Origin of the sequence: Naumannella cuiyingiana (genome assembly GCF_013408305.1) — a bacterium.
Taxonomy (GTDB): Bacteria; Actinomycetota; Actinomycetes; order Propionibacteriales; family Propionibacteriaceae; genus Naumannella; species Naumannella cuiyingiana.
This window is the reverse complement of sequence record NZ_JACBZS010000001.1, coordinates 2326721-2550901: the sequence shown is the minus strand read 5'-3', so window position 1 is coordinate 2550901 and position 224181 is coordinate 2326721. Positions and strand designations below refer to the sequence as shown.

At 70.6% G+C, this 224181-nt stretch carries 222 protein-coding genes, 4 tRNA genes and 1 riboswitch (2 of these 227 only partly in view); of the genes, 109 read left to right on the top strand and 117 right to left on the bottom strand.

Going from position 1 to position 224181, the window contains the following annotated elements:
• Positions 1–1881, bottom strand: partial view of a transcription-repair coupling factor gene (mfd, locus tag GGQ54_RS11890; protein WP_179445577.1) — the 5' portion only. It extends 1719 nt beyond the left edge of the window; only the first 1881 of its 3600 coding nucleotides appear in the window; its start codon is at positions 1879–1881; its stop codon lies off the left edge, out of view.
• A 63-nt stretch (positions 1882–1944) separates the two neighbouring features.
• On the opposite strand from mfd, the gene GGQ54_RS11885 reads away from it, so the two are divergent.
• On the top strand, positions 1945–3048 hold the full coding sequence (locus tag GGQ54_RS11885; protein WP_179445576.1) for a hypothetical protein: 1104 nt from the start codon (positions 1945–1947) through the stop codon (positions 3046–3048).
• 7 nt (positions 3049–3055) lie between these two features.
• Here GGQ54_RS11885 and GGQ54_RS11880 read toward each other — a convergent pair whose 3' ends face one another.
• From GGQ54_RS11880 to benA, 4 genes are read right to left on the bottom strand one after another with little or no spacing between them, the layout of a single operon-like run.
• A complete protein-coding gene (locus GGQ54_RS11880) occupies positions 3056–5764 on the bottom strand; it encodes a helix-turn-helix transcriptional regulator (RefSeq protein ID WP_179445575.1) in 2709 nt (902 codons plus the stop codon).
• A gap of 55 nt (positions 5765–5819) precedes the next feature.
• A complete protein-coding gene (gene benC, locus GGQ54_RS11875) occupies positions 5820–8024 on the bottom strand; it encodes a benzoate 1,2-dioxygenase electron transfer component BenC (RefSeq protein WP_179445574.1) in 2205 nt (734 codons plus the stop codon).
• A gap of 32 nt (positions 8025–8056) precedes the next feature.
• A complete protein-coding gene (gene benB, locus GGQ54_RS11870) occupies positions 8057–8611 on the bottom strand; it encodes a benzoate 1,2-dioxygenase small subunit (protein WP_179445573.1) in 555 nt (184 codons plus the stop codon).
• A gap of 2 nt (positions 8612–8613) precedes the next feature.
• Positions 8614–10032: a benzoate 1,2-dioxygenase large subunit gene (benA, locus tag GGQ54_RS11865; protein ID WP_179445572.1), complete on the bottom strand. Its 1419-nt coding sequence runs from the start codon at positions 10030–10032 to the stop codon at positions 8614–8616.
• 293 nt (positions 10033–10325) lie between these two features.
• On the opposite strand from benA, the gene GGQ54_RS11860 reads away from it, so the two are divergent.
• From GGQ54_RS11860 to GGQ54_RS11840, 5 genes are all read left to right on the top strand, one after another.
• Complete coding sequence (locus tag GGQ54_RS11860) at positions 10326–11285, top strand: LysR substrate-binding domain-containing protein (RefSeq protein WP_218843848.1); 960 nt, start codon at positions 10326–10328, stop codon at positions 11283–11285.
• Positions 11282–12397, top strand: a complete 1116-nt coding sequence (locus GGQ54_RS11855) for a mandelate racemase/muconate lactonizing enzyme family protein (RefSeq protein WP_343045947.1) — start codon at positions 11282–11284, stop codon at positions 12395–12397. Before GGQ54_RS11860 ends, GGQ54_RS11855 begins: the two co-directional genes overlap by 4 nt.
• Positions 12394–12705 (top strand): muconolactone Delta-isomerase, encoded by a 312-nt coding sequence (gene catC, locus GGQ54_RS11850; RefSeq protein WP_246292629.1) that lies wholly within the window; start codon positions 12394–12396, stop codon positions 12703–12705. The genes GGQ54_RS11855 and catC overlap by 4 nt, the downstream gene beginning before the upstream one ends.
• A gap of 37 nt (positions 12706–12742) precedes the next feature.
• Positions 12743–13612, top strand: a complete 870-nt coding sequence (catA, locus tag GGQ54_RS11845; RefSeq protein WP_179445571.1) for a catechol 1,2-dioxygenase — start codon at positions 12743–12745, stop codon at positions 13610–13612.
• 207 nt (positions 13613–13819) lie between these two features.
• Positions 13820–15193: an MFS transporter gene (locus GGQ54_RS11840; RefSeq protein ID WP_179445570.1), complete on the top strand. Its 1374-nt coding sequence runs from the start codon at positions 13820–13822 to the stop codon at positions 15191–15193.
• A gap of 229 nt (positions 15194–15422) precedes the next feature.
• Here the strand turns inward: GGQ54_RS11840 and fgd are convergent, their stop codons facing one another.
• The 5 genes from fgd to GGQ54_RS11815 form a co-directional block, all read right to left on the bottom strand.
• Positions 15423–16436 (bottom strand): glucose-6-phosphate dehydrogenase (coenzyme-F420), encoded by a 1014-nt coding sequence (fgd, locus tag GGQ54_RS11835; protein WP_179445569.1) that lies wholly within the window; start codon positions 16434–16436, stop codon positions 15423–15425.
• Between the two features lie 4 nt (positions 16437–16440).
• The gene (locus GGQ54_RS11830; protein WP_179445568.1) at positions 16441–18246 is read right to left on the bottom strand and encodes a lactate permease LctP family transporter; all 1806 of its coding nucleotides are present in this window, start codon (positions 18244–18246) and stop codon (positions 16441–16443) included.
• Between the two features lie 69 nt (positions 18247–18315).
• Positions 18316–18969: a thiaminase II/PqqC family protein gene (locus GGQ54_RS11825; RefSeq protein ID WP_179445567.1), complete on the bottom strand. Its 654-nt coding sequence runs from the start codon at positions 18967–18969 to the stop codon at positions 18316–18318.
• 47 nt (positions 18970–19016) lie between these two features.
• Positions 19017–20582 carry a right-handed parallel beta-helix repeat-containing protein gene (locus GGQ54_RS11820; RefSeq protein WP_179445566.1) on the bottom strand — a complete coding sequence of 522 codons (1566 nt, stop codon included), beginning with the start codon at positions 20580–20582 and terminating at the stop codon, positions 19017–19019.
• An 80-nt stretch (positions 20583–20662) separates the two neighbouring features.
• Entirely contained in the window at positions 20663–21229 is a 567-nt protein-coding gene (locus GGQ54_RS11815) for a PadR family transcriptional regulator (RefSeq protein WP_218843845.1), read from the bottom strand.
• A 117-nt stretch (positions 21230–21346) separates the two neighbouring features.
• On the opposite strand from GGQ54_RS11815, the gene GGQ54_RS11810 reads away from it, so the two are divergent.
• Both GGQ54_RS11810 and GGQ54_RS11805 read left to right on the top strand, forming a co-directional pair.
• On the top strand, positions 21347–22687 hold the full coding sequence (locus GGQ54_RS11810; RefSeq protein ID WP_179445565.1) for an MFS transporter: 1341 nt from the start codon (positions 21347–21349) through the stop codon (positions 22685–22687).
• Entirely contained in the window at positions 22684–23694 is a 1011-nt protein-coding gene (locus tag GGQ54_RS11805) for an amidohydrolase family protein (RefSeq protein ID WP_179445564.1), read from the top strand. The genes GGQ54_RS11810 and GGQ54_RS11805 overlap by 4 nt, the downstream gene beginning before the upstream one ends.
• Here the strand turns inward: GGQ54_RS11805 and GGQ54_RS11800 are convergent.
• Positions 23664–24083: a pilus assembly protein CpaE gene (locus GGQ54_RS11800; protein WP_343045946.1), complete on the bottom strand. Its 420-nt coding sequence runs from the start codon at positions 24081–24083 to the stop codon at positions 23664–23666. The two genes, GGQ54_RS11805 and GGQ54_RS11800, sit on opposite strands and share 31 nt — an antisense overlap.
• Positions 24052–24543, bottom strand: a complete 492-nt coding sequence (locus GGQ54_RS11795) for a SecDF P1 head subdomain-containing protein (RefSeq protein ID WP_179445563.1) — start codon at positions 24541–24543, stop codon at positions 24052–24054. The genes GGQ54_RS11800 and GGQ54_RS11795 overlap by 32 nt, the downstream gene beginning before the upstream one ends.
• 33 nt (positions 24544–24576) lie before the next feature.
• Here GGQ54_RS11795 and GGQ54_RS11790 point away from each other — a divergent pair, with 33 nt between their 5' ends.
• Complete coding sequence (locus GGQ54_RS11790; protein WP_179445562.1) at positions 24577–25365, top strand: DNA/RNA non-specific endonuclease; 789 nt, start codon at positions 24577–24579, stop codon at positions 25363–25365.
• On the opposite strand, the gene pth is transcribed toward GGQ54_RS11790, so the two are convergent.
• Positions 25366–25974 carry an aminoacyl-tRNA hydrolase gene (gene pth / locus GGQ54_RS11785; RefSeq protein WP_179445561.1) on the bottom strand — a complete coding sequence of 203 codons (609 nt, stop codon included), beginning with the start codon at positions 25972–25974 and terminating at the stop codon, positions 25366–25368. It abuts the gene before it with no gap.
• Positions 25971–26657: a 50S ribosomal protein L25/general stress protein Ctc gene (locus GGQ54_RS11780; protein WP_179445560.1), complete on the bottom strand. Its 687-nt coding sequence runs from the start codon at positions 26655–26657 to the stop codon at positions 25971–25973. The genes pth and GGQ54_RS11780 overlap by 4 nt, the downstream gene beginning before the upstream one ends.
• 281 nt (positions 26658–26938) lie before the next feature.
• Here GGQ54_RS11780 and GGQ54_RS11775 point away from each other — a divergent pair, with 281 nt between their 5' ends.
• The 10 genes from GGQ54_RS11775 to GGQ54_RS11730 all read left to right on the top strand — a co-directional run bounded on the left by GGQ54_RS11775 (position 26939) and on the right by GGQ54_RS11730 (position 36681).
• Positions 26939–27433 (top strand): hypothetical protein, encoded by a 495-nt coding sequence (locus GGQ54_RS11775; RefSeq protein ID WP_179445559.1) that lies wholly within the window; start codon positions 26939–26941, stop codon positions 27431–27433.
• 65 nt (positions 27434–27498) lie between these two features.
• Entirely contained in the window at positions 27499–28659 is a 1161-nt protein-coding gene (locus GGQ54_RS11770; RefSeq protein ID WP_179445558.1) for a histidine kinase, read from the top strand.
• The gene (locus tag GGQ54_RS11765; RefSeq protein WP_179445557.1) at positions 28659–29288 is read left to right on the top strand and encodes a response regulator transcription factor; all 630 of its coding nucleotides are present in this window, start codon (positions 28659–28661) and stop codon (positions 29286–29288) included. Before GGQ54_RS11770 ends, GGQ54_RS11765 begins: the two co-directional genes overlap by 1 nt.
• 84 nt (positions 29289–29372) lie before the next feature.
• Positions 29373–30548, top strand: coding sequence for a LacI family DNA-binding transcriptional regulator (locus GGQ54_RS11760; RefSeq protein ID WP_179445556.1), 1176 nt, complete (start codon positions 29373–29375; stop codon positions 30546–30548).
• A 90-nt stretch (positions 30549–30638) separates the two neighbouring features.
• Positions 30639–31898: an extracellular solute-binding protein gene (locus tag GGQ54_RS11755; RefSeq protein ID WP_179445555.1), complete on the top strand. Its 1260-nt coding sequence runs from the start codon at positions 30639–30641 to the stop codon at positions 31896–31898.
• Positions 31899–31903: 5 nt separating this feature from the next.
• Positions 31904–32881, top strand: coding sequence for a carbohydrate ABC transporter permease (locus GGQ54_RS11750; RefSeq protein WP_179445554.1), 978 nt, complete (start codon positions 31904–31906; stop codon positions 32879–32881).
• Entirely contained in the window at positions 32881–33756 is an 876-nt protein-coding gene (locus GGQ54_RS11745) for a carbohydrate ABC transporter permease (protein ID WP_179445553.1), read from the top strand. Before GGQ54_RS11750 ends, GGQ54_RS11745 begins: the two co-directional genes overlap by 1 nt.
• Before the next feature lie 32 nt (positions 33757–33788).
• Positions 33789–34949, top strand: coding sequence for a family 1 glycosylhydrolase (locus GGQ54_RS17650; RefSeq protein WP_179445552.1), 1161 nt, complete (start codon positions 33789–33791; stop codon positions 34947–34949).
• An 89-nt stretch (positions 34950–35038) separates the two neighbouring features.
• Positions 35039–35800, top strand: coding sequence for a 3-hydroxybutyrate dehydrogenase (locus tag GGQ54_RS11735; protein WP_179445551.1), 762 nt, complete (start codon positions 35039–35041; stop codon positions 35798–35800).
• Positions 35797–36681 (top strand): alpha/beta fold hydrolase, encoded by an 885-nt coding sequence (locus GGQ54_RS11730; RefSeq protein WP_179445550.1) that lies wholly within the window; start codon positions 35797–35799, stop codon positions 36679–36681. Before GGQ54_RS11735 ends, GGQ54_RS11730 begins: the two co-directional genes overlap by 4 nt.
• Before the next feature lie 21 nt (positions 36682–36702).
• Here the strand turns inward: GGQ54_RS11730 and GGQ54_RS11725 are convergent, their stop codons facing one another.
• From GGQ54_RS11725 to GGQ54_RS11715, 3 genes are all read right to left on the bottom strand, one after another.
• Positions 36703–37680 carry a ribose-phosphate diphosphokinase gene (locus tag GGQ54_RS11725; RefSeq protein ID WP_179445549.1) on the bottom strand — a complete coding sequence of 326 codons (978 nt, stop codon included), beginning with the start codon at positions 37678–37680 and terminating at the stop codon, positions 36703–36705.
• Positions 37681–37735: 55 nt separating this feature from the next.
• Positions 37736–39226, bottom strand: a complete 1491-nt coding sequence (gene glmU, locus GGQ54_RS11720) for a bifunctional UDP-N-acetylglucosamine diphosphorylase/glucosamine-1-phosphate N-acetyltransferase GlmU (RefSeq protein WP_179445548.1) — start codon at positions 39224–39226, stop codon at positions 37736–37738.
• A gap of 99 nt (positions 39227–39325) precedes the next feature.
• A tRNA-Gln gene (locus GGQ54_RS11715) sits at positions 39326–39404 on the bottom strand.
• 102 nt (positions 39405–39506) lie between these two features.
• On the opposite strand from GGQ54_RS11715, the gene GGQ54_RS11710 reads away from it, so the two are divergent.
• Both GGQ54_RS11710 and GGQ54_RS11705 read left to right on the top strand, forming a co-directional pair.
• Entirely contained in the window at positions 39507–40106 is a 600-nt protein-coding gene (locus GGQ54_RS11710) for a TetR/AcrR family transcriptional regulator (protein ID WP_179446578.1), read from the top strand.
• An 89-nt stretch (positions 40107–40195) separates the two neighbouring features.
• Positions 40196–41266, top strand: coding sequence for a glycerophosphodiester phosphodiesterase family protein (locus tag GGQ54_RS11705; protein WP_179445547.1), 1071 nt, complete (start codon positions 40196–40198; stop codon positions 41264–41266).
• A 23-nt stretch (positions 41267–41289) separates the two neighbouring features.
• Here GGQ54_RS11705 and GGQ54_RS11700 read toward each other — a convergent pair whose 3' ends face one another.
• The gene (locus tag GGQ54_RS11700) at positions 41290–41787 is read right to left on the bottom strand and encodes a MarR family winged helix-turn-helix transcriptional regulator (protein WP_179445546.1); all 498 of its coding nucleotides are present in this window, start codon (positions 41785–41787) and stop codon (positions 41290–41292) included.
• Between the two features lie 107 nt (positions 41788–41894).
• On the opposite strand from GGQ54_RS11700, the gene GGQ54_RS11695 reads away from it, so the two are divergent.
• Entirely contained in the window at positions 41895–42665 is a 771-nt protein-coding gene (locus GGQ54_RS11695) for a methyltransferase domain-containing protein (protein ID WP_179445545.1), read from the top strand.
• A gap of 37 nt (positions 42666–42702) precedes the next feature.
• On the opposite strand, the gene GGQ54_RS11690 is transcribed toward GGQ54_RS11695, so the two are convergent.
• The 6 genes from GGQ54_RS11690 to rsmI form a co-directional block, all read right to left on the bottom strand.
• Positions 42703–43641: a hypothetical protein gene (locus GGQ54_RS11690; protein ID WP_179445544.1), complete on the bottom strand. Its 939-nt coding sequence runs from the start codon at positions 43639–43641 to the stop codon at positions 42703–42705.
• A gap of 295 nt (positions 43642–43936) precedes the next feature.
• A complete protein-coding gene (locus tag GGQ54_RS11685; protein WP_343045944.1) occupies positions 43937–44857 on the bottom strand; it encodes a 4-(cytidine 5'-diphospho)-2-C-methyl-D-erythritol kinase in 921 nt (306 codons plus the stop codon).
• A gap of 4 nt (positions 44858–44861) precedes the next feature.
• Positions 44862–45707, bottom strand: coding sequence for a 16S rRNA (adenine(1518)-N(6)/adenine(1519)-N(6))-dimethyltransferase RsmA (gene rsmA, locus GGQ54_RS11680; RefSeq protein WP_179445543.1), 846 nt, complete (start codon positions 45705–45707; stop codon positions 44862–44864).
• Positions 45708–45721: 14 nt separating this feature from the next.
• Positions 45722–46303 carry a nitroreductase family protein gene (locus GGQ54_RS11675; protein WP_179446576.1) on the bottom strand — a complete coding sequence of 194 codons (582 nt, stop codon included), beginning with the start codon at positions 46301–46303 and terminating at the stop codon, positions 45722–45724.
• Positions 46304–46308: 5 nt separating this feature from the next.
• Positions 46309–47172 (bottom strand): TatD family hydrolase, encoded by an 864-nt coding sequence (locus tag GGQ54_RS11670; RefSeq protein WP_179445542.1) that lies wholly within the window; start codon positions 47170–47172, stop codon positions 46309–46311.
• Between the two features lie 56 nt (positions 47173–47228).
• Positions 47229–48083 (bottom strand): 16S rRNA (cytidine(1402)-2'-O)-methyltransferase, encoded by an 855-nt coding sequence (gene rsmI / locus GGQ54_RS11665; RefSeq protein ID WP_179445541.1) that lies wholly within the window; start codon positions 48081–48083, stop codon positions 47229–47231.
• Between the two features lie 114 nt (positions 48084–48197).
• Between rsmI and GGQ54_RS11660 the strand changes: the two genes are divergently transcribed.
• The gene (locus tag GGQ54_RS11660) at positions 48198–49739 is read left to right on the top strand and encodes a dolichyl-phosphate-mannose--protein mannosyltransferase (protein WP_179446575.1); all 1542 of its coding nucleotides are present in this window, start codon (positions 48198–48200) and stop codon (positions 49737–49739) included.
• A 16-nt stretch (positions 49740–49755) separates the two neighbouring features.
• Complete coding sequence (locus GGQ54_RS11655; protein WP_179445540.1) at positions 49756–51414, top strand: ABC transporter substrate-binding protein; 1659 nt, start codon at positions 49756–49758, stop codon at positions 51412–51414.
• Positions 51415–51511: 97 nt separating this feature from the next.
• Here the strand turns inward: GGQ54_RS11655 and GGQ54_RS11650 are convergent, their stop codons facing one another.
• The 4 genes from GGQ54_RS11650 to GGQ54_RS11635 all read right to left on the bottom strand — a co-directional run bounded on the left by GGQ54_RS11650 (position 51512) and on the right by GGQ54_RS11635 (position 55487).
• Entirely contained in the window at positions 51512–52111 is a 600-nt protein-coding gene (locus GGQ54_RS11650; RefSeq protein WP_179445539.1) for a hypothetical protein, read from the bottom strand.
• Positions 52112–52371: 260 nt separating this feature from the next.
• On the bottom strand, positions 52372–52938 hold the full coding sequence (locus tag GGQ54_RS11645) for a hypothetical protein (protein ID WP_179445538.1): 567 nt from the start codon (positions 52936–52938) through the stop codon (positions 52372–52374).
• Positions 52939–53043: 105 nt separating this feature from the next.
• On the bottom strand, positions 53044–54255 hold the full coding sequence (locus GGQ54_RS11640; protein ID WP_179445537.1) for an FAD-dependent oxidoreductase: 1212 nt from the start codon (positions 54253–54255) through the stop codon (positions 53044–53046).
• The gene (locus GGQ54_RS11635; protein WP_343045943.1) at positions 54252–55487 is read right to left on the bottom strand and encodes an APC family permease; all 1236 of its coding nucleotides are present in this window, start codon (positions 55485–55487) and stop codon (positions 54252–54254) included. Before GGQ54_RS11635 ends, GGQ54_RS11640 begins: the two co-directional genes overlap by 4 nt.
• A gap of 194 nt (positions 55488–55681) precedes the next feature.
• Here GGQ54_RS11635 and lat point away from each other — a divergent pair, with 194 nt between their 5' ends.
• Positions 55682–57007, top strand: coding sequence for an L-lysine 6-transaminase (lat, locus tag GGQ54_RS11630; RefSeq protein ID WP_179445536.1), 1326 nt, complete (start codon positions 55682–55684; stop codon positions 57005–57007).
• Between the two features lie 63 nt (positions 57008–57070).
• Here lat and GGQ54_RS11625 read toward each other — a convergent pair whose 3' ends face one another.
• Positions 57071–57523: a CAP domain-containing protein gene (locus tag GGQ54_RS11625; RefSeq protein ID WP_218843837.1), complete on the bottom strand. Its 453-nt coding sequence runs from the start codon at positions 57521–57523 to the stop codon at positions 57071–57073.
• 73 nt (positions 57524–57596) lie between these two features.
• Here GGQ54_RS11625 and GGQ54_RS11620 point away from each other — a divergent pair, with 73 nt between their 5' ends.
• The 3 genes from GGQ54_RS11620 (at position 57597) to GGQ54_RS11610 (ending at position 61189) form a co-directional block, all read left to right on the top strand.
• Complete coding sequence (locus tag GGQ54_RS11620) at positions 57597–58181, top strand: DNA-3-methyladenine glycosylase I (protein WP_179445534.1); 585 nt, start codon at positions 57597–57599, stop codon at positions 58179–58181.
• Positions 58182–58295: 114 nt separating this feature from the next.
• Positions 58296–59693: an HNH endonuclease signature motif containing protein gene (locus tag GGQ54_RS11615; RefSeq protein WP_179445533.1), complete on the top strand. Its 1398-nt coding sequence runs from the start codon at positions 58296–58298 to the stop codon at positions 59691–59693.
• A gap of 197 nt (positions 59694–59890) precedes the next feature.
• Positions 59891–61189 carry a citrate/2-methylcitrate synthase gene (locus tag GGQ54_RS11610; RefSeq protein WP_179445532.1) on the top strand — a complete coding sequence of 433 codons (1299 nt, stop codon included), beginning with the start codon at positions 59891–59893 and terminating at the stop codon, positions 61187–61189.
• Here the strand turns inward: GGQ54_RS11610 and GGQ54_RS11605 are convergent.
• The 3 genes from GGQ54_RS11605 to GGQ54_RS17645 all read right to left on the bottom strand — a co-directional run bounded on the left by GGQ54_RS11605 (position 61156) and on the right by GGQ54_RS17645 (position 64248).
• Positions 61156–62307, bottom strand: coding sequence for a citrate/2-methylcitrate synthase (locus GGQ54_RS11605; RefSeq protein ID WP_179445531.1), 1152 nt, complete (start codon positions 62305–62307; stop codon positions 61156–61158). The genes GGQ54_RS11610 and GGQ54_RS11605 overlap by 34 nt on opposite strands.
• An 86-nt stretch (positions 62308–62393) precedes the next feature.
• Positions 62394–62990, bottom strand: coding sequence for a cysteine hydrolase family protein (locus GGQ54_RS11600; RefSeq protein ID WP_179445530.1), 597 nt, complete (start codon positions 62988–62990; stop codon positions 62394–62396).
• Positions 62991–63075: 85 nt separating this feature from the next.
• Positions 63076–64248 carry a helix-turn-helix domain-containing protein gene (locus tag GGQ54_RS17645; protein ID WP_218843834.1) on the bottom strand — a complete coding sequence of 391 codons (1173 nt, stop codon included), beginning with the start codon at positions 64246–64248 and terminating at the stop codon, positions 63076–63078.
• 164 nt (positions 64249–64412) lie between these two features.
• Between GGQ54_RS17645 and GGQ54_RS11590 the strand changes: the two genes are divergently transcribed.
• Positions 64413–65621: an FAD-dependent monooxygenase gene (locus GGQ54_RS11590; RefSeq protein WP_179445529.1), complete on the top strand. Its 1209-nt coding sequence runs from the start codon at positions 64413–64415 to the stop codon at positions 65619–65621.
• Between the two features lie 3 nt (positions 65622–65624).
• Here GGQ54_RS11590 and GGQ54_RS11585 read toward each other — a convergent pair whose 3' ends face one another.
• Both GGQ54_RS11585 and GGQ54_RS11580 read right to left on the bottom strand, forming a co-directional pair.
• A complete protein-coding gene (locus GGQ54_RS11585; RefSeq protein ID WP_179445528.1) occupies positions 65625–66188 on the bottom strand; it encodes a cysteine hydrolase family protein in 564 nt (187 codons plus the stop codon).
• A gap of 21 nt (positions 66189–66209) precedes the next feature.
• The gene (locus GGQ54_RS11580) at positions 66210–67085 is read right to left on the bottom strand and encodes a helix-turn-helix domain-containing protein (RefSeq protein WP_218843833.1); all 876 of its coding nucleotides are present in this window, start codon (positions 67083–67085) and stop codon (positions 66210–66212) included.
• 27 nt (positions 67086–67112) lie between these two features.
• Between GGQ54_RS11580 and GGQ54_RS11575 the strand changes: the two genes are divergently transcribed.
• The 4 genes from GGQ54_RS11575 to GGQ54_RS11560 all read left to right on the top strand — a co-directional run bounded on the left by GGQ54_RS11575 (position 67113) and on the right by GGQ54_RS11560 (position 71307).
• Positions 67113–67505 (top strand): VOC family protein, encoded by a 393-nt coding sequence (locus GGQ54_RS11575; protein WP_179445527.1) that lies wholly within the window; start codon positions 67113–67115, stop codon positions 67503–67505.
• A 254-nt stretch (positions 67506–67759) separates the two neighbouring features.
• Positions 67760–69403 carry an alpha/beta fold hydrolase gene (locus GGQ54_RS11570; protein WP_179445526.1) on the top strand — a complete coding sequence of 548 codons (1644 nt, stop codon included), beginning with the start codon at positions 67760–67762 and terminating at the stop codon, positions 69401–69403.
• Positions 69404–69423: 20 nt separating this feature from the next.
• Positions 69424–70077 carry an MOSC domain-containing protein gene (locus GGQ54_RS11565; RefSeq protein WP_179445525.1) on the top strand — a complete coding sequence of 218 codons (654 nt, stop codon included), beginning with the start codon at positions 69424–69426 and terminating at the stop codon, positions 70075–70077.
• A gap of 18 nt (positions 70078–70095) precedes the next feature.
• On the top strand, positions 70096–71307 hold the full coding sequence (locus tag GGQ54_RS11560) for an FAD-dependent oxidoreductase (protein WP_179445524.1): 1212 nt from the start codon (positions 70096–70098) through the stop codon (positions 71305–71307).
• 16 nt (positions 71308–71323) lie between these two features.
• On the opposite strand, the gene GGQ54_RS11555 is transcribed toward GGQ54_RS11560, so the two are convergent.
• Positions 71324–71908, bottom strand: coding sequence for a CE1759 family FMN reductase (locus GGQ54_RS11555; RefSeq protein ID WP_179445523.1), 585 nt, complete (start codon positions 71906–71908; stop codon positions 71324–71326).
• Between the two features lie 2 nt (positions 71909–71910).
• Positions 71911–73071 carry an LLM class flavin-dependent oxidoreductase gene (locus GGQ54_RS11550; protein WP_179445522.1) on the bottom strand — a complete coding sequence of 387 codons (1161 nt, stop codon included), beginning with the start codon at positions 73069–73071 and terminating at the stop codon, positions 71911–71913.
• Positions 73072–73201: 130 nt separating this feature from the next.
• Here GGQ54_RS11550 and GGQ54_RS11545 point away from each other — a divergent pair, with 130 nt between their 5' ends.
• A complete protein-coding gene (locus GGQ54_RS11545) occupies positions 73202–73612 on the top strand; it encodes a VOC family protein (RefSeq protein WP_179445521.1) in 411 nt (136 codons plus the stop codon).
• Between the two features lie 24 nt (positions 73613–73636).
• Here the strand turns inward: GGQ54_RS11545 and GGQ54_RS11540 are convergent, their stop codons facing one another.
• From GGQ54_RS11540 to GGQ54_RS11530, 3 genes are read right to left on the bottom strand one after another with little or no spacing between them, the layout of a single operon-like run.
• Entirely contained in the window at positions 73637–74263 is a 627-nt protein-coding gene (locus GGQ54_RS11540; protein WP_179445520.1) for a diacylglycerol/polyprenol kinase family protein, read from the bottom strand.
• Positions 74264–74279: 16 nt separating this feature from the next.
• Positions 74280–74618 carry a DMT family transporter gene (locus GGQ54_RS11535; RefSeq protein ID WP_179445519.1) on the bottom strand — a complete coding sequence of 113 codons (339 nt, stop codon included), beginning with the start codon at positions 74616–74618 and terminating at the stop codon, positions 74280–74282.
• Between the two features lies 1 nt (position 74619).
• On the bottom strand, positions 74620–74967 hold the full coding sequence (locus GGQ54_RS11530; protein ID WP_246292627.1) for a DMT family transporter: 348 nt from the start codon (positions 74965–74967) through the stop codon (positions 74620–74622).
• Positions 74968–74978: 11 nt separating this feature from the next.
• Positions 74979–75040, bottom strand: a riboswitch (guanidine-III (ykkC-III) riboswitch).
• 270 nt (positions 75041–75310) lie between these two features.
• Here GGQ54_RS11530 and GGQ54_RS11525 point away from each other — a divergent pair.
• The 5 genes from GGQ54_RS11525 to GGQ54_RS11505 are packed head-to-tail and all read left to right on the top strand — an operon-like array spanning position 75311 to position 78708.
• The gene (locus GGQ54_RS11525; RefSeq protein ID WP_179445518.1) at positions 75311–75838 is read left to right on the top strand and encodes an alternate-type signal peptide domain-containing protein; all 528 of its coding nucleotides are present in this window, start codon (positions 75311–75313) and stop codon (positions 75836–75838) included.
• Positions 75835–76407, top strand: coding sequence for a signal peptidase I (locus GGQ54_RS11520; RefSeq protein ID WP_179445517.1), 573 nt, complete (start codon positions 75835–75837; stop codon positions 76405–76407). The genes GGQ54_RS11525 and GGQ54_RS11520 overlap by 4 nt, the downstream gene beginning before the upstream one ends.
• Complete coding sequence (locus GGQ54_RS11515) at positions 76404–77039, top strand: COG1361 family protein (protein ID WP_179445516.1); 636 nt, start codon at positions 76404–76406, stop codon at positions 77037–77039. Before GGQ54_RS11520 ends, GGQ54_RS11515 begins: the two co-directional genes overlap by 4 nt.
• Positions 77036–77668 (top strand): SipW-dependent-type signal peptide-containing protein, encoded by a 633-nt coding sequence (locus GGQ54_RS11510; protein ID WP_179445515.1) that lies wholly within the window; start codon positions 77036–77038, stop codon positions 77666–77668. The genes GGQ54_RS11515 and GGQ54_RS11510 overlap by 4 nt, the downstream gene beginning before the upstream one ends.
• Entirely contained in the window at positions 77668–78708 is a 1041-nt protein-coding gene (locus GGQ54_RS11505; RefSeq protein ID WP_179445514.1) for a signal peptidase I, read from the top strand. The genes GGQ54_RS11510 and GGQ54_RS11505 overlap by 1 nt, the downstream gene beginning before the upstream one ends.
• A gap of 28 nt (positions 78709–78736) precedes the next feature.
• On the opposite strand, the gene GGQ54_RS11500 is transcribed toward GGQ54_RS11505, so the two are convergent.
• A complete protein-coding gene (locus GGQ54_RS11500; protein WP_179445513.1) occupies positions 78737–79423 on the bottom strand; it encodes a TetR/AcrR family transcriptional regulator in 687 nt (228 codons plus the stop codon).
• Between the two features lie 93 nt (positions 79424–79516).
• On the opposite strand from GGQ54_RS11500, the gene GGQ54_RS11495 reads away from it, so the two are divergent.
• The 5 genes from GGQ54_RS11495 to GGQ54_RS11475 all read left to right on the top strand — a co-directional run bounded on the left by GGQ54_RS11495 (position 79517) and on the right by GGQ54_RS11475 (position 83498).
• A complete protein-coding gene (locus tag GGQ54_RS11495; RefSeq protein ID WP_179445512.1) occupies positions 79517–80272 on the top strand; it encodes an SDR family oxidoreductase in 756 nt (251 codons plus the stop codon).
• Between the two features lie 45 nt (positions 80273–80317).
• Positions 80318–80647, top strand: coding sequence for a nuclear transport factor 2 family protein (locus GGQ54_RS11490; RefSeq protein ID WP_179445511.1), 330 nt, complete (start codon positions 80318–80320; stop codon positions 80645–80647).
• Positions 80648–80880: 233 nt separating this feature from the next.
• Positions 80881–81783: a MetQ/NlpA family ABC transporter substrate-binding protein gene (locus tag GGQ54_RS11485; protein WP_179445510.1), complete on the top strand. Its 903-nt coding sequence runs from the start codon at positions 80881–80883 to the stop codon at positions 81781–81783.
• Complete coding sequence (locus GGQ54_RS11480; protein WP_179445509.1) at positions 81784–82830, top strand: methionine ABC transporter ATP-binding protein; 1047 nt, start codon at positions 81784–81786, stop codon at positions 82828–82830.
• Positions 82830–83498, top strand: coding sequence for a methionine ABC transporter permease (locus GGQ54_RS11475; RefSeq protein ID WP_179445508.1), 669 nt, complete (start codon positions 82830–82832; stop codon positions 83496–83498). The genes GGQ54_RS11480 and GGQ54_RS11475 overlap by 1 nt, the downstream gene beginning before the upstream one ends.
• Before the next feature lie 16 nt (positions 83499–83514).
• Here the strand turns inward: GGQ54_RS11475 and GGQ54_RS11470 are convergent, their stop codons facing one another.
• Complete coding sequence (locus GGQ54_RS11470; protein ID WP_179445507.1) at positions 83515–83877, bottom strand: winged helix-turn-helix transcriptional regulator; 363 nt, start codon at positions 83875–83877, stop codon at positions 83515–83517.
• A gap of 73 nt (positions 83878–83950) precedes the next feature.
• Here GGQ54_RS11470 and GGQ54_RS11465 point away from each other — a divergent pair, with 73 nt between their 5' ends.
• From GGQ54_RS11465 to GGQ54_RS11455, 3 genes are all read left to right on the top strand, one after another.
• The gene (locus tag GGQ54_RS11465; protein WP_179445506.1) at positions 83951–85318 is read left to right on the top strand and encodes an MFS transporter; all 1368 of its coding nucleotides are present in this window, start codon (positions 83951–83953) and stop codon (positions 85316–85318) included.
• A 99-nt stretch (positions 85319–85417) separates the two neighbouring features.
• Positions 85418–86284, top strand: coding sequence for an amidohydrolase family protein (locus GGQ54_RS11460; protein WP_179445505.1), 867 nt, complete (start codon positions 85418–85420; stop codon positions 86282–86284).
• A gap of 9 nt (positions 86285–86293) precedes the next feature.
• Positions 86294–87475, top strand: a complete 1182-nt coding sequence (locus GGQ54_RS11455; RefSeq protein ID WP_179445504.1) for an NADH:flavin oxidoreductase/NADH oxidase — start codon at positions 86294–86296, stop codon at positions 87473–87475.
• 37 nt (positions 87476–87512) lie between these two features.
• On the opposite strand, the gene GGQ54_RS11450 is transcribed toward GGQ54_RS11455, so the two are convergent.
• Together GGQ54_RS11450 and GGQ54_RS11445 are read right to left on the bottom strand one after the other, a co-directional pair.
• The gene (locus GGQ54_RS11450) at positions 87513–87854 is read right to left on the bottom strand and encodes a DMT family transporter (protein ID WP_179445503.1); all 342 of its coding nucleotides are present in this window, start codon (positions 87852–87854) and stop codon (positions 87513–87515) included.
• A gap of 10 nt (positions 87855–87864) precedes the next feature.
• The gene (locus GGQ54_RS11445; protein ID WP_179445502.1) at positions 87865–88491 is read right to left on the bottom strand and encodes an FMN-dependent NADH-azoreductase; all 627 of its coding nucleotides are present in this window, start codon (positions 88489–88491) and stop codon (positions 87865–87867) included.
• A 92-nt stretch (positions 88492–88583) separates the two neighbouring features.
• On the opposite strand from GGQ54_RS11445, the gene GGQ54_RS11440 reads away from it, so the two are divergent.
• On the top strand, positions 88584–89219 hold the full coding sequence (locus tag GGQ54_RS11440; protein WP_179445501.1) for a TetR/AcrR family transcriptional regulator: 636 nt from the start codon (positions 88584–88586) through the stop codon (positions 89217–89219).
• A gap of 80 nt (positions 89220–89299) precedes the next feature.
• On the opposite strand, the gene GGQ54_RS11435 is transcribed toward GGQ54_RS11440, so the two are convergent.
• The 3 genes from GGQ54_RS11435 to GGQ54_RS11425 all read right to left on the bottom strand — a co-directional run bounded on the left by GGQ54_RS11435 (position 89300) and on the right by GGQ54_RS11425 (position 92239).
• A complete protein-coding gene (locus GGQ54_RS11435) occupies positions 89300–90199 on the bottom strand; it encodes a GIY-YIG nuclease family protein (protein ID WP_179445500.1) in 900 nt (299 codons plus the stop codon).
• 253 nt (positions 90200–90452) lie between these two features.
• A complete protein-coding gene (locus GGQ54_RS11430; RefSeq protein WP_218843829.1) occupies positions 90453–90893 on the bottom strand; it encodes a VOC family protein in 441 nt (146 codons plus the stop codon).
• Positions 90890–92239 (bottom strand): FAD-binding protein, encoded by a 1350-nt coding sequence (locus GGQ54_RS11425; protein WP_179445499.1) that lies wholly within the window; start codon positions 92237–92239, stop codon positions 90890–90892. The genes GGQ54_RS11430 and GGQ54_RS11425 overlap by 4 nt, the downstream gene beginning before the upstream one ends.
• Positions 92240–92592: 353 nt before the next feature.
• Here GGQ54_RS11425 and GGQ54_RS11420 point away from each other — a divergent pair, with 353 nt between their 5' ends.
• Together GGQ54_RS11420 and GGQ54_RS17760 are read left to right on the top strand one after the other, a co-directional pair.
• Complete coding sequence (locus GGQ54_RS11420) at positions 92593–93123, top strand: helix-turn-helix domain-containing protein (RefSeq protein WP_179445498.1); 531 nt, start codon at positions 92593–92595, stop codon at positions 93121–93123.
• A gap of 25 nt (positions 93124–93148) precedes the next feature.
• A complete protein-coding gene (locus tag GGQ54_RS17760; protein WP_425487402.1) occupies positions 93149–93469 on the top strand; it encodes a helix-hairpin-helix domain-containing protein in 321 nt (106 codons plus the stop codon).
• 409 nt (positions 93470–93878) lie between these two features.
• On the opposite strand, the gene GGQ54_RS11410 is transcribed toward GGQ54_RS17760, so the two are convergent.
• The 3 genes from GGQ54_RS11410 to GGQ54_RS11400 form a co-directional block, all read right to left on the bottom strand.
• Entirely contained in the window at positions 93879–95864 is a 1986-nt protein-coding gene (locus tag GGQ54_RS11410; RefSeq protein ID WP_179445496.1) for a helicase HerA domain-containing protein, read from the bottom strand.
• Positions 95857–97191, bottom strand: coding sequence for a hypothetical protein (locus tag GGQ54_RS11405; protein WP_179445495.1), 1335 nt, complete (start codon positions 97189–97191; stop codon positions 95857–95859). The genes GGQ54_RS11410 and GGQ54_RS11405 overlap by 8 nt, the downstream gene beginning before the upstream one ends.
• A gap of 586 nt (positions 97192–97777) precedes the next feature.
• The gene (locus GGQ54_RS11400; protein ID WP_179445494.1) at positions 97778–98590 is read right to left on the bottom strand and encodes a hypothetical protein; all 813 of its coding nucleotides are present in this window, start codon (positions 98588–98590) and stop codon (positions 97778–97780) included.
• Between the two features lie 306 nt (positions 98591–98896).
• Here GGQ54_RS11400 and GGQ54_RS17755 point away from each other — a divergent pair, with 306 nt between their 5' ends.
• Together GGQ54_RS17755 and GGQ54_RS16700 are read left to right on the top strand one after the other, a co-directional pair.
• Positions 98897–99043 (top strand): DUF6112 family protein, encoded by a 147-nt coding sequence (locus tag GGQ54_RS17755; protein ID WP_425487401.1) that lies wholly within the window; start codon positions 98897–98899, stop codon positions 99041–99043.
• Positions 99044–99298: 255 nt separating this feature from the next.
• On the top strand, positions 99299–99781 hold the full coding sequence (locus tag GGQ54_RS16700) for a hypothetical protein (RefSeq protein WP_218843828.1): 483 nt from the start codon (positions 99299–99301) through the stop codon (positions 99779–99781).
• A 450-nt stretch (positions 99782–100231) separates the two neighbouring features.
• Here GGQ54_RS16700 and GGQ54_RS11385 read toward each other — a convergent pair whose 3' ends face one another.
• Both GGQ54_RS11385 and GGQ54_RS11380 read right to left on the bottom strand, forming a co-directional pair.
• Positions 100232–100642, bottom strand: a complete 411-nt coding sequence (locus tag GGQ54_RS11385) for a hypothetical protein (protein ID WP_246292624.1) — start codon at positions 100640–100642, stop codon at positions 100232–100234.
• A gap of 31 nt (positions 100643–100673) precedes the next feature.
• Positions 100674–100746: transfer RNA gene (locus GGQ54_RS11380), tRNA-Ala, on the bottom strand.
• Positions 100747–100886: 140 nt separating this feature from the next.
• Between GGQ54_RS11380 and GGQ54_RS11375 the strand changes: the two genes are divergently transcribed.
• From GGQ54_RS11375 to GGQ54_RS11365, 3 genes are all read left to right on the top strand, one after another.
• Positions 100887–103220 (top strand): glycoside hydrolase domain-containing protein, encoded by a 2334-nt coding sequence (locus GGQ54_RS11375; RefSeq protein WP_179445493.1) that lies wholly within the window; start codon positions 100887–100889, stop codon positions 103218–103220.
• Between the two features lie 383 nt (positions 103221–103603).
• The gene (locus GGQ54_RS11370) at positions 103604–104551 is read left to right on the top strand and encodes a glycosyltransferase (protein ID WP_425487419.1); all 948 of its coding nucleotides are present in this window, start codon (positions 103604–103606) and stop codon (positions 104549–104551) included.
• A 46-nt stretch (positions 104552–104597) separates the two neighbouring features.
• Positions 104598–105848, top strand: a complete 1251-nt coding sequence (locus GGQ54_RS11365; protein WP_179445491.1) for an NAD(P)/FAD-dependent oxidoreductase — start codon at positions 104598–104600, stop codon at positions 105846–105848.
• Between the two features lie 7 nt (positions 105849–105855).
• On the opposite strand, the gene GGQ54_RS11360 is transcribed toward GGQ54_RS11365, so the two are convergent.
• From GGQ54_RS11360 to glp, 5 genes are read right to left on the bottom strand one after another with little or no spacing between them, the layout of a single operon-like run.
• The gene (locus GGQ54_RS11360; protein WP_179445490.1) at positions 105856–106650 is read right to left on the bottom strand and encodes a hypothetical protein; all 795 of its coding nucleotides are present in this window, start codon (positions 106648–106650) and stop codon (positions 105856–105858) included.
• Positions 106651–106681: 31 nt separating this feature from the next.
• Positions 106682–107329 carry a GNAT family N-acetyltransferase gene (locus GGQ54_RS11355; RefSeq protein WP_179445489.1) on the bottom strand — a complete coding sequence of 216 codons (648 nt, stop codon included), beginning with the start codon at positions 107327–107329 and terminating at the stop codon, positions 106682–106684.
• Positions 107319–107813: a MogA/MoaB family molybdenum cofactor biosynthesis protein gene (locus GGQ54_RS11350; protein ID WP_179445488.1), complete on the bottom strand. Its 495-nt coding sequence runs from the start codon at positions 107811–107813 to the stop codon at positions 107319–107321. The genes GGQ54_RS11355 and GGQ54_RS11350 overlap by 11 nt, the downstream gene beginning before the upstream one ends.
• On the bottom strand, positions 107813–108316 hold the full coding sequence (gene moaC / locus GGQ54_RS11345; protein ID WP_179445487.1) for a cyclic pyranopterin monophosphate synthase MoaC: 504 nt from the start codon (positions 108314–108316) through the stop codon (positions 107813–107815). Before moaC ends, GGQ54_RS11350 begins: the two co-directional genes overlap by 1 nt.
• Positions 108309–109643 (bottom strand): molybdotransferase-like divisome protein Glp, encoded by a 1335-nt coding sequence (glp, locus tag GGQ54_RS11340; RefSeq protein WP_343045942.1) that lies wholly within the window; start codon positions 109641–109643, stop codon positions 108309–108311. Before glp ends, moaC begins: the two co-directional genes overlap by 8 nt.
• A gap of 18 nt (positions 109644–109661) precedes the next feature.
• Here glp and GGQ54_RS11335 point away from each other — a divergent pair, with 18 nt between their 5' ends.
• Complete coding sequence (locus tag GGQ54_RS11335) at positions 109662–110321, top strand: 5-formyltetrahydrofolate cyclo-ligase (RefSeq protein ID WP_179445486.1); 660 nt, start codon at positions 109662–109664, stop codon at positions 110319–110321.
• Positions 110322–110328: 7 nt separating this feature from the next.
• Here the strand turns inward: GGQ54_RS11335 and GGQ54_RS11330 are convergent, their stop codons facing one another.
• Positions 110329–112854: a penicillin acylase family protein gene (locus GGQ54_RS11330; RefSeq protein ID WP_179445485.1), complete on the bottom strand. Its 2526-nt coding sequence runs from the start codon at positions 112852–112854 to the stop codon at positions 110329–110331.
• A gap of 92 nt (positions 112855–112946) precedes the next feature.
• On the opposite strand from GGQ54_RS11330, the gene GGQ54_RS11325 reads away from it, so the two are divergent.
• From GGQ54_RS11325 to GGQ54_RS11315, 3 genes are all read left to right on the top strand, one after another.
• Positions 112947–113276: an FmdB family zinc ribbon protein gene (locus tag GGQ54_RS11325; protein WP_179445484.1), complete on the top strand. Its 330-nt coding sequence runs from the start codon at positions 112947–112949 to the stop codon at positions 113274–113276.
• 84 nt (positions 113277–113360) lie between these two features.
• Positions 113361–113984: an SAF domain-containing protein gene (locus GGQ54_RS11320; protein ID WP_179445483.1), complete on the top strand. Its 624-nt coding sequence runs from the start codon at positions 113361–113363 to the stop codon at positions 113982–113984.
• A gap of 134 nt (positions 113985–114118) precedes the next feature.
• A complete protein-coding gene (locus GGQ54_RS11315; protein ID WP_179445482.1) occupies positions 114119–114475 on the top strand; it encodes an MscL family protein in 357 nt (118 codons plus the stop codon).
• A 99-nt stretch (positions 114476–114574) separates the two neighbouring features.
• Here GGQ54_RS11315 and GGQ54_RS11310 read toward each other — a convergent pair whose 3' ends face one another.
• From GGQ54_RS11310 to GGQ54_RS11295, 4 genes are all read right to left on the bottom strand, one after another.
• On the bottom strand, positions 114575–114736 hold the full coding sequence (locus GGQ54_RS11310) for a hypothetical protein (protein WP_179445481.1): 162 nt from the start codon (positions 114734–114736) through the stop codon (positions 114575–114577).
• A gap of 125 nt (positions 114737–114861) precedes the next feature.
• Positions 114862–116256 carry a UTP--glucose-1-phosphate uridylyltransferase gene (locus tag GGQ54_RS11305; protein ID WP_179445480.1) on the bottom strand — a complete coding sequence of 465 codons (1395 nt, stop codon included), beginning with the start codon at positions 116254–116256 and terminating at the stop codon, positions 114862–114864.
• A 41-nt stretch (positions 116257–116297) separates the two neighbouring features.
• A tRNA-Arg gene (locus tag GGQ54_RS11300) sits at positions 116298–116370 on the bottom strand.
• 15 nt (positions 116371–116385) lie between these two features.
• Positions 116386–118026 (bottom strand): ABC transporter permease family protein, encoded by a 1641-nt coding sequence (locus tag GGQ54_RS11295; RefSeq protein ID WP_179445479.1) that lies wholly within the window; start codon positions 118024–118026, stop codon positions 116386–116388.
• A 757-nt stretch (positions 118027–118783) separates the two neighbouring features.
• Between GGQ54_RS11295 and GGQ54_RS11290 the strand changes: the two genes are divergently transcribed.
• Positions 118784–119308, top strand: coding sequence for a DinB family protein (locus GGQ54_RS11290; RefSeq protein WP_218843827.1), 525 nt, complete (start codon positions 118784–118786; stop codon positions 119306–119308).
• The gene (locus tag GGQ54_RS11285) at positions 119299–119679 is read left to right on the top strand and encodes a RidA family protein (protein WP_179445478.1); all 381 of its coding nucleotides are present in this window, start codon (positions 119299–119301) and stop codon (positions 119677–119679) included. Before GGQ54_RS11290 ends, GGQ54_RS11285 begins: the two co-directional genes overlap by 10 nt.
• Before the next feature lie 543 nt (positions 119680–120222).
• On the opposite strand, the gene GGQ54_RS11280 is transcribed toward GGQ54_RS11285, so the two are convergent.
• Entirely contained in the window at positions 120223–120450 is a 228-nt protein-coding gene (locus tag GGQ54_RS11280; RefSeq protein WP_179445477.1) for a hypothetical protein, read from the bottom strand.
• Positions 120451–120585: 135 nt separating this feature from the next.
• Between GGQ54_RS11280 and GGQ54_RS11275 the strand changes: the two genes are divergently transcribed.
• Positions 120586–120930, top strand: coding sequence for a cupin domain-containing protein (locus tag GGQ54_RS11275; protein WP_179445476.1), 345 nt, complete (start codon positions 120586–120588; stop codon positions 120928–120930).
• Between the two features lie 32 nt (positions 120931–120962).
• Here GGQ54_RS11275 and GGQ54_RS11270 read toward each other — a convergent pair whose 3' ends face one another.
• From GGQ54_RS11270 to pdxH, 7 genes are all read right to left on the bottom strand, one after another.
• Positions 120963–122087 (bottom strand): pyridoxal-phosphate dependent enzyme, encoded by a 1125-nt coding sequence (locus GGQ54_RS11270; RefSeq protein ID WP_218843826.1) that lies wholly within the window; start codon positions 122085–122087, stop codon positions 120963–120965.
• Positions 122084–122386 carry a YciI family protein gene (locus GGQ54_RS11265; protein WP_179445475.1) on the bottom strand — a complete coding sequence of 101 codons (303 nt, stop codon included), beginning with the start codon at positions 122384–122386 and terminating at the stop codon, positions 122084–122086. Before GGQ54_RS11265 ends, GGQ54_RS11270 begins: the two co-directional genes overlap by 4 nt.
• Before the next feature lie 72 nt (positions 122387–122458).
• The gene (gene trxA / locus GGQ54_RS11260) at positions 122459–122827 is read right to left on the bottom strand and encodes a thioredoxin (RefSeq protein WP_179445474.1); all 369 of its coding nucleotides are present in this window, start codon (positions 122825–122827) and stop codon (positions 122459–122461) included.
• A 143-nt stretch (positions 122828–122970) separates the two neighbouring features.
• Positions 122971–123663, bottom strand: coding sequence for an iron-dependent transcriptional repressor DtxR (locus GGQ54_RS11255; protein ID WP_179445473.1), 693 nt, complete (start codon positions 123661–123663; stop codon positions 122971–122973).
• A gap of 89 nt (positions 123664–123752) precedes the next feature.
• Positions 123753–124883, bottom strand: a complete 1131-nt coding sequence (locus tag GGQ54_RS11250) for an N-acetylglucosamine-6-phosphate deacetylase (protein WP_179445472.1) — start codon at positions 124881–124883, stop codon at positions 123753–123755.
• A 14-nt stretch (positions 124884–124897) separates the two neighbouring features.
• The gene (locus GGQ54_RS11245) at positions 124898–125815 is read right to left on the bottom strand and encodes an SIS domain-containing protein (protein WP_179445471.1); all 918 of its coding nucleotides are present in this window, start codon (positions 125813–125815) and stop codon (positions 124898–124900) included.
• A gap of 67 nt (positions 125816–125882) precedes the next feature.
• Positions 125883–126557: a pyridoxamine 5'-phosphate oxidase gene (pdxH, locus tag GGQ54_RS11240; protein WP_179445470.1), complete on the bottom strand. Its 675-nt coding sequence runs from the start codon at positions 126555–126557 to the stop codon at positions 125883–125885.
• A 38-nt stretch (positions 126558–126595) separates the two neighbouring features.
• On the opposite strand from pdxH, the gene serC reads away from it, so the two are divergent.
• Positions 126596–127732, top strand: a complete 1137-nt coding sequence (gene serC, locus GGQ54_RS11235) for a phosphoserine transaminase (RefSeq protein ID WP_179445469.1) — start codon at positions 126596–126598, stop codon at positions 127730–127732.
• Here serC and GGQ54_RS11230 read toward each other — a convergent pair.
• The 5 genes from GGQ54_RS11230 to GGQ54_RS11210 form a co-directional block, all read right to left on the bottom strand.
• A complete protein-coding gene (locus GGQ54_RS11230; RefSeq protein ID WP_179445468.1) occupies positions 127723–129138 on the bottom strand; it encodes a hypothetical protein in 1416 nt (471 codons plus the stop codon). The genes serC and GGQ54_RS11230 overlap by 10 nt on opposite strands.
• Before the next feature lie 230 nt (positions 129139–129368).
• Complete coding sequence (locus GGQ54_RS11225; RefSeq protein ID WP_179445467.1) at positions 129369–132794, bottom strand: pyruvate carboxylase; 3426 nt, start codon at positions 132792–132794, stop codon at positions 129369–129371.
• 126 nt (positions 132795–132920) lie between these two features.
• Positions 132921–134198: an MFS transporter gene (locus tag GGQ54_RS11220; protein WP_343045941.1), complete on the bottom strand. Its 1278-nt coding sequence runs from the start codon at positions 134196–134198 to the stop codon at positions 132921–132923.
• Between the two features lie 7 nt (positions 134199–134205).
• Positions 134206–134661, bottom strand: coding sequence for a MarR family winged helix-turn-helix transcriptional regulator (locus GGQ54_RS11215; protein WP_343045940.1), 456 nt, complete (start codon positions 134659–134661; stop codon positions 134206–134208).
• A gap of 39 nt (positions 134662–134700) precedes the next feature.
• Positions 134701–135174, bottom strand: coding sequence for a YqeB family protein (locus GGQ54_RS11210; protein WP_179445465.1), 474 nt, complete (start codon positions 135172–135174; stop codon positions 134701–134703).
• Here GGQ54_RS11210 and GGQ54_RS11205 point away from each other — a divergent pair.
• Complete coding sequence (locus tag GGQ54_RS11205) at positions 135139–135840, top strand: TetR/AcrR family transcriptional regulator (protein WP_179445464.1); 702 nt, start codon at positions 135139–135141, stop codon at positions 135838–135840. The genes GGQ54_RS11210 and GGQ54_RS11205 overlap by 36 nt on opposite strands.
• Here the strand turns inward: GGQ54_RS11205 and GGQ54_RS11200 are convergent.
• Positions 135801–137270, bottom strand: coding sequence for an NCS2 family permease (locus tag GGQ54_RS11200; RefSeq protein ID WP_179445463.1), 1470 nt, complete (start codon positions 137268–137270; stop codon positions 135801–135803). The genes GGQ54_RS11205 and GGQ54_RS11200 overlap by 40 nt on opposite strands.
• A gap of 98 nt (positions 137271–137368) precedes the next feature.
• Here GGQ54_RS11200 and GGQ54_RS11195 point away from each other — a divergent pair, with 98 nt between their 5' ends.
• Positions 137369–137590, top strand: a complete 222-nt coding sequence (locus tag GGQ54_RS11195) for a DUF2530 domain-containing protein (protein ID WP_179445462.1) — start codon at positions 137369–137371, stop codon at positions 137588–137590.
• A 6-nt stretch (positions 137591–137596) separates the two neighbouring features.
• Here the strand turns inward: GGQ54_RS11195 and GGQ54_RS11190 are convergent, their stop codons facing one another.
• The 3 genes from GGQ54_RS11190 to GGQ54_RS11180 all read right to left on the bottom strand — a co-directional run bounded on the left by GGQ54_RS11190 (position 137597) and on the right by GGQ54_RS11180 (position 139774).
• Positions 137597–138385, bottom strand: a complete 789-nt coding sequence (locus GGQ54_RS11190; RefSeq protein ID WP_179445461.1) for a DUF3027 domain-containing protein — start codon at positions 138383–138385, stop codon at positions 137597–137599.
• A complete protein-coding gene (locus GGQ54_RS11185; RefSeq protein ID WP_179445460.1) occupies positions 138382–138765 on the bottom strand; it encodes a cold shock domain-containing protein in 384 nt (127 codons plus the stop codon). The genes GGQ54_RS11190 and GGQ54_RS11185 overlap by 4 nt, the downstream gene beginning before the upstream one ends.
• 85 nt (positions 138766–138850) lie before the next feature.
• Complete coding sequence (locus GGQ54_RS11180; RefSeq protein ID WP_179445459.1) at positions 138851–139774, bottom strand: LysR family transcriptional regulator; 924 nt, start codon at positions 139772–139774, stop codon at positions 138851–138853.
• Between the two features lie 157 nt (positions 139775–139931).
• Between GGQ54_RS11180 and GGQ54_RS11175 the strand changes: the two genes are divergently transcribed.
• The gene (locus GGQ54_RS11175) at positions 139932–141263 is read left to right on the top strand and encodes an MFS transporter (protein WP_179445458.1); all 1332 of its coding nucleotides are present in this window, start codon (positions 139932–139934) and stop codon (positions 141261–141263) included.
• A gap of 6 nt (positions 141264–141269) precedes the next feature.
• Here the strand turns inward: GGQ54_RS11175 and GGQ54_RS11170 are convergent, their stop codons facing one another.
• Positions 141270–141923, bottom strand: coding sequence for a DUF1345 domain-containing protein (locus tag GGQ54_RS11170; RefSeq protein WP_179445457.1), 654 nt, complete (start codon positions 141921–141923; stop codon positions 141270–141272).
• 64 nt (positions 141924–141987) lie between these two features.
• Positions 141988–142782, bottom strand: coding sequence for a glucosamine-6-phosphate deaminase (gene nagB, locus GGQ54_RS11165; protein WP_179445456.1), 795 nt, complete (start codon positions 142780–142782; stop codon positions 141988–141990).
• 64 nt (positions 142783–142846) lie between these two features.
• Between nagB and GGQ54_RS11160 the strand changes: the two genes are divergently transcribed.
• Genes GGQ54_RS11160 through GGQ54_RS11145 form a run of 4 tightly spaced genes read left to right on the top strand, consistent with a single transcriptional unit; the run spans position 142847 to position 148128 of the window.
• A complete protein-coding gene (locus tag GGQ54_RS11160; protein WP_179445455.1) occupies positions 142847–143692 on the top strand; it encodes a YML083C domain-containing protein in 846 nt (281 codons plus the stop codon).
• Between the two features lie 21 nt (positions 143693–143713).
• Complete coding sequence (locus GGQ54_RS11155; RefSeq protein ID WP_179445454.1) at positions 143714–145903, top strand: helicase-associated domain-containing protein; 2190 nt, start codon at positions 143714–143716, stop codon at positions 145901–145903.
• Complete coding sequence (locus GGQ54_RS11150) at positions 145900–147537, top strand: DNA repair helicase XPB (protein ID WP_179445453.1); 1638 nt, start codon at positions 145900–145902, stop codon at positions 147535–147537. The genes GGQ54_RS11155 and GGQ54_RS11150 overlap by 4 nt, the downstream gene beginning before the upstream one ends.
• An 18-nt stretch (positions 147538–147555) precedes the next feature.
• Positions 147556–148128 carry a hypothetical protein gene (locus GGQ54_RS11145; protein WP_179445452.1) on the top strand — a complete coding sequence of 191 codons (573 nt, stop codon included), beginning with the start codon at positions 147556–147558 and terminating at the stop codon, positions 148126–148128.
• Here the strand turns inward: GGQ54_RS11145 and GGQ54_RS11140 are convergent, their stop codons facing one another.
• Positions 148129–148668, bottom strand: coding sequence for an NUDIX hydrolase (locus GGQ54_RS11140; protein WP_343045939.1), 540 nt, complete (start codon positions 148666–148668; stop codon positions 148129–148131).
• 97 nt (positions 148669–148765) lie between these two features.
• On the opposite strand from GGQ54_RS11140, the gene GGQ54_RS11135 reads away from it, so the two are divergent.
• Entirely contained in the window at positions 148766–150823 is a 2058-nt protein-coding gene (locus tag GGQ54_RS11135; RefSeq protein ID WP_179445451.1) for a HelD family protein, read from the top strand.
• A 157-nt stretch (positions 150824–150980) separates the two neighbouring features.
• Positions 150981–152015: a hypothetical protein gene (locus GGQ54_RS11130; protein WP_179445450.1), complete on the top strand. Its 1035-nt coding sequence runs from the start codon at positions 150981–150983 to the stop codon at positions 152013–152015.
• Between the two features lie 7 nt (positions 152016–152022).
• Here the strand turns inward: GGQ54_RS11130 and GGQ54_RS11125 are convergent, their stop codons facing one another.
• From GGQ54_RS11125 to groL, 3 genes are all read right to left on the bottom strand, one after another.
• Complete coding sequence (locus GGQ54_RS11125; protein WP_179445449.1) at positions 152023–152745, bottom strand: copper homeostasis protein CutC; 723 nt, start codon at positions 152743–152745, stop codon at positions 152023–152025.
• Positions 152746–152749: 4 nt separating this feature from the next.
• Positions 152750–153856: a dipeptidase gene (locus GGQ54_RS11120; RefSeq protein ID WP_343045938.1), complete on the bottom strand. Its 1107-nt coding sequence runs from the start codon at positions 153854–153856 to the stop codon at positions 152750–152752.
• 118 nt (positions 153857–153974) lie between these two features.
• Complete coding sequence (gene groL, locus GGQ54_RS11115) at positions 153975–155606, bottom strand: chaperonin GroEL (RefSeq protein ID WP_179445447.1); 1632 nt, start codon at positions 155604–155606, stop codon at positions 153975–153977.
• 447 nt (positions 155607–156053) lie between these two features.
• Between groL and GGQ54_RS11110 the strand changes: the two genes are divergently transcribed.
• The gene (locus GGQ54_RS11110) at positions 156054–156458 is read left to right on the top strand and encodes a hypothetical protein (protein ID WP_179445446.1); all 405 of its coding nucleotides are present in this window, start codon (positions 156054–156056) and stop codon (positions 156456–156458) included.
• Here GGQ54_RS11110 and GGQ54_RS11105 read toward each other — a convergent pair.
• Positions 156455–156754, bottom strand: a complete 300-nt coding sequence (locus GGQ54_RS11105; RefSeq protein ID WP_179445445.1) for a DUF3263 domain-containing protein — start codon at positions 156752–156754, stop codon at positions 156455–156457. The genes GGQ54_RS11110 and GGQ54_RS11105 overlap by 4 nt on opposite strands.
• Positions 156755–156824: 70 nt before the next feature.
• Between GGQ54_RS11105 and manA the strand changes: the two genes are divergently transcribed.
• On the top strand, positions 156825–157973 hold the full coding sequence (gene manA / locus GGQ54_RS11100; protein ID WP_179445444.1) for a mannose-6-phosphate isomerase, class I: 1149 nt from the start codon (positions 156825–156827) through the stop codon (positions 157971–157973).
• 72 nt (positions 157974–158045) lie between these two features.
• Positions 158046–158118, top strand: a tRNA-Thr gene (locus tag GGQ54_RS11095).
• A gap of 24 nt (positions 158119–158142) precedes the next feature.
• On the opposite strand, the gene GGQ54_RS11090 is transcribed toward GGQ54_RS11095, so the two are convergent.
• Positions 158143–159246, bottom strand: coding sequence for an oxidoreductase (locus GGQ54_RS11090; protein WP_179445443.1), 1104 nt, complete (start codon positions 159244–159246; stop codon positions 158143–158145).
• A 41-nt stretch (positions 159247–159287) separates the two neighbouring features.
• On the opposite strand from GGQ54_RS11090, the gene GGQ54_RS11085 reads away from it, so the two are divergent.
• Positions 159288–159659, top strand: a complete 372-nt coding sequence (locus tag GGQ54_RS11085) for a MerR family transcriptional regulator (RefSeq protein ID WP_246292620.1) — start codon at positions 159288–159290, stop codon at positions 159657–159659.
• Here GGQ54_RS11085 and GGQ54_RS11080 read toward each other — a convergent pair.
• The gene (locus GGQ54_RS11080) at positions 159656–160354 is read right to left on the bottom strand and encodes a DUF1345 domain-containing protein (RefSeq protein WP_179445442.1); all 699 of its coding nucleotides are present in this window, start codon (positions 160352–160354) and stop codon (positions 159656–159658) included. The two genes, GGQ54_RS11085 and GGQ54_RS11080, sit on opposite strands and share 4 nt — an antisense overlap.
• A 9-nt stretch (positions 160355–160363) precedes the next feature.
• Entirely contained in the window at positions 160364–160915 is a 552-nt protein-coding gene (locus tag GGQ54_RS11075) for a TetR family transcriptional regulator (protein WP_179445441.1), read from the bottom strand.
• A gap of 77 nt (positions 160916–160992) precedes the next feature.
• On the opposite strand from GGQ54_RS11075, the gene GGQ54_RS11070 reads away from it, so the two are divergent.
• Positions 160993–161448: a nuclear transport factor 2 family protein gene (locus tag GGQ54_RS11070; protein WP_179445440.1), complete on the top strand. Its 456-nt coding sequence runs from the start codon at positions 160993–160995 to the stop codon at positions 161446–161448.
• Here GGQ54_RS11070 and GGQ54_RS11065 read toward each other — a convergent pair whose 3' ends face one another.
• Entirely contained in the window at positions 161449–162273 is an 825-nt protein-coding gene (locus GGQ54_RS11065) for a DedA family protein (RefSeq protein ID WP_179445439.1), read from the bottom strand.
• Between the two features lie 48 nt (positions 162274–162321).
• On the opposite strand from GGQ54_RS11065, the gene GGQ54_RS11060 reads away from it, so the two are divergent.
• Together GGQ54_RS11060 and GGQ54_RS11055 are read left to right on the top strand one after the other, a co-directional pair.
• The gene (locus tag GGQ54_RS11060; protein ID WP_179445438.1) at positions 162322–162864 is read left to right on the top strand and encodes an O-acetyl-ADP-ribose deacetylase; all 543 of its coding nucleotides are present in this window, start codon (positions 162322–162324) and stop codon (positions 162862–162864) included.
• Positions 162861–164012: a pyridoxal phosphate-dependent aminotransferase gene (locus GGQ54_RS11055; protein WP_179445437.1), complete on the top strand. Its 1152-nt coding sequence runs from the start codon at positions 162861–162863 to the stop codon at positions 164010–164012. Before GGQ54_RS11060 ends, GGQ54_RS11055 begins: the two co-directional genes overlap by 4 nt.
• Before the next feature lie 3 nt (positions 164013–164015).
• On the opposite strand, the gene GGQ54_RS11050 is transcribed toward GGQ54_RS11055, so the two are convergent.
• On the bottom strand, positions 164016–165188 hold the full coding sequence (locus tag GGQ54_RS11050; protein ID WP_179445436.1) for a glycine C-acetyltransferase: 1173 nt from the start codon (positions 165186–165188) through the stop codon (positions 164016–164018).
• A gap of 92 nt (positions 165189–165280) precedes the next feature.
• Positions 165281–166177, bottom strand: coding sequence for an NmrA family NAD(P)-binding protein (locus GGQ54_RS11045; protein WP_179445435.1), 897 nt, complete (start codon positions 166175–166177; stop codon positions 165281–165283).
• A 78-nt stretch (positions 166178–166255) separates the two neighbouring features.
• On the opposite strand from GGQ54_RS11045, the gene GGQ54_RS11040 reads away from it, so the two are divergent.
• Positions 166256–167239: an AraC family transcriptional regulator gene (locus tag GGQ54_RS11040; RefSeq protein ID WP_343045937.1), complete on the top strand. Its 984-nt coding sequence runs from the start codon at positions 166256–166258 to the stop codon at positions 167237–167239.
• A 14-nt stretch (positions 167240–167253) separates the two neighbouring features.
• Here the strand turns inward: GGQ54_RS11040 and GGQ54_RS11035 are convergent, their stop codons facing one another.
• The 3 genes from GGQ54_RS11035 to GGQ54_RS11025 are packed head-to-tail and all read right to left on the bottom strand — an operon-like array spanning position 167254 to position 169538.
• Entirely contained in the window at positions 167254–167679 is a 426-nt protein-coding gene (locus tag GGQ54_RS11035) for an acyl-CoA thioesterase (protein WP_179445433.1), read from the bottom strand.
• A 9-nt stretch (positions 167680–167688) separates the two neighbouring features.
• Complete coding sequence (locus GGQ54_RS11030) at positions 167689–168081, bottom strand: YybH family protein (RefSeq protein WP_179445432.1); 393 nt, start codon at positions 168079–168081, stop codon at positions 167689–167691.
• A gap of 35 nt (positions 168082–168116) precedes the next feature.
• Complete coding sequence (locus tag GGQ54_RS11025) at positions 168117–169538, bottom strand: FAD-binding protein (protein WP_179445431.1); 1422 nt, start codon at positions 169536–169538, stop codon at positions 168117–168119.
• A gap of 178 nt (positions 169539–169716) precedes the next feature.
• On the opposite strand from GGQ54_RS11025, the gene GGQ54_RS11020 reads away from it, so the two are divergent.
• The 12 genes from GGQ54_RS11020 (at position 169717) to GGQ54_RS10965 (ending at position 179080) form a co-directional block, all read left to right on the top strand.
• Entirely contained in the window at positions 169717–171240 is a 1524-nt protein-coding gene (locus GGQ54_RS11020) for an AMP-binding protein (RefSeq protein WP_179445430.1), read from the top strand.
• Entirely contained in the window at positions 171237–171497 is a 261-nt protein-coding gene (locus tag GGQ54_RS11015; protein ID WP_218843825.1) for an acyl carrier protein, read from the top strand. Before GGQ54_RS11020 ends, GGQ54_RS11015 begins: the two co-directional genes overlap by 4 nt.
• A 3-nt stretch (positions 171498–171500) precedes the next feature.
• The gene (locus tag GGQ54_RS11010) at positions 171501–172583 is read left to right on the top strand and encodes a hypothetical protein (protein ID WP_218843824.1); all 1083 of its coding nucleotides are present in this window, start codon (positions 171501–171503) and stop codon (positions 172581–172583) included.
• Positions 172583–173470, top strand: a complete 888-nt coding sequence (trpA, locus tag GGQ54_RS11005) for a tryptophan synthase subunit alpha (RefSeq protein ID WP_179445429.1) — start codon at positions 172583–172585, stop codon at positions 173468–173470. Before GGQ54_RS11010 ends, trpA begins: the two co-directional genes overlap by 1 nt.
• Entirely contained in the window at positions 173467–173841 is a 375-nt protein-coding gene (locus GGQ54_RS11000) for an ectoine synthase (RefSeq protein ID WP_179445428.1), read from the top strand. The genes trpA and GGQ54_RS11000 overlap by 4 nt, the downstream gene beginning before the upstream one ends.
• Positions 173842–173844: 3 nt before the next feature.
• Positions 173845–174984, top strand: a complete 1140-nt coding sequence (locus tag GGQ54_RS10995) for an acyl-CoA dehydrogenase family protein (RefSeq protein ID WP_179445427.1) — start codon at positions 173845–173847, stop codon at positions 174982–174984.
• Positions 174985–174986: 2 nt separating this feature from the next.
• Positions 174987–175694: a phosphoribosylanthranilate isomerase gene (locus tag GGQ54_RS10990; protein WP_218843823.1), complete on the top strand. Its 708-nt coding sequence runs from the start codon at positions 174987–174989 to the stop codon at positions 175692–175694.
• A gap of 175 nt (positions 175695–175869) precedes the next feature.
• Entirely contained in the window at positions 175870–176136 is a 267-nt protein-coding gene (locus GGQ54_RS10985) for a hypothetical protein (protein WP_179445426.1), read from the top strand.
• Positions 176105–177148 carry a 3-oxoacyl-ACP synthase III family protein gene (locus tag GGQ54_RS10980; RefSeq protein ID WP_218843822.1) on the top strand — a complete coding sequence of 348 codons (1044 nt, stop codon included), beginning with the start codon at positions 176105–176107 and terminating at the stop codon, positions 177146–177148. The genes GGQ54_RS10985 and GGQ54_RS10980 overlap by 32 nt, the downstream gene beginning before the upstream one ends.
• Positions 177145–177915 carry an SDR family NAD(P)-dependent oxidoreductase gene (locus GGQ54_RS10975; protein ID WP_179445425.1) on the top strand — a complete coding sequence of 257 codons (771 nt, stop codon included), beginning with the start codon at positions 177145–177147 and terminating at the stop codon, positions 177913–177915. The genes GGQ54_RS10980 and GGQ54_RS10975 overlap by 4 nt, the downstream gene beginning before the upstream one ends.
• Positions 177916–177939: 24 nt before the next feature.
• On the top strand, positions 177940–178197 hold the full coding sequence (locus GGQ54_RS10970) for an acyl carrier protein (RefSeq protein ID WP_179445424.1): 258 nt from the start codon (positions 177940–177942) through the stop codon (positions 178195–178197).
• A gap of 172 nt (positions 178198–178369) precedes the next feature.
• Entirely contained in the window at positions 178370–179080 is a 711-nt protein-coding gene (locus tag GGQ54_RS10965) for a beta/alpha barrel domain-containing protein (protein ID WP_179445423.1), read from the top strand.
• Here GGQ54_RS10965 and GGQ54_RS17640 read toward each other — a convergent pair.
• From GGQ54_RS17640 to tdh, 5 genes are all read right to left on the bottom strand, one after another.
• Entirely contained in the window at positions 179000–182014 is a 3015-nt protein-coding gene (locus GGQ54_RS17640) for a BTAD domain-containing putative transcriptional regulator (RefSeq protein WP_179445422.1), read from the bottom strand. The genes GGQ54_RS10965 and GGQ54_RS17640 overlap by 81 nt on opposite strands.
• Positions 182015–182144: 130 nt before the next feature.
• A complete protein-coding gene (locus GGQ54_RS10955; protein WP_179445421.1) occupies positions 182145–183002 on the bottom strand; it encodes a 4'-phosphopantetheinyl transferase family protein in 858 nt (285 codons plus the stop codon).
• Entirely contained in the window at positions 182999–184174 is a 1176-nt protein-coding gene (locus GGQ54_RS10950; RefSeq protein ID WP_179445420.1) for an AfsR/SARP family transcriptional regulator, read from the bottom strand. The genes GGQ54_RS10955 and GGQ54_RS10950 overlap by 4 nt, the downstream gene beginning before the upstream one ends.
• A 534-nt stretch (positions 184175–184708) precedes the next feature.
• Positions 184709–187033, bottom strand: a complete 2325-nt coding sequence (locus GGQ54_RS10945; RefSeq protein WP_179445419.1) for a PhoX family protein — start codon at positions 187031–187033, stop codon at positions 184709–184711.
• 120 nt (positions 187034–187153) lie between these two features.
• Positions 187154–188179 carry an L-threonine 3-dehydrogenase gene (tdh, locus tag GGQ54_RS10940; protein WP_179445418.1) on the bottom strand — a complete coding sequence of 342 codons (1026 nt, stop codon included), beginning with the start codon at positions 188177–188179 and terminating at the stop codon, positions 187154–187156.
• A 159-nt stretch (positions 188180–188338) separates the two neighbouring features.
• On the opposite strand from tdh, the gene GGQ54_RS10935 reads away from it, so the two are divergent.
• Together GGQ54_RS10935 and GGQ54_RS10930 are read left to right on the top strand one after the other, a co-directional pair.
• Positions 188339–188920 (top strand): ArsR/SmtB family transcription factor, encoded by a 582-nt coding sequence (locus GGQ54_RS10935; RefSeq protein ID WP_179445417.1) that lies wholly within the window; start codon positions 188339–188341, stop codon positions 188918–188920.
• A complete protein-coding gene (locus tag GGQ54_RS10930; protein WP_179445416.1) occupies positions 188917–190191 on the top strand; it encodes an MFS transporter in 1275 nt (424 codons plus the stop codon). Before GGQ54_RS10935 ends, GGQ54_RS10930 begins: the two co-directional genes overlap by 4 nt.
• A gap of 44 nt (positions 190192–190235) precedes the next feature.
• Here the strand turns inward: GGQ54_RS10930 and GGQ54_RS10925 are convergent, their stop codons facing one another.
• On the bottom strand, positions 190236–190679 hold the full coding sequence (locus GGQ54_RS10925) for a MarR family winged helix-turn-helix transcriptional regulator (RefSeq protein ID WP_343045936.1): 444 nt from the start codon (positions 190677–190679) through the stop codon (positions 190236–190238).
• 116 nt (positions 190680–190795) lie between these two features.
• Here GGQ54_RS10925 and GGQ54_RS10920 point away from each other — a divergent pair, with 116 nt between their 5' ends.
• Positions 190796–192643 carry an ABC transporter ATP-binding protein gene (locus GGQ54_RS10920; protein WP_179445415.1) on the top strand — a complete coding sequence of 616 codons (1848 nt, stop codon included), beginning with the start codon at positions 190796–190798 and terminating at the stop codon, positions 192641–192643.
• Here GGQ54_RS10920 and GGQ54_RS10915 read toward each other — a convergent pair whose 3' ends face one another.
• Complete coding sequence (locus GGQ54_RS10915; RefSeq protein WP_179445414.1) at positions 192644–193000, bottom strand: nuclear transport factor 2 family protein; 357 nt, start codon at positions 192998–193000, stop codon at positions 192644–192646. It abuts the gene before it with no gap.
• Positions 193001–193031: 31 nt separating this feature from the next.
• Positions 193032–194036 (bottom strand): AraC family transcriptional regulator ligand-binding domain-containing protein, encoded by a 1005-nt coding sequence (locus GGQ54_RS10910; protein ID WP_179445413.1) that lies wholly within the window; start codon positions 194034–194036, stop codon positions 193032–193034.
• Between the two features lie 183 nt (positions 194037–194219).
• On the opposite strand from GGQ54_RS10910, the gene GGQ54_RS10905 reads away from it, so the two are divergent.
• The 3 genes from GGQ54_RS10905 to GGQ54_RS10895 all read left to right on the top strand — a co-directional run bounded on the left by GGQ54_RS10905 (position 194220) and on the right by GGQ54_RS10895 (position 199180).
• Complete coding sequence (locus GGQ54_RS10905) at positions 194220–196541, top strand: SDR family NAD(P)-dependent oxidoreductase (RefSeq protein ID WP_179445412.1); 2322 nt, start codon at positions 194220–194222, stop codon at positions 196539–196541.
• Positions 196538–197908 carry an L-serine ammonia-lyase gene (locus GGQ54_RS10900; RefSeq protein WP_179445411.1) on the top strand — a complete coding sequence of 457 codons (1371 nt, stop codon included), beginning with the start codon at positions 196538–196540 and terminating at the stop codon, positions 197906–197908. The genes GGQ54_RS10905 and GGQ54_RS10900 overlap by 4 nt, the downstream gene beginning before the upstream one ends.
• A 177-nt stretch (positions 197909–198085) precedes the next feature.
• Positions 198086–199180: an ABC transporter ATP-binding protein gene (locus GGQ54_RS10895; RefSeq protein ID WP_179445410.1), complete on the top strand. Its 1095-nt coding sequence runs from the start codon at positions 198086–198088 to the stop codon at positions 199178–199180.
• Between the two features lie 67 nt (positions 199181–199247).
• On the opposite strand, the gene GGQ54_RS10890 is transcribed toward GGQ54_RS10895, so the two are convergent.
• The 4 genes from GGQ54_RS10890 to GGQ54_RS10875 form a co-directional block, all read right to left on the bottom strand.
• Positions 199248–200015 (bottom strand): anti-sigma factor, encoded by a 768-nt coding sequence (locus GGQ54_RS10890; RefSeq protein ID WP_179445409.1) that lies wholly within the window; start codon positions 200013–200015, stop codon positions 199248–199250.
• Positions 200015–200638 carry an ECF RNA polymerase sigma factor SigK gene (gene sigK, locus GGQ54_RS10885; RefSeq protein WP_179445408.1) on the bottom strand — a complete coding sequence of 208 codons (624 nt, stop codon included), beginning with the start codon at positions 200636–200638 and terminating at the stop codon, positions 200015–200017. Before sigK ends, GGQ54_RS10890 begins: the two co-directional genes overlap by 1 nt.
• 24 nt (positions 200639–200662) lie before the next feature.
• A complete protein-coding gene (locus GGQ54_RS10880; RefSeq protein WP_179445407.1) occupies positions 200663–201328 on the bottom strand; it encodes a fasciclin domain-containing protein in 666 nt (221 codons plus the stop codon).
• An 89-nt stretch (positions 201329–201417) separates the two neighbouring features.
• Entirely contained in the window at positions 201418–202905 is a 1488-nt protein-coding gene (locus GGQ54_RS10875) for a molybdopterin-dependent oxidoreductase (RefSeq protein ID WP_343045935.1), read from the bottom strand.
• Between the two features lie 138 nt (positions 202906–203043).
• On the opposite strand from GGQ54_RS10875, the gene GGQ54_RS10870 reads away from it, so the two are divergent.
• Entirely contained in the window at positions 203044–204432 is a 1389-nt protein-coding gene (locus GGQ54_RS10870; protein ID WP_179445405.1) for a DUF4032 domain-containing protein, read from the top strand.
• A 9-nt stretch (positions 204433–204441) separates the two neighbouring features.
• Here GGQ54_RS10870 and GGQ54_RS10865 read toward each other — a convergent pair whose 3' ends face one another.
• The gene (locus GGQ54_RS10865) at positions 204442–205605 is read right to left on the bottom strand and encodes an acyl-CoA dehydrogenase family protein (protein WP_179445404.1); all 1164 of its coding nucleotides are present in this window, start codon (positions 205603–205605) and stop codon (positions 204442–204444) included.
• Between the two features lie 121 nt (positions 205606–205726).
• Between GGQ54_RS10865 and GGQ54_RS10860 the strand changes: the two genes are divergently transcribed.
• Complete coding sequence (locus GGQ54_RS10860; protein ID WP_179445403.1) at positions 205727–206317, top strand: TetR/AcrR family transcriptional regulator; 591 nt, start codon at positions 205727–205729, stop codon at positions 206315–206317.
• 55 nt (positions 206318–206372) lie between these two features.
• Positions 206373–207320, top strand: coding sequence for a beta-ketoacyl-ACP synthase III (locus GGQ54_RS10855; protein WP_179445402.1), 948 nt, complete (start codon positions 206373–206375; stop codon positions 207318–207320).
• Positions 207321–207348: 28 nt separating this feature from the next.
• On the opposite strand, the gene GGQ54_RS10850 is transcribed toward GGQ54_RS10855, so the two are convergent.
• From GGQ54_RS10850 to GGQ54_RS10840, 3 genes are read right to left on the bottom strand one after another with little or no spacing between them, the layout of a single operon-like run.
• A complete protein-coding gene (locus GGQ54_RS10850; protein WP_343045934.1) occupies positions 207349–207942 on the bottom strand; it encodes a vitamin K epoxide reductase family protein in 594 nt (197 codons plus the stop codon).
• Positions 207939–208673 (bottom strand): DsbA family protein, encoded by a 735-nt coding sequence (locus GGQ54_RS10845; protein ID WP_179445401.1) that lies wholly within the window; start codon positions 208671–208673, stop codon positions 207939–207941. Before GGQ54_RS10845 ends, GGQ54_RS10850 begins: the two co-directional genes overlap by 4 nt.
• Before the next feature lie 50 nt (positions 208674–208723).
• The gene (locus GGQ54_RS10840; protein ID WP_179445400.1) at positions 208724–209512 is read right to left on the bottom strand and encodes an MOSC domain-containing protein; all 789 of its coding nucleotides are present in this window, start codon (positions 209510–209512) and stop codon (positions 208724–208726) included.
• A 77-nt stretch (positions 209513–209589) separates the two neighbouring features.
• Between GGQ54_RS10840 and cysS the strand changes: the two genes are divergently transcribed.
• The 4 genes from cysS to GGQ54_RS10820 are packed head-to-tail and all read left to right on the top strand — an operon-like array spanning position 209590 to position 214895.
• Positions 209590–210999, top strand: coding sequence for a cysteine--tRNA ligase (cysS, locus tag GGQ54_RS10835; protein ID WP_179445399.1), 1410 nt, complete (start codon positions 209590–209592; stop codon positions 210997–210999).
• A gap of 2 nt (positions 211000–211001) precedes the next feature.
• Positions 211002–211940, top strand: coding sequence for a 23S rRNA (guanosine(2251)-2'-O)-methyltransferase RlmB (gene rlmB / locus GGQ54_RS10830; protein ID WP_179445398.1), 939 nt, complete (start codon positions 211002–211004; stop codon positions 211938–211940).
• A complete protein-coding gene (gene mptB / locus GGQ54_RS10825) occupies positions 211937–213400 on the top strand; it encodes a polyprenol phosphomannose-dependent alpha 1,6 mannosyltransferase MptB (protein ID WP_179445397.1) in 1464 nt (487 codons plus the stop codon). The genes rlmB and mptB overlap by 4 nt, the downstream gene beginning before the upstream one ends.
• A 52-nt stretch (positions 213401–213452) precedes the next feature.
• Positions 213453–214895 (top strand): glycine hydroxymethyltransferase, encoded by a 1443-nt coding sequence (locus GGQ54_RS10820; protein ID WP_281370114.1) that lies wholly within the window; start codon positions 213453–213455, stop codon positions 214893–214895.
• Positions 214896–214937: 42 nt separating this feature from the next.
• Here the strand turns inward: GGQ54_RS10820 and GGQ54_RS10815 are convergent, their stop codons facing one another.
• On the bottom strand, positions 214938–216632 hold the full coding sequence (locus tag GGQ54_RS10815; RefSeq protein WP_179445396.1) for a DUF2207 family protein: 1695 nt from the start codon (positions 216630–216632) through the stop codon (positions 214938–214940).
• Between the two features lie 232 nt (positions 216633–216864).
• On the opposite strand from GGQ54_RS10815, the gene GGQ54_RS17065 reads away from it, so the two are divergent.
• Positions 216865–217935, top strand: a complete 1071-nt coding sequence (locus GGQ54_RS17065) for a neutral zinc metallopeptidase (protein WP_179445395.1) — start codon at positions 216865–216867, stop codon at positions 217933–217935.
• Between the two features lie 12 nt (positions 217936–217947).
• Entirely contained in the window at positions 217948–218427 is a 480-nt protein-coding gene (ispF, locus tag GGQ54_RS10805) for a 2-C-methyl-D-erythritol 2,4-cyclodiphosphate synthase (RefSeq protein ID WP_179445394.1), read from the top strand.
• A 9-nt stretch (positions 218428–218436) separates the two neighbouring features.
• Here the strand turns inward: ispF and ispD are convergent, their stop codons facing one another.
• Complete coding sequence (gene ispD, locus GGQ54_RS10800) at positions 218437–219132, bottom strand: 2-C-methyl-D-erythritol 4-phosphate cytidylyltransferase (protein WP_179445393.1); 696 nt, start codon at positions 219130–219132, stop codon at positions 218437–218439.
• Between the two features lie 5 nt (positions 219133–219137).
• A complete protein-coding gene (locus GGQ54_RS10795) occupies positions 219138–219623 on the bottom strand; it encodes a CarD family transcriptional regulator (protein WP_179445392.1) in 486 nt (161 codons plus the stop codon).
• A 143-nt stretch (positions 219624–219766) separates the two neighbouring features.
• Between GGQ54_RS10795 and GGQ54_RS10790 the strand changes: the two genes are divergently transcribed.
• Positions 219767–220348, top strand: coding sequence for a hypothetical protein (locus tag GGQ54_RS10790; protein ID WP_179445391.1), 582 nt, complete (start codon positions 219767–219769; stop codon positions 220346–220348).
• 9 nt (positions 220349–220357) lie between these two features.
• Here GGQ54_RS10790 and GGQ54_RS10785 read toward each other — a convergent pair whose 3' ends face one another.
• The 3 genes from GGQ54_RS10785 to GGQ54_RS10775 are packed head-to-tail and all read right to left on the bottom strand — an operon-like array spanning position 220358 to position 223282.
• On the bottom strand, positions 220358–221317 hold the full coding sequence (locus GGQ54_RS10785; RefSeq protein WP_179445390.1) for a ribose-phosphate diphosphokinase: 960 nt from the start codon (positions 221315–221317) through the stop codon (positions 220358–220360).
• 10 nt (positions 221318–221327) lie between these two features.
• Positions 221328–222005 carry a response regulator transcription factor gene (locus tag GGQ54_RS10780; protein WP_179445389.1) on the bottom strand — a complete coding sequence of 226 codons (678 nt, stop codon included), beginning with the start codon at positions 222003–222005 and terminating at the stop codon, positions 221328–221330.
• Positions 222002–223282, bottom strand: coding sequence for a sensor histidine kinase (locus GGQ54_RS10775; RefSeq protein ID WP_218844132.1), 1281 nt, complete (start codon positions 223280–223282; stop codon positions 222002–222004). The genes GGQ54_RS10780 and GGQ54_RS10775 overlap by 4 nt, the downstream gene beginning before the upstream one ends.
• A gap of 189 nt (positions 223283–223471) precedes the next feature.
• Between GGQ54_RS10775 and phoU the strand changes: the two genes are divergently transcribed.
• The gene (gene phoU, locus GGQ54_RS10770; protein WP_179445387.1) at positions 223472–224131 is read left to right on the top strand and encodes a phosphate signaling complex protein PhoU; all 660 of its coding nucleotides are present in this window, start codon (positions 223472–223474) and stop codon (positions 224129–224131) included.
• A gap of 1 nt (position 224132) precedes the next feature.
• Here the strand turns inward: phoU and GGQ54_RS10765 are convergent, their stop codons facing one another.
• A protein-coding gene (locus GGQ54_RS10765; protein ID WP_179445386.1) for a phosphoglyceromutase crosses the window boundary here: on the bottom strand, positions 224133–224181 show its 3' portion. The gene runs 698 nt beyond the window's last position; only the last 49 of its 747 coding nucleotides appear in the window; its start codon lies off the right edge, out of view — the gene reads right to left on this strand; its stop codon occupies positions 224133–224135.

The window sequence follows — 224181 nt, the reverse complement described above, 5'->3', positions numbered from 1 at the left end:
CCCGCGGGTCGCCTGCCGGGCGGCGTAGAGCTTGATCAACTCCGCCGCGATCTGGCGTACCGCCTTGCGGGCGCGGCCCTTGCGCTTGGCCCAGTCCGCGCCGCCCATCCGGTCCAGGCTCGGGTTCTCCCCGCCGACGTAGCGGGTCACCTGGTCGAGGGAGTCCATCGGGACGAACAACCGGTCGCCCGGCTGGCCACGCTTGGACGGGGCGTATTCGATCACCAGGTACTCCCTGGTCGCGCCCTGCAGGCTGCGCTGCACCATCTCCACGTAACGGCCCACGCCGTGCTGTTCGTGCACGACCGCATCGCCCGGCGTGAGCTGCAGCGGGTCGATCTGGTTCTTGCGCCGGCTCGGCATCCGCCGCTGCGACTTGTCCGCATTGCGCTGCCCCGACAGGTCCGCCGCGGTGAAGACGGCCAGATTGGCCGCCTCGGCGACGAAGCCCGCGCGCAGGTCCGCGATGATCACGTTGACCACGTCGCCGGCCAGCTCGCCGGCTTCCGGGCCCTCGGCCGGCGCAAGCCGGGCCGCGATGTCGTGCTCGCCCAGCAGCTCGACCATCCGCTTCGCCAGCCCGGCCCCCTCGGCGGCCAGGGCCACCCGCCAGCCCGCCGCGAGCGCGTTGCGGATGTCGGCAACCGCGGCGTCCACGTCGCCGCGCCACGGCTCGACCGCGCGCGCCCCGACCGATCTGCTCCGCACGCCGCCGATCTCGCCGACACCGGACAGATCGACGACCTCGCCGTCCTCGGTACGGACCGGCTCGTCGTCGGCCTCCCCCGGACCGGCGGCGAACGGGCTCAGCGTCCACCACGCCAGCCCCCGATCCAACGCCTCGCGACGGACGTCGCCGAGGTCGCGGTACGCCGAGGCGGCCAGGTCGATGGGCGCTCGCCCGCCGGCCGCGGCCGCCTGCCAGGAGGTCGCCAGGAACTCCTCGCTCATCGTCACCAGGTCGGCCGCCCGGCCGCGGATCAGCTCCGGGTCGGCGACCAGCACCAGCGTGTCGTCGGGCATCGCGTCGATCATCAGCTCCATGCCGTCGACCAGCGCCGGCGCCAGCGACTCCATCCCCTCGACGGCATGCCCCTGGGCGATCCGTTCCAGCATCTCCGCCAGCTCGGGATGATCATCGATCAGCGCGGCGGCGCGAGAGCGTACCTGCTCGGTGATCAACATCTCCCGGCACGGGGAGGCGATCAGCTCGGCGACCGGCTCGCCCGAGCTGCGCTGGTCGGCGACGGTGAAGGTCCGGATCTCCTCCACGGTGTCGCCGAAGAAGTCGATCCGCAGGGGGTGTTCCTCGGTCGGCGGGAACACGTCGACGATCCCACCGCGGATCGCGAACTCGCCGCGTCGCTCGACCAGGTCCACCCGGGTGTAGGCGGCCGCGACCAGATCGCGGGCAAGATCATCGGGATCGTACTCGGCCCCGCTGATCACCCGCACCGGGCGCATCTGGGCCAGCCCCCTCACCTGCGGCTGCAGCAACGAGCGGACCGGTGCGACGACCACCCGCGGTGCGGGGAGTTGATCATTGCCGGCCAGCCGGCGGAGCACCGACAGACGACGGCCTACGGTGTCGGAGCGCGGGCTGAGTCGCTCGTGCGGCAGGGTCTCCCAGGCCGGGTAGTAGGCGACCTCGTCGGCCCCGAGCATGCTGGCCAGCGTCGCCGCCTGCTCCTCGGCCTCCCGATAGGTGGAGGTGACCAGCAACACGGGCCGGGTGGTCGCCAGCGCGGCCGCCAGGAACGGGCGCAGCGCGGCCGGACCGGTCAGGTCGAGCGCATCGACGGTACGCGAACGGGCGCCCTCGACCGCGCTGGAGATGGCGGGATCGGACGCGACGGCGGACACGAGAGCGGACAGGCTCACCGAGTCAGCCTAGCGCGGGCCACCGACCCGCGCGGACGCTAGCCTCGGGCGCCGGAGGTGCCCGTGACGACATTCGACACCCGACCGCTGACGGATCCGGTCGACCCCGCGGAGGTGGCGCGGTTCCGGACCGAGATGACCCGTTCCGGCGACCCGCGCTGGCGCCCGCCCAACCCGTTCCGGTCGGTCATCATGATCGCGGTGATCGTGGTCTTCGGGTCCCAGGTGATGTTCACCTGGAGCACGATGGCGATGGGCCGGATGGGTCCGGTCGGTTGGCTGCCGGTCCTCGCCGTCCTCGGCGTGATCGCGGCCGTCGGATTCCGGGCCCTGCGCGGCCGGGGCGGCCGCACCTGGCCCACCCACCTGCGGCTGTCCCGCTTCGCCCGGGCGAACGGCATGCAGTACTCGCCGCGCTCGAATCCCGCGGGCTTCCCGGGACTGATCTTCGGCCTCGGGCACGACCAGCGGGCCGAGCAGCACGTTTACGCGATGGCCGGACCCGTCGCCGACTGCGGCACCCACTTCTACGTCACCGGCTCGGGCAAGAACCGGCGCGAGCATCGCTGGCAGTACGCCGCGATCAGGCTCGAGTCCGCCCTGCCGCACATGCTGTTGGACGCGAAGGCGAACAACGGCTTCGGCAGCAACCTGCCGGTCAGCTTCACCGGCGACCAGCGGCTCTCCCTCGGCGGTGAGTTCGACCGGCACTTCGACCTGTACTGCCCCGCCGAGTACGGCTTCGACGCCTACTACGTGTTCACCCCGGACCTGATGGCGCACCTGATCGACCGCACGCATGCCTTCGACGTCGAGGTGGTCGACAACTGGATGTTCCTCTACACCCGCTTCGAACTGCCGGTCACCGATCCGGCGACCTGGCAGCGACTCGCCGCGATCCGCGACACGGTCGCCCGGCAGTTGCGGGACCGGTCGCGGACCTACCGCGACCGCCGCCTCGCGGCCGGTCCGCGCGCTGCCGCGCCCCCCGTCGCCAGGCCGCCCGCCGCGTTGGCCGGGACGCCCGCCGTCGCGGCGCCCCCGACCATCGCGCCGCAGGGCCGGCGGCTGCGCCGACGCTTCCGCTGGAGCTTCGTGGTGGTGGCCGTAATCCTCTTCGCGGTCTGGCTGTTCGGCGTCGTGGGCATGGAGGCGATCGTCCCGTGAGCCGCGCTCACCCGTCCGCCTCGGAATAGTGGGCGGCGAGCTCGGCCCGGCCGCGCAGGCCGAGCTTGGTGTAGATCCGGGTCAGGTGATACTCGACGGTCTTGACCGAGACGAACAACTCCTCGCTCGCCTCCCGGTTGGTCGCGCCGCTCGCGACCAGTCCCGCAACGGTCCGCTCCTGCGGGGTCAGCGCGGCCAGCACCAGCGGCCGGCGGGTGCCGAGCCCGGCCGCGCGGAGCTCGCGGTCGGTACGCAGCAGCATCGGCTGCGCGGCCAGGCCGGCGTACAGCTCGCGGGCCTCCCCGAGCGCACCGACGGCCTCCTTGCGCTTGCCCGCCCGACGCAGCATCTGGCCGAGCGAGAGGCTGATCGACGCGCGCAGGACCGGTCGCGTGAGCTGGTCCAACTGCCCCAGCGCGGCCGCGTGCGCGGCCCGCGCCTCGTCGAGCCGACCCCGCGCCGCCAGCCAACGGCCGCGGACCTCCCCCAGCCGGCCCAGCGACGTCCGGTGGCCGCGGGCCGCCGCGCGCTCCTCGTGCGGGCGCAGGAACACATCGGCACGCTCCAGCTCGCCGGTCGCGACGAGCGCGGAGGCCCAGGCGTGTTGCCACGGCCAGCAACCGGGCTCGTCGATGTCGCGGCGCCCGGCGAGTTCGGCGACCGGTTCCAGGGCACGCAGCACTCCCGGATGATCACCGCGTACCTCGGCGACCTGCGCGCGGGCCAGCGCCGCCGGGATCAGCGCGCAGGCGTACTCCCGCGGCACCGACCCGGCCGCGCGCAGGTGGCGTTCCGCGCGCTCGGTCGCGCCGCGCAGCGCATGCACCCGGGCCGCGCTCCAGTGCAACAGCGGGGCCTGCAGGTCGAGGCCCGAGCGTTGCAGCAGCGGCACCCGGCGCTCGACCGTTTCCAGGGCGGCGTCCCATTCGCCGAGCTCGTACAGGACCCGGGCCAGCCAGCCATGGGCCCACAGCGAGATGCGCGCGGAGCCGCCCCAGGTGCGAATGGCCAACGCCCGCTCCAGGTCCTGGCGGGCCTCCTCGTGGGCGTCCTGCGTCATTCGCAACCAGCCCCGGCCCATCCGGGCGCGCTGGGCCTGGGCCCCGTCGGGGATCTCGGCCATCACCTGGGCATAGGCCTCCTCGGCCTCGGCGAGCCGGCCGGCGCCCAGATGGCCGAGGCCGTAGAGCACCTTCGTCTCGATCACCGCCGAGGCGGTCGCGCCACCGAACTCGAGTGCCCGCTCCGACCAGGCGACCAGCTCCTCCGGCCGCCAGTCGCACAGCGCGTGCAGCGCTCGACGCTGGCTGATCAGCGCGGCCGTCGCCGCGTCCGCCCCGACGGTGCCGGCGGAGCCGGACCAGGCACGCTCATAGAGCAGCTCGGCCTCGCGCGCCCGCCCCTGCAGCGCGGTGAGATAGCCGATCACCGCATCCCGGCGGGCGACCGGGGTGAACCCCTCGATCTCCGGCGACAGCGCCGCAGCGGCGGGCAGATCCCCGGCCGAGACCAGCGCATCGACCGCGCGCAGCAGACACTCGGCCGGATCTCCGGCGATCCGGCTGACCATGATCAACATCTCGGCAGCGTCGGACCAGGCGCCGGCCAGCGCGAGCTGCTCCGCGCGCCGGATCACCGATGCGGCGAGCTCGTCGTCGCGCCCGACGGTCGCCAGGACGCGGTGCAACAGGCCGCGGTCGGCACCGAGCACCCCACCCGCCTGCCGGTGCCACCGCACGCGCCGGGTCAGCGGTACGCGGTCGCGGACGGCGGCAAGCCCGAGCGGGCTGGCGAACTCGATCCGTCCGTCGACGTGGGGACACAGGATCCCCGCGCCCACCGCCCGGTCGATCGTCGGCAACAGCGCGGCCGCGGCGCCGGACCCGGCCGCCGCGAGCAGCATGGCCAGCTCGTCGCCCGATGTGCTCCGCCCGACCGCGCACAGCGTCGCGGCCGCCTCGGCCAGTTCGGTCACCTCCGGGGGCTCGCCGGCCAGCGCTCGGCGGAACGCTGCGACGACGGAACGCGGCGCCGGTAGTGGCACCCGGGGGTCGTCCCACAGCGAGTGCCGCGAGTCCAGCAACTCGATGATCGGCCCGGGACAGCCGGCCGTGTGCCGGGCCAGCCGACCCGCGCCGTACCCGCCGATGGCCCGCCCGCGCGAGGCGGCCAGGGATGCCACATCGGCCGGGCCCAGCCCGGCCACGGCGATCGCCGTGTCGGCATGCGCGGCGCGCACCTCGGCGAGGCCGACCGGCCAACGTTCGGGGTCACCCGAGGCGACCAGGACGACCAGCACGGGCGCCGCGAGCCGGCGTACCGCACTGGACAGCGCCCGCAGCGAGGCGGTGTCGGCGTGCTGCGCGTCCTCGACGACGTGAGCGACCGGCCCGTCCGCGGCCGGCTCGGCGCAGCGCGCGGCGAGCCAGGCGGCCGCGGCATCGGGATCGGTCGCGGGATCCGGATGAGGCGCCCCGGCGGCGATCCCCGCGAGCAGGCTCGACTCCCAATGCACGGCGGCACGGCGGATCACCCGGGGTGCGGGCTCCTCGGCCAGCGCCGCGTCGACGAGCGCGCTGGTGCCGACGCCGGCGGGGCCGTGCACCACGACCAACGCGGGCTCGCCGCCGCCGACCCGGGCCAGGACGGCTCGCAGCGCGGCCAGCTCGGCTCCCCGGCCGATCAGTCCGGCGGCGTCACCGGGCTGTGCTGACATGTCGGCACTGTAGTTGTCCCCACGCGGCGACGGGGCAGCTCCACGCACCGGCGCCTCAGCCGAGATCGCCACCGGCGACCGGTAGCACCGAGCCGGTGATGTAGGAGGCCTCGTCCGAGGCCAGGAAACAGATCGCGGCGGCCTGTTCGTCGAGCGTGCCATAGCGATGCAGCAGCGAACTCGCGGTGGTCTGCTCGACGATCGCGGCGTACCAGTCCCGCTCGGTCTCGGTCGCCGGCGCCGGGCCCCGCGGGATCCGCCGCGGCGGCGCCTGGGTGCCGCCCGGGGCGGTCGCACTGACCCGAATCCCGTGCGGTGCGAGCTCCATCGCCAGCGACGCGGTGATCGCGTTCACCCCGCCCTTGGCCGCCGCATAGGGCACCCGGTGCACCCCGCGGGTGGCGACGGAGGAGACGTTGACGATGACCCCGCCACCGGCGTCGATCATGGCCGGCGCGACAGCGCGACAACCCCACAGGGTCGGCATCAGCGAACGGTTCAGCTCCGCGACGATCTCGGCCGGCGTGTAGTGCTGGTACGGCTTGGCCCAGATCGTGCCGCCGACCGTGTGGATCGCGACATCGATGCGCCCGTGCCGGGCCAGGGCGGCATCGACGGCGGCGGTGGCGCCCTGCCAGGTCTCCAGGTCGGCGAGCACCGGATCGGCCGCCGCCTGGGCCCCCGCGAGCTCGTCGACCAGCTCGTGCAGCACCTCGGAGCGGTCGGCCAGCACGAGGTCGGCACCCTCGGCCGCGAGCCGGCGGGCGACCGCCGCGCCGATGCCCTGGGCGGCGCCGGTCAGCAGCACGACCCGGTCGGCGAAGCGACCCGGGTGCGGGGTCACCGGTTTGGGGGTACGCCGTCGCCGCGGCGCGACCAGCGGCGCCCGGTCGGCGGCGGCGAAGACGGCCTGACCGGCGATCGCCCGCGCGGCGACGGCCTCGGCGCGTCGGTCGAGCGGGCGCGCTGCACCGGGCGCCGGCCCGAGGTCGCGGGCGGCGAACCGGAAACGATGCAGCTCACGCGCCTCGGCGCACCCCGCGGCCATCCCGCCGCCGGTCGGCGCGCCGGACCAGATGGGCCTCCGGTCGTCCGGCGCCAGCATCCGCTGCCCGGCGAGCCGGTGCGCCTGATCGGGATCGGGAACGGTGGCGATGCGGGCGGCCACGCGCGGGCGGGCCGCGGGCGCGTGCGGGGCCGGCTCCGCCGCGGGCGGATCTGCCGGAGTCGGCTCGGCCGGAGCCGCGCCGTGGGCCCGTCCGACGGTGAACTTCTCGAAATGGAAGCTGGCGGGGGCGATGCCCTGCTCGTCCAGCCAGCCGCGGACGGCCTCGACCATCGGCGGCGGGCCGCACAGATAGACATCGACATCGCCACCGGCCAGGTGCTCGGCGTCGATCAGGCTCATCACGTAGCCCTGGTTGGGGGCGGTGGTCCGCTCGTCGGCGACGCACCAGTCGAAGGTCAGGTTCTCGATCCGCTCGGCGAAGTCGGCAAGATCGGCCAGGTGGACGACATCGTCGTCGGTGGTGGCGCCGTAGACCAGGTGCACGGGGTGTTCGGGCGGCTTGGCCGCCAGCGTGTGCAACATGGCCAGGATCGGCGCCAGACCGGTGCCGCCGGCAAGCAGCAGGGCACGCCGCTTGACGGGCCGCAGGTAGAAGGAGCCGAGGGGCCCGCTGAACTCCAACCGGTCGCCCGGCCGCGCGCGCTCGCTGACCCAGGTCGACATCGCCCCGCCCGGGGTGATCTTGATCAGAAAGGACAGCTCGGCGGAGTCGGCGGCATTGCTGAACGAATAGGAGCGCACCTGGTCGGTGCCGGGCACGGTGATGTTGACGTACTGCCCGGGCTGGAAGGTCAGCCGCTCCCGGTCGGCCATGGTGATCTTCAGCCCAACCGTGGTCGGCGAGTGGCGGATCACCTCGGCCACCTCGCCGCGCCAGCTCTGCGTACCCGTCTTCGCCAGCTCCGAGGTCGAGGAGATCTGCAGGACCAGATCGGACAGCGGTTTCATCTGGCACGGCAGGCAGAACCCGGCCGCGGCCTCGTCGCGGCTCAGCGCGTCGTCGATGAAGAATCCCGGGTCGAACTCGCCCGCATCGCATTTGGCCTTGCAGGTCCCGCAGGCGCCGTCGCGGCAGTCGAACGGGATGTTGATCCGGGCCCGGTACGCCGCATCGGCGATGGTCATGTCGGGATCGCAGTCGATGGCGCGACTGACCCCGTCCTCGAAGTTGAGCACCACCTGATGGCTCATGATCACTCCTCCCGGTCGTCGATCGCTGCCGATCAGATGTGGTAGACGTCCACCACGTGGTGGATGTAGTCGTTCTTCAGCACCACGGTCTTCCGTCGGATCAGCGGCGCATCGCCGGAGAAGTCGATCGTGTAGAAAGACGTGCCGTAGTAGGGATCGACGGTGTGGTAGCGGAAGTACATGGTGTGCCAGTTGAACCGCACATCCACGAGCGGGCCACGCTGCTCGATGATCTCCACATTGGTGATGTTGTGGCTGGTCCGCGGCTCCGGCAGGCTGGTCGCGCTGGAGCGCTCGGTGCGGATCCGGAAGACGCGATCCTCCAGGCCCGCCCGGTTGGCGTAGTAGATCAGCGACAGCTCGTTCGCCGGATCGGTGGTGAGCTCGTCGTCGTCGGCCCAGGCCGGCATCCAGAACTCCGCATCCTCGGCGTAGCACTCCACCCACTGTTCGAAGAGCCGATCGTCGAGATAGCGCGCCTCCCGATAGAGGAACTGCTCCACCTCGCGCGGGTCGATCACCCGCGTCGGCACCGTGCGCTCCGGCGCGGCATCCGTTTCCTCGGGCGCCGTCAGCGTGCTGGTCATGATCACACCCTCCGTCCGTTGCTGATCAGCTCGACCGGCCCGCGATCGGGTGCGGGCCGGGTGGCGGCGCGCTCGCGCTCGGCGGCGGCGCCGCGGCGTACCTGTTCCAGCCAGTAGGTGTGCTGGATCGGGAACAGGCCCTCGTCCTCGTTGCGGACACCGCAGGACAAGACGTCGTGCATGCCGAGACTGGTGGCCAGCTCGTCGGGGCCCGTGTGCCAGTGCACCGCGCCGCGACTCATGTCGTTCCAGCGCGCGGCGCGGGCGAGGAAGGTCTTCTGACAGGAGCGGAACTCCTCCAGGTCGTCCGGGGTGGCCATCCCGCTGGCGTTGAAGAAGTCCTCGTACTGGCGGATCCGGGCCGTGCGCGCGGCCTGGCTCTCCCCCTTCGGCGCGATGCAGTGGATGGTCACCTCGGTCCGGTCCGGCGAGATCGGGGTGAACCGACGGATCTGGGTGGAGAACTGATCCATCAGATAGACATTCGGGTAGAGGCACAGGTTCCGGGAACCGCGCACCATGAAGTCGCCCTTGGCCTCGCCGAACTGCTCGATCAGCTCCTCGCGCCGGTCCCACAGCGGCCGGTCCTGCGGATTGGCCGTCCAGGTCCACAGCGCCAGATGCCCGTTGTCGAAGGAGAAGTAGCCGCCTCCCTGCTTGCCCCACTTTCCCGCATCGACCGCCTTGGTGTCGTTCTTGGACTCACCGGTCCCGCGCCTGCTGGTGGTGGCCGCATAGTTCCAGTGGGTGGCGGTGACGTGGTAGCCGTCCGCGCCATTCTCTGCCTGCACCTTCCAGTTGCCGTCAAAGGTGTAGGTCGAGGAGCCGCGCAGCACCTCCAGGCCCTCGGGGGACTGGTCGACCAGCATGTCGATGATCAACCGGGTATCGCCCAGGTGCTCGGCGAGCGGTGCCACGTCGGGGTTCAGGCTGCCGAACAGGAACCCCCGGTAGCTCTCGAAACGCGCGACCTTGGTCAGGTCGTGCGAGCCGTCGGTGTCGAAGCTCTCCGGATAGCCGGCGCCGTCGGGGTCCTTGACCTTGAGCAGCTTGCCGTCGTTGCGGAACGTCCAGCCGTGGAAGGGGCAGGTCAGGGTGATCCGGTTGTCGGTCCTGCGGCGGCACAGCATCGCGCCGCGGTGGGTGCACGCGTTGATCAGACAGTTCAGCGTGCCGTCCTTGGACCGGGTGATCACGATGGGCTGCCGGCCGATCGAAGTCGTGTAGTAGTCGCCGGCTTCGGGGACCTGCGACTCGTGGGCGAGAAAGATCCAGTTCCCCTCGAAGATGTAGGTCATCTCCAGCTCGAACAGTTCCTCGTCGGTGAAGATCCGCCGGTCGATCCGGTACGCCCCGGTGGACGGGTCGTCGACCACGACATCGGACAGATCGATGTCGAGGTCCGCGATGGGATGCGGCATGGCTCCTCCTGGGTGGCGTCGTCGGCACGGGTCCCGGTCAGCGGTCGGCGACCGCCCGGGCCTCAACCGTGACACCGCGCGGACCCCCTTGCCCCAGGGATGACCCCAGGCCTGACCCAGGGTTCATTCAGAGGCACCGCCTCTCATTGGGCATTCATTCGATATTTGAACCTCTTAATGCCCCGGCCTAGGGTGCTGCACAGGGGCGACCCGGGGCGATCCGGAGAAACGATCCCCGATCGACACCACCCGGGGCGGCAGGTCTCGGGGCCACGACGGAAGAGGCGGCGACGATGACGTCACGACGCGGGAGCGATGTGGAGCTGCGGCTCCTGCGCTACTTCCTGGCCGTCGCCGACACCCGGCACTTCGGCCGCGCCGCGGAGCGCCTGCACATGGCGCAACCCCCACTGTCACAAGCGATCCGGCAACTCGAGTCGCAGCTAGGCGTACCCCTCTTCGAACGCACCACGCGCCAGGTCCGGCTGACACCCGCGGGCGAGCTGCTGCGGACCGACGCACAACGCATCCTGGACGCCGTCGACGAGGCAGTGAACCGGGTGGCGGCGCTGGCGGAGGGGCGCACCGGCACACTGCGCGTCGGCTTCACCGGCTCGGCGTCCTACGGACACCTGCCGCGGATCGCGCGGGCGGTCCGCGACGCGATGCCCGGGGTGGCCCTGGACATCCGCACCGAGATGCTCACCCCGGCCCAGGAGGAGGCGCTGGTCGAGCACCGCATCGACGCGGGCATCCTCCGCCCGCCGGTGCGCGCGGAAGGTCTGGCGTACCGGCCGATGGCGGCCGAGCCGCTGGTCCTGGCCTGCCAGGAGGGCAGCGCGCTCGACCGGCCGGACCGCCGGGTGGTCGATCTGCGCGGCAGCGATTTCGTGATGTACGCCGCCGCGACCCGGTCGGTGGTCAACGACGCCGTGCTGCGCACCTGCGCGCGAGCCGGCTTCCGCCCGCACTGTGCCCATGAGGTCACCGAGACCTCGACGATGCTCGCCCTGGTCGCCGCCGGTCTCGGGATCGCGCTGGTGCCGGCATCCGCGCGCGCCGCCCGACTCGACCGGGTCGCGTTCCACGAGCTTCCCGACACCGAACGCATCGACATCGGGGTCGCCTGGCTGGCCGATTCCACCGATCCGCTGCTGGAGCGTTTCGTCGACACCCTGACCCGCGAGGGCATCTGCGGGAACCGGACCCGCGTACCGACCCTGACCACCGAGCGTGCCGAGGAGATCGCGTGAGCGAACAGATGATCATCGACGCGGTCGAGGCGATCCCGTACCGGATCGACTACCGCAAGCCGCTGCGGTTCGCGAGCGGCGAGGCGCACACCGCCGATCATGTGCTGGTCCGGGTGCGGACGTCCGACGGGGTGATCGGAGTGGCCGATGCGCCACCGCGTCCCTACACCTACGGCGAGACCCAGGCCTCGATCACCGCGATCATCGACGACGTGCTCGGGCCGCAGGTGATCGGGCGCTCCGCCCTGGCGCGCGAGCAGGTGCACGCCGACTTCCGCCGCACGGTAGGGAATCCGGCGGCCAAGGCGGCGCTCGACATGGCGATCTGGGACGCCCTCGGCACGACGCTCGGCGTGCGGGTCAGCGACCTACTGGGCGGCCACGGCGAATCGATGCGGGTCAGCCACATGCTCGGCTTCGACAGCCCGCAGGCGATGGTCGACGAGGCCGAGCGGATGCGTGCCGAACACGGCATCACCACGTTCAAGATCAAGGTCGGCCGGCGGCCCTGGCGGCTCGACACCGATGTCTGCCGGGCGCTGCGCGAACACTTCGGCGACGAGGTCGAGCTCTACGTCGACGGCAACCGGGGCTGGAGCGCCAGCGAGGCCGCCGAGGCGATGCGAGCCATGGACGATCTCGGGCTGACCCTCGCGGAGGAGCTGTGCCCTGCCGACGATGTGCTCGGCCGTCGCTGGCTGGTCCGCCAGCTCCGCGTACCCTTCGTCGCCGACGAGAGCGCGGCCCGGCCCGGGGAGATCACCCGGGAACTGCTCGGCGGCGCGGCCGATGCGATCTCGATCAAGACCGCCCGGACCGGCTTCACCGAGTCCGCGGCAATCCTCGGCCAGTGCACCGGGCTCGGCGTCGAGGTGGTGATGGGCAACCAGATCGACGGACAGGTCGGCACCATGTGCACCCTGGCCTTCGGCGCCGCGTTCGGTGCGACCAGCCGACGCGCCGGCGAGCTGTCCAACTTCCTCGACCTGTCCGACGACCTGCTGACCGAGCCGCTCAAGATCGTCGACGGCCGGCTCGAACTGCGCACCGCGCCCGGCATCGGCTACGCCATCGACGAGGACAAGCTCACCCACTACCGACAGGATCGATGATGTTGTACGCCGTGCGGATGGATGTCGCCATCCCCCACGACCTTGATCCCGGGCACCGCCAGGAACTGATCAGTGCCGAGAAGGCGCTGTGCCATGAGCTGCAGCGCGCCGGCGAGTGGGTACACATCTGGCGGGTCGCCGGGGCGTACTCCAACATCAGCATCTTCGACGTGGCAGACAACGAGCGGCTGCACGAGATCTTGTGGTCGTTGCCGCTGTTTCCCTACATGCGGGTGCAGGTCGACCCGTTGGCGACCCATCCTTCCGATCTTGCCGTCGCCGACGCGGCGGGCACCGACCCGAAATAGCCCGAACAAGGACCAACCACCAGAAAGGGGCTCAACGATGACCCAGACCACCGACCCGAAGACGAGCGACGAGCTCGCCGCCCGCGCCGCCGATTCCGGCGCCGGCGCGACCGCGAACTTCCGCCAGTCCGGCAAGACCGGCAGTGCGCAGGTCGACCCCGAACGGGTGGCGCTGCTCGCCGGCTCACTGATCAAGGCCGCGAACGATCTGGTCCGCGAACACGGCGTCAGCTACGACGAGTACAACGCCTTGAAGTCGTGGCTGATCAGCGTCGGCGAGGACGGCGAATGGCCGCTCTTCCTCGATGTCTGGCTGGAGCACAGCGTGGAGGAGGTGAACACGTCGCACCGGAAGGGCTCCAAGGGGACCATCGAGGGGCCGTACTACGTGCCGGGCGCGCCCGAGCAGGACAGCCCGGCCACGATTCCGATGCGCGAGGACGAGCCGGGTACGCCGTTGGTCTTCGCCGGCCAGGTCCGCGATGTCGACGGCACGCCGCTGTCGAATGCCGTGGTCGATCTGTGGCATGCCGATGCCAACGGCTTCTATTCCCAGTTCGCGCCGGGCCTGGACCAGTGGAACCTGCGCGTGCGGGTACGCACGGACGCCGACGGGCGCTACGAGATCAACACGGTGCAGCCGGCGCCCTATCAGATCCCGACCGACGGCGCCTGCGGCAAGCTGATCGCTGCGGCCGGCTGGCATGCCTGGCGTCCCGCTCACCTGCACGTGAAGGTCGAGGCGCCGGACCACGAGACGCTGACCGCGCAGCTCTACTTCCCCGGCGACGCGCACAATGACGACGACATCGCCTCGGCGGTGAAGCCGGAGCTGCTGCTCGACGTCGCCGAGAGCGAGGGCAAGAACTCCACCGAGTACGACTTCGTGCTCGATCCCGTGCGCTGAGGCGTCCAGAACCGACCGGTGACCGTGATCACCGGTCGGTTCTTCATGTCCACGATGCCTTCTGTGCAACGCTTTCCCGCGTTCCCTTGGTCAGCACTCGGGTTATCCCCGGGGCAACAGTGATCAACTTCGGACAGGATCGTGCTGGACCACCCGGTCCACCGACACCGGCCAGATGCAGGCCCCACCGATGCAATGGAGCGTCCGATGAGTACAACCACACTCCCGCCAGAGAAGGCCTGGTCCTCCGACCGGCATCGCCGTTCGGTGATCTGGGTGGTCAGCCTGTGTGTCGTGGCGATCGTCTTCGACGGCTATGACCTCGTCGTCTACGGCACCATCCTGCCCACCCTGATGGCCGACCCGTCCCAGCTCGGACCGGTCAGCCCGGAGCAGGCGGGCGCACTCGGCTCCTATGCGCTCGTCGGCGTGCTGATCGGCGCGCTCGCGGCGGGCGCGATCGGCGACCGGATCGGGCGGCGCCGGATGATGGTGATCAACATCGTCTGGTTCTCCGTCGGGATGGGGCTGACCGCGCTCGCCGACTCGGTGACGACCTTCGGCCTGCTGCGCTTCGCCGCGGGTGTCGGGATGGGGGCGCTGGTGGCCACTGTCGGCGCCGTGGTGGCGGAGTTCGCGCCCGCCGCCCGGAAGAACCTCTACAACGCGATCGTCTACAGCGGCGTACCGACCGGCGGCGTGCTCGCATCGCTGCTCGCGATCGCGCTCCGCGATGCCATCGGCTGGCGCGGGATGATGGTGATCGGCGCCCTGCCGCTGATCATTCTGTTGCCGCTGGCCCTGGCCAAGCTGCCGGAGTCGCCGCGCTGGCTGGCCGCCCAGGGCCGGCTCGAGGAGGCGCGCCTGGTTTCGGAGCGGACCGGCGTACCGCTGCCGACGGCAACCGAATCGGCCGCGGACGCCGAGGCGGGCGACAGGCGCGGCTTCGGCGGCCTGCTGAGCCGGCGCTACCTGCTCGGCACGGCGCTGTTGGGCCTGATGAGCTTCGCCGGGCTGCTACTCACCTACGGCCTGAACACCTGGCTGCCGCAGATCATGCAGACGGCGGGCTTCAATGCCAAGAACTCGCTGCTGTTCCTGCTGGTGCTGAACGGTGGCGCCGTGATCGGCGGGCTGATCGCCTCCTGGCTGGCGGATCGGACGGGTGCCAAGCGGGTGGTCACGACGACCTTCCTGCTGGCCGCGCTGGCGCTGGTGCTGCTCACGGCGGGGCTGCCACTGGGCCTGTTGTTCCTGCTGGTCGCCCTCGCGGGCGTCGGCACGATCGGCACCCAGGTGTTGATCTATGGCCTGGTGTCGAACTACTACGCCACGAACGTGCGGGCAGCCGGCGTCGCCTGGTGTGCCGGGTTCGGCCGGCTCGGCGGCATCCTGGGGCCGGTGATCGGCGGGATGCTGATCGGCGCCGGACTGACCTCGGCAACGACCTTCTGGATCTTCGCCGGCGTCGCCGTCGCCGGGGCCGCCGTCACCTTGCTGGTGCCCCGAACCCGGGCCGCGCACACCGCGACCGCGGCACCGCCGGCAGCCGCCCTGCCGCTGGTCGGCGACCGCAACTGACTCGGCCCTCGCCCGCCGAGTCGTGTCGTCAGTTATCGCCCCCTGGAAGCGGCTCCGGGCGGCGAAAGCTCACGACGAGATCGGAGGCACCTCGGGCCGCGCCGGCGTACCGCAGCTGGCGACGCTCGTCGCGTTCTCGACCGCAGATGATGCCGCCATCCGGGGCTCGGAGCGGGCATAACTACGGAAACAATTCGGAGTGGGGTGGCCGAGATGGAACGGGGCGATCTCAGCCGAGCGCCCGCAGCCGGGGCGCCAGGTCGCGGGCGAACAGCTCCAGGAAGCGGCGCTGATCGTTGCCCGGGGCATGGAAGACGAGGTGGTTGAACCCGATCCGGCGATACGGCTCGATCGCCGCCACCGCCTCGTCCGGATCGGACGCCACGATCCAGCGCTTGGCGACCTGCTCGATCGGCAGCGCATCGGCGGCCCGCTCCATCTCGATCGGGTCGTCGATCGAGTGCTTCTGCTCGGGAGTCAGCGACAGCGGCGCCCAGAACCGGCAGTTCTCCAGCGCCGCATCGGGATCGGTGTCGTAGCTGATCTTGATCTCGATCATCTTGTCGATCGCCTCGACGTCGCGGTCGGCCTTCTCCGCACCCTCGGCCAGCGCCGGCAACAGCTTCTCGGTGTAGAGCTCCATCCCCTTGCCCGACGTGCAGATGAAACCGTCACCGACCCGGCCCGCGTACCGGGCCACCATCGGCCCACCGGCCGCCACGTAGATCGGTACGCCGTCCTCGGGCACGTCATAGATCGACGCCCCCCGCGTGCGGTAGAACTCCCCGTCGAAGTTGACGCGATCGCCGCGCCACAGCTCACGCATCAGGCGTACCGACTCGCGCAACCGCGCGAACCGCTCCTTGAAGTCCGGCCACTCCGCCGCCGCGCCGGTGGCGATCTCGTTCAGCGCCTCACCGCTGCCGATGCCGAGCATGATCCGCCCCGGGTACAGCATGCCGAGGGTCGCGAAGGCCTGCGCGATCACGGCCGGGTTGTAGCGGAAGGTCGGCGTCATCACCGAGGTCCCGAGCTGGATCCGTTCGGTACGCTCACCGACCGCCGCCAGCCAGGCCAGCGCGAACGGGGCGTGGCCGCCCTCGTGGCGCCACGGCTGGAAATGATCACTGATCGCCGCCGAGTCCATCCCGCTCGCTTCGGCGGCGACCCCCAGCTCCACCAGCTCGCGCGGCCCGAACTGCTCTGCCGATGCCTTGTAGCCGAGCCTCAGCGGTTGCGTCATGCGATCACGATACCGACGCCTCCGGGCGCCGGGCGCGGTCCCGTCGGACGAACCAGTAGGCGACCAGGGCCAGCACGATGATCAGGGCGATCAGCTCGAAGGTGCCGGCATTCGGGCCGAGGCCGTGGATGGCGATGAAGCCGATCGCCCCCGCGGCGAAGCAGTAGTACATGGTGACCAGCACGGTCTTGCGGATCAGGTCGCCCTCGCGGCCGAGCAGGCCGACGGTCGCCGAGGCCGCGACGATGTTGTGGATCGCGACCGGATTGCCGCCGGCCCCGCCGACGGCCTGGGTGGCGACCACCTGCTCCGGCGGTACGCCGATTGCCTCTCCGGTCGACCACTGGAACTGGGCGAAGGTCAGATTCGACACGGTGTTGGAGCCGGCCACGAAGGCGCCGAGCGCGCCGATCCACGGGCTGAGCACCGGCCAGGCCGAGCCGGCCAGCGCCGCGGCACCTTCGGCCAGGGTGACGGGCATGCTCGCCAGCCCTGAGTCGTTGTTCGCGGCGCCGGACTGGATCAGCACCCGGACCAGCGGCACCGCGAACAGCAGCGCGACCGCGGTGCCGGCGAGCTGGCGCCCGGACACCCGCCAGGCCTGCGCGATCTGCCGCCCGGTCATCCGGTGCGTGAGCCAGGCGACGGCCGCCGCGATGATCAGCCAGAAGCCCGGGGAGAAGAACGGCTGCACGGTGGTGCTGATCGAGGTGCCGAGGATGTTCGAGGCCTTGATCGTCATCGGCGGCACCGATGCGGTGAAGAAGGCCTTCACCGACGGCACCGCGCGGGTCAGCACCAGGACGGCCGCCAGCACCAGATAGGGCGACCAGGCGGTGATCAGCCGCATCGGGCGCGACTCCTCGGTGTCCAGGTGATCGGCATCGATGCTGCCCATCCAGCGCGCCGGCCACGACGCCCGCGGGCCGAAGTCGAAGATCTCCTTCGGCATCAGGAAGCCGCGACTGGAGGTGAACATCACCAGCGCCAGCCCGATCAGCCCGCCGAGCAGCGAGGGGAACTCCGGTCCCAGCAACCATGCCACCAGCACATAGGGCACGGTCATCGCCAGCGACGCATAGATCGCGAACGGCCATACCTTCAGGCCCTCGGCGAAGCTGCGCCGCTCGCCGAAGAAGCCCGTCAGCATCGTCACCAGGATCAGCGGGATGAGCAGCCCGCACAGCGCATGGATGATCGCGACCTCGAGCCCGATCCCGCGGACGTAGTCGGGATAGGTCACGCCCAGCTCGGCCAACCGCGCCTGGATCGGGGCGCTGTCGCGGCCGAGGCCGTTGGTGACGCCGACCAGGATCGGCGTACCCACCGCGCCGAAGCTGACCGGGGTGGACTGGATCACCAATCCGACCAGCACCGCCGCCATCGCGGGGAAGCCCAGGGCCAACAGCAGCGGCGCCACGACGGCGGCCGGCGTCCCGAAACCGGACGCCCCCTCGATGAACGAGCCGAACAGCCAGCCGATGATGATCGCCTGTACGCGGCGATCGGGCGAGATCGCGTTGAAGCCGGCCTTGATCCGGTTCATCGCACCCGAGCCACTCACCGTGGACAACAACAACAGCGCGCCGAACACGATGAAGAGCAGGGTCGCGGCGGTGATCAGGCCCTCGATCGCGGCGGCGGCGATGCTGACCGGCCGCATCCGCCACACCGCCGCGGCGATGATCACGGTGACGACGAAGCCGACCGGCATCGCGTACTTCGCCGGCCAGCGCAGTCCGGCCAGCAGTACGCCGACGACCAGGATGGGGGCCAGGGCGAGCATGCCCAAGATGGCGAGGTTGTCCACGATGACACCTTTCACACCGGGCCGCGCCGCACCGGATTCGGCCGAGTCTCGCGGTTCGCCCGGGCGGGGTCAAGCAGTTCGTGCGATCAGCGCGTCGTCGAAGAAGGCACGTTCCAGGCGCACTGCGCGGGCGAAGGCTTGCGCAGCGGGCTCGGCATCGGCGGCGGCCGTGGCGTTGTCGAACTCCGCGCGCAGCCAGTCGACCCAGGCGTTGTAGTCGGGGTTGTCGTGCAGCCGGATCCAGTCGCGATGCCGCGGGGCGAGCGCGGCGAGATCGCGGTCGCGACCGCGCGCGGCCCAGTCACCGTAGAGCCATTCGGCGACCAGCAGCACCGCCAACACCACCGGATAGGACCGCGAGCCGGCGGCCTCGCGCATCAGTGCGTCGAACTCGCGGGTCGGCCGGGCCAGTTCCGGTGCCGCGCGCTCGCCGGGGGGTACGCCGAGCTCGTCGAAGCTGCGGGTGAAGTAGTCGTCCTCGTCGGCGGCGAATGCGCCGAGGACGCGCGCGAACCGCAACCGCTCCCCCAGCCCCGGCGCGGTCGCGACGGCCGCGCCGAGCAAGATCACGAACGCGTCGCAGAACTGGTAGTCCTGCACCAGATAGTGGCGCAGCCGGTCATCGGGCAGGGTGCCGTCGAGCAACTGGTCGACGAACGGATGGTTGACGGCGGCGTCCCAGTCGCGTGCGGAACCGGCCCGGCAGGCCTCGGCGAAGCTCACGCGCGACAACGTAGCGGGGCCGCGCCGCGGCGCGCCGGCGGGGCGGCTCAGCCGCGGCCCACCACGCCGGTGCCCCGGCACGGGAATGGCCGCCCCGGGCTGCTCGGCGCGGTGCAGTTGCCGGCGTCGTCGGCGCCGATGCTGGGCGGTACATCGCCGCGCAGCCGGGCACCGAAGAAGTCCCGGCCGCCGTTGTCGTCCAGCACGGCCCCGGCGCGGTGGGCCGGTGATCCGGTACGCAGCCGGTAGCCGTCGAGGTCATCGATCGACGAGCCGCCGGAGCCCGGCGCGACAAGCATCGGGTCGGCGGTGCTGCCGCCGGGGTTGGGTGGCAGATTGCCGACATTGCGGATCAGATTGTGGTCGAGCCGGTAGCCCGCGGGACTGGCGAGCCGGAAGTTCGCGGTGCCCGATCCCTCCTTGAGCACCAGGTTGTTGGCGAAGCGCACGTTGCGGGTGTTCGCGTTGTTCTCGTTGATCACGGTCTGGGAGACGCCGTCGCCGATGTAGATGGTGTTGTTGTAGATCTGCGCGCTGTCGATCGTCCCGCTGCAGGTCTCGATGCCGCGATGGGAGTCGTTGACGCTGACGTTGTAGCGCACCACCGCATTGCGGATCGAGCCGGCCGCATTGCAGAGCAGGAAGAAGCCGCCCTCGTTGTCGTGGCTGTAGTTGTACTCGAAGGTCACGTTGTTGGTGCCCTGATCGATGTCGAATGCCATCCCGTCCCGGGTCGTCCTGCCGCCGGAGGCCTCGTTGCCGGTGAAGACGATGTCCTCGGAGTTCCACGGCCAGATGCCCGCGTTGTAGCCCGCCGAGCGTTCCTGGAAGCCGTCGACCCGGTTGTCCTCGACCCGCCCGCGCTTGGTGGTGGAGATCAAGATCCCGTCCCCGCCGGTGTTGGCGACGTCATTGCCCTTGATCAGGACGTCGCTGCTGGGCGTCCAGGGCAACACGACGTCCGGCTTGCCGGACTCGGGTCGATCACCCCACAGCGATGTGCCCACCACGATGCCGCTGCGGTCGACGTCGCGGACGACGTTGTCGGCCACCACGACGTTGCGGAAGCTGGTGGGGGTGCTGCGGCCTGCCGCCGCGACGATGATCCCGCCGCTGCCATCGGTGTCCTTGGTGTCGTCACCCCAGACATCGTGCACGTAGAGATCGCGGATGGTGAGGTCGGCCAGCACCCCGGCGTCCTCGCCGAGCACGAACACGCCGCGGCGCTTGCTGCCGGGATCGGCGGAGTTGGTGATCTCCAGGCCGCTCAGTTCGTACCCGGAGACGTTGCGCAGGAGCACCGTGTCGGTCGCGCCGGCGCCGTCGATCACCGGCCGCGCCCCCTTGCCGTAGGCGCCGATCCTGATCCGCTGCTCGGCGGTGCCCGAGCCACGGGGCGCGAGCGTCCCGGTGCAGGTGGTGCCCCGCTGGAAGAGCACCGCGTCGCCGGGCGCCAGCCGCAGCGCGTTCACCTCGTCCAGCGATCCCAGCGTGTCCGGGGCGTCGGTGCCGCAGGCCACCCGGTGGGTGACGCCCCCGCCCTCGGCGTGCGCGGGCCCGCCGATCGCCAGGGATCCGATCACTGCCAGGCCGAGGGTGATCCCTGCGGCCATGATGCGCGCCCTCGACGCAATAAAGGTCATATCTCTGCAGCGTAGGACCTGGCTCACGCGTTGTCAGCAGGCCGGCACGATCACAGTAGGTCGAGTTGCGCGCGGGCCCAGGCGATCAGCGCCTCCGACCGGTCGATCTCCCCCTGGAAGACGGAGGCCTTCAGCCGAGCGATCCGGGCGTGCTGCCGGGGCGGCCGGGCCCTCAACCGCTCCACCAGCAGCGGCGTCTCGCGGGCAACCAGCGCGTCGCGCTGGGATTCCCACTCCGCAATCGCTCGCTCGTGGTGCTGGATGAACCGGCGCAACACCTCCCGCGCCCGGCGGGTCGGGACCATGTCGAGGTAGAGCGCCTGCAGGAAGAACGCGTCGCGCGCCGGGCCGGGCGGGTGGTAGTGGCCCGCCCACTCCAGCAGCTCGGCCTGTCCTGCCTCGGTGATCGAGTACACCGTGCTGCGCAGCGCGGTCGCCCGGCTCTGCCGGGTGCCGGCGATCCAACCGTCGTCCGCCATCCGGCGCAGCGTCGGATAGATCTGGCTCTGCGGCGCGGACCAGACATAGCCGGTCGACGCGTCGAAGAACTTGGTCAGCTCGTACCCGTTCATCGGTCGTGCCGACAGCACCCCGAGGAGCGCGTGCGGTAGGGACATGCGCCGCAGGATATCCGCAGCCGCATATCAGTTCCGCCGGGATGCGTCTCAAACATGTATGGACATACATGTTGCTGCCGAAATACCGTGAAGGCAACCTCACGGGAGGAGGGACCAATGACGGTTCCGACACCAACGGATCAGTCGCGCGAGCGGGTCCATCCGCTGCGCTGGCTGACGGTCGCACTCTGCGCATTCGCCATCGTCTTCGACGGCTACGACCTCGTCGTCTACGGCACCACCGTCGGTGCCCTGCGGGAGGAATGGGGCATCAGCGCCGGCCTCGCGGGACTGATCGGCAGTCTTTCCCTGGTCGGCATGCTGATCGGCGCGCTGGCCGTCGGTACGCTCACCGACCTGTGGGGGCGCCGGCGCACCATGATCGCCTGCGTCGTCCTGTTCTCCGTCGCCATGCCGCTCTGCGCGCTGGCGACCGGGCCGGAGGCCTTCGGCGCGCTGCGGTTCATTGCGGGTCTCGGGCTGGGCGGGGTGATGCCGATCGCCAGCGCGCTCGTCACGGAGTACGCCCCGGCCCAGCACCGCAATGTCACCTACGTGACCATGCAGTCCGGGTACGCCGTGGGCGGGATGCTGGCCGCCGGGCTCGCCATCGCAATCGTTCCCACGCTGGGCTGGCGCGCCATGTACCTGATCGGCGGCCTGCCGATCCTGATCTTCCTCCCGCTCGCCCTGGCCAAACTGCCTGAGTCGCTGGACTTCCTGGTCAGTCACGACCGCCGCGAAGCCGCGGCCCGGCTCGCCGCCCGGCTCGGGATGGAGGTCCCCGAGCCCACGCCGAGCGCCGAGCGTCGGGGAGCCGTGGGCACCCTGTTCAGCCGCGGCTACCTGGCCCCGACCCTGCTGTTCTGGGCGATGAGCTTCTGCGCGCTGCTGACCATCTACGGGTTCAGCACCTGGCTGCCGGACATCATGCGCCGGCAGGGTTTCGCGCTCGGCTCGGCGCTCAGCCTGCTGCTCACCTTCAATCTCGGATCGATCATCGGCTCGGTGCTCGGCGGTGTTGCCGCCGACCGCCGCGGCTCGCGCCCCGTGATCGCCGTCGGATTCGCCGCCGGTGCCATCGCCGCCATGGCGCTCTCCGCCGGGCCCGAGATGATCATTCTCTACCTGCTGTGCGCCCTGGGCGGGTTCGGCACCATCGGCGTCCAGAACCTGATCAATCCCTACGTCACCCGCTTCTATCCCCCGCACGCCCGGGCGACGGGCGTGGGCTGGGCACTGGGCATCGGGCGCCTCGGTGCGATCTGCGGGCCCATCCTCGGCGGGCTGCTGCTCGACACCGGACTCGGCCCGCAGTGGAGCTTCTACCTGTTCGCCGTGGCATCCGCGACCGGTTTGCTCGCCACCCTCGCCCTGTACGCGACCCGCCCGCGCCGCGCCGCGCCGACCCCGACCGACGACACCCCACTCGCGACCACGGAAGGACCCCGCCCATGATCAACAAAATCGCCCTCGAGGAGCACTTCGGCGCCACCGAGCCGAACATCGTCGCCCAGTCCGAGGAGCACTTCACCCCGCAGGCCTGGCCCCGGCACCGAGACATGCTGCTGGACATCACGGACCGGCGGCTCGCGCTGATGGACGAGGCCGGGATCGAGATCGCCGTGCTGTCGCTGCTCTCACCCGGAATCCAGTCGCTGCATGATCCGGCACAGGCCACCGACTGGGCGTACCGGCTGAACGACCACGCCGCCGAGCAGGTCGCCCAGCGCCCGGACCGGTTCGGCTCCTTCGCCGCCCTTGCCCTGCAGGACCCGGACGCGGCCACCACCGAGCTGCGGCGCGCCGTCACCGAGCTCGGCATGGTCGGCGCGCTGGTCAACGGCTTCTCCCAGGTCGGCGATGCCGACACCATCGTCTATCTCGACGATCCGCGCTATGCCGACTTCTGGGCCACCGTCGCCGAGCTCGACGTCCCCGTCTACCTGCACCCGCGCGACCCGCTGCCGAGCACCAGCCCGCAGTACGACGGACACCCGTGGCTGTACGGCTCGGCCTGGGCGTTCTCGGTGGAGACCGCGACCCACATGCTCCGGCTGATGGGCAGCGGGCTGTTCGACCGGCATCCCGGCCTGCAGGTGATCCTCGGGCACCTGGGTGAGTTGTTGCCGTTCAACATCTGGCGTACCGATCATCGGCTGAAGGTCGCGCCGCGCGGGATTGCGGCACAGCGCCCCTTCGGCGACTACCTGCGCAACAACGTGGTGGTGACCACCAGCGGCAACTTCCGCACGCCGGCCCTGCTCAACGTGATCGCGGAGATGGGGGCCGACCGGATCCTGTTCTCGGCCGACTATCCGTTCGAGGACATGCTGGAGGCGGCGGCGTGGTTCGACGCGCTGGAGCTGAACGAACCGGACCTGCGCAAGATCGCCTCGGAGAATGCCCGGCGCGTGCTCCGGCTCGGTGATCGTCAGAGCGCGGCGAGCAGCGCCCGGGCGTAGGCCTCCTCGGCGTCGGCGTGGCGGTAGCGGCCGTGGCTGGTCGCCACCTCCCACTCTCCCGCCACCCGGCGCAGCGAGACCAGCCGCTCACCGAGCAACTCACGCAACTGATCCTCCCGGGGCAGCCACACCGCACGGTCCAGGGGAATCGAGTCGAGCGCCCACTCCGTCGTGCCGTTGAACCCGAGCACCGACTGGTCGTGATAGCTGTGCAGCTCGATGGTCAGCTCGCTGATCCAGAAGACGTCGCCGGTCAGCTCGGCGGAGCGGATCGCGAACCGGTCGCCGGCGGCGGGCTGCCACAGCAGCCCCGCCTCGCTCAGCGCCTTCGCCGTGGCCTCGGTGATCATCGCCCGGTCACCCGTGCAGGCGTTCGGCGAGGCGATCACACTCCGACTCGCTCTGACCGCCGGAGATCTGCAGCTCACCGCCGCCGATCGGTTCTGCGACCCGCACCGCCGTCAGCAGCTCACCCTCGGCCAGCAGGGCCAGCAGTTGCTCGCTGCCCGCGAGCCGACCGGTCACCTCGCGCAGCGCCTCGGTGCCCGGCCCGTCCAGGTCGACCCGGATGCTGCAGGTCGCACCGGGCGTGGCCTCGGCGCGCTCGGCTCGTCCGGTGCCGGCGATCGCGTCCAGCAGGTACGCCTGCCCGTCGGCACAGACCACGGCACCGGGCTCGGCGGGCACCGGCGACTGCTCGGGGCAGGCGGTCCCCGGCGGCGCGGGCCGGGCCGGCCGGAATTCGATGATCGCGGGCTGGCGCCCGGTGACGAAGTTCGTCACCTCGGCACAGCCGGTCAGGGCCAGCAGCGCGATCACGCCGAGCGTCACCATGGGACGAGCCCTCATGGATCCACCGTAGCGGTGCGTCACACTGGTCTCGTGCCCCCCGGTTATGCACCGCGCTTCCTCGACACACCAATCCCACCTCCGGACCCCGGTCCGCGGATCGCCGGCGACCTGGTCGATCTCGACGGCTCCCCGGTGATCGACTACACCCACTTCTCGCTGGCTCAGAGCCGCTCGCGGCGGCTGGCCCGGTGGGTCGCCTGGAATGTCGACGGCGCGCGGCTGCGCGAGCTGGACCGCTCGGGCCTGCGGTTCCGCTACGACGAGCGGTTGGACCGGTCGGTGCAGACCGGCGACGAGGCCTACCGCGACAATCGGCTGGACCGCGGCCACATCGCCCGGCGGGCCGACCTGTGTTGGGGCGATCCGGAGGAGGCTCGGGCGGCGAATGCGGATTCGTTCTACTTCACCAACATCACCCCGCAGATGGATGACTTCAACCAGGCCAGCCGCGACGGGGTGTGGGGGCGGTTGGAGAATGCGTTGTTGTCCCAGGTCGAGGTCGATCGCCTCGCGATCTCCGTGTTCGGCGGGCCGGTGCTGTCCGACGCCGACCCGATGCACCGCGGGGTGGCCGTGCCGGTCGAGCACTGGAAGATCATCTGCTACGCCGTCGACGGTACGCTGCGGGCGCGCGCCTTCCTGTTCGCCCAGCAGGTCGAGCCGGTGCTCAAGCTGGACGGGTTCGCCGCCTGGCAGGTCGAGATCGGGGTGATCGCCGAGCGTACCGAGTTGATCTTCCCCGACATGCTGGGCGCGGCGCCGACCGCGCGGCCGCAACCGCCGCGTCCGCTGTCCAGCACCGCGGAGATCGACTGGTGATCAGGAGTTGTAGCGATTCTGCGCCTGCGCCAGACCCTCGTTGATCAGGATCTCGACCGCACCGGCGGCCCGGTCGACCTCGAGCGCGAGGTCGGTGCGATCCCGGACCGGAAAGTCCGACAGCACCCAGTCGTGCACGCTCATCCGGCCGGGCGGGCGCCCGATCCCGAACCGCACCCGGGCGAAGTCGCCGGTGCCGAGATGGGACCGCAGCGACCGCAGCCCGTTGTGGCCGTTGTCGCCGCCGCCGACCTTGAGCCGTAGCTGCCCCGGTTCCAGGTCCAGCTCGTCGTGGATCGCGATCACGTGATCCGGCGGCACCTTGTGGAAGGCCGCGAGCTTGCGGACCGCCGCCCCCGAGTCGTTCATGAAGGTGCGCGGCTTGACCAAGATCACCTTCGCCGCATCCGCCCCGACGCCACCGATGCCCGAGGCCGTGAGCCGCGTCTCGGCCACATCCGAACGCATCCCGCGCGGGGCGCCGAAGCGTACCCCCGCGCGGGACGCGAGCTCGTCGGCCACCAGGAAGCCGACATTGTGCCGATGGCCGGCATAGGCCGGGCCCGGATTACCGAGCCCGACCACCAGCCACGGGGCGGAGTCGCTCACTCCTCCGAGTCGCCCTCGGACTCGCCGTCCTCGGTCTCCTCGCCGCCCTCGGCCTCGTCGCCCTCGGCATCCTCGTCGACGGTCGGCTCGATGCCGGCCTCCGCCTCGGCCTCGGCCAGCTCGGCGTCGAGCTGCTCCTGGGTCGGGGCGTTGGTGATGTTGACGATCAAGGTGTCGGGCTCGCCGCCGACATAGGTCGAGCCCTCCGGCAGCACCAGGTCGGCCGCGGTGACCTGCGTCCCGGCCTCGAGCCCCTCGACGGAGACCTCGACGTGCTCGGGGATGTTGGTGGCCTCGGCCTCCAGCGTCAGGGTCTGGTTGTCCAGCACGACCAGCGTGTCCGGGGCGGCCTCACCGGTCAGGGTGACCGAGACCTCGACGGTGACCTTCTCGCCGCGGCGTACCACGATCAGGTCGACATGCTCGATGGTGCCCTTGATCGGGTCGCGCTGGACCTGCTTCGGCAGCACGAGCTGGGACTTCTCACCGGCCAGGTCGATGCTCATCAGGGCATTGGAATTGCGCAACGCCAGCAGGGTCTCGTGGCCCGGCAGGGTGATGTGCAGCGGGTCCATGCCGTGGCCGTAGACGACGGCGGGCACCAGGTCGGCGCGGCGGATCCGGCGGGCGGCCCCCTTGCCGAACTCCTCGCGGCGGGTGGCCTTCAGGACGATCTCGGACATCTGTACTCCTCGGCTTCGACGTGCGGCGAGGAGCGTCCGGCCGGTCGGCCGGGGGCCCTGTCGATCACGGAGCGCTGCTCCCTCGCCATGGCAACGGCGCGATGATACCCGGCCGGGCGAGCGCGGGCGAATCGAGCAGGGGCGAATCAAGCACGGGCGAATCGAGCGCGGGCGAATCGAGCACGGGCGATCTCCACCCGAACCTCCACCCGCGGGCGGTTCAGCGCGCGGCCCTCCGGCCGCAGGCTGGACGCACACCCCCAAGAACCGAGGAGCATCTGATGGAGTACGTCCTCCCGCTGATCAACATCGCGATCCTGGTCCTGGTGATCGGTCGCGTCGTCCTGCGGCAACTGACCTGGCAGTCGACCGGCGGGCGGGCGTTCCGGTTGCCGCTGATCCTGCTGGTGATCGGCGGTGCGCTGTCCAGCCAGGACATCGCGTCGCTGGCGGGCCTGTCGGCGCAGGGCTGGATCGTGGTCTGCCTCGAGTTGCTCACCGGCCTGGGGATCGGTGTGGCGATGGGCTACCTGACCCAACTGCGCCGCGGCCCGGCGGGCATCGAGTACCGCGGCGGTGCGCTCGGCGTGGCGCTGTGGGTGGCGCTGATCGCCGCGCGGATCGGCGAGGCAGTGATCGGCCAGCACTTCGGCGGCCCCGCGCTGGGCCAGCTCACCGGCCTGATCCTGCTGATGGTCGGCCTGAATCGGCTCACCGCCGCCGCGGTGGTCAGCCGGCGCGCCAACGCGATGTCGCTCACGCCCCAGTACGCCTGAGGAGTGTCCACGCCCGAGGAATGTCCGGCGACCCGCTCACCGCCGGTCGGCGCGATGATGGCCCCGTGACCAGTCCGCACCCGCCAGCGCCCGGCGACGCCGCGCCGGGCCTGCGGCCCGGTCTCGCGCGGGTGGGCATCGCGCTCGTGGCCGGCGCCGCGATCGCGCTGACCGGGCTCGCCGTCGTCGACGTCTCGTCGGTCGGGCTGTGGCTGCTCTGGGCCGGCGTGGCCTGCCTGATCGGCGAGTCGCTGCTCGCGCTGGCGCCCGACACACCGGGGACCCGCCGCGCCGGCACCGCCGCGCTGGTGGCCGGAGCCGCGTTGGCGGGCCTGTCCACGATGTCCACCCAGGGGCTCGGCTGGGCCCCGATCATCGCGGCGATCGTGCGCGGCGTCCGCTCCGACCGCGGCTGGCCCGAGGTGGCGTTTGTGGCGGTGGCGGGAACGGGCGGCCTGAGTGCGGGCGCGCTGCTCGGCGGCCAGCCGGGGCTGGTGCCGGTCGGCATCCTCGCCTGCACCGTGACGCTGTCGCTCGCGTTGCTGCGTCGCAACGCCCGGCACAGCGCCGAGCGCGAGCGGGTGCTCCTGGTGCAGCAGCTCGAGACCGAGCGGGAACGCGCCGAGAACGCCGCGCTCGCCGAGCGCGCCCGGCTGGCCGGCGACCTGCACGACGTGCTCGCCCACACCCTGGGCGCGCTGACGGCCCAGTTGAACGGCGCGGAGGCGCTGCTCGGCGCCGGCCACCCTCACCGGGCCAAGGAGGCGGTCGCGAGCGCGCGGCAGCTCGCCGCCGAGGGGCTGGCCGAGTCCCGGCGCGCGGTCGCCGCCCTGCGCGAGCCGGCGGGCTTCGACGCCTCGCTGGCCGAGCTGGTCCGGGTGCACCGGGAATCGGGCGCGGCGGTCGAGCTGGAACGGACCGGTACGCCGCACCGGCTCGACCCGGCGCGCGAGCTCGCCGCTCGCCGCATCGTCCAGGAGCTGTTGACCAACGCCCGCAAGCACGCGCCCGGCCGGCCGGTCGACCTCGAGGTCTCGTGGACCCCGGCCGGGCTGACCGTCTCGGCGACCAACCCGCTCGCGACCGGCTCGGCCTATGCCGGCGGGCTCGGGCACGGCCTGGCGGCGATGCGCGAGCGCTGCCGCGGGCTCGGCGGCGAGGTGCGCGCCGGGCGTACCCCCGACGACGAGTTCAGCGTGACGTGTTTCCTACCGGCGGAGGCGTGATGCGCGTCGTGGTGGCCGATGATCAGGCCCTGGTCCGCGAGGGCATCGTGACGGTGCTGTCGCTGGCCGAGGGCATCGAGGTGGTCGGGCAGGCCGCCGACGGCGCCGAGGCGGTACGCGTGGCGCACGAGACCGAGCCCGACCTGATCCTGATGGACCTGCGGATGCCGGTCTGCGACGGCGTCGCGGCGACCCGGCAGGTGGTGGCGGAACTGCCCGGGACCCGGGTGCTCGTGCTCACCACCTTCGGCGACGACGCGTCGATCAAGCACGCGCTCGAGGCCGGCGCGAGCGGCTACCTGACCAAGGACGCCTCGGGCGCGGAGGTGGTGGCCTCGGCACGAGCGGCCGTCGCCGGAGGGACGCCGCTGGACGCCCGGATCGCCGGACGGGTGGTGGCCGGGCTGCCCGATGCGCAGCCGCGGTCGGTCCGGGACCGCTTCCCCGCCCTGACCGCACGGGAGGCCGAGGTCGCGGAGTTGATGGGCCGCGGTCGGACCAATCCCGAGATCGCCGCCGAGCTCGTGCTGGGCGTCTCCACGGTGAAGTCCCACGTCAACGCGATCTTCGCCAAGCTCGGCGTGGCCGATCGCCGGCAGGCGATCGCCCGGCTCACCGCGGCGGGCTGAGCCGGGCGCCCGGATGGGTTAGCGTGCAGCAGGCTCGCGCGCGGCTCGCGCGAGGCGCCGGGAACGCGGGGCAGGAGGACGGCGATGGCAGGCGAGACGACCGAGCGGCCGCGAGAGGGGTCGGGCGAGCCCGGTGCCGTGCGGCGCGCGACCGTCTACGACGTGGCGCGCGCGGCCGAGGTCTCGATCGCGACCGTGTCGTTCGCCTTCCGCCGGCCCGACTCGGTCAAGCCGAGCACCCGCGAGCGGGTGCTCGCGGCGGCCCGCGCCCTGGGGTACGCCCCGAGCGGCGCAGCCCGCGGGCTGGCCGCCGGGCGGACCGGGGTGTTCGGGTTGCACTCCTTCGACCTGATCCTCGATCACGCCCAGGCGCTCGCCGGCGAGTTCGACGATCCGGTACCCGAGCTCGACCTCGACGCGCTCGCCGCCGACGGGCCCATCTCCTTCGATGCCCTGGGCGAGGCCGCGTGGCCGGACCCGCGGGCGTACCCGCTCTACGTCGACGAAGTGCAGCGCGGGTTCGAGCTGGAGAGTCGCCGGCTCGGCCGCGAGGTGTTGTTGTCGCGCGGGTCGAGCTCGGCGACCGCCGTCGCCGACACCGCCGGCCGCGTCGACGGGCTCGCGGTCTTCCCGACCCGGGACGCGCCGGAGACGCTGCGAACGATCTCGCGCACCATGCCGGTGGTGCTGCTCAGCGCCGCACCATCCGAAGATGATCATCACCGGGTGCTGGTCGACAACATGGGCGGGATGCAGACGTTGATCGCCCACCTGATCGATGATCATGGCATTCGTGATCTTGGTTTCGTCGGCTCGATCGAGCCGAGCGATGCCGCCGAACGGTTCCGCGGGATGGGGCTGGCGATGGCCGAGCGGGGGCTCACCCCGCCGGAGGCGCCAATCGATTCCTCCACCCTCGCCGAGCGCGATTCGCTCGCCCGGGTGGCCGAGCTGGCGGCACAACGCCGGCTGCCGCGCGCCCTGGTCTGCACCAATGATCAGCTCGCCCTGGTGACCATGGAGGTGTTGCGCGGTGCCGGCCTGGATGTCCCCACCGACGTCGCGGTGACCGGCTTCGACGGCGTGCTGGCCGGGCGGCTGAGCACGCCGACGCTGACCACCGTGCGTCAGCCGATGGAGTCGATGGGCCGGATCGCGGCGCGGATCCTGGCTGATGAGTACGCGGCGCCCTCGAAGGGGCCGCGCCGCTATCGGCTCGGCACCCGGCTGGAGATCCGGGCCAGTTGCGGCTGCGCCTGACCACCTGCCGACGACCTTGCACGAAGCGGGCGTGAGCCCTATTGTGGCGAAATCTAAGCGCTTTGATTTCTGTCGTTCGAGGAGGAACAGATGCAGAACGCGCGTGCCATCGCGGTGGTACTTGCCACCGTGGCTCTCGTCGCCGCCGGATGTGGCAGGGCCGACACCACCAACCAGCCCGAGTCGGAGACGACCGTCGGCAGCGGCCCCGTCCAGGGCACCGTGACCATGTGGGCCATGGGCGCCGAGGGCGAGGCCCTCCCCGAGCTCGTCAAGGATTTCGAGGCGCAGAACCCCGGGGTCAAGGTCGAGATCACCGCCGTCCCGTGGGACGCCGCCCACAACAAGTTCCAGACCGCGATCGCGGCCGGGACGACGCCCGACATGGCCATGATCGGCACCACCTGGATGCCGGACTTCGCCGACGCGCTGGCCACCGTGCCGGCCGATATCGACAGCAGCGGCTTCTTCCCAAGCTCGGTCGCCAGCAACAAGATCGGCGACCGCGTCGTGGGCGTGCCGTGGTACGCCGACACCCGGGTGCTCTACTACCGCACCGACCTGGCCGAGAAGGCAGGCTGGACCAGCCCGCCCAAGAACTGGGCGGAACTGAAGACGATGGCCAAGGATCTGCAGACCAAGGCAGGCGCCGACTGGGGCTTCGCGATGCCGGCGGGCAGCTTCGACTCCTACCAGGCCTCGCTCTGGATCCCGTGGTCCAACGGTGCCGAGCTGACCGCGGGCGACAAGTGGACCCTGGACACTCCCGAGATGGTGGAGGCCTTCGGCTACCAGCAGGAGTTCTTCACCGAGAAGATCTCCGACCCCAACGTCGATCCGGCCACCGGCGCCCGCGAGGCCGCCTTCGTGGACGGTCGCACCCCGATGCTGGTCGAGGGACCGGCGCTGGCCGGCCAGCTCGCGGAGATCGGCGGCGCCGACTTCACGTCGAAGTACGCCACCGCGGTGGTGCCGACCGGGAAGTCGTCGACCTCGTTCGCGGGCGGGTCCAACCTGTCGGTGTTCGCCGATGCCGAGAACCCCGATGCCTCGTGGCGGTTGATCTCCTACCTCAGCCAGCCCGAGGTCCAGGCGAAGTGGTACCAACTGACCGGCGACCTGCCCGCGGCGCAGGCCGCCTGGGAGCTGCCGGAGCTCAGCGGCAACGACAAGTTGACGGCCTTCGGTGACCAGTTGCAGAGCGCCAAGGTGCCGCCGGCAACGGCGACCTGGGTACAGGTGGCTGCCGCCGGCGATGCCGCGCTGGAGAAGATGGCCCGCGGCGAGCAGGATGCCGCCACGGCGCTGAAGGAGCTCCAGGCGCAGGCCGACTCGATCGGCATGGGCTGACCCTGATGGGAATCCAGGCCACCGGGGCGCTCACCGCCCCGGACACCGGACGGGCCCAGCCGCGGCCGGGCCCGTCCGGCCGGGGCCGGCCCCCGGCCCGGATCGGGGGGCGCCGTCGGCGCACGCTCGTCGCCTGGGCATTCTGTCTTCCGTTCGCGGTGATCTTCGCCTTCTTCATGCTGGTGCCGATCATCGGCTCGTTCGCGATGTCGTTCACCGACTTCACCGCCCGCGACGCCCGCTCCCCGTTCGCGGTGAACTTCGTCGGGATCGAGCAGTACGCGATCTTGTTCACGGACGAGCGGTTCCTACGCTCGATGTTCGTCACCGGCACCTTCGTGCTGGTCGGCATCCCGGTGACCATGGCGATCGCGCTGACCCTGGCGCTGGCCCTGAACAGCGGCGGCGGCAGGGTGGTGGCGTTCTTCCGGGTCGGCTTCTACGCCCCCGTCGTGACCAGCATCGTCGCGGTCGCCGTCGCCTGGCGCTACATCCTGCAGCCCGACGGTCTGCTGAACAGCGCACTGGCTCTCGTCGGCATCCAGGGCCCGAACTGGCTCAACGACACCACCTGGGCGCTCCCGTCGCTGATCGCGTTGGCGGTCTGGCGCAATGTCGGCACCCTGATGGTGATCTTCCTCGCCGGCCTGCAGTCCATCCCCGAGGAGGTCACCGAGGCCGCGCTCGTCGACGGCGCCGGACCGTGGGCGCGGCTGTCCATGATCACCATGCCGCTGCTACGACCGGCGATGCTGCTGGGCGCGGTGATGATCTCCGTCGGTTTCCTGCAGTTCTTCGAGGAGGCCTACGTGATGACCCAGGGCGGCCCGCTGGGCGCGACCTTCTCGGTGGCGTACTACAGCTTCGAGCAGTTCGGATTCGGCAAGTACGCCCAGGCATCAGCCGCGAGCTACGTGCTGTTCCTCGCCATCGCCTTGTTGAGCCTGCTGCAGTTCAAGCTGCTCGGCACGAGGGAGGACTGATGGCCCAGCAATCCGGCGTACCCGGCACGGAAGACCTGCCCGGCACGAACTCCGATTCCCGCCGCCGGCTCGGGATCGGGATGATCATCGTGTTGTCCGTCGGGCTCGTGGTGTGGGTCCTGCCCTTCGTCTGGACGGCGCTCGGCAGCCTCAAGGGCCAGGGCGAGATCCTGCGTCGGCCGCCGACGCTGTTCCCGCGCGAACCCACCTTGGCCAACTTCGCCACCTGGCTGACCGAGCTGAACTTCGGCGGCTTCTTCGCCAACAGCGTCATCGTCGCGGCGCTCACGGTCGTCGGCAACCTGATCTTCTGCTCGATGGTGGGGTACGCCCTGGCCAAGCTCGACTTCGCCGGCAAGCGGGCGCTGTTCACGATCGTGATGATCACCATGATGGTGCCCGCCGTCGTCACCTTCGTTCCGCTGTTCGTCGTCGTGGCCCGCCTCGGTCTGCTGAACAGCTATCTCGGGCTGGTGCTGCCCTTCGTCACCGCACCGCTCGGCGTCTTCCTGATGCGCCAGTTCATGCAGGCCATCCCGGACACGCTGATCGAGGCGGCCCGGATCGACGGCGCTGGTGAGTTGCGGATCTTCGCCCGGATCGTGCTGCCCCTGTGTGGCCCCGCCCTGGCGACGCTGGCGATCATCACCTTCCTGTTCTCGTGGAACAACTTCCTGTGGCCGCTGGTCGCGGCACAGTCGGAGTCCTACTACACCCTGCCGGTCGCCCTGTCGCTGTACTCGACCGGGCAGAACGCGACCAACTACGGACTGCTGCTCGCCGGCTCGGTGCTGGTGATCGCGCCCGTGCTGATCCTTTTCCTGCTGCTGCAGCGCTACTTCATCCGCGGCGTCGCGACGACCGGCCTGAAGTGACCGAACCCCCGAACCGAACGGAGCAACCGCCAGTGATCACGTTCCCCGAGAGCTTCCTGTGGGGCGCGGCGACCGCCGCGCACCAGATCGAGGGAAACAACACCAATGCCGACTGGTGGGCCCGCGAGCACGCGGCCGACACCGAGCTCGCCGAGCCGAGCGGGGACGCCGCGGACAGCCTGCATCGCTGGCCCGAGGACGTCGCGCTGCTGGCCGACCGCGGCTTCGGGGCCTACCGGTTCAGCCTGGAGTGGGCGCGGATCGAGCCCGAGGAGGGGCAGTTCTCCCGCGCGATGCTGCAGCACTACCGGCGGATCGTCGACGCCTGCCTCGACTCCGGCCTGGCCCCGATGGTCACATTGCACCACTTCACCAACCCGCGCTGGTTCGCCCGGCGCGGCGGCTGGAGCTCGCCGCGGGCCGCGGAGCGGTTCGCCCGCTACGTGGAGGCCGTGACGCCGATCCTGGACGGCGTGTCGTGGATCTGCGACATCAACGAGGTCAACATGTTGTCGATGACCCGCGGCGAGGAGGGCAACGAGATGACGGCCGCCAGCCTGCCGGCGCCGTCGCCGCTGGTCACCGAGCACCTGATCGACGCCCATCACCGGGCCAAGGACGCGCTGTCGACGCTGCCGGCGGCGGTCGGCTGGTCGGTCGCCGGCCAGGCGTTCCACGCGGCCGACGGCTGTGCGGAGGAGATGGCGGCCTACCGCTACCCCCGCGAGGATCTGTTCCTCGAGGCCTCCCGGGGCGACGACTTCCTCGGCGTCCAGGCGTACCTGCGCACCTTCATCGGCGCCGACGGACCGTTGCCGGTGCCCGCGGGCGCGGAGACCACGCTGATGGGTTGGGAGTACTTCCCGCAGGCCCTGGAGATCTGCATCCGGCACGCCTGGGAGCTGAGCGGGCACACCCCGCTGTTCGTCACCGAGAACGGGATCGCCACCGCCGACGACGAGCGCCGCAAGGACTACACCTTCGACGCGCTGGCGGGTCTCGCGAACGCGATGGCCGACGGCATCGACGTCCGCGGTTACCTGCACTGGTCGCTGCTGGACAACTACGAGTGGGGCACCTACCGGCCGACCTTCGGGCTGGTCGGCATCGACCCGAAGACCTTCGACCGCCTGCCCAAACCGAGCCTGGACTGGCTGGCCCGGATCGCCCGTAGCGGCGAGCTGGTGCGCTGACCGCCCGCCCCCGCGGGCGGCGACGTTGGCTACGCTGCCCCGCAGGTCCTGCGCCAGGATGGGGAGGCGAGGATGGGGAGGGCGAGGCCATGGAGAACGAAGCTGCCGGTGAGCTGGCCGGCAAGCGGGCGCTGATCACCGGCGGCGCGGGCGGGATCGGCGCGGCCTGCGCCCGACGGTTGAGCAGGCTCGGCGCCGTGGTCACGGTCGCCGATCGGGACGCCGACGGGGCCCAACGGGTCGCGACGGAGATCGGCGGCGAGGCCTGGCAGGTCGACCTGTCCGACACCGCGGCCCTGGAGGGCCTGGCCCTGTCCACCGACATCTTGATCAACAACGCCGGCATCCAGCACATCGACCCGGTCGAGGAGTTCGATCCCGCCACCTGGCGGCGCATGCTGGACATCATGTTGACCGCGCCGTTCCTGCTCACCCGGGCCGCGCTGCCCGGAATGTATGCGGCCGGCTGGGGCCGGGTGATCAACGTGTCGTCCATCCACGGCCTGGTCGCCTCCCCCTACAAGTCCGCCTATGTCGCGGCCAAGCACGGGCTGCAGGGGCTGACCAAGACGCTCGCTCTGGAGGCCGGCGAGCGCGGGGTCACCTGCAACTGCGTGAATCCCGGCTATGTGCGTACCCCGCTGGTCGAGTCCCAGATCGCCGACCAGGCGCGTACCAACAAGATCAGCGAGTCCGAGGTGTTGGAGACGATCATGCTTGCCAGTTCCGCCGTGAAACGCCTCGTCGAGCCCGACGAGGTCGCCGACCTGATCTGCTGGCTCGCCGGCCCGATGTCGGGCATGGCGACCGGAGCGAGCTGGGTGCTCGACGGCGGATGGACGGCCCGATGACCGCGCGCGAGCCCCGCGAGCTCGAGATCGCGGTGGACGGCGGCACGCTGCACGCCTTCTCCTACGACGGCGCCGAGCCCGACGCGCCGCTGGTGCTGGCCTTGCACGGCATCACGGGCAATCACCTCGCCTGGGCGCCGCTGCACCGGCGGGTGCCCGGGCACACCATCCTCGCGCCGGACCTGCGCGGGCGCGGGCTGAGCAGCGAGCTCCCCGGCCCGTTCGGCATCGCGCGGCACGCCGACGACGCGGCCGCCGTGCTGGCCGAGGCCGGCGCGCACCGGCCGGTCGTCGTGGTCGGGCATTCGATGGGCGCGTTCGTCGCGGCCGCGCTCGCGGTACGCCATCCGCAGCTCGTCGAACGGCTGGTGCTCGTCGACGGCGGCGCTCCCCTGCCGAAACCGCCGGGCATGGAGCGCGCCGAGCTGTCGGAGGCCGCCCGGGCCGCGCTCGGCCCGGCCGCCGAGCGGCTGTCGGCGACCTTCCCCACCCGGGACGCCTACCTGGCGATGTTTCGCGAGCACCCGGCACTGCGCGACGCCTGGGATGCCGACATCGAGGCCTATGCCGGCTACGACCTGGCGGGCACCGAGCCGGAACTCGCCTCGCGTACCTCCGCCGAGGCGATGCTCGCCGACTTCGCCGAGCTCTTCGTCGGTGGCGCGGCCGAATCGATCATCGACCGGCTCGACCGGCCGGCGGTGGCGCTGCGGGCGCCACGCGGCCTGTTGGACGCCGCGCCGCTGTATCCGCAGGGCTATCTGGACACCTGGGCGAGCACGCTGCCGCACGTCACGGTCGCCGAGGTGCCCGACGTGAACCACTACACGATCGCGCTGGGCACCGGCGCGGAGCGGATCGCCGCCGAGCTGCGCGGCTGATCCGGTCGCCGGCGCGGCCGCTCAGGCCTGGCCGTCGAACAGCTTGGTCACCGAGCCGTCCTCGAACACCTCGTGGATCGCCTTGGCGATCAGCGGTGCGATGGACAGCACGGTCAGCTTGTCGATCGGCTCGTCGGTGGTGATCGGCAGCGTGTTGGTGACGATCACCTCCTCGAAGTTCGACTCGTTCAGCCGCTGCGCCGCCGGCCCGGAGAGCACCGGGTGGGTCGCGGCGGCGATCACCTTCTTGGCGCCGCGGGCGAGCAGCGCGTCGGCGGCCTGGGTGATCGTGCCGGCGGTGTCGATCATGTCGTCGACCAGCAGGCAGACCTTGCCCTCGACATCGCCGACCACCTCGTGCACGGCGACCTGGTTGGCCACATTGGGGTCGCGACGCTTGTGGATGATCGCCAGCGGGCAGCCCAGCCGGTCGGTCCACAGGTCGGCCAGCCGGACGCGACCGGCATCGGGCGAGACCACGACCAACTCGTCGGTGTCGTAGGACTCCGCCACATAGTCGGCCAGCACCGGCAGCGCCCACAGGTGGTCGACCGGGCCGTCGAAGAAGCCCTGGATCTGCGCGGCGTGCAGGTCGACCGACATGATCCGGTCCGCACCGGCGGCCTTGAACAGGTCGGCGATCAGCCGCGCCGAGATCGGCTCGCGGCCGGCATGCTTCTTGTCCTGGCGGGCATAGGGATAGAACGGGGCGACCACGGTGATCCGGTCGGCCGAGGCCCGCTTCAGCGCGTCGATCATGATCAACTGCTCCATGATCCATTCGTTCACCGGGGCCGGGTGGCTCTGGATCACGAAGGCGTCGGAGCCGCGTACCGACTCCTCGAAGCGGACGTAGATCTCGGAGTTGGCGTAGGCCAGGGCGCGCGTCGGGGTGAGCTCGCAGCCGACCAGTTCGGCGACCTCGTCGGCGAGCTCGGGATAGGCCCGGCCGGAGAACAGCATCAGGTGCTTCTCGCTGGTCTTCTTGAGCCCGCTCACGTGTCCTCCGGGTTCGTCGTCGGTATCCCCGCCTGCGAGCCGGGACGTTAGTCGATCACGACTCATCGCGTCCATCCGTGTCACGCTCGACGCCGGGGTGCGGCGTACCGGCCGCCCGGGCACGGTCGGCGGCGGCCTCGGTACGCGTGCCCGCGCGGCGCCTGGCGACCCAGCCGTCGACATTGCGCTGGCGGCCGCGGGCGACGGCGAGCTGGCCCGGCTCGACGCCGTCGGTGACGGTCGAGCCAGCGGCGATGTAGCTGCCGTCGGCGATGTCGACCGGCGCCACCAGCACCGAGCCGCTGCCGACGAAGCTCGCTTCGCCGACCACGGTCGGGTACTTCGCGACGCCGTCGTAGTTGGCCACGATGGTGCCGGCACCGATGTTGGCGCCGGCGCCGATCGTGGCGTCGCCGAGATAGGACAGGTGCGGGGCCTTCGCGCCGGGGCCGAGGGTGGACGCCTTCACCTCGACGAACGCGCCGACCTTGGCGCCCTCGCCCAGCTCGGCGCCGGGGCGCAGGTAGGAGAACGGGCCGACCACCGCGCGCGGGCCGATGGTCGCCAGGTTGGCCTCGGTGCGCAGCACGGTCGCGCCCGCCCCGACCGCGGTGTCGCGCAGCCGGGTGTCGGGGCCGATCTCCGCGCCGTCGCCGACGGTGGTGGCGCCGGCCAGCGTGGTGCCCGGATGCAGGGTGACATCGGTACCCAGCGAGACGTCGTCGCTGACCCAGGTGGTGGCCGGGTCGAGCACGGTGACGCCGGCCCGCATGTGCCCTTCGAGGATGCGACGGTTCAGCTCGGCATTCATCCGGGCGAGCTGGACCCGGTCGTTGACGCCCTCGGTCTGCCACAGGTCGTCGGTGCGGTACGCCCCGACCCGGTCCCCGTCGCCGCGGGCGATGCCGAGCACATCGGTCAGATAGAGCTCGCCCTGGGCATTGTCGCCCTCCAGCCTGGCCAGACCGGCGCGCAGCACCGCCGCATCGAAGACATAGATGCCGGAGTTGATCTCGTCGATGCCGCGCTGGGTCTCGTCGGCATCCTTGTGCTCGACGATGCCCGCGACCGTGTCGTCGGCATCGCGCAGGATCCGACCGTAGCCCGTCGGGTCGGGCACGCGGGCGGTGAGCACGGTGATCGCGTTGCCGGCGGCGCGATGCTCGCCCACCATCGCGAGCAATGTGTCGGCGGCCAGCAGCGGCACGTCGCCGTAGGTGACGACCACCTCACCGGTGATCTCGCCGAGAGCCGCCAGCCCGCACTCGACTGCGTGACCGGTGCCGCGCTGTTCTGCCTGGGTCGCGGTGGCGGCCTCCGGCGCTATCTCCTGCAGGTGGGGCGTCACCTGGTCGGCGAGGTGGCCGACGACGACCATCAGCCGCTCCGGGCGTACCCCCTCCGCGGCGCGGACCGCCCAGTCCAGCATCGATCGGCCGCCGACCTCGTGCAGCAGCTTCGAGCGGTTGGACTTCATCCGGGTCCCGCCTCCGGCGGCCAGGATGATCACCGCCGCGACGGACTGGGTCTGGACCGAATCGCTCACACACGCTCCTTGCCGAGGATGCAATCCGGGCGATCGTAACGTGTCCGACCGTGCCCGCGGGGCGGCGACCGCCGGGCCACGGCAGGCCGGGTGGAATTGCTCCCCGGGTAGGAGTCGAACCTACGTCGCTTGTCCTGATTCAAAGTCAGGCGGGCCCTGCCGGCAGACCAACCGGGGAACGACCCGCGCGGCGCGGGTCTGCGGGACAGACTACGGGATCCGGCAGACTTGCCGCGTGCCAGCCAGCAACCATCGGACCCGTCCCGCGCGCCGGGTGCGGATGACCGGGGCCCAGCGGCGGGCGCAACTGATCGAGGTCGCGCGGCCGGTGTTCGCCGAGCACGGCCGCGACGCCGCCTCGGTCGAGGAGATCGCCGCCCGCGCCGATGTCTCCAAACCCGTGGTCTATGAGCACTTCGGCGGCAAGGACGGCCTCTACGGCGCGGTGGTGGATGGCGAGGTGCAGGTCCTGCTGGACGGGATCCGGGCCGCGCTGGACGATCCGGGCGCCCGCTCGCGCGAACTGCTGGAGCGGGCGACCCTGGCCCTGCTGGACTACATCGAGCAGCGCCCGGACGGCTTCCGGATCCTGTCCCGCGGGTCGGGTGTCGGGCAGGACGCGTCGGGCTCGTTCGCGACCATCCTGTCCGATGTCGCGAACCAGGTGACCGGCCTGCTCGCCGCCGAGTTCACCCGGCGCGGACTCGATGCCCGGACCGCGCCGCTGTATGCGCAGATGCTGGTCGGGATGGTGGCGATGACCGGCCAGTGGTGGCTGGATGAGCGACGCCCCCGCAAGCAGGAGGTCGCCGCGCACCTGGTGAACCTCGCCTGGCACGGGCTGAGCGGCATGGAGGCGCGGCCCAGGCTGGGTCGCTGACCCGTGACACCTCGGCGTCGCCCGATGATCACGCAGGCTTCACCCGGCCGGCTCTGGCGGCCGGGCCCGCCACGCGGGACAGTGACGCCATGCGTCCCAGACTCTGGTTCTCCCTGTTTGCCGCCGTCGTGATGGTGGCCGCCGGACTCGCGTCGCCGGCCTCGGCCGCGCCGCGCGGCAGCCTCGACCTGCAGGCCCACCGCGGCGGGCTCGGGCTGACCACCGAGAGCACGCTGGCGGGCTTTGCCAAGGCGCTGCGCCTGGGCGTGACGACCCTGGAGCTGGACACCCAGATCACCGCCGATGACAAGGTGGTGGTCACCCATGATCGCCAGGTGAGCGCGCAGAAATGCCAGGACACCGGGCCGGTGCGGCCGGGCGATCCGGCGTACCCCTATGTCGGGAAGTTCATCAAGGACCTGACGCTGGCGCAGATCCGGACGATGAACTGCGGCTACCAGCAGCTGCCGGGCCGCCCGGAGCAGGAGCAGATCGACGGCGCGAAGATCATCGAGCTGCGGGAGCTGTTCGATCTGGTGAAGCAGGCCCGGGCGCGCCGGGTGATGATGAACATCGAGACCAAGGTCGAGGCCGGGGCGCCGCACGAGACGGCGCCGCGGGAACAGTTCGTCCGCCGGGTGTACGAGGAGATCGAGAAGTCGGGGCTGCGCCGGCAGGTGACGATCCAGAGCTTCGACTGGGGTTCGCTGATGGCGATGCACCGGCTGGACGAGCGGCTCCCGCTGGTCGCGCTGACCAACCGCGACTTCCTGCAGACCGGGCAGCCCGGGCTCTCGCCCTGGCTCGGCGGCATCGACGTCGACGACTTCGGCGGTGACTGGATCGCCGCCGCGGCCAGCATCGACGGGGTGGTCGCCGTCTCCCCGGTGCAGGGATTCCCCCAGGACGGGGCGATCGGCGATCCGGGATTCGTGCCGTTCCCCGACGCCGCCATGATCGACAACGCCCACGCGCGCGGGCTGAAGGTGATTCCGTGGACGGTGAACGACCCGGCCACCATGCAGTACCTGATCGACATCGGCGCCGACGGGATCATCACCGACCGGCCCGACGTGTTGCGCGAGGTGATGGCGGACAACGGTATGAAGCTGCCGGCGCCCGCGCCGGGGTGCCGCAAGGCCAAGACCTGCCGGATCTGATCAACGACTGCCGGTACGCCCGATCAGGGGCCCGCCTCGAAGCGGCGCAGCAGGGCGCCGAGCAGGCGGGCCACCGTGCGCTGGTCCGCGGCCGACAATCCGTCGAGCAGGCCGCGCTCGCGCTCCAACAGGTCGGTCAGCGCGCCGTCGACGGCCTGGCGGCCACGCGGCGTGAGCGCCACCAGCACGCCGCGGCGATCGTTCGGATCGGGCTCGCGCTCGACCAGGCCGCGGGCGGCGAGGCGGTCGACGCGATTGGTCATCGTGCCGGAGGTGACGTGGGTCTCGGCGAGCAGCCGCCCCGGGGACAGCCGGTAGGGCTCGCCGGAGCGGCGCAGCGCGGCCAGGACATCGAACTCCCAGCCGGCCAGCTCGTGCGCGGCGAAGGCGTCGGACCGCGCGCGGTCGAGCCGCTGTCCCAGGCGGGCGACCCGGCTCATCACCTGCATCGGCGTCAGGTCCAGATCCGACCGTTCGCGGGCCCATGCCGCGACGACGCCGTCGACCTCGTCTGCCTCCATGCGCGACAGCGTAGAGGTTCTTGACATCGAGAGAGTTTTGGGAGAAAGATGTCTTGATGTCAAGATAGTTTGTCGGCCGGGGTCGGCGATGATCCGGAGGTGGCGTGATGGCGGTGTGGAATGCGGAGCAGTACCTGCGCTATGCAGACGAGCGCGGCCGGCCGTTCTTCGACCTGACCGCGCGCATCGGCGCGCGGCAGCCGGGTCTGGTCGTCGATCTCGGGTGCGGTCCCGGCAACCTGACCCGGACCCTCACCGAGCGCTGGCCCGGCGCGCGGGTGATCGGGGTGGACTCCAGCGCCGAGATGCTGGCGCAGGCGCCGGCAGGCGACGGGCTCGAGTGGGAGCGGGCCGACCTGCGCGAGTGGACCCCGCCCGGGCCGGTCGACGTCCTGGTCTCCAACGCGACGCTGCAGTGGATTCCGCGCTACGAAGATCAACTTCCCCGGCTGGTCGACCTGCTCGCCGACGACGGTTGGCTCGCGATCCAGGTGCCGGCCAATCACGACGAGCCGCTGCACCGGTTGCTGCGCGAGCTGCTGGCCGACCCGGAGTTCGCCCCGCTGGTGTCAGGCATCGAGCGGACCCGGGTGCTCGACGCCCGCGAGACTGCCGACATCCTGCTGGCCGCCGGCTGCTCGGTCGATGCCTGGCAGACCACCTACCTGCACCTGTTGCCCGGCGAGGACCCGGTCTTCGACTGGATCGCCGGGACCGGCGCCCGCCCGGCGCTGCAGGCGCTCACCGGGCAGCCGCGCGAGCGGTTCGTCGCCCGCTACCGGGCCGCGCTGCGAGAGGCGTACCCTCCGGGCCCGCAGGGCACCTGGCTGCCGTTCCCGCGGACCTTCGTCGTCGCCCGCGCGGGGGCTCGTCGCTGACCCCCCACCCGGATTGTTTCCGCAGTTATGCCCGCTGTCACGCTCCCACAGCGGCATCAGCTACGGGAGGGATCAGGCCGCGCAGGGTCTCGATGACCCTGCGGAAGCCAGTCCGGGCGTCCGCGACGTCACAGCGCAGGTGCCGCCACCTGGCGCGTGTCCAGGTCTCGTCACGCGCGATGTCGCGGCTTTGCTGCTCGCGGCTCAGGTGGTGCGATCCCTCGTAGTCCAGCGCGATGCGGTACGCGCGATAGCCGAGATCGGCCTCGGGAGAGTAGGGGTCGTCCGGATCCAGCCGGAGCTGGAGCTCGGGTTCTGCCAGCCCCGCGCCGATGATCGCCAGCCGGAGCCGGGTCTCCATCGGCGAATCGGATCCGCGGCGGATCAGCCCGAGCGCCTCGCGGCCGAGCACGACCCCGGGACGCCACTCGTTGAGCGCCAGGATCTGCTCAAGATCAGCGGACTCCGCCCACGGGTGCGCCCGGTCCTCGATGCGGGGCCGGGGCATCCGGACGAGCTGGTCACCGATGATCACCGCCTCCTCGCGGCGCAGCATCGGCAGCAGGTCGAACCAGCATCGCGGCCGGGTGACGATCCGGACCCCGTCGAGCTCGCCGATCTCCGCGCCGGTGATCCGCGCGGTGTGACCGCGCACGCCCCGGCGCCGCGGCTCCCAGCGCCGGGTGTCGCGACAGACATCCAGCCGGCCCGGGGTGACCAGCCGGGCGGGCAGCCAGAGCCCGTACAACTGGGCGGCGCTGACATGGGAGATCCAGCCGTCCGGGGTGGTGGCCAGGACGGCCGCCGCGTACTCGGCGAGGTCGATCTCGCGGTTCGCGGGTACGCGCAGGCCCCGGCTCGGCGCGACGAGGTCGGAGGCCTGCAGGCGCTTGCGGCTGATGCCGGCGGCCTCGGCCGCACGAACGGTGAAGGGGTGCCCGGCGAGGTCGTCCGGGAGCGGTTGTGGCGGGCGCATGATCGAATCCTCGAACATCGCGCCGCCGCCGAGGGCCCCGGAGACGGGTTGTCCACAGGGGAATCTCCTCGAGGCGAAGGTGTCCCCCCGCGCTCATCCGCCGCTCATCCGCGCTCATCCGAATTGTTTCCGTAGTTATGCCCGCCAACCGTCCCGGTTGGCGGGCATAACTACGGAAACAATTCTGGGCGGGAGGCGGGTCGAAGCGGTCTGCGCGGGAGGCGGGTCGAGGCGCCGAGACGGGCGGGTCGAGGCGGGGGCGGCGAGCGCGGGAGACCGAGGAGACGGGCGCGGCTCAGCCGAGCAGGCGGGCGCCGTGGGCGGGGCCGACGACCCGGCGTACCCGATCACCGGCGCCGTCGCGGGCGAGCCGGCCGGAGACATCGATCGCGGTGGACTCGTCGCGGCACAAGAAGGCGCAGGTCGGCCCGGAGCCGCTGATCATCCCGGCCAGGGCGCCGGCCTCGACGCCGCGGGCGAGGAGGTCTTCGAGATCGGGCCGCAGGTCGATGGCCGCCTCGGCCAGGTCGTTGCGCAGGGCGGGAGCGAGGTCCACGACGGAGCCGGCGGTGAGCGCGTTCATCAGCTCGTCGGGCACGGCGAGCTCGGAACCCTTCGGCCGCAGCTCGTCGTAGCGCCGATAGACGTCCGCCGTCGACAGGCCGTCGTTGTCGAACACCAGCACCCAGTGCCGCCGCCCCCGGCTCAGCACGGGGACGAGTTCGGTGCCCCGGCCGGTGCCGATGGCGGTCCCGCCGAGCAGGGCGAACGGCACATCGCTGCCGAGCTCGGCCGCCAGGTCCCGCATCTCATCGGCGTCGATGTCGATGTCCCACAGCACCGAACAGGCGAGCAGCGTGCCGGCGGCGTCGGCCGACCCGCCCGCCATCCCGCCGGCCGTCGGAATGGCCTTGCGCAGCGTCAGCGCCAGCCCGGCCAGCTCGATGTCGTAGCGCTCGGCGAGCAGCCGGGCGGCCCGGACCGCCAGATTGTCCTCGCCGGTCGGCACGGATTCTGCCCCGGCCCCGGCAACCAGCACGTCGATCCCGTCGCCGTCGAACTCCTCGGCGTGCACCTCGTCGAACAGCGACACCGCCTCGAAGACGGTGGCCAGCGGGTGGTAGCCGTCGGCCGCCCGCGCGCCGACCGCGAGCGACAAGTTGATCTTGGCGGGTACGCGCACCACGACCCGGTTCACAACGACCTCGGAGACCACGTGATCAACCTAGCCGCTCGGCGATCCGGGCGTACGCCGCCACGTCCAGCACCTCGCCGCGCGCCTGCGGATCCACGCCGGCCTCGACCAGCGCGGCCGACGCCTGGGCCGAGGATCCGAACAACCCGGCCAGCGCCGAGCGCAGCATCTTGCGCCGCTGGCCGAAGGCCGCGTCGATCACCGCGAAGACCTGCTCGCGGCTCGCGGTGGTGGGCGGCGGTTCCCGGCGGGTGAGGCGTACCAGACCGGACTCCACATTCGGCACGGGCCAGAAGACATTGGCCGGTACGCTGCCGACGCGCGCGGCATCGGCGTACCAGGCGATCTTTGCCGACGGCACGCCGTAGGTGCGCGACCCGGGTGGCGCGGTGAGCCGATCGGCGACCTCCGCCTGCACCATCACCAGGCCCCGGCGCAGCGAATCGAAGCGCGCCAGCAGGTGCAACAACACGGGCACCGACACGTTGTAGGGCAGATTGGCGACGATCGCGCCGGGGGCCGGCCCGGGGAGCTCGTCGACCCGCAGCGCGTCGCCGGTGATCACCGCGAGCTCGCCCGCGCGATCGGGCAGCCGGTCCGCGACGGTGCCGGGCAGCAGCGCGGCGAGCCGGTCGTCGATCTCGATCGCGGTCACCGGGTGGCCGGCCTCGAGCAGCCCGAGGGTGAGCGAGCCGAGCCCGGGCCCGACCTCGAGCACGGCCTCTCCGGGCGGCAGCTCGGCCTGGGCGACGATGCGCCGGACGGTGTTCGCGTCGTGTACGAAGTTCTGGCCGCGCTGCTTCGTCGGCCGCAGGTCGAGCCGAGCCGCGAGCTCCCGGATCGTCCGGGGATCGAGTAGGGCGGGCCGCATGGTCGGACCCTAGTTCACCAGCGGTCGACGTGAACGGCGTCCGGTCGCCGATCGCGCCGGGTCGCCGAACCGCGAGGGCGCTCGCCGGCCGCGCGGTGACCGATCGCGATCGCGGCCACGGCCTGCTGGTCGGCGGGTACGCCGAACTCGGCGCGCACCGCCTGCTCGGCACCGGCCGGGAGGCCGAACAGGCCCGCGCCGAGGCCGAGATCGACGGCGCGCAGCAAGATGTTCTCGATCACCGCGCCAGCGTCGACCCACCACCAGGGAACCGGCCAGTCGGCGCCGGGGTCTCGGCCCTTGTCCGGCTCGGCGTACCGGCGGCGATAGCTGTCCTCGGAGGTCCAGACCATGATCAGCGCCGGCGCGCGGCGCATCCCGGTGAGCCAGACGGAGGCGTGATCACCCGCGGTGGCGGCCCAGAACCTCGACACGCGGCCGCCGGTCAGGGTGAGCAGGGAGACGCCCTGGGCGTACCCCGCCGACGGGGCGCGCACACCGGCATCGGCGAGCGCCGCCAGTTGATCATCGCCGAGGGGAAGCTCGGCGAAGTCGCGCACCATCCGGCGGCGGCGCAGGACGTCGATCAGCTCCATCGTGATCACCAGCGGCCGCCGAAGGCGGCGAAGGTGTTGTCCAGCAGCGATGCGCACAGCTCGGCCAGATCCACGCCGCGCAGCTCGGCCAGGTAGCGGACGGTCCACGGCATCAGATAGGACGCATTCGGCCGCCCGCGCAGCGGCACCGGGGTGAGATAGGGCGCGTCGGTCTCGACCAGGAGACGATCGGCCGGCGTGATCGCGGCCGCCTCGCGCAATGCGTCATTGGGCTTGTAGGTGACCGGCCCGGGGAAGGACAGGTAAGCGCCGCGGTCGAGACACTGCCGCGCGAAGGCCGCGTCGCCGGAGAAGCAGTGCATGACAACGCGATCGGGTACGCCCTCGGCGTCCAGCAGGTCGAGGATGCCGGCGTGCGCATCGCGGTCGTGGATGACCAGGGTGAGGTCGTGTTCGCGGGCGAGGGCGATGTGGCGGGCGAAGCTGTGCCGCTGCAGCCGCTGACCCTCGGGCTCGCGGGTGCGGTAGTGGTCGAGGCCGGTCTCCCCGATCGCGCGGAGCCGGGTGCCGCCGGCGGCGACCAGCGTCGCGAGATCGTCCAGCGCATCGGGCAGCGCGTCGTCGAGCCGGGCGGCATCGTTGGGATGGATCGCCACCGCCGCGACGACCTCCGGGTGGGCCGCGGCGAGCTCCAGCGCCCAGCGCGAGCTGGCCAGGTCGGTGCCCACCTGGACCAGCCTGGTGACCTCGACGCCCACCGCGCGCGCGATCGCGTCGGCGGGCTCGAGGCCGGTCATCTCGCGGACGGCGTCGAGGTGGGTGTGGGAGTCGGCGACCGGGGCCGGCAGCGGCTCGGGCGCGTCCGCGAGCGTGTACCGGTCGGCTCGGGCGGTGGAACGGGCGGCCATGCCCGCCACCCTATTCAGCCCGCGCCGGCCTCGATCCGCATACGGGGTACGCCGGGTCAGGCGCGGGCCTCGAGCACGGCGGCATAGAGGGCGTTCTTCGCCAGCCCGCTCGCGGCCGCCACCTCGGCGACGGCCTGCTTGGTCCGCGCGCCGGCGGCGACCCGAGCCTGGACGGCGGCGACGGCGCCGGGCAGATCGGCCTCGGCGGGCTCGGCGCCGGCGATCACCACGGTGATCTCGCCGCGTACCCCGTCGGCGGCCCAGTCGGCCAGCTCGGCGAGCCCGCCGCGGCGTACCTCCTCATAGGTCTTGGTCAACTCCCGGCAGACCGCGGCCGGCCGCTCGGCGCCGAACGCCCGCGCCGCGTCGGCGAGCATCTCCGCGATCCGGTGCGGGGACTCGAAGAAGACCATCGTCCGGGGTTCGTCGGCCAGAGCGGCGAGCCGGCGCCGCCGCTCCCCCGCCCGCCGGGACACGAATCCCTCGAAGCAGAATCGGTCGACCGCGAGGCCCGACACGGCCAGGGCGGTCAGCACCGCCGAAGGCCCGGGCACCGCGCTGACCTCGATGCCGGCGTCGATGGCCGCGCGGACCAGCCGATAACCGGGGTCGGAGACCGTCGGCATCCCGGCATCGCTGACCACGACGACCCGCGCGCCGGCCACCAGCTCGGCCAGCAGCTCCGGCGCGCGGGCGGCCTCGTTGGCGTCGTAGTGCGAGACCACCCGGGCGTCGGTCTCGATGCCGAGCCGCTGCAGGAGGGTACGCAGCCGGCGGGTGTCCTCGGCGGCGATGACATCGGCCTCGGCCAGCTCGCGGCGCAGCCGCGGCGAGGCGTCGTCGGCGTCTCCGATCGGGGTGGCGGCGAGGATCAGCACCGCACCAGCATTGCATCGCAACCGGCATTGCATCGCAACCAGCATTGCATCGCAACCGGAGTTCGGGCGCACACCTAGGATGTGCGCGTGACCGCCACCGCCACCCGCGACGACCGGCCGACGGCCTCGCCCGAGCTGACCGCCGGGCTGCCGCCGTCCACGATCGACCGGTTGCGCGGCTGGCGGCCGACGGATGGCCTGGCGTCCTGGGCGATCACGATCGGGATCACGGCGCTGGCGTTCGTGCTGCGGGTGGTCGGCCTCGGGCATCCGAACAAGTTGATGTTCGACGAGACGTATTACCCCAAGGACGCGTGGTCGCTCCTGCTCTACGGCTACGAGCGGGCCTGGCCGAAGGACGCCAACGACAAGATCACCGCCGGCAATGTGGACCTGATCGCCACTGCCGACCCCTCCTTCGTGGTGCATCCGCCGATGGGCAAGTGGATGATCGCGCTCGGCGAGGCGATCTTCGGGATGAACAGCTTCGGCTGGCGGTTCATGGCCTGCGTCTGTGGGGCGTTGCTGGTCGCGGTGGTGATCCGGATCACCCGCCGGCTGGCGAGCTCGACCATGATCGGCGCGGTCGCCGGCTTGTTGTTGACCTTCGACGGGCTGGCCTTCGTGATGTCGCGGATCGGTCTGTTGGACATCTTCCAGGCGTTCTTCACGATGACCGCGATCGCCTGCGTGGTTGCCGATCGCTTCTGGTTCCGCAGCCGCCTCGCCGACTGGTTGGACGCGCGGGGGCTGGCCGATCTCGGCGGCGCGTTCGGCCCGCGGCTGTGGTGGCGACCGTGGCGACTGGCGGCCGGATTGTTCTGGGGTCTGGCCATCGCGACGAAATGGAACTCGCTGGTCGTGCTGGCGGCCTTCGCGCTGCTCTCGCTGTACTGGGACGTGTCGGCCCGCCGGCTCGCCGGCGCCGGGAATCGGGCCTGGCTCGCGGTGTTGTGGGACGGCATCCCGGCCTTCGTGTACCAGGTCGTGCTGGCGGCCGGGGTCTATCTGTTGAGCTGGTGGGGCTGGCTGACCAATGACGGCGGTTGGGGCCAGGACAAGGATCCGAACCGCCTGCTGGCGCTGTTGGCCTACCACAAGGAGATCTGGGCCTTCCACACCGGCGACTACATCAAGTCGCAGACCCACACCTATGACGCCGATCCGCTGACCTGGCTGGTCGTCGGCCGGCCGATCGGGATCGACGCGGTGAACGACATCGAGCCGGGTACGCAGGGCTGTACCGCCGTCGGCGAGAAGTGCATCGCCGTGGTCTCCGGGATCGGTACGCCGCTGCTGTGGTGGGCGGGCGTGTTCTGCCTCGCAGCGGCGGTGTTGTTGTGGGTGCTGGCGCGGGACTGGCGCTTCGGCGTACCGGTCGTCGGTTTGATCACCACCTGGCTGCCGTGGTTCCCGAACTCGGACCGGCCGGTGTTCTTCTTCTACGCGATCATGATCATTCCGTTCACGGTGATCGCGGTCGCGTTGGTGATGGGGCTGGCGATCGGGCCACCGGCGCCGCCGGGCGATCGGGTGGCCGAGCGGCGCCGGGCGCTCGCCGCGACCGGCTGCACGGTGTTCGTGGCGCTGGTGATCCTGAATTTCGCCTGGTTCTATCCGATCCTCACCGACGAGGTGATACCGCGCTCGGCCTGGCAGGCACGGATGTGGTTCGAGAGCTGGATCTGATCATCGAAGGAATGTCGTGACCCGATCCCTGACCGGCTGCGCGGTGGCCGTGGCGATGGTCGTCCTGCTCGCCTCCTGCGGCAGCCCGCCGGCCCCCGAACCCGAGCCGGCGCCCGCGAGCGACATCAATCCGGTTGCGGCACAGCGGCTGTCCGACGGCGGCGAGCTGCGGATCGCGGTGACCAATCTCGGCGGCACCTGGAATCCGTTGCACGCCGAACGTCCGTCGCGCGAGCGTGATCAACTCCGGCGCGCGTTCTTGCCGACCTTGTTCGATGTGGACACCGCAGGGGTGCTCTCGCCCGACCCCGACTTCCTGGCCTCGGTCGATGTGGCGCCGGGCCCGCCGGGGCAGGTCACCTGGCAGCTCAACGAGGATGCCGTCTGGGCCGACGGGGCGCCGATCGTGGCCGAGGACGCGATCGCGACCTGGCGGGCGTGCAACGGCGAGCGCCCCGAGTTTCGGTGCGCGAGCGATCTTGGTTTCGACCAGATCACCGACGTCTCGCAGGGTTCGTCGCCGAAACAGGTGAAGGTGACCTACGCCGGGTCGACCGCGGACTGGCAACGGCCCTGGTCGCACGGGCTGCTGCGCGCGGCGAGCGTCAAGGATCCGCAGACGTTCAACGACGGCTGGGCGAGCATGCGGCCGGAGTGGACGGCCGGGCCGTTCACCCCGAGTGGGCAGGAGCCGGCGGCGCTGTTCCTGGACCGCTCGGAGAAGTGGTGGGGTACGCCGCCGCGGCTCAGCCGGATCAGCCTGAGCACGGTCGATGCGGCCGGCGGCGCGAAGGGATTCGGTGATCATCTGCTCGACGTGTTGCCGGCCGAGGATCCCGACACCCAGGCCGATGTCCGCGAGCAGCCCGGGGGGACGATCCGGATGGCGCTGTCGGGGGCGTACCGCAGATTGATCTTCAACACCACGGCCGGGCCGCTGTCGGACCCGGCGGTGCGGCGCGCGATCATGCTGAGCATCGACCCGGTGGCCGTCGGCCGCGCGGCGTTCCCGGATACGGGTTATCAGCCGTTGCCGATGGACTCGCAGTTCTACGGGCGACACCAGGGCCAGTGGGTCGACACCGCCGCGCAGGCCGGGGTCCGCCTGGATCGCGAGGAGGCGCAGCGGGTGCTCGATCGCGCGGGCTGGCGTCCGGGGCCCGACGGCGTGCGGGTCAAGGACGGGCAACCGCTGGTGATCCGGGCGACCCGGATCGCGGGGTTGATCACCTCGGAGGTCGAGGCCGTCGAACTGCAGCGCGAACTGTCGGGCGTAGGCATCTCGGTGCAGATCGAGGAGGCCAGCATCGAGGAGCTCGCCGACGGTTCGCTGCTGTCCGGGGGGAACTTCGGCGTCGTCGGGATCACCGCGGACACCTCGCCGTTCCCGCTGGACGGGCTGGATGCGCGGTTCGGCAGCGGCGGCGAACAGAACTTCTCCCAGCTCGCGATGCCGGAGGCCGACCGGCTGATCGGCGAGCTGTCGGCGGCGAGCGATCCGGCGCAGCGGGTCGAGCTGTCGCGGCAACTGGAGGCGGTGCTGTGGGAGCAGGCCCCGAGCATGCCGCTCTATCAGTTGCCGCAGCTCGTCGGCGCTCGCGATCTCGTCGCCAATTACGGGGCGCCCGGGCAGGCGAGCGTCGACTGGACCGCGGTGGGCCTGATCGCGGGCTGACGCGTGCTATCGGGACCCCGTCCTGCATGCGGGCGACCTTCGCCTCTTCGAGATGAAATTGATCAATATCTTCAAAAGATGATGTTGAAAACGTCGATCAGCGCGGGGCGGTGATCAGCGCCTGCAGCTCTCCGATCGGGATGCGGACGGTCTCGGAATCGCTCGTGGTGATCGTTCCGGACTGGCCACCGGCCGACCAGTCGATGTCCCAGGTGTAGGTCGTGGTGACCTGGTAGCCGTCCTTCGGCGACATCTTCTGGTAGCGGTGCGAGCACGGGCCGTCGCTGCCGGGAATGTCGCGGTAGTTGAACTTGCGGCCCTTCAGCGCGCACCGCAGGGTGGTCCCGTCGCCCATGTCCACCGCGACCCGCGGCTTGTTCGCCCGCAACGAGACCGACAGGCCCTCGACGGTCATCGAGTCGGCCGGCGCGACCAGGGAGTCGTCGTCCACGCTCACCCACACCGGGAAGCCGACGGCAAGCATCTTGAAGCGATTCTTGTTCCAGTCGGGCGTGAGCTCGGCCGACGACGCCTTCAGCGTGATCCGGGCAACCGCCCGGCGGGCGGCGACTCCCGGATCGATCGTCGGAGCCGGCGGCGCCGCGTTGCCGCCACCACCGCCGCCGCCCGTCGGGATGGAACACAGGCGATCCGACGGATTGCAGCGGCCACCCGAGTTGATGTGCAGCTCGTCCAACGGGATCGACGGATACGCACGCCCACCCGAACCGCTGTTGCCCGACCCTGATCCTTGTGAGGGTCGGCGCTGGGAGTCTCGTTGAGATGGCGGCTCCCCAGTCGTCGAGTCCTCGAGCCCGTAAGTTGTCCCATTGTTGTCGTCGGAGCGCTCCTCAGGTGCCGGTGGGGGCGGCGGAACGGGCGGGTTCGCGCTGGCGAGCAGCCCCGATGAAACGACCAGCATCGACGCCCCGACCAGCATGCTCACAAGATGCCGGATCAACACGACTTGGCTCCCCGCGATCTCATCGTGAACACCTTCCAACCGGCGGGTTCTTCGCGGTCGAGAGTCAGCGTCGGCCACTTCTCCAAATACGCTTCCGGTGCCGGTCGTTCCCCGTCCTTACCCCGGTAGCGAACGCTGGATCGATCCACGCAGGTGTAAAGATCAACGCGCTGCGCGCTCGCAGAGGCAACGACGACTCGAACGATCTTGGATCCGCCGACTGCCAGTCGCTCACCCTCGCGATTCAGTTGTTGATTGCTGCCGTTGACGTAATCGCGCTCCTGCCCAGCCGTCGTTGCCACGACAGATTCAGGAATCGGGTCGCCGGCGGCGGGGTCGTATCCGCCTGCTCGCGCCGTGTCACCGAGCATCTGCTCGTACGCCCGATAGGCCTCGATGGCCTCCTGGGCCTGCTTGGCGCCGCGGCTGGGGGACGGCGAGGGCGTACCCACTGAAGTGGGGGCACCACTCGGGCCCGGGCCGGACTCGGCCGGACCGGTACATGCCGCCAGGACGATCACAGCCAACACCCCGACGACCGCAGGCAGACGAGGAAACATCTGGGGGGCTCCTCCCGGGTCTGCGCCCTGCAGCGCTTTCCCGGGCAGTATTCCGACGAACCCGCACGATGTCGACAGCCCGCCCGGGAAGCTGTGGAAAACCGGTCAGCGGCTACCGGGCTCGTTCAGCCGGGTGATCCACGGGATGGGTCCGATCAGGGCCGACCGCCCACGCTTGGACAGCCCGCGCGCCAGCGGCACCCGCGCCGGTCGCCACGGCAATTCCGCGGCGGCACTGCGCCCGAGCGCGACATCGGCAAGCTGCAACCCGGCGGCGGTGCCGTTGACCAGCTCGAACGCGCCGAGGCCGGCCGCGGTCAGCACGGTGTCCCCGCTCAAGCTCGCCGAACCCACCAGCGGCAACCCGTCGACGCTGCGATGGGTCGTCGTCGACCAGCCGTTGACCACCTGCGCGTCGGGCCAGCTCCGGGAGACCCGGTCGATCAATTCGGCCACCGATCCCCCGTTCTGCCCGATGATCAACAGGTCTCGGTACCGCGAGACGAGCATGCCGGGCCGATCCACCAACTGGACCTCGCGGAGCGGGAACACATCGGTCCGCAGGGCGAGCAGATGCCACGTCTCGGCCCGCACCCGCGCCCGCAGCGCGGCCCGGTCCGCCAGCGGTGCCGAGCTGGCCAGCACCACGCGTCTCGCGCGCAGTTCGGCGCTGCCGGCAATCACTCGCGCGCCGGTCCGATCGACCCGGAGACCGGCCATCGCCGCGCCGCCGAAAATGCGCACCCCGGCATCGACCGCCCGCGCCGCCAGCGCGCCCAGCCACTCCGCGGGGTCCACGACGGCGCCCCCGCCGACCACCAGCTCGGGTCGCACCTCGAACGGCAGCCCACTGACATCGGCAAACTCGCACCGGTAGCCGCCGACCCGCAGCGCCCGCGCCACGAACCGGAGCTGGAACGCCCAATGGCCCTGCGTGGTCGTTGCGCCGAACGTCCGGTCGGCCACGGGTACGCCGAACTCGGCCCCCCGCCGCCGCACGTACTCGAGCGCCCGACCGGTCTGGGCCGCCCACGCGCGCACCGCGTCATCACCGTGCAGCAGCCGGATGTCGTGCGGCGTCTCCCCCTGCAGCGGCGTCAACCAGCCCGGCAGCGCTCCCGAGGCGTCGGCGCCGATCCGGCCCGCTTCGATCACGATCACGTCCGCGCCGCCCTCGGCCGCCGCCAGGGCGGTGGTCAGTCCCGCGGCACCGGCGCCGACGACCACCAGATCGGCGGTCGCATCGACAGGTACGCCACCCTCCGCGACGGGCCGACCCCACGGGGGCCGCAACGCGATCCCGGAACTGCGTTTCACCGGGACACCCTAGCGACCACCCGCCAACCGATCCCCGCGCAGACCATCGCCGCGCCGACGATCAGGCTCGCGGGCCCGACCGTCGCCACCAGCAGCACACACAGCGCCGCGCCGGTCACCTGCAGGACCCGTGGAAAGCGCCGGTCGTCGCCGGCCTGACGCAGCGCCGCCAGGTTCGCGACCAGGTAGTACAACAGCACGCCGAAGCTGGAGAAGCCGATCACCGCGCCGAGCGGCACGAACCAGACGAGCCCGGCGGCGATCACGGTCGGGACGGCGATCGCCCGGGTCGGTACGCCGCGCGCGCCGATCGCCGCCAACCATCGGGGAAGATCATCATTGCGCGCCATTGCCAGGGCGGTACGCCCGATGCCGGCCTGCAGGGCGAGCAGCGCGCCGAGGCTGGCCAGCGCCGCACCGATCCCGATCGCCGGCACCAACCAGCTCGCCCCCGCCGCGGCAACCAGATCGGCCAGGGGCGCGGTGCTGGCCGCCAGGGCGGGCACGCCGAGGCCGCGCAGCAGTACCAGCAGCACCACCAGATAGAGCGTGAGCACGACGCCCAGGGTGATCACCACGGCGCGTCCGATTACCCGACGGGGGTCGCGTACCTCCTCACCGAGCGTGGCGATCCGGGCGTACCCCGCGAAGGCGAAGAAGAGCAACCCCGCACCCTGCAGGATCCCGAGCGCGCTCGGTTCCGCCGGCGGTACGCCGAACCAGCCACCCGCGGCGACCGGCGCGCGCAGGCCGACGACGATCGCCGTGACCAGCACCACCAGGACCGCGGAGACGATGATCATGGTGGCCCGCAGGGTTCGGGTGATGCCGGCGCAGTTGATGCCGCCGAGCACCAGGATTGCCGCGCAGGCGGCCGGGCGTTGCCAGCCCTGCGGCACGAGGTACGCGGCGAAGATCAGCGCCATCGCAATGGTGCTGCCGGTCTTGCCGATCACGAAGCACCACCCGGCCAGGAACCCGGGCCAGGGCCCCAACAGCTCGCGGCCGTAGAGATAGCTGCCGCCGGAGCGTGGGTACGCCGCCGCCAGTTGCGCCGAGGAGGTCGCATTGCAGCAGGCGACCACCGCCGCCAGCGCCAGGGCCACCAGGACCGCCGACCCGGCGGCTGCGGTCGCCGGTGCGGGCGCGGCGAAGATCCCGGCGCCGATCATCGAGCCGAGGCCGATCCAGACGGCACCGGGCAGGCCGATCCGTCGCGCGAGTTCGTGCACGCGGCGATTCTTCCGCGCGAGCGTCGGCGCCGGACGCCGGCCCGCGGCCGCCGCCCGAGCCGGGCCCCGGCGTACACTCGAAACCACGCCAGAATCTCGACCTTCTGCGCCAACTATGGCGGCGTAACACGGTCGTAACGCGAGATTGTCTCGACAGCTCGCCAGATCACCGCAATATTCGTATGCTGGAGGACATGACTGTGACGACCTCTCAACACCTTGCCCCCGAGGCCGTGCGCGAGGTGCTCGGCCGCAACATGCTGACCGACGGGTTCGACTTCGTCCTGGACCTGGAGAACTCCGCGGGTTCGGAGCTGGTCGACCAGCGCGACGGCACGCGCTACCTGGACATGTTCACCTTCTTCGCCTCCTCCGCGCTCGGGATGAACCACCCGGCGCTCGCGAAGGACGACGCGTTCCGCGCCGAGCTGACCGAGGCCGCGATCAACAAGCCGTCGAACTCCGACATCTACTCGGTGCCGATGGCCGAGTTCGTCGAGACCTTCGCCCGGGTGCTCGGCGATCCGCAGCTACCGCACCTGTTCTTCGTCGAGGGTGGCGGCCTGGCCGTCGAGAACGCGCTCAAGGTCGCCTTCGACTGGAAGAGCCGCCGCAACGAGGCCAAGGGCAAGAGCCCCGAGCTGGGCACCAAGATCATGCACCTGACGGGTGCGTTCCACGGGCGTACCGGCTACACGATGAGCCTGACCAATACCGACCCGAACAAGGTCGCCCGGTTCCCGAAGTTCGACTGGCCGCGGATCGACGCGCCCTATGTCTCCGAGGCCCACGATGTTGCCGAGGCCGAGCGCACGGCACTCGCGCAGGCCCGCGCGGCATTCGAGGCCGACGGCGACGACATCGCCGCGTTCATCTGCGAGCCGATCCAGGGCGAGGGCGGCGATCGCCACCTGCGCCCGGAGTTCCTGGCCGCGATGAAGGAGCTGTGTGTCGAGTTCGACGCGTTGTTGATCTTCGACGAGGTGCAGACCGGATGCGGCCTGACCGGCGCCGCCTGGGCGTACCAGAAGCTCGGCGTGCAGCCCGACGTGGTCTCCTTCGGCAAGAAGCTGCAGGTCTGCGGGATCATGGCCGGCGGCCGCGTGGACGAGGTCGAGGACAACGTCTTCGAGGTGCCGTCGCGGATCAACTCGACCTGGGGCGGCAATCTGACCGACATGGTCCGCTCGCGCCGGATCCTCGAGGTGATCGAGGCCGACAAGTTGATCAACAACGCCGAGGAGCGCGGGGAGGAGCTGCTGGCGCAGTTGCGCGAGCTGGCGGCCAAGCACGAGGGTGTCGTCAGCGATCCGCGCGGCGCGGGCCTGATGTGCGCGATCACGCTGCCCGATGGCGAGCTGCGCGACCGCGTGATCGACAAGCTGCGGACCGACGAGAAGATCTTCATGCTCGGCTGCGGCGCGTCGTCGATCCGGTTCCGTCCCGCGCTGACCGTCAGCGCCGAGGACATCACCCGCGCCGTCCAGGCGCTGGACCGCGTGCTGACCGCGCTGTCCTGAGCCCGACGCCAGAAGCGGCACCCGCCCCGCGTACCTAGGTCGAGGTGCGCGGGGCGGCCCGTCTCAGCCGCCGAAGTTCTGCGTCCAGTAGATCCCGTAGCTCCCGCCGCGAGCGACGCCGACCCCCAGATCGCGGTAACGGCAGTTCAGGATGTTGGCCCGGTGGCCGGAACTGTTCATCCACGACTTCATCACCGCGGCCGGGGTCTGCTGACCGGCCGCGATGTTCTCGGCCATCACGCTGCCGGTGTAGCCGGCATCCCGCATCCGGTCGAACGGGCTGCGCCCGTCCCGGCCGGTGTGGCTGAAGTAGTCATAGCGCGCCATGTCGACGCTGTGGGCGCGGGCCACGGTGGCCAGCGTCGTGTGCTCGCGGACGGCCGGGCAGCCGACCTTGGCCCGTTCGACGTTGACGAGGCGAAGCACCTCGCGTTCCTCGGTGTTCATGGCCGTCGCGCCCGCATGGGCACTCGGCGCGGTCGAGACGGATGCGATCAGCGCTGTAGCCCCCAGCACCGCTGACACGATCGCTGTGGACAACCCTGTCTTTCGTGATCTTGTCATGCCCGGAACGCTATAGCGTCGTGCCATGACTGTCACCAGTGACGACGGGCTGCAGCGTCCGGTGTGGGCGGATGCGGATCCGCTGCTGCGCACCTACTACGACACCGAGTGGGGCATGCCGGTACGCGATGAGCGCGGGCTGTTCGAGCGGCTCAGCCTCGAGGCGTTCCAGTCGGGCCTGTCCTGGGCGACGATCCTGCGCAAGCGCGACAACTTCCGCGAGGCATTCGATCACTTCGACCCGGAGCTGGTGGCTCGCTATGGCGACGCCGATCGCGAGCGGTTGCTCGCCGACGCGGGGATCATCCGCAACCGCGCCAAGATCGACGCGACGATCGGCAACGCCCGGGCGACGCTGGAGCTGCGAGCCGAGGGCGGGCTCGCCGACTTCGTCTGGGGATTCCGGCCGGAGCGTACGCCGGAGCCGCGGACCGCAGACGAAGTGCCGAGCAGCTCCCCGGAGTCGGTGGCCTTGGCGAAGGCTCTGCGCAAGAAGGGGTTCCGGTTCGTCGGTCCGACGACGATGTTCGCCCTGATGGAGGCCGTGGGGATCGTCGACACCCACCTGGTGACCAGTCACCGGCGCGGCAGCTCCGGGGTGTGGTCCTGACCTGGCCCAATCTCTTTTCCACAGACGCATGTATTCGGGATCGCTTGTGGAAAAGGCAGTCCCGACGAGCTCGGGGCGCCGTCTGTGTCAGTGGGCGACCCTACGCTCTCGGGTATGGAGGAGTTCGGGGGAACTGCCGGCCAGGCGCAGCGGCTGATCGACGCCGCGCTGCGCGGCGTGCGCGAGGGCACCCTGACCGCTGCGCCCGATCCGCGTGCGCGGTTGGCCGAGTTGGCGAGCTGGCTCCGATTGCGTGACCGGATGGATGCGATCATCGCGGCCGGCATCCGCGCGGTCGACGATGCCGACGATGCGATGACCGCGCAGGGGTCCTCGACCCGGACCTGGCTGGCCCAGACCGGGCGAGTCACCCCGGGCCGCGCCGCGGCGTTGATCAAGGACGCGCACCGGCTCGGCCGATTCGGCGCCGTCGCCGACGCGCACGCGCGCGCCGGGATCAGCACCGATCAGGCCGGCGCGATCGTCGATGCGCTCGATCGCCTGCCGGGCGACCTGTCCGCCGGTGAGCTCGCCGCCGGCGAGGCGACCATGATCGACCACGCGACGGCGCAGCATTTCGATCCCGCCATGTTGCGCCGCCTCGGCAACCACCTCGTCGAGATCATCGCCCCCGAGATCGCCGATGAGCACGATCGCGTGGCGCTGGAGCGCGCCGAGCGGCGCGCCCATCAGGCTCGGTCGCTCACCTTCACGGCCGACGGGCACGGCACCATCAGCTTCCGCGGTCGACTGCCCCAGCTCGACGGTGAGGCATTCGTCGCCGTCATCGATGCCCACGCCACCCGCGACCGCTCCGTTGCCGGCCGCGATCCGAGCGAGGCCGAGCTCAGCTCGCCCGAGCAACGCCGCGCGGACGGCCTGGTCGAGCTGATCAGCCACGCCCAGGCGTGCCGGACCGCGCCGACGCACGGCGGCGAGCGCCCGCGGATCGTCGTCACCATCGGGCACGAACAGCTTCGCGCGCTCGCCGGTTCGGCGCCGGGACGCGCGAGCGGCGAGTCGCTGCGCACGGGCGCCCGAGTCTCGCTTGCCTCGATGCGCCGGCTGGCCTGCGATGCCGGGCTGCTGCCGGTGGTGCTCGGCGGGGCCGGGCAGCCCCTCGACGTCGGTCGCGAACACCGCCTCGTCACCGCGCCCATCCGCGCCACCCTCACCGTCCGCGACCGAGGCTGCGTGCTGCCCGGCTGCGATCGCCCACCGGAGCGCTGCGAGGCCCACCACATCATCCCGTGGCAGGCCGGCGGGGCCACCAGGCTGACCAACCTGGTGCTCCTGTGTCGGCACCACCACGGGCTGATCGAGCCCCGGCCCGGCGCCGCAGCCGGCAGCCAGTGGGAGGTACGCATCGCCGCCGACGGCCTGCCCGAGGTGCTGCCGCCCAGCCGGGTCGATGCCGCCCGCCGCCCACTTCGGCACCCGAGGCTCCTCCACCGACGCGCCGGCTCCGGGAAGGCGGCCGGAGGGCCCGGCCCGCCCGACGACGACCCCTGAGCCCCCGGTGAGGTCCGTGAGCCCGGTGAGGTCCGTGAGCCCGGCGAGGATCCGTGAGCCCGGCGAGGATCCGACCCTCGGCACCGGGCGGAGGCAGGGGCACTGACGCGTGCCGGCGGGCGCTCACCGGCGGCGGCCGGGGCCGGAGCGCAGGGTGCGACGTTGGCCGGCGCGGAGCGCTTCACTACGTTGACCGCGTGAGCGACGAGTTGATCAGCACGCAGCAGGCGGCCGATCTGCTCGGCGTGCGGGTGTCAACGGTCTACGCCTACGTCAGCCGGGGCCTGCTGCATCGGGTCGAGGACGGACGCTCGCGCCAGGACGGATCGCGGTTCCGCCGAGACGAGGTGAGCCGGCTGACTGAGCGCCGTCATCGGCCACGGCGCGGGGTCTTCGAGGTGACCGTCGATACCGCCGTCACCAGCCTCGATCCCGGTGGCCGCCTGTTGTTCCGCGGCCGCGACGCCGGCGAGCTCGCCGAACGCGGGACGTTCGAGCGCGTCGCCGAACTGATCTGGGACGAGCCTGCGCCGAGGGTGCCCTGGCCGGCCTGCCCCGGCGCCCCGGTCGACGCCGTGGCCGGCTACTCGCGCTGCGATCGCATTCGTCTCGGCATCCTGTACGCCGCGGCCACCGATCCCGAGCGCGACGACCTGAGCGCCGAGCACTTCCGGCAGGCCGGGCGCCGGGCGATCGCCACCGCGATCGCGACCCTGCGCGGCACCACCGGGCGCGCGGTCGGCGAGGGGCAAGGCGACCCGATCCTGGTCGAACCGACCCCCGTCGACCCGACCTTGGCCGAACCGACCCCCACCGACCCGACCCTCACTGAACCGACCCTGGCCGACCCGACCCTGGCCGAACCCATCCCGCCCGGCGCGGTGGCGGCGGGCACGTGGGCCGGTCTCGTCGCTCGCCCGCCGACCCCGGCGCAGTTACGGGCGGTCGACATCGCGCTCGGCGTACTCGCCGATCATGAGCTGGCAACCTCGACGCTCGCCGCCCGCGCGGCGGCGAGCACCGGCGCGGACCCCTATCTGATCATGCTCACCGGCGCCTCGGCGATGGCCGGGCATCGGCACGGCGCCGCGTCCGCGCCGGCGTACGACCTGCTCAGCCGCGAGCTGCTCGACCCGGTCGACGTCGACACCGTCCCGGCGGGCTTCGGACACACCGTCTACACCGGGCCCGACCCGCGGCTCGAGGTCCTTCTCGCCGCGGTCGACCGCTTCGCCCCAGACGTCGTCGCCGCGGTGGACCAGCTCGCCGCGCGCGTCGCCCGCCGGCACCGGATCGCGCCGAACGTCGACCTCGGGCTCGCCGCGCTCAGCATCGGCGCCGGCCTGCCCCGCGACGCCGGCTCGGTGATCTTCACCCTCGCCCGCCTGGCCGGCTTCGTCGCGCACGGCATCGAGGAGCAGGGCAAGCCGTTGCGCTTCCGCCCGCGCGCCACCTACACCGGTCAGCCGGAGACCGGGACCGGCGGCCCGACATAGCGCGAACTCGGCCGGATGATCTTGCGGTCGCGGCTCTGCTCCAGCACGTGCGCGGTCCAGCCGACAACCCGGCTGCAGGCGAAGGTCGGCGTGAACATCTCGCGCGGCACCCCGCACGCCTCCATGACGACGCCGGCGTAGTACTCGACGTTGGCGCGCAGCGGGCGGCCGGGCTTGGCCTCGTCCAGCACCTTGATCACCTCGGCCTCCGCCGCGACGGCGAGCTCCGCCGTCGGTCCGCCGAGCCCGATCGCGGTCTCCTTCAGCAGCTCCGAGCGCGGATCCAACCTCCGATAGACGGCGTGCCCGAATCCCATCACCCGGTGCCCCTCGGCGAGCTGGCCGCGTGCCCAGGCCTCGGCGCGGTCGGCCAAGGCGATCTCGTCGAGCGCGTCCAGCGCCCGGCTCGGCGCGCCGCCGTGCAGCGGCCCGGCCAGCGCGCCGACACCGGCGACCAGGCACGAGGTCAGGTCGGTCCCGGTGGAGGCGACCGTGCGGGCGGTGAAGGTCGAGTTGTTGAAGCCGTGGTCGATGGTCAGCACCAGATAGCGGCTCAGTGCCTCGACCTCACGCGCGCTCGGTTCGCGACCGGTGAGCATCGCCAGATAGCTGCCGACGTAGCCGAGCTCCGGCCGCGGAGCGCGCGGTTCGCGCCCGCCCGCCAGGCTGTGGGCGGCGGTCACCAACCACGGCACGACCGCGGCGGACCGCACCGCGCGTACCTGCTTGGTCTGCTCGTCGCTGTCCCACAGCGGTCGATCCGCGGTCAACGCCCCGTACGCCGACAGCGCGGTACGCAGGGTGAGCAGCGGATCGTCGCTCGCGCTCGCGCCCATCACCGTGACCAGTCGTTCGGCGAGCTCGGCCGGGACCTGCAGCGATTCCGCGACCTCGCGCCGCCAGCTCTCCCGCTGCTCGGCCGCGGGCAGCGCACCGCGCAGGACAAGATGCCAGACGTCTTCGAAGGTGTGCTCGCGGGCGAGCTCGGTCGCGTCGTACTGCCGGTAGTGGAAGAACCCCTCCTCACCGCGGACATCGCCGATCGCGGTGTCCGCGACGACCACGCCGGCGAGGCCGGGCGGGGTCACGATGGGCTCGGGTGCTGTTGAGCTGATCATGATCGCAGCGTGCGACTGTTCGCCCGGCCCGTCAATCTTGATCACGTCAACATGGGCCGCCGATCGCCGCGAGCACCCGCCGCCCGTCAGCCGGTGGCGGTCAGCTCGTCCAGCGACACGATCCGCGCGAACCGGCCCGCGAGGGCGTACTCGGTCCGCTCGATCACGGCATCGGTGCCGAGCGTGCGCGGATCGGCAAGGATCGCGTCCCAGTCGGCGTCGGTCGCGGCCGGCCCACGATCGCGGTGCGGGATCGGGAAGGTGGCGGTGGCCTCGGTGACGAACTCGACGTCATAGCCGAGGTCGGCCGCCAGCCGCGCGGTCGTCTCGCAGCACTGCTCGGTCTGGATGCCGCTGATCATCAGCGTACCCACGCCGTGCTGGGTCAGGATCTGCTGCAGATTGGTCGTGGTGAAGGCATTCCGCGAGGTCTTGGTGATCACCGGCTCGCCGGGCAGCGGCGTCAGCGGCTCGATCAGCCGGACATGGCCCGACGGCGGATCGAACGGCGTGCCGCTGCCCGGCTCGGCGTGCAGCACCCAGACGACCAGATCGCCCTGCGCCCGGCGCGCCTCCACCAGCCGAACCGTCCGCTCGACGATGTCCGCCGTGGACACCGCGCGCCACCGCGGCAACTGACGGAAGGACTCCTGGACATCGATCACGACAAGTGCCCGCTTCATGATCAATATCGAAGCGGTGCCCCTGGTGAGTGCGCCACCACCGTTCGGGACAGGATGCGCAGGATTCCCGCCACCGATGACGCGATCAGCGCGCGCCACCGATCAGCCCGGCGAGCCGGGCCAGTCGTAGACCCCCCTGCAGCTCGCCGCGTACGCCACCGTCGGACAGCTCCACTCCCACGACGGTGCGGATCCGGCCCAACCGGTAGTACAGCGTCGACCGATGGATGCACAGCACTCGCGCGGTCGCGCGCGCATCCCCGCCCGCGGCGAGATAGGCCTCCAGCGTCTCGATCATGGCGGCCGACCGCGGCTCGGCCAGCAGCCGTCGGATCGGCGGTCCAAGATCATCGGCGCCGATGTCCTCGAGCGGCAGCATCGCCAGCACGCCGTCCAGCCCGGCGTCGACCCAGTTCAGCACCACCGGATGCCGGTCGGCAGCGAGGTACGCCGCACGCCAGGCGGCCCGGGCCCGGGCGAACGATCGCGGCACCTCCCCCAACGTGCCGACCACCGGGCCGATCCCGGCGCGGACGCCGGCAAGCTCGGGCCTGCCGAGGATCCGGCCCAAGCGCTCGGCGACGACCGGCCGAGGAAAGACCAGCACCCCGACACCGTCCCCGAGCACGCCACCGGCCACCGACGCGGTCGAGGTGCGCGCGACGAAGTCCACGGTCAGCCGCACCGCCAGGGTCGTCCGTGTCCCGGCCCCCTCACCTCCGGGCGGCGCACCGAGCGCGACCGCGCAATAGTGTCCGGATCCACCGAGCAGCCCCTGGTCGATCAGCGCGGCGGCCGCCCCGGACCGCCGCCCCTCATCCGCCGCGAACAGCTCATCGAGCAACCGCGCTGCCGCCCCGCGCCGCTCGTCGCCGCGCAATGCCCGCAGACCGAGCGGCGGGCCCAGCCGCGCCGCCCCCGCGAGCAGCGGCGCCAGGTCGGCGCCCTCCGGGGACTCGGCCGGCCGAAGGACGGTGATCAGATGGCCGACCCGTCGTTGTTGATCATCGACCGGCGCGAACAGCACCCGGCCGAGCTGGGGAATGTTGCGGACGCGCCACCCGCCGGCCGCCACCGACGGCCTGGCCCACGAGTCGCTGTGCGCGAGCACCTGGCCGAGCCGTTCGCGGTCCTCGTCGGACTCGTGGATGGAGTAGCCCACCACGCACAGGTCGTCGTCCAGCAGCACCAGCCGGCGCCCCACCTCCTCGGACAGATCCTGCAGCAGATCGTCCAGGCTCGCGCCCACCTCGGCCACCGTGGCCCCTCCAACCGTCCGCCCGATCACTCCGACACAGTGTCGGAACTGGCGGCCTCAAGGTTCCCACACGAGGCCGAAGCGATGCCCGTCGCGCCGCCCTAGCGTCGGCGTACACCCGCAAACCGCGTACACCCGCAAACGAGGACGAAGGAGTCCGCAGCATGACCCGCAGTCCCCAGATCGCGATCATCGGTGCCGGCATCGGCGGCCTGACCCTCGGAATCGACCTGCGGCGGCGCGGGTTCGACGTGACCATCCACGAACAGACGACCCAACTGCGCGAGATCGGGGCGGCGGTGGCGCTGTCGGCGAATGCGACCCGCTTCTACGAGGGCCGTCTCGAGCTGGGTGATCAACTTGCCCGGAGCTGGGCCGAGGTCGAGACGCTGATCTTCCGCGACGGGCTCGACGGCCGGGTGATCGCCCGCCTCGGCGACCGGGCGGACTACCGCCGCCGGTTCGGCGCGCCGTACGTGGGCATTCACCGCGCCGACCTGCAGGCCGCCCTGTCCGGCGCGTTCGGCACCGACGGGCTCCATCTCGGTCGTCGCCTGACCGGAATCCGGGAGACCTCGACGGAGGCGGTGCTCGAGTTCGCCGACGGTTCGACGGCGAACGCCGACCTGGTGATCGGCGCCGACGGCGCGCGGTCGACCGTGCGCCGGCTACTGCTCGGCTACGACGACACGCTCTTCTCTGGTTGCACCGGCACCCGCGGGATCGTCGGCCCCGAGCTGTTGTCGCAACTGCCGGACCCGGGCGCGATCCAGTTCTGGATGGGCGCCGGCGGGCACCTGCTGCACTACCCGATCGGCGGCGGAGCGCACAACTTCTTGTTGGTACGCCGCGAAGGCATCCCCTGGCCGCACGAGACGTGGGTCGCCGGGATCGACGACGGGTCACATCTCGCGGACTTCGCCGACTGGCATCCGGCGGTGCGGCAGCTGATCGGCGCCGTCGGCGTCACCGAGCGCTGGGCGCTCTACCACCGGCCGCCGCTGTCGCGCTGGAGCCGGGGCCGGATCACCCTGCTCGGCGACGCGGCCCACGCGCTCGTGCCGCACCACGGTCAGGGCGCGAACCAGTCCATCGAGGACGCCATCGTGCTGGCCGACCAACTCGGCGCCCATACCGATCTCGATCACGCCCGCGCGGCCTACGAGCGTTTGCGGCGCGGGCGTACCCGCAAGGTTCAGTACGCCTCGATCACCGCCGCCGACGTGCTGCACCTGCCGCCCGGCCCGCGCGCCGACCGGCGAAACGCGCGCCTGGCGCAAGCGGGCGCCTTCGATCGCCACCTGGCTTGGATCCACGGCTTCGACGCGAGCGCCGACGAGCCCGACGATGCGGGCGGCGGCACCTGGTGGTGACGCTCAGCCCTTCGCCGCGAAGTCCACCTCGGCGGTGCTGACGGTGCCGCCGCGCCGGTCCTTGGCCGCCGACTCGTCCCAGTAGGCGTTGGTGTAGGCGATCGCGTCGGCCGGGCCGATCGGTACGCCGTAGGGGCGGAGGTCCTCAGTGGTGTGCGCGTCGCCCACGAGCAGCGCGTCGTAGCCGCGGACCAGCGCGCCGTGCAGCGTCGACCGGATGCACATGTCGGTCTGCGCGCCGGTCACCACGACCCGCCCGACACCTCGCTCGGCCAGCACGTCCTCCAGGTCGGTCTGTTCGAACGAGTCGCCGTAGGTCTTGCCGACCAGCGGCTCGCCATCGGCCGGCGTCAACTCGTCGACGATCTGCCACTCCGGGCTGCCCTGCGTCATCTCCTCGTCGCTGTGGCGTACCCACACCACCGGCACCTCGGCCGCGCGGGCCCGATCGACGAGCGCGGCGATGTTGTCGATCACCCCGGCACGCTGATGGGCGCCGTCAACCACGCCGTTCTGCATGTCGATCACCAGCAGGGCCGTGTTGGGGCGGCCGGTCAGACTGGTCATGATCATCTCCTGGTCGGTGGTTCAACTGCGGTCGGTTTCCAGAATGCGGCGCTGCGCGGCGGGTGGGACGCCGGTGATCTTGGTGTAGTCGCGGGTGAGGTGCGCCTGGTCGTACCAGCCCAACCGGTGGGCGATCTCGGCGATCTCCAGCTCGGTCGTGGACAGCAGCTCGTGGGCATCGAGCACCCGGGCGCGGCGCAGCAGCCAACGCGGCGTGACGCCGAGATGATCACGACACAGGCGTTGCAGCGCCCGTACCGACAGGGCAACCCGAGCGGCCAGCTCCTCGACGGTGCGGATGCCGCGGTCATCGCGGGCGAGCCGTTCGACCGTGCGGGCCCGGCGCCCATCGGGGCTGGGCACCCGGTCCCCGATCATGGTCTCCGCCACCGCGCGCAGGGCCTGCGCCCGCGCCGCTGGACCCTCCGCGTCCCAGACCGGCGTCAGATCCCAGCCCGGCCACGCCGCGGCCCAGGGGACGACGCGGCCGGTCCAGCGGTAGGCCGGGACGCCGGTCAGGTCCATGATCGCGCCGGGCACCAGGTGCAGCCCGACCACCCAGCCGAAGGCCGGCAGGTCCAGGCCGAACCGCTCCAGCACCACCCCGTGCAGCAGTTCCGCGGGCAGCGCATGGCCGTGCCGACGCTCGCTGGGCGGCCCGGCCTCGACGGTCAGGTGGATCGTCGGGTGCGAGATCAGCGCGGACAGCGAGGCGGGCACCGGCTGGGACCAGGCGAGCGACCAGACCTGCTCGACCCAACCGGCGAGCGGTCCGGCGCCCGGCAACACCTCGCGCACGATCGTCCGGTCCAGCCGCTCGGGCCGGATCACGGCCCGCCACAGCGGCCGGGCACCCGCGGGAAGTTCGGGGCGTGTCGTGTCCGTCCAAGACCCCATGGGTGAACTCTAGGCAGCCTGTCGGACATGAACACCGAATCCGGCGCATCCGCCGACCTGATCGCCTTCACCATCGACTGCTCCGACTCCTCCCGACTCGCCCGCTTCTATGCCGACCTGGCCGGCGGCGAGGTGAGCGGGGAATACCCCGAATACGGGTACGCCCAGGCGAGCGTCGGCCCCTACACGCTGAACTTCCAGGGCGTCGAGTCGTACGCGGCTCCGGCCTGGCCGGGCCAGGAGCACCCGCAGCAGTTCCACCTGGACTTCCGGGTCGACGATGTCGCGGCCGCGACCGAGCGGGCCACCGGGCTCGGCGCGAGCGTCGCGGCGGAGCAGCCCGGCGGTGAGGCGTACCGGGTGATGCTCGACCCCGACGGGCACCCGTTCTGCCTGTGCCCGCCCGCGCAGGAGTCCTGACCAGCCCGGTCGAGACCTCGCCGATCAGCCTGCCGAGACATGCGCCGGTCGAGCCCGTCGAGACGTCGCCGCTCGCCCAAACCGACCACTCGCCCGAGTTCTGGCCGCTACTTCACCCCCGAGCCCGCCCAAACCCCGACCAGTGGTCACTTTCGGCACGAGGATGCGCATACGCCGGTCGAGCCCGCCGAGACATAGGCGGGTCGAGCCCGCCGAGACCCCGGCTGCGCACCGCCCGGGGCTAGCATGTCGGCGTGCGCCCAGTTCCCAAGGCAGCGCTGGCCGCCTGTCTCGCGGTCGCGATGATCATGATCGGCGGGGCCGGCGTGGTCACCGCGGCGAGCCTGCCGCTGGCGCTGCGTGGCGCGTTCGCACCGCCCGCCGTGCCGCAGCAGCCGGACGCCGATCCGGGCGTACCGGCACCGCCCGCGCCGGGCCCGACCGCGCTGGAGCGTTCCCCCGATCGCGGGCACGATCCGCTGCCTGATGTTCGTCCGCCCGGATTCCGCAAGCCGCTGGCCGACTTCGCGGCGTACCGGTCGCAACGGATCGACTGGCGCGCCTGCGGGCAGTTCCGGTGCGCCGAGGTGACCGCGCCCCTGGACTGGGACGTGCCGGATGCCGAGGCGATCACGCTGGCGCTGCGGCAGCGGCCCGCGACCCGGACACCGAAGCTGGGCACGCTGTTCATCAACCCCGGCGGGCCGGGCGAGTCCGGGACGCGACTGGTCGAGTGGTTCCGCGCGACGGGGCTCGAACGCTACGACATCGTCGGCTGGGATCCGCGCGGGACGGGAGGCTCGACGCCCGTGCGTTGTGCGAGCGCGGCCGAGCTCGACGAGCTGCACGAGGTGGACTCCTCCCCCGACAGTCCCGCGGAGTTCGATGAGCTGGTGCAGGCCTGGCGCGGCTTCGGCAAGGCGTGCGCACGCAACAGCGGCCCGCTGCTGGAGGCCGTCACCACCGCCGACACCGCCAAGGACCTCGACCTGCTGCGCGAGCTGGTCGGCGACGAGAAGCTGAACTACCTCGGCTACTCCTACGGCACGATCATCGGGCAGGCCTATGTCGAGCTGTTCGCCGACAAGGTCGGCCGGCTGGTGCTCGACTCGGTCGCGCCGCTCCAGGCCGATGACACCGGCCAGCGCGGCATCGGCGGCGGGGCCACCCAGGTGCAGGGATTCGACGCCTCGATCGGCGCGTTCGCCGACTGGTGCGCAGGCCGGGGCGACTGCGGGCTCGGGGAGAGCCGCGAGGAGGTGCTCGGTGCCGTCACCGACCTGCTGGACCGGCTCGACGCCCGCCCGATCGCGGTCGGCGACCGCCGACTGACCCAGTCGCTCGCCACCACCGGCATCCTCGCCTCGCTCTACCAGGACGCCCGCGGCTGGCCGCAGCTCGCCCTGGCGATCGCCGGCGCGCGCGGCGGCGACGGCCGAGCGCTGCTCGCCGCGGCGGATTCCTACAACGGCCGCGGGCCCAACGGCGCCTACGCGCCCTCCCAGAACGCCTTCTACGCGATCAACTGCGTCGATGCCTCCGATGCCGGCGTGGATCAGGCCCGCGCGGACTATGAGGAGGCGGCGAAGCAGGCGCCGACCTTCGGCAAGTACTTCGGGCCCAGCGTGACCTGTCCGACCTGGCCCGTGCAGGCCGGGATCCCGGTCAGCCAGTTCCATCCGGAGGTGCCGGATTTCCTGGTGGTCGGCGTGACCGGCGATCCCGCGACGCCGTACGCCTGGTCGGAGGGGTACGCCGGTGCACAGCCCGGCGCCACCTTGATCACCCTGGACGGCACCGGCCACACCGCCTACGGGCGCAACGAGTGCGTGAACGCCGCCGTCGTCGACTACCTGGTCCGCGATCGCGTCCCCGGCGGCGGCCTGACCTGCCGCTGACCGCGTGGTTGAATCGCCGGGTGCAGATCCTCACCGTCAACATCGGCCGGCCCGAGCCGAATCCGTACCAGCGGTCGGACACGACGGGCATCGGCAAGCGGCCGGCCGCGGACCGGGTCGAGGTGCGGGCGCCCGGACCGAGGCGCGGGGGGCTCGGCTCGGGCCTGGTCGGTGATCACATCGGGGACCGCGCCCATCACGGCGGCGATGATCAGGCGGTGTATGCCTACGCGCGGGAGGACCTCGACAACTGGGCCGACCGGCTCGGCCGCGACCTGCCCAACGGCTCGTTCGGGGAGAATCTGACCACGCGCGAGATCGACGTGAACGCCGCGGTGCTCGGTGAGATCTGGCGGGTCGGCGGGGAGCTGGAGCTGCGGGTCACCGTGCCGCGCATCCCCTGCGCGACCTTCCGGGGCTTCATGGGCGAGCCGGGCTGGCTGAAGACCTTCACCGCCGACGCCCCTCCGGGCAGCTATTTCGCGGTCGTCACGCCCGGCAGCGTCGGCGCCGGCGACCCGATCACGGTGTGCCACCGGCCCGCCCACGGCGTCACCATCGCCACGGCCTTCCGGGCGATGACCACCGACCGGCCACTGCTGCGCGAGGTCGCGGCGGCCGGCGACGATCTTTCCGACGAGCTGCGGGCGCGCGTCGCGGCGTACCGGCCATGATCATGATCGACTCCTGACATGATCGATGCGGTGATCGTCGGCGGCGGTCCGGGCGGCATGTTGGCGGCGTACCTGCTCGCGCGGGCGGGGCTGCGGGTCACCCTGCTGGAGGGTCACGGCGATTTCGATCGCGACTTCCGGGGCGATTCCCTGCACCCGTGGACGCTGGAGCTGATGGGCCGGCTCGGGCTCGCGGACCGGCTGCTCGCGCTGCCGCACTTCCGGGCCGAACGGTTCCGGATGCACACGCCGGCCGGCACGGTGATCACCACCGACTACGGGTCCCTGGACTCCCCCTTTCCCTACGTCGCGTTGATGCCGCAGGTGCGGTTCCTCGACTTCCTGGCGGGCGAGGCCGCGAGCCTGCCCGGCTTCGAGTTGATCACCGGCGCCCGGGTGCGGGAGTTGATCATCGACGAGGACGAGACGGTACGCGGGGTGCGCTGGCGGGAGAAGGGGCAGCCCCGGGAGTTGCGCGCCCGGCTGGTGATCGGCGCCGATGGCCGGTTCTCGAAACTGCGAACGCTGTCCGGGCTGCCGGTGACCGAGCTCGGCGCGAGCACGGACCTGTTGTGGTTCCGGCTGCCGCGGCGTCCCGACGACCCGCCGGAGGCCGATGTCGATCTGTACTTCGGCAAGCGTGCCTATGTGGGCCTGCTCGGCGGGGTCGAGGACTGGCAGCTCGGCATCACCGTGCCGAAGGGCGGGTACGCCGCGGCACGCGCGGCCGGGGTCGCACCGATCCGCGGCTTCCTCGGCGAGCACCTGCCGTGGTTGGGCGACCGGATCGGCCTGCTCACCGGATTCGACCAGGTCACGCTGCTGTCGGTCGAGCTGAAGCGGCTCGACCGCTGGCACCGACCGGGGTTGCTGCTGATCGGCGATGCCGCGCACGTGATCTCGCCGGTCGGCGGCAACGGCATCCTGATGGCGCTGCAGGACGCGGTCGCCGCCGCGAACCGGCTGGTGCCGCCGCTGCGTGCGACGGGCCCCGTGGACGAGGGTCCGCTGGCCGCGGTGCAGGCCGATCGCGAGGCGGCGATCGAGCGGGTGCAGGCGGCCCAGGCGACGATCGAGCGACGCGCAGCGGCCGCCCGCGAGCGCGGGCGGCCGCTGGTGCCGGGTCGGCTGTTGCGGATGATCACCGCGCTGCCCGGGGTACGCCGTCGCTCGGCGGTCTCCAACGGCTACGGGCCGTTCCCGCCGAGCCTCGGCGACTGGTTCGACTGAGCCTGCCGCGGGAGGGTCAGGCCCGCCGCAGCAGCTCCTCGAACGGCGTCACGTCGGCGAACTCGTCGCGACGCTCCCGGATCGGCTCGTGATCGACGAGCTGGGCCAGCTCGCCGGCCGCGCGCCGGATCCGGCCCGGCAGCTCGGAGCTCGCATCGCCCCAGTCGGCCGAGGCGGCGAACACCGCCGTCGGCGTGACCCGGGCGCCGAGGTAGTAGAACAGCGGCAGCATCGAGTTCTGGATGGCCAACGAGTGCCGCGCCGATCCGCCCGTGGCAGCCAACAGCGTCGGGGTGTCCTTCAGCGTGCCGAGCTCCAGCGCGTCGAAGAACATCTTGAACAGACCGTGATACGAACCGTTGAAGATCGGGCTGACCGCGATCACCGCGTCGGCCCCGGCCACGTCGGCCATCGCCTGGTCGAGTTCCGGTGTCGGCACGTGGGTGACGAGGTGACCCGCGAGATCGCGGGCGTACTCGCGCAGGTCGATCTTGATCAACTCCGCATCGGTCTGCTCCAGCAGCGCCTCGCCGAGACGATCGCCGAGCAGCTTGGTCGACGACGGCGAACCGGTGCCGGCGGTGATCACCGCAACCTTCATGATCAGCCCTCCTGGACCGCCACGCGGTCCGACTCGTCGTTGTCCTGGCCGGCCTGCTCTTCGGTGATCAGCTCGGCGGCCTTGCGTACCTGTTCGTCGCGGGCGGCGACCAGCGAGGCGTGCGTCGGCGCCTCCGGCACATCGGCCGGGCGGCCTTCGGCGTACCCCTTGCGCAGCTCGGGCAGGATCTCGCCGAGCAGGTCGAGCTGGCGCAGCGCGGTGTCGACCGGCAGGCCCGCGTGATCGACCAGGAACAACTGGCGCTGGTAGTCGCCGACGATGTCACGCATGCCCAGGTAGCGCTCCAGCACCTGCTGCGGGCTGCCCACGGTGAGCGGGGTCATCTTGCTGAAGTCCTCCAGCGACGGCCCGTGTCCGTAGACCGGTGCGACGTCGAAGTAGGGACGGAACTCCTTCACGGCGTCCTGGGAGTTGCGGGCCATGTAGAACTGCCCGCCCAGGCCGACGATCGCCGTGCGCGCCGGCCCGTGGCCGTAGTGCTCCCAGCGCCGGCGGTAGAGGTCCACCATCTGCTTGGTGTGGCTCGAGGGCCAGAAGATGTTGTTGTGGAAGAACCCGTCGCCGTAGTAGGCGGCCTGTTCCGCGATCTCCGGGCTGCGGATCGAGCCGTGCCAGACGAAGGGCGGTACGCCGTCCAGCGGGCGCGGCGTCGCGGTGAAGCTCTGCAGCGCCGTGCGGTGCTTGCCGCTCCAGTCCACGACCTCCTCGCGCCACAACTGGTGCAGCAGCGCGTAGTTCTCGATCGCCAGGTCGATGCCGTCGCGGATGTCCTTGCCGAACCACGGATAGACCGGCGCGGTGTTGCCGCGGCCCATCATCAGGTCCACCCGGCCGTCGGTCAGGTGCTGCAGGGTCGCATAGTCCTCGGCGATCTTCACCGGGTCGTTGGTGGTGATCAGCGTGGTCGAGGTGGACAACAAGATCTTGTCGGTCTGTGCACCGATGTAGGCCAGCGTCGTGGTCGGCGAGCTCGGCACGAACGGCGGGTTGTGGTGCTCGCCGGTGGCGAACACGTCGAGTCCGATCTCCTCGGCCTTCTTCGCGATCTGCACGGTGGCCTTGATCCGCTCGTGCTCGCTCGGCGTCGTGCCGGTGGTCGGGTCGCGCGTGACGTCCCCGACGGTGAAGATCCCGATCTGCATGCCAGCTCCCTAGGTAGTTGCGGATTCAACTATACGCCCCAACGCGGCCGTCCCCGTAATCATTCCCGGGCGGGCCCCGGACGGGCCAGCCCCTCTGGCGCATCGGAACAACCGGGGGCAGGATCGGGACATGAGCATCACCCTCAATCCCTACATCGTCTTCGACGGCAATGCCGAGGAGGCGATGAACTTCTACCGAGACGTCTTCGGCGGCGAGCTGACGCTGTCGCGCTACGGCGACCTGCCGGAGGCGGGCTTCGGCGAGGACGAGGCGAGCAAGGTCATGCACGCGATGCTGGTCACCCCCGACGGGCTGACGCTGATGGGCGCCGACCAGCCGGCGGGCATGGAGTTCCGCCCGGGCAACACGTCCTCGATCTCGCTGAGCGGCGACGACGAGGCGAAGCTGCGGGCATTCTGGGAGGGGCTGTCCGACGGCGGCCAGGTCCAGGAGCCCCTGACGAAGGCGCCGTGGGGCGACACCTTCGGGATGTGTTTGGACCGGTTCTCGATCGGCTGGATGGTGAACATCGCCGGCTGAGGCGTACCCCTCGTCATCCCGCGTTCATCCCGCGGCGAGCAGCGCCGCGGCGGCGACCGCCGGCACGGTCAGGTTGTCCCAGCCCCGCGGGGTGAACAGCTCCACCAGGGCCAGCACCGCCGCCAGGCCGACCGCCAGCAGCGGCCGGCCGGGCAGGGCGATCAGCAGCACCACCGCGGCCACGACCGCGAAGCCGATTGCCCCACCGAGCGATTTGCCGCCGGGCAGCCTGCGGATTCCGACGGTACGCCCGACCGCGACCGCCGCGGTGTCGGCCAGCCCCATGATCAGCACGGCGGCGACGAAGGCGGGTCGGTCGGGGGCCAGGGCCGCTGTGGCCGCACCCCCGAGGCCGAATGCGACCGGACCCCAGGAGCGTTGCGCATCGGCCAGCGCCGCCAGCGGGACGAGCCGGATCGTCAGCAGCATCAGCGCCGCGAAGGCGAGCCCGAGCCAGACGAAGGCCCGGTGGTCGAACCAGCAGACCCCGAGCGCCGCGGCGAGCGCGGCCCCGGCGTGCGCGAGCTTGCGGGCGACCTCGCCGGGCAGCCGCGGTTGACCGGTCGCGCCGCGCGGCCGCCCGCGCGGGCGGGCAAGCAGCTCGCAGACCACGAACCAGGCGCCGATCCCCGCCGCCCAGGCGATCGGCACCAGCCAGGCTGCCGGATCAGGAGGCGTCGGGCACCTCCGGCTCGCGGACCAGCTTGAGCCCAATCACGCAGCCGATGATGCCGGCGAGGAAGATCACCTTCCACACCGACACCGGCTCCTCGCCGGTGAGCATCGCGAAGCCGACGGTCAGCGCGGCCCCGAACCCCGTCCAGACCGCGTAGGCGGTACCGATCGGGATGCTGCGCATGGCGTACCCCAGCCCGAGCATGCTCAGGGTCAGCGCAACCAGGAAGATCACACTCGGCACCGGGCGGCTGAAGCCGTCGGAATGCCCGAGCGCGGTCGCCCAGACGGCCTCCAGCACGGCGCTGATGATCAGGACGAGCCACGCCATCTCAGCTCACCGCCTTGAGCCCGACCACACAGCCGACCAGGCCGATCAGCAGCAGGATGCGCGCGAGGGTGGCCCGCTCCGTCCCGCGAACGATCGCGATCACGACGGTCAGCACGGCGCCGATGCCGACCCAGACGGCATAGGCCGTCCCGGTCGGGATGTGCAGCATGGCGTACATCAGGCCGGCCATGCTGGCGATCACCGCCAGCACGAAGATGATCAAGGGGGCGGGGCGGCGGATGCCGCGTACCTCGCCGAGCGCGGTCGCCCAGACCGCCTCCAACATGCCGGAGACGACCAGAACCGCCCAGGCCAGGTTTGTCGAATCACCAAGGATTGTCGGATCCATGGGGGACCTCCACGCGGCAGTCTTGTCGCTGTGCGGGTACTGCTCCCTCGTCCGCGGGCCGATCGGGCCCTGCGGCCGACCTTAGCAAGGTTGCCGCACGCGCGGCCGACAGGCGTCGCGCCCTAGCCCCGGCCGAACCCGCCAGGGTGATGACGCACGAAATCCTACTCACCCGTAACATCGGCCAGATTCACCCGCCGCCAAGTTGGTTCGCGGGCCCGGCGCGCTCATACTGGCCACACCGCCGCTTTGCCGCCGGGCTCTCCCATGCCGCTTTTCCGTTCTGCTGGGTGCGCCTGGACGCTTTGCTGCGCGCACTTTCCAGCGATCATGAGGGACAAGAATGAAGAAGTCGATCAAGGGCGCCGTCGCGGCGACCGCTGCCGCCGCCTTGCTGATCAGCGCGGGTGGCACCCTGGCCTATTGGAATGCCACGGCCGATCTCGGCGGCGGGTCGATCACCTCCGGGCAGCTCGCCCTGGAGCCCGGCACCGCGCAGTGGACGCTGAACGGCGCACCCGTTGCCGACGTCAGCACCGTCCGGGTCGTCCCGGGCGATGAGCTGCGATTCGCCGGGACCTACACGATCGTCGCCGAGGGCGACAATCTGAAGGCCGCGGTCGAGGTCGTCGATGCCACCCCGAGCGGCGACCTGCTCGACGCCGTGGACATCGTCCCCAACTACCGCCTGGGCGGTAGCCCGATCGCGGCGGACTCCACGATCACCGAGGCCGACAACGGCGCCCAGTTGCAGGCCGACCTCGCGGTGGACTTCCCGTTCGGCGAATCGGCCGACAACAGTTCCCAGCTCAAGGAACTGAACCTCAGCGACATCTCCGTGACGCTGACCCAGGTGGACGCCACCCCGTGAGCGTCACGGCGATCGCGCGTCTCGTCGCGCGCCTCGCCACGTGGACGGTGATCGGCCTCGCCGCCTTCGCGGTGGCTGTCGGGGTGTTCATCCCGCGGCTGGCCGGGGCCACCCCCTATGCGGTGCTCACCGGATCGATGCGCCCCGCACTCCCGCCCGGGACCCTGGCGATCGTGCGCCCCGTGCCCACCGAACAGATCCGGACCGGCTCGGTGCTGACCTACCAGCTCGAATCCGGCCGGCCCGCCGTGGTCACCCACCGGGTGATCGCGCAGGGCGTGTCGACCACCACGGGCGAGCCGGTCTTTCGTACCCGCGGCGATGCCAACCCCGGGCCGGACCCGGGGTGGGTGCGCGCCGTCCAGGTACGCGGCACGGTCTGGTACGCCGTCCCGCTGCTCGGCTACCCGGCCAGCGTGTTGACCGGTGATCAGCGCGAGTTGATCATCGCCGGCGCGGCGGGTGCGCTCCTGCTCTACGCGGCGGTGATGTTCACCGGTGCGGTACGCGATCGGCGCGCCGCCTCCGTGGCGACGACGCCTCGCCGAGCCACGGGAGCCGAACGATGAAGGGACTCGCCGCACTGCTCGCTGCGTGCGCGCTGTGCCTGGTCGCCGCGCCGTCGGCCGGCGCCCACGAGCGCACCGTGGTGATCACCGACGAAGGAATCCGCGGGAGCGGCGCCGCCGAGCCGCTCGGCCCGCGGGCCTGGACGCCGGGCGATGCCGCAACGTCCGTGATCACCGTCCGCAACGACCGCCCAGCGACGGTGCAGGTCAGCCTGCAGGTGAGCCGCGGCGGCGACCCTGAGCTCGCCGACGCCCTCCGGGTTGCCACCGAGCTTCCCGGCGGGGGCGTCGCCGAGGTGGGCGAGGCGGGCCGGGTCGAGGTGGGTGAACTCGCGCCGGGCCGGACGGCGACCGTGCGCGTCGTCGTGGAGCTGCCGGCCGAGGCCGACAACCTGACCGAGCGGCGGCGGGCCGGCGTCGAGTTTGCGATCTTCGCCGCCGACCCGGAGCCGGGCCCCACCGACCCGGAGCCGAGTCCCACCGATCCCGGGCCGGCCACGACCGTCCCGGGCACCGCGGGCGCACTCGCCCATACGGGCGCCACATTTGGCCCGCTGTTGTTTGTTGCTGCGCTCGGAGCGCTCCTCGCCGGAGCCCTCGCCGTGCGCGCGAGAGAGGGGAAACGATCATGAGGCGCGCAGCACGCGCCATCCGTCGGCCGGCCCGCGCGGGTTGGCATCGCCGGCTCGCCGGCCTGCTCAGCCTGGGCGTCGTGGTCGGAATGGGCAGCGTCGGCACCCTGGCCTACTGGACCGACGAGGCGACCCTGGAGACGGGCCGGTTCCGCTCGGGCACGCTCGACATCACGCTGAACGACCAGCTCGCCGGCCAGGGCGGAACCTGGACCGACGATGCCACCGGGATGACGTCGATGGTCCCGGGAGAGAGCCAGGCGTTCACGGTCCGGGTGCAGCGGCCGGCCGATTCGGTCGGGTTCGACTATGCCGTCGCCGCGACCGCGTCGGGCGATCTCGCCTCGGCGCTGCGCTGGTCGGTGCATCCCGGCGGACGGGCGGGATCGGCACAGACCTCGAACGGGTTGCGGACCAACACGTGCTCGGGCGAGGCGACGTTCTCCGCCGGGACGCTCGGCGGCAACGCCAAGGAGGTCGTCTCGTCGCGGGCCGCCCTGCACTCGGGCTCCGGCGCCGCCGAGGAGACGGTCTGCATCCGCGTGGCGCTGCCGGCCGATGCCGACAACACGGCCCAGGGCAAGTCCGCCGCGGCGACGTTCACCTTCTCCGCAACGCAGGCGAAGTGATGGAGCGCGCGCGGCGGCTCGCCGCGAGCCTGGTCCTGTGGACGGGCTGCGCGGCCGGCGTGGTCTGTCTGACCTGGACGCTCGGCGTCCTGCTCAGCGGCGTGACGCCGCTGGTGTTCTTGTCCGGATCGATGTCGCCCGCCATCCGCACCGGCGATCTCGCCTTTGCCGAAACCGTGCCCGCGTCCGAATTGCGCGTCGGCGACGTGGTCAGCGTGCAGACCGCCGAGGGGGTACGCGTCACGCACCGCGTGATCGAGACCGCCCCCTCCGGCCCGGCCGGCGAGATCGCGTTGCGGCTGCGCGGCGACGCCAACGCCGCGCCCGACGCCGAGGCGTACCGCGTCACGGAGGCCGAGCGGGTGATCGTCAGCGTCCCGGCCGCGGGCTATCTGCTGAACGCGGCTCGCCAGCCGCTCGCGCTGCTCCTCGGCGGCGCGCTCGCCGCCGGCGCGATCGCGATCGGCTTCTCCCGCCGCGGGCCCGACGGCCGCGGTGATCGCGAGGATGATGATCATGGAGACGGAGATGATCATGGCGACGACGCCCCCGGCGGCGCCCGGCGCCGCGCCGACGATGGCCTCCCGCGGCGTGCCGCCGCACTGACGGCGGCCCTGATCGCCGCCCCGGCCGGCGCGCTCGCCGGCACCGCGCCGCTCCCCACGCTGGCGGCCTTCTCCGACGCCGCCGCAGCCCGGACCGGAACCTACTCCGCGCTGCGGATCGCCCAGCCCGCCGATCTCAGGTGTGCGGTGTCCGGGATCATCCTGACCTCGGTCTCGGTGCGCTGGCAGCACACCGACGCCCGCTACGACTACCTGGTGCGCGTGACCGATGGGAGCGGGCAGGCCGTGCAGACCACGCGGGTGACGGGCAGCGGCTCGGTCGGTTCGACGCTCGCGGTCGACGTCCCCAGTTCGCGCTCGGGCACCTACGCCGTCGGCGTCAGCTCCGTCCTGAAGACGCCAGCAGCTTGGGAATCTCCGGCGGCCACGACCGGCTACAGCGTTGCCTGGCTGGGCAAGAGCTGCCGCAACTGAGCCCGTGCCGGATGGCCGGGCTTGGCGGTCAGGGTTCGCGTTCGAGACGCTGGGCCCATTCGATGAACAAGCGGGTCTCTGCGGGTCCCAACACCTCAGGGTGCGCCGAAGCACGCTCGATCAGTGACCGTGACGCGTCGGCACCCCCCTTCGCGCCGCCGGTCCCGGTGATGGCGGCGATGACCCCGTCGCGGACCGCGGCCGACAGCTCCCGGTCCGGCGCATCGAGCACGATCTGGCGCAACGTGACCCCGATGTTGGCCACCAGAACGTGTGCGGCTGCCTGGTCGGGGTCCACGACAAGCCGGCCCTGGTCGGCGGCCCGCCGGGTGATCGAACGCAGGATCTCGCTGGGCCGCGACTGTGCGGCCGGCGAGTAGCCGGGGCGCACCTTGCCGTACATCAGGGTGTAGAAGCCCGGATTGTCGAGGCCGAAGGCGACGTGGGCATCCCAGCCCGCCCGCAGATCGCGGATCGGGTCGCCGGATGGTTTCACCGCGGTCTTGGTGTCGAGGTACATGTCGAAACCGCGCTCGATGACGGCCTCGATCAGGCCCTGCTTGCTGCCGAAGAAGTGGTACAGGGTCGGCATCCGTACCCCGGCCGCGTCACAGACGGCACGCAGCGAGACCTCCTCGCCGGGGGCGGCCGCGATCATGTCCGCCGCGGCATTCAGCAGCCTTGTCCGGGTATCGCGTTCCCCTGTGTCGACCATGCTGCTACATTAGCTTTATGTATCGGTGATATACCGTTACATGTCACAGATACAATCCGGGTACCAGCACGCAGAACGCACGAGGAGCTGACCATGGCCAACCCCACCCTTGCGGGCAAGAACGTCCTGATCGCCGGCGGCGCGAAGAATCTCGGCGGCCTGATCGCCCGTCAGGCGGCCCAGGCGGGCGCGAACGTCGCCATCCACTACAACTCCGAGTCCAGCCGGCCCGAGGCGGAGAAGACCCTGGCCGAGGTCGAGGCCACCGGCAGTCGCGGCGTGATCCTGACCGGCGACCTGACCGTGCCGGGCAACGTGGAGAAGCTGTTCGCCGACGCCGCGGCGGCAATCGGACAGATCGACGTCGCCGTGAACACCGTGGGCAAGGTGTTGCGCAAGCCGATCGTCGAGACGACCGAGGACGAGTACGACTCGATGTTCGACATCAACGCGAAGGCCGCCTATTTCTTCATCAAGGAGGCCGGCCGGAGCCTGGCCGACAACGGCAAGGTCATCACGATCGTCACCGCACTGCTCGCGGCATTCACCGACGGCTACTCGACCTACGCCGGAGGCAAGAGCCCGGTGGAACACTTCACCCGGGCCGCCGCCAAGGAGTTCGGCGAGCGCGGCATCTCGGTCACCGCCATCGCGCCGGGGCCGATGGACACTCCGTTCTTCTACGGACAGGAGACGCCCGAGCGTGTGGAGTTCCACAAGTCGCAGGCGATGGGCAATCAGCTCACCAAGATCGAGGACATCGCGCCCATCGTGCGGTTCCTCGCATCCGAAGGCTGGTGGATCACCGGCCAGACGATCTTCGCCAACGGCGGCTACACCACTCGTTGATCGCGTACTTCCGGATCCAGCCCGCTACCACCGAGGAGAACCGGCATGACTGATCCCACCATTCCCGAACCCGTCGCCTCGTTCGTCGCCGCCGTCAACCGACACGACGAACAGGCCTTCCTCGACGCGTTCACCGACGACGGTGCCGTCAATGACTGGGGACGCGAGTTCCCCGGCCGCGACCAGATCAAGGCATGGAGCGACAAGGAGTTCATCGGCTCCCACGGCACCCTCACCCCCGAGGAGGTCCGAGTGGACGGCGACACCGTGACCGTGGTGGGCGACTGGCGCAGCAATTACGCCAACGGGCGCAGCCGGTTCACCTTCGATGTCGCCGGCGACAAGATCGCCAGGATGACGATCCGGGAGGGATGAGCGGGTGACGGCCGGGTGCGACCCGGCCGGGCGCCCGGCTGGTCCTCGGCACGTTCCCCCGCGTGCCGGGGACCTAGCACGCGCGTCCGGACCGGCGTACCCGCGACCACATCGCAAGAAACTCGATAGGGACAGTCGAGTATTGCCTACGTTGGGCCTCACCGCGGCGCCGCGACCCGACGCAGCCGCGTGTCCGGGTCGGCCGTGGCACACACCGACCGAAGGAGAAACCCATGTCCCGCAAGCTGTTGCCCGCGCTGATCACGGCAGTCGTCGCGCTGGTGATGGCGGCATGCTCCTACGGCCCGGGCGCGAGCCCGGCCGGCGGGCCGAGCGCCGCACCCGGCGAGCCCGTCACGATCAAGATCGGCACGACGGAGGGCGCGCAGCCGTACTGGAACACGATCGTCGAGCTCGGCAAGGCCGAGGGCCTGGACATCCAGGTCACCAACTTCACCGACTACACCAAGGCGAATCCCGCCGTGTCGTCGGGCGAGCTCGACCTGAACGCCTTCCAGCACCTGCAGTTCCTGGCCCAGTACAACGTCGAGGCGAGCGACGACCTGACGCCGATCGGCGCGACCTATGTGGTGCCGCTGAACCTGTACTCGGAGAAGCACACCAGCGTCGACCAGATCCCGGCCGGCGGCACGATCGCCGTGCCGAACGATCCGTCCAACCTGGCCCGGGCGCTGCTGGTCCTGCAGCAGGCCGGCCTGGTGGAGCTGCGCGACGGCGGCAACTCGCTGTCGGGTGAGTCCGACGTGCTGCCGTCGTCGAAGGTCAAGATCCAGGCGGTCGACGCCTCGCAGACGGTGGTCGGCCTGGGCACCGTGGACGGCGCGATCATCAACAACAACTTTCTCGCCGACGCGGGGATCGACCCGAACTCCGCGATCATCAAGGACGACCCGAACGCCGAGTCCACCAAGCCGTACGTGAACGTGATCGTCTCCCGCGCGGCGGACAGGGACAACCCGGCCTTCGCCAAGATCGTCGACATCTACCACCGTCCGGAGGTCGAGAAGCAGCGCCTCGAGGCCACCGGCGGCACGGGGGTCTCGCGCACCGACTCGCCCGATCAGTTGCAGGCGACGCTGACCGAGATCGAGAACAACCTGAAGAACAAGGGCTGAATGCCGACCGCACGCGAGGCCGCCGGCCGGGCACCGGCCGGCGGCGTCGGCCTGCGCGGGGTGTCGCGGCAGTTCCCGGGCGACCCGCCGGTGCTGGCCGTGGACGATGTCACGCTGGACATCCCGGCGGGCCGGATCTTCGGCATCATCGGCGCCTCGGGCGCCGGCAAGTCGACGCTGGTACGCCTGATCAACGGCCTGGAACCGGTCACGTCTGGCTCCATCCGGGTCGGTGATACCGAGATCACCGGGCTGCCGGAGCACAAGCTGCGCGCCGTGCGTACCGGCATCGGAATGATCTTCCAGCAGTTCAACCTGTTCCGTTCGCGGACGGTGTTCGGCAACGTCGAGTACCCGCTGCGGATCGCCGGCTGGGATGCCGAGCGGCGGCGGGCGCGGGTGAGCGAGCTGCTCGGCTTCGTCGGGCTGTCCGGGCGCGCGCGGGCGTACCCCGAACAGCTCTCCGGCGGGCAGAAACAGCGCGTCGGCATCGCTCGGGCGCTCGCGACCAACCCGGCGCTGTTGCTCGCCGATGAGCCGACCAGCGCGCTCGACCCGGACACCACGGGCGAGGTGTTGCGGCTGCTGCGCCGGGTGAACACCGAGCTGGGGGTGACGATCGTGGTGATCACCCACGAGATGGACGTGGTCCGCACGATCTGTGACCGGGTCGCGGTGATGGCCGACGGGCGGGTCGTCGAGGAGGGCGAGGTGTTCGACGTGTTCGCCGAGCCGCGCTCCGCGGTCGGCGCCAGCTTCGTCGGCTCGGCGCTGCGCGACCGGCCGTCGGACGGCGAGCTGGAGCGGCTGCACGCGACGCATCCGGGGACGCTGCTGCGGGTCGCCCAGCGCGAGGGCGTCGGCCTCGGGGTCGCGCTCGGCGGGGCGGCCGCGCGCGGGGTCGACTTCGAGATCGTGCACGGTGGGATCCAGACGCTGCAGAATCGCGCGTTCGGTTCGCTGACGCTGCAACTGCGCGGTACGCCGGAGGCCGTCGACGGGCTGGTCGCCGAGATCGCCCGGCGTACCGAGGTGGAGGTGCTCTGATGCGCAACGGCATCAACTGGCCGGTCTTCGGCCCCGAGTTGATCACCGCGATCGCCGAAACGCTGCTGATGGTGGGCGTGGCGCTGGCGGCGGCCGGGGTGTTCGGGACGGCGCTCGGCGTGCTGCTCTACGTCACGCGGCGCGGCGGGCTGCTCGCCAATCCGGTGCTGTTCAACGTCGTCAACGTGGTGATCAACATCATCCGGCCGATCCCGTTCATCATCTTCATCACGCTGATGGCGCCGGTCACCTATGCGCTGGTCAGGGCGTCGTTCGGTACGCCGGCGATCATCGTTCCGCTGGCGGTGGCGGCGTCGGTGGCGTTCGCGCGGATCGTGGAGCAGAACCTGGTCGCCATCGATCCCGGGGTCATCGAGGCGGCCCGGGCGATGGGCGCGAGCCGTTGGCGGATCATCTGGTCGTTGCTCGTGCCGGAGGCGCTCGGCCCGCTGATCCTGGGCTTCACGTTCATGTTCGTGGCGATCATGGACGCCTCGGCCGCGTCGGCGCTGATCGCGGGCGGCGGCCTCGGCGAGCTGGCGATCGTCCAGGGCTACAACCGGTTCAACTTCGCGGTGATCGCGGTCTGCGTGCTGACGATCGTCCTGATCGTCCAGATCGGCCAGTTCGTCGGCAACCGCTTGGCCCGCCGGGCGCTGCGGCACTGAGGCCCGCGACGGGAGCTCAGCTCGGCTCGCCCGGGCCGAACCGCGCGGCGTACCCACGCCCCCAGCGGGCCATCACGTCGAGGACCTCCTGCGCTTCCTCGCCGACCTCGGTCAGGCGGTACTCGACCTTGGGCGGCACCTGCGGATACACCTGCCGCGCGACCAGGCCGTCCTCCTCCAGCTCACGCAACTGCCGGGTCAGGCCGCGTTCGGACAGCCCGCCGGTACGCCGGGCGAGCTCGCGGAAGCGCAGGACGCCGGCCTCACGCAGCTCGTGCATGATCACCGGCTTCCACGCCCCGGCGAGCACCGTCGCGGCGATCTCGGCGGCGCAGGTGTGCTGCCACTCGCGTACCGCCTTCTCGGTCTGGGCGCGCACCACCGGGCTCCCTCCACACGGACAGAAATGTCAGTACTACCCGTTTCGGAGTGTACCGCGCATACTCGCCTGTGTGACAGGAAGCGAACCGACGCCCTCGGGACCGAGCAGCGGCTGGATCGTCCTGGTCCCGCTGCTGTTGGGCATCCTCGGCAGCGGCCTGTCGATGAGCCTGATCTCCGTCCCGGCGCCGGTGATCGCCGCCGAGGTGTCGCTGTCGGACACGGGCCGGGCGTGGCTGGTCGACAGCTACCCGTTGTGCCTGGCCGCCGGATTGCTCTTCGCAGCCCGGCTCGGCGATCGGTTCGGGCGGCGTACCGTCCTGGTGATCGGTCTCGGCGCGATGGCACTCGGCAATGCCGTGGCGATGCTGGCGAGCGCCGGTCTCGTGTTGATCATCACCAGGGCGATCACCGGCCTGGCCGGCGGCGCCGTCATCGCGAGCGTCGTGGCCACGATCGGCACTCGCTTCCGCGGCCGTGATCTTGCCATCGCCAACGGGGCCTGGGTTGCCACGGTCGGCGCCGGCAACGCGCTCGGCCCGGTGCTCGGGGGCGTGTTGACCGATCGTCTCGGCTGGCGCTCGGTGTTCGCGGCGCTCGTCGCCATCGCATCGATCGCCGCCCTCGCCGCGATACGCCTGTTGCCCGAGTCCCGCGGCGCCGGTCGACCCGGTTTCGATCCCGTCGACCTGATCTTGTCCGGGGTCGGCCTGGGGGTGATCGTGCACGCGGTGAAGCGACTCGCGGCCGCGCCCGTCGAGGGCACCGGCCTGCTCGTGATCGGCGTCGCGCTGCTGGCCGTCTTCGTCCGCCGGCAGCGGCGTGCGACGGACCCGCTGCTCGATGTCGCGCTGTTCGCCAGACGGCGGGTGAGCGTGTCGGCGATTCAGTTGTTGATCTCGGCGGCCGCCGCGGGCGCCTGCATCTATCTGGTCAGCGTGCACCTGCAGCTCGCCGAGGACCGCTCGCCGAGTCAGGCGGGGCTGGCGCTGGTGCCGCTCGCGCTGGCCACGACCGCGGGCGGCCTGCTCGCGCCGCTGACCCACGCCCGGCTCGGTTCCGCGCTGGTCGTCCGTATCGCGCTGGGGGTGCAGGCGGCGGGCGCGCTGGCCACCGGCCTCGGCGTCGTGCCCCTGCCCGCTGCGCTCGCGCTCGTGGGGCTCGGCTACGGCGCGGTCGGCACCATCGCGACGACGGCGCTGTTCGAGGCCGCGACGCCGCGACGAGCCGCCCAGGCGGGTGTCATCCAGGAGATCGCGTTCGCCGTCGGCACCGGCCTGGGGATTGCCGCGTTCAGTACGGTCGCCGCGATCGATCCGGTGCTCGGGTTCCCGATCGCGCTCGTCGCCGCCGCGGCGACGGCGCTCGGTGCGGCACTGCTGCCGACCGGCGTACCGACCCATACTCACTCGGCGGCCGATGACCGTCCCTCGCAGTGAAACGCCGCGCTTGTCCGGCCGCGCGGCGGCTGATTAGGTTCGGCGCTCGGATGCCGTCGGGTCCTCCTGCTCGGCGGCGGTGATCAAAGGAGATAGCCGATGTCCGCAGGCGAGCCGTCGACGGTCGAGACGCCCAGGTTGCCGGCCGGCAGCTATGACTGCCACGTCCACATCTACGGCCCCTACGATCGGTTCCCGGGCTCCGAGGCGGGCCAGCACACGTCCGCGGCGGCGAAGCCGGTGGAGGATCTGCTCGCCCTGTGGGACCGGCTCGGCATCGCCAAGGGCGTGATCGTGCACGCGCGCGGCGCGGGCGCCGACAACGCGGTCACCTACGACGCGCTGCTGCGCCATCCCGACCGGCTGCGCGCGATCGGGTTGGTCGATCCGGCGATCACCGACAAGCGTCTCGATGAGCTGACCGAGGCGGGCTTTCGGGGCGTGCGGATCAATCTGCTGCGGCTCGGTGGGAAGAAGTACGCCGAGGGCGGGATGACGCTGGAGGATCTGGAGGCGCTCGCGAACCGCATCGGCGAGCGCGGCTGGCACGCGCAGCTCTGGGTCGCCGCGGCCGATCTCGCCGAGCTGGCGCCGCGGATCGAGAAGCTGCCGCTGGACTTCGTGATCGACCACATGGGGCGTACCCCGGCCAACGAGGGTGCGGACAATCCGGGCACCCGCGAGCTGCGCGAGAAGCTGAAGACGGGCCGCTACTGGACCAAGATCTCCGGCGCCGACCGCAATTCCCAGATCGGCGCGCCGTTCACCGACACCGAGCCGTTCATGCGCGCTCTGGTCGAGGCGAACCCGGATCGCGTGGTGTGGGGCACCGACTGGCCGCACGTCGGCGATCACGTGCCGCCGCGCGAGGAGGACCTGATCGATCTGCTGCTGCGGGTGGTCACCGACGAGGCGACGCTGCACAAGATCCTGGTCGAGAACCCCAAGGTCCTCTACGGGTTCTGAGGAGACGAGATGACCGGGCGGACCCCGTTGCTGTTCACGCCGATGCAGTTGCGCGAGATCACGCTGCGCAACCGGATCGTCACCGCGCCGATGCACCAGTACTCCGCCATCGACGGGTTCCCCACCGACTGGCATCTGGTCAACGCGGGCCGCTGGGCGCTCGGCGGCGCCGGCACGGTGATGCTCGAATCCACCAAGGTCGAGAAGCGCGGCCGGGGCACGATCGGCGACCTCGGGATCTGGTCGGATGCGCACATCCCGCCGTTGGCCCGGATTGCCGACTTCATCCGCGACAACGGCGCGACGCCGGCGATCCAGCTCGGGCAGTCGGGACGCAAGGGGCGGGTGAAGCGGCCGTGGGAGGGCGCGGCCGCGCTGACCCCGGAGGACGTGGACGCGGAGACCTGGGAGCAGTGGGACCTCGTGGCGCCGTCGGCGATCGCGTACTCGGAAGCCTCGCCGGTGCCGCGCGCGCTGGAGCTGGAGGAGATCCCGGACGCGATCGCCGCCTGGGGCGCGGCGGCGGCGCGGGCCGACCGGGCCGGCTTCGACATCATCGAGTTGCACGGCGCGCACGGTTACCTGCTGCACCAGTTCCTCTCCCCCGCGGCGAACCAGCGCACCGACGCCTACGGCGGTTCGGAGGAGAACCGGATGCGGTTCGTGCTGGAGGTCGTCGAGGAGGTACGCGCGAACTGGCCGGCAGGCAAGCCGCTGTTCGTCCGACTGTCGATCGAGGACGAGGCGGGCTGGGGGCCCGCGGAGAACGTGCGGCTGGCGCGCCGGATGAAGCCGCTCGGCGTGGACGTGATCGACTGCTCGACCGGCGGCACCACCTCGGCGGTACCGAACTTCTTCCGGCTGAACAGCTTCGGCTACCAGGTGCCCTACGCCGAGCAGATCCGCCGCGAGGCCGACATCATGACGATGGCGGTCGGGTTGATCATCCACGCCGACCAGGCGGAGTCGATCTTGCGCGACGGCGACGCCGACCTGGTCGCGATCGGCCGCGAGTTCCTCTACAACCCCAACTGGGGTTTGGATGCCGCGCAGAAACTCGGCATCGATCCGCGGTACGCCATGTCGCCGCCCCAGGCAGCGCACTGGCTCGCCAAGCGGGCCCGCCGCGGCTTCGGCGGGAAGGGCTCCACCTGGGCCGCCGGCATCGACGAGGCGGCCATCCCGGAGTAGTTCGCCGGGCCCGACGGGGTCCACCGACGGTCAGCGGTCACGCGTGATCACCGACGAGGCGATCGGCGACGTTGAGCAAAACGACGCCGCCGATGATCAGGACGAGCGCGGTTACGCGGAGCAGGCTGACGGGTTCGGCCCGCCAGATCATCCCGACCAACGCGGTGCCGGTGGCGCCGATGCCGACGAAGACGGCGTACGCGGTGCCGACCGGGAGACCGCGCATGCCGAAGTCGAGCACGACGAGGACGGCGAGCGTCAGCGCCCCGCAGACGAGCGTCGGCACGAGCCTGGTGAAGCCGTCCGTGGCCCGGATGCTGTGCGCCCAGCCGATCTCGAGCAGCCCGGCGGCGATCACCGCCAGCCAATTGAGGTTCATGATCATCACCTCAGAGCGCGAGGGCGGCGGCGGCGATCGCGGCGCGCGTACCCCGCAACACCGCGGCAGGATCCTGCCCGGGAATCGTCGCGGGGTGCCGGATCGCGACGATGTCCTCGATGCCGGCCCAGCGCAGCCAGTTCTCCAGGTAGGGGCTCTGGAAGTCCGTGCCGAACGCCGGCGGGCGGCCGGGAGCCCAGACGGCGCTGGTGTAGACGATCACCACCTTCTTGTTCCGCAGCAGGCCGCGGTAGCCCTCGGCGGCGTCGAAGGCGAATGCGAGCCCCGGCTGGGAGATCACGTCGATGAGCTGCTTGAGGATGTAGGGGATGGTCGCGTTCCACATGGGCACGCTGAACAGGTAGCGGTCCGCGGCGTCGAAGCGCTGGAAGGTGTCGATGGCCCGCTGGTACGCGGTCTGCTGTTCGCCCGTCAGCGGCTCGCCGGCCAGCGTCGCCATCTTCGCGTGTGCGGCATGCGGCCCGAAGTCGGGCAACGTGCCGTCCCACAGGTCCCACTCGGTGATCGCCGATTCCGGCCGGGTACGCCGATAGGCAGCGATGAACTCGCCCGCCAGCGCGATCGAGCGGGAGGCGGCCCCGCGAGGCGATGCGGAGATGTGCAGCAGATTGATCATCGTGCGTCCTTTCGTGACGGGCACGCGTGTGGAGATAATCGGACTACGGTCCACTATACCGGACTATAGTCCGTTTAGAATCGAGAGGCCCGATGGTCGAACGCAGGCAGGATCCACACGAGCTGACGATCGAGCTGTCCCCGCCCCGGGCAGAGCGGGCGGACGCGGCGCGGAACCGGGCGCACGCACTCGAGGTTGCGGCGCACCTGTTCGCTCGCCGCGGGGTCGCGGCGGTGACGATGGACGAGATCGCGGCCGAGGCCGGAGTCGGCAAGGGGACGCTGTATCGCAGGTTCGGCGACAAGGGCGGCCTGGCGAGCGCCCTGCTCGGCGAGCGGGAACGCGCGCTGCAGCAGCAGATGATCTCCGGGCCGGCGCCGATCGGGCCGGGGGCCGACCCGATCGATCGGCTCGTCGCCTTCGTCGAGGCGTACCTGCTGCTGGCGCTCGACAACATCGAGCTGCTGGAGATGTCGGAGACGAACAGCCCGGGTGCCCGCTTCCGCAGCGGCGCCCACTCCCTGTGGGTGACGCACTGCCGGATCCTGCTCGATGCTGCGGGCGCCGCGAATGCCGACGTCAGGGCCCAGGTCTTGATGGCGGCGCTGGCCGCCGAGCAACTGCGCCACTGGACCGAGGACGAGGACCGCGACCCCGACGAACTCGCGCGCAGCCTCGCGGAGTTGGCCCGATCCCTCGCGGGGCACAGGCCGCGAACCGCTCGGTGAACGGAGCGGGCGGAGCCGAGCGCCTTCTGCAGCGCTCCGAGCCGCCTCCTTCTCGCGTGGCCGCGTCGACCGTGTCGACTTCAGGCATTCGCTTCTTCGGTCCCGAACTGCTTCCGCAGCGCGGAGAGCTTCTGCCTCAGCGGTGTTTTTGGGACCTTCGCGAGGTTCAGCGGGGGGTCGAGCTCGGCGAGCAACGCCGACTCCAGGTCATTGAGTGTGTCCGGATCAGCGACAGGGATCGTCACGACGCGCAGATGCGCGTACATCCACGTCGATAGCTCGACCTCGTCGATCGTGGGCTGCCCGTGTGCTGCCGCCAGGATCCCGCCGAGGCTCCTTCGCAGCGTGGAGAACTGGCGCTTCTTGCCAAGATGCATCGTCGCGATGCGCCCCCACAGTGTGTTTGACGACTTCGACCCACCGTTGCGGGTCGCTCCTGCCAGTCCCGCGTAGATCAGGCCGGGCTCGACCGGGTGACCGAGGCCGCGGGAGAGGTCTTCAGCACCAGCAACATCGACCCACCAGCTGTACATCCCCGGCGACTTCAGGCCGCGCCCGCCGGTCGCGAGCACGTCGGCAAGGTTGTTCGATGAGGCGTCGTCGCGGAGGCGGTCGAGGACCGAGCCGATCTCGACGCCAGCCGGACTCTCATTGTCCGGATTACGCCCAGGGTGAATCGTCGGCGGCGGGGAGGAGATCGTCGCCCGACTCGAAGGTCGCCCCTGGACGGACGCTGCGTTTTCGCTCCCGATCGCGAAGCCCAGACTCTCAAGCCAGCGTCGCGAGAACTGCGATCGGAATCGCTTCCGGTCCTCCACACCGGTCGCGAGCGAGATGACCTGCTTGACCGGCCAACGGATGCCGTCGATGTCGACCCAGTAGTTGCGGATGTTCTCGGGCGCATGCCCTTCGAGGCGCGACCGGACGAGCTCAGGAGTGAGCTCGAACGATTGGCCGTCGAGGGTGATGCGCATGGTCATTGATACCGCTCAGAGCCGACAGATTCAGTCAGACGGAGGGTGATGCATTGGCGCAGACATGCCCGACAACCAAGGGCGGACTCCCACCACACGAGTGGAAGCGCGTCGAGCGACTGGAAGCCGCAGCGGGAACTGAATGACGATGTAGGCGTGCGACCTGCACCGGCGGCATCCTCCGCCTCGTACACGGTCGCCGCCAGCATGACCCATCCACCTCACAGTGCCTCGACACTGTGTTGTGGCGATCCCGCCGTCACGATTCGGTTCCGAAGACGACGTTGCCGTCGGCGTCGACGCCCCAGCGTGGGTTGTGCGCGATCTCCCAGAGGACGCCGTTGGGGTCTTCGACATGGGCATGGAAGATGCTGCCGAATTGTCCGGCCTGTGGAGGCTTCAGCAAGGTTCCGCCTGCTTGGGACATGACCGTCACGAGGGCCTGTACCTCGGCGGGGCTGTCGACGTTGTGCGAGAGGATGACGCCGCCAAGCTGCGAACGGTCGGAGGTCGTGGCGAGGTCCTGATTGAACTTCGTCGCGTCGAAGAATCCGAGAACGAGGCCGGGTGCGGTCTGATAGAAGATGATCTCCCCCTCGACATCGGTCAGTGGCGTCCAGCCAAGTGCGTCGTAGAAGCCGCGTGCGGCGTAAAGATTGGCTGTGGCGAACGTGATGAAGTGCAGTCGTTGCCCAATCAATGCGAGGCTCCTTCCTGCGCGGCGAGCCGATGGTTGATGCAGAACACGTTCTGCGGGTCGCGCTTCTGCTGTACGGCGATGAGGCGCCCGGCGTCTTCGGGGAGGAACGCTCGATGGATGGTCTCGAAATCGGTATGAGCACCGAGGAAGTTCAACACCGTCCCGCGATCGACATGCGCGAAGTCGTCACGGATCGCGGTGTGGATGGCCTTGTCCGTGGTCATCGCGGGCGGGTCGATGACGGAGCCGATATAGATCGTGAACTCCGCGTCGCGTCCCCCGACAGGGTTCGAGATGGCGGGCAGGGTGCGATAGCCGCCGCCGTGATGGCGCAGCTCGAAGATGAGCGGGGCGTTCACGTCGGGGCCGACCCGCTTCAGGATCGTGCGGGTGTCGGACGCGGCGAGGTACCCGGTGTAGAAGCCGCTCTCGTACACCGAATACGGTCCGACGGGTTCGTGGTGGATCGTGCCGATGTCGGTGTAGGGCATCGCGCCCACGGTGTCGAGCAGAGGCGCGTCCAGTTCGCGGACGGGTCGGAGCAGACGTTCGGCCTCCTCGGCTGGGCCGAAGTAGGCAACGCGCAAATGGGCGACGTACTTGCCCCGGAGCTCCGCGCGGACCTGTTCGATGTCGGGGTACCGAGACAGCAGAATCGAAGTCGACATCGTGCGCGGCAGGTCGAGTGTCCAGGCGACATAAAGTTCGAGTAGCTGAGCAACCGTCTCCGCAGGGAAGTAGAGCCCGCCACCATAGAGATCACTGACCTCGAACAGGTCGAATTCGATCTGGGTTACGACGCCGAGATTGCCCTTGCCTCCCCGCACGGCCCAGAACAGCTCGGGATCGGAGTCCGGGTCCACGCGGCGCTCCTCCCCGTCGGCGGTGACGATCCTGAGGCTGCGAATGTGATCAGCGGCATAACCATGCTGACGCCCGAGCATCCCGACTCCACCGCCCAGCATGAAACCGACTACGCCAACCTGCGGGCTCGATCCGTTCAAGGGCGCGAGGCCATACGCTGCCGCCGCTGGGATGACGTCGAGCCAGCGCGCACCGCCCTGGACCCGAGCGATTCGCGTGCCCGCGTCGATCTCGACCCGATTCAGCCGCTGGGTCGAGATCAGCACCCCGTCGCTGGGCAGCGACATGCCATGTCCGGTCGTCTGCACCGCGACCGACAGACCGTGCGCCCTGGCATACTGCACGGCCCTCACCACATCGGCGGTGTCGGCCGCCGCCACGACGAGCGCGGGCCGATGCTCAACGCTCTGGTTGTTGGTGTTCAGCTCGGCGGCGTATCCGTCGTCGCCTGGCGTGAACACTGACCCGTTCCAGTCGCTCACGCTCGCCCCTCCTGCTCTGGGAAGATGGAGGAGGTCGAAGCGCGCATGACGAGGAGGCGGGCATGACAGGAACGTTGGCTGACGTCGATGACGGTGGTCATGGCCGCCACGCTATGACCTCAAGTTCCGGCAGTCTTGAACAAAAGGGACACTCTCCTGGCGCATATCGGGAGCATCGGATCGGGACGGGGCGCGCCCCGTTCACGCATCTGTGGGAGCGTTGGGTCGGTAGCGAGACGGCTCGGGTCCTTCCGGACAATCAGTCGGACATCATCGTGGCCTCTTATGGGCGGGCATGGCTGGTCGGCCCGTCAACCACCGCTGACCTTCCCGTGCTCCCAGAGGGAACGAGGTTGAAGGGGCTACGCATCAATACAGCATGGCTCTCCTCGATCGTCGGCCTTCACGCGGCCGAGCTCACCAATCGCGAGGTCGCCCTTGATGACCTGTTCTCGGCGTCCACCGTGCACCGCCTGATCGACGCCCTCTGGGGGGACCGGATCGACCGCGAACTGCTCGGATCGCTTTGGCCGGATGCGGCAGTCGACGCTCGGGTGGACCACGCCGTGACGGCCCTCACATCTCAGATCGCGCCCTCTATCGCGGAGCTGGCGGACCGTATGGATCTCTCGCAGCGTCATCTGCGCCGGCTCGTCGAGCGCGACACCGGTCTGACGCCCAAGACCATCCACCAAGTCGCAAGACTCCACCATGCCATCCACGATGCGACGGTTACGAGTCGCGCCGGCCTTGCGCAGATCGCCGCCTCGAACGGATACAGCGACCAAGCGCATCTCGGCCGCGACGCGCAGCGGTTCAGCGGTCTCACCCCGACCGCTCTCATTGAGCGCGCGTCCACTCCTGCTTCGGCCGAAATGTTCTAGACGGCGCGCCGGTGGCTGGGCTGCCATGTTGAGTGTGAGTTTCACACCACCCAACAAGAGCGACCTGCGGACACTAGTGAACGTCGGGCCCGCCGTGACGAAGTGCTTCAGACATCGGAATCATCAGCGTCGAGCAACTCCGCGGACGCGACCCACTCGAACTCTTCGAGCAGATTTGTGCTATCGCCGGTGCGCTGAGGACACATGTCTCCTCGAGACTCTCATGTCGGCCGTCGACCAAGCCGATGGTGCGCCGGGTCAACCCTGGTGGCACTACACGGCCCAGCGGAAGAAGGCTCTTGCAGAGGCCGGCCGAATGCCCACGTTTGTGGAGGCTCAAGGGTGACCGCACGCGTTCGATGAGGCTCGTGGCGCCGAGCATCGACGGTCCAACTCCTCAGCGGTCTACCGGACGCAGGCTCGCCTGTTCGCCGTGCTCGATGTCCTGATCCCCTTCGTAAAAGCGACGCCGGTGCGTTTGCTTCGGAAGCGCGGCGTCCGCGTGCGCCGTGTGACTCCGTCTCTGGAGGAGGCGCGGGAGATGGTGCAGTACTACCAGAATGGAGAATCACTCCAACGCGTTGGCAATCGTCTGGGGTTCTAGCAGGCACCGTTCGGAACCATCTCATGGATGCAGGAACAGCTCTGCGTGGCACCCATGGGCGCGAACGATGAGGACCATGCGCGGGTCCAGCGGTTCGGCCCCGCCCACCCAGTCGTGCTGAACCTCGTATCGGTGCCCGACGTGACGAACCTCAGAATGGGGCGTCTGATGGCGAATCCGCATCGCTCAGATCCGTAACGTCCATTAGCTCGTCGTCGTCAGAGTCAACAATGAGTGGCGAGAGCCACTCGCTCGTAACCGACATTGTGCGACTGTTAGGGACGGCTTCTGGAGGAAGCTGGCCGACCCGGACAACAACCGGAACCTGAGCTGAGACGCCAGCAAGAACACACGTTCCTGTCGGCAGAATCGGCAGCGATTCGAACGACACTCGATCAAGGTAGGCGACCGCCTTCTCGATGGCATGGACATCCAGGTTGTTCACGAGCCTGTGAAGGAAGTAGTTGTGCAGTTGCGAGACGATCGTCTCGGAGATGTCATGCGGTCGCTGGCTCGCGATCGTTAGGAAGACTCCAAATTTTCGCCCTTCCTTGACGATCTCCTCAAACGTTTCGAGGCGGTAATCACGCCAAGCCTCACTCTCTCGTGAAGATGCCGCTGACAGGATGTTATGCGCTTCGTCGATGATGAGATTCAAATACCGCTGTCCTTGTGGGTCCGTCCGTTTCTTGTCGTCGTAGAGGTGTTTACAGACGATCATGGGGATGACCTTGCGCATGGCAAGGTTCACGTTTCTGAGTGATACAACCGTCAGAGGCACCGCAGTGAATGCATCGTCGGACACTCGAACGAGGCGCTTGATGCTGGGTACTCGCTCGACCATGCGCTTCATCATCGGGCCGAGGTGCTCGCGGTTCGTGAAGCCACTGATCACGTCCCGGTAATACTGGAGGACCAGCTTGAATCGAACTAGGTCAACGTCACCCACCGAGGAGAAGTCCTGCTGCACTGCGGTGACTTTGCCCTTGATGAAATCGCTCCAGTCGTCAGCAGTCGCCCACTTCTCCTCGACGCTGCCTCTTGGGCCCCAGTAGAAGTTGTTGTCACGGCTGAAGTACTGGAGCCTGTCACGCATCTCTTGAATCAGCGCAGTGAGACCTCGGTGGTCGACATCATCACCCAGACACTCCTCGACCTCCTCTAGGAAGTTGATCGGCAGCTGCCTGTCGAGGGTTGCATCGTTGCTTTTCGTCGCACGCGCCACAAGGTCACCGATAACGTCAAGGAGCGCGGCAGAGTCAGGAAGCAAGGCATCCCAGTAATCGTTCTTGAGTACGCGCGAGATGAAGGGAGCCTGCGTTTTCTCTGTCGCGTCGAGTAGCACGGTCCAGAAGACAGGATCGTGGACCGCTGCCTTCGGGAGTGGAAGGCGATCTCCACTGTCGTCGTGGGTCGACAGGTCGTACACCTGTTTCACGTCGTCGCCGGCGATGACCTCCGTCGCGTACTCGTCAACTCCATCGTCACGATTGACATACTCGCCATTGAAATCGATCAATATGAACTGTGATCGCTGTCGGAACGTTTGGATGGCACCGTACCTCTTGAACAACTCGTGGTAGAGCTTCGCGAGTGTGTACGATTTGCCGCTACCTGTATTGCCGAAGATGCCAACGTGGCTTGCGAAGATCGCGTTGATGCCGACGGCGATAGGCTGAGTTGGCTCCATCGCTAGTGTGCCGATCTCTAGCGGTTCATCCCCGCCTGAGACGAACGTGTGGATGAGTCCGAACTCGTCTTCCGTGAGTATGAAGCATTCGTTGTCCAGGAGTGGCATCTCGCGGACGCCCCGCTCGAAGCGTCCGTCCTCGATGTAACCGACGAGGCTGACGTCGAGCTGGCGCGACAGCGGGTCTACTCCTCGGCGATATGCCGATGTTGCGCTGCGATCTTCTTCGACGACCTCGCCGTCGACTTTGGCGATCAGCTCGACGAAGCCCTTGACTATCTTGATGTAGCTGGAAACAGCGACGTTACGCACGAGTCCACCGCGGTATTGAAGGTGCGAACCGTTCTTTAGCTTGTCGACTGCTACTCGCACGCGCCGACCGTCAACTGAGACCACTCGGCCGACACGGAACACCGCGTCTTGGTCAATAACGCTGTCCTCAATCACCAAGGGGCTCCGATGTTGAGGTGTGGATGTCCAGTTCGATCCGCTGATCGGGCTCAGGCACCTTGTCGCGAATGATCGGCGCGAAGTAGTCGGATTCAAGAACGTCGAGGCTGATCTTTCGTTCCTCCTCGTCCTCGCTCGGTTCATCAGGAACCGCGAACTGAATGTTGCCGTTCTTGATCTCAGCATCAGGCAGGAGCTTCTCATACGCATTGAGCCCGCCGCGGGAATAACAGAAGACGATCACCTGCAGCGTTGGGTTCGTTCGGGCCGCTCTCAGCACGAGGTCTCGTAGATGTTCATCGCGGAACGAGAAACCGTGGACGAAGAGGACGCTGCTCTCTTTCTCGACTTCGTTGGCAAAACGGCGGATCAACTCGTAGTACGTCTCGTTCAGCACGGTTGTTGCGAACTTGCGCTTGTCTGGGTTAACGATGCCAAGCTTGTTGTGCCCAGCGGAGAACGCATCGACATCCGAAGGTGTTGGCGACTCCCCCTCGCCGCTCGTTCCAAGCAGATCGAGACCGTCCAGATACTGCCTGGCTTCGGTGATGAGATCCGCAATCGGGCGAATGGTCGGCCCCTCGTCATCGGGTTGAGGATCGACCAGCACAGAAAGCAGGTGCGGTTTCGCAGCCTGAAACAGCTTTCCGACCTCGTTGACGAGCGTCAGCCCGTGATCGAAATAGATGTCAGTCTTGCGGTTCTCGCGTTCCTGCTGTCTCCACGCGGCCGACCCGTGGATCTTGATGAGGTTGAAGACGGGCACCTCGAACCGATGCTCGTACCGGCTGCCGACGCGGAAGCGCAGGGTGCTGAAGTCGCCGAGGTCGAACTTCGGCCGGATTTTTCCGCTGAATCCATCGGAGAAGTCGATGCCGAGTTCTTCCATGGCCACTTCGAACAGCATGTCCACGTTGGTCGTGAAGATGTTCGCCTGTTTCGACAGCAGTGTGCTGTGTCGCCGGAGCAATATACGGTTCAGGGTGCGAACGAACGTTGCATACGACCGAAGCACGGCCTCCGCAGATTCGTCTCGCTCCACGATCTTCACATTCGGAGCGAGAACTTTCTCAAAGAAGTAGGCCTGGATTGAAGCGCGGACGAGAGCTTTGACGTGCTCAGGCGCGTCTTGGTCGGCGACGTCCGCGAGGGCGTCCTCGATGTTGCCTAACGCGGCGAAGTATGGGCTGGATGTACCGGCCCCGATCAGGAAGTTCAGGTGCGCGGACTCGACGATCGTGCGAAGTCTCTCGGGCGTGATGCGATTGGGCCTTGCGTCGGAAACAGGCTGCTGTGCTACGCCATTGATGCGTACGTCGGTCACTGTGCTGGCTCCAAATCAGGCAAGACGTTGATCTTCACGTCGCGTCGGATGCGGACTGACGGTGCCGAACGTGGCGCTGAGCTTGAGTCGCCACTCATGTGGCGTCGTCGCTTCCCAAACAACGCAAAGTTGATCAGGGGATGCAGCGCACAAACCGTCTGTTCACAGCTCGGTGACTTCACCTGGCGGAGACCTCCTACCGGTGACTCGGTCACCTACAGTTCGTCAGCCATCCCTTCTATTCTCCTGCATGCGGCACATCGTCACCAGGCGACACGCATGGACAGTTCCGCGTCCCCTTCCGCTCACCTCCCACCGGCGGTACCTTGCTAGTAGCGGCCTTTACCTGCTTCGCCACTGCTGGATGTGGTGGCACAACTGGATGGCTCCGGCTAGACAGTCTCTTTTCTTCTTGTCGCCGATGACGAGGAGAGGAGTGTGCCCATGTTCCGCTTGATCTGGATCGCCAGTGTCCACGTCCGGTACTTCCTGCGCCGGTGCTGGATCTGATCCGCACCCGTCGGGGTTGAAGTTCGGGCTTCCGGCGACGCTGCGGGCTGCCCCGTACCAGCTCTAGTCAGCGGGGTCACGCTGGTTTCTTGCGTCGGGGTGCCCGCCGCAAGATGACGGAGTCCGCTGGGAAGCTCTTGTCGATCCAGTCGTGAAGCGCCGACGTGACGTACTCGTTCCCCAGGGGGCCGACGCAGTAGACCTCAACATCGGGGTGCTCATCGACGTTAGGGCAGGTCGCGAAGCCCACCACTTGGAGCATCTTCACCTTCAACGGATCGGCGGCCAGATCAACGATCGCCCCAAACGAGCGAGCCAACGCGGATCTCAAGACCGTCTTCACCGCTCCGGTGAGGAAAGACGGCTGACCCAATGAATCGACAACCCTCTGGGCGATATCGTCCGCAACCGCATTCGCGAGGCCCTTAACCTCCTGAATCAGTTTTAGAACCTCCACGCATAGCGTGCAGATGACGTGCAGGTTGTTGACGGCGGTCTCGATGTTCTTGGAATCGGCATCGTCCAGCTCAGCGTCAACGATCTCCTTCACAAACGGGTCGAGAACACTCTTCAACGTGTCACGAAGGACCTGCTGTTCGCCCGTAGCGGTAACGAGGATGAGTTCGTCGATCATGTACGTCACAGCGAGGTCCGTACACGCCTCGCCGACGGAACTCTCCGCTTCGATCGCTTGACGCGCCTTCCGCTTCGCACCTGCAACTTGGCGCCGTGAGTACTTCTGGCGCTTGCCTTCCTCCCAAACCAAGGCGCGCACTCGTTCGGTATGCGGTCCGCCGTGGAAGTCACCTTCGCAGGCGCACTTGCACTCCTCAGGCGTCGTCCGAACGGCATCCGCACAACTAACGCTGTGGCTTTCTCCTCTGGCCATGATCCCTCCTCCTACGTCATGAACCGATCCTCTCACCGGGCACCGACATTTCGGGGCTACAGGCGTGCACCTGAGGTCAGAACCCTTCCGCCGCCCACACAGTGTGGGCTTGTTCGTGTCAGGAGCCCACCGTGTTCGGCCTCATCACCACCACCCTTGCTGCTGTTCCGGCCGCGCTGCCGATGGACATCAACATCGACCCAACGACTCGGGACTGCCCGGCATCGCGCAGTTGCGCAACATCGTCGGCGCGGTTATGACTGTCGGCCTCATCCTCAGCGTGTTAGCCCTGTCATTTCGGCGATCATGTGGGGCTTCGGTGCCAACAGCAGCAACCCGCATCTGGCGGGTCGGGGGAAGATCGGCGTCCTCGTCTCCTGCGGTGCCGCGATCATCTGCGGCGCATCCGTGACGCTCATCAACTTCTTCTGGAACGTCGGCCAGCAGGTCTAACCACACCCACCACCACCGAAAGGGAGGTTTGTGATGGGGGTTTGCGATGTTCCCGTCATTTCCACGGTCTGCGATATCGCCGGCGACGCCGCCGGCGCACTCATCAGCGCCCCGTTTGATTGGCTCGCCCAAGCCATGGGCGCCGCCGCCGGCTGGCTGATCGAGGCCGTCTAATCGGTCTTCGACACCACAACCCTCGTCGACGTCACATCGGAGGGCTACGTCAGTGTCTACAACTTGGTGTTCGGGATCGCAATGTTCATCATGCTGGTGTTCTTCTGCCTCCAACTCATCACCGGCCTCATCAAACGAGATCCCACCGCGCTATCGCGGGCGGCGCTCGGCGCGTCGATCAGTGACCCCATCGCCGGAGTTGTCCTGATGGCAATGGCGGCATTCGCGCCGTATCTGACGTATAAGTTCATCGCGTTCGTCGGGTTCGACATGTATCACCCGATCGGCTCCGAGCAGTCGCTGAATCGGCTGAGCGGAGACCCGCAGAAGGTTCTCGACCGAGCAGGCGGCGGAGGCAGCGGCAAATCCGGCGGTAGCAGTGGTGGTGGCGGAAGCGGTCGCGATCCTGAGCGGACACCCGAACGCCGCCGCCGGCTGGGCGGACTCCCTGGAGGCGATGATCGACTCCGACCCCCGCACCCGCGACTCAATCTGGCAAGGCGTATCGCTCGCACTCGGCGCCCTCGCCGATCCACGGGTGCTCGACGGCGTGAGCCCGAGTGAGGGAGAGAGCTTCGACCCCGAAGCCATCATCAAAGACCGCGGCACGCTGTATCTGCTCGCCACCGGTGCCGGGCCGGTGCGTCGGCTGCGTTGGTGGCGGCATTGGTGGAGGACCTCATCGAAACCGCAAGGCGCATCGCGGCCAGATCACCCGGAGCACGCCTCGACCCACCACTGCTGCTTGGCGCTCGATGAGATCGGAAACCTCGCACCCTTACCAAGCCTGCCGACACTGATGGCCGAAGGCGGCGGCACGGGAATCACTACGCTCCCGGTTCTTGCAGTCACTCGCGCAGGCACGCGAGCACCGACGTCCACGCCCCACACATCGAGCAACAGATCGAAGCCACTTACGGCACCAACGCCCTCACCAGCCACCAAGCCGAACGGGTCCGCGAGGTGCTGCACCTGGTGTTCGACAAGCTCGAAGCATCCAGCAGCGACGAACGCTCACTCCTCGAAACCCAGAAGGGCAAGCTCGACGCTGAACGACTCAAACTCGTCCAAGCCCACTACGCCGACGCCATCCCGCTCGACCTCCTCAAAACCGAGCAAGACCGCATCCGCGCAGGCCTCGACGCCATCACCCACCGGCTCGACAACCCCACCAGCACCTACGCCGACGCCCGCACCGGGCTGGACCAGATCATCGACATCCTCACCGACCTCTACGACCTCTACGCCAAAGCCGAACCCGCTGAACGCCGCATCCTCAACCAAGCACTCTTCAAGCGCATCACCATCGACGACGAAGAGCACGTCACCTATGAGCCCACAGACGTCGTCGCAGGCGTCCTCGCCCACCTCAACGCGGAGGTCCCAGACACCCTCACGGCAGAAACAAACCTGCCCCGCGATCACGCGGGGCAGGTTTCGAATTCCTCTACTTACGTGGAGCTAAGGGGATTCGAACCCCTGACCTTCTCATTGCGAACGAGACGCGCTACCAACTGCGCCATAGCCCCATGCGACGCATGACTATAGCAGCCCGTCGCACCGATCGCCCACTCGCGCGGGCGGGGTACCGCCCACCACGACCCCGCCGGGAACGCGATCGTTGCAGCACGGAAACACCGTCGTTACGGCCGGCTCGTAGCGTCATCGCATGGTGGCTCGGGCACGGCCGGCGCAACCCACCGACGCGCCCTCGGCGCAGCCGGAGCCAGCACCGCGTCCGGGCAACTTCGACCGCGTGGACCCGTTCATCGGCACCGACATCACCGACCTGCCCCGCCCCGACGGCCTGGCGGCGACCTGGTGGTGGCCGAAGCCGCAGGTGGGCAACACGCACCCGGGCGCGACCCACCCGCTCGGCATGGTGTCGGCCTGCGCGTACTCCGGCGGCTACCCCACCGGTTACGGCACCTTCGACCTGAACACCGAGGGCATCCCCGACCTGATCGCCGCCGAGCACCGGATCAGCGGCTTCACCCACTTCCAACAATCCGGCACCGGCGCGATCCGCAAGTACTACAACTACTTCCGCGTCACCCCGATGCTGCAACCGCTCGACACCCTGGGTGAGGCCCGGCCCATCGTCGACGAGCGCGCCGCGCCCGGCTGGTACGCCGCCCGCCTCACCGACGTCGACCCCGACGACCCAGCCGCCGGCATCGACTGCGAGGTCACGGTCGGCCCGAAGTCGGCGGTGCACCGCTACACGTTCGGCGCCCACCCCGACGCGCGGATCGTGATCGACTTCTCCCACGGCGGCCTGACCATCCCGCACGGCCAGACCGTGCCGCTGCGCGCCCAGCTCGCGATCACCGGCCCGGGCGTCGCGCAGGGCGAGATCGTCGTCGAGGGCGTACCGCTCGCGATCCACCTCGAATGCGACACCCCAAGCTGGCGCCAGGCCCTCTGGTACGACAAGCGCCTGATGCAGGGCGGCACGCGCCTCGACTTCGACTACATCCGCCCCACCACGCTGCGTCCGTTCGGGCTGCTGCTGCGCGGACCGGCCGAACCCGGCCAGCAGGTGGAGGTACGCCTCGGCTTCTCGCTGCGCGGCGTCGAACAGGCCCGCCGCAATCTGTACGCCGACTGCGGCCAACCCGACCCGCTGGCCGGCACGATCCCCGCCAGCTTCGCCACCCGCCGCAACCGCACCGCCGACGCCTGGCGCGATCACCTCGACCTGATCACCATCGAGGCGCCGGACGAGCGTACCGAAACGATCTTCGCGACCGCGCTCTACCACTCCATGATCAAACCGTGCTTCGCGCCGTCGGAAAGCCCGTCGTGGCCGCAGGACGGCCCGTACGCCTTCGACCTCGCAACCATGTGGGACATCTGCCGCACACAGCTCCCCCTGCTCACCACCCTGCTGCCCGAGCGCGCCGTCGAGCTCGGCAACGCGCTGCTGCACGTCTGCGAGAACGAGGGCAACCTGCCCATCGGCTACCGGATGGCCAAGGGCGCCGACCGGTTCGCCCGCCAGGGCAGCGCGCTGGCCCACCCCTTCCTCGCCGACCTGTGCCAGCTCCGCCTGCCCGGCCTGGACTGGGGCTGGGCGCTGTGCTTCATGGACACCGACTTCCGCCGCGCCTGGGGCGAAGAGTTCCTCGAGCGCGGCATCACCCACCCGATCAGCCACACCCTCGACCTCGCGCACGCCTGCCACTCCACCGCCATCGTCGCCGCCCACATCGGCGACCACCCCGCCGCCGCCCGGTACGCCCGGCTCGCCACCAACTGGCGCAACGCCTTCGACCCGGCAACGGGCCTGCTGGTCGACTCCACCTTCTACGAGGGCGGCCGGTGGAACTACTCGTTCCGGCTGCTGCCCGACATGGCCGGCCGGATCGAGCTGGCCGGCGGCGACCGCGGCTACGTCGCGCTCCTCGACCGGTTCTTCGGCTACGACGCCGAGCCGGTCACCCAGCCCGGCCGCCGGCCCGGGCGTGCCGAGCTCGACCGCGGGTACGCCCTGAACCGCTTCGAGGGCCTGAACAACGAGCCCGACCTCGACGCCCCCTACGGCTACCACTACGCCGGCCGGCCCGACCGCACCGCCGAGGTGGTCCGCGCCGCCTGGCTGCACCAATTCGGCACCGGCCCGGGCGGTCTGCCGGGCAACGACGACTCGGGCGCGCTCAGCTCCTTCTACGTCTGGGCGACGCTCGGCCTGTTCCCCGTCACCGGCCGGTCGATGTTCCTGATCAACGCCCCGAACGTGCGCCGCTCGATGCTGCGGGTCGCCGGCGGCGAGTTCGTGATCATCGCCGACGGGCTGGCACCGGGCGCCGCGTACCAATACGTCCGATCGGTACGCCTGAATGGCCAACCCTGGCAGCGAAGCTGGCTGCCCGCCGCGACGGTGCACGCGGGCGGCCTGCTGGAGATCGAGCTTGGCCCGGAACCGTCGGACTGGGGGCGCGCCGACCGCCCGCCCTCCCTGGCGGAGCCCACCCATGACGCCGAACCGGAAGGCTGGTGACGACCATGATCACTCCGCACGCGCCCACCGCCCACGACCTGCCCGAACTGACCCTGCTCGATGGTCCGGTGCGCCGCCGGATGATCATCGTCGTCCGCGCCGACCCGGTGATCTGCGGGCACTCGGTCGAGGCGCGCAACCTGGCCGAGGTTGCCCGGCTGCGCGGCTTCGACGAGGTACGCATCCTGACCTGGCCGCTGGACCGGCTCGCCGAGACCGGGCTGCCGCTGAAGCCCGCCGACGGCGTCGCGCCCTACTCCCCCGGCATCGTCGTGGAGCGGCCGGAGCCGGTCGGCGACTACAAGGTGCCCGACGGTCGCTACCTGGCCGGGCTGACCGGCCGGATCGTGGAGCTGATCGCGGACGGCACCCCGACGGTCTGCATGTCGCTCTACCTCAGTCCGCACGACCGCGCGGTCACCGACGCCCGGCGGATCGCGCTCGCCGCCGGACTACCCGCGCGGGTCACCACCATCGCCGAGGCGGTCGGCTCCGATGTCACCAACATCATCCGCTCCTGCGTCGCCGACGGCCGCTTCGGCGCCGCGCTCGACGTGCTGACCAGCTATCTCGCCAACGACCACTGCGTCGCGGTCTCCCACTACACCCGCGACCTGATCATCGACTCCGCGGCCGAGCTCGACCAGCGGATCGGCACCACCTTCGCGGGCCAGCTCGCCGAGCGGGTACGCGTGTCCTATCCGGCCATCGACGCCGGCCCCTACCTGCGGCAGAGCAGCGAATCGATCGCCGCCACGCTCGCCCGGCGCGGGCTGTCCCGCAACGGCTACCTCCTCTTCTTGTCCCGGCTCGGCCTGGCCAAAGGCGTCGACGACCTGATCGCGGGCTTCGCCCGCACCGCGGCCCGGCATGATCAACTGCTGGTGATCGCCGGTGAGGGGCCCGACAAGTCGTACTTCCGCGAGGTCGCCGCCGACTCCGGGCTCGGCCACCGGATCGTCTTCCTCGACGACGTCGACGACGCGGAGAAGCCCGCGCTGATGGCCGGCTGCTCGGCGTTCGTGCTGCCCAGCAAGCCGCGCCCGGAGTTCACCGAGACCTTCGGGATCGTGCTGGCGGAGAAGATGCTCGCGGGCGGCGGCCCGGTGATCACCACCCGCACCGGCGGGATCGGCGAGGCCGTCGGCGAGCACGCGATGATCATCGAGCCGGGCGACCCCGACTCGATCGCGGCGCGGATCGACCAGGCGCTCGCGCTCGGCGATCCGCAGCGGCGGGCGATGGCGGCGGCCGCGCGCGCCTGGGCCGAGCAGTTCGACCGCAGCCAGGTCTTCGATCTGCTCCTCGCGCCGCTCGCCGCGGCGGCCTGAGCCGCCCGCCCGACCGGCCGCGGAGCCCGCGGCATAGCCTGTCGACATGTCAGCCAGCAACGAGAACACCCCCCGCCTGGTGATCGTCGGCGGCGGCCTCGCCGGCGCGAAGGCAGCCGAGGCGGCGCGCGCCGACGGCGACACCGGCCACGTCACCCTGATCGGCCAGGAGGAGGAGCTGCCCTACGAGCGGCCCCCGCTGTCCAAGGGCTACCTGCAGGACAACGAGTCCCGCGACGACTTCACCGTGCACGACCGGCAGTGGTACGTCGACAACAACATCACCCTGCACCTGAACACCCGAGCCACCGCCATCGACACGGGCCGGCACACGGTGCACACCTCCGGCGGCGACCGCATCTCCTACGACAAGCTGATCCTCGCCACCGGATCGACGCCGCGCCGCCTCGATGTGCCGGGCGCCGACCTCGACGGGGTGCACTACCTGCGTACCGTCGACGACTCCACCAGCCTGCGGGCCGCGATCGAGGGGGCCGAGCAGGTCGCGATCATCGGCGGCGGCTGGATCGGGCTGGAGGTCGCGGCCGCTGCCCGCCAGGCCGGCAAGCCGGTCACCGTGATCGTCCGCGACGACCTGCCGCTGGCGAACGTGCTCGGCGCCCAGGTCGCCTCCGTCTTCGCCGAGCTGCACCGCGAGCACGGCGTCGACCTGCGCGTGGACAGCGAGGCCGCCGAGATCCTGGGCCGCAACGGCACGGCCAGCGGGGTACGCCTGACCGACGGCCACGAGGTCGACGCGGACCTGGTGGTGATCGGGATCGGCGCCGTGCCGAATCTCGACCTGGCCGAGGACGCCGGCATCACGATCGACAACGGCGTGCTGGTCGATGACTCGCTGCGCAGCAGCGATGCCGACATCCATGCGGTCGGCGACATCGCCAACGCGCCCTACCCCGCGCTCGACGTGCGGCTGCGCGTCGAACACTGGGCGACCGCGCTGAACCAGCCGCCCGTGGCCGTGGCAGCGGCCCTCGGGCAAGACGCCCGGTGGACCGAGCTGCCGTACTTCTTCAGCGACCAGTACGACCTCGGCATGGAATACCTCGGATACGCCACCGGCGCCGAGCTGGACCAGGTGGTGATCCGCGGCGACATCGAGAAGCGCGAGTTCATCGCCTACTGGCTGGACGCGGAGAACAAGGTACGCGCGGGGATGAACGTCAATGTCTGGGATGTCGTCGACGACGCCAAGGCGTTGATCAACTCCGAGCGTCCCGTCGATCCGGCCAAGCTGGCCGATCCGGACGTGCCGTTCGACCAGACCTACGCCCGCTAGGCCCCGGTCACTCGCCGACGGCGCGGGGGCGCTCGTCGCCCTCGTCGCCGTCGCGGCGCACCTGCGTGCTGCCGGAACGCTCGATCGCCTCGGTCGGCTCGTCGGCGGTCACCGGGCGATCCTTCGCGTCGGTCGCCGCCGGCGCATTCGCCGGCGTGGCCAGATCGATCGTCCGGACGGAGCGACCGCCGGCCGGCCGCGACACATAGGTCGGCGCGGTGATCGGCAGCGGGTCCCACAACTGGCCCCCAAGATCATCGGGTACGCCGAGCGCCACCCCTTCGACCGCGGCCCCCTCGCGCAGCTTCGCCAACTGCTCGGCCGACACCTCGACGGTCTCCTCCTCATCGCCACCGAGCAGCCGCTCGCGGCGCCGGTCCAGATCGCGGCGCAGGAAGACCACGCTGACCCGGGCCGCCGCAAAGAACGCGATCACCAGGCCGCCCGGGATCGCCAGCGCCCACCACGGCGTCACCTCGGCCACGCACAGCGCCAGCACCACCGAGACCGCGAACATCAGCACGGTCAACACATTGCGCCGGCGCCGGGCGGCGAGCTGATCGAGATCGCGCAGCTCGCGCAGGCCCGCGCGTCGGGTCAGCGGGGTCGACACCCCGGCTGCCTCCGCGCCGTCGGCGACCGGGTCATCGGCATGATCGCGGCGTACCATCCGCACCCCGGATCCCAGCGGGCGGATCGCCTGCTCGGTGTCCTCCACCTTGGTCCGCCGCAGGAACTGGGGAACGAGATAGGCCAGCCACGCGACGACGATGGCGGCGTAGATCAGTCCGGCGGTACCCACGCGGCACACGCTACGTCGCCGGCAGCCATGATCAGCTCAGGCGGCGCGGAGTGTCGCGCAGGCGGGACCGCAGGCCGTCCGGCACCTCGTCGGAGTTCAGCGCGAAGATCAGGTGATCGCGCCACTGGTCGTTGATGTGCAGGAAACCGGGGCGCAGACCCTCGGGGCGGAAGGCGAGCTTTTCCACCACGCGCAGGGATTTTCCGTTCTCAGGGCGGATCGCGATCTCGATCCTGTGCAGCCCGAGCACCTCGAAGCAGTAGTCGCACGCGAGCGCGACGGCGGCCGGCACGATGCCGCGCCCGGCCCAGCGTTCGTCCACCCAGTAGCCGATCGATGCCATCAGCGCCGAGCCCCAGGTGATGTTGTTCACCGTGAGCTGGCCCGCCAGCACCGGGTCGCGGCCGTCGTGGGCGTACCGGATGATCCAGGGCAGCGCGGCGCCCTGACGGGCGGCCGCCTGCAGCGCGCGAACCAGCTCGCCGAAGCTGCCGGCGCGGCCGCCGGAACCCGGCGGCGCGGTGGCCTCCCACGGTGTCAACCAGGCGTGATTGCGGGCGCGTACCTCGTCCCAGTCCCGCCGGTCCGCGCGGCGGATGGGGGACAACACGACGTCGCCGTGGCGCAGGGTGACGGGCCAGTGGTGCCGACGCGGAAAGGGCTCGGCGTCAGCGCTCATGGTCGCCGGCGCCGCGCAACTGGCGCACCGCGTGCGGGACGACCATGCCGAGCGTCTCGAGCCCGTCGTCCACCGCTCCGCGTGAACCCGGCAGATTGATGATCATGGTACGCCCGGCCACGCCCGCCACGCCGCGGGTCAGCACGGCGGTGGCGACTCCCTTGTCGAGCCCGCGGCGGACGAACAGCTCCGGCAGCCACGGCAACTGGATGTCCAGCAGCGGCGCCGTCGCCTCGGGGGTGCGGTCGGTCGGGGACAGGCCGGTCCCGCCGGTGGTCACGATCAGCGACAGCTCCGAGGCGATCGCCGCCTGCAGCGCCGCACCGACCCCCTCGCCGTCGGGCACGATCACCCCGGGATAGACGTTGAAACCCCACACCTTCAGCCTCTGGGCAATCACCGGACCGGTCTCGTCGGTGTACTCCCCGGCCGCCGCTCGGGTCGAGACGGTGATCACCATCGCCCTGCCCAGGTCCGTGACCATCAGTCCTCCCGCTTCCAGTCGCCGCTGCGACCGCCCGACTTGGCCGCCACCTCGACGCGCTCGATCCTAGCGAGTCGGTCCACGGCCTTGATCATGTCTATCAGCGCACAACAGGCCACGGACACCGCCGTCAGGGCCTCCATCTCGACTCCGGTCGGCCCGAGGGTGCGCACCCGGGCGACGATCTCGGCGCCGTCGTCGGTCACCTCGGCGGTGACGTCCGTGCCGGTGAGCGGCAGCGGGTGGCACAGCGGGATCAGCTCGGGCGTCTTCTTGGCGGCCATGATGCCGGCGATCCGGGCGACCGCCAGGGCATCGCCCTTCGGTACGCCGCCCGAACGCAGCAGCGCCACGCACTCGGCGCTCAGCCGGACGAAACCGCGCGCGGTCGCCTCCCGCGCGGTGGCCGGCTTGTCGGAGACGTCGACCATCCGCGCCTCGCCGGCGTCGTTCAGGTGGGTCAGCGTCGCGTCCCCCGCGCGCTCGACCGGCCGCTCAGCCATCGGCGAGCATCCACACCGCCACCGGCTGCCCGGCTGGCACGACCTCGGTCTCCGGGCCGAGCAGGACCAGCGCGTTCGCCCGCGCCAGGTCGCCCATCAGGTGCGATCCGTGCCCACCGACGAGTTCGACGGTACGCCGCCCGCCGGCGTCGGCGGTGACGATCCCGCGGGCGAGCTGCAGCTTGCCTTTGACCGAACGGATCGCCTTGGTCGCGAAGGCCCGCTCCGACGGGCGGACATAGGGCTCGACGCCCATCAGCTTGCGGATCACCGGGCGGACGAAGGCCTCGAAGGAGACGAAAGCGCTGACCGGATTGCCGGGCACCATGATCATCGGCACCCGGTCGTCGGGGTGCTCGCCGATCAGCCCGAAGCCCTGCGGTTTGCCCGGCTGCATCGCGACCTCGGTGAAGTCGGTCAATCCCAGCTCCGGCAGCACCGACTTGACCAGGTCGTAGTCGCCCTGGCTCACCCCGCCGGAGCTGACCAGCAGGTCGGCCCGGACGAGTTGGTCGGAGATGGTCTGCTTGATCTCGTCGGGGTCGTCGCTGACCAGCCCGACGCGGTAGACCTGCGCCCCGGCGGCCTTGGCGGCGGCGGCCAGCAGATAGGAGTTCGAGTCATAGATCTGCCCGCCGCCGGTCAGCGGATTGCCCGGCTGGACCAGTTCGGAGCCGGTGGAGATGACCACCACCCTCGGCCGCGGCCGGGCCAACACCTTGTCGATCCCGACGCCGGCCATCAGGCCGACATTGCGCGGCGCGACCAGGTCGCCCTCGTTCAACAGCAGCGTGCCGGCGGTGACGTCCTCGCCGCGGCGGCGGATGTTCAGCCCGGGCTGACCCGGGGCGAAGATCCGCACGGTCTCGCTGCCCCGGTTGGTCCCCTCGTAGGGGATGACCGCCTCGGCGCCGTCCGGGACCGGCGCGCCGGTCATGATCTTGACCACCGTGCCCGCGGCGAGCGGCGGCAGGTCCCCGTCGCCGGCGGCGATCTCGCCCACCACCGGCAGGTCGACCGGGTTGTCCTCGGCCGCCTCGGCCACGTCGGCGCAGCGCACGGCGTACCCGTCCATGGCGGAGTTGTCGAAACCCGGCAGGTCGATGTGGGAGACGATGTCCTCGCACAGGCTGAGGCCCTGGGCCTCGATCAGGTTCTGGCCGAACGGCGGCAACGGTTCGACCAACGACAGCAGATAGTCGCGATGGTCCTGCATGCTGCGCAGTCCGTTGATGGAGGGAGCGGGCGGGTCGGGCAGCCGCGGAGCCTCGGGCTCGGGCTGCTCGGCGACCTCGGTCTGCTTCTTGCGTCGGCCGAACAATGGCATGGTCCTTACGATAGGCCAGTGGACGAAGAGCTCCGGGCAGCCATCGCCGAGACCAAGCAGCGACTGCGTGAGGCGATCGGACTGCGCCGCTCGGTACGCGACGCCGACGAGGCGGCGGCCGCCGACGAGGCCCGGACGCGGCTGGTGGCGGAGTTCCTCGGCCCGCGGCTGCACTCGGAGCTGACCGCCGCGTGCTACCTGTCGCGCCCGGGCGAGCCGGGGACCCTGGCGATCATCGCGCTGCTGCAGGCCGCGGGGGCCCGGGTGCTCCTGCCGGCCTTCGATGCGGCGCCGCCGCCGATCGACACCACGGGCGGGCGCCGCGGCGGCGCGCCCGGGCGGCTGCCGAATCCGCGCTGGGCCTGGTACGCCGGGCCGGACGAGCTGACCACCGGACCGCACGGGATCCTGCAGCCGAGCACGCCGGCGCTCAGCCCGCCGATCCTCGGACGTGCCGAGGTGATCATCTGCCCGGGGCTGGCGGGCACGCCTGCCGGCGAGCGGCTCGGCACCGGTGGCGGCTGGTACGACCGGGCACTGCCCTGGGCCGACCCGGCCGCGGCGACCGTGCTGTTGTTGAACGAGGACGAGGTGTTGGACTCCCTGCCCACCGAACCCACCGACGAGCGCATCGACGTGATCATCACCGAGGAACGCGCGATCGCGACGAGGGGCTAGGACCGGGCTAGCGCGGGATCAGCCACATCCGGCGGGTGGCGGCAGCATCGACCGCGCCGACGCTGAACGGGAACGGCTGCAACCGATTGGTGATCATCAGCTCGAACTGATCGTCGTAGTTCTCGTGGCCGGCATGTCCCGACGTCCCGGACTGGTTCACCCAGCGCGAGTTGTCCAGGTCCGACAGGTCGACCAGCATCCGCATCGCCGGACCCGCGGTGACCCGGAAGTTGTCGCTGGTGGCGTCCCAGCCCCAGGCCTCCACGATCGCCGACCCGCCACCGACCGGCGCCGGGTCGGGGTTGAACAGCCGCTCCACCGGCGCGACCCCGCTCGAACCGAGCGTCTGGTGCCGCAGCCCGATCGTGTGCAGTCGGCCCCAACGCCAGGTGTCGATGTCGTTGGACATCAGTACCACCCCCTCCTTGCGGGCCCGGAGGAGCGCGCGGGCGATGATGTCGTCGCGGCGTTCGCGCTGGGGGGTGTTCACGTCGTCCCACCAGGGGTCGTCGGGGTGCTTCAGCAACTCGGCCAGCGCGGCATAGCGGCGGTCGCCGCCGGAGGCCCGCAGCTCCGGCGGCAACTCGTCGTCGAAGGTCAGCGTGATCATGGCGCGCACGGTCAGGGCGAAGTACGCCGCACCGGCGGAGTCGGCCGCCATCTGCCCGTCCCAGGTCCGCAGCAGGTCGCGGGCCTCGCGTACCCACGGATCGGCGAGATAGCTGTCGCGCAGCAGCGGCAGCAGCGGCTCGGTCAGCCGGAAGCTCTCGTCGGTGAACAGCGACTGGGCGAAGTCGAGATCGATCCGCGGCTGGCCCGCCAGCCGGTCCGAGATCGCCTGGCTGCGCCAGCCGTAGGACTGCCCGGCCTGGAGCGGACGCGGGTACGGCTCGACGACGCTCTGGTTGGCGGCGACGATCCGGCCGCTGGGCGGGTTGTAGGCATAGGGCAGTTCGGCAAACGGCACCATCCCCGTCCAGCCGGTGCGCCGGGTCCAGCCGAGCGTCGGCTGACTGCCGTCATAGCCGTCGCGGATCGGCACATCGCCCGGAAGCTGGTAGCCGATGTTGCCGTCGACATCGGCATAGATCAGGTTCTGCGCCGGGCTGCGCAGCATGGCGGCGGCATCGCGGAACTCGTCGAAATTGCCGGCCCGGTTGAGGGCGAAGACCGCATCGATCGAGGGCGTCGGCCGCAGCGCGGTCCAGTTCAGCGCGACGGCGTACTCGTCCCCGGACTCGTCGCCGCCGGCACTCTCCGGCTCGGGCAGCGCGGCGAGTTGGGCATCCACATCGGAGATCAGCGGCCCGCGCGGTCCGACGCGCACCTGCAGGGGCCGCGGCCGCTCCTCGCCGCGGACCCGGATCTCCTCGGTGCGGACCTGCAGGTCCTCGGCACCGGCGGCGCTCACCACGCGCCCGTTCCGGATCCGCTCGACGACCAGGTCCTGGGTGTCCAGGTTGGGGGTGGTCAGGCCCCAGGCGATCCGGGCGTTGTGCCCGATGATCACGCCCGGTACGCCGGCGAAGGCGAAGCCCGACACGTCGTAGGGGCAGGCCGGTCCCACCGCGCGACAGTGCAGCCCGACCTGCATGAACGGTGACGGGATCGACGTCCCGAGGTGGGGGTCATTGGACAGGATCGGCCGACCGCTCGCGGTGTGCTCGCCGGAGACGACCCACGAGTTCGAGCCGGCGCCGCCGTCGCCGGTCTCGCCGAGCAGTCCCGGCACCGCCTGGCCGAGCCGGCCGGCCCGCCCGATGGCGTCCTGGGCGGGCGCCGGCAACCCGTCCAGCTCGCGCCGGTTGGCCGCCCGGTCGCCCGGCCGGAACGCCCCGCCGCTGACCGCCCCGTCGGTGACGATCGGGGCGATGTCTGGATCCTGGGGCGGGAACAGCCGGTCAACCTGATCGGCGGGCAGCGTCTTGAGCAAGGTTGCGCGCTCGACCTCGAGCTCGTTGTTGCCGTCCAGCGACCACGCCATCGCCTTCAGCCAGGCCAGCGAATCCACCGAGGTCCACGGCTCGGGCCGGTAGCGCAGGCCCGTCAGCCCGAGGATGGCGTACTCCACCGACATCTGCTCGGTGGCCCGGCCGGCCATCCAGTCGTTGACGCCGGCGGTGTAGGCCTCCAGGTAGCGCTGCGACGTCGGGGACAACATGCCCAGCTCGGCCTGGGCCACGCGGCGCCAGCCCATGGTCCGGATGAACGCATCGGTCTCGACCTGCTCGGGTCCGAACAGCTCGGCGAGGCGGCCGGCGGTGACGTGGCGCCGGAAGTCCATCTCGAAGAACCGCTCCTGGGCGGCCACATAGCCCTGCGCGGCGAACAGATCCTCCGGCGTGTCGGCGTAGATCTGCGGGATGCCGAGCTCGTCGCGGACGATGTCGACGCGGCCGCTGATGGCGCTGCTGGACACCTCGCCCTCGGTCCGCGGGAACGCCTCGCGGACGGTCACCGTGGCCAGGCTGGTCAGCGCGATCGCGAACAGGGCAATGATGCCGAGGGCGACGACGAGCCATCGTGGAAGCATCCGCACCGAGCAGACGATACTATTGGCAGTCGGTACGCTTGAGTGCCAGCGTGCCCGTCCCCGGCCGCCCGCCCGACACAGAACGAGAACCGATGCCCACCTATCAGTACCGCTGCAATCAGTGCGGCCACGATCTCGAGGCCGTGCAGAAGTTCACCGACCCGGCGCTCACCGAGTGTCCCGAGTGCGGCGGCCCGCTGCGCAAGGTGTACAACGCGGTCGGCGTGGTGTTCAAGGGCTCGGGGTTCTACAAGACCGACAGCCGGTCGAAGTCCTCGAACTCCTCGGGCGGCTCGTCCTCCGGGTCCTCGGGCGGGTCCGGTTCGTCGGGCAGCTCGGGTTCGTCGGGCGGCTCGGACAAGTCGGCGACGTCCGGCTCGGGCGAGAAGAAGGCCGGGTCGGCGACGTCGACCGGAAGTTGATCTGAATTGGCCTGATCTGAACTGGCCTGTGGACAACCGGGGTGAACCCGCGCATCGGCGCGGAGAATTCAGCATCGTGGTGTCATGCCCTCCTGGTTCCGCGCCGTCCGCAAGACCCTGTCCTGGCACCGCCGCGCCGTGGCCGCGGTCTGTGCGGTGGTCGCCGTGCTCGCCCTGGCCGCGGCCCTGAGACCGCCCGAGGCACCGCGCGCTCCGGTCGTGGTCGCGGCGGCGACCCTGCGGGGCGGGCAGCCGGTGGCGCCCGGGGATGTCCGGGTGGCCCGCTGGCCGGCCGAGCTGGTGCCGGCCGAGGCGATCACCGACCCGAGCGCGGTGATCGGGCGTACCCTCGCAGCACCGGTGACCAGCGGCAGCCCGCTCACCGCGGTGGCGGTGGTCGCCGACCGCTCCGGGGCGCTGGCGCCGGGGATGGTCATCGCGCCGGTCCGGGTGGCCGACCCGGACCTGATCGCGCTGCTCCGGCCGGGCGACCGGATCGACCTGCTGGGCGCGGGTGCCGAGGGGCGGTACGCCGTCCTCGCCGACGGGGTCAGGCTGGTGGCGGTGCCGACTGCCGAGGAGAGCGGCGGCGGCCTGGCCCCGTCGGGCTCGGGCGCCTCGATGGTCCTGGTGGAGGTGGACGCAGACGCCGCGCTGACCCTGGCGGAGGCGGCTGCGGCGGGGCCGATCGCGGTGGTGTTGCGCTGAGCGCACGAGCGTGGCGGCGGCACCGCGCCGCCTCGGGCAGATCCGCGCGCGCTGCTGCTAACGTCTTTCCAGCGCAGCCCCCCAAGGGCCCTGTCCAGGGCACTGCGAACCGAAAGAACAGGAGTAAACGGCCCATGAAGGGTTTCAAGGACTTCTTGATGCAGGGCAATCTCATCGAGCTTGCCGTCGCATTCATCATGGCCTCCGCATTTGGCGCGGTCGTCACCGCATTCACCACGGTCGTCATGGACCTGATCGGGCTCATCATCGGGACGCCCGAGTTCTCGTCCGTCATCATCGGCGGGGTCAATGTCGGCCCGCTGCTGACCGCCGCCGTCAACTTCCTGCTGATCGCCGGCGTGGTGTACTTCGGCATCGTCAAGCCCTACGAGGCCTACAAGGCCCGCACCGCCAAGCCCGAGCCGGAGGAGATCGCGGAGGACGAGCTCAAGCTCCTCGGCGAGATCCGCGACCTGCTGGCCGGTCGCTGAGCACCTGACACCCTGGCGGAGAGCCGGGCCACGACGAGGTGGCCCGGCTCTTCGCTGTCCGGAGTCGAGCCTTCGCTGACCGGAGTCGAGAAGGGGTCCTCACCAGTGCGGCGGGCGGTCGGCCAGCAGGCGCCGCTCGTCGGGGCCGAGCACACCGGGCCGCCTGGTCGGCGACGGGTCGAGGGCCAACTCGTCGACGGCTGCCCGGAGCGCCGCGGCCCACCGGGCGTACCCGACCCGCGCGAGCAGTTCGTCCGGCACCGGCAGCGGCCAGGCCTCGCCCCGCCCGCGAGCGGCGTCCCGTGCGCAGCGGGCGGCCTCGCGGCCCCGCTCGCCGGGTTGGCCGGTGAGCGCCAGCCCGAGCGCGTCGTCCAGCGGGTCGGCGGTCAGGACAGCTCCGTACCGGGCTCGACGCGCGACGGCGTACCCGGATCGGCCAGCTCGGCATCGCCGACCACCCGCACATCGGCGCCGAAGGTCCAGTCGCCACGCACGGTGAGCGAGGCGGCATCGCGCAGGGACGGCGGCCCGTCGGGGAAGCGTGCGTCGAAATCGCCGACCAACTTGTAGTGGCGCGGGTCGAGGTCCACCACGGGCGCCGGATCGGCGACCGCCTCCAGGTGGCCGTCGTCGGCGAGGGAGTAGGCGTCGGAGCGCACCACGAGCAGATCGTTGGTGGTCTTCACGGGCTGGAAGCGCGAGCGCGGCACCTCGATCACCTGCGCACCCTCGAAGGCCTCGATCGCCGCGCCCATCGCGGTCTCGATCTGGATCACCTTCGGGCTCTCGGGGTCTGCGGGGTCGACGGTCTTGCGGTTCACGATCATGGGCAGCCCGAGCACGCCGTCGCGTTCGGCGAGCACGTCGGCGAGCGCGCGCAGGTCGAGCCACAGATTGTTGGTGTTGAAGTAACCGTGCCGGTCGGTGTCGGAGAAGGCGTCGGCGTCGTCGTCGCGGACCTGGGCGCTCTCGCGCAGGATCAGGCGCCCGTCGGCGCGCCGGATGGCGAGGTGGCCGCCCTTGCGGTCGGCGCGGGTACGCCGGCAGACCTCCAGCGCGAAAGGCGCGCCGCTGTCGGCGAACCAGGCGGCCAGTTCGGGCGACGGGGTGGCGCCGAGATTGTCCACATTGGAGACGCAGGCATAGGCGTACCCCGCGTCCAGCAGGGTCTGCAGGACCCCGGAGTCGCGCAGCGACGGGTAGAGGTCGCCGTGGCCGGGCGGGGTCCACTCCAACTCGCGATCATCGGGCCAATCGACCGGAGCAAGATCATCGGCGCGCAGCTTCGGCTCCTGGCTCTGCAGGAAGTCGACCGGCAGGTCGGCGACGATCACGTCGTCGTGGGCGGCGACGCGGGCCAGCGTGGGCTCCCGGGTGCGGAAGCTGTCCATCAGGATCAACGGCAGCGGTACGCCGTGGCTGGCGCGGGCGTGGCGTACCTGTTCGATGATCAGATCGAGGAAGGTCTGCTCACCGCGGACGGGCAGCAGCGATTTCGGACCGGTCATCCCCATCGAGGTGCCGAGGCCGCCGTTGAGTTTGATCACCGCGACGCGAGCGAGAGCGTCGGCGGCCTGCTCGGGGCCGAGCTCGACGTCGGTCAGCCGCGGCGGATCGGTCAGCGGCTCGATGTCGGACTCGGCGACCTGCCCGGTGGCGCCCTGTTCGAGCTGGCGGTAGTAGCTGGCGAACGCCTCGATCGCCGCGGGATAGACGCCCGCGTCGGTCATCTTGGCCCGGGCCCGGGCGAGGCCCTCGGGTTCGGTCGTGGTCTCGGACATGGGGCACATGGTGGCACGTCGGGCCCGGCGAAGCGCGTCGGCGCCCCCGGCAGGACTCGAACCTGCGACGCACGGTTTAGGAAACCGACGCTCTATCCTCTGAGCTACGAGGGCCTGGCGGGCTACATGTTAGCCGTTGCGGTCGCTGCGGGGCGTCACGGCCGCGGGCGCACCACCAGGGCCGCCCCCCTGCACCGAACGGGCCGGTCGACCGGCCGGGAACTCGGCGCGGCCGGGGTTGCCGGAGACTCCCACGGCCACCCGGGCCCGGTCCGCACCGACCAGGGCCGCCGCCAGCCCGGCCGCGATCACGAGCCACACCGGGAAGGGCAGCACACCGGCGAGCCCGACGGCATCCCAGGACTTCAGCGTCCACAGCGGATCGGGCCACAGGTCGGTGTCACCGATCATCAGCAGCGGCCAGACGAACTCCTGCCAGCGCATGGCGAACAGCAGCACCACCGCGGCGCCGACCACCCCGGCGAGCGGCGCGACGGCGGCCGCTATGACCCGGCCGTAGCGGTCGGACGATTCGCGCGCCGCCTCCGCAGCGAGCGCGACGACCATGATCATCCAGCAGCACAGCGCGCTCGGTCCCAGCAATGCCGGCAGCGTGTCGAAGGACCCGGCGGCGCGCGCCGGGAGGTACCAGGCGATACCCAGCGGGACCACGCCGACCAGCAGGAACGGGGCGAAGATCAACAACAACCAACGCGAGCGCGCGCCCAGCGGGCGGAACCAGCCGATGCCGATCCCGGCCGCCAGCGCCACGACGGTCTGGATCGCGGTGCCACCGAGGGCCGCCCCGGTGGCGATGAGCGACGGTGTGAGCGGCCGCTCCATACCGGGTATCGCCGGCTGCGTCGCGCTCAGCCAGGGCAGCGCCGCGAGCAGCGCGGCGACGGCGATCAGGGCAACCGCCAGCAGGCCGACCGTCGCCCCGGCGCGGGGCCGGGTGTTCGGAGCCGGATGCGGCACGGCGGGCGGGACGACGGTCAGGCGTACCGTGATGATCATCAGGACCGTCGCCCCGAGGCCGAGCACAGCGAGCAACACGAGCATGATCACGGAGATGGCCGACGCTCCGCCGAACTCCGCGCTGACCAGCCAGCGCAGCACGGCGCCCGAGGCCTCCAGGCGGCCGCCACCCACGTAGCCCAGGGCGGTGAGCTGCAGGCCGCCGGCGCCGGTGACGACGACCATTGCCGCACCGATCACCGGCAGAGCTCGCACCGGGCCGCCCGGGACGGCCATCAGCACGGCCCCGATCAGGCCGGCCAGGGCGGGAGCGAAGGTCGCGACCGCCACGGCGACGGTGGCTGCGGTGGCGTCGTCCGGGGCGCGGAGCAGTTGGGCGTGACCGAGGGCCATTCCGACCGGCGTGACCCCGGCCAGCACCGCAGCGATCAGCACCCGGGCAGCCATCCGCATGCGCCGACCGCCGCCAGCGAGCATCCCGATCATCGCGCCGCCCGCGGCGCCGAGGACCGCCACCACCCCCGCGGCCAGGAAACCCCGCGCGAGCAGCGTGGGTACGCCCTCCCCCGGACCGATCAGCAACAACCGGTAGTTCAGACTCCCGGCCCAGGTGCAATCGCGGGCGAGGGACGCGCACCGCTGGAAGCTGGCTGTGACGGTACGCGCCGCCGGCAGCGCGTAGTCGACCAACACCAACACCACGGCCGGGACGACCAGCACCGCGCCGACGATGCGAGCGGCGCGGCTGGGCCGCGGTGCGGTCCGCTGTCGCGGCGGCAGATTGCTGGTCACGGCGGCAAACATAGCCGTCGACCGGTCCGGAAGAGGGGTGTTGGGCGGGATGATCCTGATCCGTGGCACGAGCCCGCGTGGGCGGCCGAGGCGCTGGCGATCCGGGAGGCGGGCGGGGACGCATCCCGCGTGATCACAGGCGACCCGTTGGGCGGCCGGTGCGATCGCGAGCCGGTCCCGGTGCCGGAGCCGGCTCCCGTCGGCGGCGCCGATGCGACCGGCCGATGGCTCGCCGGCCGACTGGAGTCTCTTGATCAACATCTCGAGGAGCTGCTGCCGAGCGAACTGGTCGACATGATCACCGACGCGACGAGGCTTGCCCGTTGGGCGGAGGCGGTGCAACTGCGAGCGATCCGCGCGATGACCGACTACGCCGCGCACGGGATGGCCGATGGCGACGAGCCCTTGCAGCTCCCGGGTGGTCCGGGGGCCGTCGACGCGGGCTTTCGCACCGGCGAGGATGTCGATGAGTTCCTGGCCGATCACCTGGCCGTGATCATGGGTACCTCGCGGACCGCGGCCGATCTCACGATCACCGCGGCGTCGATGAGTCGGGAGGTGCCGCAGGTCGCCGAGCGGCATCGGCGCGGGGAGATCGACCTGGCCCGGATCAAGGTGCTGGCGACCGAACTGCGGCCGATCGCCGACGGTGGTCGAGGCCCGACAAGGTCTGAGGCTTTCTGCGCTCTACGCAGTGGCATGCCGCGTGGCGGGAACTCGCTGGTTGGGCACCTGATGCGTATGGCAGCATCGGCGCATGGTGATCGCACCGGACACCAAGGACTGGACCTGGGTCATCAACGACCCCTGCCCGGAGTGCGGGTTCGACCCCGCGTCGGTTACCCGGGACAACCTCGTCGCTCGCATGACCGCCGCGCTGGAGCCCTGGTCGGCCATCCTGCAGCGCGAGGACGTCGGCGTACGCCCCGACCCCGACACCTGGTCTGAGGGGGAGTACGGCGCCCACATCGCCGACGTGTGCGAGGTGATGGCAGGGCGGATCGCGCTGATCCTCGCCGAAGACGACCCCGAGTTCGCCAACTGGGACCAAGACCGAGCCGCCGCCGAAGGCGACTATCCGTCGCGCGACCCGCAACGCACCGCTGACCAGATCGCCGGCGTGAGCGGTGAGCAGTGGAACGCGCCGGCCGCCGCTCCAACGGCTCGCGGTCCACGGCGTACACGCTCGGCGTCTACGCGATGCACGATCTTGAGCACCTCTTGTGGGACGTGCGCACCGACCGATAGCCGCCGCAGCGACCGGAGGTCTACATGGAGCTGATCGCGCACAATCCGTCTGACGGACCAGCGCTGGGCACCTACAGCCAGTCGGTCGAAGTCCGCGCGGCCACGCGCACGCTCTACATCAGCGGGCAGGTGCCCGAAGATGCCGACGGCGTCGTACCGAGCGACTTCGAAGCGCAGTGCCGGCTCGCGTGGAGCAATGTGCTCGCCAACCTGCAGTCAGCCGGGATGTCGGTGGGTAATCTCGTCAAGGTCACGACATTCCTTAGCGACAAGCAGTTTCGCGAGGTCAACACCGCGGTGCGCGACGATGTGCTTGGTGAGCATCGTCCGGCGCTGACGGTCATCATCACCGGCATCTACAGCTCCAAGTGGCTGCTGGAGATCGAGGCTATCGCGGCCGACTGAGCCGCGCCCAGACCAGAAGCTCCTCTTTCGGCCACGTGTTGACGATGCGGTCGATAGGTACGCCGAGACGCTCCGCGCGAGCGGCGCCGTACGCCTTGAACGCCAGCTGCCCGGGCGCGTGCGCGTCCGAGACGACCGAGAACAAGCAGCCGATGTCGAGCGCGAGGGCGAGGGCGAGGGCGAGGGCGATGAGATCGTCCGGTGGAGCGGATCAGCCGGCCGGTGCAGTGGCCGAGCACGTTGACGCGGGGGTTGCGCACGGCCGCGAGCAGGCGCGGCGTCATCTCGCTGCCCGGCATCCGCAACTTGGAGTGCACGCCGGCCACGACGACGTCGAGTTGGGCGAGCGTGCCCGGCTCCTGGTCGAGAGGCGTTCGACGCTGAGCCCGTTGGCGACCTGCAGGCGCGGCGAGTGATCGGTGAGTACGGCGTACTCGTGCCCGAGGGCGAGGTGCGCGCCATCTCCTCGATCGGGCTGATTATCACCAGATCAGGCGCTGCGCGACTGCGGCTATCACCAGGCCAGGCGCCGACCGACCGCGATTATCGCCAGGTCAGATAGAGGAAGTACCCGGCCCGCGGCGGTTCGAGGTAGCAGTTTGCGTCGAGGATGTAGGGATTGCGCAGGTACGCCGCCCGGCGCTCCCGGCACTCCTCGTAGGAGTACGGACCGAGCACGGTGGCCTCGGCCGACGGTGCCGTGAGGATCGCACCGCCGACGCCGAGTGCGACCGCGGCAGCGGTCGCGGCAACTGTTCGTGTGATAGTCATGGCGACAGCCAACCATGTGACGCACGTCACCGTGGCCGATCCGCGGGATTCCTGCCAACCATTGGCGAACGGGCAATGCCGCGAACAGGCACTGCGGCGAAATCACAACGAGCCGACCGAGACAAGGAGGCATGGATGGACGGATACGTACTGAACCGCGCGGACGCGCGCGACGACGGCGATGACTGGGCCGAGAACTACACCGAGTTGCCCGGCGCCCCAGGCATCTCGCTGATCTTCGAATCAACCAGCGAGGCCGGGGTCGGGCCGCGCCTGCACCTCCATCCCTATGCCGAGACCTTCGTCATCCGGCGCGGCAGCGCCAGGTTCACGATCGGCAACGAGACCCTGGACGCGCACGCCGGTCAGATCCTCGTCGTGCCGGCCGAGACGGCGCACAGGTTCACCACCCTGCCCGGCGGCTACGAGGCCATCCACATCCACAGCGGCGACCGGTTCGAGACCACCTGGCTGGAGTAGGTGTTCGGACGCGAAGCCAAGCAGCCGCTGACCTAGAGCAACCGCTCCAACACCGGGGCCGCCTTCAGCCCGCTGCCACTGAGCACGGCCACCGCCTCATCCCCGGCCCGCAGATCGCCGGCAGCCAGGTACTGCGGGACCGCGGCTGCCACGCTCGCCGAGGTCGGCTCGACGTACCAGCCACGCGCCGAGAGCTCGCGTACCCCGGCCACGATCTCCTCCTCCGCAACCGCGACGATCCGGCCGCCCGATTCGCGCACCGCGGCCAGCACCTCCCGATCGCGCACCGGATGCGCGATCGCCGTGCCCTCGGCGATCGTCTGCGCCCACTCCCCCGGACCCGCCTCATCGGCCCCCGCCGCGAAGGCGCGTGCCAGCGGAGAACAGTTCGCCGGCTGGCTCGCCAGGATGCGCGGCAGCCGGTCGATCGCCCCGGCCCGCACCAACTCCCCGAAGCCGATCGCGCAGCCCAGCACCAGACTCCCGGCGCCGAGCGGCACGAGCACCGCATCGGGCGCGCGGAAGCCGAGGTCCTCCCAGATCTCGTAGGCCAGCAACTTGGTTCCCTGAAGGAAGAACGGTTGCCAATTGTGCGAGGCATAACAGATCCCGGCCGACCGGCGTACCGCCTCGTCTGCGGTCGCCTGCCGATCCCCCGGAACCAACTCCACCCGCGCACCGTGCACCCGCGCCTGCACCGTCTTGGCCGGCGAGGTCGCCTCGGGCGCCAGGATGGTCGCCTCCATCCCCGCCGCGGCCGCATACGCCGCAATCGCCGCCCCACCGTTACCGCTGGAGTCCTCCAACAAGGCGGGTACGCCCCGAGCGGCCAGCCAGGCCACCATCACCGCCGCCCCGCGATCCTTGAAGCTGCCCGTCGGGTTCTGATACTCGGGCTTGATCAACAACTCGGCTCCGCCGAGCTGCCCGGGCAACAGCGGCGTGCGCCCCTCCCCCAGGGCGAGCGGCGCGAGCGGCACCGGGAGCGTCGCGGCATAGCGCCACTGCCCCGGCAAACTCGGGTCGATGTCGGCCGGCCCGATCCCGGGCAGCTCGCTCATCATCAGCGGCGAGCCGTCCTCGCCGCGCCAGCGGGGCGCGTCCTCGGCCAGCGGGTAGCGCCGCCCGTCGCGACCGAGCAGCGCGGGTGCGCTCACCCGCCCGCGAACTCTCCGGCGAGCGGGCCGATCGGCGGGGCCCACTCACGGATCGCGTAGCCCGCGATCACGCCCGCCTCCTGATAGGGGTCGCCCTGCACGAGGTTCTCGACCTCGGCATCCGAGCCGGCCCGAACGATGATCAACCCACCGGGGGCCGACTCATCGGCAAAGGCGCCGGCGACCAGGACCGTGCCCTGTTCGGCCAGCCCGGCAAGGTACTCGCGGTGGCGCGGGCGTACCTCCATCCGGCGATCGGTCTCGTCGGTGTAGCGGTAGATCAACGCGAAGACGGCCATGCGCGCAGCCTAACCGCTGCGCACATGGCCGTTTCGGGCGAGGACCGCGCTATCGCGGATCCCAGTCCGGCGTCAGTTGGACTTCTGCTCGTCCTCCGCCGGCTGCGCCTCGCCGTCGTACTTGGCGAGCGCGTCCAGCACCTGATCAAGCTGCTGAGCGTTCAGCGCGCCGGCCTGGTTGAACACGAGGTTGCCCTTGTGGAAGGCCATCAGCGTCGGGATCGCCTGGATGCCGAGCTGTGCGGCGAGCTGCTGGTTGGCCTCGGTGTCCACCTTGCCGAAGACGATGTCGTCGTAGTCGCCTCCGTCGGAGGCCTTGGTGTAGATCGGCGCGAAACGCTTGCACGGGCCACACCAGTCCGCCCAGAAGTCAACGATCACCCGATCGCTGTTCTGCACGGTCTCGGTGAAGGACTGGGTGTCCAGATCGACGGTTGCCATCTGCTTTGTGCTCCTCTCGGCCCGGGCGGGCCCGCGGATTCGGCGTACCCCATTGCAACACCCGGGTCGCGGCGGCTATTCCGCGGGTCCGCCGGAGGCACCGATGCCGCCCTCCGGGGTCGCCTCACCCGGTACGCCGCAACTCAGCCGCGCGTGACGAACAGGTGCTGCGCGGTCTCCACATCGACCTCGGCGCCCGGCCCGCCGGCCTCGGGGATCAGGCGTACGCCCAGCCCGCCGGCCTCCGCCTTCAGGTCGACGCCCGGCACCACGCCGCCGCCGCGCAGGTTGGCGAGCAGTTCGTTCTCCTTCTGCAACTCCTCGCTGATCCGCGCCAGCCGCACCTGGACCGGGCCGTCCTTGACCGCCGCGGCCAGCGGCACGGTGCCGTCGCGGAAGCCGACCTCGGTGATGTCGTCGACCAGCTCGCGCAGCCCCGGGATCGGGTTCCCGTAGGGCGATTCCACCGGGCTGTCGAGGATCGTCACCAGCCGCCGCTCCACCTCGTCGGAGATCACGTGCTCCCAGCGGCAGGCCTCGTCGTGCACGAACTCCCACTCGAGCCCGATCACGTCCGACAGCAACCGCTCGGCGAGCCGGTGCTTGCGCATCACCTTGATCGCCTGCGCCCGACCGGTCTCGGTGAGCTCGAGATGCCGGTCGCCCTCGACGGTGAGCAGGCCCTCGCGCTCCATGCCCGCCACCCGCTCCGAGACCGTCGGATTGGACATCTGCAGCCGCTCGGCGATCCGCGCACGGATCGGAACGATGCCCTCCTCCTCGAGCTCGTAGATGGTACGGAGATACATCTCCGTCGGGTTGATCAGGTCGCTCACGTACGTCTCCTTCAGGCTCCGGCCGGGGGCATCCCGCCCATCCCGACCGGTCGCGGGCCGCTGCCCGCGATCCTAGGGCATCAACACCGTCACGCAGCCGGGGATTCCCGCCACCGCCCCCGCCACAACACGCCCTGGCGCCGGCCCTCGTCGTCCACCAGCACCGCATCGGCCGGCTGACCCGGCGCCAGCACCCCCGCGTTGTCGATCCGATGGGTACGCGCGGGCGTGGTCGCGGCCATCACCGCCACATCCGGAATCGGGTAACCGAGGCCGACCAGCCGCTCGAACGCCGCATCCATCGTCAGCGTCGACCCGGCGATCGACCCGAGGCTGCCGTCGGCATTGCGGATCCGCGCCAGCCCGCCGGCCACCTCGGCGGTCATCGAACCGAGCGGGTACGCCCCGTCGGCCAGCCCGGTCGCGGCCATCGCGTCGGTGATCAGCGCGATCCGCTCCGGGCCGGCAGCGTCGACCGCGAGCTTGATCACGTCGTCGTCGAGGTGGTGTCCGTCGGCGATCAGCTCCGCCGTGACGTCGCTCTCGGTCAGCAGCACCGGCACCGGCCCCGGATCGCGATGGTGGATCGGCCGCATCGCGTTGAACAGGTGCGTGGCGACGACGGCGCCCCGGCGTACCGCCTCCCGGGTGGTCGTCGCATCCGCATCCGAATGCCCGAAGGCGACCTGCACCCCGGCGGCCGTGAAGGCGTCGATCGCACCCATCGCACCGCTCAGCTCGGGCGCGAGCGTGATCATCCGCAGCGCTCCGCCGCCGGCCTCGATCAGCGTCCGCACCGACGCCGGATCCGGGTCGGTCAGCACCTCGGGGTCGTGCGCCCCGCACCTGGCGACCGACAGGAACGGACCCTCCAGGTGCCATCCGATCAGCCCCGGCACGTCGCGGGGCAGGCTCCGCAGCCGCGTCGCGAGGTCGGCGACCGGCGCCGAGACCAGGCTGCCGATCATCGCCGTCGTGCCGTGATCGCGATGATGCTCCAGGATCGTCGCGACCCCGTCGGCATCGGAGAAGTCCGCCCCGGCGGCACCGTGGCAATGGGTGTCGACGAACCCCGGCACCAGCCAGCCGTCGTGTTGGCCCGGGCCGCGCCGATCGGGCCGGATCTCGACGATCCACTCCCCGTCCAGAACCAGCTCGGCGTGCTCGATCACCTCGGCGCCGGCCACCAGGCGGCGCACCCGCAGCGTTCGCTCGGCCATCGCCGTGCCCCGCCTCAGCCCGCCGCCGGTTCGTCGAGGATGATCGAGCGGGTCAGGCTGCGCGGCCGGTCGGGGTCCAGACCCAGGTGGCGGGCCCGCGCCACCGCCACCCGCTGCGCGACCACCAGGTCGGCGAGCGGGTCACGTTCGCCGGCCCGGAAGGTGGCGCCAGTGGCGGCCACGTCCTCGGCCAGCCCCGCGGGCGGCGTACCGAACATCCAGACCACCCGGCCCGGCTCGGCGATCGAGATCGGGCCGTGCCGGTAGTCCATCGCCGGATAGGACTCGGCCCAGCTCGACGACGTCTCGCGGAACTTCAGCGCCGCCTCGTTGGCCAGCCCATAGGTCCAACCCGTGCCGAGGAACGTGATCTGCTCGGTGGCCGGCAGCTCGTCGGGGATCGGTTCGGACAGCGCGGTTCGGGCCGCCTCGGGCAGGGCCGCCGAGCCCTCGGCGTCGAGCCAGGCCCGGAGCAGGACGAGGGCCGTGGTGGCGAACCGGGTCTGCACGACCGAACGTTCGTCGGCGAACGACAGATCGATGACCTCATCGGCGGCGGCCGCGGCGGGCTGCTCGACATCGCCCAGCAGGACCACCGTCGGCGTGCGGCCGGACAGCTCGCGCAGCAGGTCGATCACCTCGGTGGTGGTACCGGACCGGGTCAACGCGACGACCCGGTCGTAGCGCCGATCCCGCGGGAACTCGCTCGCCGCGAACGCATCGGATTCGCCCTGCCCGGCGGCCTCGCGCAGCGCGGCTGCGGCCTGCGCGATGAACCACGAGGTGCCACAGCCGACGAACGCGACCCGCTCACCGGGGCGCGGCAGCCGATCCGCCAGCTCGGGCGCCAGCTCGATCGCCCGCTGCCAGGTCTCGGGCTGGCTCGCGATCTCGGACTCGACGAAGTAGGACGGCTCGGCAGCAGTGGACATGGGCACCTCCGGGGGGCGTGGGGTGGGCGGGCGTCAGCCTAGCGGTGCCGGGGAAACATCGGAGGACTTAGGGCGCCAGCCGGGCCCGCGACCAGGCGCCGCCGACGCGGCGATAGATCAGCCGATCGTGCAGCCGGTCCGGGCGGCCCTGCCAGAACTCGACCGCCTCGGGCGCCATCCGGTAACCGCCCCAGTGTTCCGGCCACGCCACGTCGCGGCCCTCCCAGCGCTCGGTCTCCGCGGCAACCCGTTCGGCGAGAGCGTCGGCAGCGACCACCCTGGACTGCGCCGAGGATCGCGCGGCGATCTGGGCGCCGCGCGGGCGCGAGGCGAAGTACTCCCGGGACTCCTCGGGATCGACCCGCTCCACCTTGCCCGTCATGCGTACCTGCCGGTGCAACGGCGCCCAGAGCAGCGACACCGCCGCATACGGGTTCGCGGCCAGTTCGACACCCTTGCGCGACTCGTAGTTGGTGAACCAACTGATCGCGCCGTCGCCGCTGCCCTTGAGCAGCACCGTCCGCACGCTCGGCCGGGCGTGCCCGTCGGCATCGATCGCCGCGGTCGCCAACGACATCGCCGTCGGCTCGCTCAGATAGCCGTCATCGCGGGCCGCGAAGGCTTCGGCCAGCCAGGCGTCGAACAGCGACCACGGCTCGTCCGGGGCGTCGGCCTCGATCAGCCGGCCGCCGATGTAGTCGCTCCGCTCACCGGCCAGGTCCGGCTTCTCGCTGGTGGTCATGGGACCAACCATTCCACGGAACCTGCGAGGATCGCGGCATGGCACCCACCGAGTCGAGTCCCGACCGCCTGCGTATCCCGGCCGACCTGCTGCCGGCCGACGGGCGCTTCGGTTCCGGTCCGTCGAAGGTACGCGCGGAGGCCGCGGCGTCGGTCGCCCGCGCACCCGAGCTCGGCACCTCGCACCGGCAGGCGCCCGTCCGGGCGCTGGTCGGGCGCGTCCGCGAGGGCCTGGCCGCATTGCACCGCGCCCCGGACGGCTACGAGCTGGCGCTCGGCAACGGCGGCAGTTCGCAGTTCTGGGACATCGCGGTGTGCGGCCTGATCGAGCGGCGCAGCTCGCACGCGGTGTTCGGGGAGTTCTCCGCGAAGTTCGCCCGCGCCGCCGAGTCGGCGCCGCACCTTCAAGCGCCGCAGGTACGCGTGGTCGAGCCGGGCGAGGTCGCGCTGCCCGACCCCGCGCCGGGCGCGGACGCCTACGCCTGGCCCCAGAACGAGACCTCGACGGGGGCCGCCGCGCCGGTCCGGCGGATCGCCGACGACGGTGCGCTGGTGCTGGTGGACGCCACCTCCGCGGCCGGTGCGATGGATGTCGATCTTGCCGCCACCGACGCCTGGTACTTCGCCCCGCAGAAGAATCTCGGCTCCGACGGTGGGCTGTGGCTGAGCTTCCTCTCGCCGGCCGCCATCGAACGGGCGTACCAGCTGCGCGCAAGCGGTCGGTGGATCCCCGCCTCGCTGGACCTGGTCGACGCGATCGAACAGTCGCGGAAGAACCAGACCACCAACACCCCGGCGGTCGCGACCCTGCTGATGCTGGCCGCCCAGCTCGACTGGCTCCAGGAGCGCGGGGGCCTCGACTTCGCGGTCGAGCGGACCCGGGACAGCTCGGGGCGGGTGTACGCCTGGGCGGAACGGCACCCGCTGGCGAGCCCGTTCGTGGCGGACCCGGCGCACCGCTCCCCCGTCGTCGCGACGATCGACTTCGCGGGGTCGGTCGACGCGAAGGCGCTCGCGGCGACGCTGCGCGCGAACGGCATCGTCGACGTCGAGCCCTATCGCAAGCTCGGCCGCAACCAACTGCGGATCGGCACCTATGCCGCCGTCGACCCGGACGACGTGACCGCCCTCTGCGCCTGCCTGGACTGGGTGCTGGAGCGGATCGCTCAGACGTAGGGGAACCGTTTCGGCGGCTCCGGGTCGGGCTCCGGCTCGGGTTCGGGCGGCACTGGCAGCCCGCCCGGCTCGTCGTCACGGGCCGCGCGGGCCGGCTCACGGCTCAGCGGATCGCGGCGTCGGGACCGTCGGACCGGTGCTGGCTCACTCTCGTCGGCGGGCGCGCGCTTCTTCGAGGCCTTGGCTGGCGCCTTCTTCTCGGGAGCCTTCGCCTCCGCGGGGGCCTTCGCCGCGGCCTTGGCGGGTGTCTTCTTCTCGGGAGCCTTCGCCGCGGGCGCGTCCTTCGCCGCGACCGGCGCGGCCGCCTCGGGCCGCGACCCCGGTTCGTCGGCCGATTCGGTCAGGGTCACCCGGGGCCGCTCCCGGCCGTCGCGTACCACCGGCGGCCGGCTGCGCAGCACGATCACGGCCGCGGCGACGGCGACCAGCCCCGCCAACACCAGCGCGATCAGCGTCCCGGTGCGATCCTCGCCGACCGGGCCGGTGTCGCGACCCTCCCCGCCCTCGCCGGGGCCGGGCGCGGGCTGCTGCTCGCCGCTCTGCTCGGGCGATGCGGGCGGCTCCGGCGACGGCGGGGGCGTCGCCGGCGCCTCCGGCACCTCGGTCAGCCCCTCCGGCAGCGCGGCCCGGAGGAAGTCGGCGCGCTCGCCGGCATTGCCTAGCAGGATCGACTCGCCGTCGGTGTCGCGGGTGATCATCTCGCCGGCGCTCTGCCACGGTGTCGGTCCGCTCGCCACCCGGGCACCCTCGCCGTTCAGCACGATCACCGAGGTGTAGGTGCGCAGCGCCACCCGCCCGTCGGACAGGGTGACGGCATCGGTGACATTGGCCGGGGCGTCGCCGAGGCGTTCCAGCCGGTTCACCCCCTGCCGGGTGGGCTCGCCCGCGGTCGAGTAGATGCCGGGTTTGTCGCCCCAGGTGACGATGAAGACCCGGCCGTCTCGGACGAACATCGCCCGCGCGTCCTGGGGGCCCTCGGGATAGGAGAAGTCATAGGACCGGTAGTTGCCGCTGCCGCCCTCGGGACTGGGCTCGTTCAGGAAATAGACGGTGACGAACTCGCGCTGGCGGCTCTCGTCGCCGATGTCGCCGACGAACACCCGGCCGGCGTCGTAGGCGAGCGCGCGTACCTGTTCGGTCTGCGCGCCGAACTGCGCCGACCCCTGGGCCTCCCCGGAGTCGTTGACGGCGACGATCTGGCCCGGCCCGGAGGCTCGCGCCATCCAGTAGCGCCGGGCGTCGGTGTCCAGGGTGGCGGCGGCCGGCGGCGCCAGGTCGGAGCTGTTCACGGTGAAGGCGACCGTGTCCTCCGCGTGCGCGGACGGCAGGCCGACCAGACACCCGAGCCCGATCAGGGCAGCGACGAGCGTCGCGACCATTGCCCCCGATCGCGGCCTGACCTGCATTGCGTCCATTTCTTCCCGGCGATCCCTGCGATCGCGCCTGCTCCTCGACTGGTGGCCGCGCCTCGTCGGCGGGCACGGCGCGGGCCAGCGTACGCGATCGGTGGACTCACCGCCCCGTGGCCGCGCCCTGCACAAATGCGCCGATGACGACGAGCAGCAGCAGGGCGACCAGAACGCCGGTCACGACGGCGCGGCGGGTCCGCGGATTCACCCGGCAACCCTAGTCGCGCTCAGTCGCCCTTGATCACCAGCACCAGGTCGCCGCCCTCGACCGACTGGACGCCGTTCAGCGCGATCCGATCGACCTTGCCGGCGATCGGCGTGGTGATCGCCGCCTCCATCTTCATCGCCTCGATCGTCGCGACGGCCTGGCCTGCCTCCACCGTGTCGCCCGGTTCCACGGCCACGCTGACCACGCCGGCGAACGGCGCGGCCACGTGACCGGGCTGGCCGGGATCGGCACGCTCCGCGCTCGGCAGGTCGACATCGATCGAGCGGTCCCGGACCCGCATCGGGCGAAGCTGGCCGTTCATCAGGCACATCACGGTACGCACACCGCGCTCGTCGGGCTCCCCGATCGCCTCGAGGGCGACGATCACCGACACGCCCCGGTCCAGGCCGATCACGTGTTCCTCGCCCGCCCGCAGGCCGTAGAGATAGTCCAGCGTCGGCAGCGTGGACAGATCGCCGTAGGTGTCGCGGTTGTTCTCGAACTCCTTGGTCGGTCCGGGGAACAGCAGCCGGTTCAGGGTCTGCCGGCGGACCGGTCCGGGTTCGGCCAGCCGCTGCGCATCCTCGGCCGGGACGTGCTCGGTGCGTACCGGCACCTTGCGTCCCTGCAGCGCCTTACTGGCAAAGGGTTCGGGGAATCCGTTCACCGGCTGGCCGAGCTCCCCGGAGAGGAAACCGATCACCGAGTCGGGGATGTCGAACCGGCTCGGGTTCTCGGCGAACTCCGCCGGGTCGGCGCCGACCGCGACCAGGTGCAGGGCAAGATCACCGACCACCTTGGAGCTCGGCGTGACCTTGGTCGGGCGGCCGAGGATCTTGTCCGCGGCGGCATAGGTGTCCTCGATCGCCTCGAACCGGTCGGCCAGCCCGAGCGCGATCGCCTGCTGGCGAAGGTTGGAAAGCTGTCCGCCGGGGATTTCATGATCATAGACGCGTCCCGTCGGGCTGGGCAGCCCGGACTCGAACGGCCGATAGACCTTGCGTACCGCCTCCCAGTAGGGCTCGAGGTCCATCACCGCGCGAAGATCATTCTCGCCGTCGGGCCCGGTCAGGGTGGTGTGCCGCGGCGTGTGGTCGAGCGCGGCCACCAGCGCCGAGGCGGGCGGCTGGGAGGTGGTTGCGGCCATCGGCGCGCTCGCCACATCCACGGCATCGACGCCGGCGTCGATCGCCGCCAGCAGCGTGGCGAGCTGGCCGCCCGCGGTGTCGTGGGTGTGCAGGTGCACCGGCAGGTCGAAGCGCTCGCGCAGCGCCGTGACCAGCGTGCGCGCCGCCGGCGCGCGGAGCAGGCCCGCCATGTCCTTGATCGCCAGCACGTGGGCGCCGGCGTCGACGATCTGGTCGGCCAGCCGCAGGTAGTAGTCGAGGGTGTAGATGTCCTCGGCCGGATCGGACAGGTCTCCGCTGTAGCACAGGGCCACCTCGGCGATGGTCGAGTCGGTCGCCCGCACGGCCTCGATCGCCGGGCGCATCTGCTCGATGTCGTTCAGCGCGTCGAAGATCCGGAAGATGTCGATGCCGGTCTCGGCCGCCTCGGCCACGAACGCGTGCGTGACCTCGGTCGGATACGGGGTGTAGCCGACGGTGTTGCGGCCGCGCAGCAGCATCTGCAGGCACAGGTTCGGCATCGCCTCGCGCAGCGCCGCGAGCCGCTCCCACGGATCCTCGGCGAGAAAGCGCAGCGCGACGTCGTAGGTCGCGCCGCCCCAGCACTCGACGGAGAACAGGCCCGGCAGCATCCGCGCCTCGTACGGCGCGACCGTGAGCAGGTCGCGCGTGCGTACCCGCGTGGCCAGCAGCGACTGGTGCGCATCGCGCATCGTGGTGTCGGTGACCTGGACCGCCTCGACCCGGCGCAGCTCGGCGGCGAACCGGTCCGGTCCCATGTCGAGCAGGCGCTGCCGCGAGCCGGCCGGCGGCTCGGCGTCGAGATCGGCCTGCGGCAGCTTGCGGGCCGGATCGAGCTGGGTCGGCGCCGGACCGTTCGGCTCGTTGACGGTGACATCGGCCAGCCACCGCAGCAGCTTGGTGCCGCGGTCGGCGGGCGTCCGGGCGGTGAGCAGTTCCGGCCGCTCGTCGATGAAGGCCGTCGAGAGGTCGCCGGCCACGAAGTCGGGATCGGACAACACCGCCTGCAGGAACGGGATGTTGGTGGACACGCCCCGGATCCGGAACTCCGCCAGGGCCCGCTTGGCGCGGGCGACCGCCGCGGTGAAGGTCCTGGCGCGGGCGGTCAGCTTGACCAGCATCGAGTCGAAATGGGCACCGATCTGCGCGCCGGTCGCCGCGGTGCCGCCGTCGAGCCGGATGCCGGCGCCGCCGGCCGAACGGTACGCCGTGATCGTGCCGACATCGGGGCGGAAGCCGTTGGCCGGGTCCTCGGTGGTGATCCGGCACTGCAGGGCCGCGCCGTTGATGCGTACCGTCTCCTGCGACAGCCCGAGGTCGGCAAGGCTCTCCCCCGACGCGATCCGCATCTGCGCCTGGACGAGATCGACATCGGTGATCTCCTCGGTGACCGTGTGCTCGACCTGGATGCGGGGGTTCATCTCGATGAACACGTGCTCGCCGGCCCGCTCGCCCTCGGTCTCGACCAGGAACTCGACGGTGCCGGCACAGGAGTAGTCCAGGGCGCGGGCGAACTTCACCGCATCCGCGCACAGCGACGCGCGCAACTCGTCGGAGATGTGCGGCGCCGGCGCGATCTCGACCACCTTCTGGTGCCGACGCTGGATGGAGCAGTCCCGCTCGAACAGATGCATCACGCTGCCCTGGGAGTCGGCGAGGATCTGCACCTCGATGTGCCGGGGCCGGGCGACCGCCTGCTCGACGAAGACGGTGCCGTCGCCGAACGCGGCCTCGGCCTCCCGCATCGCCGCCTCGATCGACTCGCGCAGTTGCTCGGGCTCGTCGACCCGGCGCATGCCGCGACCGCCGCCGCCGGCGACCGCCTTCACGAAGACGGGAAAGCCGATCTCCTCCGCGCCGGCGACGAGCGCGTCGACGTCGGTGGACGGATCGGTGGAGCGCAGCGTCGGGATGCCCGCCTCGCGCGCCTTGGCGAGGGCGCGGACCTTGTTGCCGGCCAGCTCCAGGACCGGCGCCGGCGGCCCGATGAAGGTCAGCCCGGCCTCGGCGCAGGCGCGCGCCAGCTCGGGATTCTCCGACAAGAAGCCATACCCCGGATAGACCGCATCGGCGCCGGACTCGCGGGCGACGCGGATGATCTCGTCGACATCGAGGTACGCCCGGACCGGGTGCCCCTCCTCGCCGATCAGGTACGCCTCATCGGCCTTGATCCGGTGCACCGCGTTGCGATCCTCGTAGGGGAACACCGCCACCGTGCGGGCGCCCAGCTCATAGGCCGCGCGCAACGCGCGGACCGCGATCTCGCCCCGGTTGGCCACCAGCACCTTGGAGAACATGGCGGCAATGTAGCGGGGCGAGCCGGCGTCGGCGCCCGCGTCCGTTCCACTCGGCCGGGGAGCTCGGCACGGACCGGTCGCGTTTGCCGCAGATCTCCGCATCCGCGGCGGGCGGGCACCGACTCGTCAGGCGCTCGACCGGTCGGCGACCACGAACCCCGGGCGCGGGCGCAGGTGCGCCTCGACATCGAGATGCTTGAACCGCACGACAACCCAGATGCTGACCAGCACCCCGATGATCGTCAGCGCGCCGCCGCCGAGCAGCGTGGCGCGCGGGCCGAGCTGTTGCGCCAGCGCGCCGAGCAGCGGGGCGCCGATCGGCGTACCGCCCATCAGCACCATCGTGTAGAGCGCCATCACCCGCCCGCGCATCCCGGCCGCGGTGCCCATCTGTACCGCCGCATTGGCCGCGGTCAGCGTGAGCAGCGACGCCAGACCCGCCAGCGGCAGGCCCACCGCGAACCACTCATAGGTCGGCAACAGCCCGAGCACGATCTCGACCGCGCCGAAGACGAGCGCGGTCGCCACCACCGCACGCGTCCTGGGGGCGCGGGTACGCCGGGCCGCGATCAGCGCGCCGACCAGCGAGCCGACGGCCATGAAGGAGCTGAGGATTCCGTACTGCTCGGCGGTCCGGTTGAACTCCAGCGAGGCCATCAGCGCGATGGTCATCTGGAAGTTCATCCCGAAGGTGCCGACGAAGAACGCCACCATCAGCACGAGCAGCAGATCGGCGCGGCTGCGTACGTAGCGAATGCCCTCCAGGATCTGGCCCTTGGCGCGCTGCACGACCTCGGCCGGCCGTAGTTGCGTCGTGTCGAGCGTGCCGACCGCGAACAGGAACGCCAGATAGGTCACCGCATTCGCCGCGATCGCCCAGCCCGAGCCGAACGAGGCGATCACCAGCCCGGCGATCGCGGGCCCGATGATCCGGCCGAGGTGGAACGTCGCCGAGTTCAGCCCGATCGCATTGGTCAGGTTCTCCCGGCCGACGACCTCGGAGACGAAGGACTGCCGGGCCGGCACGTCGACCGCCGACCCGACGCCGAACAGCAGCGCGAGCACGTAGACCGTCCAGGTGCTCGCCGTCCCGGTGATCGCGAGCACGCCGAGCACCGCCGCGCACAGCGCCATCCAGCCCTGGCTGAAGAAGAGCACCTTGCGCTTGTCGAACCGGTCGGCGATCAGCCCGCCGTAGGGCGAGATGATCAAGGTCGGCAGCAACTGCAGCGCGGTCGTGACGCCGACCGCGAGCGCGGATCCGCCGGACAGCTCCAGCACCAGCCAGTCCTGGGCGACCCGCTGCATCCAGGTCCCGATGTTGGACAGGAAGGATCCCCCGAGGTACCTGCGGAAGTTCGGGTTCTGCAGCGCGCTGAAGGTGCGCGAGTCGGCGAGATTCACGGTCGCCTCACTCGGCCAGCCTCTGCAGGACCGGCTGGGCGGCGCGCAGGATCTCCCGCTCGCCGGCGGTGAGCTTGGCCACGCGCTGGGCGAGCCAGGCATCGCGGCGGCGGCGCTCGGCCAGAATGATCTCGCGGCCGGCCGCGCTCAGGCGTACCCGCTGCTGGCGGCGGTCGCTCGCACTCGCCCGGCGCTCCACCATCCCGGCCGCGACGAGCGAGGCGACGGTACGCGTCATCGACGGCGGCTGGACCTTCTCGAGCTCGGCGAGCTCGCGCATGCCGAGCTCACCGTCGCGCATCAGGACGCTCATCGTCGACAACTGGTTGGCCGACAGATCGTGTCCCTTGGCATGCACCTGGCGCAGTCGCCGGGACAGCCTCATCACCGTCAGCCGCAGCGCGGAGGCGAGCTCCGGGGTGGTACGCACGCTGGGCCGGGGCGGGGCAGGATTCGAACTCACTCCCCCGAGAGTAATACTTAGCGTGGCTAATTACAACGGCTAAGCTTTTACTTTCCAGCCCCGGGATTCCGCGGCGCCGAGGATCTCGGCAGGCGCCCCGTGGAACTCGGAGCGAAACAGCTCGACATCGGCATCGTCGCGCAGGACCAGCCGCTCGTCCTCGATCGCGACCTCGACCACCTGGGATCTCGCGAAGCGGTGGCGCGCGTCACCGGCCCGCACGATGATCTCCCGCTCGCTGATCGACAGCCGGGGCGCATGGGACACCACCAGCAGGCCGCCGAGCACCCCCGCTATCGCACCGATCGCGATCATCGCCACCAGCCCACCAGCCGAGGCGACCCGTTCCAGCAGCGACACCGGTCCGGCCATGGGGAACCACGGCAACTCGTGCAGCCGTGAGGCGATGGCCGGAAAAGCCCAGCCGAGAGCGGCCCCGATGCCGGCCAGGGCCAGCGGGATCAGGGTCCGGGCGCGATGGTCGAGCTCGAAGGTCGCGGCATCACCAGTCATAGCCATATTGGAACATGTAAGTTCCATTATGGCAAACCTCAGTTCCACCCGGGTACGCTGGGAGTCATGCCCCAGTTCGACACCCCCACCGTGCGACGCACCCGGGGTGCCCTCGTTGATGCCGCCATCGAGATTTGGTCGCGCAACGGCGCCGCCGGTCTCGGCGAGATCGCCGCGCGAGCCGGGGTCGGACGGACGACTCTGCACCGGCATTTCACCGACCGCGCCACCCTGCTGGCGGCCGTGGACGCCGAGTGCCGCGCCCGCTTCGCCGCCGCGGCCCGGCGTGCCCGCCCCCAGGAGGACACCGGCCTGGCCGCCTATGGCCGTATCCTCGGCGAGCTGCTTCCCCTGGGCGACGTGCTCGGACTGATCTTCGCCGACAACGCGCTGATCGACCCCGATACCTGGGCCGAGACCGACGATCAGGGCTATGGTTCCGTCGTCGCGCGCGGCCAGGCGGATCGGTCGATCAACCCGGCGCTGCCACCAGCATGGATATCGACGCTGTTCTGGACCACGCTGCTCGGCGGGTACCTCTATCTGCGCGACAGCCCGGCAACCGTGCGCGAGGCCACCGATCTCGCGACCGATGCGCTGACCCGGGCGATCGCCACAGACATCGATCAACCGATCAGCGCACCGATCGGCCCCTGCAGGAAGTAGACGACGAAGGCGGCCGCGACGACCCACATGATCGGATGCACCTCGCGGGCCCGGCCCAGCACCACCCGCAGCAGCACCCAGAAGATGAACCCGGCGCCGATCCCGGTGGTGATCGAGTAGGTGAACGGCATCAGGGCGAGGGTGAGGAACGCCGGCAGCCCGTCCTCCACCTTGGACCAGTCGATCTCGGTCACCTGCTGCAGCATCAGAAAGCCCACGAAGACCAGGACCGGGGTCGCTGCCTCGGACGGGACGACGTTGATCACCGGGGACAGGACGATCGCCACCGCGAACGCCAGGCCGGTGACGATCGAGGCGATGCCGGTACGCGCGCCCTCCGCGACGCCGGTCGCCGACTCGATGTAGGAGGTATTGGACGAGACCGAGCCGAGGCCGCCCAGGGCCGCGGCGCCGGAGTCCACCAGCAGGATCGAGCGCAGATGGGGCGGGTTGCCCTCGGCGTCCAACAGGTCGCCCTCCGCGCCGACCGCGACGATCGTGCCCATGGTGTCGAAGAAGTCGGCCAGCATCAGGGTGAAGATCAACAAGGCGACGGCGAGGACCGGGAGGCTGCCGGAGGTGAACGCGCCGACCGGGTCGACGCGACCGAGCAGCGAGAGGTCCGGAGCGGCCACGAGCTGCTCGATCGACGGCACGTTCAGCGACCAGCCCGTCGGGTCGTCGGGTTTCGATCCCGCCGGGGCCACCGCCTGGATGATCACCGCGGCGATCGTGGCCAGGATGATCGCGATCAGCATGGCGCCCGGCACCTTCCGGGCGTACAGCACGCTCACCAGGACCAGCCCCAGCACGAAGACGGCCATCGGCCAGCCGGTCAGCGAGCCGTTCAGGCCGAGCTGCACCGGCACCGTGCCGTCGCCCGGGATCTTGGTCACGATCCCGGACTCGACCAGGCCGACCAGCGTCAGGAACAGACCGATGCCGACGGCGATGCCGGCCCGCAGCGAGCGCGGCACCGCCCGGAACACGGCGGTGCGGAAGCCGGTCAGGGCGAGGACACCGATCAGCACGCCCTCGATCAGGACCAGGCCCATCGCCTGCGGCCAGGTCATCTGCGGGGCGATCACGTAGGCGAGCAGCGCGTTCAGGCCGAGGCCCGTCGCCAGCGCGACCGGGTAGCGGGCGATCGCGCCCATCGCGATCGTGCAGATCGCGGCGATCAGCGCCGTCGCGGCGGCGACCATGCCGATGGTCGGCGCCACGTTCTCCGGGGTGTTCGGCAGCCCGCTGATCAGGTTGTCGTTGATATCCGGCGCCGTGCCGATGATCAGCGGATTGAGGGCGACGATGTAGGCCATCGTGAAGAACGTGACCAGACCGCCGCGTACCTCGCGGGCCATCGTCGAACCGCGCTTGCTCAACTCGAACCAGCGATCGAGCCCGGACTGGGTGGGGGTGGAGGACGCCATGGCGATGATTCAAGCGCATGCGGGCACGTGCGGGCGCGCGACCCTGGCGCGCGAAACGCAACTGTCACGTGCGCCGGGCCGGGCAATATCCTCACCGCATGGCACGCAACCCGGCCCCGGTCCGGCCGCTCGACGTCGACGGGATCGGCGCGGCGGTGGTCGGTACGCTGGCCTGGCTCGCCGCGCTCGTCGCTTGCCTGGTCTTCCGGGCCGAGCTGGCCGCGCGGGACAGCGAGTGGTGGATCGGCGTCTGCGTCGCGGGCGCCGCGCTCGGCGTGATCGGGTTCGGTTACGCGACCTGGCGCAGGCGCCGCCGCTGACCCGGGTCAGTCGAAGAGGCCCTCGTCGACATTGATCGTGTCCCAGACCGGGCTCGGCAGCTCCACACCGCGCTCGGGCTCGGTGACCAGCGAATGCGCCCCGCAGCCATGATCGATGCTGACCACCCGGGAGTCCGAGGGCGAGAACTCATTCGTGCAGGCGCCGAACAACAGCCCGAGCCGGCCCTGCAGGCGTACCAGATAGCCGCAGGTCCCGCACGGTTCCGGCGCCTGCCGGCTGAGCTCGTTGTTCGGGCCCGGATCGCCGTGCAGCCAGCGCTCGGCCGCCAGATCCCGACCTTGCAGCGACAGCACCCGCTCCCGGCCCAGCCCCAGCTCGGCGACGACGGCACGCGCGCCGCTCGCCTCCTCCGGGTCCAGATCGAGCGAGCCCGCCACATAACCCGGTTCGAGCCGGGGGTCGTTGTCGGGGGTGGCCAGCAGCATCCCCGGGCCGACATCGCCCGGGCGGATCCGCTCCTCCCACGGCACCCACTGCGGCGCCTCGACGGCCCGCGGTGCGGGCAGCAGCACCACCTCGTTGACGGTCACGGCCCGCGCCCGCGAGGCCCGGCTGAGGGTGACGGCCCAGCGCCAGCCGGGGTAGCCGGGATGCGGGCAGGCGAACCAGTGGGTGACGACCCGCTCGGCCTCGGCGTCCACGCCGAGATGCTCGCCGACGCCGAACACCCCGGCGGCGTCCTCGGCCGCGGCGCGGGCCTCGTCGACGGCGGCCGCGCCCTGGGCATCCAGCTTCGGGCGGCGGTAACGCTCGACCGCGGTGGTCACACTCACAGCTCCAGCTCGTCCGCGACGGCGCGCAGCACGCTCGCGACCTTCCCGGCGGTACGCCCGTCCGGGTGCCGGCCGCGGCGATAGCCGCCGCCGATGCCGTCCAGCATCTTCACCAGGTCCTCGACGATCACCGCCATCTGCTCCGGCGACTTGCGGGTGGCCTTGGACAGCGACGGCGGGGCCTCGAGCAGGCGTACCGACAGCGCCTGCTCGCCCTTGCGGCCGTCGATCACGCCGAACTCGACCTTCTGGCCGGGCTTCAGGCTGTCCACGCCCGCGGGCAGCGCCGAGGAGCGGACATAGACATCCCCACCCTCGTCCTTGGTGAGGAAGCCAAAGCCCTTCTCCGCGTCGAAGAAGCGCACCTTGCCAACCGCCACGACTCATCCCCTTCTCGTCTCGGGCATGCCTCTCCTGCCAAGACATGCGGCCAGGGCGCCGATCAGCGCCCCGGACCGGTCAAGCCTACCCGTCGCCGCCACGCTTGCGCAGCCGAGAAGGCGCGAGGTTGGCGATGGCCCGGGCCAGCGCATCCGCCGGGCCGGGCGCCGCCCGGCGCCCGGTGAGCAGGACCATCTCGACATCGGGCAGCGTCGGCAGATCGGCATCGACGATCCTGAGGTCGGGTGGGATCCGGCTGGCGGCCAGCACACACAGCCCGAGCCCGGCACGAGTAGCGGCCAGGATGCCGTTCACCTCGCGGGTGTTGCAGGTGATCCGCCACGCCCGGCCCGCATTGTCCAGCGCCGCCAGCGCCGCGGACCGCGACCAGCTCGGCGCCGCGTAGGTGACGATCGGCAGCGGCTGCCCGCCGTCCACGACGGTGCCCGGCGGGGCGACCCAGACCAGCCGGTCGCGTCCGACGACCCGACCGTCGGCGGCGTCCGCGCCGTCGGCCCGGTTGACGAAGATCAGGTCGAGCTGGCCGGAGTCCAGCCGGCGGCGCAGCGTGCCGCTCTGGGTGACGGTCAGCTCCAGCGACAGTTGCGGATGACTCTGCCGGAACTCGCGCAGCACGCTCGGCAGTTCCCCCAGCGCGAGCTCGTCGGCCGCGCCGAACCGCAGTCGCCCGCGCATCGCCGACCCGGAGAAGTAGCGAACCGCCTCGTCCTGCGCCGCGAGGATCGTCCGCGCGAACCCGGCCATCGCCTCGCCGTTGTCGGTCAGTCGCACCGAGCGGGTGTCGCGCACCAGAAGCTGCCGGCCGGCCGCATCCTCGAGGCGGCGTACCTGCTGGGAGACCGCCGGCTGGCTCAGCCCGAGCCGGTTCGCCGCCCGGGTGAAGCTGCGCGAGCTCGCCACCGCCAGGAAGCTGCGCAACCAGACCGGGTTGAACGCGCCCTGGTCGAGACCTTCATGATCAACATCTCCGGGCGGCGTCGGCGTCATGCGGCCAGCCTTGCACGACCCATAACGAATCACAATCACACTAAGAGGGTCGATCGGCTTGGAGAATCATTCAGCATCTTCTAAGGTTGTGGGCAACGGATCGGCGCCGATCCCTTCCCCGATTCACAGCCCACATACCAAGCCTGGTGATCTCGTCATGTCCTCGGCGGCCCGTCCTGCCCATCCGTCCCCTCCGCATCCCGCCTCCCCCGAGGCCCGCCGCTGGCCGGCGCTGCTGTCCGCACTCTCCGCCCGCGGCTACCGCCGCTATCTGTTCTCCCTGCTGATCGGCAGCATGGGCTTCTGGATCGCACGGATCGCCCAGGACTGGTTGGTCCTGGAGCTGACCGGCAGCCCCAGCGCGGTCGGCCTGACCGTGGCACTGCAGTTCGCGCCGGTGTTGATCTTCGGCCTGACGGGCGGCGTGCTTGCCGACCGCTTCCCGGCGGGCGCGCTGGTCGCCCTGAGCCAGGCCGGCGTGGCGATGATCGCCCTCACCCTCGGCCTGCTCACCCTGACCGGCACGGTGCAGGCCTGGCATGTGTACGCCGGCGCGCTCACCTTCGGCTTCCTGGCCGTGATCGAGCAGCCCGCCCGGATGCGGGTGATCGCCGAGACGGCCGGCCAGCCACGGATCCGCAATGCCCTCAGCCTCAACTCGACCGGTTTCCAGAGCGCCGCGCTGGTCGGCCCGCTGCTCGCCGGCCTGATCATCGCCACCCTCGGCACCGGCTGGTGCTTCATGATCAACTTTGCGACGGCGGGCATCGCGGCCTATACGCTCACCCGCCTGGGCAGCAACTCCGAGAGCCGCCGGTCCGCCCCGGGCCAGAGCCCGCTGCGCCAGCTCCGCGAGGGCCTGTCGATCGTCCGGGGCACCAGCGAGATCGCCTGGGCGATCGCCCTGGCCGCGGTGCTGGCGATCTTCGGCCTCGGGATGCCCGCACTGTTGTCGGCCATGGCGCGCAACGACTTCGGCACCGGGGTGGCCGGCTACGGCATGCTCAGCGCCGCCCTGGCGCTCGGCTCGGTCGGCGGCGCCCTGCTCAGCGCCCGCGGCACCAAGGCGCTTCGGCTGCGGCACCTGGCCGCACTGCTCTGCGCGCTCGGCCTGCTGCTGGCCCTGGCGGCCAGCATCTCCCACCAGTTGATCTTCATGGGCGTGTTGTCACTGGCCGGCGTGGTCACCCTGACCCTGCTCGTCCAGGCGCCGGTGCTGATCCAGTTGTCCTGCCCGCTGACCGTACGGGGCCGGGTGATGAGTTGCTACCAGCTCGCGGTGATCGGCGGTCAGGCGATCGGCAACCTGCTGGTCGGCCGGCTGGTCGAGTCGATCGGCGCCCGTCCCGCACTGCTCATCTGCGCCGCGGCGATCGTGCTCTTGTCGATCGGCATCGGCGTGGCGATGGGCCGCCAGTCACGGCTGCGGCTCGCCGTCGGGCGCCCGACCTTCTGGCCGCGGGTGCGGATCGTGCCCTCGGCGCGCTGACCCCGGTCAGGTCGCCGCGCTCGTCACCAGATTGATCACGGCACCGAGGATGAGCGCCCCGAACAGGAACGACAGCAGGCCGTGCCGGAGCACGAGCCGGCGTACCGCGTTGTCGGTCACGCTGTCGTCGGACACCGCAAAGGTCATCCCGATGGTGAACGCGAAGTAGTAGAAGTCGCTGAACATCGGCGCCGCATCGTCGTTGAAGTCCAGGCCACCGTGCGGGTCGAGATAGTAGATCCGCGCATAGCACTCGGCATACATCGCGTGCAGCATCGCCCAACTGGCGAAGACCCCGATCAACCCGACGACGGATGCGATGTGGCGGCCCGGGAGCTGGTTCAGCACCAGCAGGGCGAGAATGCCCGCAAACGAACCGATCGCGACGATCGCGATCAACAGCTCCTGCATCCCGGCATCGATCGGCTCGGCGCGCGCGACCTCCTTGGTCTGCTCCGAGTTCAGCCCCCACCGCTGCGCGAGCGACCAGATGATCATGCCGACCGACAACACCGAGACCCCACAGAGCACCGCGACCGCGGGCGTGCGCACGATCAGCCAGCCCGCCAGGCCGACCACGATCCCGATCACCACCATGACCGCCAACCGCACCCCGAACCGCGTCGGCAGCCTCATCCCCGGCTTCGTCGCCTGTGTCATGGCCCGACCGTAGCGAACTGTGACCGGCGCCACACCGATTCCGCTCGCCCGGCGGGCGAAGGCCTCAGAACCGTTGCCAGGCCGGCTTGTCCGCATACACCTCGCGGTAGTAGTCCGCCAGCTCCAGCCGGCTGGCCGCCGCCGGGTCGATCACCACGATCGCCGCATTGTGGAACTGCAGCACCGATGCCGGGCAGTACGCCGCGACCGGGCCCTCGACCATCGCGGCGATCGCCGCCGCCTTCTGCTCGCCCTGGGCGACCAGCACGGCCCGGCGCGCGTCCATGATCGTGCCCAGGCCCTGGGTCAGGCAGTGCACCGGGACCTCGTCGGCCGAGGCGAAGAACCGCGTGTTGTCGGCCCGGGTGCGCGGGGCGAGGGTCTTGATCCGGGTACGCGAGGCCAGCGACGAGCCCGGCTCGTTGAACCCGATGTGACCGTTGCCGCCGATCCCGAGGATCTGCACATCGATCCCGCCGGCCGCCACGATCGCCGCCTCGTAGCGCTGCGCTGCCTCCGTCAGGTCGCTCGCGGCACCGTCGGGCACCGCGACCAGTGCCGGGTCCATGCCCAGCGGTTCGGTGACGGTACGCCGGATCACCTCCGCATAGCTCTGCTCGTGGCCGGGCGGCAGCCCGACGTATTCGTCGAGGGCGAATCCGCGCGCCCGGGACAGGTCCAGCTCGCCGGCCCCCACCATCCGCGCCAGTTCGGCATAGATGCTCAGCGGCGACGAGCCCGTGGCCAGGCCGAGCACCGGGTCGCCACCCCGGGCCTGTTTCGCCCGCGCGCTCTGCGCCACCGCGGCCGCCGCCACCCGGCCCACCTCGGCGTCGGTGTCGCAGATGATGACCTCCACGCAGGCAGCCTAGCCACGTTCGGCGCAGGCCGCGCCGGGCCCGCGGCCGCCTACCATGGGCGCCATGGCGACGTGGGAGGACGGGCCCGAGTACGCGCCCGCGCAGCGGCCGCGGGAGTTTGCCGCGCCGCGCGTGGGGCCGTTGCAGCAGCATCCGATCGAGGCCAGCCCCGGCAGCCCCGGCGTACCGTCCGCGGCGCAGTTGCCGGCCGGCGTACCAGCCTTCTCCGATGCGCGCGGCGCCGCTCCCCTGCACGTGCTCGGACACACCCGCGAGGCCGGCCGCGACCCGCGCGAGGCCTATCGGTCGGCCTCGGCCGCCCTGACCCCCTTCGATGTCGACGGCGGGCCGCGGCGAGCCGCCGGGCCCGACCCGGCAGAGCCCGCGGCCGAACCGCCCCACGAGTTCGACCCGACGGCTCCCCTGGGACGGCCGCAGGCCGCGCCCGAGCAGGCCTTCGCCGGGCCGGCCGGTCCCGCCCCGGCCCCGCCGCCCGCATTCCCGGCGCCGGGCACCCCGCAGTGGTTCGGCCCCGGCGCCCCACCCGCGCCCCGTGCGCCCGCGCCGGGGCTGCCCCAATTGATCAGCGCCGTCACCCCCGCCGTCGCGATCATGCTCGCGCTGGCGGGCCTGATCCTGCCGCTGTCACTCCCGCTCTACATCGTCGCGATGTTCGCCTCGACCCGGATCCGCTACCGCAAGCGGGCCGTGCGCAATGTCTTCCTCGGCGGGCTCGGGTTCACCCTGGTGCTGAGCCTGGTCCGGCTGATGGTCAGCGCCGACTCGTTCGGTTCCTGGTGGGGCGCGATGTCGCAGCTCAGCATGCTCGCGAGCTGGGGCGTGCTGATCGTTCTCGGCTTCGTGGTGGGCCGCGCCCTGCAGTCGCGCGAGCAGCCCGACCGCCCCTGAGCGGCGCGTAGGCTCGGGCCCATGCGCCCACCGCGAACCTTCGGCGAGGCCGTGCGTCGCCTCGACGAGGCCGGGCTCGCCCGGCTGCTCGCGCTGCGGCCCGATCTCGGCGTACCGGCGCCGGCCGATCTCGCCGAGCTGGCCACCCGCGCCGCCACCGCGACGTCGGTGCAGCGGGCCCTGGAGCGTCTCGACGTCGCCCAGCGACTGACCGCCGAGGCGCTCGCCGCCAGCGCCGACCCGGCCACGATCGCCGATCTCGCCGCGCTCACCGGCCGGGCGCCGGACTGGCTCGCCGCCCGCGCCGCCGAGCTCCGGGCGCGCGGCCTGCTCTGGGGCGCCGACGACGCCCTGCACCTGTTGCGCGAGGCGCGGCTCGCGTTCGGGCACTGGCCGGGCGGGCTGGCCGGGCCGTCCGAGCGACCCCTGCCCGACCCCGCCGCCGTGCTCGCCGACACCGATCCCGACGAGCGGGCCGTGCTGGAGCGCCTCGCCTGGGGCCCGCCGACCGGCGCGCTGCGCCAGGCCGACCGGCCGGTCACCCTCGCCTCGGCCCGGACGCCGGTCGAGCGGCTGCTCGCCCGCGGCCTGCTCCGCCCGCTGGACGCCGACACCGTGATCGTTCCCCGCGAGGTCGCGCTCGCCGTCCGGGGCGGCTTCGCCCGCCCGGAGGTACGCGACACCCCGCCCCCGGTCGAGGCCCCACCGGTCGAGCCCGCCCGGGCCCGCCGGGTCGACCGCGCCGCGCTCGGCGCCGCGTACGCCTGCGTGCAGGAGGTCGACGCGCTGATCGACGAGCTGGGCCGGATGCGCCCGGTGCTGCTCCGCGCGGGCGGGCTCGGCGCGTCCGACACGTCGGCGCTGGGCCGTCGGCTCGGGGTGGCGCCGGATGCGCTGGCGCGCGGGGTCGCGGTGGCCGAGCGGCTCGGGATGATCCGGGCCCACGGCGGCCGGGTCGAGGTGACCACCGCCTACGACGCGTGGCTCGCCCGGCCGGGCCGGGAGCGCTGGTTGGAGATCGTCGGCGCCTGGCGCGAGCAGGAGCGCTGGCCGCAGCGCGAGCCGCGGCCGTTGCAGCACGAGCCGCATCCGCTGCACGGCCGGGCGCCGGAGCTGCGGGCGCTGGCGCTGGCCGAGCTGGTCGGCGTACCGGTCGGCGCGGAGGTCGACCGGGCCGCGCTGACCGCCCGCATCGGCTGGCAGCGGCCGGCCTGGCAGGCCCTCGGCCTGGCTGATGTCGTCAACGAGTTCGCCGCCGATGCCGCCTGGCTCGGACTGATCGCACTGGGCGGCCGGGGCCGGCTGGCCGGGGCGGCGATCGACGGACGCGTCCCGAACGACCTGGAATTTCCCGAGCCGGTGGACACGCTGATCCTGCAGGCCGACCTGACCGCCGTCGCGGCCGGGCCCGTGCAGCACGAGGTGCTGGAGGTGATCCGGTTGCTCGCCGATGTGGAGAGCCGGGGTGCCGCGACCGTCTTCCGGTTCAGCCCCGCGAGCGTGCGCCGCGGGCTGGACCGCGGCTGGTCGGCCGAACAGATCACCGACTGGCTGGCCACCCACTCCGAGACCGAGGTGCCGCAGCCGCTGCGCTATCTGATCACCGACGCCGCGCGTCGGCACGGCACGATCCGGGTCGCGAACGCCGGGAGTTGGCTGCGCGTCGACGATCCCGCCCAGGCGGCGCTGGTCACCGCGCATCCGCGGGCGGCGGAGTTCGGGGTACGCCAGGTCGCGCCGGGCGTGATCATCGCCGCCGCCGAGGCCGACGAGCTGGTCGACTGGCTGCGCGATCTCGGGCTGTCGCCGGCCGCGGAAGGACCGGGGGGCACCGCGCTGCTGGCGCCCGCGCCGGTCCGCGCCCGCGCGGGCGCGGCCGCGCCCGCGCCCGCCGTGGACCCCGCTCTGTTGGCCGAGCGGCTCACCGAACAGGCCGAACGCGCCGCACACGCCGAGCGCGGCGCTGCCCGGCTGCGGGAGTCGCTGAGCGCGGCCGCCCGCGCAGGCACCGGCGTGGACCTCACCTGGGTCGACGCCGGCGGGGCGCTGAGCCGGCGGACCGGCGTACCGCTCGAACTCGCCGCGGGTCAGGTACGCGTCCGGCTGGACGAGCCGACCGACGCCGGAAGCCGGGAGATCTGGCTCGCGCTTGGCAGGATCCGTAACGTTGATGCGATCACTACCGCCCCGACCCGAGGGAGCTCACATTGACCGGACCGCTGGTCGTCCAGTCCGACCGGACGCTGCTGCTCGAGGTGGACCATCCGCTCTCCGACGAGTGCCGGATCGCCATCGCGCCGTTCGCAGAGCTGGAGCGCGCGCCCGAGCACATCCACACCTATCGGCTGACACCGCTGGGGCTGTGGAACGCGCGCGCCGCCGGGCACGACGCCGAGCAGGTCGTCGACACACTGCTGAACTACAGCCGCTATCCGGTGCCGAGCAGCCTGCTGGTCGACGTGGCCGACACCATGGACCGCTACGGCCGGCTGCGGATCGAGAAGCACCCCGCGCACGGGCTCGTGCTCACCTCGACCGATGTGCCGGTACTGACCGAGGTGCTGCGCTCGGCGAAGCTGAAGGGACTGGTCGGCGCCAGGATCGATGAGCACACCGTCCAGGTGCACGCCTCCGAGCGCGGGCATCTCAAGCAGGTGCTGCTGACGCTCGGCTGGCCGGCCGACGATGTCGCGGGCTACGTGGACGGCGAGGCGCACCCGATCGAGCTGCGCCCCGACGGCTGGGAGCTGCGGCCCTACCAGCGCCACGCCTCGGAGGCCATCTGGCACGGCGGCTCGGGCGTGGTCGTGCTGCCCTGCGGGGCGGGCAAGACGCTGGTCGGCGCGGCGGCGATGGCGCACGCCAAGGCGACCACGCTGATCCTCGTCACCAACACGGTCTCGGCGCGGCAATGGCGCGCGGAGCTGCTGCGGCGTACCTCGCTGACGCCCGACGAGATCGGCGAGTACTCCGGGTCGCGCAAGGAGATCCGACCGGTGACCATCGCGACCTATCAGGTGGTCACGACCAAGCGCGGCGGCATCCACCCGCACCTGGAGCTGTTCGACGCCCGGGACTGGGGCCTGATCGTCTACGACGAGGTGCATCTGCTGCCGGCGCCGGTGTTCCGGATGACCGCGAGCCTGCAGGCGCGCCGACGGCTCGGGCTGACCGCGACGCTGGTCCGGGAGGACGGCCGCGAGGGGGATGTCTTCTCCCTGATCGGGCCGAAGCGCTATGACGCGCCGTGGAAGGAGATCGAGGCGCAGGGCTGGATCGCGCCGGCCGACTGTGTCGAGGTCCGGGTGACGCTGCGCTCCGACGAACGGATGGCGTACGCGATGGCCGATCCGGAGGCGCGCTACCGGCTGGCGTCCACCGCGCAGACCAAGACCGAGACCGTTGTCGATCTTGTGCAGGCCCATGCCGGGGTGCCGCGGCTGGTGATCGGCCAGTACGTTGATCAACTCACCGAGCTGGCGCAGCGGCTGGATGCCCCGTTGATCACCGGCGAGACCACGACCCGGCAGCGCGAGAAGCTGTACGAGCAGTTCCGCACCGGCGAGATCGATCTGCTGGTGGTGTCGAAGGTCGCCAACTTCTCCGTCGACCTGCCGACCGCCCAGGTGGCGATCCAGGTCTCCGGCGCGTTCGGGTCCCGGCAGGAGGAGGCGCAGCGGCTCGGCCGGCTGCTCCGGCCCAAGGAGGGCGGCACGACCGCCCGGTTCTACGCGGTGGTGGCGCGCGACACGGTGGACGCGGAGTTCGCCCAGCACCGGCAGCGCTTCCTCGCCGAGCAGGGGTACGCCTATCACGTCACCGACGCCGAGGACCTGACGAGCTGAACCGGGTTAGGGTGCCCCATGGAACGGGTGCGGACCCGACCCGGCGCGGGACTGCTGCTCGGCGGCGCCGGAGCGCTTGCCGTCCTGCTGGCGATCGCCCTCGGCGCGGGGGCGTTGTTGCCCGGCCGTCCGGTGAGCCCGCCCGTCCCGGCGCCGACGGCGACCCCGGAGCCGCTGCCGCCCGCGCCCGATCGGGTCGGTGAGTGGGTCGCGTTCGTGGGCGATGCCGGGGAGTCCGGCGCGCTCCGGGTCAATTCCTTCCGGTGGACCCGCGACGGCGCGATCCCGCCCGGTCGCAGCTATCTGGTGGTGGACGTGTCATTGCGGGCCGCGGAACCGTGGCGACCGGGCGAGCCGGCCGGTCCGCCGGTGCGCTACAACGCCTTCCGGTTCGTGGTCGATGACGGCAGCGCCACCCCGAACACGGTTGCCTTCAGCTCCGATGCCGCGCCCCGGCTCACCCAGGGCACGCTGCGGGCGGGTGAGCAGGTACGCGGCTTCGTCGATTTCGACCTCGAGCAGCAGCCCGTGGTGCAACTGTGGCTGGTCACCGAAGCGTGGGTACCGATCGCCGCGGTCGAGCTCTCGTGATCAGTCCGCGATCGGGACGGTGGATTCCGAGCGCACGATTCCGAGATCCAGCGGCGGTTGACGCTGCCCGGTCTCGGCCCGGTTGATCAACTCCGTCAGCTCGCCGGGCCACACCCATTCCCCGGCGTCGGCCAGCTCGGCCCGCGGCCACCAGCGGTGGCCCTGCAGCGTGAGCTGTTCCTCGGGGGTGTGGCCAGCGATGTCGACCTCGAAGCGCGGCGTGCGTACCAGATAGAACGTCTCGGTCTGGTCGAGCACCTGGTCGCTGTAGCCGTGCTGGACGCGACGCCGCGCGAGCGGGCCGACCAGGGCGTCCTCGGCGACCCGCAGTCCGGTCTCCTCGAACAGCTCCCGCACCCCCGTCTGCCGGTCGGTCTCCCCCGGATCGACACCCCCGCCCGGGGTCACCCACCAATGCACGCCCGGGACACCCGGGTCGGTATCGGCGAACAACAACACATGATCATCATCGGTGAGGACTATCACCCGGACCGCGGTCCGGGTCTTCCATGGCCGATCGGGTACGCCGGTGCTGCTCACTCCCCGCAGCGTAGCGATCGGCGGTGGACGAGCGACGGGGCGTGCGGGTAACGTCGCTCGTCTGCCCATCCACCCACCGGCCACCGGAGGTCTCGTCATGCCCGCAGCCAGCACCGGCGATGCCGCGCACATCCTGGCGGCGGAGCAGAAGCACCTGACCGCATCGCGCGACGCCCTGAGCCGGATGCGCGAGCGCGCGGATGCGCTGTTCTCCGGGGCCGTGCTCGGCGGCGACGCCGTCTCGACGCAGTACCTGAAACAGAGCCTCTACCGGCGGATGCGATCACTGGAGGCCGATCCGGACACCCCGTTGTTCTTCGGCCGCCTGGACCGCGCGACCACCGCCGGTGCCGAGCACGACGAGTCGTTGTACATCGGACGCCGGCACATCGCCGCCGAGTCCGGCGGCGAGCCGCTGGTGATCGACTGGCGCGCCCCGCTGTCGCTGCCCTTCTACCGGGCCCGGCCGGGCGAGCCGATGGGTGTCCGGGTACGCCGCCGCTTCGGCTTCGCCGCCGGCAGCCTGACCGCATTCGAGGACGAGGACCTGCTCGGCGGAACGCCCGGCGATGATCATTCTGCGATTCTCGAGGCCGAGATCGAACGGCCACGAACCGGCCCGATGCGCGACATCGTGGCCACCATCCAGCCCGAGCAGGACGTCCTGGTCCGCACCGATCTCGCCGCCTCGCTGTGCATCCAGGGCGCGCCCGGCACCGGCAAGACCGCCGTCGGCCTGCACCGCGCTGCGTACTTGCTGTACGCCTTCCGCGAGCAGCTCGCCCGCTCCGGTGTGTTGGTGGTCGGCCCGAACGACAGCTTCTTGTCCTACATCGGCGACGTGCTGCCCGCCCTGGGTGAGATCGACGCCGGCCAGGCGACCGTGGACTCGCTGCTCGCCTCGGCCCACGACATCGCGATCACCGGTGTCGACGAGCCGGCCGCGGCGATGATCAAGACGGACCCGCGGATGGCCGAGGTGATCGAGACCGCCATCTGGTCGCGCCTCGGCGAGCCCGACGAGCCGCTCGTGGTGCCGCGCGGATCGCGACAGTTCCGCGTCGGGGCGTACCTGATCGCGGAGACCGTGGCCGAATTGCGCGGGCGCGGTACCCGCTACGAGGCGGCGCGGGAGATGCTGCCGCAGCGCCTCGCCCACCAGGTTTTGTTGCGGATGGAGGCCGGCGGCGATTCCCCCGACGATCGGGTGCAGGCCGCGGTGGCCCGGTCTCGTCCGGTGAAGGAGTACGCCAAGCGCCTGTGGCCGGCCCAGCAAGCCCGGCAGGTGATCTTCGACCTGCTGGCGGATCCGACCGCATTGGCCGCTGCGGCCGAGGGGATCCTGACCCCCGAGGAGCAGCGCCTGATCTTGTGGTCCCGCCCGCCCCGCAGCGTGCGCTCGGCCCGCTGGACCGCCGCCGACCTGGCCCTGGTCGACGAGGCCGCCGACCGGCTGCACCGCACGCCGAGCCTCGGCCATCTGATCCTCGACGAGGCCCAGGACCTGTCGCCGATGCAGCTTCGCGCGGTGGGCCGGCGGGCCAGCACCGGGTCGGTCACGGTGCTCGGCGATCTTGCCCAGGCGACCACGCCATGGGCCAGCCGCGACTGGGCGAGCGCCCTTGGTCATCTCGGTCAGCCCACCGCGGCGGTCACCGAACTGGTCGCCGGTTTTCGCGTACCGGCCGCGGTGATCGACTTCGCCGCACGTCTGCTGCCGACGATCGCTCCCGGGCTGCGACCGCCGCACGCGGTACGCCGGTCCGGTGGCCTGCTGCGGATCGAGCCGACCGACGACCCGGCCGGCCGGCTGGGCGGGCTGGTCGCGGAACTGGCCGAACTCCCCGGCACGATCGGCGTGATCGCCGCCGATGCCGACGCCGACGCGATCGGCGCCGCCCTGACCGCGGTCGGCATCGACCACCGCAGAGTCGGGGACGAGCGGGACTGGGAATCCCGGGTCGATCTGGTGCCGGCGGGACTGGCGAAGGGCCTCGAGTTCGACCAGGTGATCGTGATCGAACCGGCCGCGATCGTGGCCGGGGAGGCCGACCGGCCGACCGGCCTGCGCCGGCTCTACGTCACCCTCACCCGCGCCGTGTCCGCCCTGGTCGTCGTGCACAGGTTGCCATTGCCCGAGCAGTTGGTGGAGTGACGGTGAACGCGGGTGAACGGCCCTCGACCACACGTTGGCACCAATAGACATCAGACCATTGACCCATCGCGATCGGCGTCATTAGGCTCCGGAGCAAGTCAATGCTCGGGGTGTCAGGCCCCACTCGACTCCCGGGCTCCCCCTAAGAGAGGCCCACATGCGGAATCGACACATCACCGGCGCGGTAGGCGCATCGGCAGCACTGGCCGCCGCCGCCGCGACGTTCCTGATGGCACCCCCAGCCCACGCCGCCCTCGTCACCTACTGCTCCGGCACGGCCGAGAACGTCACCGTTCCGGGCGATCTGGTCGTACGTTCCGGCCAGTCCTGCACCCTGACCGATGTCAACGTCAAGGGCACCGTGCGCGTCGCGAAGGACGCGAATCTCGTCGCCCAGGGCGGCGAGTTCACCGGCCGCGTCACCGTCCAGGCCAGCGGCTACCTCGATCTGACCGGCGCCAGCCTGGGCGAGAACGTCGTCTCGGCCGCCGGCTACGGCGTCTACCTGGACAGCACCAAGGTGGCCGGCAACTACACCGGCCGGACCGTCGACGGCGCGGCCGACCCCGGCTTCTTCTTCCTGGTGGGCTCACAGCAGTCGGGCAATGTCACCGTGTCGACCGGCGAGACCCTGATCGAGAACTCCACGGTCGGCGGCAACGTCGCGAGCACCGACGGCGCCTACACCGATGTCTACAACTCGGTGCTGAGCAAGAACCTGACCGTGACCGGCAACACCGACGGCGGTGTGGTCTGCGCCTCGGAGGTCTACGGCGATGCCCGCTACGACGGCAACGGCAAGGGCCTGCAGATCGGCGGCTCGGGTGACCTCGCCACCTGCGACGGGGCCAACTTCTTCGGCAAGAACCTGACCGTGTCCAATACTGACGGTCAGGCCGTGGTGAGCGACAACATCATCGCGGGCAAGCTGTCCGGGACCGGCAACGACCCGGCACCGGTCGGCGAGGGCAACCGCGCCCGCGGCGGCGTCGAGGGTCAGTTCGTCGACCTGGCGGCGCCCGATGCGTCGCGCGCCCCGAGCACGTCGCGGATGCTTCGCTCGGAGACCAGCGATTCCGTGGCCCAGACCGCGCCCGCGCAGACCGAGCGGTTGACCGAGGCCAAGTCGTCGGCCAAGGACCGCCGGGCCGAGGCGACCGCCGAGGCGAAGGCGGCCGGCAAGGCCTTCTGAGCAGTTCTCAACCGGACCGACCCTGGTCGGCGGCGCGGGTAACCGAGTCGTCGACCAGGGTTTTCCATGTCCTCACCAGATCGGCATCCACATAGGCCCGGTAGCTGCGGCCCGGCCGCGCCGGCGCGCCGATGTGGAACGCCCGCACCCCGGCCCGGGCCAGCCACGGCACGTGCTCCGGCGCCAGGCCGCCACCGGCCATGATCAACTTTGCGATCCGCGGGTCCGATCCGGCGAGCGCGATCAACTCGTCCAAGCCGTGCGCCACGCCGCGCGAGGACCCGGCGGTCAGCACCTGGTCCAGGTTCGGCAGGCCGAGCAGGGTACGCCAGGCACGCCGCGGGTCGAGGGCCTGGTCGATCGCCCGGTGGAAGGTCCACGGCCAGTCGCTGTCGGCGGTGATGGCCTCGACGACCGACGCATCGACCTCGCTGTGGCCGTTCAGGAAGCCGAGCACGAGCCCGTCGGCGCCCGCGTCCACGTAGCTGGCGGCGAGCCCGCGCAGGCGTACCGCCTCCGCGCCGTCGGTTCCGAAGCCCGGCCGCAGCCGCAACATCACCCGCAGTTGCACCCCGACCGCGTCGCGCACCTCCTCGACCAGCGACGGCTCCGGCGACATGCCGCCGTCGTCCAGGCTGCCGAGCAACTCGACCCGGTCCGCGCCGCCCTCCTCTGCCCGCCGCGCGTCGGCCGCGTGCAGGCAGATCACCTCGAGCAGCGCACCAGACATCGGATCAGCGTCCGGCCAGTTCGGTGGCGGCGCGGTAGACCCGGCGCAGGTTCCCGTGGGCGAGCTTGTTCAGGTCGGCCGCGGACCAACCCCGCTCGGCGAGCGCGGACAACAGGCGCGGGTAGCCGGACACGTCCTCGAGCCCACGCGGCAGCCGGTCCACCCCGTCGTAGTCGCCGCCCAGGCCGATGTGGTCGATCCCGGCCACCTCGCGAGCGTGTTCCAGGTGGGCGATCACATCGTCCAGCCCGGCCTCGGGCTGCGGCTCGGTCCAGGTCGCGCGGAAGGCATCCAGCGCCGCCAGGTCCCGCGGGTCGACCCCGGCGGCGCGGGCGGCCTCGTTGCAGCGCAGCGACCAGGCACGGACCGCCGGCGAGATGAAGTAGGGCACGAAAGTGATCATGCACAGGCCGCCGTTGTCCGGCAGCCGGGCAAGGATCTCGTCGGGCACATTGCGCGGATGATCACAGACCGCGCGGGCCGAGGAATGGGAGAAGATCACCGGGGCGGTCGTGGCGTCGAGGGCGTCGCGCATGGTGTCGGGCGAGACGTGGGAGAGGTCGACCAACATGCCGAGGCGATTCATCTCCGCGACCACCTCGCGGCCGAAGTCGGTCAGTCCGCCGTGTGCGGGCTCGTCCGTGGCCGAATCCGCCCAGGCGGTGTTCTGGTTGTGGGTGAGGGTCAGGTAGCGCACACCGAGCCGGAACAGGTCGCGCAGCACGCCGAGCGAATTGGCGATGCTGTGGCCGCCCTCCGCGCCCATCAGCGATGCGATCGCACCGCCGGGGCGCCAAGCGTCGATCGCGGCGTCGAGCTCGTCGGGGGTACGCACCAGCACAAGATCATCGGGATAGCGCGCCGCGAGGGCGTACACCGCGTCGATCTGTTCCAGCGTCTGGACCACCGCCTCGGGCTCGGGCAGCGTGCCCGACACGAAGACCGACCAGAACTGTGCGGCCAGGCCGCCGGCCCGGGCGCGCGGGAGATCGGTGTGCAGGTGCGGTTGCGGCCGCGAGATGTCGATCTTGTCGAGATCGTAGGAAACCTCGCGCAATTGCCACGGGAGATCGTTGTGGCCGTCGATGACCGGGTACGTCGGATCGCTCACCTGCTCATTGTGCCGCCAGGCTGGCGGCACGGCGGCACGGCCCACCGGCGGGGGTCGAGAACGCCCGAGGGCGGCCCCTGTCGGGACCGCCCTCGGTGGGATGTTCGGTGAACGGGACTCAGAAGTCCATGCCGCCCATGCCACCCATGCCGCCGTCACCGCCGGGGGCCGCGGGGGCCTTCTCCGGCTTGTCGGCGATGACGGCCTCGGTGGTCAGGAACAGCCCGGCGATCGACGCCGCGTTCTGCAGCGCGGAGCGGGTCACCTTGGCCGGATCGATGATGCCGGCCTTGACCATGTCGACATAGGTGTCGTCGGCCGCGTTCAGGCCCTCGCCGACCGGCAGGTTGGCGACCTTGTCGGCAACCACGCCGCCCTCGAGGCCCGCATTGGCCGCGATCTGCTTGAGCGGGGCGGATGCCGCGCTCTTCACGATCGCCGCGCCGATCGCCTCGTCGCCGGTCAGGTCGGCGACGTCGACGGTCTTGGCCGCCTGCAGCAGCGCGACGCCGCCACCGGGGAGGATGCCCTCCTCGACGGCCGCCTTCGCGTTCCGGACGGCATCCTCGATGCGGTGCTTGCGCTCCTTCAGCTCGACCTCGGTGGCCGCGCCGACCTTGATCACCGCGACGCCGCCGGACAGCTTGGCCAGCCGCTCCTGCAGCTTCTCGCGGTCGTAGTCGGAGTCGCTGTTCTCGATCTCGGCGCGGATCTGGTTGACCCGGCCCTTGATCTGCTCGGCATCGCCGGCGCCGTCGATGATGGTGGTCTCGTCCTTGGTCACCACGACCTGGCGGGCGCGGCCGAGCATCTCGGTGGTCACGCCGTCCAGCTTGAGGCCGACCTCCTCGGAGATCACCTGGCCGCCGGTCAGGATGGCGATGTCGCCGAGCATGGCCTTGCGCCGGTCGCCGAAGCCCGGGGCCTTGACCGCGACGGACTTGAAGGTGCCGCGGATCTTGTTGACGATCAGGCCGGCCAGGGCCTCACCGTCGACGTCCTCGGCGATCACCAGCAGCGGCTTGGAGGTCTGCATGACGCCCTCGAGCACCGGCAGCAGGTCCTTCAGCGAGCTGACCTTGGAGTTGACGATCAGGATGTAGGGGTCGTCGAGGACGGCCTCCATGCGCTCGGGGTCGGTGACGAAGTAGGGCGAGATGTAGCCCTTGTCGAAGCGCATGCCCTCGGTGAACTCGAGCTCGAGCCCGAAGGTGTTCGACTCGTCGACCGTGATCACGCCCTCCTTGCCGACCTTGTCGATCGCCTCGGCGATCACCTCGCCGACGTGCGGGTCGCCCGCGGAGATCGAGGCGGTGGCCGCGATCTGTTCCTTGGAGTCGACCTCGATCGAATTGTCGGCCAGTTGGTCGGCGATCTTGGCGACGGCCTTGTCGATGCCGCGCTTCAGGCCGATCGGGTTGGCGCCCGCGGTGACGTTGCGCAGGCCCTCGCGCACCATGGCCTGGGCCAGCACGGTGGCGGTGGTTGTGCCGTCGCCCGCGACATCGTCGGTCTTCTTGGCGACTTCCTTGACCAGCTCGGCGCCGATCTTCTCGTAGGGGTCCTCCAGCTCGATCTCCTTGGCGATCGAGACGCCGTCGTTGGTGATGGTGGGGGCGCCCCACTTCTTCTCCAGCACGACATTGCGGCCCTTCGGGCCGAGGGTGACCTTCACCGCGTCGGCGAGGACATTCATGCCCCGCTCCAGGCCGCGGCGGGCCTCCGCGTCGAACTCAATGAGCTTTGCCATGTGTCTTCCGATTCCTCCCGGCCGAAGCCGTACGAATGGGTGTGTCAGGTTGACTGTGACAAGGCTGGTGCCCGCGACGGACGGGTCGGCGTACGCCTTCCCTCACCGGCTTGCCGGATGGCACTCTCGGTAGAGGAGTGCCAATGTCATGTTTAGCACTCGGCACCCGAGAGTGCAAACGACCTCGGGGCGGCCTCACCCACCCCGGCCCACCCCCGCGACTCCCGATCCGCGAACCCAACCGGCACCCGCGAACCCAACCGGCAGCCGCGAGTGATACTCAGCCCGCACCTGCCGATTCAGCCCGCGGATGGAGCCAGACCCGCCCAAACGCGAACCCAACCGTCAGCCGCGAGCGTTACTCAGCCCGCACCTGCCGATTCAGCCCGCGGATGGAGTCAGACCCGCCCAGGACTGCCCATCCGGCTCTCCTGCCAGACTTCCGGCATGCACCTGTGGCAACTCCGCGAGCTGGGCAACCGGCTGAACGGCTCCACGCTGCTCGGGCTGGCGATCGCCCGGCTGGGCGGCGCGAACATGAAACGTGGGCCCCGCGGCATGTTCGTGGCGGAGGGCTACCGGCTGCCGTTCCCGCTGGCGGGAGCGTTCACGGTCGGCGATGTCGTGATCACGCCCACCGATGCCCCGACCCTCACCGGCCGGCACCGCGAGATGCTGGCGCACGAGGAGGCGCATGCGTGGCAGTGGTTCGCGCTGCTCGGCCTGCCGTTCCTCCCGGCGTACCTGCTGGCGATGGGCTGGTCAATGCTGCGCACCGGCGATCGGGCGAGCGCCAATCTGTTCGAGACGCTCGCGGGCCTGGAACGCGGCGGTTACCGCACCCGGGACTAGCTGTCCTGCGGATCGAAACCGAGCTGGCGCGCCGAGCGCGCCCGGCGACGGGACTCACGCAGCCGGCGCAGCCGCTTCACCAGCAGCGGGTCATAGGCCAGCGCCACCGGGCTGTCGATCAGGGCATTCAGCACCTGGTAGTAGCGCGTCGTCGACAACCCGAAACGGGCACGGATGCCCTCCTCCTTCGACCCCGCGAAACTCCACCACTCGCGCTCGAAATCGAGGAGATCGCGATCGCGCTCGGACAGCGTCGGCGCCGCGACGGGGGAGGTCTGCTGGACGGGGTCGGCCATGCGGCAATGCTAGGTGCAAATCACACCGCTGTCATTACTCGCGTGTCGTGGCGTCTGTTTGACTGCGGCCATGCATCTGCTGACCGGCCGGATCCAGCACTACGCGTGGGGCACGACCGATGCGATCCCGCGCCTGCTCGGCGTACCCGAGACCGGCGAGCCGCACGCCGAGTACTGGCTGGGCGCCCACACCTCGGCCCCCGCGACGCTGCCCGGCGGCGCCGGCCTGGATGCCGCGCTCGCCGAGCACCCGGAATGGCTGGGCGAGGACTCCCGGCGGGCATTCGGCGACCGGCTGCCCTACCTGCTCAAGGTGCTGTCGGCCGACCGGGCGCTGTCCCTGCAGGCGCACCCGACGCGCGAACAGGCACAGCAGGGGTACGCCGCGGAGCGCGCGGCGGGCGTCGATCCCGGCGCGCCGACGCGCAACTACGCCGACAACTGGCCGAAGCCGGAGGCGCTGATCGCGCGGACACCGTTCTCGGCGCTGTGCGGTTTCCGCACCGTCGATGACGCCCGGGACGCGCTGAACACGCTGAATGCCCCGCGCCCGCTGGTCGCCGAGCTGGACGGACCGGACCCGCTGCGCGCGGCGTTCTTCGCCGCACTCGGCCTGGCCGATTTCCAGGTACGCAAGGTGGTCGACACGGCCTGGGCCTATGCCGAGGCGGGCGGCCGACCGGGGGCGCTCGCGCGTACCGTCCTCGAACTCGACCGCGCGTTCGGCCTCGACCCCGGGATCGTGGCGTCGCTGCTGCTGAACCGGATCGAGCTCGAGCCCGACCAGGCGATCTTCCTGGGCGCCGGAAATCTGCATGCCTATCTGTCCGGCACCGGCATCGAGATCATGGCCAATTCGGACAATGTGTTGCGCGGCGGGCTGACCCGCAAGCACATCGACACTGCCGAGCTGGGCAGGATCGTCGACTTCACGCCGGGCGCGCCGACGATCATCACCGGCGTGGAGGAGGCGCCGGGACTGCTGCGCTACCCCACCCCGGCGCCCGAGTTCGCGATCTGGCGACTGGCCTCGCCCGCCGGCCTGGAGCTTCCGGCGGCCGGCGCAGCCAGGATCGTGCTGGTCGGCGACGGCGAGCTCACCCTGACCGGGGCGTCGGAGTTGATCATCGACGCCGGCGCTGCGGCCTTCCTCCCCGCCGGCGAGGCGGTCACCGCGACCGGGACCGGGACCGCCTACCTGGCCGCGCCCGGCGGCTGAGCCGTCCTCCACGCGCGGGTCCGCCGTGGTCCCCCGGGAGCAGCGCACCGGCTAGACTGGCCCGCGCCCTTTGCCCCCATAGCTCAGAGGCCAGAGCAGCGCTCTTGTAAAGCGAAGGTCATCGGTTCGACTCCGATTGGGGGCTCGTCCCGGTCGACCCGCTCTCCCCTCAGGCGAAGACCTCCTCCTGTTCCTTGCTGTAGTCGATCAGCGCGCCCAATTCGCCCCGGCGGACATGGTTGACCCAGCAGGGGTTCGCCAGCAGGGGCCGACCCAGCGCGAGCGCGTCGAACTCGCCCGCCTCGCGCAGCCGCGCCACCGCCGCCAGCGAGCGTTCCGGATCGGCGAGGCTGGCGGCGCTGAGCCCGAACGAGCCGACGGCGATCGCCGGCAGCCCCGTCAGCTCGCGGCCCCAGCCGGCCAGCGTGCGGGGCGATCCGTCGAACGCCGGTCGCCAGAATCGGCGCGCCGAGGCGTGCAGCAGCGTGACTCCCGCCTCGACCGCGGGCGTCAGGAGCGCGGCCAGTTCGTCCGGATGGTCGGCGATCACCGCATCGAAGTCACGCTCCTTGAACTGCGAGAAGCGCAGCCCGACCGGGAATCCCGCGCCGACCTCGGCCCGGACGGCGGCGACGATCTCGGCGACCAGCCGCGCGCGATTGCGCGGCGTACCCCCATAACGATCGGTACGCCGGTTGGTGGCCCGCCACAAGAACTCGTCCAGCAGATAGCCGTGCGCGGCGTGTACCTCGACCCCGTCGAAGCCGGCCCGCCGGGCCGCGCCGGCCGCCGCCGCGTACCGGCTGATCAACTCGTCAAGATCGGCGATCGTCGCTGCCCGCCCGGCCGGCGAGCCGTCCTCGCGTACGCCCGAGGGCGTCCAGGCCACGCCGCCGTCGAAGCCCTCCCGCTCACTGCCCTGGTGCCACAGTTGCGCGATGATCTTCGATCCGGCGGCATGCACCTGGTCGGCCACAATCCGCCAGCCGGCCTCGGCGGCCGGGCGCTCCAACCGCGGCGCCGCGTCCTCGGCGCCCGCGCTCGGATGATCAACCAGGATGCCCTCGGTGATGATCAAGCCGACCCCACCCGCGGCGCGGCGCCGGTAGTAGGCCGCCACGTCCGGCCCGGGCACTCCGCCCGGGGAGCGGAAGCGGGTCATCGGTGCCATCGCGAAGGCGTTGCCGAGCGCGATTCCGGCGAGCTCGGTCGGTGCGAACAGGGCATCGACACCGGCGTCGGCGTGGGTGGGGGTTGGTTCGGTGAGCGTCATGCTGGCACGATAGAACCTGACATCAATGTCAGGGGCAAGCGATGACGACGACGAATTCGGTATCCGGGCTGCGGATCGGCGATCTGGCGGCGGCGACCGGCGCCAGCGCCCGGTCGCTGCGCTATTACGAGCAACAGGAGTTGATCACCAGCGAGCGCAGCCTCGGTGGCCAGCGCCACTACGACGACGCAACGGTCGAGCGGGTACGCCTGATCCGCCAGTTGCTCGCGGCCGGCCTCGGCACCGAGACCATCCGCGAGGTGCTGCCCTGTGTGCACGATCCAGCCGCGCGTACCCCCTGGCTGGCCGAGCGCCTCGCCGCCGAACTCGACAGGATCGACGATCGGATCGACTGCCTGCAGCGCACCCGCACGACGCTGGCCGCCGTGATCAAGGACTACCGTGCCGGCTAGGCGATACCGAGCAGCAGCGAGATGATCATGGCCACGATCACGGTGTTGAAGGCGAAGGCGAGCACGCCGTGGGTCATCGCGGCGCGTCGCATCCGGCGAGTGCGGATCTCGGCATCGGTGGTGCCGAAGGTGGTCTGGATCGCCATCGCCAGATAGAGATAGTCGTCGAAGCCGCGCTCCTCGGTGCCCGGGAAGGAGATTCCCGGCTCGCGCCGGTCCTCGCGCGCGTAGTGCAGGGCGTACGCCATCGCGACATTCACCCATGACGCAGCAATCATCACCAACGCTGCGCCGAGCAGGGCTGGCAGCGATCGCGCCCCGGGCAGGAACAGCAGCAGACACACCACGGCCAGTGCGAGCACCGACGCCTCCACCGACCACGAGGGCATCCGCCGACCCGTTCCGGCACCTCGTCGATCGGTGGCCGGGTCCGCGGCGAGCGCCTCGGCCAGCGCCGGGCCGCTGAGGCGACCGTGGGCCCGCCAGGTCAGAGCCGCGTTGATGGCAGCCAGGAAGGTCCAGGCGACGACGCAGCCGATGCCGACGGCATAGGGAAGGACCCGCCGGTCCAGCGAGATCCACACGGTGGTGATGATCGCGGTGCACACCGTCGCCGCGACCGTGCTGACCAGCGAGCGTCGCGTCTCCGACAGCAGCCACGACGGCCGCCGGATCGGCTCGCCGCTCGTGGTCATGGGCCGATCCTAGGGCGAGCGGGGTCGCCGGGGAGCCGCTTCGCCGCCGAGCAGTCGCCTGGCCGCACGGCCCGCGCGGGACGCGGCACCGACATCGCCGGTGATCCCGGCGGTCACGATCGCGCCCTCAGCCAACAGCCAGATCTCCTCGGCGATCTCGGGCCCCGCATCGGCGAACCAACCGAGCACCTGGTCGCGGAAGGCCACCTTGTGTGCCCGCACCTGCGCCAGCACCTCCGGATGATCACCGCCCAGCTCGCCGTGCACGTTCACCCACAGACAGCCGCGGAAGTCTGGCTCGGCGAACCACGCGCCGAGCCAGCCGAACAGCGCTTCCACCTTGTCCGGTGCGTCGTCGACCGCTCCTGCCAGCTCCTCCCGCCACCGCTCGTCGCGACGCGCGAGCGTGGCCGCGACCAGGCGCTGCTTGTTCGGATAGAGCCCGTAGATCCGCTTCAGCGACAATCCGGACGCCGCGCGTACCCGGTCCATGCCGACCGCCTGTACGCCGTGGGCGTTGATCAACTTCTCCACGGCATCGAGCAGCGGATCTGCGGTCACGGCGTACCCCCTTGACGTGAGAACGTTCGTTCTCTAGGTTACCGGAGAACGATCGTTCTCCACGGACAGGACACCCGATGCCGGACCAACGCCCGCCACTGCCCCCGTTCGATGCCGATTCGGCCGCCCGCAAGGTGCTCGCCGCCGAGGCCGCGTGGAACACCCGCGATCCCGAGCGGGTCGCGCTGGCGTACACACCGGACTCGGTCTGGCGCAATCGCGACCTGTTCCTGCAGGGCCGTGCCGAGATCATCGACTTCCTCACCGCGAAGGGGCAACGGGAGCTGGACTACGTCCTGCGCAAGAGCCTGTGGACCTTCGGCCCCGACCGGATCGCGGTGCGCTTCCAGTACGAATGGCACGACATCGGCGGCCAATGGTGGCGCAGCTACGGCAACGAGCTGTGGGAGTTCGACGCCGATGGCCTGATGTCGCGCCGCGAGGCGAGCATCAACGATGTCGCCATCACCGAGTCCGAGCGCCGGATCCGCGGTCCCCGGACCGAGACGGAGCCGGTCCTGCCGCTGCGCTGATCACTCCTTGGATGAGGATTTGACCGTGACATCGGCCTTGGAGGCGTTCCGGAAGGCGAAGAAGACGATCACCGCGACGAGGCCCAGGCCGATCCACAGCGACCACTTGTTCAGCTCCTCCAGGACCTCCAGCACGGGCAGCCCGATCCGGTAGCCCAGATACAGATAGAGCGCGCGGTTGGCCAGCGAACAGAGGAAGTCGATGATCAGGAAGGTACGCAGCCGCATCCCGCCCATGCCGAGGGCACCGAAGACGATCGCCGACGGGATCGGCAGCACCGGAACATAGGTCAACAAGATCATCGGGATCGCCCAACGCTGCGCCAGCCGATGCGACCACAGTGCGATCTTGCGCCGGGTCCGGCTGAGCCAGCCCGCATTCTGCTTCGCCGCGCCGCCCAACAGCCAGTCGATCATGCCTTCGCCCCACAGCCGACCGGCCAACCAGAACAGCCAGTCGAACTTGATCGCACTCAGCGCGCCGATGATCGCCGCCAGCGGCCACCAGGTGTCGCCGATGTGGATCGCCGCACCGATGCCCACCAGGGCCGAGCCGGAGCCGCTCAGCGCGACCAGCACGTAGGGCACATTCGTCAGCAACCAGACCCGGAACGGGGTCAGCGCCAGCGAGTACACACCCGCGGCGATGATGCCGAACATGCAGATGTAGTCCAGCCGGCCGGGCTTGGACCGGAACGGCAGGCCCGGATACTGCCACCACTCCAGCTCGGCCTCGGCCGCCTCGCCGGGCTCACTCCCCGCCGCGTCGGCGGCGTCGGCCGCGCTGCGTTCGGGGTCCTCGGGCTCGTCGGGGCGCTGGGTCACGCGGCCCGATGCTACGCGAGCGCGGGTCCCGCTGCGACAATGGCCGACATGACGCAGGTGACGGCAATCGAGGGCGACATCACCGCACAGACGACCGATGCGGTGGTGAACGCCGCGAACTCCTCGCTGCTCGGCGGAGGCGGCGTCGACGGCGCGATCCACCGCCGCGGCGGACCCGCGATCCTGGCCGCCACGAAGGAACTTCGCGCCACCCACCTGCCGGACGGCCTGCCCGCCGGGGAGGCCGTCGCGACCACCGCCGGTGACCTGCCGGCGCGTTGGGTGATCCACACGGTCGGCCCGGTCTGGGCGAAATCCCACGACCGCTCGGCGGTGCTGGCCTCGTGTTATCGCCGCAGCCTCGAGGTGGCCCGCGAGCTGGGCGCGCGGTCGATCGCCTTCCCCGCGATCTCGGCCGGCGTCTACGGCTGGCCGATGGATGACGCGGCGCGGATCGCGGTGGGGACGGTACGCGAGGAGATCGCGGCCGGCCGCACCGGCGGCATCGACGAGGTGCGCTTCGTGCTGTTCTCCCCCGACGCCCACGCCGCCTTCGCCGCGCAACTCGGTACGGGCGGGACCGAGGCATGAGGCGGGTCGCGAAGCGGGCGGACGTGCCGCCGTTCCGGGTGATGGAGGTGCTGGCGGCCGCGGCGGCGCGACAGCGTACCCACGGCGACGCGATCATGCTCTGCGCCGGGCAACCCTCGACGCCGGCACCGCTCGCGGCGCGCGAGGCCGCGGTGGCGGCGATCGACGGCGGCGTGCTCGGCTACACCGAGGCGACCGGCGTCCTGGCACTGCGAGAGGCCGTCGCGAGCTACCACCGCGACCGGATCGGCGCCGAGGTGGACGCCGATGAGGTGGTCATCACGACCGGGTCCTCGGGCGGCTTCGACGCGCTGTTCCTCGCCGCATTCGACCCCGGAGACGTGATCGCGATGGCCAGGCCGGGCTATCCGGCGTACCGGAACACGCTGCACGCGCTGGGGTGTGAGGTGCTCGACCTGCCGTGCGGCCCCGACACGCGATTCCAACCCACGCTGGAGATGCTGACCGCGCTGCCCGTACCGCCGGCCGGGCTGATCATCGCCTCGCCGTCGAATCCGACCGGAACGATCATCGACGCCGACGAGCTGGAGCGGATCGCTGCGTGGTGTGTCGATCATGACTGCCTGTTGATCAGCGACGAGATCTATCACGGCATCACGTTCGGTCGGGAGGCGGCGAGCGCGTGGCGATTCACCCGCGATGCGGTGGTGGTCGGCTCGGTCAGCAAGTACTTCTCGATGACCGGCTGGCGGCTCGGTTGGATGCTGCTGCCCCGGTGGCTGCGGCGACCGGTGGACGTGCTCAGCGGCAACCTGTCGATCTGTCCGCCGGTGCCGTCGCAGTACGCCGCGATCGGTGCGCTGTCGTCGGCGGCGGCACCGGAGCTGGCCGGGCATGTCCAGCGGTACGCCGAGAACCGCGAGTTGTTGATCAACCGGCTGCCGGAGCTCGGGATCACCAGCTACGCCCCGCCGGACGGCGCGTTCTATGCCTGGTGCGATGTCTCCCACCTGACGGGCGACTCCGCTCGTTGGTGCGCCGAGATGCTGGCGACCACCGGTGTCGCGATGACCCCGGGCGCCGACTTCGACCCCGTGCACGGGCATCGCTATGTCCGGCTGTGCTTCGCCGGCTTCGCACAGGAGCTGAACACCGCCATCGACCGGCTGGTCGCGCAGCTCGGCTGACGCTCAGCCCCGGGCGCGCTCGAAGGCGGCGATGGCGGCGTCGAGGTCGTCGCGGCTGTGGGCGGCAGACATCTGCGTGCGGATCCGCGCCTTGTCGCGCGGCACCACCGGGTAGGAGAAAGCCCGCACATAGATCCCGTCGGCCAGCAGCCGGTCGGCCATCGCGGCCGCCTGCGCCGCATCGCCGATCATCACCGGCACGATCGGATGATCGGACTCGGGGATCTCGAAGCCGCGGGCGACCATCTGCTCGCGGAAGTACGCCGTGTTCTCCCGCAGGCGAGCGAGCAGCTCCGCCGAACCCGCCAGCAGGTCGAGGGTTGCGAGCGCAGCCGCGACGATGGCCGGCGCGACCGAATTGGAGAACAGATAGGGGCGCGAGCGCTGCCGCAGGAGCTCCACGATCTCGGACCGCGCCGCGGTGTAGCCACCCGAAGCCCCGCCGAGAGCCTTGCCCAGCGTCCCGGTGATCACATCGACCCGATCCTGAACGCCGAACAGTTCCGGCGTACCGGCGCCGTGCTCGCCGACGAAACCCACCGCATGCGAGTCATCGACCATCACCAGCGCGTCGTGAGCCTCGGCAAGATCACAGATGTCGTCCAGCGGAGCGACATAGCCGTCCATCGAGAACACGCCGTCGGTCGCGATCATCCGCGTGCGGGCGTCCTTCGCAGCGATCAGTTGTGCCTCCAGGTCGGCCATGTCGCGGTTGCGATAGCGGAATCGCCGCGCCTTGCACAGGCGTACCCCGTCGATGATCGATGCGTGATTGAGCTCGTCGGAGATGATCGCGTCCTCGGGCCCGAGCAGCGTCTCGAAGAGCCCGGCATTGGCGTCGAAGCACGAGCCGTAGAGGATCGCCGCCTGCTGCCCGAGGAACTCGGCGAGGCGGGCCTCCAGGTCGGTGTGCAGCGTCGTGGTGCCGCAGATGAACCGCACCGACGCCATCCCGAAGCCCCAGCGATCAAGCCCCTCCTTGGCCGCGGTGATCATCTTCGGATGATCGGCCAGGCCGAGGTAGTTGTTGGCGCACAGGTTGATCACCCGCCGCCCGTCGGCGACCTCGATCTCGCCGGCCTGCGGAGAGGTCAGCGGCTCCTCGAACTTGTAGAGCCCCTCACCGCGGAGCTGGTCGAGTTCGTCGGTGAGGCGCTGCCGCGTGGATCCGTACATGGCACTGACCCTACGGCCAACGCCCGCCTTCGCCCGTCCCCGCACCCGGGCGGTCGGCATTGACCGGCCCGGGACGGGGTGCGGGGCAAGGATCAGACGGTGGCGGGCTTCGCGTTCCAGACGCCGGTGCGGGCGACCTCTTCGACCCAGTCGGCGAAATCGCGCGGCTTGCGGCCGAGCGCCCGCTCGACATCGTTCGTCAGGTAGCTGTTGCGCCCGTCGAAGAACTCCGCCAGCAGCGGCGAGAGGGTGTCGGCGAACTCGCGTGGTGCGCCCTCCGCGGCGACCGCATCGGCGAACTCCTGGGTGGTGATGGGGCGGTACTCGAGCTCGCGCCCGCTCTGCTTGCCGATCTCGGCAACGGCCTCGGCGAAGGTGAGGAGCCGCGGGCCGGTGAGCTCGTAGCGCTCACCCACGTGGCCGGGCTCGGTCAACGCCGCCGTGACCACGTCGGCGATGTCCTCGACGTCGATGAAGGGATCGGCGTTGTCACCGAACGGGAGCGCGAGGACGCCCTCACGGATCGGATCGAGGAAGACACCCTCGTCGAAGTTCTGGTTGAACGAGGAAGGGGCGACGATGGTCCATTCGACCGGGAGCCTGGTGACGGCCTCCTCGCAGCGCACGGCTTCGTCCTGACCGCGGGCCGAGAGCAGGACGAGCCGCTGGACCCCGGCGTCGACCGCGAGCTGGGCGACGGTGCCGATCGCCTTCGCCGCGCCCGGCCACTCGACCTCCGGGTAGTACATGAGGTACGCGGCCGAGACCCCGGTGAAGGCACCGGCCCAGGTCGAGGAGTCTTCCCAGTCGAACGGCGGGTCGTTGTGGCGAGAGCCGATGCGGACGTTGACGTCGCGTGCCTTCAGGCGCTCGGCGACCCGGCGGCCGATCCGGCCGGTGCCGCCCAGGACCAACGTCGCCTGACCCTTGTCGGCGGGCGGGTTGTCGGTGGTGGAGGAATTGATCGAGGAAGTGCTGTCTGTGTTCATGACTCGATCCTTGACGACATCGGCCAACCGTTCCATAGCCAATGTCGCGATTTACATGTCTGATCTTACGATAGGCTCATGCGCATGGACGCATTGGCCGCTCTTCTCGAAGGGCCCCGCGCCAGTGGCGCGTTCTTGTTGCGGATAGCGCTGGATCCGCCATGGTCGATTCGGGTTCAGGACCGCGCGCCCCTGTGTGTTGCCGTGATGCTGCAGGGCCGCGCCTGCATCGAGGCAACGGACCATGAGCCGGTATGGCTGCAGGCCGGGGATGTCGCCATCGTTCGTGGGCCCGAGCCGTATCACCTGAGCAGCGACCCGGCCATTCCTCCACAGGTGATCGTCCATCCCGGGCAGCGGTGCAAGACACCGGACGGGGTGGACCTGCGCGAACAGATGACGCTCGGTGTCCGGACCTGGGGAAGCAACCCCGACGGTTCCATGCAGATACTGCTGGGCGTGTACGAGGAGGTCGGGGCGGTCGGCCAGCGACTGCTCGACGTGCTCCCGCCGGTCGTCACGATCGCCGGCCACACCTGGAACTCGAGCCTGATCCCCGTGCTGGCGCACGAGGCCACTCGCCAGGGCCCCGCCCAGGGCGTGGTCCTCGACCGCCTGCTCGACCTGATGCTGATCGCGATCCTCCGGGCCTGGTTCGACCGGTCCGGGACCGACGCGCCGCCGTGGTACCGGGCCTTCGCCCACCCCGTGGCCGGCGAGGCCCTCCGGCTCTTCCACGAGGAGCCCGCCAAGCCGTGGACACTGGCCAAGGTCGCCGCCGAACTGAAGGTCTCCCCCGCGACCCTGGCCCAGACCTTCCGGGCACATGTGGGAACTCCGCCGATGACCTATCTGACCGAATGGCGCCTGGCGCTCGCGGCCGACCTGCTCCGGCAATCGGATGCGACGCTCAACACCGTCGCCAGGTTGGTCGGCTACGGCAGCGGCTTCGCCCTGAGCGTGGCGTTCAAGCGCGTCTACGGGATACGCCCGAACGAGCACCGCAAACTGGCTCTGCGCGAGTCCGACGCGGCCGAGTTGGTGCGGCCGGCCCAAGGTTGACCGGCCGCAGACGCTCAGCTCCCGGTGAGCACCTCGGGTGAGCTGGCCAGCTCGCGCAGGGTGGTACGCGGATCGCTGACCAGCGCGCGCGTGGTGAGGTCGATGACGCCGACAACGGCATCGACCCGCGCAACCGACACCCCGGCCGGCGTCCGGAAGTTCTGCGTGAGTTCGATGAACCTGCCTCGCCCGCCGGTGATGACGCAGGAGACGTTCACCTCGTCGCCCACGCGCAGTTCGCGTTGGAAACGTGCGGATGACCGCAGGACGACCGGCCCGATTCCCGCTTCGCCGAGCTTGTCGCGGGTGAGTCCGGCAGCCTGGAAGTACTTCCATCGCGCATGCTCGGCGTACTGCAGGTAGACGGACTGATTGAGGTGTCCCTGCCCGTCGAGTTCGTAGCCTCGGACCTCGATCTGGACCTGGAATGAGTCGCTCATCAGATCTCCTCAGACGCCGACCGGGTCGTCGAAGACGATCCGCCAGGTCGCATCGGGCTGCAACCGCGACACCACCGTGCCGCGCCCGGCAAGCTCGACCGGCGTGCCGTCGGCATCGACACCCTGCAGTTTCCAGTCTGCGTGAGTCATGGCCAGATCGCCGGACCGGACCGCGCTGGTCATCTCGATGTCGGCACTACGGATGACCTGGAACATCGCCATCAGCTCGTTCGTCACCGCCGCGATGCCGGCCACCGGCTTGCCGGAGGGAGGCGTGATCAACACTCCCGTCGGCTCGAACAGATCCAGCATCGCCTGCGGATCATTGGTATTGAATGCTTGTGCGATCATGCCGGGAATTTCTTCGGGACTACTGGCTGGCATTGTCTGGGTTCTCCTCATGCGGGACGTAAGGGACGTGGCCGGCGCGATGCCGGTCAGCGGAAGATTCTTTGGCCGGGAGTCAGAATCGAGGCGGGGTCATAGCGCCGCTTCATCCGTGTCAGGTCGGGCCATCGATCGCCGAAATGGGCCCGCCAGTCGGACCGCGTTGTCGACGGGACGGCGCCGACGAGGTACCGCTTCCCGCCCAGACCGACGGCCCGGTCATAGAACCTGCGATTCTGCTCCAACAGACTCTCGGTGTCTGTGAAGTCGGGCGCCGGCACGCGGATCAGACTGATCTCGAAGAACTCGTCGGTGCGCCGGGCCGGCAGAACCAGGTTGGGTGTGCTCAGGGTCCGCGAGGTCATGGGCGAGATGCGGACCTGCCCGGCCCCCATCTGGTTCACGGTGAGCTCGCCGAGCACGGTGTCGAGGTAGGCCCGGCTGTTCTCGGTGCTGACGAACATCATCAGCCAGGGCTTCTTGGTCGTCCAGAAACCGGCTTCCTTCAGGGCCGCCCAGTTCGGTTCGAAACGCAGCAGCCACTCCCGCATCGACAGGTCAGCCGTCGACTCGAGCCGCGCCTGTGCCGACAGGACCTGCCGCACGGTGGCAACATCCGGCTGCGCCGCCCCGGTGTAGAACACGCCTACCGCGAGCCGGTACGCCCAGCCGCCGGACGGCTGCGGCACCGCGTAACCGTTCTGGTCGTTCACGACGCCCGACCGCATGATCGCCAACGAGTCACGCAGGAACGCCTCACGATCGGTGTAGCTGAACTCGAACGACCGAACCGATTGCGCGGCGGGGACGAGCCGGGCACCAACCCGGACGATGATGCCGAACTGGCCCGCGCCAACGAGAACCGCCTCGAACAGCTCGCGATGCCGCGTCCGCGAGCAGGTGATCAACTCCCCTGTTCCGGTGACCACCTGGAGCCAATCGATGTTGTCTGCCTGGGCCCCGAAGTGCTGGCTCGCTCCTCCGAGACCACCGACGCTGAGCGTGCCGCCGATCGACAGGTGCGCGTAATCGTTGTAGACGGGCGGCATCTGACCCGTCTCCAACGCCCGCAGCGCGAGCGTCGACCACACCGCTCCGGCGCCGATGTCGGCCCGCCCGCGCTCCAGGCGTCTGATGTCGCTCAGGGTGGTCAGGTCGATGGCCACACCACCATCGACGAGTGCCTGACCGTAGTGGGAGTGCGACTCGCGTTCGGTACCGCTGCCGCTCTGGCCGTTCACGGCCACCGCGATCTGGTAACGAGCGCAGTAGCGAACGATCTTCTGCACGTCGGTGACCGAGCGTGGCCTGAGCACCGCCAGCGGTTTCCGGTGCACGATTCGACCGAAATCCTCGGTGAAGCCCTCGGTGGCAAGGGTCAGCGTTCCGTCCAGGTTCGGGATCTTCTTGATCAGATCTGCGCCAGCGCCCCCGCTGGCCCACACGCGCGTCTCGGTGTTCCAGCCGATCACGGCGGCGCCGGCAGTGGCAGCAAGGCCCGAGAGTACTGCGCGGCGCGAAACTAGCTTTGTCATGGCGTCTGTCTACGGCCCCGGGTGCAAGCCGAGCGCAACAGCGTCGAGTCGCGCGCCCAGCCGTCACTGATCTTGTTGCGGACCGTTTGCAGGCATTGGCGCAGTGTTGACGGCGATGACTACCACCGAACTCTGGACATCGTTCGCCGCGCGCGCCGACGCCCACCCCGAGGTCACTGCCCTCGTCGCGGGCGATCGGTTCGTCTCCTATGGCGAGTTGACCGACATGGCCCTGCGCGCCATTCCCCGATTGCGCAGTCTTGACCTTCTCCCGGGTGAACCGGTTGCGGTGGAGGCTGCGAAGACACCGGAAACCATCGCTGTCGTCCTCGCCGGGATGGCCTGCCGAATACCTGTGGTGCTGCCGTCGTTGACCCTGCCCCCGACGACCAGAACGATCTTGTTGGATCGGGCCGGCGCCCGTCATCTGGTGAGCGAGACCGGCACCACTCCCGCCGATCCGCCTCCGCCGCTCGATGCCGGCCACTCCCAACCACGCCCGCCCGGGCGCCTGGACACGGCGATCATCCTGACCACGTCCGGGTCGACCGGGATCCCGAAGCTGGTCCCGATCGCGACCGGGGCCATCGAACGGTTCGCCGACTGGGCGGCCGCTCGGTTCGACATCACCTCGGGCGCAGTCGTGTTGAACTACGCGCCCCTCAACTTCGATCTCTGTCTGCTGGACGTCTGGACGACACTGCATCACGGAGGCACCGTCGTGCTGGTCGACACCATCACGGCAACCCACGGTGATCGACTGCTGGACCTGCTCGACACCCAAGGGGTGACGGTGCTGCAAGCGGTCCCGATGGCCCATCAACTCATGATCAGAGCAGCTCGGGGCAGCGGGCGAAGCATCCCCTCTGTTCGACACGTGATGTTCACCGGTGATCATCTGCCCCCGCATCTCCTGCCGGACCTGCAGTCCCTGTTTCCCGCCGGCCGCCGCTACAACCTCTACGGCTGTACCGAGACCAACAACAGCTTCATTCACGAGCTACCCGCGGGCGCCACACCCTCCCAGATTCCGTTGGGAGAGCCCCTGCCCGATGTCGATGCGATCATCGTCGACGAATCCGGCCAGGTGCTCGCCGGCGAGGGCCGTGGCGAGCTCGTTGTGTCGACGCCCTACCAGACGGCCGGTTACCTCGGTTCGACCACGGCGGGTGCCGGGCCGTTCATCGAGGCTGATCCCTCCTGGCCGACCGCCGGCACCCGGCCGCTCTACCGCACCGGCGACATCGTGCGCCGCGACCATCTCGGCGCGCTCCATCTCGAGGGTCGCAACGACGCGCAGGTGAAGGTCCGGGGTACGCGGGTGAACATGGCGGCGGTCGAGCGCGCACTGCTTGATCATGACGACGTCGCCGAGGTCGCGGTGGTGGCCACTCCGGACTCCGTGGCGGGCCACGTGCTGAACGCGGTGCTCCGGCCAGGACCGGACGCCACGATCAACACCCTCGACCTCCGCCGACACTGCGCCGGAACCCTGCCGACGGCGGCGATCCCCGCTTGCTGGCAGGTCACCGACGGCCCGCTACCGAGGACGTCGACCGGAAAGATCGATCGCGAATCCCTACGCCACACCATCGAACGCGCTCAGGCCGGAACTGGCTTGATCGGAGAGGAAGCATGATGCGCACCCAGGACACCATCAAGGACTACATCGTCACCGAGTTCCTGCCCGGAGCCGCGGCAACCGACCTCACCTCTGACTACGACCTGCTCACCAACGGAGTCATCGACAGCCTCGGCCTGCTCAAACTCATCGCCTGGGTCGAGACCGAATTCGACGTGACCGTCGACGAGGCGGCCCTGGACCCGGACAACTTCCGCAGCGTCGACGCCATCGACGCCCTCGTGAACCGGCCGGCACCCGTCAGGACCAACTGAGTCATGACAGACGCGCTCACCACCCTTGCCGCCGGCCGTCCCCTCGACGAGGCGACCTGGCAGTCGTTCTGGGACGATCTGCTCGCGGATCGCCTGGCCGCCGACGTCCTGCTCGGCGTCCTGGACGCGATCAACACAGCAGGCGTCCATCGCGACGACCAAGGTCACCAGCAGACCATGATCAACCTCGCGCTGACGTTGCGCGCCCGTAACCCGGTCCCGGCGCACTCGTACGCGGGAACGGTGAACGTTGTCGGGGTCGGGGGCGGCCCGTCGACCTTCAACATCTCCACCGCCGCCGCGTTCGTGGCCGCAGCGCTCGGCGTGCGGGTGGTCAAGACCGGCTCCCGGGCGTACTCGAGTCGGTACGGTTCGATCGATCTGCTCGACCGGCTCGGCATCCGATTGACGAAGTCCCACCAGGACACCGCGGCGGCCGTCGAACGACATGGCATCGCCTTCGCGGGCCCGTTCGTCTATCCCCGGGAACTGACCGTGCTCGCTCGCCGGATCATGCCGGTGCCCCTACGAAACTACGGCCGGATCCTCAACTTCATCGGGCCGTTCCTCCCGCGGCTGCACGGGGCCAGCCAACTCACCGGCCTGGCCTCGCCGACGCAATTGCCTGTTGCCACCGCCGTCGCGGCGGCGATCGACGATCAGGACATCTGGTTCTCGACCAACGCCGTCGGCGCCGACGAGCTGATCAGCACCGCCGACAATGCCCTGCATCACCACGGTGGACGAACGATCAAGATCGCTCGGGCCACGCCCGGATCCGGAGATTCGTTCGCCGGCCTCGCTCCCGTGGACGACCCGACTCGACTGGTCGACCACTTCCTGGAGGTGGTGTCCGGCCTCGGTGGAGAGGACGCGACCCACACGGTCTCCCTGAACGCCGCCGCACTGATGATCATCGGTGGGCTCGAAAGCTATTGGCCGGCCGCGGTCGATGCCGCACGGGCCGTCATTCAGGAAGGCGTGGTGCGGGAACTGGTGGAGTCGATGCGGGCCGGTACGCCGGTCCGGCCGTCCGCGGAGAGCGGTCGCGACGGCAGCCCGGCACTCTCCGAAGCGAGGATCTGATGACCGAGATGTTCACTCGCCCGATGGGGACGGCCGTCTTCCTCAACGCCGGCGACCCGCCCTTCGAGGTGCTCGACGACGTTGCCGACGTGCTCGACGACCGCGGTGTGGATGTCCTGGAGCTGGGCGTCCCCTTTCCGGACTCGATCAGCGACGGGCCGGTGATCCGCCGCTCCGCGGACCGGGCGCTGGCTGCCGGAACGGACCTGGCGCAGGCATTGGCATTCGTCGCCGGGGCGCACGATCGACACCGTCATCTGAAGATCGTTCTGCTGGCGGACTGGGCCCATACGGTCAGGCCGCGATCGTTGACCTCGGTGATCGGGGCGGTGGCGGAGTCCGGGGCGGCGGGATTCCTGTTGCACGGTGCGCCGCCTCGGGTCCGGCCGGAGTTCTACGACCACGCGCACGCGGCCGGGCTGCCGATCGTCACCACGTGTTATGCCGGGTCGCCCCCGGCGGTCGTCGCCGAGGCAGCCGACCACGCATCGGCCTATGTGTACCTGGTCGCCCACTACGGGCGCAGCGGGTCGGGACCCAGCCCCGACCCCGAAGCGATCCGCCCCCAGCTTGCGTCGCTGCGCGCGCACACCGAGGCACCGATCGCCGTCGGCTTCGGCATCCGGACCGGTGCCGACGTGGCGAACATGGCCGCGGTCGGCGCAGACGCTGCCGTGATCGGCAGCGCGATGGTCGGGCGCGCGGAGGCCGCCCACCTGGCCGGTCGCGATGTCGCGACCGAGATCGCCGCGTTCGTCGACGAACTCGACATCGGCCACGCATCACTGCGCGCCGGTCCCGCGTACACCATCGCCTGCACCACGACCACTCCAACACCCGATCCCGTCAACCATGCCACGGCAACTATTGAAGGAGACCAGAAATGATCGTACGCCAACTGAAGGACGTCACCACCATCGCCTGGGGCAACGGCCTCAGCCGGAGATTCCTGCTCGATTCCGACGGGCTCGGATACACCGTGACCGATACCATCGTCCTCGCCGGAACGCGCTCCCTGCTCGAGTATCGCAACCATCTGGAGGCCTGCTACTGCATCGAGGGCAGCGGTGAGGTGATCACCGTCGAGGGGACGAGTCATCGCATCACCCCGGGCACGTTGTATGCCCTCGACCAGCACGACGCGCACTACCTGGTCGCTGATCCGGACTCCGACCTGCGGCTGGTCTGCGTCTTCTCTCCTGCCCTGAAGGGCACCGAAGCACACAGCCTCGACCGCGCCGCGGCGTCCGCGTACTAGGTCATGCGAGCGTGGGACGACCAGCAGCAGTCGTTGCGGGACGGCATGTTGCGGTGGTGCGCCAAACTCCCGTCCGCCTCCCTCGACGGCCGTGGGCACGCCGATTTCCCCTGGCAGGACTGGCAACTCATCACAGCCACCGGGGTCCTCGGCCTGCCGTTCGAGCCGAAGTATGGCGGCGCCGGCACCGATCTGCTGACGACGATGTACGTGTTGGAGGCGCTCGGAAAAGCGTGCCGGGATGGAGGACTGAGCTTCTCGGTGGCGACCGCCATGTGCAGCGTCGGGGTTGCGCTGGCGGCATTCGGAACCGAGGAGCAGCGGCAGCGCTACCTGCCTTCGGTGGTCGACGGTTCGATGGCTGGAGCGCACGCGATCAGCGAACCCGACTCCGGTTCCGATGCGCTCAACATGCGGACGACCGCGACCCCCGACGGCGAGGACTACATCCTCAACGGAAGCAAGGCCTTCGTCACCAACGGGCCCATCGCCGAGGTGGTCGTCGTCTACGCGAAGACGCGTCCCGAAGGCGGTCCCCTCGGTATCACCGCTTTCCTGGTCCACGCCGACGACCCGGGCTTCACCGCCGGTCGGCCGGTCCAGAAGATGGGGCTCTCGACCTCGCCCATGGCGGAGCTCTTCTTCGATGACTGCCGCATTCCCGGTGCCCGGATTGTCGGCGGCCTCGGCAGGGGATACATGGTGCTCGCCCATGTCATGAAGTGGGAGGTGCTGTGCTCGTTCATCATCAACATCGGCGAGATGCAGCATCGCCTCGACAGATGTATCGAGTACGCCAAACAGCGAAGGCAATTCGGACACCATATCGGCAGCTACCAGGCGATCGCGCACCGGCTGGTCGATATGCGCATACGACTGGAGACCGCGCGACGATGGCTGTACGACACGGCAGAAAGACTGACCAGCGGTCACGACGTCACCGAAGATGTCGCCATCTCCAAATTACTGGCCAGTGAGGCCAATGTCGCATCCGCACTGTCGGCGATTCAGATCTTTGGCGGGAACGGCTATATGTCTGAATTCGGTCTCGACCGCGAGCTGGCGAATGCCGTCGGCGGCACCATCTACTCCGGGACGACCGAGATCCAGTACAACCGGATCTCCTCCCTCATGGGACTGTAGCGATGACCACGCAGCACGACCGGATACAACAAACCCGCGTGATGCTGAAGGTCTGCGGCGCCACCCAGGACGCAGATGTCGACATCCTGGCGGCCAGCGGCGCCGACCTGGTCGGGCTGTGGCACGGTGTCTCCGGCGGCGCCCACGAGCTGTCCCTCGGGCAGCTCGCCAGGCTGGCCGCGCTCGCGCGCGCCGGACGAACGCGGTTCGTCGAGCCGGTCCTGGTCTCGTTCCATCGCGACCCGGGCACGATCGTCACCGCGGCCAGCACCGCCCGCATCAACCTGGTTCAGTTGCACGGCTACCAGCCGCCGGGCCTGGTCCGGGTGCTGAAGCGCGAACTTCCGACCCTGGTCGTCGTCAAGGTGCTGCATGTGTCCGGAGCGGACTGCGTCGAGCGCGGCCTGCTCGACTCCTACCAACGCGCCGGCACCGACATCTTCCTGCTCGACGCGACCGGCCCGCGCGGGCGGGTGGGGAGTACCGGGACCACCATCGGGTCGCGGGTAGTGGCGGAACTGGCGGAAACCTTCGACATCCCTTTCATTCTCGCCGGCGGGATCTCGGCACACAACCGGTGCGAGTTCGACGACATCGCGGCGCACGAAAGATTTGTCGGGGTGGACGTCGACACCGCGGCAAGGAATGAGCGCGGAGAATTTTGCACAACCCGGATCCGTCAAATCAGGAAGGGCTGGCAACAGGGCTGACTGCGTGGCCCTCGTCGGCGCGATGGCTCGGCCGACCGACGGCTCACCACCCACTTTGCAGATCGTTTGCAGCGCGGTAAGTACGATCAAACAAGATGGTGGCCAATCGCGCAGCGCCGCGGCTTGCCGACCGACTGGCGAAAGATATCCGCAGGAGCACTAGAAGGAGTTCAGCATGAAGATGCCCAGTCTCGAAGAATCCGTCAACCGTCTGATGGCGGTCAGCGGGGTCGAGGAATTTGACCCGGACACGCCGCTGACCTCGTCGGCCGTCGACTCCCTCGATCTCACCGAGTGGGTCTATCACATGCAGGAGCAGTACCCCGAGCTCGCGCTGGACGAGTCCATCGTCGGCGAGATCAACGACTCGATGACCTTCCGGGACCTGCACAAGAAGATCCAGGAAGACCGTGTGGTCGGCGCGGTTGCCAACGATGGCTGAGGCAACGACCGTCCCGGGGATCAGGATTGCCGGTTGGGGCCACCACGTGCCCGCGGGAACGCTGGTCAACGCCGAGCTGAGCAATCGGTTCGGAATCGACGACGACTGGATCGTCCAGCGAACCGGCATTCGCGAACGGCGGGTAGTGGGCGCCGGCGAGACCACGGCCTCCCTCGCGGCCGAGGCCGGGCGGGCCGCGCTGGCCAGTGCCGGTCTGGGCCCGGACCAGATCTCCCATCTGATCGTCGCTTCCGGCACTCCGGAGCAGCCCTCGCCGGCGACGTCGGCATTCGTTCAGCGAGAGCTGGGAACCGCCGGCGGAGCCCACGACGTAGGTGCCGAGTGCGCCAGCTTCGCCTATGGCCTGGTCGTCGCGGCCGGCCTGATGGCAATCGATCCCCGGCCGATCCTGCTGATCGGCGCCGACACTCGCTCGCGTTGTGTGAACCCGGAAGATCGGGACCTGAGTGTCCTGATGGGCGATGGAGCAGGCGCGGTTGTGCTCACGCCCTCGAGCCGAAGCTGGCTTCGTCACTGGGACACCGGATGTGACGGCTCGAAGGTGGAGAGCCTGAAGATCACGGCGGGCGGGAGCCGCCTGCCCACCAGCACGGACACCGTTCGCGACAATCTGCACTTCGCCAAGATCAAGGGCAACGAGATCTACCTCAATGCGGTCCGGTTCACCGTGGGTTCGGTGCGGCGTACGCTCGACTCGGCCGGCCTGGACGTCGATGGCATCGACCACCTCCTGCCCCACCAGGCAAACATCCGCATCATCGAGTCGATCATGGAACATGCGGGCGTACCGCAGGACCGTTTGATCACCAACATCGAGCGGTACGGCAATACCGGTGCCGCATCGATACCGATCGCCCTGTCCGAGGCGTTGGCCGCCGGCCGCATCGAACCCGGCGACAAGCTGCTACTCGCCGCCTTCGGCGCGGGCATGGTGTGGGTCACCGCCCTACTCGAGTGGGGTGCGGGCGAGCCGATGGAGTGGCAGTCATGACCGCCGCACCGGCACCCGCCCCGCGGGGCGTCGGCGAGCGCCCCGAGTCGCCGGTCGCGCTGGTCACCGGGGCGTCGGGCGGATTCGGCGCCGCGGTTGCCGAGTTCCTGGACCGTGCCGGATGCCGCATCGTCCTGCACTACAACCGATCGGCCGAACAGGCCCGGCAGGTGAGCTCGCGTCTGTCCAACAACTCGCTGGTGGCTCAGGCCGACATCACCGACTGGGATTCCGTGCAGGGGTTGCATGATCGGATCACCGCCGAACTGGGTGGGGTCGACATCCTGATCAACAACGCGGCGATGCGCAGCGACGCGCTGATGATGAATCAGGCGCCGGACGTGTGGAGCACCGTCATCCAGACCAACCTCCTGGGGACCTTCCACATGAGTCGCGCGGTGCTGCCGGGGATGGTTCGACGCCGCTGGGGGCGAATCGTCAACGTGGTCTCCCCGTCGGCCCTGGTGGCGACCGCGGGCCAGACGGCCTACGCCGCCTCCAAGTCCGGCGTGATCGCACTCACCCGCACCCTGGCGACCGAGTGCGGTCGGCGGGGCGTCACCGTCAATGCTGTTTCACCCGGGTTCATGGAGACCCGAATGACCGCGGACGCGACCGAGAAGTTTCGTCGTGATCTCGCCGCCAAGCTGCCGATTCCACGGCTCACGACACCGCTCGAGGCCGCGCCGGCGATCAAGGTATTCCTCGACAACGACTACATCACCGGCCAGGTGCTGAGCGTTGACGGCGGAGTATCTCTCACCTGAACACGACCGAAAGAACGGAAAGACATGACCACTCAGGACACCATCAAGGACTACATCGTCACCGAGTTCCTGCCCGGAGCCGTGGCAACCGACCTCACCTCCGACTACGACCTGCTCACCAACGGAGTCATCGACAGCCTCGGCCTGCTCAAGCTCATCGCCTGGGTCGAGACCGAGTTCGACGTGACCGTCGACGAGGCGGCCCTGGACCCGGACAACTTCCGCAGCGTCGACGCCATCGACGCCCTCGTGAACCGGCCGGCACCCGTCGGGACCAACTGAACCGCTCGACCCGCTCGCACGGCGTGGGCACGCGGTGGCCGGGACCGTGTCGGCACTGGCGTCAGCCGTCGCGGGACCCGGCCGCCGCGCAACGGGCGCGGGCAACTGACACCTGTGCACGCCCCGTGAGCACGCACGCCGGTTCATCCGGGCCGGCGAGGAGGGATGATCGATGGACAGTCGTTTCCTGACTGCCGTACTGAACGCACGACGACCGGTGATCATGGAGCTGAAACGACGCTCGGCCGACGGCGAGGAACTGTTCCGGGGCCGGACCTCGGCACAGATCGTCGCCGCCTACACCGACGCCGGGGCCCCGTGTCTGTCCGTCGTGACCGGCCGGTGGTTCGGCGGGGATCGAGATCTGCTGGACGAGGTGGTCTCCTGCACCGATCTCCCAATCCTGCACAAGGACTTCTTCACGAATTCCTCCCAGCTCGTTGCCTCACGCGACGCCGGGGCGTCCGCGGTGCTGCTGACCGCAACCCTCCTGCCGGACCGAGCAATGGCGCGGCTGGTCGAGAAGGCACATGACCTTGGCCTCACCCCGTTCATCGAGGTCGCCGACGAGGCCGAGATCGCTGCGCTTCCCGACGCCGAGGGTTGCATCGTCGCCGTGAACAACAAGGACATCAGGAAGCGGGAACGCGGCGAACCCGACCGTGAGCGAAGCCTGCGACTGCTGTCGCAGATCAGGGCGACGGGCAGCCGCTGCCCGGTCAGCGCCAGCGGCATCGACAGCGCCGACGATGCCGCCCGGTTGCTACGCGCCGGCTATCGCGGGCTCCTGGTTGGGACCGGCCTACTGCAGGCGGCCGATCTGTCCTCGTGGTGTCGAACCGTGGACGAGCTCATCGGCGTAGCCGGCGGCAAGCTGTCCTGACGGCGCGACCGACCCGAGCGCCGGATGATCGGCCGACAGCCCCTGCCACTCCACGGCGGGCGGTACGCCCAGCTCCTCCGCCGCCGCCAGGACGCGGGAGGCGAGTGCGCCCGCCTCGGAGAGTCGGCCGTCGGCGATCAACGCCTGGGTGACTCGCAGCGGGCGCTCCTGGTCGTAGGGATCCAGCGCCATCGACCGCTCCAGGAGACGGACGGCCTCCCCAAGATCACCATCGCGCAGAGCGGCGACGAGTACGACGTCGATCAGGCCGAGCGACCGGCGCCGAACGGCCTCCCGCCTCACATCGACGAACTCGTCGTCGACATCGTCTGGCAGTAGCGGACCGGCGAAGGCGTCCAGCGCCGCCCGAGCCGATCGAAGCTCGTCGTCCCCGCGTGCGGTGACTGCGGCCTGGGCAAGTTCGTCGAACTGGTGCAGGTCGACGACACAGGAGGCCAGGCTCAGCGTGGAGCCGCTGCGAACCACCAGCCCGGGATAGCTCTGGCGTACCCGGGTCAATACGTTCTTCAGCCGGCGCTGGCCGACGCCTCGAGCCGCCCCCGGCCACATCTGCTCGGCCATGAACTCGTCCCTGGCCGAACCGCCGGTCAGGACGAGGTACTTCACCAACTGCTCGGCGCGGCCGGGACCGACCAGAGCCGACCGGCCACGAGCTATGCGGAACTCACCGAGCACGCGCACCTCGAACTGATCGCCAGAAGCACTCCCGGTCGTCACCGGCCCGTGCGGCAATCCCGCCCGGAGCACATCGACCAGCCGCTTCTCGCGACGCTCGGGAAGATCGGGCACGCCCAGTCCGGCCGACCTGTCGAAGGCGGCCACCAGCGAAGCACCGGCACTTGCGGTGCGACCCGCCACGTCGTGCACGTAGCCCGTCAGCAGTTCGGCCTTCCACCGGGCGCCCGGCGGAATGTCCCCTGCCTCGAGCATCTGCTGCAGGGCCGCGCCGGCCTGCGGCTCGCCCTGTCGTGCTCCGAGGAAGGCCTCGGTCATCGTCACGAGCGTCGGATCCTCGACCCGATGATCACGTGCTTCCTCCAGCAACCGGTTGGACGACCCCTGGGCACCCACCATGGCGCAGGCATCGGCTGCCTCGCAGAGGAACAGCAACCCGCCGCCGTCGTTGATCAGTTGCCCCAGGTGGGCAGTCGCGATGGCGAGCTCACGCAGGGTCATCGAGCCGTCGCCACGGTTGGCCGCGATGATCATCCGCGTCCATGCCGCATGTCCCGGGACCCAGTCGATGCCGAGCAGATCCGCGAGCGAGGTCGCTTCCTCGAGCATCTCGAGCGAGCGGTCGGATTCGCCACTCAGCGCCTGCAGCCGTGCCTCCGCCACCAGACAGAGCATCCGGTCGATCTCGGTCTCGCTGGAGAGCGCCAGCCGGTTCAACAACGCCGCGCCCTGTTTGGTCCGACCGGACGCAGCCAGGACGTGGGTGGCGAGATTCCGCCGAGCCTCCGTGGCGCGGGCCGCCTCCGCCAGCTTGCCCCAGGTGATCGCCGCCTGTCGCATGGCATCCTCGGCCCGCCGCAGGGTTCCGCCGTCCGGAGTCAGCGCGAGGAACATGCCGAGCGCCTCGAGCAGGCTGGCATGCGCACGGCTACCTTCGGGCACCCCGGAGTCGAGAAGCTCCACGACCCGGGAGAGTCCTTCGGAGTCGCGTAGCCTCGCCCGCTGGATGAGCAGCTCGCCCTCGACCTCCAACGCCAGCTCATCGCTGTGCCGGCGGGTGACCCGGAATGCCCAATCGATCACTTCCCGCTCCTCGGCGAGCTGGCCCAGATTGCGATGCGCCCTGGCCAGGTGCATCAACACCCGCGGGGAGCTCTCGGCCACCCGTCCGAGGCTCGCCACCAGGCTGACGAACTCAGCCGGCGGAATCCGGTTGATCCCAGACGTCGGCAGACTCCCGAGAAGCTCGGCCGCATCCTCGGCCAGGCCGCTCTCGACCAGGAGCGTCGCAGCCGCGGCCTCGGCGCGGTGCGAGACCAGTAGGGGCGCCCCGCGTCGCGCCAGATCGGGGTCCAGGGGGGCGGTGGCCGTCAGCGAGTTCCTGGCCTCCTGGCACAGCCGCGACCACCCGTCGGCACCCACCGCGAACGGGATTCCGGCCCCCAACAGCCGGCGCAGCAGACCTGGCTCGCCCAGGTGCGCCATCAGGCGGTCATTCACCTGGGGGAAGGCGGCAACCTGGGCCATCAGGAGCCGATCGCGATGATCCAGGTCAGCGGCATAGTGGTCGATCAATTGGCGGATCAGGTCGGAGTTCTGGACGAGCATCGTCGCCGACGCCATCCGATCGGCTGACCGCATGAGCCGTCGGACCATGATCTGCAGCAGGGCGACCCAACCCCCGGACAACGAGTGCAGCATCGGGCCGAGCCGCTGGCCGTCCTCGTCACCGAGTTGAAGCCGAGCCAAGGTGTCGGACTCCATCTCGTCGAACAGCAGATCCTGGGTGTTGAATCGCTCCGCATCCCCCTGGAACTCCAACGCGGCCAATGGATCCGGCAGTACTCGGCTGCTGATCAGGACCCGGAGCGAACCGCCGCAGCGGGTGAGCTCGGCGAGCCACTCGGCGGCATCGTCGGTGAGCATCTCGACGTTGTCCACCGCGAGCATGCCGCACCCGACAGATTTGGTGAGGCACTGACGAGCCGTTGCGATGTCCGCCAACGCAGATCGGCTTCCCGTGGTGGCCTTGAGTTCCGCGACCAGCGTCGCGTGATCGGCCGGCTGGTCGCGGGCCAGCCGAATCAGCACGCCACCGTCGGCTGCGATCAACTGCTCGAGCAATTGGGTCTTGCCGAGCCCACCGCCCGCTTCGATGAGCACGGAGCGCCGGAATCTGCGGATCTCATCCACCAACCGGCGCCGCACGACCTTCGGGGGTTCCACCACGGAGTCCACCCCCTCTCCTCGGTCCCCGTCACGACACGGCAAATCCGGGGAGTCCCTTCTCCGACGGAGATTCGGAGCGCAGGACAGGGCCTCGGGTGCCGTTCCAGGTCGCCTTGTGAGCGGCCTTCGCACGGTCACGCTACAGCGCCACCGGCCCACTTTTCGGCTCGTCCGACGACAAGGACAACCGGCCGCTGACGACGGGCGGACCGATCGCCGGCGGCGGCCCGACTCCGCTACCCGCCGTGGACTGCGGCTCCACGACGACTGCTGTGCAGATCAGCTCATCCATCACCAGCCAGGTCCCGGAGATCACATCGCCCGTTGGCATGACGTCGGCGGCGGGATGGAGGATACGCCCGCTGAACGTGCCGTCCGCGGCCACCGACAAGACCACCTCCCGGAATCGCAGCTCACACCGCGTGAGCGGGTACCAGGCCTTGAATATCGCCTCCTTCGCACTGAAGAACACGGTCCTCCAGTGAATCTGCGGGTCCGTCGCGCACCGCCTGTCCAATTGCCGACACTCGGCGTCGCTGGCAGTCAACCGCGCTACGCCCGTGGGCAATTGACTGTGCGGTTCGACATCGATCCCGATGCCGGCGGCCGACCGCGCCCGGGCGACCGCGGCCGCACGGTATCCGTGGCAGTGCGTGAGCGAACCAACAAAGCCCTCGGGCCACAGCGGTTCGCCCCGCGATCCACGCCCGACGGTCGCGTGTCCCAGCCCGAAAGCCGACAGCGCACGTTGGGCGCAACGCCTCGTGGTTGCGAACTCGGCGCGCCGGCTCGGGACGGCTCGGGCCAACCAGCCGGGTTCGGGTCCCGGTCCCAGCGAGACCTCGGGCGCCGGATCATCGGCGGTGGCGGCCGCCGTCACCACCGCGTCCGGAAGGATCCGGTCGAACAGGGATGCCGCGCCGACGCTGCGCGGACCCGACAGCCGCCGGCGTTGCTCGGCCGAGGGCCGACCGGCGTCCGCGACGGCCGATGTCATCGCTTCAGGCCCACCCCGGGGACCTGAATACGTCGATCGGCTGCCGGTTGCCCGAGCGCGGAACCGTCGGCCCAGTAGAGATCGGGGTGGCTGCGCATGGCGTCCTTGGCGACGGCGTCATGCAACAGCAGGCCCGGGTGGCGCTCTCCGCGCCCGGCGCTCGATGTCCGGATCGGCTGCAGCGCACCCGCGCGGAGAAGAACGCTGACGGCGCCCAGGACCTCGGCGTGGGACACCCGCGGCGCCCCAGTCCGGCCCGGCGCGCTTCGTGCCGTGACCACCGTTCGACGGCTCCGCTGCGACGAGGCGGCCGCCCGGCCGGCAGCGCCACGCGAACTCGAGCCCAGCGGAGCGGACCGCGCGTTCGACCGGCTGTCGGCGGGGGACGAGTCCGACCCCGTCGGCCGGGCGGCCCGCCCCAGCAGGTCGAGGTAGACGAGTTCGGTCTCGGGGGAGGGATCGACGCCCAACTCCTCGGACAGGATGGTCTGTAGACGCCGGTATTCGTGCAGCGCCTCGGCCCGGTTCCCGACCGCCTTGTGCGCGGACATCAGGTCGCGGTACGCGCTTTCCCGATCCGGGGCCACTGCGACCGTCTCTTTCGCGATTCGAACCGCGCGGGGATGATCATGTTCGGCCATCGCGGCCCGATAGCCGAGCTCCATTGCCGCGATGCGCAGGGCGGTCAGGACGTCGCGCTGCTCGGCCACCCATTCGCCGTCGTGCTCGGCCATGAACTGGAATCTCAAGCAGCGCAGCGATTCGTCGACGAACGCGGCGGCCTCGGCGTTCGCTTCGTCGGCGAGAGCTGTCCGTGCCGCCGCGACCAGGTGGTGTGCGCGTCGAACGTCGACGACGATCTCCTCATCGGCCGCCGGGCCGAGGTCGAGGACGTAGCGGCCACAACTGAGCACGATGGGCTCCGCGATCTCGGGGCGCCAGCTTCCTACGAAGGTGCGCAGTCGGCTGATCAGCGATCTGAGCGCGGAGGCCCAGGTCGCGGGCAGTTCGAAGGGCCAGATCGTTTCGCCCAGCTCGTCTCGTAGAACGCCATTCGGACCGGCAAGGGCCAGCCGGGCAAATGCCACCCGGGCCTGAGGTGACGACAGGTGGTGAACATTCCCGTTGCGTTGGACGGTCAGCCGACCCATCAGGTTGATCTCGGTACGCATCTCTTCGCTCTCTCGTCCGTCGTAGCGACATGTCCCGGTCAGTGTGCAGAGCCGGGGTACCTGCCGGGCACCGAGAGCCGGGTGCGCCGATCGGTACCGACGAGGTATCGGATATAGCCGTGCCGGATCGATCGCCGGATCGACGGCGTCGCTTTCGTCGTGCAGGCAGCAATCATCGGATGATTGACGGCGGATCCGGAACGAGCGGGTCCGACCGCACCGGGTCGTCCGCAGCCAGCGGGATGGGCCGTTCGGCCAGCGGTGAGGAAGGCGGCCGGCGCGCCGCGACCAAGATCACCAATCCATGATCATCTTCAACCGGTACCGCGGCGACCGCCGGCGCTCGGGCGAGCCCGTACCCACCGGTACGGTGACGGGCGACGATGATCATCAGAGATGTCGGCGGGGCGCTGCGGCGTACCAACTCCGAGAAGAACCGGACGGCCCGGAATCGGGCGTCACGAAGAAGCGACGGACTGAACCCGGCACCGCGGAGTGGTTTCCCCGCGGCCCGGATTCAGCCCGTCGCAGAGATCACTCGCCCCCGCGGCCGCGGTTGCGCAGGGCGGCGATGCCGCCCGCGATCGCCGCCAGGCCGGCGAGCACGGCACCGCCGGTCTCGCCACCGGTGTCGGCCAGCGGCGGGCGGGTGCCGGTGCCGTTCCCGCCCGGCGCCGCGGGCCCGGGCGCGCCCGGCGTACCCGAAGCACTCGGCGTACCCGAAGCACTCGGGGATCCGGAAGCACTCGGGGATCCGGAAGCACTCGGCGAGGCCGTCGGCGAACCGCTCGCGCTCGGCGAGGCGGTCGGGGTGCCACTCGGCGACGCGGTCGGCGAGGCGCTCGGGGTCGGCCGAACCGTCGGCCAGACCGCGACCACGGCGGGCCGCGGCACCGAGTCGCCACCGTCGGGCCAGTTCGACGACGGCTGCTCGAAGCTCGCATCGTCGCTCTCACCCGGGTGCTGCACGGCCACGCAGATGCGGCCGCTGCCGTCGCCGACGACCCACGGCCCACAGGTTTCGGCCGCCACCGGCACCGACAGGAACTGCTGCACCTTGCCGCGATCCGGACCCTCGGTGGGCACCGCGAACAGCCCGTCGTTGTGGCCCAGCGACGACGGCTGCCCGTCGGTGGAGATCCACAGGTTGCCGAGGCTGTCGAAGGTGACATTGTCCGGGCAGGAGATCGGCGAGACCTGCGACTTGTCGAACCCGGCGAAGTAGCTCGTCGGGTCGTCGGGCACGCCACAGACCAGGAACAGGTTCCAGGCGAAGGTCAGGGCGCCCGAGTCGTTGCCGTCCTCGATCAGCTCCAGGACGTGGCCGTCCTTGTTCTCCGGGCGCGGGTTCGCCTCGTCGACCTGGTCGCCCTCGCGGCGGCTGTTGTTGGTCAGGGCGATGAACACGTGACCGGTGACCGGGTTCGGCTCGGCGTCCTCGGGGCGGTCCATCTTCGTCGCACCGACCTTGTCGGCGGCAAGCCGGGTGAAGATCAACACCTCCTCGACGCTCATCCCCTCGACCTTGGACTCGCCACCCACCACCAGCGGCAGCCACTCGCCCGTGCCGTCGAACTTGCCGTCCGCGGGCAGCTCGCCCGAGCCGTCGATCTCGCTCTCCGGCGAGTTGCCGGTGAACCGCGCCACGTAGAGGTCGCCCTCCTCGAGGCAGCCGACGCCGGCCTGACCCGCGGAGATGAACTTGTAGAAGTAGTCGAAGCGCTCGTCGTCACCGGTGTAGGCGGCCGCGCGACCGTCCTCGGTGATCCGGATGGTTGCCGCCTCGTGCTTGAACCGGCCGAGGCCGGTCCGCTTCTTCGGCGTGCTGTCGGGATCGAACGGGTCGATCTCGACGACCCAGCCGAACTTGTTGACCTCGTTCGGCTCCTTGGTCAGATCGAAGCGGTCGTCGTAGCGCTCCCACTTGCGCTCGGTCGCGCCGCCCGAGATGCCGTAGCGGGCGAGCCGCTCCGCGGTCACCTCATCGGTGATCTGCTCGGCATTGGCGAAGTACTGGTTGAAGTTCTCCTCCGCGGTCAGCCACGTACCCCAAGGGGTCAGGCCGCCCGAGCAATTGTTCAGGGTGCCGTTGACCCGGGTGCCGCTCGGGTCGATCGAGGTCTGCAGCAACTCGTGGCCCGCGGCCGCGCCGGTCAGCTCGAACTCGGTTCCGGTGTGCAGGCGGCGGTTGAGCTGGTGGTCGACGACCGGCTCCAGGGGGCCGGTGTCGCCCTCGGGACGGCGTACCGCGACGATCGACAGGCCGTGCGCGGCCCAGGCGATCTTGACCTGCTCCTCGGTCGGGTTCTCCGGGTCGTAACCCGGGAACATGATGTATTCGTCGGTGTACTCGTGGTTGTTCACCAACAGGTCGGCCTCCTCGTCGATCTCGAGGAAGCCCAGGAAATCGCTGTTGTAGCCGAACTGTTCGACCTGCGCCGCCGCGGTCTGGTTGGCCGGGTCGAAGTCCGGCGCCGAGCTGAACAGCTTGTCGCCCCAGGCGATGACGACCCGCTGCTCATAGCCCTCGGGCACGACCACCGCATCGGCGGTCGACGGCGAGATCGCATCCCAGGCGATTCCGGGCCGCGCATCGGCGAGTGCGGTACGCGGGCGCACCGTCGCGTCGAAGGCAACGCCCAGCGCCGCTGCGCCGCCGACCACCATGCCCGCCTTGAGCAGGCCGCGCCGCGACATCGAACCGATGATGTCGCCCAGGTAGGGGTTGTCGGACTTGTTGGGCACCTCGTGGAAGCAGGCATCCCCGCAGCGCATCTTGCAGGTCAGCGACGAGCGGCGCCCGCCGTGCGCCTCGGACGTGAAGAGCGGGAGCAGTTTTCGACGGGTCGGCGTGGCCATGTTCTTAGGTTCTCCTTATTAAAAATGAGTTCCGGTACACAGCAACGCTCCCGCCCCCGGGCGGCGGCCCGGCGAACGCGAGGTGAACACCAGACGACGAAATCCCGCGGCGGTCCGGGGTCAGCGCCAGGTCATGATCACCTTGCCGGAATCCCCGTCCCTGGCGGCTGCGAAGGCGGTCGGCCAGTCGGCGTAGGGCACCCGATCGGTGATCACGCCGGAGATGTCCAACCCGCTCTGCAGCAGCACGCTCATGGCGTACCAGGTCTCGAACATCTCCCGGCCGTAGATGCCCTTGAGCGTCAACATCTTCAGGACGATCTCAGCAAAGTCGATGCTGATCTCGCGGCTCGGCAGGCCGAGCATCGCGATCCGGCCACCGTGGGTCATCGCGTCGATCATCTCCCGCAGTGCCGCGCCGCTGCCCGACATCTCCAGCCCGACGTCGAATCCCTCGGCCATCTCCAGCTCGGCGAACAGCCCGCGGAAGGCTCCCGGCTCTGCCCGCACCGCCCTGCTCACCCCGAGCCGCCGGGCAAGATCGAGCCTGGCCTCGGACAGATCGGTGATCGCCACATGTCGGGCGCCGGCGTGTCTGGCGACCATCGCCGCGAGGATGCCGATCGGGCCCGCGCCGGTGACCAGCACGTCCTCGCCGAGACAGGGAAAGGCGAGCGCGGTGTGCACGGCATTGCCGAAGGGGTCGAAGATCGCGGCGACGCCGGGATCGATGTCGATCTTGTGCACCCAGGCGTTGCCGGCCGGGATCGCGACGTACTCGGCGAACGCCCCGTCGACGTGTACGCCGATGCCGCGCGTGTTCTGGCAGAGCTGGCGGCGCCCGGCGCGGCAGTTGCGGCAGCGTCCGCAGACCAGATGCCCCTCCCCGGAGACGAAGTCGCCGACGCGTACCTCCGTGACCGCCGAGCCCACCTCGACGACGTCGCCGGCGAACTCGTGCCCCACCACGAGCGGCGCGCGTACCGCGCCGGCGGCCCAGTCGTCCCAGGCCTCGATGTGCAGATCGGTGCCACAGATGCCGGTCGCGGCGACCCGGACCAACACATCGGACGGTCCGATCACCGGCTCCGGCACCTCGGTCATCTCCAGGCCCGGCTCGGGGCCGCGCTTCACCAGCGCCTTCATCGCGCCCCTCTCGCTCGTCCTTGCAGCCGCACCACCTTAATGGGGAGCCACAGGCCCGCGGTCGCAAACTTCCTTCTCGGGCGATCCGTCGGAGCCGAAGACCTGCACACTTACACAAGAGTCATTGCACAACACTTCTTGTTAATCTACCCTGCCGGCATGGCCGATCACAACTACCGGACGATCCGTCGGGCGGAGTCCCTTGCCGCGCTGGCCAATCCGTTCCGCTCCCGGCTGCTCGACGCACTTCGGGTCGATGGCCCGTCCACGGCCACCGCACTGGCCCAGCGCACCGGACAGGCGGTGGGCAGTGCGAGCCACCACCTCCGGGTCCTCGCCGAGACCGGATTCATCGAGGAGGCACCGGATCTCGCCCGGGACCGCCGCGAGCGATGGTGGCGGCTGAGCAACTCGGGTTTCCGGTGGAACCGGGCCGATCTCGACGGCTCGGCCGTGGAAGTGGCACGCCAGGCCGAGGCCCTGCAGGCCGAGCGACAGGCGGACCGGGTGCGCGAGTGGCTGGCCAATTCCGAGACCGCGGGCGAATGGAACGGCACCGCATTCGCGTCCCAGGACTGGCTCAGACTCACGCCGCAGGAGTTGGATCAGCTCGGCGCGGAGCTACTCCAGGTGCTGACCAGCTGGCACGAACGGGTCGCGGACGAGCAGAGCGAGCGCCTGGCCGATCCGAACGCCGAGCCGGTCCTGGTCTTCATGCGCGGCTTCCCGAGCCAGCCATGAACGCCCGACCAGAGGGGCTGGGGCCTCGCTTCGGGTTGCTCTGGGCCGGGGAAACAGCCAACGCGGTCGGTGCGGCCACTGCCACCACCTTGCTCCCCATGATCGCGATCTTCAGCCTCGCTGCTGGGCCACAGTGGTTGGGCCTGCTGACGGCAGCGACCTGGCTGCCCTGGCTGGTGATCGGCATTCCGGCCGGCGTGATCGTCGACCGAAGCTCACCGCGAACGGTCATGATCATCGCCAACCTGGTCACGATGGCGGCGCTGGCCACGGTGCCGGTCGCGGCGCTGGTCGACCGCCTCTCGCTGCCGCAGCTGGTGCTGGTCGCGCTGGTGACCGGCTGCTGCATCGTCTTCTTCCGTTCGGCATACCCCGGGCTCGTCGCGACGCTGGTCCCGCCGGGCCATCTGGAGTCGGCCAACTCACGGCTGTACGGCAGCCAGTCGACGGCCGAGATGGCCGGCCCCGGCATTGCCGGGGCGATCACCCAACTCGGCTCCGCCGCGCTGGGCATGCTCGCCCAGCTCATCGGACTCGCCGCCTCCACGGTGTGTCTGGTTGCACTCAGCCGGGTCGAGCGCCACGTCATCCACGAACCGGGATCCGTCCGCCGCCGCGTCGCCGACGGGTTCGGGTCTGTCTTCGGCGATCCCGTGCTGCGCAACATGACTGTCGCCGGAGGCATGGCGAACTTCGGTCTGACCGGGATCATGACGGTGTTGTTGCTGTTCCTCACCGCTGAGCTGGGCCTGCCGCCCGGCGGTGCCGGGGCGGTCCTCACGGTGGGCATGGCCGGCGGCATCGCCGGCGCCGCGGCCGCCCCCGCCCTGTCGCGAATCCTCGGCAGCGCGCGATTGCTACGCACAACCCAGGCGCTGCAACCCGTCGTGGTGCTGGTGCCGCTCGCCGGCGCCGGCGCGGCCGGCTGGGCCGTGGTGACCGCCGCCTGGTTCGCGCTCGCCTTCGTCACCGTGGGCGGCAATGTGGTGCGCAGCTCCTGGCTCCAGCGCTATGTCCAACCGGGCCTGTTGGCCCGGTCGATCACCGTGAGCCAGTTGATCAACTACGGCACGATGCCGCTCGCCGCACTGGTGTCCGGCGCCCTGGGCGCGAACCTCGGGCTGCGACCGACGATGCTGATCATGGTCGGCGCGGTGCTCGTCGCGGCGATCTGGCTGAACAGTGGCCCGCTGCGCGGAAGGCGCGCACTGCCGAACGCGCGAACGGCGCCCCACCGCGCAGCCGCAGCGGAGCCGCGCCCGTCGAACTGACGCCACCCCGCACGCGGCCCGATGCCCACAGGGAGGGGGCAGGCTCAGGCGTCGGCCACCTTGGCCAGCAGGCGCGTGAGCGTGCCCCGCTCGGTCTCGGTGAGGGCCGCGAACACCGTCGAGTCGCCGCCGGTCAGCTCGCCGCGCTTCAACTTGTGACCGAGCTCGCGGCCGGCCTCGGTCGGCTCGACGACGGTGGCCCGGCGGTCGGTGGGGCTGGGAGATCGGCGTACCAGCCCCTTCTCCTCCAGCGCATCGACGACCTCGGTCACCGAGCGCGGCGCGATGTGCAGCCGCTCGGCCAGCCGGGACAGCCGCAGTTCGCCGGCGCTCCAGCGCAGCACGACCAGGAAGGCGCGCGCCTGGTGGGCCGCCAGGCCGTAGGGCTCGAACGCCGCCACCCGCGCCTCGCGCACTCGGCGGGCGGCGAGCATCACCAGCCGGCCGAGCGACGGCTCGTCGTCGCCACGCTCATCGGTTCGGGACACGGGAATATCCTAGCGATTGGTGTGGTTACCAGATAGTGAGGTAACCTCATCATGTCTTCGCCCGGATCTTCCTCCCCCGGAAGGCCGGATCTTTCCCACGGAAGGGAGGTACGCCCATGGCAGCCCCCGACACCCACCCGCACCGGCCGGACGGCCCCGGCGGCGGCCCCGGCCGCCGACTGAGCGAGGCCGACCGGCGCCAGCTCGACGAACACCCCGTGAGCCTGCGCCGCGTCGCGGCCCTCTTCGGGCCGCACCGGGCCCGCCTCGGGATCGTCACCGTTCTGATCATTGCCTCGTCCGTCGTCGGACTGGCCACCCCGTTCCTCACCCGGGCCCTCTTCGATCGGGCCCTCCCCGAGCACGACGTGCCGCTGCTGCTGGGACTGGTCGGCGCGATGCTCGGCGTCGCGGTGATCAATGCGATCTTCGGCGTGATCCAGACCTGGCAGTCGACCATCGTCGGCCAGCGGGTCATGCATGGCCTTCGGACCAGGGTCTTCGCGCATCTGCAGCGGCTGCCGCTGGACTTCTTCACCCGCACTCGCGGCGGCGAGGTCCAGTCGCGGCTGACCAACGACATCAACGGCATGCAATCGGTGGTCACCACCACGGCAACCTCGATCGCCACCAATGTCACCACCGTGATCGGCACCGCGATCGCGATGCTCGCCCTGTCCTGGCAGCTCTCGCTGCTCAGCCTGATCGTGCTGCCGCCGGCCGTCTGGTTCACCCGCAAGGTGTCGCAGATGCGGCGCGAGGTGACGATGCAGGCACAGCGCAAGCTCGCCGACCTGCAGACCCAGATCGAGGAGTCGCTGTCGGTCTCCGGGGTGCAGTTGTCCAAGACCCTGGGATCGGGCAACCAGCTCTCCCGACGGTTCGCCGAGTCGTCGGAAACCCTGACCGAGCTGGAACTGCGCTCCCAGCTCGCCGGCCGCTGGCGGATGGCCACCCTGTCGGTGATCTTTGCCGCGATCCCCGCGCTGATCTATCTGATCGCCGGTCTGCCGGCGACCGGCGCCGGCATCTCGATCGGTACGCTGGTCGCGTTCACCGCCCTGCAGGCCGGCCTGTTCCGCCCGCTGATGGGGGTGCTCAGCGTCACCGTCCAGGTGAACTCCTCGCTCGCCCTGTTCTCGCGGATCTTCGAGTACCTCGACCTGCCCGTGACGATCACCGACCCGGACGAACCGAAGCACCTCGATCCGCGCCACGCCCGCGGCGAAGTGACCTTCGACGACGTGTCGTACGCCTATCCGGACGCCGACGGCGAGGCCCTCACCGGGATCGACCTGACCATCCCGGCCGGCTCGACCCTGGCGGTGGTCGGCTCGACCGGTTCGGGCAAGTCGACGCTGGCCGGGCTGGTCTCCCGCCTGCACGACCCGACCACCGGCGGCGTGCGGATCGACGGTGTCGATCTTCGCGAGCTGACCCTGGAGAATGTCGCCGAGCTGGTCGGCGTCGTGTCCCAGGACACCTATCTGCTGCACGCCTCGATCGCCGACAACCTGCGCCATGCGCGACCGGACGCCACCGACGACGAGCTCGTCGGGGCCGCTCGGGCGGCCCAGGTGCACGAGATGATCATGGAACTGCCGAAGGGCTATCACACCATCGTCGGCGCCCGCGGCTACCGGTTCTCCGGCGGAGAGAAGCAGCGGATCGCGCTGGCCCGGACCATCCTGCGCGATCCCGCCGTGCTGGTGCTGGACGAGGCGACCTCCGCCCTGGACAACACCACCGAGCGGGCCGTGCAGGCGGCGCTGGACGAGCTCTCGCACGGGCGTACCACGATCACCATCGCGCACCGGCTGTCCACGATCCGCGATGCCGACCTGATCATGGTTCTTGATCATGGGAAGGTCGTCGAGCTCGGCACGCACGATGAGTTGATCAACCGCGACGGCCGGTACGCCGAGCTGCTCCGCGCCCAGCAGCCGGCACTGGTTGCCGCCTGATCAGACCAGCGGCGCGTAGAAGTAGGTGGTCCGCTCGGTGAACGCGCCCGCGTCGTCGACGTCGAAGAAGTCGGCAAACTCGACCGCGACCTCGCTGCCGTCCTTGAGCACGCCGTCGAAGCGGCCCTGTACCGCGGCCCGACCGCCCGCGACCAGGACCCGATCGACGGTGTGCCGCCCCTCCGCGATCACCCGGTCGCCGGTGTAGAAGGCCAGGATCGCCGCGCGACCGCGCAGCGGCTGATATCCCGGGCGGGCGTAGACGGCGTCCTCGGCGAACAGCGCCGCCACCGCCTCCGCATCGCCGGAATCGACCGTCGGGTAGTAGTGGCGAACCCGTTCCTCCACCTCGGCCATCGCCGTCCTCCTCACCGTCGCGATGTGCCCATTAGACCGCATCCGGCGTGCGCAGCGCAGACGCCGACCGCCCGAACCAGCGCTGCACCGCCCGGCGCAGGCTCCGCTCGTCGCCGAGACCGCAGGCCCGCGCGATCGCCGGCAGCGAGGCGTCGGAGTTGATCAACATCACGTACGCGCGTTCGCGCCGCACGGCATCGACGATCCCCTGGAAGGTGGTGCCTGCCTCGGCGAGCCGCCGCCGCAGGGTCCGCTCGCTGAGGTGCAGCACGGCCGCGGTTCTCGCCATCGTCGGAACCATGGCCAGCCGCCCTCGGACGTGGTCCTCGACCTGACCGACCAGACCGTGCACGCCACGCCGCGCCGCGAGTTGGGCATCGAGCAACTCCGTCATCCGCCGGTGGCACAGCGGGTCGGTGGTCGGCAGCGGGCGATCGAGCAGCCGGCGCGACAGGATGAGCGAGGACACCTCACGGTCGTGCCGGACCCCGTCGCCGAACAGTTCGCGGGCCAGCGCCGGATCCTGCGGCGCGGCAAAGGCAAACTCGGCCCGCACCGCGATTGCCGGACCGAGCGCCACCCGCAGCAGCCCGACCACGCTGGCGAACAACTCCTCGACCACGAACCGCTCGACCGGCGCCAATTCCGGGTAGGGCCGAACGACGAGCGACAGCCCGCTGGCGCCGACCCGCGTCTCGATGTCCGTCAGCGCGCCGGCCAGCGCGCGGTATGTCATCCCGGTTCGCACGGCCAGCTCCAGCGAACTCGCCGACAGCATCGCCAGCCCGAGAACGCCCCAACTGGTGACGGTCTGGCCGGCACCGACGATCAGCCCGAGATCCGCGCGGCCGGAGATGTCGCGTGCGCCGGCCAGGAAGGCGCACGCCTGCGCCGCGGTCAGTCGCAGGTCCGGCAGCGCCAGCAGCGGATGCGACAGGCCCGCGCCGGCGAGCGCCGGGCCCAGGTCGAACCCGTGCGCCGCGCCCACCTGGTCGGTCAGCCGGACGATGTCGGGATCGACGATGCGGGCACTCACTGAGCCAAACCTAGACCCGAATGGGTAACCGTCGCTCAGACCTGTGGCCGCTGTGGTCCGCTGGACGGCCGCAGCTGTCCTCACGAACGCGACCACCACTGCGTAGCGTGAGAGATCAGTCAGACCTTGGGTGACCAGGCCGAACAAGGGTCGGCGACGACATGGGCCGACGGAGGGCGAGCAATGACCACACCACCGGTCGAGAGCGAACGAGTGACCGCGACGGCCGCGAAGGTCCGGGGCGAGCCCGTATCGGGGGGCGATCCGGGCGTGGTCGACCGTCGCGACACCGTCGGCATCGTCGGCGCCGGCCCGGCCGGGCTGGCGATGGCCCGCGCCCTGGCCGAGCGCGGCATTCCCTACGCCCAGTTCGAGCGCCACCATCGCATCGGTGGCATCTGGGACATCGAACGCGCCGACGGACCGATGTACGACTCGGCCCACTTCATCTCCAGCCGGGACACCTCGGCCTTCCTGCGTCACCCGATGCCGAGCACCTATCCCGACTACCCGGGCCACCGGCAGGTCCTCGCCTACCTCGACTCCTTTGCACGGCGCTACGCCCTGACCGCCGACATCTCCTTCGGCGTCGCGGTGCACCGGGTCGAGCAGGACGCCGACGGCCACTGGCTGGTCACCACCGCACCGGTCGGGAACCCCGGGACCACCACGACATACCGGTTCCGTGCACTGGTCTGTGCCAGCGGCGCCCAGTGGCATCCGCGGCTGCCCGGCATCCTCGACGACTTCGCGGGCGAGGTGATGCCGGCCCAGCGCTTCCGCAACCCGACCGAGTTCGCTGGTCGGCGAACCCTGGTGATCGGGGCGGGCAATTCCGGTTGTGACATCGCCGCCGACATCGGTCGGGTGAGCCCCGGCTGTGTACTGAGTGCGCGCCGCGGCTACTGGGTGGTGCCCAAGCACATCGCCGGCGTACCCACCGACATCGCCGACGGCGCCTTCGCTCGGCTGCCGCGCAGGGTCCGGCGTGCCTTCGCCGAGCTCGCGCTGCGTCTCAGCGTCGGCGACGTGCGGCGCTTCGGGCTGCAGAAGCCCGACCACCATCTGCTCGACTCCCACCCGATCATCGGTACCCAGATCATCGATGCACTCGCCCACGGCAATGTGATCGCCAAGCCCGACCTGGCCCGGATCGACGGCACCAGCGTCGAGTTCGTCGACGCCAGCCGGGCGCAGTTCGACACGATCATCGCAGCGACCGGCTACGAGCCCCGCGTGCCCTACGCCGAGGCATATTTCGGCGGGATCGGCGACGACGAGCTGTATCTGGGTACCTTCTCCCGCCGGTTCCGAGGCCTGTTCCTGCTAGGACTCGGAGAGAGCAATTCGGCGGGGTTCTTCCTCTTCGACACCGCCGCGGCCATGATCGCGAGCCACTTGCTCGACGAGGATCGGGCCCCGGCCGCGGCGGCACGCTTCCGGCATCGGATTGCAACCGAACGCCCGGACCTGACCGGTGGTCTGCGCTTCACCGACTCCCCGCGCCACCATGGCTACGTCGACTCCGAGGCCTTCGTCGCAGCCGCGGACAAGATCATCGCCGCGCAGGGCTGGCCCCACCCGTCCCGGCCACCCGAGACGCCGGGCAGCGCGGCGACGGGGTCTGGCAAACCCGCCCGGCAGGAGTACGCCGGACGCGTCGCCGTGGTGACCGGCGCCGGGTCGGGGATGGGCCGCGCGCTGGCGCTCGAGCTCGCCCGCCGCGGGGCCGCACTCTCGTTGTGCGACCGCGACCCGGCCGGCCTGGCCGAGACCGCACGGCTGGCCCTGGCGATCGGCGCGCAGACGCACCATGCGGTCGTGAACGTGGCCGAGCGCGACGAGGTACGGGCCTTCGCAGCCGAAGTCGTCGCGGAGCACGGCGCGGTCAACCTGGTGTTCAACAATGCCGGCATCGCCCACCACGGGCCGGTCGAGCAGACCGACCTCGCCGTCTACGACCGGCTGATGGACGTGGACTTCTGGGGCGTGGTGAGCGGAACCAAGGCCTTCCTGCCGCACCTGATCGCCGCCCGCGACGCGCACATCGTGAACACCTCGTCGTCGTTCGGACTGATCGCCGCCGGCGGCCAGAGCGCCTACAGCGCGGCAAAGTTCGCCGTCCGCGGCTTCACCGAGTCGCTGCGGATCGAGATGCTCGCCAACCACCCACATGTCAAGGTCTCCTGCGTCTTTCCCGGCGGCATCCAGACCGCCATCGCGCGCAATGCCACCGTCGCCGCGGGCATCGACCAGGCCAGAGCCGCCGCCCTGTTCGACGAGCAGCTCGCGCCGACCACCGCCGAGGACGCCGCCCGGATCATCCTGCGCGGCGTCCGCCAGGGCCGAGCCCGGATCCTGATCGGCATGGACGCCTGGCTCCCCGACATCTTCGCGCGGCTGACCGGGTCCGTCTACCATCGCCTGTACGCCGGGATCGACCGCAAGACCACCGAGGAGATCAGGGGGAACGCGGTTCTCGACTCGGGCACACTGGAGCAATGAGCGTCAGCGTGTTCGACCTGTTCAAGATCGGCATCGGACCGTCGAGCTCGCACACCGTCGGGCCGATGCGGGCGGCCGCCCGGTTCGCCGAATCCCTGGCCGCGGACGGTCACCTCGACCGGGTCACCCGGGTCCGCGCCGAGCTGTTCGGCAGCCTCGGCGCCACCGGCCACGGACACGGCTCCGAGCCCGCCGTGCTGCTCGGCCTGACCGGCGAACAGCCCGAGACCGTTGACACCGACGCGGCGCCCGGGCGTACCGCCGAGATCCGCGAGACCGGCAAGTTGACGCTCGCCGGCACCCACCCGATCGCCTTCGACGCCGATCAGGACCTGATCCTGCACCGGCGTCGCTCGCTGCCGTTCCACCCGAACGGGATGACGTTCACCGCCCGCGCGGGCGAGGAGGTGGTCGCCGAGCGCACCTACTACTCGATCGGCGGCGGCTTCGTCCTCGACGACGACGGCTCCGGACAGCCCACGCTCGCGCCCGACCCGACGCCGATCCCCTACCCGTTCCAGACCGGCACCGAACTGCTCGCGCTGTGCACCGAGCACGGCCTGTCGATCAGCGAGCTCGCCCTCGCCAACGAATGCGCCCGCCGGCCGCAGGAGCAGGTGCGCGCCGGGCTGTTGCGGATCTGGGCGGTGATGCGCGGCTGTGTCGACAAGGGCTGCGGTACGCCGGGTGTGCTCCCCGGTGGCCTTCGGGTACGCCGCCGCGCCGCGGAACTGCACCGGCGGCTGGCCGACGGCGGCGAGGGCGCCGACCCGCTGGCGGCCATGGACTGGGTGACCCTGTGGGCGCTGGCGGTGAACGAGGAGAACGCCTCCGGCGGCCGGGTGGTGACCGCCCCCACCAATGGCGCCGCGGGCATCATCCCGGCGGTGCTGCACTATGTGGACCGGTTCGTGCCCGGGACCGATGACGAGTCGATCATCAGATTCCTGCTGGTCGCCGGGGCGCTGGGCTCGATCTACCAGCAGACCGCCTCGATCTCCGGCGCCGAGGTGGGCTGCCAGGGCGAGGTCGGCACGGCGTGTTCGATGGCGGCGGGCGCCCTGGCCGAGATCCTCGGCGGCAGCCCCGAGCAGGTGGAGAACGCCGCGGAAATCGGCATGGAGCACCATCTCGGGCTGACCTGCGATCCGGTCGGCGGCCTGGTCCAGATCCCGTGCATCGAACGCAATGCCGTGGCCTCGGTCAAGGCGATCACGGCCGCGCGGCTGGCCCTGCACGGCGACGGGGCGCACACCGTCAGCCTGGACAAGGTGATCAAGACGATGATGCAGACGGGTGCGGACATGAAGGTGAAGTACAAGGAGACGGCGCGCGGCGGGCTCGCCGTGAACATCGTCGAGTGCTGAACGTGGCCTGGATCACAGGTTGGTCACAACCTGACGGGCCGGCAGGCGTACCCTGAGTCGGCCGGGCAGAATGCCGGACATCGGTAGCTGTGCACGTCAACGAGGACGTCCGGCACACCCCCCCTGCCACCAAGGATCGTCGGGCACGTACCTGCCCGTGGAAGGAATGTTTCGGCAATGGCCACAGTCAGTTTCGATGACGCCACGCGCGTCTACCCGGGTTCGGACACCCCCGCCGTCGACAAGTTCAGCCTGGACATCGGCGACGGCGAGTTCATGGTGCTCGTGGGCCCGTCGGGTTCCGGCAAGTCGACCGCGCTGCGGATGCTCGCCGGCCTGGAGGAGGTGAACGCGGGCACCATCTCGATCGGCGACCGCGACGTCACCGACCTCCCGCCGAAGGACCGGGACATCGCGATGGTGTTCCAGAACTACGCGCTGTATCCGCACATGACCGTCGCGGACAACATGGGCTTCGCCCTGAAGATGCAGAACGTGCCCAAGGCCGAGCGCGACAAGCGCGTGCTCGAGGCCGCCAAGCTGCTCGGCCTGGAGGACTTCCTGGCCCGCAAGCCCAAGGCCCTGTCCGGCGGTCAGCGCCAGCGCGTCGCCATGGGCCGCGCGATCGTCCGCCAGCCGCAGGTCTTCTTGATGGACGAGCCGCTGTCCAACCTGGACGCCAAGCTGCGCGTCTCCACGCGTACCCAGATCGCCGCGCTGCAGTCCCGGCTCGGCGTCACCACCGTCTACGTCACCCACGACCAGGTCGAGGCCATGACGATGGGCGACCGGGTCGCGGTGCTCAAGGACGGCCTGCTGCAGCAGGTGGACAGCCCGCTCGCGCTCTACGACAAGCCGAAGAACCTGTTCGTGGCGGGCTTCATCGGCTCCCCCGCGATGAACCTGCTCGAGGGCCGGGTCACCGAGGGCGGCGTCGAAGTCGGCGACTACGTCGTCCCCGTGTCCCGCGAGGTGCTGGACCGGGCCGGCGGCGAGGAGAACCTCGTCCTCGGCATCCGCCCCGAGAACTTCGCCGTCGCCGATCAGGGCATCGCTCTCGACGTCGCCGTCGTGGAGGAGTTGGGCGCGGACGCCTACCTGTACGGCACGCCGGCCGGGCTCTCGGCCGAGAAGCAGCTCACCGCCCCGCAGGTGGTGGCCCGGATCTCCTCGCGGCGCCCGCCGGAGCGCGGCAGCACCATCCGCCTCGGGGTCGACCCGGCGCAGGTGCACGTGTTCTCCCAGCAGAGCGGGGATCGCCTCTCCGCCTGAGAACTGCGCCATCGGGCGCCGCCGAGACCGGCGGCGCCCGACCGGCGACGGTGATTCCGGACGGCGTTCAGAGCGCGGCCACCACCGGTTCGGTGGTCGGAGCCCGGGAGCCGCCGGCCGGTTCGACGGTGACCGCGAGCGCGGTCGTCCCCGCATCGACGGGGGCGTTCATCACCACCCGCGAGTTCCCGCCCGCGACCAGGGCGTCCGGGATCGGGCGGCCCGCGCGATCGATCGTCCACAACTGATAGGTACGCCCGGCGCCCGGGTCCGGCAGATCCGAGCCGACGAACAGCGCCTGGCCCTGCTGGCGCGAGACGACGAAGGCGCCCCGGCCCCCGCCGGGCAGTTGCACCGCGAGGATGCGGCTGTCCGGCGCGGTCAGCGCCTCGTCCTGCCGCGCGGCAACGACCGCGGTCTGCCGCTCCAGCGCAAGGCCGCCCGCAACTCCCGCACCGAACGCGACGAGGATGGCCGCCGCGGCAGCGAGCGGGCGCAGCCAGCGCCGCCGACGGAACCGATCGGCCCGCGCCCCGTCGCCGGAGACGACGGGCGTCGGCGCGGTCGGCGGAGGCCCCACGGGGGGCAGCGGCCGGATCTGCTCGATGCCCTCCAGCACCCGCTCCCGGACCTGGGCCGGCGGCGGCTCGGCGACCGCCGCGGTGCTGTCGGCCAGTAGCTCGCGGAACTCGCCGAGCTCGCGTCGGCAGTCCTCGCACTCATCGAGGTGCCGCTCGAACCTGGCCTGGTCGGCCGGCTCGAGCGCGTCCACGGCGTACGCCCCGACCAGCCCGCAGATCGCGGGCTCGGCGTCACTCGTCTGCCTGCTGTCCATCACCCCTGCACCTCCAACGCGTCGCGCATGCCGATCAGGGCATCGCGAATCCGGGTCTTCGCCGTCCCGAGCGGCAGCTTCAGCATCGTGGCGACCTCCCGCTGGGTGTAACCGCCGAAGTAGGTCAACACCAGCGCCTCGCGCTGCAGTTCGGTCAGCGACCCCATGGCCCGGCGTACCCGCTCGGCGTCGAGCCGCGCGTCGACGTGGTCCCAGACCTGGTCGGGGCGCGTGTCCCGGGCCGCGGTGGCGGCCCGGGCGTCGGCGTCGTCGCGGACGGTGGCCGCCTGCGCCGCGCGTACCCGATCGACCGCCCGTCGATGGGCGATCGTGGTCAGCCAGGCCGCCACGCTGCCCCGCGCGGGGTCGTAGCGGGCCGAGAGCCGCCATGCTTCGAGATAGACCTCCTGGGTCACCTCGGCGGCCTGCTCCGGCGAGCGGACGATCCGCTGCACGAGCCCGAAGATTCGCGGACTGGTCCGGTCGTACAGCGTCGCGAACGCCTCCTGCTGGCCGCGCGCGGCGCGGTCCAGCAGCTCGGGCAGATCCGCCCCTTCGTCCGGCACCGATCGCAGGTGCCGGCCGGCCGAGATGGTCTCCCGGCCGGCCGATCCGTCCGTCATGGCCTCAAGCCTCGCACGACGTGATCACTGCGGCAGCAGTACGCCGTCGATGATGTAGACGGTCGCGTTCGCGGTCTGCACGTTGCCGCAGACGACCTTCGCGCCGTTCACCGTGAAGCTCTCGCCGCTCCCCTCGACCTTCACCTTCTGCTCCGGGTTGAGCGTCTCGTGCTCGCCGGCCAGCTCGTCGGGCGTGAGCCGGCCCTGCACCACGTGCATGGTCAACACATTGGTGAGCAGCCCGCTCGGATCGCCCATCGCCTTGTCCAGCGTCTTCTTGTCGAGCTTCTCGAAGGCCGAGTTGGCCGGCGCGAACACCGTGATGTCCTCGGCATTGTTCAAGGTGTCGACGAGCTTCGCCTCCTTGACGGCGCTGACCAGGGTGGACAGCTCCGGGTTGTTGCTGGCGGCGGTGGCGACCGGTGCGGTCGACATGCCGTCGAAGGATCCCGCGCCGCTCTTCGGGATGGCCGAGCACGCCGGGCCGAACGGCTCGGCGGCCGCCGCTCCGGTCTGCGCCGACGACGGCGACGACCCGGTGGTCGCCTCCGGCTGCGAGCTGGCGCTGGGGGCGCCGGTCTGTGTCGGACCGGCGGCGTTCATGTTGCCGCAGGCCGCGCCGGCGACGAGGACGGCGGCGGCGCCGAGTCCGAGCAGACCGCGACGCAGGGCAATCGAAGACTTGATCATGATGAGTTTCCCTTTCCAGGTTTCCTGATCATGGTTCGGAGCGGGTCGGGATCCGGATTGGTCGATTCGCGATGATCTTTCGCCGATGATCATTCCGGCATCACGAACTGGATCTCGTGCCAGCCGCGGGCGCCGTCGGGGAACACCCCGGTGCGCTCCTCGGGTTGGGTCCGGCCGGTCCCGTCGGTGGCGCGGACCCGCGCCCGGTGACGCCCGGGCGCTCCGTCGAAGGGCAGGTACCACTGGCGCCACAGGTCGATCCCGGCGTCGTCGGCGAGCCGGGCCGGGCGCCACGGCCCGTCGTCGATCTGCACCTCCACCCGCGCGATCCCCCGGTGCTGGGCCCAGGCCACCCCGGCCAGCACGGGCGCAGTGGGGTCGAGCTTGCCGAGCGAGCGCGGAACATCGATCCGGCTCTGGGTCAGGATCGGCGCCTCGGTGGCCCAACCGCGTTCCGTCCAGTACGCGGTGGCGCGGTCGTAGCGGGTGAACTCGATCCGTTCCAGCCACTTGGTGGCCGACACGTAGCCGAACAGGCCCGGCACCAGCATCCGGGCGGGGAAGCCGTTCTTGTCGGGCAGCACCTCGCCGTTCATCCCGACGACGATCATCGCGTCGCGGCCGTCGCTGACCGCGGCGTACGGCGTGGAGCAGGTGTAGCCGTTGTCGAAGGAGTGGCTGAATACCTGGTCCACGCCGGGCTGTACGCCGACCCGCTCGATGATCTCGGTGAACGGTACGCCCAGCCAGCGCGCCGTGCCGACATAGGGCCCGCCCACCTCGTTGGACACGCAGGTCAGGGTGATGTCGCGCTCGATCATCGGCAACCGCAGCAGGTCGTCATAACTCAGGGTGAGCGGCCGGTCCACCATGCCGTCGATCGTCAACTGCCAGTCCCCGGGGTCGCGGCTCGGCGTGACCAACGCGATGTCGACGCGGTAGAAGTCCTCGATCGAGGTGCGAAACGGCGTCATGCCCGGCAGTTGCGCGCCGGGAGGTGGCGCCGGGGCGGGCTCCGTGGGTGTCGGCAGTGGCCCCCGGCCGGGCCCGGACCCGCGGGCCCGCGACCCGATCGCCCCCGACCCGGCCAGCCCCCCGGCCGCCAACACCCCGCCCACACCCAGCGCCACCAGCATTGTTCGCCGCTCCCGGCCGAGCGCCGCAACCGCGCGGTCATCGCCCGCACTCCGCCGGAGCCGGCGCAGCAGCAGCGAGAATCCGGCCACGCCCACGACGAGCGTGACCAGCGACGGCACCGCGTCCCAGCCCGTGGCACCCGGCCGCGCCAGCGCCAGGACCAGCGGGATCGCGCCGAGCGCCGCGACGGCGGCCGCGGCGCCGCGCGGGTGCCGCGGGCCGGCCAGCCCGATCGCGAACGCGGCCCCGAGCAGCACCACGAACACGGCGGCGATCAGGACCGGCTTGTCGGCGGTGCCGAGCGTGCGGACCGCGAACTCCTTGGCCGGCGTCGGGGCGGCGTCGATCAGGGTGGCCCCGACCACGGTCAGCGGCCCGGCGCCCGGGCGTACCAGCGCGGCCGTCAACTGGCCGGCGGCCACGGCGAATGCTGCCGCCACGACACCGGTCGCCGCGGCCAGAGTCCGGCCAGCGATCGCTCGATTCACACCCGTGGTTCGGAGCGGACGGGGATCCGGATTGGTGAATCGTCGCCGCGACTCGGCGATCCGGGCGACACCACGTGCCAGAATGACCAGATGCCCCGGTTCGTGTCGACCAAGCCGGATGCCCGACTGATCCAGCTCCCGTGGGAGGTGCCGCTCGCCGACTGGCCGGTGGACAAGCTCGTCGCGCTGCCCCGCGGCATCTCCCGGCACGTCGTGCGGTTCATCCGCGTCGGCGACGAGACCTATGCCGCCAAGGAGGTCATCGAGCACCTCGCCGTGCACGAGTACCGCCTGCTGCACGACCTGAACCGGCTGGGTACGCCGTCGGTCGAACCGGTCGGCGTGGTGACCGGCCGGGTCGACGCCAACGGCGAGCCGCTGGACCCGATCCTGCTCACCCGGCATCTGCAGTTCTCGCTGCCCTACCGCGCGCTGTTCACCCCCGGCGTGCGCTCGGAGACCGTCGGCCGGCTGCTCGATGCGATGGTGGTGCTGCTGGCCAAGCTGCACCTGGCCGGGGTGTTGTGGGGCGATGTGTCGCTGTCCAACATCTTGTTCCGCCGCGACGCGGGAGAATTCGCGGCGTACCTCGTCGATGCCGAGACCGGCGAGCTGCATGATCAACTCACCGACGGCCAGCGCGAACACGACCTGATGATCGCCAAGATCAATCTGTTCGGAGAGTTCAGCGACCTGGAGGCGGGCGGGATGCTGGACGAGGCGCTGAAGCCGGAGTTCCTGGTCGAGACGATCGAGCACCGCTACCGCGAGCTGTGGAACGAGCTGACCGGCATCGAGGAGTTCGACGGCTCGGAGATGCACCGCATCGATTCGCGGGTACGCCGGCTCAATGCGCTCGGCTTCGACGTGGCCGAGCTGGACATCACCACCGACCTCGACGGCTCGACGGTGCGGATCCAGCCGAAGGTGGTGGACGCGGGGCACCACTCGCGGCGGCTGATCCGGCTGACGGGCCTGGACACGGAGGAGAACCAGGCCCGCCGGCTGCTGAACGACCTCGACACCTACCGGGTCCGCACCGACCAGCAGAGCGCCGACGAGGCCGTGATCGCTCACCAGTGGCTGACGCGGGTGTTCGAGCCGGTGCTGGATGCCGTGCCCGACGACCTGCGCAGCAAGCGCGAGCCCGCCCAGATCTTCCACGAGGTGCTTGATCACCGCTGGTACATGTCGGAACAGGCGGGCCACGAGGTGCCCATCCTGGATGCGGCGAAGGACTACACCGACACCGTGTTGCGCGAGCTGCCGGACGAGGCGATGTCACCGGATTCGGTGCTGCCGATCGAGCAGCACGGCCGCCGGCTGGTCAACCCGTTCGACCCGTCGCAGGGCTATGTCGACGAGAACGACGACGACCGGCCCTATGACCCCTGGGAGGACGGCACCGAGGAACCGGCCGCCACCCCCGCGCACGACTATCTCGACATCGACGCCCTGCGGGCGCGGGCCAAGGGCTGAGCCGCGGGCTCAGCGGCGGCCCTCGGGTCCGAGCAACTGGCGGGCGATCACCAGCCGCTGGATCTGATTCGTGCCCTCGAAGATCTGCGCAACCTTCGCCTCGCGCATGAACCGCTCCACCGGAAAATCACGGGTGTAGCCGTAGCCGCCGAGCACCTGCACGGCATCGGTGGTGACCCGCATCGCCGTGTCGGTACAGGTCAGCTTCGCGACTGCGGCATCGCGAGTGAAGTCCATTCCCGCGTCGCGTTTGCGGGCCGCATGCAGGTACGCCGCCCGCGCCGCGTCGACTCCCGCCGCCATCTCCGCGAGCAGGAAGCGCAGGCCCTGGAAGTCGGCGATAGGTCGGCCGAACTGATCACGCTCCAACGCATGGGCGCTCGCATGATCGAGCGCGGCCTGCGCCAGACCGGTCGCACAGGCAGCGATCCCGAGCCGACCCGAATCCAGTGCCCCGAGCGCGATCTTCGCGCCGTCGCCCGGCTCGCCGATGATCATCTCCTCGCCGACGATGACGTCGTCGAGGCTGATCATCGCCGTCGGCGAGGCGGTCATCCCCATCTTCTTCTCCGGCGGCGCCGCGCTCAGGCCGGGCGCATCCCCCTGGACCAGGAAACAGGACAGTCCGCGACTGCCCTCGTCGCCGGTGCGGGCGAACAGCGTGTAGTGATCGGCGTACCCGCCGTGGGTGATCCAGGCCTTGGTGCCGTTCAGCCGCCAGCCGCCGTCGATCCGCTCGGCCCGGGTGGCGATCCGGGAGATGTCGGAGCCCGCCTGCGGCTCGCTCAGGGCGTACCCGCCGAGCGTCTCGCCGCCGATCACGCCCGGCAGCAGCCCGGTGCGCTGCCCGGCGCTGCCCCGGTGGGCCAGCGGCCAGGCCGACATGATGTGCACCGAGACCCCGACGCCGACGCTGAACCAGGCGGCGGCGACCTCCTCCAGTGCCTGCAGGTAGGTCTCGTAGGGCTGCCCGGCACCACCGAGCTCGACGGGATAAGGCATCCCGAGCATCCCGAGCTCGCCGAGCTGCCGGAAGGCCTTGCGGGGAAACTCCGCGCGCTCCTCGGCACCGGCCGCGGCCGGCTCCAGCTCCGCGCGGGCGAATTCGCCCACCATGCCGACAATCTCGCGGGCCTCCTCGCCCGGCAGCAGCCGCTGCACCATCGCTCGCATCGTGTCCCTCCTGGCGCGATCGGACCGGTACTGAAAATGCTACTGGAGTACCGCTCCCAGGACGAGTCCAGCGGGCGTCGCCCGCCGCGGGATCGGCCGTGGCGACCTAGGATGTGCCCCCATGGCGCGAATCCAGTTCCCCCGGGTGCGGCTCACGGGTCGGCAGGCCCAGCTCCGCGATCAACTGTTGACGCTGCTGCTGTCCGAAGGCTTCGCGCACTTCACGATGGACGACCTGACCACCCGGCTCGGCTGCTCCAAGCGCACGCTGTACGCCCTCGCGGACTCCAAGGAGCAGCTCGCCACCAGCATTGTCCGGCTGTTCTTCAAGCAGGCCACCGAACACGTGGAGTCACGGGTGGCCCGCTCCCGTGCGCCCGAACGGCGGCTGATCGCGTACCTGACGGCGGTCGCGGAGGCGCTGAAACCGGCGTCGCGGGAGTTCCTCGCCGATGTCGCCGCCTTCCCGCCGACCCGCGAGGTCTACCGCGCCAACACGAGCTGGGCGACGATGCGGGTGCGCGAGCTGATCCTGGAGGGCACCACGAAGGGCAGCTTCCGCAACGACACCGACGCGGGCTTCGTCTCCGAGGTGGTCTCGGCGACCATGACGCGGATCGGCACCGGCAGCATCCAGGAGGCCACCGGGCTGACCGATTCGGAGGCCTACGGGCAGTTGGCCCAGCTCGTGGTGGCGGCGATCAAGCGCTAGCGGCGGTACCGACAGGCCCGGGGCGCGTACCGCCAGAACGTGGGAGAATGGCTGGATGCCGGGTACACGCATTGCCGCCATCGGGCACTACCAGCCCGCTCGGGTCGTCACGAACGCCGAGCTGGAGACGATGGTCGAGACGACGGACGAATGGATCACACAGCGCGTCGGGATCCGCGAGCGTCGCTGGGCGGCGCCCGAGGAGACGGTTGCCGACATGGCGTTCGCGGCCGCGCAGGACCTGCTCGACAAGCACCCCTTCGACGTGACGCGGATCGACATGATCGTGGTGGCGACGTGCACCGCGACCGACCGCTCGCCCAATACCGCGGCACGGGTGGCCAACCGGCTCGGCATGGAGCACGCCCCGGCGACCATCGACGTCAACGTCGCCTGCTCGGGTTTCCCGCACGCCGTGGCGCTGGCCCAGCAGGCCATCGCCACCGGCTCGGCGGAGAACGCGCTGGTGATCGGGGCGGAGAAGCTGACCGACTTCACCGACTTCACCGACCGCTCGACGATGGTGCTGACGGCCGACGGGGCGGGCGCCTTCCTGCTCACCGCCTCCGAGACGGACGAGATGTCGCCGGTCGTCTGGGGCTCGGCACCGCCGCTGTCGGATGCGGTACGCATCGAGGCGGCCGAGGGCTTCAAGTTCGCCCAGAACGGTAACGCGGTCTACCGCTGGACCACCCGCGCGCTGCCCGAGATCGCGCAGCAGATCATCGCCAAGGCCGGCCTCGAGCCGACCCAGCTGGACGCGATCGTGCTGCACCAGGCGAATCTGCGGATCATCGAGCCACTGGCCCGCAAGATCGGCGCCCCACAGGCCAGGGTGGCCACCGACGTCGTCGAGTCCGGCAACACCTCCGCCGCCTCGATCCCGCTCGCGCTGTCCAAGCTGCAGGACTCCGCCGACCCGCTGAAGCCGGGATCGAAGGCGCTGCTCTTCGCCTTCGGCGGCGGCGTCGCCTACGCGGGGCAGGTCGTCACCATCCCCTGAGCGGCCGTCCCCCGAGCGCGGGCCCGGTTCACGCCGTCCAGAAGTCCCAGAAGCGCAGCAGGATCAACACGGCCACCGTTGCGTACAACACCACGACCGGAACCGCGCCCGCTGCCGCGAGCACCCGCCGCAGCCCGGCCGGCGACGGGATCCGCTCCTTGATCAGGTTGTCGACGGTGACGAGGACGAAGATCGGGATCATCGCCGCCCAGACCACCATGCAGTACGGGCACAGCGCGCCGATCACGTACAGACTCTGCGCCATCAGCCAGGCCACGAAACCGATGCCGAAGATCACTCCGGCCTGCAGTCCCCACCAGATCCATTGCGGCAGCTCCAGCCCGGCGGCCAGCAGCACGCCGAGCGTGATCACCACCGCAAAGGCCGCGATCCCGATCAACGGGTTGGGGAAGCCGAACGCGGAGCCCTGCGCCGAGTTCATGACCGACCCGCAGGACAGCACCGGGTTGATGCTGCAGCTCGGGCGGTACGCCGGGTCGGCCAGGCTCTGCACCTTCTCGATCATCAGCACCAGCGCGGCCAGCCAGGCGATCGCGCCGAGCACGGCCAGCATGACGCCGCCGGTACGCCCGCCGAGACCCTGCTCGGACCTCTCGCTCACGCCGCGGCCAGCGCGCGGTCGATCGCGGCCGGCAGCTCGGCGAAGCTCTGCAGCTCGACCTGGCGGCCGTCGATGAAGATCGTCGGCGTGCCCTGCACCCCGAGCGCCTCCCCGTCGGCGGCGTCGGCGGCGATCCGCTGCTCGGTTGCCGGGTCGTTGTAGGCCGCCTCCCATGCGGCCATGTCCAGCCCGAGGTCGCGCGCGAACCCGCGGAAGGTGTCGTCGGCCGGGACCTGCTGCTCGGCCCACTCGGTCTGGGTCTGGTACATCTTCTGATACATCTGCTCCCACTTGCCCTGCTGGCCGGCGGCCTCAACCGCCCGTGCGGCGCGCATGGCGTTGAAGTGGCTCGGCACCGGGAAGTAGCGCGCGACGAAGTTGACCCGGTCGCCGTAGGTCTGCCTGGCCTGCTCCATCGTCGGGTACAGCGCACCGCACGCCTCGCACTCGAAGTCCAGGAACTCCACCACGGTCACCTTGGCCTCGGGCGGCCGGTTCAGGTAGACGCTGTTCGGCCGGACCAGCTCGGCCGGTCCGGCCTCCGCGGCCTGGCGGTCACGGATCGCGCCGCCGACCACCACCACGATCCCGATCACGACCGCGGTGGTGACGAGCAGGGACAGCGAGATGATGATGTTGCGTTGAATGGCGGCCTGACGCTTCCGGCGTTCCAGCTCGGCCACGGCTCGGCGGCGCGCATTGCGGGGCAGGGGGGCTCTGGGCTTCGACATCGGGGGACTCCTCTCCAACGTCAGCAACGCCCCCGCCCGCGCCCCGGTTCCTATCCGAAATGGAACCGAGAAGCCTTGCCAACAAGCGGCTCCCGCACGCGCACCGCGTCGCCGACGGCCACCCGCCCGGGCCGGGCCACCGCGCAGTCCAGGCCGAAGTACACCTCCGGCCCGCGGCGCCGGTAGCCCGCCAGCGCCCGCATCAGGGCCCCCTCGGGCCGGCCGCGCTCGCCGATGTCGATCACCGCACAGCGCGGCACCGGCCCGCGGATGATCAACTCCGCCGAGCCGACCGCGAGCCGGGCACCTGCCGGTAGCGCCTCCAGCTCCGGGCCGGCGGCATCGTCGACGGTCAGGTTCGCGCGGAATCGCTCGTCGGCGACCGGTCCGCCGATCCGCCCCGACAGCTCGGCGAGCGCCGAGGTGGTGACGAGGGTGACGGCGCCGGAATAGACGATGGCGCCCGGCTCGGCCCGCGCCAGCACCACCGGCCGGTCCAGCAACGCCCCTACCGCCGCGGCGTGAGCGGACCCGACGGTCTGCAGCCGCGCCGCCCGACCCCAGTAGTCGGCGACCAGCTCCCCCGTCTCGACGAGCTCGTCGCGCACGCGGCGACCTCCGGGGAGGTCGAGCTCCAGCACCGGATCGTCCCAGCGCGCGCGGACCGCGACCAGGCCGGGATTCTCCACGGTCCGCAGCACGCGCCCGCGCTCGGGGTCACAGAACGCCAGGGCGCGGTCACCGAGGACGCCGGCCGAGCCGATCCCGGCCGCCGGCAGCGACTCGTGCCGCGTCCCCTTGACGGCGGCCCGGCCGACCCGGACCACCCGCCCGCTCATCGGTGACACCAACCCTGCAGCACGCCCGCCACAGTAATCCGCGCCCCGGGCCGCGGCCGCGTCGATAGGCTGGGCCGGTGACGTTTCGCCTCTACGACACCGCGACCCGCGAGGTCCGTGACTTCGTGCCGCTCGAACCGGGCAAGGTGTCGATCTACCATTGCGGGCTGACCGTGCAGTCGGCGCCGCACCTCGGCCACATCCGCAAGGAGGTCGTCTTCGACGTGCTGCGGCGCTGGCTCACCCGCCAGGGCAATGACGTCACCGTGATCGCGAACGTCACCGACATCGACGACAAAATCCTCGCCAGGTCCGCGCAGGTCGGCGTGCCGTGGTGGGCCCATGCGTACCGCTTCGAGCGCGAGCTGCACGACGCGTACGCGGCGCTCGGCTGCATCCCGCCCACCTATGAGCCCCGCGCCACCGGGCACATTCCCGAGATGATCGAACTGGTCGGCACGCTGCTGGAGCGCGGCCACGCCTATGTCGCACCCGACGGCTCGGGCGATGTCTACTTCGACGTCCGGTCCTGGCCCGCCTACGGCGAGCTCTCGCGGCAGCGGCTGGACGAGATGGAGCCCGCCGCCGATGCCGACCCGCGCGGCAAGCGCGACCCGCGCGATTTCGCCCTGTGGAAGGGGCACAAGGAGACCGAGCCGCAGACCGCGTCGTGGCCGTCGCCGTGGGGCCGGGGCCGGCCGGGCTGGCACCTGGAGTGCTCGGCGATGGCCGGGAAATACCTCGGTGATGCGTTCGACATCCACGGCGGCGGCCTGGACCTGCGCTTCCCCCACCACGAGAACGAGCTCGCGCAGTCCCGCGCCGCCGGGCGCGAGTTCGCGCGCTACTGGATGCACAACGGCTGGCTCACCGCGGCCGGGGAGAAGATGAGCAAGTCCCTCGGCAACGGCGCGCTGGTCAGCGAGGTGGTCAAGCGCTACCCTCCGCGCGCGGTCCGGATGTACCTGGCGCAGCCGCACTACCGCTCCGCGGTCGAGTTCTCCGACGACTCGCTCGCCGAGGCAACGGCCGCGCTGGAGCGCATCGACTCCTTCCTGGACCGGGCCGGGGAGGTTGCGCCCGCGGCAGAGCTGCCGGAGGCGTTCGTCGCGGCGATGGACGATGATCTTGGTACGCCGAAGGCGTTCGCCGTGCTCTATGAGACGGTACGCCAGGGCAATGCGGCCCTGAATGCCGGCGACGACGCCGCGGCGAGCGCCCGCGCCGGCGAGGTCCGCGCCATGCTGGAGGTCTTCGGGCTCGACCCGGCGGATCCGGCCTGGGCCGGCAGCATCGCGCCGGCCGACGATCGGCTCGGCACGATCGTGGACGAGTTGATCAACCAGTTGATCACCGAGCGCGCCAGGGCCAAGGCGGACAAGGACTTCGCCACCGCCGACGCGATCCGCGACCGGCTCACCGGGCTCGGCGTCGAGCTCACCGATACCCGCGACGGGACCGCCTGGTCGCTGGCGAAGGAGGGGTGATCATGGCCGGCAATTCGGCGCGCCGCGGCGCGGTGCGGAAGAAGGGCAAGGGAAATACGGCCGGTTCGGGCGGGCGGGTCCGCCGCGGCCTGGCCGGCAAGGGCCCGACCCCGAAGGCCGAGGATCGCGTCTATCACAAGGCGCACAAGGCGAAGCTCGCCGCGAAGAAGGCCGCGCCGGCCCGGCGTAACCCGAAGGCCACGGGCGCCGAGTGGATCTTCGGTCGGAACCCGGTGCTGGAGGCGCTGGAGGCCGGCGTACCCGTCCAGGCCGGATACGTCGCCGAGGGGGTCGAGCGCGACGACCGGCTGGCCGACATCTTCCGGTTCACCGCCGATCATGGGATCTCGCTGCTGCAGGTGACCCGCGCCGAGCTGGACAAGATGACCGGGGGCGGCGTGCACCAGGGGGTGGCGCTGAAGCTGCCGGAGTACCGCTACGCCCACCCCGACGACCTGCTCGATGCCGCGATCACCGCCGAGTCCCCCGGCCTGGTCGTCGCGCTGGACTCGATCACCGACCCGCGCAACCTCGGCGCCATCGTCCGCTCGGCGGCCGCCTTCGGCGCGAGCGGCGTGATCATCCCCGAGCGCCGGTCCGCCCAGCTCACGGCCGCGGCCTGGAAGACCTCGGCCGGCGCCGCCGCCCGGCTGCCGATCGCCCGGGCCACCAACCTGAACCGCACCCTCGCCGCCTTCGCCAAGGCCGGGTTCACCGTCGTCGGCCTGGCCGGCGAGGACGGCGCGACCGACATCGCCGAGGTGCCCGGGCTGGACGGGCCGGTGGTGCTGGTGGTCGGCAGCGAGGGCGACGGCCTCGCCCGGCTGGTCCGCGAGCACTGCGACACGCTCGCCTCGATCCCGATCACCACCGATGTGGAGAGCCTGAACGCCGGCGTCGCGGCCGGCATCGCCCTCTACGAGATCGGCCGCCACCGGTGAACGAGCCGGCGGCCGCCCCGGTCGGCCGCCGCCGAGTCGAACTGATCGCCGCGACGGCGCTGGGCGCGGCAGCCACCGCCGCGCTGTCGGTGTCGATGTACGGCTATCTCGCCGATGCCGATCTGTGGCTTCGCTACCCGCTCGGTCGGGCCCTCGCCCGGCTGACCGGGTCCGGCCTCAACTTCGGATTCGCGTTCTGCGGCATCCTGGCGCTGACCGCCGCCTGGCTCTGGCTCGGCCGGGTCCGGCCGGCGATCCGCGAGACGATGCTGATCCTGACGATCTGGGCCTTGCCGATGATCTTCGGCCCGCCCGTGCTCAGCCGCGACGTCTACCTCTACGTCGAGCAGGGCTGGCAACTGCTCACCGGGGCGAATCCGTACACGACGGGCCTCGGGCAGGGCGGCCCGACCGCCGCGATGGTGCAGCACTGGGTCGGCACGACCGCCGTCTACCCGCCACTCACCCTGCGCATCCAGCAGCTCGTGGTGACCATCGCCGGCGCGGACGGCTACGCCAGCGTCGTCGGGATGCGGGTGCCCGCGCTCGCCGCCACGGTCGCGCTCGCCCCGATCTGTGCCGCCCTCGCCCGCCGCGTCGGCACCTCCCCGGCCCGGGCGGTGTGGTGGGCCGTGCTCAACCCGTTGACGATGGTCCACCTGGTCGGCGGCGCCCACAACGACGGCCCGATGGTGGCGGTCGCGGCGCTGGCCCTGCTGGTCGCGTACCGGGGAACCGCCGGCTCGTTCGTCGCGGCCGCGGCCCTGGCCGGGGTGGCCGGCGCGCTCAAGCAGCCCGGCCTCCTGTTCGCCGTCGCGGTGGCGCTGATCATGCTGCAGCGCCTGGACCTCCCCGACCGCCGCCGGCGCTGGCTGGCCGGCGCCGGCCTGGTCGCCGGCGCGATCGCCATCGCCGCGCTCGCCTTCCTCGCCGTCAGCGCGCTGTGTGGCCTGGGCAACGGCTGGCTGGGCACGCTGTCGGTGCCCGGGTCGGTGGTCACCTTCACCCCGGCCGACCAACTCGCCGCGCTGATCCAGCAGGTCGGCGCGGCGGTCGAGATCGAGGTACCGGACGACCTGCGCCAGCGGCTGGTCTGGCCGGTCCGGGTGGTGTTGCTGATCGCTTTGGCGTTGCTGATCCGGCGCTATCGCCGCTCGCCGATCATGCTCATGCAGAGCGCGATGCTCGCGTTCACGCTGGCCGGCCCGGCGATGCGCGGCTGGTACTACCTGTCCGGCATCACCCTGCTCGGCGTGGCGGGCTCGCGCCGGGTGCTGGCCGTCGGCACCGGGATCATCGTGATGACGCTGACCTCCGAGGGCTTCCAGGAGACCGCGCGGGTGGCGTACCCGCTCGGCTCGGGGCTGTTGGGGCTGACCCTCGGGGCGCTGGCGGCGGTCGCGGCGTACCCGTGGCTGTGGCCGCGCGAGACTCCGGGCGAGCGTCAGCGCGTGAGCTAGATTTGCGGGCGTGACGAACATCGCCGAGGCCCCCAATTCCACCGCGGACGCGCTGCCCGAGGTCGACGTCGCCAAGGCCGGCGAGGCCTACCGCGCCATGCTGTCGGTGATCGGCGCCGTCGAGCCGCGGATCGCCGACGCCATCCGCGCGGAGCTGACCGACCAGCGCGGCTCGCTGAAGCTGATCGCCAGCGAGAACTACGCGTCGCTGCCGACGCTGCTGACGATGGGCAACTGGCTGTCCGACAAGTACGCCGAGGGCACCATCGGTCACCGCTTCTACGCCGGCTGCCAGAACGTCGACACCGTCGAGGCGACCGCCGCCGAGCATGCGCGGGAGCTGTTCGGGGCGGAGTACGCCTATGCGCAGCCGCACTCCGGCATCGACGCCAACCTGACCGCGTTCTGGGCGATCCTCGCCCACCGCGTCGAGCAGCCGGCGCTCGCCGAGCAGGGCGCCAAGAACGTCAACGAGCTCGACGAGGGCGCCTGGGAGGCGCTGCGCAAGCAGTTCGGCGACCAGCGGATGCTCGGGATGAGCCTGGACGCCGGCGGCCACCTCACCCACGGTTTCCGGCCCAACATCTCCGGCAAGATGTTCCACCAGCGTTCCTACGGGACGAACCCGCAGACGCAGCTCGTCGACTACGACGAGGTCGCCCGGCTGGCCCGGGAGTTCCGGCCGCTGGTGCTGATCGCGGGCTATTCGGCGTACCCGCGGCGGATCGATTTCGCCAGGATGCGCGAGATCGCCGACGAGGTCGGCGCGACGTTCATGGTCGACATGGCGCACTTCGCGGGGCTGGTCGCGGGCAAGCTGTTCACCGGCGACGAGGACCCGGTGCCGCACGCACACGTCGTCACCACGACGACCCACAAGTCCCTGCGCGGGCCGCGCGGCGGCCTGGTGCTGGCCACCGAGGAGTACGCCCCGAGCGTGGATCGCGGCTGCCCGCTGGTGCTCGGCGGCCCGCTGTCGAACATGATGGCGGCCAAGGCGGTCGCGCTGGCCGAGGCCCGCAGCCAGGCCTTCCGCGACTACGCGCACGCCGTCGCCGACAACGCGCAGTCCTTCGCCGAGTCGTTGATCAGGCGCGGGGCGACGCTGGTCACCGGCGGCACCGACAACCACCTGGTGCTGCTCGACGTGAGCGGGCTGGGGCTGACCGGTCGGCAGGCCGAGTCGGCGCTGCTCGATGCGGGCATCGTCACCAACCGCAACGCGGTGCCGAACGACCCGAACGGCGCTTGGTACACCTCCGGCGTCCGGTTGGGTACGCCCGCGCTCACCTCCCGCGGATTCGGCGCGGACGAGTTCGACGTCACCGCCGAGATGATCATGGACGTGCTGGCCAACACGACGCCGGTGACGGCCAGCACGGGCAAGCCCGGCAAGGCGAAGTACGACCTGGCCGACGGGGTCGCCGAGCGTACCCACGCCCGGTCGGCCGAGTTGCTGGATCGGCACCCGCTCTACCCGGGCCTGGAGCTCTAGACGCTGGAGCTCCCGGCACTGGAGCTCGGGGCACGAGGCGGGTCAGCGGGAGAAGAGCTGGCCCGCCAGGCTGACCAGGAAGTTCCGCAACGAATCCGGCAGGTCCCGCAGGTACCAGGTGTCGGGGGCGTGGTACCACGACAGATCGGTCGGATCCGGCTCGTCGGGATCGTCGTCGGCGGCGACCATCGCATCGACCCAGCGCTCGGCGCCGCCGAGAACCACGGCATAGGGCAACAGCTTGGAGATCGTCGCCAACTCCTTGCCCTTCGGCGCCTCGTCGGTGGGCCGCGTCTGCAGCTCCCCCGCCAGCACCTCGAGGCCGCGCAGGGTGGCCGTGCCCTTCGGCGTGCGGGCCGGCATCTCCTGGGCGACGAACAGCAGGCCCAGGCCGAGCAGGATCGCCGCCAGGCCGACCAGGCCGAACGTCGTGAACGCGGCGAGCACCGCCGTCAGCGCCACCGCGCCGACCAGGAAGATCAGGGCGCCGCGGTGCCAGACATTGCGGATCGAGTCCGGTCGGCGCTCGTACCAGCCATTGGCGACCATCTCGCCGTAGAGCTCCGACTGCACCTCGGCGATCGCGTCGTTGACCCGCGACCCGACGTTGGAGACCAGCACCTCGGTTCCGTCGGCCGGAGCGACGGCGTCCAGCAGCCGACGCTCATAGGGCTGCAACGAGTCGTCATCGGCATCGTCGCGGCGGGTGAACGACCAGTCGGCGGCGGCATAGGCCGACCGGGCCGGCAGCTCGGTGATCAACAGGTGGCCGCGGACCGCCAGGTCGACCACGGTCGCGACCACATCGATCGGGTCCACCCGTTCGTCGACGAGCGAGCCGACCTCGCCCGGCCGCACATCGCTGGTCACCCGGAAGTCGGCCTCGCCCTTGCCGACCGGCACGAACTCGGCGACCGCGATGACCTTGGTCCCGCCGGCCCGGTCGACGCCCGTGCGCCGGTGCAGCAGATAGACGGCGATCCCGCCGAGGGCGAGCAGCGCGGCGGCCAGGCCGAGCTGCAGCGGCCCGGCGCTGAACGCCCGGCCGAGCGTCCACCGGTAGTCCAGTTGCTCGTTCACCTCGACCGCTCCCGGCGGGAACAGCACCTGCACCGTGACCACCTCGCCCGCGCCGCGCGGGCCGTCGGTGAACGTCGGCACCGGATCGGCGCCGGTGCCACCGGAGAACGACCGGCAGCTCGCGGTCGCATTGGGCGGGCCGGCCTTGCAGTCCAGCGAGCGGAACAGCCCGGGCACCCGGACCTCGCCGGTGATCTGGCCCACCGGGACGGACAGGCCCTGCAGCATCCGCCAGGTCAGTTGCTCGCCGTCGATGCGGCCCTGCACCGCGCCGGCGACCCGGTAGGACATGGTCACCGGACCCGTGACGCCCTCGGTCGGCACGACGATCTCGACCGCATCGCCCACCGGGTTGACCCGCGGCGCAAGGTCGCGGTCGCCGGCCCGGGCGGTGACATCGCTGATCGTGTACACGTAGTCGGCATCGCCGACGGTGCTCTCCCGGGTCGCGATCCGCTGGGTCAGCTCGGCGGGCGGCGAGCCGTCGAAGGTCAGGGTCTGCTCGACGTTCAGCAGCCCACTGGGCTCCAACCGCGCCTGGACGTCCATCGTCGCCACATCTCCCGGTGCCGCCTGGGCGGGCAGCAGCGCCACGAACCAGGCGAGCAGTGCCAGCGGGATCAACAGCCGGGCACGTCGGGCACGCTTCGCGATCACGTCATCCTCCGGGTCGGGCCGGCGGCCGCCGAGCACGGCCGCGAGAGCTTTCGGGTCACCCTACGACACCCGGCGGTCGCGGGCACCGCACCATTCTGACGCTCGCGCGTCCCGGAGCTCCGGCGAATCGCGCCCCGGCGCGGCGCACCCGCCGGGCGATGCGGGCGAGAGTCACCCGGGTGCGCCGGGCGTACCCGTCGCGCGGGGACCCACCGCGGTCTAGGGTGACAGCGTGAGCCAGTACCCCGGTTATCCGCGACCTGCGCCCGTCGCCGCGCGCGGGGCGAGTCCGGCCTACGGCGGCGCGCCGTGGGGCCCGCCGACCGGCCCGCGGCCCGGCGGGTACGCACCGCCGGGCTTCCCCGCCCCCCAGGCGCCGCGCCCACGGCGCCGGGGCCCCTGGGGCGTGGTCCTCGGCGCGGCCCTGGTGCTCGGCATGATCGGCCTCGGCGTACTGATCGCGAACTCGCTGTTCGGGCAGGCGTCGACCGTGCCGTACGCCAATGAGGACTACACGCCGCCGCCGGTCGAGCAGCCCGACGACATCCCGGTCCCGGAGACCTACGAACAGCTCGACGAGTTCCTCTACGCCAACCCGGTCAATGCCGAACGCGTCGCCTCGCCGATCCGGTGTGAGATCAACCGCGTCGATACGCGCACCGCGTCCGACCCCGAGCTGGAGGGCCACTTCAATGCCCTGATGGGCTGCGAGATGACCACCTGGGACCGGACCCTGGAGTCCGCCGGCTGGCAACTCTTCCGGCCGCCGGTGACGATCTACGACACCCCGATCCAGACCCCGTGCGGCGAGATGCCGCAACGGAACGCGGCGTACTGCGCGGCGAACCAGCAGCTCTACTACGCCAGCGACCTGCCGAATCAACCGGGCATCGAGCAGGAGGCGAGCAATCCGACCGCGATGGATCTGGTGATGGCGCACGAGTTCGGCCATGCGCTACAGGGACGAACCGGTCAGTTCGCCGCGGCCACCATCTTGATGCAGGACGCCTCGAAGGAGGACCAGTTGCTGATGAGTCGCCGGATCGAGACCCAGGCCGATTGCTATGCGGGTCTCTATCTCGCCTCGGCGGCGCAGTCCACGCCCTACACCCAGGAAGACTTCGACAACTTCCTGAACCTCGCCGAGCAGCTCGGTTCGGACAATCTCACCGGAGATCCGGACATCCTCAGCACCCACCCGCGCGGCGAGGCCCGCCGCTACTGGGTGCAGACGGGGCTGTCCACGACCGAGATCGGCAAGTGCAGCACCTACAACGTCAGCGACGAGCGCCTGACCAACTGAGTTCGGCGCACGATGATCATCCGCAGCGGCATCGGCACCGATGTGCACCGCCTGGTCCCGGGGCGCCCGATGATCATCGCGTGCCTGGACTTCGCCGGTGAGGCCAGTGGCCCGGAGGGTCACTCCGACGGCGATGTCGCCGCGCACGCCGCCTGTGACGCGGTGCTCTCGGCGTGCGGGCTGGGCGACCTCGGCAGCAACTACGGCACCGACGACCCGGCCTGGTCCGGCGCGGCCGGGCGAGCCTTCCTGGCCGAGACCGCGCGCCGGGCGACCGCTGCCGGCTTCGCGATCAGCAATGTCGCGGTCCAGGTGATCGGCAACCGGCCGCGGATCGGCGCCCGACGGTCCGAGGCCGAGGCGGCGATGAGCGCGGCGCTCGGCGGCGTACCGGTCTCGGTGTCCGCGACCACGACCGACGGGCTCGGGTTGACCGGACGCGGCGAGGGCATCGCCGCGATCGCGACCTGCCTGGTCACCCGCCGGGACTGAGAGCGGCGATCAGCCGCGTGCGACGAGGATCGCCTCGGCCATGATCAGGTCCGCCGGCGTGGTGATCTTGAGCGAGTCGGCAGATCCCTCGACCAGACTCACCGGGTGGCCGGCAGCCTCGCAGGCCGCGGCATCGTCGGTGACCACCAGGCCGGCATCGAGCACATGTTGGTGACCGGCCCGCAGCGCCTGCGGTGCGAATCCCTGAGGGGTCTGGACCGCGCGCAGGCTCGCCCGGTCCACCACGGCGCTGGTCCGCCCGGCGATCCGGCGGATGCTGTCGGCGACCGGCACGGCGGGCACCACGGCATCCGCCCCGGCACGCACGGCGTCGATCACGGCCGCCACCACCGCGGGCGGCACCAGCGGCCGCGCAGCGTCGTGGACCAGGATCGGCCCGCGGGCATCGGCCAGGCGGGCCAGGCCGAGGCGTACCGAATCCTGCCGCTCGGCGCCGCCGACGACCAGGTCCACCGGCACCGGGGCATCGCGCAGCGCCTCCGCGAAGGACTCCTCCCGCCCGGCCGGAACCGTGACCACCGCCCGCACCACCCCGCCCGCCGCGAGCGCGGCGACGGCATGGGCGACCAGCGGCCGACCGGCGAGCTCGACCAGCGCCTTCGGTCGGTCGGCCCCGAACCGGACGCCAGAACCGGCCGCCACCACGAGGGCGACGGCCGGTCCGGAACTGGATCGATCGGACAACCGGATCAGGAGGCGAGGACCTCGTCGAGCATGGTCTCCGCGCGGTCCTCCTCGACCTTCTCGGCCAGGGCCAGCTCGGAGACGAGGATGCGACGAGCCTTGGCCAGCATCTGCTTCTCACCGGCGGACAGGCCGCGATCCTTCTCGCGGCGCCACAGGTCGCGAACGACCTCGGCGACCTTCATCACATTGCCCGAGTGCAGCTTCTCGAGGTTGGCCTTGTAGCGGCGCGACCAGTTGGTCGGCTCCTCCACATGGGGTGCGCGCAGGACGGAGAACACACGCTCCAGACCATCGGCATCGACGACGTCACGAACTCCGACGAGGTCAAGATTGCAGGCGGGGACCCGGACAACCAGGTCAGTTTGTCCTACGATGCGCAGGACGAGATAGAGCTTGTCCTCTCCCTTGATCTGGCGGGTCTCGATATCTTCGATGACGGCCGCCCCATGATTGGGATAGACAACCGTCTCACCGACGTTGAAGGTCATGTTCTCTTGTACCCCTTTCCCGACCGCCATTCTAGCACGCGTCATCCGACCCGACTCCGGCGTTTGCGCTAGCCAGAAGGCATTCGGGCGGTCCGGCGAGGGTTGACACGACGAGCCGGGTGTGCCTGCGCTAGGCTGCGCCGGTGATCTCCTCGCGCTCCCCGATCGCCCGCGGGGTGGCCGCCGCCGCGCTCGCCGTCCTGCTCTCCACCGGCGTCGCCGCGTGCACCAGCGACCCCAGCCGCAAGCCCCCGACCCTCGGCGGCGGCGTCAATCTCAACGTCGGCGCCGATGGCGCCGTGAAGGTGCGCAACCTGTTGATCGTCACCCGCGACGGGGAGCAGGGACTCCTCGACGGCGCGGTGACCGGAACCCAGCCCGACGAACTGACCAGCGTCAGCGGCCAACTGATCGACGCCGACAACAACCCGGCCCCGGCTCCGCTCCCCTTCACCGGCGGACCGATCGAGGTGGCCCCCACCGCCCTGACCCAGCTCGGCGGGCCCGATGCGTTCACGGTCTCCGGCGACCTGCCGCCCGGGCTGACCATGCGCGTCACCCTCAACTTCGCCACCGCGGGCCCGATCACCGCCGATGTGCCGATCATCGACGGCAACAACGCCGACTACCGCACCGTCGCCCCGGACCCGAGCGCCTCCGGCACCCCGGAGGCGACCACATCGGAGACGCCGGAGGCGACCCCGGAGGCGACCCCGACGTCCTGAGTCGGCCCCTCAGCCGTACTCGGGATCGTCGGAGAACAGCGAGCTGACCGATTCGCCGCGGTTGTGGCGGCGTACCGCCTCGGCGAACAGCGGCGCCACCGAACACACCTCCAGGCGTTGCGGAGTACGCTCCCCCGTCAGCGGCACCGTGTCGGTGCTGACGATGCGGCCGATGTCGGGCTCGGCATCGAGGCGGGCGACGGCCTTGCCGGTGAACAGGCCGTGGGTGGTCGCGATCGAGATCTCGCGCACCCCCTCCTCGCGCAGCTTGCCGATCAGTTCGATCATGGAGCCGGCGGTTGCGATCTCGTCGTCGATGATGATCACCCGTTTGCCCTCGACGTCACCGACGATCCGGTCGATCACGACCGTGTCGTCGCCGAGCCGGCGCTTCGAGCCCGCGGCGACCGGAAGATCCAGCAACCGGGCGAACTCGCTGGCCACCTTGGCGTACCCGAAGTCCGGCGAGACGACCACGGTGTCCGACAGGTCCTTGTCGCGGAATGCCGAGGCGAGTTCGCGGATCGCGGTCAGGTGATCGACCGGCACCGAGAAGAAGCCGTGCACCTGCTCCGAGTGCAGCGTCATCGTGATCACCCGGGTCGCGCCCGCGGCGTGCAGCATGTCGGCGACCAGGCGCGCGCCGATCGAGATCCGCGAGTCGTCCTTCTTGTCCGAGCGGGCATACGCGAAGTGCGGGATCACCGCGGTGATGTGGTTGGCCGAGGCACCACGGGCCGCGTCCAGCATCAACAACAGCTCGACCAGGTGCTCCTGCACCGGCGGCACCAGCGGTTGGACGATGTAGACATCCTTGCGGCGGCAGTTCGCACCGAGCTGGACCCGTAGGCAGTCGTTGCTGAAGCGGGTGATCCGGGTCGGCGACAGCTCGACTCCGAGCAGTTCGCACATCCGCTCGGCGAACTCGGGATGGGCGCTTGCGCTGAATACGGTGATCTCGTCGGTCACCCGCGTCAGCCTAGCCCTCGAACTTGTAGCCCAGGCCGCGGACGGTGATCAGGTAACGCGGGTTCGCCGGGTCCGGTTCGATCTTGGAACGCAGCCGCTTGATGTGCACATCGAGCGTCTTGGTGTCCCCGACATAGTCCGCACCCCAGATCCGGTCGATCAACTGGCCGCGGGTCATCACCCGCCCGGCATTGCGCAGCAACATCTCCAGCAGCTCGAACTCCTTCAACGCCAGTCGGACCTGTGCGCCGTCCACCGACACGGTGTGCCGCTCGATGTCCATCCGGACGCCGCTCGACTCGACCACATCGGGCACCAGCTCGACCTCCTGGCCGCGCCGCAGCACCGCCCGGATCCGGGCGACCAGCTCGCGATGGCTGAAGGGCTTGGTGACATAGTCATCGGCCCCGATCTCCAGGCCGACGACCTTGTCCACCTCCGAGTCGCGCGCCGTCACCATGATCACCGGGACCGATCCGCGCTGCCGGAGCTGACGACAGACCTCGGTGCCGGGCAGCCCCGGCATCATCAGGTCCAACAGCACGATGTCGGCACCGCCGCGGGCGTACTCGGCCAGACCCTCCGCCCCGTCGGCTGCCTCCGCGACCTCGAAGCCCTCCTTGCGAAGCATGAAGGCGATCGTCTCGCGGTAGGACTCCTCGTCCTCCACGACGAGCACTCGGGTCATCGGTTGGCCTCCTGGTTGGTGCTGTCGACGAGCGGGCGGGGTACGGCGGGCTCCTCGTCGGACTGGCGGATCTCGCCGCTCGGCGGCGTGCCGACCGGCGGCTCGTCGGCTCGCGGTGCGGACTCCGCCGACGCCACGCCGGAATCGGTGATCGCGGGGATCCGCACCGTGAAGGTCGACCCCTGGCCGACCTTGCTCCACACCGTCACCTGCCCGCCGTGGGCGGCCGCGATGTGCTTGACGATCGACAGGCCGAGGCCCGTGCCGCCGTTGTCGCGGCTGCGGGCGTAGTCGACCCGGTAGAAGCGCTCGAAGATCCGTTGCGCCTCGCCCGGCGCGATGCCGATCCCGTTGTCGCTGACGGTCAGGTCCACGACGTCGTCGTCGCCGTCGAGCGCCTGCCGGGCGCCGACCGTGACCCGGGCACCGGGATCGGAGTAGCTGACGGCGTTCTGCACCAGGTTGCGGATGGCGGTGGTCAACTGGACCCGGTCGCCCAGCACCACCAGCCCGCGCCGACCGGTGACCGTCAGCGCGACATCGCGGCGATCGGCGTCGACGCGACAGGAGTCGACCGCACTGGCCAGCACGTCGTCGACCTCGACCTCGTCCGCGGCGAGCAGCGGATCGTCGGCCTGCAGCCGGGACAGTTCGATGATCTGCGAGACGAGCTCGCCGAGGCGCTGGCTCTCCCGCTGCATCCGGCGGGCGAAGTTGGCGACCGCCTCGGGATCGTCCGCGGCATCGGCGACAGCCTCGGACAACAAGGCGATGGCGCCGATCGGGGTCTTCAGCTCATGACTGATGTTCGCGACGAAGTCGCGGCGGGTCTCCTCCACCCGGCGGGCCGCCGTGCGGTCCTCGGCGAGGATCACCACCAGCTCCGCGCCGAGCGGCGCCGTGCGTACCGACAAGAACTGTGACGGGGCGCCCCGGCCCCGGCTCAGCTCCAGGTCGATGGCCCGGATCGCGCGCGTGGCGCGTACCTCGCGTACCTGCTCCAACAACTGGGGCACCGCCACCCGGCTGCCGCGGACCAGGCCTAGCGTGCGGGCCAACGCACTGGAGCGCAGCACCTCGTCGTGCGGGCCCACGACGACGGCCGCCGACCGCAGGATGCTCAGCACCTCCGAGACACCGTCGGGCACCTCCGGCTCGGGGGATTCGAGCAGCGCCGGCGGCGTCTCGATGGCCTCGATCGCCGCCAGCCGACGGCTGACGTACCAGCCGATGACGGCGCCGATGAGGAGACAGGCACCGCCGACGAGGACATACAGCACGAGACGATGGTAGGCCGACCGGGCGGCCCGGAGGCTCCGGGCTAGACTTCGGGGCGCCTCGGCACCAGCCGTTCAGCGACAGTTCACCGCGTGTTGGTCTGCTGCGTTGTCGCTGTCACTGCGCTCCCCTACCTTTGCTGGTCTGCGCCCCGTGCGCCCGAAGAACGCGACCCAGGAGGAAACCCCATGCGCGACACCTATCGCGAGCAGCTCGACGCAGTTGTGAATGATCTGGTGAAGCTGTCGCAGATGGTCTCCACGGCGACCCGCAACTCGAGCCGCGCGCTGCTGCAGGCCGACATCCAGCTCGCCGAGCAGGTGATCTCCGACGACGCCCAGATCGACAACCTCGCCGCCGATCTCGAGCAGCGCTGCTTCGCCCTGCTGGCGTTGCAGGCGCCGGTGGCCGGCGAACTGCGGACGGTGGTCGTCGCCCTGCGCCTGCTGGCGGACCTGACGCGGATGGGCGACCTCGCGGCGCACGTGGCGAAGATCGCCCGGCTGCGCTACCCGGAGCACGCGGTGCCGGCGGACCTGGAGCCGAACTTCTCCCGGATGGCCGATGTCGCGATCAAGATGATCCACGAGGCCAGCGATGCGCTGCGCAATCGCGACACCGAGGAGGCGCGCCGGATGGCCGCCCGCGACGAGGAGATGGACGACCTGCGCTCCAGCCAGTTCCGGTTGATGCTGGCCGACAACTGGGAGCACGGCGTGGAGGCCGCCGTCGACGTCGCGCTGCTCGGCCGCTACTTCGAGCGGATCGCCGACCACGCGGTGACGATGGGCCGCGAGGTCATCTACATCGTCGACGGCGAACTCTCCAGCGAAGAGATCTGGTCCTGACCTACTTCTTCCCCTGGTTCGCGACGGCCGTGATGGATTCCGCCGCGGCC

What these genes read in the sequence shown, in the direction of transcription:
- GGQ54_RS11820 (WP_179445566.1), bottom strand. Translation starts at nt 20,582, where the DNA reads ATGGCCGCAGGGATCACCCTCGGCCTGGCAGTGATCGGATCCCTGGCG.
- GGQ54_RS11600 (WP_179445530.1), bottom strand. Translation starts at nt 62,990, where the DNA reads ATGAAGCGGGCACTTGTCGTGATCGATGTCCAGGAGTCCTTCCGTCAG.
- GGQ54_RS11860 (WP_218843848.1), top strand. Translation starts at nt 10,326, where the DNA reads ATGACGTCACGACGCGGGAGCGATGTGGAGCTGCGGCTCCTGCGCTAC.
- GGQ54_RS11500 (WP_179445513.1), bottom strand. Translation starts at nt 79,423, where the DNA reads ATGGTCGACACAGGGGAACGCGATACCCGGACAAGGCTGCTGAATGCC.
- sigK (WP_179445408.1), bottom strand. Translation starts at nt 200,638, where the DNA reads ATGACGGACGGATCGGCCGGCCGGGAGACCATCTCGGCCGGCCGGCAC.
- GGQ54_RS11545 (WP_179445521.1), top strand. Translation starts at nt 73,202, where the DNA reads ATGAGCATCACCCTCAATCCCTACATCGTCTTCGACGGCAATGCCGAG.
- GGQ54_RS11205 (WP_179445464.1), top strand. Translation starts at nt 135,139, where the DNA reads ATGGTCGAGCTCGAAGGTCGCGGCATCACCAGTCATAGCCATATTGGA.
- moaC (WP_179445487.1), bottom strand. Translation starts at nt 108,316, where the DNA reads ATGGCTGAGCGGCCGGTCGAGCGCGCGGGGGACGCGACGCTGACCCAC.
- GGQ54_RS11230 (WP_179445468.1), bottom strand. Translation starts at nt 129,138, where the DNA reads ATGCAGGTCAGGCCGCGATCGGGGGCAATGGTCGCGACGCTCGTCGCT.
- benB (WP_179445573.1), bottom strand. Translation starts at nt 8,611, where the DNA reads ATGACCAGCACGCTGACGGCGCCCGAGGAAACGGATGCCGCGCCGGAG.
- GGQ54_RS11805 (WP_179445564.1), top strand. Translation starts at nt 22,684, where the DNA reads ATGATCAACAAAATCGCCCTCGAGGAGCACTTCGGCGCCACCGAGCCG.
- GGQ54_RS11780 (WP_179445560.1), bottom strand. Translation starts at nt 26,657, where the DNA reads ATGTCCGAGATCGTCCTGAAGGCCACCCGCCGCGAGGAGTTCGGCAAG.
- groL (WP_179445447.1), bottom strand. Translation starts at nt 155,606, where the DNA reads ATGGCAAAGCTCATTGAGTTCGACGCGGAGGCCCGCCGCGGCCTGGAG.
- GGQ54_RS11375 (WP_179445493.1), top strand. Translation starts at nt 100,887, where the DNA reads ATGGTGGCTCGGGCACGGCCGGCGCAACCCACCGACGCGCCCTCGGCG.
- GGQ54_RS11330 (WP_179445485.1), bottom strand. Translation starts at nt 112,854, where the DNA reads ATGCTTCCACGATGGCTCGTCGTCGCCCTCGGCATCATTGCCCTGTTC.
- GGQ54_RS11460 (WP_179445505.1), top strand. Translation starts at nt 85,418, where the DNA reads ATGTCCGCAGGCGAGCCGTCGACGGTCGAGACGCCCAGGTTGCCGGCC.
- GGQ54_RS11675 (WP_179446576.1), bottom strand. Translation starts at nt 46,303, where the DNA reads ATGGAGCTGATCGACGTCCTGCGCCGCCGCCGGATGGTGCGCGACTTC.
- GGQ54_RS11315 (WP_179445482.1), top strand. Translation starts at nt 114,119, where the DNA reads ATGAAGGGTTTCAAGGACTTCTTGATGCAGGGCAATCTCATCGAGCTT.
- GGQ54_RS11615 (WP_179445533.1), top strand. Translation starts at nt 58,296, where the DNA reads ATGGAGGAGTTCGGGGGAACTGCCGGCCAGGCGCAGCGGCTGATCGAC.
- GGQ54_RS10930 (WP_179445416.1), top strand. Translation starts at nt 188,917, where the DNA reads ATGAACGCCCGACCAGAGGGGCTGGGGCCTCGCTTCGGGTTGCTCTGG.
- GGQ54_RS11400 (WP_179445494.1), bottom strand. Translation starts at nt 98,590, where the DNA reads ATGGCCAGAGGAGAAAGCCACAGCGTTAGTTGTGCGGATGCCGTTCGG.
- GGQ54_RS11505 (WP_179445514.1), top strand. Translation starts at nt 77,668, where the DNA reads ATGGAGCGCGCGCGGCGGCTCGCCGCGAGCCTGGTCCTGTGGACGGGC.
- GGQ54_RS11010 (WP_218843824.1), top strand. Translation starts at nt 171,501, where the DNA reads ATGACAGACGCGCTCACCACCCTTGCCGCCGGCCGTCCCCTCGACGAG.
- GGQ54_RS11605 (WP_179445531.1), bottom strand. Translation starts at nt 62,307, where the DNA reads ATGATCAGCTCAACAGCACCCGAGCCCATCGTGACCCCGCCCGGCCTC.
- GGQ54_RS11480 (WP_179445509.1), top strand. Translation starts at nt 81,784, where the DNA reads ATGCCGACCGCACGCGAGGCCGCCGGCCGGGCACCGGCCGGCGGCGTC.
- GGQ54_RS10955 (WP_179445421.1), bottom strand. Translation starts at nt 183,002, where the DNA reads ATGACATCGGCCGTCGCGGACGCCGGTCGGCCCTCGGCCGAGCAACGC.
- GGQ54_RS11810 (WP_179445565.1), top strand. Translation starts at nt 21,347, where the DNA reads ATGACGGTTCCGACACCAACGGATCAGTCGCGCGAGCGGGTCCATCCG.
- GGQ54_RS11670 (WP_179445542.1), bottom strand. Translation starts at nt 47,172, where the DNA reads ATGGCCGCCCGTTCCACCGCCCGAGCCGACCGGTACACGCTCGCGGAC.
- GGQ54_RS10900 (WP_179445411.1), top strand. Translation starts at nt 196,538, where the DNA reads ATGAGCGTCAGCGTGTTCGACCTGTTCAAGATCGGCATCGGACCGTCG.
- GGQ54_RS11590 (WP_179445529.1), top strand. Translation starts at nt 64,413, where the DNA reads ATGACCCGCAGTCCCCAGATCGCGATCATCGGTGCCGGCATCGGCGGC.
- GGQ54_RS11090 (WP_179445443.1), bottom strand. Translation starts at nt 159,246, where the DNA reads ATGACGCTCACCGAACCAACCCCCACCCACGCCGACGCCGGTGTCGAT.
- GGQ54_RS11020 (WP_179445430.1), top strand. Translation starts at nt 169,717, where the DNA reads ATGACTACCACCGAACTCTGGACATCGTTCGCCGCGCGCGCCGACGCC.
- GGQ54_RS11735 (WP_179445551.1), top strand. Translation starts at nt 35,039, where the DNA reads ATGGAGAACGAAGCTGCCGGTGAGCTGGCCGGCAAGCGGGCGCTGATC.
- GGQ54_RS10865 (WP_179445404.1), bottom strand. Translation starts at nt 205,605, where the DNA reads ATGCGAGCGATGGTGCAGCGGCTGCTGCCGGGCGAGGAGGCCCGCGAG.
- GGQ54_RS11015 (WP_218843825.1), top strand. Translation starts at nt 171,237, where the DNA reads ATGATGCGCACCCAGGACACCATCAAGGACTACATCGTCACCGAGTTC.
- GGQ54_RS11750 (WP_179445554.1), top strand. Translation starts at nt 31,904, where the DNA reads ATGGGAATCCAGGCCACCGGGGCGCTCACCGCCCCGGACACCGGACGG.
- benC (WP_179445574.1), bottom strand. Translation starts at nt 8,024, where the DNA reads ATGAGCCATCAGGTGGTGCTCAACTTCGAGGACGGGGTCAGTCGCGCC.
- catA (WP_179445571.1), top strand. Translation starts at nt 12,743, where the DNA reads ATGACCCAGACCACCGACCCGAAGACGAGCGACGAGCTCGCCGCCCGC.
- GGQ54_RS11450 (WP_179445503.1), bottom strand. Translation starts at nt 87,854, where the DNA reads ATGAACCTCAATTGGCTGGCGGTGATCGCCGCCGGGCTGCTCGAGATC.
- GGQ54_RS11530 (WP_246292627.1), bottom strand. Translation starts at nt 74,967, where the DNA reads ATGGATCCGACAATCCTTGGTGATTCGACAAACCTGGCCTGGGCGGTT.
- GGQ54_RS11290 (WP_218843827.1), top strand. Translation starts at nt 118,784, where the DNA reads ATGGTGATCGCACCGGACACCAAGGACTGGACCTGGGTCATCAACGAC.
- GGQ54_RS11280 (WP_179445477.1), bottom strand. Translation starts at nt 120,450, where the DNA reads ATGACTATCACACGAACAGTTGCCGCGACCGCTGCCGCGGTCGCACTC.
- GGQ54_RS11455 (WP_179445504.1), top strand. Translation starts at nt 86,294, where the DNA reads ATGACCGGGCGGACCCCGTTGCTGTTCACGCCGATGCAGTTGCGCGAG.
- phoU (WP_179445387.1), top strand. Translation starts at nt 223,472, where the DNA reads ATGCGCGACACCTATCGCGAGCAGCTCGACGCAGTTGTGAATGATCTG.
- GGQ54_RS11755 (WP_179445555.1), top strand. Translation starts at nt 30,639, where the DNA reads ATGCAGAACGCGCGTGCCATCGCGGTGGTACTTGCCACCGTGGCTCTC.
- GGQ54_RS11485 (WP_179445510.1), top strand. Translation starts at nt 80,881, where the DNA reads ATGTCCCGCAAGCTGTTGCCCGCGCTGATCACGGCAGTCGTCGCGCTG.
- GGQ54_RS11435 (WP_179445500.1), bottom strand. Translation starts at nt 90,199, where the DNA reads ATGACCATGCGCATCACCCTCGACGGCCAATCGTTCGAGCTCACTCCT.
- GGQ54_RS11045 (WP_179445435.1), bottom strand. Translation starts at nt 166,177, where the DNA reads ATGAACACAGACAGCACTTCCTCGATCAATTCCTCCACCACCGACAAC.
- GGQ54_RS11125 (WP_179445449.1), bottom strand. Translation starts at nt 152,745, where the DNA reads ATGTCTGGTGCGCTGCTCGAGGTGATCTGCCTGCACGCGGCCGACGCG.
- GGQ54_RS11245 (WP_179445471.1), bottom strand. Translation starts at nt 125,815, where the DNA reads ATGTCCACTGCTGCCGAGCCGTCCTACTTCGTCGAGTCCGAGATCGCG.
- glp (WP_343045942.1), bottom strand. Translation starts at nt 109,643, where the DNA reads ATGCCATTGTTCGGCCGACGCAAGAAGCAGACCGAGGTCGCCGAGCAG.
- GGQ54_RS11200 (WP_179445463.1), bottom strand. Translation starts at nt 137,270, where the DNA reads ATGGCGTCCTCCACCCCCACCCAGTCCGGGCTCGATCGCTGGTTCGAG.
- serC (WP_179445469.1), top strand. Translation starts at nt 126,596, where the DNA reads ATGGCACCCACCGAGTCGAGTCCCGACCGCCTGCGTATCCCGGCCGAC.
- GGQ54_RS11275 (WP_179445476.1), top strand. Translation starts at nt 120,586, where the DNA reads ATGGACGGATACGTACTGAACCGCGCGGACGCGCGCGACGACGGCGAT.
- GGQ54_RS10895 (WP_179445410.1), top strand. Translation starts at nt 198,086, where the DNA reads ATGGCCACAGTCAGTTTCGATGACGCCACGCGCGTCTACCCGGGTTCG.
- GGQ54_RS11775 (WP_179445559.1), top strand. Translation starts at nt 26,939, where the DNA reads ATGGAGTACGTCCTCCCGCTGATCAACATCGCGATCCTGGTCCTGGTG.
- GGQ54_RS11880 (WP_179445575.1), bottom strand. Translation starts at nt 5,764, where the DNA reads ATGTCAGCACAGCCCGGTGACGCCGCCGGACTGATCGGCCGGGGAGCC.
- catC (WP_246292629.1), top strand. Translation starts at nt 12,394, where the DNA reads ATGATGTTGTACGCCGTGCGGATGGATGTCGCCATCCCCCACGACCTT.
- GGQ54_RS11105 (WP_179445445.1), bottom strand. Translation starts at nt 156,754, where the DNA reads ATGGCCGACCCCGTCCAGCAGACCTCCCCCGTCGCGGCGCCGACGCTG.
- GGQ54_RS10840 (WP_179445400.1), bottom strand. Translation starts at nt 209,512, where the DNA reads ATGAGCGGGCGGGTGGTCCGGGTCGGCCGGGCCGCCGTCAAGGGGACG.
- GGQ54_RS10985 (WP_179445426.1), top strand. Translation starts at nt 175,870, where the DNA reads ATGAAGATGCCCAGTCTCGAAGAATCCGTCAACCGTCTGATGGCGGTC.
- GGQ54_RS10975 (WP_179445425.1), top strand. Translation starts at nt 177,145, where the DNA reads ATGACCGCCGCACCGGCACCCGCCCCGCGGGGCGTCGGCGAGCGCCCC.
- GGQ54_RS11160 (WP_179445455.1), top strand. Translation starts at nt 142,847, where the DNA reads ATGGCGACGTGGGAGGACGGGCCCGAGTACGCGCCCGCGCAGCGGCCG.
- GGQ54_RS11495 (WP_179445512.1), top strand. Translation starts at nt 79,517, where the DNA reads ATGGCCAACCCCACCCTTGCGGGCAAGAACGTCCTGATCGCCGGCGGC.
- GGQ54_RS10780 (WP_179445389.1), bottom strand. Translation starts at nt 222,005, where the DNA reads ATGACCCGAGTGCTCGTCGTGGAGGACGAGGAGTCCTACCGCGAGACG.
- GGQ54_RS11155 (WP_179445454.1), top strand. Translation starts at nt 143,714, where the DNA reads ATGCGCCCACCGCGAACCTTCGGCGAGGCCGTGCGTCGCCTCGACGAG.
- GGQ54_RS11580 (WP_218843833.1), bottom strand. Translation starts at nt 67,085, where the DNA reads ATGGGGTCTTGGACGGACACGACACGCCCCGAACTTCCCGCGGGTGCC.
- GGQ54_RS11560 (WP_179445524.1), top strand. Translation starts at nt 70,096, where the DNA reads ATGATCGATGCGGTGATCGTCGGCGGCGGTCCGGGCGGCATGTTGGCG.
- GGQ54_RS11175 (WP_179445458.1), top strand. Translation starts at nt 139,932, where the DNA reads ATGTCCTCGGCGGCCCGTCCTGCCCATCCGTCCCCTCCGCATCCCGCC.
- GGQ54_RS10915 (WP_179445414.1), bottom strand. Translation starts at nt 193,000, where the DNA reads ATGGCCGAGGTGGAGGAACGGGTTCGCCACTACTACCCGACGGTCGAT.
- trxA (WP_179445474.1), bottom strand. Translation starts at nt 122,827, where the DNA reads ATGGCAACCGTCGATCTGGACACCCAGTCCTTCACCGAGACCGTGCAG.
- rsmA (WP_179445543.1), bottom strand. Translation starts at nt 45,707, where the DNA reads ATGCGGCCCGCCCTACTCGATCCCCGGACGATCCGGGAGCTCGCGGCT.
- GGQ54_RS11180 (WP_179445459.1), bottom strand. Translation starts at nt 139,774, where the DNA reads ATGACGCCGACGCCGCCCGGAGATGTTGATCATGAAGGTCTCGACCAG.
- GGQ54_RS10845 (WP_179445401.1), bottom strand. Translation starts at nt 208,673, where the DNA reads ATGTCGAAGCCCAGAGCCCCCCTGCCCCGCAATGCGCGCCGCCGAGCC.
- GGQ54_RS11170 (WP_179445457.1), bottom strand. Translation starts at nt 141,923, where the DNA reads ATGACACAGGCGACGAAGCCGGGGATGAGGCTGCCGACGCGGTTCGGG.
- GGQ54_RS11760 (WP_179445556.1), top strand. Translation starts at nt 29,373, where the DNA reads ATGGCAGGCGAGACGACCGAGCGGCCGCGAGAGGGGTCGGGCGAGCCC.
- GGQ54_RS11365 (WP_179445491.1), top strand. Translation starts at nt 104,598, where the DNA reads ATGTCAGCCAGCAACGAGAACACCCCCCGCCTGGTGATCGTCGGCGGC.
- GGQ54_RS10880 (WP_179445407.1), bottom strand. Translation starts at nt 201,328, where the DNA reads ATGATCAAGTCTTCGATTGCCCTGCGTCGCGGTCTGCTCGGACTCGGC.
- GGQ54_RS11250 (WP_179445472.1), bottom strand. Translation starts at nt 124,883, where the DNA reads ATGGCCGAGCGAACGCTGCGGGTGCGCCGCCTGGTGGCCGGCGCCGAG.
- GGQ54_RS11265 (WP_179445475.1), bottom strand. Translation starts at nt 122,386, where the DNA reads ATGGCCGTCTTCGCGTTGATCTACCGCTACACCGACGAGACCGATCGC.
- GGQ54_RS11840 (WP_179445570.1), top strand. Translation starts at nt 13,820, where the DNA reads ATGAGTACAACCACACTCCCGCCAGAGAAGGCCTGGTCCTCCGACCGG.
- fgd (WP_179445569.1), bottom strand. Translation starts at nt 16,436, where the DNA reads ATGACGCAACCGCTGAGGCTCGGCTACAAGGCATCGGCAGAGCAGTTC.
- GGQ54_RS11445 (WP_179445502.1), bottom strand. Translation starts at nt 88,491, where the DNA reads ATGATCAATCTGCTGCACATCTCCGCATCGCCTCGCGGGGCCGCCTCC.
- GGQ54_RS11700 (WP_179445546.1), bottom strand. Translation starts at nt 41,787, where the DNA reads ATGGAGGCAGACGAGGTCGACGGCGTCGTCGCGGCATGGGCCCGCGAA.
- GGQ54_RS10860 (WP_179445403.1), top strand. Translation starts at nt 205,727, where the DNA reads ATGGCGCGAATCCAGTTCCCCCGGGTGCGGCTCACGGGTCGGCAGGCC.
- GGQ54_RS11795 (WP_179445563.1), bottom strand. Translation starts at nt 24,543, where the DNA reads ATGAGGGCTCGTCCCATGGTGACGCTCGGCGTGATCGCGCTGCTGGCC.
- GGQ54_RS11285 (WP_179445478.1), top strand. Translation starts at nt 119,299, where the DNA reads ATGGAGCTGATCGCGCACAATCCGTCTGACGGACCAGCGCTGGGCACC.
- GGQ54_RS10995 (WP_179445427.1), top strand. Translation starts at nt 173,845, where the DNA reads ATGCGAGCGTGGGACGACCAGCAGCAGTCGTTGCGGGACGGCATGTTG.
- GGQ54_RS17755 (WP_425487401.1), top strand. Translation starts at nt 98,897, where the DNA reads ATGTGGGGCTTCGGTGCCAACAGCAGCAACCCGCATCTGGCGGGTCGG.
- GGQ54_RS10905 (WP_179445412.1), top strand. Translation starts at nt 194,220, where the DNA reads ATGACCACACCACCGGTCGAGAGCGAACGAGTGACCGCGACGGCCGCG.
- tdh (WP_179445418.1), bottom strand. Translation starts at nt 188,179, where the DNA reads ATGAAGGCGCTGGTGAAGCGCGGCCCCGAGCCGGGCCTGGAGATGACC.
- GGQ54_RS11620 (WP_179445534.1), top strand. Translation starts at nt 57,597, where the DNA reads ATGACTGTCACCAGTGACGACGGGCTGCAGCGTCCGGTGTGGGCGGAT.
- rlmB (WP_179445398.1), top strand. Translation starts at nt 211,002, where the DNA reads ATGGCCGGCAATTCGGCGCGCCGCGGCGCGGTGCGGAAGAAGGGCAAG.
- GGQ54_RS11690 (WP_179445544.1), bottom strand. Translation starts at nt 43,641, where the DNA reads ATGCGCCCGCCACAACCGCTCCCGGACGACCTCGCCGGGCACCCCTTC.
- GGQ54_RS11040 (WP_343045937.1), top strand. Translation starts at nt 166,256, where the DNA reads ATGCGCATGGACGCATTGGCCGCTCTTCTCGAAGGGCCCCGCGCCAGT.
- GGQ54_RS11765 (WP_179445557.1), top strand. Translation starts at nt 28,659, where the DNA reads ATGCGCGTCGTGGTGGCCGATGATCAGGCCCTGGTCCGCGAGGGCATC.
- GGQ54_RS11350 (WP_179445488.1), bottom strand. Translation starts at nt 107,813, where the DNA reads ATGGTCACGGACCTGGGCAGGGCGATGGTGATCACCGTCTCGACCCGA.
- GGQ54_RS11510 (WP_179445515.1), top strand. Translation starts at nt 77,036, where the DNA reads ATGAGGCGCGCAGCACGCGCCATCCGTCGGCCGGCCCGCGCGGGTTGG.
- GGQ54_RS11145 (WP_179445452.1), top strand. Translation starts at nt 147,556, where the DNA reads ATGGAACGGGTGCGGACCCGACCCGGCGCGGGACTGCTGCTCGGCGGC.
- GGQ54_RS11110 (WP_179445446.1), top strand. Translation starts at nt 156,054, where the DNA reads ATGCACCTGTGGCAACTCCGCGAGCTGGGCAACCGGCTGAACGGCTCC.
- benA (WP_179445572.1), bottom strand. Translation starts at nt 10,032, where the DNA reads ATGCCGCATCCCATCGCGGACCTCGACATCGATCTGTCCGATGTCGTG.
- GGQ54_RS11705 (WP_179445547.1), top strand. Translation starts at nt 40,196, where the DNA reads ATGCGTCCCAGACTCTGGTTCTCCCTGTTTGCCGCCGTCGTGATGGTG.
- GGQ54_RS17760 (WP_425487402.1), top strand. Translation starts at nt 93,149, where the DNA reads ATGTTGAGTGTGAGTTTCACACCACCCAACAAGAGCGACCTGCGGACA.
- trpA (WP_179445429.1), top strand. Translation starts at nt 172,583, where the DNA reads ATGACCGAGATGTTCACTCGCCCGATGGGGACGGCCGTCTTCCTCAAC.
- GGQ54_RS10970 (WP_179445424.1), top strand. Translation starts at nt 177,940, where the DNA reads ATGACCACTCAGGACACCATCAAGGACTACATCGTCACCGAGTTCCTG.
- GGQ54_RS11030 (WP_179445432.1), bottom strand. Translation starts at nt 168,081, where the DNA reads ATGAGGAGAACCCAGACAATGCCAGCCAGTAGTCCCGAAGAAATTCCC.
- GGQ54_RS10965 (WP_179445423.1), top strand. Translation starts at nt 178,370, where the DNA reads ATGGACAGTCGTTTCCTGACTGCCGTACTGAACGCACGACGACCGGTG.
- GGQ54_RS11130 (WP_179445450.1), top strand. Translation starts at nt 150,981, where the DNA reads ATGCGGAATCGACACATCACCGGCGCGGTAGGCGCATCGGCAGCACTG.
- GGQ54_RS11815 (WP_218843845.1), bottom strand. Translation starts at nt 21,229, where the DNA reads ATGTCCCTACCGCACGCGCTCCTCGGGGTGCTGTCGGCACGACCGATG.
- GGQ54_RS11370 (WP_425487419.1), top strand. Translation starts at nt 103,604, where the DNA reads ATGTCGCTCTACCTCAGTCCGCACGACCGCGCGGTCACCGACGCCCGG.
- GGQ54_RS11475 (WP_179445508.1), top strand. Translation starts at nt 82,830, where the DNA reads ATGCGCAACGGCATCAACTGGCCGGTCTTCGGCCCCGAGTTGATCACC.
- GGQ54_RS11745 (WP_179445553.1), top strand. Translation starts at nt 32,881, where the DNA reads ATGGCCCAGCAATCCGGCGTACCCGGCACGGAAGACCTGCCCGGCACG.
- GGQ54_RS10935 (WP_179445417.1), top strand. Translation starts at nt 188,339, where the DNA reads ATGGCCGATCACAACTACCGGACGATCCGTCGGGCGGAGTCCCTTGCC.
- GGQ54_RS11325 (WP_179445484.1), top strand. Translation starts at nt 112,947, where the DNA reads ATGCCCACCTATCAGTACCGCTGCAATCAGTGCGGCCACGATCTCGAG.
- GGQ54_RS11730 (WP_179445550.1), top strand. Translation starts at nt 35,797, where the DNA reads ATGACCGCGCGCGAGCCCCGCGAGCTCGAGATCGCGGTGGACGGCGGC.
- GGQ54_RS11575 (WP_179445527.1), top strand. Translation starts at nt 67,113, where the DNA reads ATGAACACCGAATCCGGCGCATCCGCCGACCTGATCGCCTTCACCATC.
- GGQ54_RS11000 (WP_179445428.1), top strand. Translation starts at nt 173,467, where the DNA reads ATGATCGTACGCCAACTGAAGGACGTCACCACCATCGCCTGGGGCAAC.
- GGQ54_RS10990 (WP_218843823.1), top strand. Translation starts at nt 174,987, where the DNA reads ATGACCACGCAGCACGACCGGATACAACAAACCCGCGTGATGCTGAAG.
- GGQ54_RS11525 (WP_179445518.1), top strand. Translation starts at nt 75,311, where the DNA reads ATGAAGAAGTCGATCAAGGGCGCCGTCGCGGCGACCGCTGCCGCCGCC.
- GGQ54_RS11050 (WP_179445436.1), bottom strand. Translation starts at nt 165,188, where the DNA reads ATGTACGGATCCACGCGGCAGCGCCTCACCGACGAACTCGACCAGCTC.
- GGQ54_RS10950 (WP_179445420.1), bottom strand. Translation starts at nt 184,174, where the DNA reads ATGCGTACCGAGATCAACCTGATGGGTCGGCTGACCGTCCAACGCAAC.
- GGQ54_RS11135 (WP_179445451.1), top strand. Translation starts at nt 148,766, where the DNA reads ATGCCCGCAGCCAGCACCGGCGATGCCGCGCACATCCTGGCGGCGGAG.
- GGQ54_RS11440 (WP_179445501.1), top strand. Translation starts at nt 88,584, where the DNA reads ATGGTCGAACGCAGGCAGGATCCACACGAGCTGACGATCGAGCTGTCC.
- GGQ54_RS11550 (WP_179445522.1), bottom strand. Translation starts at nt 73,071, where the DNA reads ATGCAGATCGGGATCTTCACCGTCGGGGACGTCACGCGCGACCCGACC.
- GGQ54_RS11490 (WP_179445511.1), top strand. Translation starts at nt 80,318, where the DNA reads ATGACTGATCCCACCATTCCCGAACCCGTCGCCTCGTTCGTCGCCGCC.
- GGQ54_RS11225 (WP_179445467.1), bottom strand. Translation starts at nt 132,794, where the DNA reads ATGTTCTCCAAGGTGCTGGTGGCCAACCGGGGCGAGATCGCGGTCCGC.
- GGQ54_RS11695 (WP_179445545.1), top strand. Translation starts at nt 41,895, where the DNA reads ATGGCGGTGTGGAATGCGGAGCAGTACCTGCGCTATGCAGACGAGCGC.
- GGQ54_RS10890 (WP_179445409.1), bottom strand. Translation starts at nt 200,015, where the DNA reads ATGGACAGCAGGCAGACGAGTGACGCCGAGCCCGCGATCTGCGGGCTG.
- GGQ54_RS10870 (WP_179445405.1), top strand. Translation starts at nt 203,044, where the DNA reads ATGCCCCGGTTCGTGTCGACCAAGCCGGATGCCCGACTGATCCAGCTC.
- GGQ54_RS11070 (WP_179445440.1), top strand. Translation starts at nt 160,993, where the DNA reads ATGCCGGACCAACGCCCGCCACTGCCCCCGTTCGATGCCGATTCGGCC.
- manA (WP_179445444.1), top strand. Translation starts at nt 156,825, where the DNA reads ATGCATCTGCTGACCGGCCGGATCCAGCACTACGCGTGGGGCACGACC.
- GGQ54_RS11710 (WP_179446578.1), top strand. Translation starts at nt 39,507, where the DNA reads ATGACCGGGGCCCAGCGGCGGGCGCAACTGATCGAGGTCGCGCGGCCG.
- GGQ54_RS11060 (WP_179445438.1), top strand. Translation starts at nt 162,322, where the DNA reads ATGACGCAGGTGACGGCAATCGAGGGCGACATCACCGCACAGACGACC.
- GGQ54_RS11195 (WP_179445462.1), top strand. Translation starts at nt 137,369, where the DNA reads ATGGCACGCAACCCGGCCCCGGTCCGGCCGCTCGACGTCGACGGGATC.
- GGQ54_RS11645 (WP_179445538.1), bottom strand. Translation starts at nt 52,938, where the DNA reads ATGTTTCCTCGTCTGCCTGCGGTCGTCGGGGTGTTGGCTGTGATCGTC.
- GGQ54_RS11085 (WP_246292620.1), top strand. Translation starts at nt 159,288, where the DNA reads ATGACGACGACGAATTCGGTATCCGGGCTGCGGATCGGCGATCTGGCG.
- GGQ54_RS11055 (WP_179445437.1), top strand. Translation starts at nt 162,861, where the DNA reads ATGAGGCGGGTCGCGAAGCGGGCGGACGTGCCGCCGTTCCGGGTGATG.
- GGQ54_RS11320 (WP_179445483.1), top strand. Translation starts at nt 113,361, where the DNA reads ATGCCCTCCTGGTTCCGCGCCGTCCGCAAGACCCTGTCCTGGCACCGC.
- pdxH (WP_179445470.1), bottom strand. Translation starts at nt 126,557, where the DNA reads ATGACCACCAGCGAGAAGCCGGACCTGGCCGGTGAGCGGAGCGACTAC.
- lat (WP_179445536.1), top strand. Translation starts at nt 55,682, where the DNA reads ATGACTGTGACGACCTCTCAACACCTTGCCCCCGAGGCCGTGCGCGAG.
- GGQ54_RS11585 (WP_179445528.1), bottom strand. Translation starts at nt 66,188, where the DNA reads ATGACCAGTCTGACCGGCCGCCCCAACACGGCCCTGCTGGTGATCGAC.
- GGQ54_RS16700 (WP_218843828.1), top strand. Translation starts at nt 99,299, where the DNA reads ATGTTCATCATGCTGGTGTTCTTCTGCCTCCAACTCATCACCGGCCTC.
- GGQ54_RS11535 (WP_179445519.1), bottom strand. Translation starts at nt 74,618, where the DNA reads ATGGCGTGGCTCGTCCTGATCATCAGCGCCGTGCTGGAGGCCGTCTGG.
- GGQ54_RS11305 (WP_179445480.1), bottom strand. Translation starts at nt 116,256, where the DNA reads ATGTCCGAGACCACGACCGAACCCGAGGGCCTCGCCCGGGCCCGGGCC.
- GGQ54_RS11515 (WP_179445516.1), top strand. Translation starts at nt 76,404, where the DNA reads ATGAAGGGACTCGCCGCACTGCTCGCTGCGTGCGCGCTGTGCCTGGTC.
- GGQ54_RS11555 (WP_179445523.1), bottom strand. Translation starts at nt 71,908, where the DNA reads ATGAAGGTTGCGGTGATCACCGCCGGCACCGGTTCGCCGTCGTCGACC.
- rsmI (WP_179445541.1), bottom strand. Translation starts at nt 48,083, where the DNA reads ATGCAATGCCGGTTGCGATGCAATGCTGGTGCGGTGCTGATCCTCGCC.
- GGQ54_RS11080 (WP_179445442.1), bottom strand. Translation starts at nt 160,354, where the DNA reads ATGACCACGAGCGGCGAGCCGATCCGGCGGCCGTCGTGGCTGCTGTCG.
- GGQ54_RS11355 (WP_179445489.1), bottom strand. Translation starts at nt 107,329, where the DNA reads ATGAGCGCTGACGCCGAGCCCTTTCCGCGTCGGCACCACTGGCCCGTC.
- GGQ54_RS10795 (WP_179445392.1), bottom strand. Translation starts at nt 219,623, where the DNA reads ATGACCTTCAACGTCGGTGAGACGGTTGTCTATCCCAATCATGGGGCG.
- GGQ54_RS10920 (WP_179445415.1), top strand. Translation starts at nt 190,796, where the DNA reads ATGGCAGCCCCCGACACCCACCCGCACCGGCCGGACGGCCCCGGCGGC.
- GGQ54_RS11035 (WP_179445433.1), bottom strand. Translation starts at nt 167,679, where the DNA reads ATGAGCGACTCATTCCAGGTCCAGATCGAGGTCCGAGGCTACGAACTC.
- GGQ54_RS10945 (WP_179445419.1), bottom strand. Translation starts at nt 187,033, where the DNA reads ATGGCCACGCCGACCCGTCGAAAACTGCTCCCGCTCTTCACGTCCGAG.
- ispF (WP_179445394.1), top strand. Translation starts at nt 217,948, where the DNA reads ATGATCATCCGCAGCGGCATCGGCACCGATGTGCACCGCCTGGTCCCG.
- GGQ54_RS11210 (WP_179445465.1), bottom strand. Translation starts at nt 135,174, where the DNA reads ATGACTGGTGATGCCGCGACCTTCGAGCTCGACCATCGCGCCCGGACC.
- GGQ54_RS10855 (WP_179445402.1), top strand. Translation starts at nt 206,373, where the DNA reads ATGCCGGGTACACGCATTGCCGCCATCGGGCACTACCAGCCCGCTCGG.